Source organism: Streptomyces sp. DF42 (genome assembly GCF_058267695.1).
Genome location: NZ_CM177859.1, coordinates 3,767,672 through 3,998,357, shown reverse-complemented (window position 1 = coordinate 3,998,357; position 230,686 = coordinate 3,767,672). Strand labels below are relative to the sequence as shown.

Genomic DNA, 230,686 nt, shown 5'->3' with positions numbered 1-230,686 from the left:
CCGGCCGTGGCGGAGGCCGCCGAACGGCTCGGTGGCCTGGACATCCTCGTCAACAACGCGGCCATCGGCGCCGTCGGCACCGTCGAGGACAACCCCGACGAGGAATGGCACCGCGTCCTCGACATCAACGTCCTCGGGACGGTCCGCACCACCCGGGCCGCCCTGCCGTATCTGCGGCGCTCGTCGCACGCGGCGGTCGTCAACATCTGCTCGATCGGCGCCACCGCGGGCCTCCCGCAGCGCGCCCTGTACTGCGCCAGCAAGGGCGCGGTCCTGTCGCTGACCCTCGCCATGGCCGCCGACCACGTCCGCGAGGGCATCCGCGTCAATTGCGTCAACCCCGGCACCGCCGACACCCCCTGGGTGGGCCGGCTGCTGGACGCCGCCGACGACCCGGCAGCGGAGCGTGCCGCGCTCAACGCCCGCCAGCCCATGGGCCGTCTGGTCACCGCCGACGAGGTGGCAGCCGGCGTCGTCTACCTCGCGAGTCCCGCCGCGGCATCCGTCACCGGCACCGCGCTCGCGGTGGACGGCGGCATGCAGGGGCTGCGGCTGCGCCCGGGGGCCGGCTCATGAGAACGACCACGCTGGGCGGCACCGACGTCAGGGTCACCGAGCTGTCGTTCGGGGCCGCCGGCATCGGCAACCTCTTCCGCCCGGTCACCGACGAGGCCGCGTCCGCCGCGGTGGAGGCGGCCTGGGACGCGGGCATCCGCACCTTCGACACCGCCCCGCACTACGGACTCGGCCTGTCCGAGCGCCGCCTGGGTGCCGCGCTGCGCGGCCGGGACCGCGACACCTACACCGTCTCCACCAAGGTCGGAAGGCTGCTCGAACCCGACCCGGAGGGCGGCCGCGGCGACGATCTCGCCCAGGGCTTCGCCGTGCCCGACACGCACCGCCGCGTCTGGGACTTCAGCGCCGACGGCGTCCTGCGCTCGCTGGAATCGAGCCTGGACCGCCTCGGCCTGGACAGGGTGGACATCGCCCTGCTCCACGACCCCGACGACCACGCCGAGCAGGCCCTCACCGAGGCGTACCCGGCGCTGGAACGGCTGCGCGGTGAAGGCGTCGTCAAGGCGATCGGCCTCGGCGTCAATCAGTGCGCGCTCCCCGCCCGCTTCCTGCGCGAGACCGACATCGACGTGGTGCTGCTCGCCGGCCGCTACACCCTGCTGGAGCAGGAGGGGCTCGCGGAGGTACTGCCGGAGGCCACCGCCCGTGGCAGGAGTGTCATCGTCGGCGGGGTGTTCAACTCGGGTCTGCTCACCGACCCCAAGCCCGGGGCCATGTACGACTACGCGCCCACCCCGCCCCATGTACTGGACCGGGCGCTGCGCATGAAAGCGGTCGCCGACCGCCACGGCGTACCGCTGCGCGCAGCCGCTCTGCGCTTCCCGCTCGGCCATCCGGCGGTCGCGAGCGTGCTGTCCGGCGCGCGTGCCGCCAGGGAGGTCCGGGACACGGTGGACCAGATGCGGCGAACGGTACCGGCTGCGCTCTGGGACGAACTACGTGCCGAGGAGCTGCTGCCCCCGCATGTCCCCGTTCCCGCCGCCGCACCTCATTCGTGGGGGTGAGAAGACCGAAGGGCCCGTGCGGAAGCCGAAGCCGTTCGACTGCGAGAGGAACTCACGGATGTCAAGGGCAAGTTGGAGGCAGCGGACCGGTTGATCCGCGACGGGCAGTCGCAGTCCCACTGATCTTCAGTGTGTGAAGCCACAAGCACTCAAGAGGGACGGACTGTTATGAACTGCCCCCTCTTGTGGGGGCATCGAGCTTACGATCGCACGGAGACACAGAGGTCAGGGGGATGGGGGACGGGGGCACCCCTTCTCATCGCTCCGGGTCCGCAGTGAACTTCGCATGACCTTTCAGCATGCCGAGCAAGCACACCAACGATCCCTGACGGAGAACCTCTCGTGACCGGCCCGGACCTCGACGCTGTGCTGCCCTCCGAATTCCTCCTCACGGCGATGGCCGACTGCGGCCCGGACGATCCCGTCGTACGGCTTGCGGCGCAGCAGGTCCGGTCGGACCAGCCCCGATACGACCGCTCCGTCCTCGCCGAGGCGCTGTTGTGGGGCCCCCATGCCGAGGAGGCGCCCCCATGGCTTCTGGAGGCAGTCGTGGCGGCGGATCTGGAGGCCGAGAAGGAACCCTCCCGATTCGACCGTCGACCGGCCCTGGTCGCGCTCGCCCTCGGGCACCCATCGTGTCCGGCGTCCCTGCGGGACCAGACACTGAAGCGCTGCACTGCTGAGCAGTTGGCTCAGCTCGGGAGCCCACGCGCCGCTGAGCGGTTGGTCAGTGCGGTAGCCGATGAAGTGCGTGCCCGGGGCGGTACGCCGCCGCCCATGACTCCCGGACTGCTGGAGGACCCAACCCAGGCCCAGATCGTGTTCCGGCATGGCCCGCTGCACGACTCGGTGTTCGCGGGTGATCTGCTGGACGCGGCCGCGGCAGGAGAACCTTGGCCGAAGCCGCCGGGGAGCCGATGAGCGGCCAGGCACCGAGGAGCTGTGCCTTCGAGGACGGTGGCTTGGACGCGGGGGCCTTTGACGACTGTGTTTTCCCTTTGGCGCGTGGCTGTGCCGCCCCGCGGCCCTGTCTGCGGAGCGGCACAGAAGTTCGCGCTGCCATGGGTGTCCAACTGCAGTGAGTCAGCCGCCGTCGACGTAGGCACGTGCGGCGACCATGACGTCTTTGAAGCGCCCGTCGGCGATCACCGTGAGAGGGGCCTCGTCCTCGAGCTGGGGGTTCATCCCGATCATCCAGGCGCGTGCCGTGTAGAGGCTCTCGGCGTCCTGGATGAGTTGGAACACCTGCAGAGCCGCGCGCAGACGGTCTTCGGCTTCCTGGCGCGGTGCCGAATCACCCGAAGCCCACTTACCGACCTGTCGGGGATCGTTGATGTTTGTGATGCGAGCCGTCAGGCGCTGGCCGAGGTTGTCCTGTAGGAAACGGGCGATGTCCGCAATGGACATGCGTACAGTGGCGACGTGGGCTCGCTCGGCGCTTGCCGCACTCTTGGCGGCTGCAGGATTGTTGGCTGTGGTGGCCATGGCACTTCCTCCCTCGTGTTCTGACTGCACGCCTGGTCGGTGGCCGACTGGTCGCGTGTCAGGCAACGGGTGCAGGACCTGATTGCGGACAACTCGGCCTGCCGCACGTCCAATGGAGTGCAGATGCGGGCTCGGCGCCGCTGACTGATGTAACGCTTCTGATAGGTGGATCCGCGGGGAAGCGTGACCTCTGCGGACTACGACGGCGCTAAACGCCTGTGGTCAGCACCACTGCATGCCGGTCTCGGAGACAGATCCGGTGCTGGGCTGACTGAGGGGGTGCAGGCTGTGCAGGAGCTTGTTGCGACGCCAGTTGCTCGGCTGGCTGGCCTGCGGAGCGCCGTCAGGAGGTATCAGCGCGCTCGCAGGTGTGGCGATGGCGGCTGGTTGTAACTGGTGCCTGACCGTGTTCATGGTCCCTCCCCAATAGTTCATGAGTTAAGGCTACCCAGAATCCACCTCTAACTCCACCGTTTTTGCGCTAACTTCTGCTGCCTGAAGACCCGTCAAGATCAGTCCACTGAAGCGAGGTTGGGGCGCTGACGTGCGGCTTCGCCCTGTCCTGTTGCCTGATGGCGTCAGGTGGTGGCTGAGGTTTTCCTCCGTTCGGACTACGCGGGTTGGTGGAGGATTCAAGGTGGATGCGAGCGGGGGATGGCGAGTGTGCCTTCGCGGCGTCAGCGGATGGTGAGTCCGTACTCGTCGGCGACTTTCCGCAGTCCCTCCGTCTCCGGCCAGATCGGCTGCCTCTCCACCTCTTCCAGATCGACATCGCTGAAGATGGCCCAGCACTGGCGCATCCCGAAGCGGGAGCGGTAGGCGATCCCGTGGATCAGCCGACCCTGTTGCGGGTCGCGCTGCGCGATCGCCCAGGCGGCGATCTGGCGGGTCACCCTGCGGTTCGTGCCCTGGATGTGATCGGCGGTCAGGTCGGTGTGGCGGAACTGCGCCAACTCTTCCTTGAGTTCTCTCGACAACGTGCGCAGCGTCTGCTCGTCGTCGACGTCTAAGAATCGCGCCTCCTTGGCCGGCTGTAACCGCACCAGGGTGTGCCGGGTGCGCCAGTCCTGGGGAAGGTGGCCGGGCCTCATGAAGTAGGGCTCGTTCCAGTCATCACCGATGAATTCACGCAGTTCGGGATCCACACGGAAAGGCGCCAGCGCCTCGGCGAAGCACCCGTCAAGATCGGAGGCGCAGTACAAGGTGCCGTAGCTCACCAGGCTCCACCGGTTGCCCCCCGAGCGGCTGTCGTCTTCCCGGCTGATCTTGTTGTACTTGCGTGGGTTCTCCGCCTTCCCCAGGCGCCACACCCCGCGTTCCGGTGCCGGTATGAGACTTGCCTCTAACGGTGTGCCCTCACTCATGGGCCGCTCCTCGCTCAGGTACGAACTTGCACGTGTGGGTTCTTGGGTCTGGCTCGTTGCTTGCCGTGTGCGCGGCAGGGACGGGCGTCGACACGTACTGCCGGATGTCCGGGTGTCTGAACACAGCCGAACGATCATTTTCTGCTGCTGGACAGACAAGAGCGACTGATCCTGCCGATCCCATGAGGGGCGCACGAAGGATTTGAGGGGGCGCACACCCTAATTCGGAGGCGACGGGTCCTCCAGGTCCAACTCGAGAACGGCGACTCCGGCCTCTCCCGCCATGGCGAGGATGACCTTGTTGACGGATTCGCTGGAGAGGCGCACCGACAGCGTGTGCACAGGATTTCCCGTGGCCAGCTGCAGGACACACCGAGACGTCGCCGCATCCCAGACCCGGATCGTGCCGTCCCGAGAGGAACTGGCGACGTAGGAGCGAGGGACATCAGCGGACGTTGTCCAGGTGGCGATGGCTTCGACGGCGGCTGTGTGCCCTCGAAGCCTTTCGCCGATGGGTGCGAGGGTACGCAGGTCCCACAGGCGCACCGTGTGGTCGTCCCCACCGCTGGCGAGGAAAGGCGGCAACGGGGAGGTGCCTGCGTTGATGGCCACGGCATTGATGATTCCCTGCCGACAGTAGAGAACGTGTCCGGGAGCATCGGCTGTGGCGTCCCACAGGCGCACCGTCCCGTCAGCACTGCCAGAAGCGAACCAGTCCGCCGTGACTCCGTCGGACGCCGCCTCTACGGTTCGGACCGTGTAGGGGTGCCGCCACAGCTGTAGCGGTCGTTCTCTGTCCAGGTCCCAGAGCCGGACGGTGAAATCGTCGCTGCTGATGGCCAATCGCCGTCCATCGCAGGCTGCGGTCGAGGCGAGGGCGCGTACGGGCTGGGAGTGCCCGTTGAGAAGGATGCCCGCGGCGGCACCGCGTACAGGGTCCCAGGACCGGATGCTGTGGTCGGATGCCGCCCAGAGGAGTATGCGCCGGCCCTCCTTCTCCGGCGCCCAGCTGAGGGCAGACGAGGCATGCTTCGAGTCCCTGCCGAACGAGCCGGTGACCGTCCCGGTGAGGGTGTCCCAGACCTGGGTCTGCGCGGTGCTGTAATTCACGGCCAGGTGCGGTGTAGCGCCGGACTCCGGGGTGATTGCCGCAGCTACGGCGGCGGGGGCTGTGGCGGTGCCCCGAAGCGCGTGGCGGATGGCATGCGTGTCCCAGAGCCGGACGGTGTTGTCCCGAGCGGTGGACGCGAGTCGGTCACTGTCGTCGGCCGAGATCGCGCGCAGGGCTGTCACGGCGTCCGTGTGTCCGGTGAGCTGACCGGCCCTGTGCCCGGTGTCCATGTCCCACACGTCGATCGTCGATCCTGAGCCGGCCGCGGCGAGCAGGTCCAAGCCGTCGATGCGCAACGCCGCCAGGGCGGTGATGGGTTCTCCCTCCCCTCGGAAGGTGGCTTGGGGGCCCGAGGCCGTATCCCACAGGGTGATGGAGCCGTCGCTGTGGCCGGTTGCGACCCGGCCCGGCACGGTCGTGTCAGTCAGGCACCTGACCGGAGCGCCCACAGGGTACTCATGCAGTAACCGATGATCCGCGGTGTCCCACACTTTCAGCGTGCGCCCGGCACCGAGCAGCAGCTTCCGACCGCCGGGGCCGACAACGAGGCCCAGCGCGAACGCGGCGCGTTCCAATGGGTGAGCGCTCAGGTCGGCCAGGTGCTGTTCCTCCGAGTGCTCGCGCCAGAGTTTCACCGCGCCGGCACCGTTGACCGCTGCCACAGTCAACGTCCCCGCGTCGTCGCGGTATCCGGTGACAGCAGAGGTCCAGGTACGCCCCCCGAACGCCATATGGTCAAGCAGCGTTCCTCGGACCGTGTCCCAGACACGTACCGTGCCATCGGCGCTGCCGGAGACAAGCGCTCCACCGCCGGTGGAGTGCGCCACGAAGAACAGGCAGCGCACGTCTCCGTCGTGCGCGGGAATCCGATCCCCGACAGGTGTACCGGCAGCCGTGTCGACGAGCTCGATGCCGCCCGACTCGCCGCCCACAGCCAGCAGTTCAGCACCACCAGGGCCTTCGGCCGCGGCCAGCGACAGACTGCGACGGCTGAGTGTCGCGAGCACGTTGGAGGGCGGTGCCCATTGCGACCAGAGGACACACAGCCGGGAGCCCGCGAACTCGGCGGCCTCCGGAGGCAGGCCTTGACGAGGAACGCCGGGAAACCGCAAGGCCGTGTAGGCCAGATGCAGACTCGAGCAGCGGGAGGGGAGATCTGCTTCCTGGACGTAGGGCTCGATGGCAGCCCACGCGGTGAGCCATGCCCGGTCCGTTCGGTGGGCGTGCGGGAGACCGAGAAGTCCCCGGACCCCGTCGCCGGCGACCCACGGCAGCAGGCCAGGCGGCACGTGGCTGTCGTCCAGGGCCTCGCCGAGCGCGGCATGGTGAGCCAGATGCCGGGTCAGATAGGGGTGCGGAACGGTTACTGCATCAGGCTTGACCAAACGTGCCAGTGTCGCCGCGATGCGTGCATGGGCCTGCTGCTCGCCGGTTTGGGCGCTCCTTGGCCGCTCATCCGGATTCATCCAAGGCCCTCTTCATCTCGTGCGGCGGCTGAGGCCACTGGCGCAGCATCACCCCGAGTTGCTCGTGGGCGGGTCGGTACACAACGTGGTCATCCTCGACGTCATGCGTGAGATACCCGGCGAGCCGGCCTTCGAGCAGCCGCCGGATCTTCTCGTCGGCGTGATCGATACGAGCCTGCAGCAGCGCTGAGGCCACGGCCGGCCACACCTGGGCCCACGGCATCCCGCGCCCCAGTCCGAAGGCGGTGGCGCGCAGCAGCGCGAGCGCCTCCTCCCGGTTCAGGCCGTCATCGCCGACCTGGTTGAGATCTTGCTCGAACAGGCCCACGGTGCCTCGGTCGAGCCGTGAGAGCCACAGCTGGTCGCCGAGCAGTGTGACTCCGTCGCCGCGACGTAACTGTTCGGCGGCCAAGCGGGCGTCCAGGAAGGACCGCCCCACCTGACGTGCCACCCGCTCCGCTGCCGAGGCGATCACCTTCGGGTCGGTGCCCCAGCGCGCCCCGGCCAACAGAGCCGTCACGTAGGCAGCGATATCTGTCTGCACCCCCTCTCCATCCGTGCGCACCACCTGCGCTGCCGGGAAGAAAAGCCGGAGTTCCTGCAACAGCCCTCGCAGGCCGGTGGCGACGGCCGCCACCGGGGTGCCTGGGCTCGTGCTGCGGACCCCGATAAGGAGACGCAGGCCGCTCGGGCCAGAGGGCGGTTCGGCCGACGTGGAGTCGGCAGCCTGCGCGGGGATGGAGATGCTGTCCGCAATACCGGGCCCGCCGGCATAGGCGGCGAGAGGCACGAGAACATCTCGGATGCAGGCACCAGCATCCGGGGATTCGTCGAGACCGTCGACGACCACCGTGACCGTGCCCTTCTGACGGGTCGTGAAGAAGGTGTGCAGCCCTTCCTGCCATTGCCGCAGAGCGTCTGCCGCAGGTTGCGTGCGGTCCCGCTCACCGCCCAGTCGGGTACCGATGGCTTCGATCAGGCTCAGCGGCCCGCGGTTGCGGGCCGACACCGCCACGTGGATCGAGCCTTCGTCCGGGACGGTGTCCGCGGGCGCCTTGCTCACCGCCTCTGCGTAGCGAGGTGACGCCCGGAAGGCGGAATCGCTGAGCGTGACTGCCCGGGCCAGCACCGCGGATTTCCCACTGGCGGCGGTGCCGGTCACGATGAGGACGCCCGCGGGACCTTCGACGAAGCTGGTCAGTCGGCGGTTGAGTTCCTGGCGGCCGGAGAAGTACCAGCCGGGATCGTCACGGCTGGCGCGGCCGCTGGCGCGGTCCAGCCAGTACTCCAGTTCCTCGGGCGTGGCCGCGACTTCCTCTCTGGCTTCTGTGACCACCTGCGGTTTGGGCCGGTAGCCGGGGTTGGGCAGGGTGGGGATCGGGGCGCCGAGCTTGCCCTGGAGCACAGTTCGGGGACCCGCGAGTGAAAGATCTCGTTCTTCGTTGAGTCGCTCGGTGGCCTGCTCGAGGGCCTGCATGAATTCGGAGATCGACAGGTACGGACGGGCGATTCCTGCCGCGTCCTGAAACCACTCGAAGGCCATGCGCAGCACGACGGCGAACTCGCGGCCCAGCACCGGGGAACGGGCCGCGGTTGTCGCCACGACGTTCAGCGCCCTCCCCCGGGTACCTGGACGGGCAAGGTCGCGGGCCAGGTCCCTGAGCTCTACGTCGATGCCCTCCGCCTCACAGGCGTTGACGATGACGAGTACGTGGCGGGCCGGCGAGTCGAGAGCCGCAACGACGACCTCGTTCGTCGGCATGCCCGTCGCCAGCAGCCGGTCGGTGTCCGTGCCGGGCAGGAGCAGGAAGTGTCTGGTGGATGTGCCGACAGCGCCATGTGACGTGATGTACAGGACCAGCGCCTCGTCCTCGGCCGCCTCTCGGATGCCGGAGCTGTGCAAGAAGCGCTCCACATCGTGACGTTCCTCCGGCGCACGCAGAACGGTCTGGACGAACCCTTCCTCAGGTGCCGGTCCTGCCTTCCACCACGCAGTCACGACCGACAGCTGTTCCTCGATCGCCTTGGCGAACTCGGGGTCTCCGTCCTCCACCGTCACGATGACCAGTGAGCCCGCGGCCGGCCCTGAGCCCTCTTCACCCTTTGACGGATTGGCCTGCCCGACCAAGCCAATCTCCCCGTGCTCCCCCTGCATGTTCTCTATTGTTCACAGCCATGAATCGCCATGGGCCAGAACCTGCGAACTCCTCCGCCGCATCAGCTGTGACCACCGACATCACCCAGGACGCCGTGGTCATCGTCCCGGGCATCATGGGCAGTGAGCTCTACGACACCGTCACCCAGAAGACCGTCTGGGGCTTATCCGGCGTGTCGTGGCTCTTGAAGGCATGGACACGGCCCAAGGGCCTCGAGCCGCTACGCCTGACTCCGGAAGAGCTGGAGGGCAAGACCACCCGGATCAGGCCCACTCAACTGATGCGCCACTCATCCTGGACTCCCTACCTCCAGGGGTTCGAGCCCTACACCAAGCTGATCAACGCTGTCGAAGGCTGCGTCGCCGATCCAGTCGCCGTCCTGGAGTTCGCCTACGACTGGCGCCTGCCTGTCGCCGTCAACGGCCGTCTGCTGGCCGAGGCCGCCCGCCGCCACCTGACCGCCTGGCGACTGCATCCTGCTCATGACGCCGCTCGGCGCAACCGTGTCGACGAGCGTCCCGCACGCCTTGTCTTCGTCGCCCACTCCATGGGAGGCCTCGTCACCCGGGCGGCCCTTGATGCCACACACGACGGCGCCCTGGCCGAGGACACCCGCGCCGTACTCACGCTTGGTACGCCCTTCTACGGTGCGGTGAAAGCAACCGCGATCCTCAACACCGGGCGCGGTGCCCCAGTCCCGCTGCCGCACCGGCAACTGCAATCCATCTCAGCCACCATGCCGGGCCTTCATGACCTTCTTCCGCACTATGCCTGCCTCATCGACGGGAAGGATGTCCGTCGCCTCACCCCCAGTGATGTGACGGGCATCGGCGGTAGCGCCGATCTCGCCCAGGCAGCAGTCGAGTTCCAAGAAAAGCAAGCCAACGTGAGGCTGCCCGGGCACTGGGCGGTGGCCGGCACCAGCCAGGCCACCATGCAAAGTCTCACTATCCGCGACGGCGTGGTTCACCCGCATCACCACGGAGTCCGCCAGCACACCAGTGGTGGATTCATCCGGGACTCGCGCGGCGACCTGAGGTTCTATGACGTCAAGGGCGACGGAACCGTGTACAAGGATTCCGCAGCCGTCGGACCCGCGGTCACGCCACTTCCCCTACAGCATGGAGCTGTTGCCTCCGATCGCGTCGCGCTCAAGGCCGTAGCGGAAATACTGCGGGACGACGAACACTTGGGCCCGCCTCAGGGTGCGCCCGGCTGCGGACTGGACGTTCCCGATCTGGTGGAAGTCGGAACCCCTTGGAACATCACGCTCAGCGGTGTGGATTCCCTGGCCGGTCTTCGGTGCGAAATAGCCGACGTTGCGGGTCAGAACTCGCAGGTCCTCAAGGCTGGCTGGGGCGACGGACATATCAAGGCCAGGGCCACCGTGAATGCTCCTGGCCTGTACCGTGTCACCGTTCGCTCCATTGACGGCCACGCCATCACCCAACTTGTACTGGCCGGCGAAGTCAGCACCATGCGGGAAGTGGAATAAGAGTCGACCTCGGGAATCAACGTGCCAGTCTGCAAGCACGCCACGGGCGACCAATTCTGATCAAATTCTCGACCGCCCGCGGTAGCAGCGAGATTGTTGCTAAGAGCATCATGGTGCGCTTTTTCGGCGTTCTCGCCATTTGCACTGCGATGTACAGGCAGAGAACTTCCGTGTCGTCGTTGGAGAGGTGCCGATCTCGTCCGCGATGGCGTGCCGGTCTCGGCTGCGAGGTCCTTGACGGCGGCGCTCCGGGAGCCTTCAAGCCGACAAGAACGTGCTCGGCTTCACGTCGCTACGCGTCCCTTCCAGAAGACCGACCGGGCAACTGACCCCGGCCACGACGGGCGCCGTACCCGGCGGTGCCCGCCACCGGTGTTCTCCCGGGACCGGGGCCCGGGGAGGGGCTCAGGTCCCGGGAGCAGGGGGTCATCCGGCGGTCAGAGTGGTCCACTTCTGGTTGGAGCCGCCGTTGCAGTCCCACAGCTGGAGTTGCGTGCCGTCGGCTGTGGAGGCGCCCGGAACGTCGAGGCAGCGGCCGGAGGAGGGGTTGCGGTAGCCGCCGTTGTAGGGCTGCCAGACCTGGTTGGCGCCGCCGTGGCAGGCCCAGATCTGCACCGTGGTGCCGTTGGCGGTGCCGGCGCCGGCGGCGTCGAGGCACTTGCCCATGGAGCGCAGGGTGCCGTCGGTGTAGGCGGACCAGAACTGGTTGGCACTGTCGCCGCAGCTCCAGGTCTGGACGGCGGTTCCGTCGGCGGTGCTGGCGCCGTTGACGTCCAGGCACTTGCCGGCGATGCCGGACTGTACGCGTGCGGCGGCGGGGGCGGGGTTCCTCAGCCACCCGGCGCTGTCCGCGGCCTGGATGCCGCGGTGGAAGGCGTCGGCCATCTTCTGGTAGCCCGCGTCGTTGGGATGCAGGGGGTCGGCCAGGTCGGCCGTGGTGAGGCTGCTCATGTCGACGTATGCGACGTGTTTGCCGGCGGCCTGTGCGTCGCTGACGATCTGGGGGATGGCCCTGTTGTACGTGCCCCGGTACTGCTCCTCCGAGCTGCTGGTGGACACGACCAGGGAGGCGACGAGGACGGTGGCGTCGGGGACGTCGGCGGTGATCTGGTTGACCAGCGCCCTCAGCCCGGCGATGGCGTCGTTGGCCTGGGAGGCCCCTTGGAGGTCGTTGGTGCCGATGTGCAGCGTCACGACGTTGGGCCGGTAGCGGGTCAGGGAGGCGTCGGCGAGGGCGGCGATCTGGTCGATGCGGTACCCGGAGTGGCCTTCGTTGTCGGGGTCGGACATCGAACCGCCCCGCAGCGTGCCGACGAAGTCCAGCGGATGCCCGTCCGCCGCGAGCTCGTTCCACAACGGACCCCGGTAGCCGTTGCCCGTACTGCTTCCCACCCCCCAGGTTATGGAGTCGCCCAACGGCATGACCCGCAAAGGCGTGTTCGAGGCGGCGGAGGCAGGTGCCACACCTGCTGCCGTCATCCCGAGCGCGGCAGTGACCAGCGTGATGAGGGGCAGGATCCAAGGCTTTCTCATGCAGGCGTCCTCTTCTGCGAGTGAGTGCTGAATCTGGGGGGCTGCTCGTCGTTTCGTGCCGGCAACTCGGCTGCTGTGTCGTCCCGTTGGCATCGGCGGCGACATGACGTACTGGCAGAACGGTGTGGTGGGGAACCGCTTGCGGGGTGAGCGCTGACAACACCGAGCCATCCGGCGTCCCGTCTGCCCCGGTGCTCCCGTACCGAGTGCCGAGCGGGTTCGGCCCTGGCCGGCCTCTCAAGCGCACTCGTACAGGTATCACGCAGATCTCAGCCAGGGCATCCCATGGATGTCAGATTTCAAGGACCGGCGGCGCGATGGCGAGTTCTGTGTCACTTCGTCCCATCACCGCTGTTCCTATGGCTTGTTCGCCGCTCTCTCCCTTTCCGGCGCCGACTCTTTGACATCCCATGTCTGGTTGCTGGTGTTCGATCCTGCTGTTCGTGCCCTCTGTCCAGGGCCCGGCTCCCCGTCGTGCTGGATCAGCACGCCGTCCCACTCTGCGCGGCAGCACCACGAACCCGGTGGCGCGTGCGGGCCGCCCCGCGAACGCGCCATGTGAGGAAGGGTGTCGACCGAGCAGATCGTCGATGCGCTTGCCTATCGGCAGCGCGGCGTCACGGAACGGATGCCTCTCGGCCGCAGGCGGGGACGGAGAACGCATGAGAACGCACGAGTCTGACCTCTAAGCAGGCTGGTACAGAGTGTTGAAGCGCTTCGACGCTGCCATCGCTTCTGTCGGTTGTCAATGACTGGAATGCAAGAAAAATTCTTCTTGTGACTCCTCTTGTTCCGCGTGAAATGCGCCGTTAGCGTTCGCGGCCAGTGAAGCGCTTCGACACCTGGTTCGGGGGAGGGCCGCCGCCATGAGAAACGAGTGGAACCGCAGACGCTTCGTCGGCAGAGCCACCGTCGTGGCGGGAGCGGCCGCGATGGCCCCTGCGCTCTCCGCGTGCGGAGACGGCGGGCCTCAGCAGACAAGGGCTTCGAGAGTCCGGACCTGCCGCCCCTGACCGAGACCGTCTCCCGTCACACCCCGGACGGCCACCGCCGGCGCGTCCCGATCAGCCGCCGCGCCGAACGGGTTGCCCCGCCCGAGCCCGCCCACGACCTGTTCACCGACGACCCGGTGTCCCAACTGCCGCCCGCCGGCTGCGCGGTGTCCCACCTGCCGTGAGCACAACCCGCCCTCCGCGTCTGTCCACCTGAAAGGCCACCATGACCAGCCCACCGCAGAGCCTGCGCTGGGGCCACCAGGCCCTGGAACTCGAGATCGGCGTCGCGGAAGACGGCACCGCCCGCCTCACCCGTGCCGGCCTCCCCGGCGGCAGGCCCCCCGAGCCGCGGTCATGGCCTGCGCTGCCGCTGGTGGAGGTGACGGCCGCGGGCCACGGCCGCGCCTGGTCGGGCGGGCGTCTCATCGACTCGTACCTCGGCGGTCGGATGCGCCACCGCGCGCACCGTACGAGCCGCGACGGCGACTGGCACGTGCTCACCGTCGAACTGCACGACCCCGAGACCGGGCTCGTCGCGGAGGTGACCTACCGCTCGCCCGACGGGGTGCCGGTGCTGCGCAGCGAGGTGGTCCTGCGCAACGACGGCGAGGCCACCCTGCACCTGGAGTCGGTCTCCTCGCTCGTCCTGGGCTGTCTCGCGGACGGTCCGGAGGCCATCGACGCCGCCGACCTGCTGTGGGCCGAGAACGACTGGGTCGCCGAATGCCGCTGGCAGCACCGGCCGATGCGGGTGACCTCGCCGGTCCTGAACGGCCGCGTGGTCTACGACAACGGCAAGGGGGAGTTCACACAGACCGGGCGGGGCGTGTGGTCCAGCTGCGGACGGCTGCCGATGGGCGGCCTGACCGACCGGCACTCCGGCCGCACCTGGGTGTGGCAGATCGAGCACAACGGCGGCGGCTGGCACTGGGAGTGCGGAGAACGCGACAGGCTGGCCTACCTGGCCATGTTCGGCCCGAACGACACCCACCACGGCTGGCGCCATCCTCTGGAGCCCGGCACGGAGTTCCGCACCGTGCCCGTCGCCCTCGCCTTCAGCGACGACGGCGGCCCGGACGGCGCGTTCGCCGCGCTCACCCGCTACCGCCGCGCCATCCGCCGCCCGCACGCCGACCACCAGCGGCTGCCCGTCATCTTCAACGACTACATGAACTGCCTGATGGGCGACCCCACGACCGAGAAGCTGCTGCCGCTCGTCGACGCCGCGGCCGACGCGGGCGCGGAGTACTTCGTCATCGACGCCGGCTGGTACGACGGCGAAAACGGCGGCTGGTGGGACAGCGTCGGTGCCTGGGAACCGGCCGCCTCCCGCTTCCCCGGGAAGCACGGCATCCACGAGGTGCTGGACCGCATCCGGGAACGCGGCATGGTGCCCGGCCTCTGGCTGGAACCGGAAGTGATCGGTGTCCGCAGCCCTCTCGCCAAGTCCCTGCCCGACGAGGCGTTCTTCCGCCGCGACGGCGTCCGCGTCACCGAGACCGGCCGCCACCACCTGGACCTGCGCCACCCCGCCGCCCGCGCCCACCTGGACCAGGTCGTGGACCGCCTGGTCGGCGAGTGGGGCATCGGCTACCTCAAACTCGACCACAACATCGACCCCGGCTCCGGCACCAGCGCCCACCCCGGCGAGACCCCGGCCGCCGGTCTGCTCGGCCACAACCGCGCCCAACTCGACTGGCTCGACGGCATCCTGGACCGCCACCCGCACCTGGTGCTGGAGAACTGCTCCTCCGGCGGCATGCGCTGGGACTACGCGCTGCTGTCCCGGCTGCAACTTCAGTCCACCAGCGACCAGCAGAACGTCCAGCTCTACGCGCCCATCGCCGCCTCCGCGCCCACCGCCGTCACCCCCGAGCAGGGCGCCGTCTGGTCCTACCCGCTGCCGGAGGACTCGGCGGACGAGGTGGCCTTCACCATGGCCAACGCTCTGCTCGGCCGTATCCACCTCTCCGGGCTGCTCCCGGAACTGAGCCCGCAGGCCCGCGCGCTCGTCCACGAGGCCGTAACCGTGTACAAGACCATCCGAGCCGACCTCGCCCAGACCGTCCCCGCGTGGCCGCTCGGGCTGCCGGCCTGGGACGACCCATGGCTCGCCCTCGCCCTGCACACACCCACCACCACGTTCCTCACCGTCTGGCGACGCCCCGGTACCGAGGCCGCCGCGACTCTTCCTCTGACGCACCTCCGCGGCCACGCGGTTGACGTCGAGGTGCTCTTCCCCGCCGCGACCCAGGCCGTCTCCTCCTGGAACGGCGACACCGCCGACCTCACGCTGACGCTTCCCACCGCCCCGTCCGCGGTCCTGCTCCGCCTCGACCACGGAGCGCCGGACGCACCCTGAGCGCGCTCACCCCCACCGGAAAGGGTTGATGGAGTGTCAGGACATCGCAGGAATACGCCACCGTGGCCAACCCGGTGATCCCCGGCTTCCACCCCGCCCCCAGTGGCTGCCGCGTCGGTGGCGGCCACCACCTCGTCTGCTCCGGCTTCGAGTGGACGGCACCAGTCCCCTGACCGCGGGGCCGTTGGCTCGCTCCTCCTGGGCACGACGGCCACCGGTTCACATCAGAAAGGCATGACCTGCCGATGTCCCCTGACTCGCACCTCTCCCGCCGCGGGCTGCTGGCCGCCGGCGCGGCCGCGGCCGCGTTCCCCCTGCTCACCCCCTCCACCGCATCCGCACACGCGACCGGAAAGACCAGACGTACGCCGTACACCTTCGGCAACGCGGAGATAGTCGGTGGCGGTTTCGTCCACGGCATCGTCTTCAACCAGAGCGAACCCGGACTCGTGTACGCCCGTACCGACATCGGCGGCGCCTACCGCCTGGACAAGGCGACCAAGCGGTGGATACCGCTCACCGACTGGATCGGCTGGGACGAGTACGGACACACCGGCATCATCAGCGTCGCCACCGACGAGGTCGACCCCGACCGCGTCTACCTGGCGGCGGGCACCTACACCATGCCCGAATGGGACCCGAGCATGGCGGCGATCCTGCGGTCGAACGACCGCGGCCGCACCTGGAAGACCACCCCCCTGCCGTTCCGGCTGGGCGGCAACATGCCCGGCCGGGGCATCGGCGAGCGGCTGGTGATCGACCCCAACCGCAACAGGATCCTGTACCTGGGAGTGCGCGGGGGCCACGGGCTGTGGCGCAGCACCGACCACGGCAAGACCTTCGCGAAGGTGACCAGCTTCCCCAACCCGGGCAACTTCGTCATCGACCCCACCGACCCCGACGGCTACAACGGCGACAACCTGGGCGTACTGCAGGTCGTCTTCGACAAGCGCACCGGCAGAGCGGGCAGAGCCACCCGGACCCTCTACGTCACCGTCGCGGACAAGGACAACATCCTGTACCGGTCCACCGACGCGGGAGCGACCTGGGAACGCGTCCCCGGGCAGCCCACCGGCTTCATCCCGCACCACGCGGTCTTCGACCACGTCGGCGGCCACCTGTACCTGGCGACCAGCGACACCGCCGGCCCCTACGACGGTTCCAAGGGCGACGTGTGGAAGCTGGACACCGCCACCGACACCTGGACCCGCATCAGCCCGGTCCCGTCCACCAGCGACGACAACAAGTACGGATACAGCGGCCTGACCATCGACCGGCAGAACCCGGACACCCTGATGGTGTCCACCCAGGTCAAGTGGTACCCCGACTGCCTCCTCTTCCGCTCCACCGACGGCGGCGCGAACTGGACCCCCGCGTGGGACATGGGCGCGAATTCCGAGCGCACTCTGCGCTACGACATCGACATCTCCGCCGCCCCTTGGCTGACCTGGAACGCCTCCCCGTCGCTGCCCGAGATGACCCCCAAGCTCGGCTGGATGATGGAGTCCGTCCAGATCGACCCCTTCGACTCCGGCCACTTCATGTACGGAACCGGCGCGACGATCTACGGCGCCGACAACCTCACCGACTGGGACAGCGGCGGCACGGTTCACCTGTCCGTGCGGGCCCAGGGCCTTGAGGAGTGCTCGATCGGCTGTGTGATCAGCCCGCCCGTCGGTGCGGCGCACCTCTTCTCCGGCGTGGGTGACGTCGGCGGCTTCCGGCACACGGACTTCCGCAAGGCACCGAAGATGTACGACAACCCGACCTTCGGCGCCACCCCGGCCCTGGACTACGCGGAGCTGGCGCCCCACACCATCGTGCGGGTCGGCAACCCCACCAGCGGCTGGACCCAGCACTTCGCCGTCTCCACCGACAGCGGCGACACCTGGACACCGTCGGGCAGTGAGCCGTCCGGCGTCACCGGGGCCGGAGTCGACGACCAGGCCGTCGCCATCAGCGCCGACGGCAGGCGGATCGTCTGGTCACCGGCGGGTGCGCCGGTCAGCTGGTCCGACGACCACGGAGCGACCTGGACGGCGTCGAAGGGGCTGCCGGCCGGGGTTCCGGTGCGCTCCGACCGCGTGAACCCGGCGAAGTTCTACGCCTACGACTCCGGCGTCTTCTACCTCAGCACCGACGGCGGCAAGAGCTTCACGGCCACGGCGGCGACCGGTCTGCCCACCGCGGGGAACGTCCGGTTCAAGGCGGTACCGGGCCACGAGGGCGACATCTGGCTGGCCGGCGGCACCACCAAGCCCGCCACCCCCACGCCGTACGGGATGTGGCGGTCGACCGACTCCGGAGCGTCCTTCACCAGGTTCACGGCGGTGGACGAGGGCGACGTCGTCGGATTCGGCAAGGCCGCACCCGGCGCCAAGTACCCCGCCGTCTACACCAGCTCCAAGATCCACGGCGTGCGCGGCATCTTCCGTTCCGACGACACGGGCCGCACCTGGACCCGCATCAACGACGACCGCCACCAGTACGCCTGGACCGGCAACACCATGACCGGAGACCCCCGCGTCCACGGTCGCGTCTACTTCGGGACCAACGGACGCGGAGTCATCTACGGGGACCCCAGCAAGGTCTGACCCCCGGTCACCGCGATCCGCGCCCGCCGTCCCGAAGGGGAGACCGAAGTGGCCCTGCCGGCAGGGTAGGACGACCGACTTCTCCTCTCCTGTGTGATCCCCCCACTCAGCACACATTCCGGAGGGCAGATGAAATTCCGTATCGGCTGGGCCGCGCTTCTCGCGGCTCTGGCTCTCGTCTTCACCCTGCCGAACGCGGCAGTGGCAGACTCGTCGACGTACTGGTTCAAGCACTACGCGACCGGCGGCAACGCCTCGACGTGGTACAGCAACGATGCCTCGTGGGGTGTGAACTCCTCGACCGGCACCGGCTTCGTCGCCATGGTCAACGGCAAGGACTGGGGCTGGACGTCCCCGGTGACCACGCTCCCCAAGAAGATCGGCGCGATCAGCCCCAACAACACGACGTGGTTCAGCCAGTCGGCAAGCCCGAACTCCGGCTCGTACTACGACGCCACGTACGACATCTTCATCGACCCGACCCCCGCGCCGACCGACCGCAACTCCAAGACCGAGCTGATGATCTGGCTCAACTGGTACAACGCCAAGCCGCTGTCCGACCACTACGACGCGAATGGGAACGCGATCCCGACCGCGACCAACATCAGCCTCGGCGGCCGCAGTTGGGACATCTACGAGTACAACTGGCCGAACGGCGGCCACACCCTCAGCTTCCTGGACAGGGCCAGGTCCGGCTGGTGGTCCGGCAGCCTCAGCCCGTTCTTCAACTACGGCCTGAACAGGGGGTTCTACACCAACGACCACTACCTCAACAGCATCATGGCCGGCTGGGAGTTCGGGCCGGGCAACTACGCCGCCAGTTCCTGGGGCACCGCGGGCTTCTGACGCCGCGACAAATCGAGAGGGCGGACCAGTGATCGACCGCCCTCTCCCCGGAAACACCGCCCGACCCTCCGTACGGAGAGTCGGGCGGCCCGGAGACAGCGCCCCCACGGGGAGCGCGTCGGAGTGCTGACCGCGCGGGCGACTTCGACCGTCCCTTCACTCGCGCCCCCAACAACCTCAAGGGCAAGCGTTGAGCGATCCGGTCACGGGATGAGCTGCGTCGGAATCATCAGAGGGCGATGATCTGCCACTGCTCCTCAGGGGCGCGGGTGTAGGTGAGCTGGTCGATGTTGGCCCCGTCGGCGGTCGAGCCTGCGTCGACGTTGAGCGACAGTCCGCTGAACCGGTTGGTGAGGTAGTAGTAGCCGTCGCCGGTGGGCGTGACCGCCCAGTGCTGCTGGGGAACGTTGCTGTCCCCGTAGATGGCGACGTTCCCGCCCTCCGCCCGCGAGAGTCCGGCCACCTCCATCAGCTTGCCGCTGTTCACGTTCTTGATCTCGTAGTAGCCGTCTCCGGTGGAGGCGAAGGTCCACTTCTGGGCGGTGTTGTTCAGCCACGGCCACTGCTGGATGTTGGTGCCGTTGGCGGTGCCGAAGTTGAACACGTCGACGACTTTCCCGCTCTTGCGGTTGACGATGCGGTAGACCGTGCCATCGCCCGGCAGGACTTTCGACACCAGGACCGGCTTGGCCGTCCGGCCACCGATCCTGACGCCGCCCATGTTGGCGTAGCCGCCGGTGGCCGCGTTGGCCCGGATCCGCACGAAGCCCACGTTCCGGGCGGGCCATTCGGCCACCTTGGTAGCGCGGTTGCCGGCCCAGGTGCCGGTGGCGACCTGGGTGAAGTTCGTGCCGTCGGTGCTGGTGGAGATGGTGTACGAGGTGATGTCGCCGTCGGTGGTGTTGTTGCGGTTCCACTGCTTGGGCAGGTACTCCAGGTTGGAGACGTTGCTCCACACCCCGCCCAGATCGATCGTGATCGAGTGCGGCAGGGCCGGGGACAGTCCCCATGTCGACCAGCAGGTCTCGTAGTTCCTGTCGGTCAGTCCGTCGATGGCGTTGAGCGGTCCCTCGCCGGTGTGGAATCCGGTCGCGTAGGCGCTGACGGGCGTCACGGGGTGCTCGGGGCGCGGCATCTGCGTCGGCAGGGGCGGGCGGGAGGTGTTGGGGCTCCAGGCCGCGCCGACTTCGGCGAGCCGGTTGACGATGTTGGTGTCCAGCCTGCCGTCACGGTTGGGCGGGCAGTTGAGGATGAACGAGGTGTACTTCGGTTCCAGGTCGGCCAGGTGCGACAGGATCGCCGCCTTGCTCATAGGGTCGGTGGTCGGCGTGGCCGGGTGCCAGAACCAGCCGTTGCTGATCGTCTGTCCCTGCGTGGCGGCGTAGGTGTTCCCGGCCGGCGCGGTGATGCCGCCCGGCTCCTCGAAGTAGATCGCATCGCCGATGAAGGGTTCCGCGATACCGCCGTGGTCGATCATGACGATGTCCGGCTGGAGCGACTTCACGTGCTCGCGGATCCGTTGGTAGGAGACGGCCTGCTGGCCCATCTGCCACGCGTAACCGTCGGTGACGAACAGGTCGATGGTGCCGTAGTTGGTGAGCAGTTCGGTGATCTGACCGAGGATGAAGGTCATGTCGCTGGGCTGGATGGCGTCGGTGGTGTCGAGACCGACATTCTTGTGCCGGCTCTCCCACGCCTCGACGCCGAAGGTGCGGTCCCATATCGAGAAGTAGAGCCCGACCTTCAGTCCCTTCGCGCGGAAGGCGTCGCAGTACGCCTGCACCACGTCGTGCTTGTAGGAGCTGTTCGCGACGTTCTGGGTGCCGTGGGCGCTGGGCCACAGGGCGAAGCCGTCGTGGTGCTTGGTGGTCAGGATGCCGTAGCTCATCTTCGCCGCCGCGGCGGCGGCGGCCCACTGGGCGCAGTCCACGGCCGTGGGGGCGAACAGGGTGGGGCTCTGGTTCGGGGCGGCCCACTCCTGGTTGGTGAACGTGCCCAGGTTGAAGTGGTTGAACATGCCGAACCGCATGTTCACCAGTTTTTCCAGGTTGGTCTGGGGGTCTGCGGCGGCGGCCTCCGCAAGCAGGGGCGACAACGCGGGGACCACGGGCAGCGCTGTCGCAGCCGCAGCGGCGCCCGCTGCGCCCAGCAGGGTACGACGGGACAGCCTTCCTGACGACATGGGTGTACTCCTTGTTCGGCGCGGCTCTGACGTTCGGGGTGAGGCGGCTGGGAGCGGCGGCCCCAGGGCGTGCGGTCTCCGGAACCTTCGGCACGGCCCCTCCTCCAGGCTCCAAAGTGCCGGATGTTACGCATGAAGTTCGATGACGTAGCCATCCCGTGTCAACAGGTAAGAGGATGAAAGTGCTTCCATGGAGAGCAGAATGGGCTGGTTCATCCGTTAAGGACCGGATCGCTCTCGCATAGACATGCCATGTCTCGCTGAAGCGGAGGGCAACTACGGAGACGCCGTGGCCATTTCAGGAGCGTCACCTGTGGCTACGACAGCGCGTCACCCGCGCCCTCGCCTCCAACAGCGACACTTCGGTCACCTCGACCGGCAGACCTCGCCGTCCACGAACTGGAGGGCCACGCCCCGGACTTCACCGCCGGACGCGGCAACGACGTGCAGGCCACCGCCCTCGCGGCCCTCGCGCCGCACGTGGTCGGCTTGTGGGACCGGAGACGGGCGCTCCTCCGACGAAGAGCTCGCCGCAAGCTCGCCACCGCTCAGTACATCGCCGACCGGGTCGCGGAGAGCGCCGGCATCGCCTTTCTCCGCCTCGCTATGCCCTCCGCATGCCCTGAGAGCGGACAGCCCGCCCAAGACCGTGTCCTACCGCAGGTGAGGCACGTCGTACGCCTGGTTGCCATGAAGTCCGACGGGGGCGAACGCGAAGCACCGCCTCGCACGGATACCGGGACGGCCCGGAAAGACACTTCCTGCCGTACGGGCGCCCACGCCGCCGATCCGGACGGTGATGTCGACGACCTTGGTGCCCGTAACGCCGGTGTTCTAGAACGCCCTGCCCATCAGCACCACGGCACTACCAAGGTGGTCGGCGCCGAACGAGTGTAAGCCGCACCGAAACGAAACCCGTCGGAAACATTGACTGAACCCTGACACAAACCTATCTTCTGCTCGAAGTGCCGCACACTGTTCGCAATTTCGAACAGCAAAGGTCTCTCGCCACGGCGATTGCCAAGCGGACTGGCCCGGTCCGGAGGAAGAGTTGAAAAGAAGCGTAAGAACACTGCTCGCCCTGCTGGGCCCGCTACTGCTGGTCCTGCTGGGTGTCCCCGCCCTCCAGGGCACCGCCTTCGCCGCCGCGCCACCGGCCGGGCAGACCACGCGGTACACGATGACCGCGTTCACCAACAGCAGTGAGTCGAACCTGTATGTGTGCGACTCGCCGGACGCCACCGGATTCACCCTGCGGAAGGGTCCCGCCTACACCCCGCCGTCCGGTCTGATCCGGGACCCCAGCATCTTCAAGCACACCGACGGCTTCTACTACCTCACTTACACCACCAACTGGACCGGGAACACGATCGGCTTCGCCCGGAGCACCGACCGGGTGAACTGGACATTCCTGTACAACTACACGATCCCGATCAGCGGGCTGACCCGCACCTGGGCGCCCGAGTGGTTCATCGACACCGACGGCAGCGTCAACGTCGTCGTGTCCCTGTCGACGGCGAGCACTGCCACCGCCTTCACCCCCTACAAGATCACGGCGACCAACGCCGCGCTGACCAGCTGGTCCGCGCCCACCCAGCTGTCCGGCATCGGGCCGAACAACATCGACACCTTTGTCGTCAAGGTCGGCTCCACGTACCACGCATTCACCAAGAACGAGACGACGAAGTACATCGAGTACGCCACCGCCTCCAGCCTCACCGGCCCGTACACCATCAAGAAGACGGGCGACTGGGCCGGATTCGGCAGCTGGGTCGAGGGCCCGGCCCTGGTCCAGCTCGACAACGGCGGCTGGCGCATCTACTTCGACGGCTACCGTGAGGGGAAGTACTGGTACAGCGACAGCTACGACAACTTCGCCACCTGGTCCACGCGCACCGAGGTGCCCGGGCTGTCCGGCTTCATACGGCACGCCACCGTGCTGAAGGAGACGGTCTCCGGCGGTGTCACCCTGCCCACCAACACCACCCGGTCACTGCGGTCGGGCAACTTCCCCGACCGGTTCGCCGCGGTGCACTCCGACAGCCTCGGCTACATCGACCCGGTGAGTTCCTCCAGCAGCACCGCCGTCAAGCAGAGCGCCACCTTCACCGTCGTACCCGGCCTCGCCGACGCCAACTGCTACTCCTTCCGCGACTCCTCCGGCCGCTATATGCGCCACTGGGACTTCCGGATTCGCTTCGACACCAGCAACGGCACCGACACCTTCAACAAGGACGCCACCTACTGCGCCCGACCGGGCACCGCCCCCGGTTCCGTCCGCCTGGAGTCGTACAACTACCCGGGCCGCTACATCCGCCACTACAACTACGCGCTGCGCGTGGACCCCTACCAGGACACGGACACGTTCCGCGCCGACAGCTCCTTCACGGCGGTCAGTCCTTGGGCCTGACCTGTCCGACCCGCCCCTGCCGTACTGTCGCGGACCCCACCCGCGGCATCACCGGCCGAAGGAGCGGCGTCGGTCGCCCAGACGTGTCGAGGCTGGAGCTCACCCGAAGGCCGGCCAACTCCACGGCCATGACACCCGACAGTGAGACGGCCGTTGGGGGCCTCCTTGCCCGGGCGGGCTGCCGCCTGGGCCACAGCCATGCGCACCACTTCTCATCGGTACGACGGCCAGAACGGTGGCCGCCGCCAACGCCTCCGCTGCCAGGTCGTCGCCCTGCATGACGTACGGCGCCACACCGGCAGCACACAAGCCTGTGACGTGCTGCACCAGACCGCTGGACATGTGAGCCAACACACCAACGACCAAGCTCTCGTTCTCTCCTCACCGAAAGGTCCAAGATGTCTTTCTCCGTCAGTAGACGGCGCCTCCTCCAGGTAGCCGGTGCCACCGTCGCCGCCTCTGCCACCGGATCCCTCATCGGCGCATCTCCCGCCCAAGCGGCCATCGCCCCCGCGAGGACCGATATCGGGGTCTTGGCGCACCCCTTCGAACTCGGCCAGGTCCGGCTCACCGCGAGCCGGTGGCTGGACAACCAGAACCGTACGCAGAACTACCTGCGGTTCATCGATGCCGACCGGCTGCTGTACAACTTCCGCGCCAACCACAAGCTGTCCACCAACGGCGCGGCCGCCACCGGCGGCTGGGACGCGCCGAACTTCGGCTTCCGCACCCACATCCAGGGGCACTTCCTCACGGCATGGGCACAGCTCTACGCCGTGACCGGGGACACCACCTGCCGGGACAAGGCCACCTACATGGTCGCGGAGATGGCCAAGTGCCAGGCCAACAACAGCGCCGCCGGCTTCAACCCCGGGTACCTCTCCGGCTACCCCGAGTCCAACTTCACTGCTCTCGAGCAGGGAACCAGCGGCGAGGTGCTGTACTACACGATCCACAAGACCCTCGCCGGCCTGCTGGACGTATGGCGCCACATCGGCAGCACACAAGCCCGGGACGTGCTCCTCGCCCTGGCCGGATGGGTCGACCTGCGCACCGGCCGGCTGACCACCCAGCAGATGCAGACCATGCTGCGCGTCGAGTTCGGCGGCATGAACACCGTGCTGACCGATCTCTACCAGCAGACAGGCGACGCGCGGTGGCTCACCGTCGCCCAGCGGTTCGACCACGCCGCGGTGTTCGACCCGCTGGCCGCCAACCAGGACCAGCTCAACGGAATTCACGCCAACACCCAGGTGCCCAAGTGGATCGGGGCCGCCCGGGAGTACAAGGCCACCGGCACCACCCGCTACCGGGACATCGCCACCAACGCCTGGAACATCACCGTCAACGCGCACACCTACGCCATCGGCGGCAACAGCCAGGCGGAGCACTTCCGCGCCCCGAACGCCATCGCCGGCTACCTGACCAACGACACGTGCGAAAGCTGCAACACGATCAACATGCTCACCCTCACCCGGGAGCTGTTCACGCTCGACCCGAACCGGGCCGCGCTGTTCGACTACTACGAGCGGGCGTGGCTGAACCAGATCATCGGCCAGCAGAACCCGGCCGACGCCCACGGCCACGTCACCTACTTCACCCCCCTCAAGCCGGGAGGCCGACGCGGTGTCGGCCCGGCGTTGGGTGGCGGCACCTGGAGCACCGACTACGGCACCTTCTGGTGCTGCCAGGGCACGGGCCTGGAGATGCACACCAGGCTGATGGACTCCATCTACTTCCACAACGACACCACGCTGACCGTGAACATGTTCGTGCCCTCGGTGCTCAACTGGTCGGAGCGCGGAATCGCTGTCACCCAGACCACGACATACCCCACCAGTGACACCACGACCCTGCAGGTCACCGGCAGCGTCAGCGGAACCTGGGCGATGCGCATCCGCATCCCGAGCTGGACCACCGGGGCCACCGTCAGCGTCAACGGCGCCGCGCAGAACATCACCACCACGCCCGGCAGTTACGCCACCCTGAACCGCTCGTGGACCTCCGGCGACACCGTCACCGTCCGCCTGCCCATGCGGATCGGCATCCGACCGGCCAACGACAACCCGAACGTCGCCGCGATCACCTACGGCCCGGTGGTCCTGTCCGGCAACTACGGCGACACCGCGCTCAGCTCGCTCCCCACGCTGAACACGTCCTCGGTCAAGCGGACCAGCAGCAGTTCGCTCGCCTTCACCGCCACCGCCAACGGCTCCACCGTCAACCTGGGCCCGTTCCACGACGCGCACGGCTTCAACTACACCGTCTACTGGAACACCACCGGCAATACCGTCCGTCTCGCCAACGCGGCCAGCGGTCTCCTGCTGGGGATCCAGAACATGTCCACGGCCAACGGCGGCCGCGCTCTGCAATGGACGGACAACGGCACCGCCGACCACAACTGGGAAATGATCACTGATGGAAGCGCGGTCCGCTTCCGCAACGCCAACAGCGGCAAGGTGCTCGGCGTCCTGAACATGGACACGGCAGACGGCGCGACCGTCCTGCAGTGGTCGGACAGCGGCACCGCCGACCACAAATGGACCCTGCTCGACCAGGGCGACGGAACCTACAAGATCCGCAACGTGAACAGCGGCAAGCTGCTCGCCATCGCGTCCGACTCCACCGCTGTCGGCGCGTTCGCGGTCCAGGACTCGGACAACGGGACTGCCGACAACCGGTGGCGCATCTTGGCGAACTAGAGCCTGTCACGGAGGTAGATCTCAGCCGTATTCTCTCCTCCCGCTTGCTCGATGATTCGACCGGCGTTCGGTATGCCGGACATCAGGTCCGCGACAACCCCGACCAGACCATGACCATCGACCCCTGCAACCCGCAATTCCTCCACCAGGGCAGGGACCCCGCCTCGGACGGCACCCTACGTGCAACTGCCGTACGGCCGGGCGTCCTCACGCTGCAGCGCTGACCCGCCAGAAGCTTGTGACCGTGCCTGTCGGGCACGGTCACAAGCGGCTTCCGCTTCGCTTCCCAGGAAGGGCCCCCATGGTCCCCGTACACAGACGACTGCTGCGTCTCCTCGCGGCCACCGCACTGACGCTCACCGCCTGCGTCACCGCCTCTGCCACGACCGCCCAAGCCGCGCCGGGCAGTCCCGCGCTCACCCCGCCGCTGGGCTGGAACAGCTGGAACAGCTTCGGGTGCGGTGTCGACGAGGCGAAGGTCCGACAGGCCGCCGACGCCATGGTGTCCTCGGGCATGAAGGACGCGGGCTACCAGTACGTCGTCGTCGACGACTGCTGGTTCGACCCGCAGCGTGACGGTGCGGGCAACCTGCGGGCCGACCCGACCAAGTTCCCCAGCGGCATGAAGGCGCTCGGGGACTACATCCACAGCAAGGGCCTGAAGTTCGGCATCTACGAGGCGCCCAACGAGCGCACGTGCGCGCAGGGCGTGGGCAACTACCCCGGCTCCACCGGCAGCAAGGGCCACGAGGCCCAGGACGCCGCCTCGTTCGCCTCATGGGGCGTGGACTACCTCAAGTACGACTGGTGCTCCTCCAGCGGCACCCTGGAGCAGCAGATCGCACAGTTCACACTCATGCGCGACGCCCTGCGCGCCACCGGCCGCCCGATCGTCTACAGCATCAACCCCAACAGCTTCCACGCCATCACCGGCGCCACATACGACTGGGGCCAGGTCGCCGACCTGTGGCGGACGACCGAGGACCTGCTCGACGTCTGGCAGAACGGCAACACCAACAGCTACCCGATGGGCGTGGGCAACGTCCTCGACATCGACGCGCCGCTGGCCGCTCAGTCGGGTCCGGGCCACTGGAACGACCCGGACATGCTCGTGGTCGGCCGTCCCGGTCTGTCACTGACGGAGTCCCGCTCCCACTTCGCCCTGTGGTCGCTGCTCTCGGCCCCCCTCATCGCGGGCAACGACATCCGGACCATGTCCAGCGACGTGAGCGCGATCCTGCGCAACCCCCGCCTGCTGGCGGTGAACCAGGACTCGCTGGGCGCGGGCGGGCGCCGGGTGCGCGACGACGGTGACACCGAGGTGTTCGCCAAGCCCCTGTCCGACGGCTCGGTCGCCGTGGGCCTGTTCAACCGGGGGAGTGGCACCGCGACCGTCACCGCCTCGGCCGCGCAGGTCGGCCTCACCGGAGGGCCGTTCACCCTCACCGATCTGTGGACCGGCGGCACGTCGAGCACCTCCGGCCAGATCTCGGCGAGCGTCCCGGCGCACGGTGTCGCCGTGTTCAAGGTGACCGGCGGCAGCCCGCTGGCCTCCACCACCGCCCGTCTGCGCGGTACCGGGTCCGGCCGCTGCCTGGATGTGGACAAGGCCTCCACCGCTGCCGGGTCGAAGACGCTGATCTGGGACTGCCACACCGCCGCCAACCAGAAGTGGACCACGTGGGCCGGAGGCGAGATCCGCGTCTACGGCGACAAGTGCCTGGACGCCTCCGGCCAGGGCACCACCAACGGCACGCCGGTCGTCATCTGGCCCTGCAACGGCCAGAACAACCAGAAGTGGACCATGCAGGCCGACGGGTCGATCCGCAACGTCAACGCCGGGCTGTGCCTGGACGCCGAAGGGGCGGGAACCGCCAACGGGACCCCGGCCATCCTGTGGACCTGCAACGGCCAGAACAACCAGAAGTGGACCACGCTCCCGTAACCCGCCACCCCTGCCCACGCAGGGAGAAGCCCGATCCGAAGAGGGCGGTCCCCGCAGCACGCCACGCTGCGGGGACCGCCCTCCCCCATGGGGACCGGGACTTCGAGCCCATCGCCGCGGTCACCGGACGGGCGCTGCCGTGGCACGGCCCGGACTCCCGCAGACGAGACCAAGCCGGCACGTGCTCATGTTCCGCTGTTCGCACGGTCGCAGGGGGCCCCGGGCTCCGGCGCGAGTAAGAAGGAAGCGAGCACGGCCTCCCCGCACTTGTGCAGGGTTGCCGTGCTCGCTGCTGGTGGCGCTCAGATGCTGGAGGCGCTCAGAGACGCCGGTTGCTTGTCAGCCCCAGGGGGAGGCGGTGAGCCAGCTGGTGTCCTGGGCCCATGACTTGGTGGCGTCCCAGGTGTTGGAGCCGCCGTTGCTGGCGATGTAGGCCGTGAAGTTGTAGTGGCGGATGTACTTGGTCGGGAAGTTGACGGACTGGAAGGAGGTGCCGACGCCGCTGTTGCCTGTGGTGGGGCAGAAGGTGGCGTCCTTCGCGAAGGAGCCGGAGCCGCTGTCGAAGTTCAGGTTGAGCTGGTAGTTGAAGTGGTGCAGGTACTGGCCGGGGGTGTTGGCGGACTCGAAGGAGAGGCAGGAGGTGTTGGCCAGGCCGGCGCGGACGATCCAGGTGGCGTCGGCCTTGTCGGTGGCCGAGCTGGCCGAGCTGATGTTGGAGATGACGACCTTGGAGTCGGCGTCGTTGTGGCGGAGGTAGTCGTTGGTGCAGCAGGGCGAGGTGGTGGCCCGCAGGGAGATCCGGGAGCCGGGGGTCAGCGAGCCGGTGCTGGTGGAGCCGCTGTTGTAGCCGGCGGCGGTGATGTTGGCCTGCACGGCGTTCTCGGTGGCGTCCGAGGGGTAGCCCGAGGTCATGACGCCTTCGTAGAAGGTGCCTTGGGCGCCCTTGCTGTTGTCACCGCCGATGCCGAGGATGATCGCGCCTTGCTTCTTCATCGGGTTGTAGCCCGAGGCGTTGGGGCGTACGCCGTTGTAGAAGGTCGAGAGGCTGCCCGCCTGGGCGTCGCCGCCGCGGATGGCCCACTGGTTCGGGCCACCCTTGACCATGGCGGTCAGGAACCGGTTGGTGACGGTGGGGTCGCCCGCGTTGAGGCGCGTATTCACGCCGGAGAACAGGCCGTTCTCCAGGTCGGCCATGACCCAGGGGCCGTTGCCGCTGCCGGAGCCCCAGTGATTGTTGTTGCCGAAGTAGATGGCCTCCATGGTGCCGTTGCCGTCGTCGTGGCTGTCGGTCTCGGCGTTGCCGTAGTCGAAGCAGCAGCCGCCGTTGAAGTGCTTGCCGTTGAAGATCGCGTACATGCCCTCGGGCTGGTCGCCGGTGGCGATGCCGTTGGTGTTGTTGTTCCGGTAGCCGGTGCCGGGGGCCACGTAGACGCCGTACGCCTTGTGGCCGCCGACGGTGACCGGCGCTTCGACGGCGTTGGCGAGGTTGTCCGGCCCGCCGGCGGCTCCGCCCGCAGGTGCCTGGGTGAGGTTGTTGTGCTTGGGGGACTGGTCGTAGATGACGGTGATGACGCAGCTGGTTTTGGCGCAGAAGGTGTCCTGCGCGGCGGCGTTGGCGACACCTCCGGCGGTCAGCGGGCCGATGTTCAGGGTGGTGTTGTCGGAGGCGCGCTTGACCTGGTAGAGCGGGCCGTTGTACGCCCCGTACAGGGCGCGGGTGGTGCTGTGTGCGGCGACGCAGGGGGTGTTGCCCGCGGCGTAGATGTCGCACGGCCCCTGGGTGGCGGCCTGCGAGGTGGTGGCTGTGGCGGTGAGCAGGCCGGCGGCGAGCGCGGCGGCGGCACCCGCCGCGAGAAGCGCGCGCCTGGCGCTGCGTATCCACGGTGACTTGATCATGAAGAACTCCTTCTCAAGGTGGGGGGAGAGGGTGAGTGTCGACGAACCCGTACTGTCCGGCTGATCGGACGATGTCCGACTACGCGGACAGCGCGAGCTGCGTTGACGGGTCCGGGTCCGGTGCGACCTCGGCTGTTTCCGGCACCGGACCCGGCGTGGGCTGCTCGTCAGCTCCAGGGAGCGGCGGCGAGCCAGCTGGTGTCCTGGGCCCACGCGGACGGGTTGTCCCAGGCGTTGGTTCCGCCGTTGCTTGCGACGTAGGCGGTGAAGCTGTAGTGGCGGATGTACTTGGTCGGGAAGTTGAAGGACTGCAGTGAGTAGCCTGTGCCGCTGTTTCCTGGCTTGGGGCAGAAGGTGGCGTCGGCGGCGAACTGGCTGGTGTCGGCCTTGGGCTGGAGGTGGAGCTGGAACGCGTAGTGCCTGAGGTACTTGCCGGACGCGTTGGCCGACTCGAAGGAGACGCAGTTGCTGTTGGCCAGGCCGGCGCGGACGATCCAGGTGGCGTCGCCCTTGTCGGTGGCCGAGCTGCCGGAGGTCACCGGCGCGATGACGACCTTGTCGTCGCCGGCGTTGTGCTGCAGGTAGTCGCCGGTGCAGCAGGAGGTGGTGGCCCGCAGCGACACCTTCGCGCCCGGGGTGAAGGGCGTGGTGGTGCTGTAGCCGGCCGCGGTGATGTTGGCCTGGACCGCGGCCTCGGTGGCGTCGGAGGGGTAGCCCTTCAACATGGCGCCCTCGTAGAAGGTGCCCGCGCTCGCGTTGCGGTTGGTCTGGCAGCAGTCGCCTCCGCTGCCGAGGATGACGGCACCCTGCTTGTGCATCGGGTTCCATCCGCTGGGCAGTGCGCCGCTGTAGAGCTGGGTCAGGCTCCCGGACTGGGCGTTGGCGCCCTTGAGTGCCATCTGTGTGGTGCCGTTGTTCTTGAGCATCGCGGTGACGAAGCGGCTGGTCTGGGAGACCTGGTTGGGGTTCCACGTCTTGCTGCCGCCGGAGAACAGGCCGTTCTCCAGGTCCGCCTGCACCCATGGTCCGGTTCCGCTGCAGCCGCCGAACCAGCATTCCGTGCCGAAGCTGATCGCGTCCATGGCGCCGTTGCCGTCGGCCTTGTGGTCGATCTCCGTGTTGCCGTAGTCGAAACAGCAGCCGTTGTTGACGTGGGTGCCGCTGGTGACCATGTACTCGCCCTCGGGTGAGCTGCCGGTCGGCACGCCCCCGGCGGAGTTGTAGGCGAAGTAGCTGTTGCCGGGGTTGATGTAGAGCGCGTACGCCTTCTGGCCGCCCACGCTGAGCGCTTCGGTGCTCGCGGGGGCCGCCGAGTCGGCGCCGCCGGTCCCGCCGGGGCCCTGGTAGACCAGGGTGTTGCCGCCGCCGGTCTGGTCGTAGAGGCGGGTGATGGTGCAGGTGGTGCCCGCGCAGAAGGAGTCCTGCGCCGCGGCGTTGGCTACGCCTCCGGCGGACAGTACCCCGATGTTCTGCAACGTGTTGTCCGACGCCCGCTGCACCTGGTACAGCGGGCCGTTGTAGGAGGCGAAGAGCGCGCGGGTGGTGCTGTGCGCCGCGGCGCACGGCGTGCCGCCCGCCGCGTAGATGTCGCAGGGCCCTTGTGTGGCGGCGTGCGAGGCTTCGCTGAAGGCGATAAGGCCGGTGAGGGCGAGGGTCACTGCGGCCAAGGAGGCGATGAGCCCCCGGCGCAGTCGGCGGAGAAGGGGCAATTCAGGCACCATGAACTTCCTTGTTCAACGATACGGGGACAGAAAGCCGTGCCCCTGTCGGTTCGCGTGGGCTGATGGCAGGGGCGCGCTGTTGGGAGAGTGAGGCGAGCGGACGCGTCCGGGCGAGCGGCTCCGCCGACGTGTCGGGTCACGCTGTCACTGGATCGTCCAAGCCTGGTTGGACTGGTTCAAGGGCATGTACTGAGCGATGGCGGCTCCGTTCGCCGTTGATCCGCCGCTCACCTCCAGGATCTGCCTGCTCTCGAAGTTGCGGATGAGGTACCCACCGCTGGTCGGCTCGAAGTACCACAGCTGGTTGTTGCCGCCGCCGTAGGTGTACTGCTGCAGCCCGGTCCCCCGCCGGTGACTGGAGGCGTTGATGGCGAGGACCTTGCCGCTGTTCCGGTTCACGATCTTGTAGAGCTGCCCGCTGACCGGGACGATGTTCCACTGCTGGTTGGCGCCCCCGGTGCTCGGCCACTGGATGACGCTGCCGCCGTCCGCGGTGGAGTTCTGGTACACGTCCATCAGCTGTCCGCTGCTGACGTTCTTGATCGTGTAGTACGTCGACGCGTTGACGTTCGGTGTAGCGGTCGCGTCCTCCAGCGCCCCGCCGGCCCGCTGCACACTGAAGTCGGCGAAGAAGAAGTACGCGCCGTCGGTCTTGGCGACCCGCACGTAGCGGAACTTCTGGCGGACGTCGATGTTGCCCGTGAGCGTCGAGGCGAGCGGCAGGGTACTCGTCTGGCGTCCCAGGACGGTGTAGGTGCCGAAGGACGGGTCGTTGGAGCCCCGGATCTCGAAGTTGCCGCGGGTCTCGGGCTGGTCCAGGTCCTGGCGGGTGGTCAGCGAGAACTGTCCGAGCTGGTAGGCCTGACCCAGGTCGACCTGCCACCAGGGCGAGGTGTCGCTCCCGGTCGGCGACCAGCCGGTGGCACTGGCGTTGTCGTTGCCCTTGGAGGCCGCCCACCCGGAGTTCAGGACCGTGGACGCGGAGGCCGGCTTGTTGTACGCGAGGTTGATCTTGGCTGCCAGCCCCTGGTAGGCGGGCTCAAGACCAGAAGCCTTGATCACCGCGTCGCCGGAGGTCCTGTTGTTGGTGAGGGTGACGCTGGTGCCGTTGTGGTTCTGGTTGATGAATCCGTCGGTGTGCGACAGCACGTTGTTCGAGATGGTCATGTTGTTCGACCCCTCGTCCAGGTAGATGCCGCTGACGGCGGAAGTGCAGGCGGACGGCATACGCACCGCGTCGTGGATGTAGTTGCCGTTGAAGACCGTGCCCGGGTCGTTGGAGAGGTGGTAGATACCGGCGGTGTCGCACAGCCGGTTGACCACGTTGCCGATCCGGTTGTAGCTGACGCTGTTGTTGCCTTCGGCGTTGGCCGCCGACTGCCAGCCCCAGCCGAGCGAGATGCCGGCCCACGGGGTGTCGGAGATGTCGTTGTGGTCGATGGTGGTGCTGTTGACGAAGCCCGCGTTGATGCCCGCGGTTCCCAGGTAGTCCTCACCGATCCGGGTGATCAGGTTGTTCTTGACGGTGACGTTCTTGACCACCTCCCGGGCGTCCTCACCGGCCGGTGAGGCGGGCGGGTTGTAGACGGTGTGGAACTCCACGGTCGGGTCGGAGAACTTGCCGACCATGATTCCGTTGCCGGCGATGTCGGAGATGAGGTTGCCGGTCACGGTGCTGTCGTGCACGCCGTGGGACAGGTCGAGGGCGGTGGCACCCATCTGCGTGAAGGTGTTGCCCGTGAAGGACACCCGGTCGGCGTTCGCGGCCTGGACCCCGGCCGGCGGACGACCCACGAACTGGTTGTTGGAGGTGTCGGCCGAGATGTTGTAGTTGCCGCCCTGGCCGTTGAGGTAGCCGTTGTCGGTCGCTTCCATCCAGGTGGTCCCGGTGAAGGTGATCCCGGAGAAGCGCAGGTCGTGGGCGGGACTGCCGAGGTTCGTGCCCTTGACGTCGAAAAGCGTCCTGAGCGTCGGCGCCTGCACGGAGGCCGTGGACATGTTCTCGCCGGGGCGCGGCTTGTAGTAGACGGTCTGTGCGGCCGTGTCGACGTAGAACTCACCCGGTTCGTTGAGGAACTCGTGGGCGTTCTCGAAGTGCAGGGGAGAGCCGTTGGAGAGGACCGGGAAGGGGCGCTGGAACAGGATGCCCGCCTCGTGGTCCTGGATCGATATGTTGGCGGTGCCGTTGCTGGAGCTGATCGACTTCAGCCGCAGGTAGCTCTCGCCCCACTGCGTTTCCAGCATCATCTCGACCTGGTTGAGGTTGTTCCAGTTGGAGACCTGTGAGCTGAGCACCTTCAGCAGCTTGTTGGTCTTGTCGCTGCCCTGCAGCTGGAAGTCCGAGCCGGCGTCGGGGAAGCGGGCCCGGGTGGCGCGGACCCCGTTGACGTACAGCTGCCGGAAGTTGAGGGAGCCCACGGGCGCCTTGTACTCGCCGCCCGCCGCCGCGGTCCAGCCGGTGACCGCCTTGCCGCCGGTGATCACGGGCGTCTCACCGTTGTAGGCCTGGTAGACGACCGTGTGGCCGTTCGTGCCCGAGTCACCGGTGCCGAAGGTGACCGGGGCGGTGAGGGGGTAGGTGCCTCCGCGCAGATTCACGACGATGTCGTCGGACATGTTCGTGTTGACGGCCCGGACCGCGGCCTGGGCGGCCTGGACGGTCTTGAACGCCGCGGCGGTGCTGGTTCCCGAGTTGCTGTCACTGCCGTTGACGGGGTCCACGTAGAAGTTCGTCGTGGCCGCGTAGGCAGGTTGGGCGGGCAGCACGGCCGCGAAGACGACAGCCGCCGCCGCGAGCGCCTTGACCGTCCCCGCACCGATGCGTAGAGGTCTCATTGTGTGGTGTCCCTTTCGCCAACCCCCCCCGGGCTACTTTTAAGTTGCATTTATCAGTGCAAGCAGGCGCCCCAGTCAAGACGATAGACATGCTTATTTTTCACTGGAGCAACACAGGTGACATGTAGGCGCATGGGGCTCGGCGCCGCACGCACCACCTGTGGTGAAGAAAAGCCGCAGGTGGCAGGGCGGTTATTCGTGTCGATCGACCAACGACCGCATCCGCCCAGCCTGTCCAGTGAAACCACTCCCCGAAATGAGTAGTACTCATTTCGGGGCCTTGTGGTCGACGTCGATCTCCTCGGCGGGCAGGTGCGATCGGAACTGGTCAGCAGATGCTTGCCGTTGAGACGTTCTCGGCCTTGGACTCGGCGCGGTCGATGGCCGGTCGCCGTCCTTCGCCCGAGGGCGTCGTGCCGGGTGCCGTAGGGCGTGAAGGGGGCGGAAGCCGACGCGGACCAGCCCCGATCCGGCGAAATCCCGGGCTACGACCCCTCATTGATGGCTCAGGACGACTGCCTGGCCGCCCGCAGAGGCCATCGCGACGCGGAGCGTGGACGACGAGGTCACAGTCTGTGTGCTCACTGCGACGGGGGTCTGGTACGGGCTGCTTCCCGGCGTTCCGTCGGCGTAGATCGTCGCGGTGTAGGTGCCGCTGCCGAGGAAGGACAGCGGGATCGAGAGGGTCCGGGCGGTCTCGTTGGTCATCGCCCCCAGGTACCAGGTGGTGCCGCTGCGCCGGGCGACGGCGATGTACTCGCCGATCGAACCGGCGAGGGTCCGGCTCTGGTCCCAGACGGTGGGGATGCCGTCGAGCCAGGGCAGCCCGGGCCAGTTGGCGGTGTTGGAGTACTGCGAGGGGGAGCTGTACCAGTACAGGAAGTTCAGGGGCTGGTAGTACACGGCGGCCATGGCCATCTGGTGGGCGTTGGTCGTCCGGTCGCGGGACTGGCCGTAGCAGATGGTGTAGTCCATCGGCCCGCCGACGTTGCGGGCGAAGGGCAGGGTGACGTTGTGGGTGGCGGTCGGGAAGTGCTCGTTGCCCCGCACGCCCTCCATGCTGATCCAGTTGGGGTAGGTCCGCTCGTAGCCGAACGGCCGCACGTCGTCGTGCGTGTCGAGCAGCAGCTTGTGCTGGGCCGCCGTCCTGGCCCAGGCGATGGCCTGGTTCGTCATCGCCTGTGTGCCGTCGTTGATGAAACCCAGCTTGATGCCCGCCACGCCCCAGCTCCGGTACAGGGCGAACAGGCTGTCCGAGTTGGGTATGGCCATGGGGTTGACGTAGAGGAAGACGCCGATTCCCTTGCCGGCGGCGTAGGAGATGACCTTGGGCAGGTCGATGGCGGAGATCGGGTGCGTGGCGTCGGTCGAGGTGTGCTCCGGGCCGTACCACCCCGAGTCGTACTCGATGTACTGCAGGCCGCGGGCGGCGGCGAAGTCGACGCCGGCCAGCCCGTCCGCGGTGGTCAGATTGCACCGGAAGACCTTGCCCGGCTTGATCCACGATGTGTCGGCGACGGCGCCGGCCGGGGCCAGGTTGAGTACCAGCTCCGCGTTGTCGACCAGTTCGGCGTGGGTGGAGCCGATCACCACGGCGCGCCAGGACGTGGCGAACGGCGTCGGGACGGTGAAGGTCGTCTGGACCGGTCCGGAGCCGCGCGCTGTGTGGCGCATCAGGTACGCCGCGAGGGTGTTGGGCTGTCCGGAGACCGAACTGAGCATCGTACGCGGGTAGTTGGAGCGGGCCGACTCGCAGACGCAGGCGATGAGCCCGCCGCCGCTGTAGGTCGCGGTGAGGGGGAGGTCGGTCAGCGGACCGGTGTCCGTGGAGGAGCTTCCGGTGGACGGGATGGAGCCGGGCGCGACCGGGTTGTAGGCGTCCTCGTCCCGCGCGCTGTAGACGAGTGTGCCGTCCGGGAAGACGAACGTCGTCAGTTCGCCGGCGATGTCGGCGGTGCCCGAGTCCAGCAGGACGTAACGGAACGCGACGCCGGTCGCGTAGGCCCGGATCTGGACGGCGAAGTTGATGGAGGTGCGGTTGTCCCGGAGGTTCCAGCGCATCTCCTGGTAGGCATCGGAGACGGTGGCGTTGCGCCCGTACAACGGGTTCCAGGTGGTGTCGACGTGCCAGTGCTGATAGTTCGTCAGCACGACGTCGGTGCCGAGGGTGGTTCCGTCGTTCAGGCGCAGGCCCATGGCCGAATCGGCCACGACTGTCGCGCCCTTACGCCGGGCCGACCACTGGAGCGAGCCGCCCTTCAGCGACATGGTGATGCTGGTGGTGCCGTCGAGCGACGTCGCGGTGACCGAGGTGTCTGAGGCCTCGGCCGGATATGTGCTGCCGATGCCCAGCGCGGCCGTTGCCGCGGCGACAGCCGCGCCCTTGAGCACCCTGCGACGGGAAGGTTCCTGACGCCCTGACATGTCCACTGTCGGTCCACCTCGATTGGATACGGGTTCCAACAAACTCAACCAGCAAGTAACAGATTCTGACTGTCGCGAAGTTTCTACGCCCCCCTCGACCCACGGTCAACCCCTCGCGCCCGCCCCTCACATGTCCGAAATCCCGGACAGTCCGGGCGACCTACGACCCTGGCGAGTCTCGCTGGGGGCGTCCAGAGCCAGTCAAGATTAAACAAACTCGAACGCGCTTCTTGACGCCGCCAACTCCCCACGACTCTCATTGGTCCTCGCTGACAACAAGAGATCGTCAAGATTCGGAAAAGAGGGACGCGCATGTTCAAGGGAGTTCCCCGGCCCGCCGCCGGCCGATGGTGGCGCGGAACCGCCGCGTTCCTGACCCTGCTGGGAGGCCTTGCGGCGCTACTGCTTCCGGCGGCCGCGGCGCACGCGGACACGGCGTCGTTCACCACGGGTGCCGCACGCACCGACCAGAACGGCAACACCCTTCAGCTGCACGGCCTCGGCATCATCAAGGTGGGAGACACCTGGTACGGCTTCGGCGAGGACAAGACCGGCGAGGCCTCGTCGGACACGTCCTTCCAGGACATCCCCTGCTACACCTCCACCAATCTCTCCGACTGGACCTACCGGGGCCAGGCCCTGAGCCGGCAGAGCAGCGGGGACCTCGGCCCCAGCCGTGTCGTGGAGCGGCCCAAGGTCATCTACAACAAGTCGACCAGCACGTACGTGATGTACATGCACATCGACAGCAGGGACTACTCCGAGGCCAAGGTCGGCGTGGCGACCAGCAGTACCCCGTGCGGCCCCTACACCTACCGGGGAAGCTTCCGGCCGCTGGGCAACGTCAGCCGTGACCTCGGCCTGTTCCAGGACACCGACGGCACCGGCTACCTGCTGAGCGAGGACCGCAACAACGGCCTGCGCATCGACAAACTGTCCGCCGACTACCTGTCCGTGGACAGCGCGGTGGCGGTGCTCGGCAGCGGCGGCAGCGGCGGCAGTGTCGAGGCGCCCGCCATGATCAAGAAGGACGGCACCTACTACGTCTTCGGCTCCCGCCTGACGGGCTGGAGGCTCAACGACAACATCTACGCCACCGCCACCTCTCTGAGCGGCCCCTGGTCGGGGTTCAAGAACTTCGCCGCCCCCGGCACCAGCACCTACGGCAGCCAGACGGCGAACGTCATCACCGTCCAAGGCACCTCCGGCACCACCTACATCTACGCGGGCGACCGCTGGGACCCCTCCAACCTGGGCACCTCGAAGCTGATCTGGCTGCCGCTGACCATCCGGGGCACGTCAGTGAACCTCGGCCAGTACCCCACCTGGTCACTCGACACCGCGGCGGGAACCTGGACGGCCGGCAGCGGGATCCCCGCTGAGGGCGTCCACACCCTGAAGAACGTCAACAGCTCGATGCTGATGGATGCGGCGAGCGGTTCCACGGCGAACGGCGCCAAGATCATCCAGTGGCCGTCCAACGGCGGCGCCAACCAGCAGTGGACCCTGACGAAGCTGGCGGACAACGTCTACACGCTGAAGAACGTGAAGAGCGGCCTGTGCCTGGACGTACCGAGCCGTTCCACCGCCACCGGCGTCCAGTTGCAGCAGTGGACCTGTAACGGCGGGACCAACCAGCAGTGGTTCCTCGACCTCGTCGGCAGCTACACCGGCCACACCTACATGCTCGCCGGGGTGGGCAGCGACCTGCACATCGGTGTCGGGGGCGCCTCGACCACCCAGGGTGCGATGGTGGACCAGGAAACCGGCACCGGTGCGACCAGCCAGCAGTGGAGCGTTTCCTGACGGTGCGCCAGGACAACTGACGCGGATCACGCGAGGTACGGGCGGCGCCCCGCGCCGCCTTTGCCGACCTGTCCGTCGAGGAGCTGCCGGACGGATACGCCACTGCGCTCGGTGAACCCGGGGCCGGTCTCCCCGCCGGCCGGCCCCGGCGGATCGCCCTGGCCCGCGCGTTCGTCGAAGACGCCCCCGTGCTGCTGCCCGACGAACCGACCGCCCACCTCGGCCCCAAGAGCGAAGCCGCCGTCACGCGGCCGGATCCATCCCGTCACCACCGGCAGCTCAAGGCCCGGCCCGCTCAGGACACCCCCACCCGCGTGAAGCGGCCCGCCACCCGCAGGTCCGCCTCGATGCGGTCGGCCGTGGCTCGCAGGTGGGGCAGGATGTCGCGCTCGCACTCCTCGGCCGTGTGGCGGGCCGCGTGCATGGCGACGTTCAGGGCGGCGACCGCGCGGCCGGTGCGGTCGTGGACCGGGACCGCGATCGAGCGCAGGCCCTCCTCCAGTTCCTCGTCGACCAGGGCGTGGCCCTTGGCGTGTACGTCGTGGAGGAGGCGGGTGAGAGTCTGCGGGTCGGTGAGGGTGTGCGGGGTGAGGGGTTGGAGGGGCAGCGGCAGTCGGCGGGCCGCCGGTGGCAGGTCCGCCAGGAGGACGCGGCCCATCGAGGTCGCGTATGCCGGCAGTCGCGTGCCCACCGTGATGTTCACGCTCATGACGCGGCTGGTGGCGACCCGCGCCGTGTACTGGATCTCGTCCCCCGACAGGACGGACAGTGAGGTCGACTCGTGGACCCGGTGGGCCAGTTCGGCCATGTGCGGGGCGGCGATCTCGGGCAGGGAGATACGGGACAGGGGCGGGAAGCCCAGCTCCAGGACGCGTGGCGTCAGCTCGAAGGTGCGTTCCCGGGCCCGTACCAGCCCGAGGTGCTCGTAGGTGATCAGTGCCCTGCGTGCCGTCGCCCGTGCCAGTCCCGTCGCCTTCGCCACCTCCGTGAGGGTCGGTTCGGCGCGTCCCTCCCCGAAGGCGGTCAGTACGGTCAGGCCGCGTGCCAGGGACTCGACGAACTCCCTGCCGAGTTCCTGCTTGGACGCGCCGGTCCAGGTCGCAAGCCCGGAGGGTGCGGCGGCCGGCTCCGCGGGCGGCACCTCGCGCAGGTCGCCCTCCATCGCCCGCACCGCCGCCCGCAGCCGGGGGAGCAGGCTGTCGCGCAGGCCTGTCGCCGTGTGCCGGCTGGTGTGGCTCACCACGCTCACCGCGCAGGCGATCCGGCCGGTACGCGGATCCCGTACCGGCACCGACACGGCCACCAGCCCCGGTTCGATCAGCTGGTCGTCCAACGCCCAGCCGTCCGCGGCCGATCCGGCGGCCCGGCGCTCGAACTCCTCTTCCCCTTCGGGGTGTTGGGGAGGCGGTACGGACGGAAAGGCCGTCGCCTGCGGGTCCGCCGCCCTGCGCTCCCGCCACGCCCTCCACTCCTCCTTGGTCCACTCGGTCGCGAACAGCGAGCCGGGCGCGGTGCGTTCGGCCGGCAGCAGGTCGCCGATGCGGAAGCTCAGGGACATCGCGCGGCGGCGGGTGGCCTGGTGGATGAAGCGGATGCCGTCACGGTCGGCGACCGCCAGGGACACGGATTCGTCCAGCTCGTCGGCGAGGGCGTCGGCGCGCGCGTCCAGCAGCGCGGGCAGGCGCAGCGCGGAGAGGTAGGCGTTGCCCAGCTCCATCAGACGGGGGGCCAGCAGCACGTCACGGCCGTCCAGGCGGACGTATCCCATGCGGGCGAGGGTGGCGGTGATCCGGTCGACCGTGGAGCGGGCGAGGCCCGTGGCCCGTTCCAGCCCGCTCGGGCTCAGCGTCCCGCCCGCCTCGGTCAGCCGTCGCAGCACGGCGACCCCACGGATGAGGGGCGTGACCGCCTCGGCCGGTACGGCGGCAGGCGCGGCGTCGGGGGCCGTCGTGGGCTTCGCGGGCATCGGATCTCCGGTACGGCGGTCGGGGCACGCTTACCGTAATGCGCGGGCCTACCTTCACTTCGGCCTGCTCGCCCGCGGGTCACGAGTACCCGGTGGCTTCCGGTGGTGTCGGCGCCCGTCACGGTGATCCTGTTCGCGTGGGTTTGGCGGGTGTCGGATCTCCGGTACGGCGGTCGGGGCACGCTTACCGTAGTGCGCGGGCCTACCCTTCACTCCGGCCTGCTCACCCGCGGGTCACCAGTACCCGGTGGCTTCCGGTGGAGTTGGCGCCCGTCACCGCGATCCTGATCCCCTTCTTGGGGTCCTTGAAGACCTCGCCCGCCGTGAAGGGGGCGTCGGAGAGTTCCGCGTGGACGTTGGGGCTGCGGGTGCAGCCCCCGCTGTCGCGCCGGGAGTCGTACACCGTCACCGGTCCCATGCCGGTGTCCACGTCCGCGTCGACCTTGTAGACCAGGACCCCCGGCCGGCACACGGCCTCGTCGTTGCCCGCGCGGATGCGCACCTCGACGGCGTACCCGGTCCGGTCGCTGAGCGGGACGAAGACCATCTTCGGACCGCCTGCGCGCTCCAGCGGCGTCAGCGTGTACTCCGTGGAGCCGTGCGCCGACGCACAGCTGACCTGGGACGCGTCCAGCCAGCCGAGCTTCCACTTGTGCCAGCCGAGCAGGTCGTTGTTGGCCCCCCAGTCCTCGCTCATGATGTCCCAGTGCCCGACCGCGCCGCCGCCCTCCTGGGTGTAGAGGTCGGGCAGGCCGAAGACATGGCCGTTCTCGTGCGGCAGCACCCGGTAGCCGGTGCGGTCGTAGGAGCCGGAGCCGTCGTCCTGGCGGGAGTAGACGAAGGACGCGTTGGCGACGGGGACGCCGTCGGCGACCGGGGCGTCCGGGTTTCCGGCGAAGGTCACCGACAGGACCGTGTCCAGGGCGGACGGCCCGGCGTTCGGCGTCATCAGCACGTTCAGGAAGTCGTAGTCGCGGAAGTCCACCTCGGGGTCGGCGGCGCTCACGATGTCCTGGACGAGGTCGCGGTAGCCGGCGTCGAAGGGGGCGCCGCGCTCTATGGCGTACGCCTTGAACGATTTCGGCATGCGCAGCCAGTGCGGGATCGGGGTCTCGGGGCGGTAGTCCAGGCGGCCGTAGGAGGAGGTGCGGAACCACTGCTGGGTCCTGGGGAAGAACTCGTGGAAGCGGTCGAGCGCGTTGCCGGGGCCGGGCGCGTCGGAGAAGTCGACCATCAGGGTCAGCGCGTGGACGGTGCCCGTGGAACGGGAGTAGCCGGTGCTGGTCGGGACGCCCTCCGACAACTGGATGGCATGGCCGCCCCTGATCATGCAGGGGTTGAGGGCGGCGGTGCGGGCCGGTGCGATCGGTCCCGCTCCGGCCACGGTGGAACGTACCGTCGGATGGCCGCTTCCGGCCGAGGTGCCGACCGCGAGGACCAGGGCGGTGACGAAGACGAGGGCGGCCGTGCGGCGTGGGCGTATCCGACGGCTGAGCTGCATGCACGGGCCCTTCGTCGTGGCAGCCGCCGGTCGTTGGGCTGCGCCCTTTCGATCACCCTGGTTCGGGGGCTGCGCGGGCGCGCGCTGGATGGGCCCGAACGTGGGTTTCTCGGGCGGAGCGAGCCAGAGGAGAGGCCGACGGCATGGTGTGACTCAGGTCACACGAAAGTTCTTCGAGTCCGGGAAATAACCGGGGATCGTTTCCCCGTTTAACCAGGCGTCCGAGCGAAACGGGGACTCCCTCCCCGGATCGCGGAACCCGCTGATTTACGAGGAGTACGCCGTGAACGCCACGACGACCGCGCCGGACCCCGTGCAGCGCAAGGTGGCCCGGCCGCGCGCCGACGCCCTGCGCAACCGGGAGCGGATCGTCACCGCCGCCCGGGAGATGTTCACCGAGTTCGGCCCCGATGTGCCGCTCGACGAGATCGCCCGCCGGGCCGGCGTGGGCAACGCCACGGTGTACCGCAACTTCCCCGACCGCGACGCACTCGTCCGCGAGGTCGTCTGCTCCGTCATGGACCGGACGTCCGAGGCGGCCGAGCTCGCGCTCGCCGAGACCGGGGACGCCTTCGAGGCGCTCGAACGATTCGTGCACACCTCCGCCGACGAGCGGATCAGTGCGCTGTGCCCGATGATCCAGACCACCTTCGACCAGAACCACCCCGACCTGGAAGCGGCGCGCGAGCGCGTCGAGGAGCTCGTGACGGAGCTGATGGACCGCGCCAAGCAGGCCGGCCAACTCCGCCCCGACGTCGGCGTCGGCGACCTGATGATCGTCGTGGCCCAGCTCAGCCGGCCCCCGGCCGGCACCGACTGCGTCGTCAACGACCGCTTCGTACACCGGCATCTGCAGCTGTTCCTGGACGGACTGCGGGCACCGGCCCCGTCGGTCCTGCCGGGCACGGCCGTGACCGTCGAGGATCTGCGCCGGTCCTGCACCGATTAGTTCAGCGCTCCAAGCCAGTCAACTCCTACGACTTACCGGCCGTCCCCCTGGGTGAGCCGTCCCCGTACCAACACCTTTTTTCCGTCACGAAGTCCCGAAGTGGGTAGACCCATGTCTGAAACAGCCGCAAAGGCTCCAGGCGCCGTCGAGAAGAGCGGCGACGCCAACCGCTGGAAAGCGCTCGTCTTCATAGCGCTCGCCCAGCTGATGGTCGTGCTCGACGCGACCATCGTGAACATCGCTCTGCCGTCCGCCCAGACCGACCTGGGCATCTCCGACGGCAACCGGCAGTGGGTCGTCACGGCCTACGCCCTCGCGTTCGGCGGACTCCTCCTGTTCGGCGGCCGGATCGCCGACCTGTGGGGCCGCAAGCGTGCCTTCGTCATCGGCCTGACCGGCTTCGCCGCCGCCTCCGCGCTCGGCGGAGCGGCCACGACCGGCGCCATGATGTTCGGCGCCCGTGCCCTGCAGGGCGCCTTCGGTGCGCTGCTCGCGCCCGCCGCGCTCTCCCTGCTCGCCGTGATGTTCACGGACGCCAAGGAGCGCGCCAAGGCGTTCGGTATCTACGGTGCGATCGCCGGTGGCGGCGGCGCCGTCGGCTTCATCCTCGGCGGTGTGCTCACCGAGTACCTGGACTGGCGCTGGACGTTCTTCGTCAACATCCCGTTCGCCATCGTGGCCGCGCTGGGTGCGTACTTCGTCATCCGTGAGCCGGAGGGCGGCCGCAACCGCAACCCGCTCGACATCCCGGGCGTGCTCCTGTCCACCCTCGGCCTGGTCTCGCTGGTCTACGGCTTCACCCGCGCCGAGTCCGACGGCTGGGGCGACACCACGACCATCTCCCTGTTCGTCGCGTCGGCTGTCCTGCTGATCGCGTTCGTCGTCACAGAGACCAAGGTGAAGGCGCCGCTGCTGCCGCTGCGCGTCGTCACCGACCGCAACCGCGGCGGCATCTACCTCTCGCTCGGTATCGCGATCATCGCGATGTTCGGCACGTTCCTCTTCCTGACCTACTACCTGCAGGTCGTGAAGGGCTTCTCGCCGATCAAGACCGGCTTCGCCTTCCTGCCGATGATCGTCGGCATGATGATCGGCTCGACCCAGATCGGCACGCGTCTGATGACCCGCGTTCCGGCCCGGGCGCTGATGGGCCCCGGCTTCCTGGTCGCGGCGGTCGGCATGCTCCTGATGACCCAGCTGGAGATCGGCTCGTCGTACGCCTCGATCATCCTGCCGGCGATGGTGCTGCTCGGCCTCGGCATGGGTACGGCGTTCATGCCGGCCATGTCCCTGGCCACCCTGGGCGTCGAGCCCCGGGACGCCGGTGTCGCCTCCGCGATGGTCAACACCTCGCAGCAGGTGGGCGGCGCGATCGGCACCGCCCTGCTGAACACGATCGCCGCCTCCGCGACGACCGCGTACATCAAGGACCACATCGCCGGCGCGACCTCCAAGTCGCAGGCGCAGCTGGTCCAGCTGCAGGGTCAGGTGCACGGCTACACCAACGCGATCTGGTTCGCGGTGGGCATGCTGGCGCTGGCCGCGGTGATCGTCGTGACCCTCGTCAACGCCGGCCGTCCGGACACCTCGGTCGTGTCCGGCTCGTCCTCCGGCGAGGACGCCGGTGAGGAGCTGGCCGTCCCGGTCGTCGCCCACTGACGGCGACCGCCCGGTCATACCCCTTCGGAACCATCCGTACGTGGGAGGAAGGGGACGCCTCCCACGTACGACCCGGGGCCTGTGCCCTGGCTCCCCTGAGTGAGCGGCTCAGCGGAGCCAGGGCAGGTCCGCACCCGCTTCGTTCGGCTGGAGTCCCTCGGCGACGATCTTCATGATCTCGCCGAGGGACTCCCGCTGTTGCGGCGTCAGCCGCTCGAACAGGGCCTGCCGCACCGCGGTCACATGGCCCGGCGCGGTCCGGGCAAGCACCTCGGCGCCGGCATCGGTCAGCACCGCGAACTGGCCCCGCTTGTCGGAGGGGCAGTCCTCGCGGCGCACCCAGCCGTTCTTCTCCAGACGCGCTATGGCGTGCGAGAGGCGGGATCGGGTGATCTTCGACTTCATCGCCAGCTCGGTCATCCGCAGCCGCTGCCGCGGGGCCTCGGCGAGACCGACCAGCAGCCCGTAGTAGACGTGCGGCATGCCCACGTCCCGCTGGAGCTGGCGGTCGAGGTGGTCCTCCAGGAGCGTGGTGGCGTGCAGGTAGGAGCGCCAGACGCGCTGCTCGTCATCGCTGAGCCAGCGCGTTTCCCCGGCGGCGGCCTCCCGGCCGGGCGCGGATGTGGATGCCGTGTTCATGCATCCACTGTACGCGCTCTCCTTGAAACTTAAACAAATGGGGCGTACGCTTTTGCTCGACAGACGTTTTAGAGTTAAAGCAACTTGAAGCGACTTGCAAGCACCTGCTCTCCGAAGGGAGCCGCCGTCATGTCCGCCGCCACCCGGGAGCGCATGCCCGCCCTCTATCTCAGCCATGGCGCCCCACCGCTCGCGGACGACCCGATCTGGCCCGGCGAACTCGCCGCCTGGTCCGCGGGTCTGCCCCGCCCCAAGGCGATCCTCATGGTCTCCGCCCACTGGGAGGAAGCCCCCCTCGCGCTGGGCGCGGTCGACACGATCCCGCTCGTCTACGACTTCTGGGGCTTCCCCGAGCACTACTACCAGGTGACCTACGAGGCGCCGGGCGCTCCCGAACTCGCGGAGTCCGTACGGAAGCTGCTGCGCGCCCCCGGCATCCCCGTGCAGGACATCCCGGACCGCGGCCTCGACCACGGCGCCTACGTCCCGCTCGTCGAGATGTTCCCGGCCGCCGACATCCCGGTCCTGCAGATCTCCATGCCGACCCTCGACCCGGTGAGGCTGATGGACATCGGCCGCAAGCTGGCGCCGCTGCGCGACGAGGGCGTGCTGATCGTCGGATCCGGGTTCTTCACCCACAACCTGGCCGCGCTGCGGCACACCGGCGCGGGAGTGCCCAGCTGGTCGTCGGAGTTCGACGACTGGGGCAGGAAGGCGCTGGAGGCGCGGGACTGGGACGGCCTGCTCGACTTCCTCCACAAGGCCCCGGCCGGCCGCTACGCCCACCCGCGCACCGAGCACTTCGCCCCGCTGTTCGTGACCATGGGTGCGGCGGAGGTGACCGGCGAGCTGGATGCGCAGAAGTCCGTGATCGACGGCTTCTGGATGGGCATGGCCAAGAGGTCCGTGCAGTTCGGCTGACGGCAGCCCGATGACGGTTCACGGCTGACGGAGACCAGAGACCGGGTGCCGGGGGCTGGAAGGGGCTAGAGGTCCTTCTCGTACCAGGCCACGTCCCAGTACCGCCCGAACTTGCGGCCCACTTCCAGATAGGTGCCGACGTACCGGAACCCGAAGCGTTCGTGCAGCCGCGTGGACGCCTCGTTGGGCTGGGCGATGCCCGCGTAGGCGCGGTGCAGGTCCTCGTCCGCCAGGGCCTCGAAGAGCGCCTTGTACAGCAGTGTGCCGATGCCGCGCCGGCCCGCGCTCGGGGCGACGTACACCGTCACCTCGACCGAGGTGTCGTAGGCGCGCTTGGCGCGATAAGGGCTGGATGTGGCGTAACCCAGAATTTCCTGTGTGTCCGCCTCTGCGGCAACCATCAGGCGGTGCGGGCCGTCTTCAGGGTGGGAGAGCAGCCAAGGGCGGCGCTCTTCCGGAGTGAAGACGGCGGTATCGAATGTGATGGGCGTCTCACGTACATAGTGGTTGTAGATGTCGGTGAGAGCGTCGAGGTCCCCCTCGACTCCCGGCCTCACCTGCACCTCTGTACGTCTCGACGGCATCAGGCCTCCTCCATTGGCCGGACAGGGTACTGCAAGATCAGAAAAATCGGGGGGCGGGTTGGGAATTCTGTCCGGATTCCAGTCGTTGTTTCCTTCGGAAGCAGGGCATCCGACCAAGGTGCTCGGTGGTACTCGTCCACGAGTGCCCGGCCTCTGAAAGATGACCCGCCAGCCCACCATCGCAAGGGAGCACGCATGGCAACCCGTGCCGTCGCCCGTCGTAAGTCCGCCACCGGCGAGACGGCCGACGCGGCAAGCAGTGTTCGCGCTCACGCCGGCGAGATCGCCGACCGTGACCTGGTCGGCATGTACCTCGACGAGATCGCGCGCACGCCGCTGCTCGATGCTGCCAAGGAGGTCGAGCTGTCACAGATCATCGAGGCGGGTGTGTTCGCGCGACAGGTCCTCGACGGAGACGAGGAGTCCAAGGCCGAGGCCTCCCGCGAGGAGCTTCAGGCCCTGGTCGACGACGGCGAGCGGGCGAAGGACGTCTTCATCCGCTCCAACCTCCGCCTGGTCGTGGCCGTGGCCCGGCGTTACCCGCGCAGCGGCCTCCCCCTCCTCGACCTGATCCAGGAGGGCAACGCCGGACTGGTGCGCGCGGTCGAGAAGTTCGACTACGCCAAGGGCTTCAAGTTCTCGACGTACGCGACCTGGTGGATCCGTCAGGCGATCACCCGCTCGATAGCGGACCAGTCGCGCACCATCCGCCTGCCCGTCCACCTGGTGGAGGAGCTGGGCCGGATCCGCCGTGTGCAGCGCGAGTTCAACCGCGAGCACGGCCGCGACCCGGAGCCCGCGGAGATCGCCGCGGAGCTCGACACGAAGCCGGACCGCGTGATCGACGTCCTGGACTGGGCCCGCGACCCGGTCTCCCTGAACATGGCCGTGGACGACGAGGGCGAGACCCAGTTCGGCGACCTCCTGGAGGACACCTCGGCGGTCTCCCCCGAGCAGTCCGTCCTGACCCTGCTGCGCAGCGAGGAGCTCGACCACCTCATCGGCCGCCTCGACCCGCGCACGGCCTCCATCATCAAGATGCGCTACGGCATCGACGACGGCCGCGAGCGCACCCTGACGGAGGTCGGCAAGGAACACGGCCTGACCCGTGAGCGCATCCGCCAGATCGAGAAGCACGCCCTGCTGGAGCTGAAGAAGCTGGCCCGGTCCACGGGCTTCGAGGCGGCGGCCTGACGGACGACCGGGATCCGAGGGGCGACGGGAGTCCGAGGGGCGAGGACCGGCATCGGGAGCGCCGCCGAGGGCGACGGCGGCCGGCCCGGGAGCGGTGAGCCCAAGAGTGGTGACGGGGCGCGTACGGTGCTCGGCCGGCGCCGGGCGGCGTGCGACGCCCGGTGCCGCGCACGCCGGGTGGCGAAAGACCGCGCAAACATGGCGATGTAACGCCGCTTCAACTGTCGGAGCCGAGGGAACAAGACTTCAGGGCACAGGAGTTCGGGCCCTGTGCCACTCCCCGTCCCACGCCGTCCTATGCCGTCCCGTCCAGGCCCCCGGTTCGGCCCCCTGAACCAAGTCCCGACGCACACCCCCCCGGCGCCGGGACTTTCCCTGAGCCGGGCTTCGGCGCCCTTCCCCCCGGGTGCCGGGGCCCGGCTCTCTTTGCGCGGGCATGCTGATGGGCGGGGCACCCCGTACCTGAACCCCGGGGTGGCCCGCCGGATGGCAGATTGTGCCACATGGGCATAGCCTGCCGGTGTGAGCAGCCCCACCCCCGCATCGAACCCCCGTACTTCCCCCCGGGCGGCGCAGGTCTCCCTCACCGAGCGACGCAAGGCCGCAACCCGCATGGACATCGCCCGCGCGGCCGCGGGACTGTTCGTGAAACAGGGACTTCGCGCCACCCGCGCCGAGGACATCGCCCAGGCCGCCGGAGTGGCCCCGCGCACCTTCTACCGCTATTTCGCGTCGAAGGAGGAGGCCGTCGCGCCCCTCTACGCCGCGGGCGCCCAGCGCTGGACCGAAGCGGTGGCCGCGGCCCCCGCCGAGCTGTCCCTCCCGCAGGCCCTGGAACACGCCGCGCGCCACACGCTGACGCCCGGCCAGGGAGTCTCCGCGGCCTCCTGGGAACTGGTCCGCACCCTGATCCGCCTGACCGACACCAGCCCCGCGCTGGGCAAGGTGTGGGCGGAGGTGTGCCACACGTCGGAGGGGAGGCTGGCGGACGTACTGGCAGGACGGGGCGAGGCCGGCGGCTCCGACAACGTTGGCAAGGACGCGGCAGCAAGCCCCGGTCACTCCTCCACACGACGCTTCGCCGCAGCCGTCGCCGGCGCAGCAGTACGCGTGGCGGTCGAGAGCTGGGCAGCCGGCACAGCACCGGCAAGCGGCCCCCGAGGCCCGGCCGCACTGGCGCTCCACAACCTGGAAGCGCTACGGGACTTTCCTTGGACGGACCTTGTGGGGGCATAGCGGTCGGCGCCGGCGTGGCGGGGCCCGGTGGCCCCTGACGCCGTGACGCCGTGACGCCGTGACGCCGTGACGCCGTGACGCCGTGACGCCGTGACGCCGTGGTGCCCTGGCGTCCTGACGGACTGAGGCGCTGAGGCGCTGAGGCGCTGACGGGCTGACGGGCTGGCGGTCCTGACGGGCTGGCGCGCGGATGGCCTGGCGGCCTTGATGCGCTGATGGCGCGGCGGCGCGGCGGCGCGGCGGGCTGGGGCCCTGCGGGACTTTCCGTGGACGGATCTTGTGGGGGATGGCACTCGGCGCCGGCGCCGGCGCAGTGGGGCGTGGTGGGCTGACGCCTGGCCGGGCTGACGGCCTCGCGGGCCGGCGGGCTGATGCCTGACGGCCTTGACGTCTACAGGCCTGGCGGGTTGGCGACGCGTGGTGCCTTGAGGGACTGACGGCGTGGCGCCTGACGGCGTGGCCCTTGACGGGCTGGCGCCCCGGCGCCGGAGAACGCGTCACCCTCCCGCCGCTCGCGACAACCGCCCGCCCAACTCCCGTACGGAGTGCACCAGTTCCCTCGGCTCGTGCACCGTGAAGTCGATGCCCAGGAGGGCGAGGCGGGCTGCCAGCCAGTCCACCGCGTCTCCGGTTCGTCCGCGCAGTCGGCAGGAATCCTCGTCGAGTGGCTCCGGTGTGCCCAGCCACGACGGGGCCCGCGCCGCGACGGCCTCCGCGGAGGCGGCGAAGGTGACCTCGAAGTCGTACGACTCCTGGTGCCGCTGCATCGAACGCCGCAGATACTCCGCCGCACTGCCCGTCGGCAGTTCCCGGGGGGCGAACCGGGCGCCGGTCGCGAGGGGCTCGCGCACCCGGTCGACGCGGAAGGTCCGCCAGTCGGCGCGATCGAGGTCGTACGCGACGAGATACCAGCGACGCCCGGTCGAGACGAGCCGGTAGGGCTCCGTCAGGCGCCGTGACTCGGTCCCGTCACCGGCGCGGTAGGCGAACCGCAGCCGTTCCCGCCCCGCCACCGTGGACGCCATGACGGTCAGCGTCTCGGGCGCGATGCTCGCCCCGTCCCCGATGGTCAGCGGCGTGGTCGCGGCCTGCAGTGTGGAGACGTGGTGGCGCAGCCGGGCGGGCAGGACCTGTTCCAGCTTGGCGAGGGCCCGCACGGACGCCTCGTCCACGCCTTCGAGCGCGTGTCCGGCCCCCGCCCGCAGCCCGATGGCGATCGCCACCGCCTCCTCGTCGTCGAGCACGAGCGGCGGCATCGCCTTGCCCGCGACCAGCCGGTATCCGCCGTCCGCGCCCATCGTGGCCTGCACGGGATAGCCGATCTCACGCAGCCGGTCGACATCGCGCCGCACCGTGCGCCGGGACACCCCGAGCCGGTCGGCGAGCTCACCGCCGGGCCATTCGCGGGGCGTCTGGAGGAGAGAGAGGAGCTGGAGCAGCCGGGCCGGGGTGTCCGTCGTCATGAGTTCGAGGATGCCGCACAACTAGGACACGATCTGACCTAGTGGGGCCGTAGCTTCAAGACATGACCTCCACAGAAACACCAGTTCCGAGTACGGCCGGTACGGCCCCCGTGGCGGACCGCCGCCGCTGGTTCGCTCTCGCGATCGTGATGACCGCGGCCTTCATGGACCTCGTCGACGTCACGATCGTCAACATCGCGATCCCGTCGATCCAGCACGACGCCGGTGCGTCCGTCAGCCAGATCCAGTGGATCACGGCCGGTTACGCCCTCGCCTTCGCCGCCGGTCTGATCACCGGTGGACGGCTCGGCGACATCCACGGCCGCAAGCGGCTGTTCCTCATCGGCATCGGCGGCTTCACCGCCGCGTCGGCGCTGTGCGGCTTCGCCGCGAACCCGGAGATGCTGGTCGCCTCCCGCATTCTGCAGGGCGCGATGGCGGCGATGATGGTGCCGCAGGTCCTGTCGATCGTGCACGCCACGTTCCCGGCGCACGAGCGCGGGAAGGTGTTCGGCCTGTTCGGCGCGATCGTGGGGCTGGGAGCCGTCTCCGGCCCGCTGCTCGGTGCGCTGCTGACGGAGTGGAACCTGTGGGGCCTGGAGTGGCGGCCCATCTTCCTCATCAACCTCCCCGTCGGCATCGCGGGACTGATCCTCGGCAGCCGCTTCATCACCGAGTCGAAGGCCCCGCGGGCGCTGAAGCTCGACCTGGTCGGGGTCGTCCTCGTCACGCTCGGCCTGACGATGCTGCTCTACCCCCTGACCCGCGGCCGTGAGCTGGGCTGGCCGCTGTGGGGCCACCTGTCGATGGCCGGCGCGCTCGTCGTCTTCGCGGCGCTGGTGGCGTACGAGAAGCGCAAGGCGGTGCGGGACGGTTCCCCGCTGGTGGAGCTGTCGCTGTTCCGTGTGAAGAGCTTCGCGGCCGGGATCGCCGTACAGACCGTCTTCGGGGTCGCGCTCGGCGTGTTCTTCCTGGTGTGGACGCTGTACATGCAGACCGGCCTTGGCTGGAGCCCGCTGCGGGCGGGGCTGACCGGCGTACCGTTCTCGATCGCCGTCTCCACGGCTGCCGGCCTGTCCGTGCAGCAGCTGGTGCCGCGCTTCGGCCGCCGGGTGCTCCAGGCGGGTGCACTGCTCATGGCCGTCGGCGTCCTGCTCTACATCTGGGAGTCCGACCGCTACGGCATGGCGATCGCGTCCTGGCAGATGGCGCTGCCGCTGGTCGTGATGGGCGTGGGCATGGGCCTGATCGTCGCTCCGCTGACGGACGCGGTGCTGTCGGACGTGCCGCGCGAGCACGCCGGGTCGGCCTCGGGGCTCATCAACACCGTGCAGCAGATGGGCAACGCGCTGGGGCTGGGGCTCGTCTCGGTGGTGTTCTTCGGTGAGATCGGCGACCGGTTGACCCGGGCTCAGGTGGGGCCGGCGTTCGCGAACGCCTTCCAGCACGCGCTGGGTTGGGTCGCGGGCGTGATGGGTGTCATCTTCCTGCTGATGTTCGCGTTGCCGAGGCGTGCCGTGCAGCATGCCGAGGGGGGCGCGCAGCTGGAGGCGGACCACGGCGCGGACGCCGAGCGGACCGCCGGCGGACCCGCGCGCGAGCCGGCGTCCGAGGGTGTTCCCGAGCTGGTCGGGTGACCGGGCAAGCTCCGCCCGCCTCCCGCGATGTGCGGGCGGCGGGCACCCTGTAATCTGCGTGCTGAATCCTGCTCCCGCGCGGGCGCGAGCAGTCCCGTGCACCTCTTGGAACCCCGGAAGCGGCGGACGTCATGGCAACGAGGGAACAGGCCTCCTCACCCGAGGCGGCGGCGCCGCAAGCGGCTCAGTCCAACTGGCTTCCCGCCCTGTCCCTGCTGTCCTTGGGCGAGATCGCCGCCCTCGACAGCACGGCCCTGGAGCCGTCCGTCGAGCACCTCAGGCTTCGCGTCAACCGGCCGCTCAGCACCGTCGCGGGCAGCTCCGGCAGCTGAGGGCCCGTCTTCCGGATCCCCGGTCCGCACACGCCGTGCCCGGACTCCCGGGTAGCGATTAGGGTGCACCGCACGTCTCTCCCGCCGTGAACGAGGAAACGTCGTGCCGATGCACCATCACCACCTCTCCGACTCCGCCCTGCGGTCGCTGCTGTCCACCACCGAGGACGAGCACGCCGTGGCCGAACTCCTCGACGCCGAAGTCAGCCGGCGGCTGCTTCTGTTACGAGCGGTTCTGGACGCCTCGGACGATGTTCCCGAGGCCGGGCAGGCCGGCGTACGAGAGGCGTGGCGGCTGCTGGAGGACGCCGAGAAACTTCAACCGGCGGGGTTCCGTACGGCGCTGCTGGACCCACAGGTGGGACTGTGGGCGGCGAGTGTGTTCAGGCGGTTGTCCCGGGTGGCGGCGGATGCCGGGGACGTGGCGCCCGATGAGCCGCCGCTGCACGCCGAACTCGGTTTTCTGAGCCTCCTCGCCGCGTCCGTCTCCCTTGTCGCGGGTGCCGACTTCCGTGTCCGGGTGCCTGTGTGGCAGGGCGCGGTGTTCCTGCCGGGACTCGGACGGGCGCTCGTCGGGGGCGAGGCATGGGGCTGGGCCGAGGTGGAAGCACGCGACGGAGTGGCGACCGTGACGCCGGAGGCGCTGACGGTGGACGGTGCGCGGGCGGCGGTGACGCCGGACGGCGCGCAGAGGGCCGTGGCGGTGGGCGGTGCGTGGGCGGCGGTGACGGCGGATGGTGTGCAGACGGCCGTGGCGGTGGGCGGTGCGTGGGCGGCGGTGACGCCGGACGGCGCGCTTGCGAGCGTGGCGTCGGACGGTGCGCAGACGGGCGGTGCGCCGGCGGCGGTCACGCTTCCCGTGGACCCCGAGTCCGACGGCCCCGGCTGGCAGGGACTGCGCCGGCTCCGCTCCGTCGACGCCGGTACCGCGCTCACCCTCACCCTCACGCTCGACGACCTCGGGCCTTACCCGGCCGTGCACGGCCTGCAGACCTCCGGGCGGCTCAGCCCCGCCCAGTTCGCCTGCTGGCAACGCTGGTTCGACGAGATGTGGCCCGTCCTCGCCACCGGCCACCCGGCCGCGGCGCGCGCCCTGTCCGCCGGCCTCCTGTCCGTCGTCCCGCTGCCGCGCGGGGAACGACTGCGGGCCCGGGCCGCCTCATCCAGCGATGCCTTCGGATGCGTGCTGCTGTCCGAGCCGGACGAGGACGCCGAGTGGCTGCCGGCCCAACTGGGCGTGGCCCTGGTCCACGAGTTCCGGCACACGCTCCTGAACGGCCTCATCTTCCTCACGCCTCTTTTCGACGAGTGCGGCGAGCTCTTCCATGCCCCGTGGCGCGACGATCCGCGCCCGTTCGGGGGGCTTGTGCACGGGGCGTACGCCTTCTCGGGGGTCGCGCACTACTGGCGTACGCGCGGTGCGGACGGGCTCGCGGGCTTCGAGTTCGCGTTGTGGCGCAGCGCCGTGCAGGCCGTGCTCGAAACCCTGCGTGACCATCCGGCGCTCACGCCGCTGGGGCGCGACCTGGTCAAGGCCCTGGACGAACAGACCGCACCCTGGCACGAGGAACCGGCAGGAACGCACGAGCACCACCTCGCGCACCTCGCCGCCACCCACCACCGCGCCACCTGGCGAGCCCACCACCTGCACACGCCCTCCTCGCACGCGGAGGCCCTGGCGCGGGCCTGGGAGGAGGGCGGAGGGCAGGCAGACTCACCGGACCCGCGACCGGCGCTCCCGCCGCGCCCCGTCGACGGTGACGCGCACCACGGGCCCCGGCTTCGTACCGACCCCGGTGCCTGCCGGCTCGATGCGCTGGCCCTGCTCGCGCGGCTCAGCATCATCGCGCCGCAGGAGTTCGACGCGCTGCGTGCGGAGGAGGAGCCCGCACGGCTGGTGCCCGGGGTCGGGGTCGCCGAACTCGCGCTGGTGGGCGGGGACGCGGAGACCGCGGTCAAGCTCTACGTCGACGAACTCGCGGACAGCCGTGCGAGACCCGCGGCCTGGGCGGGCCTCGGCCTGGCCCTGTCCGAGTGCGGTGAGTCGGCCGCCGGTGCCGTGCTCACCGAGCAGCCCGAACTGGCCCTGGCCGTCAGCCGGTTGCTGTCCGCCCCGCCCGATCCGGTGGCGCTGGCCCGCTGGCTGGCCCGTTGGCCGGTGCGGTAGGGCCGGTCACAACGGCATCGGGTCGATGTCGCAGTCGGCCCGGTGCTCCCAGTCGGCCGCCGGTGCCGTGCTCACCGAGCAGCCCGAACTGGCCCTGGCCGTCAGCCGGTTGCTGTCCGCCCCGCCCGATCCGGTGGCGCTGGCCCGCTGGCTGGCCCGTTGGCCGGTGCGGTAGGGCCGGTCACAACGGCATCGGGTCGATGTCGCAGTCGGCCCGGTGCTCCCAGTCGGCCGCCTGGGTCACCGCGGGGTGGCTGCTGCCCAGCTTGCGGGCGAGACGTTCGCGGGTGTCGGTGTGGAGGGCGTCCGCCTCCTCGGTGCGGCCCAGCGTGCGCAGGTCCATGGCGAGGTTGGCGGCGCAGGCCAGGGTGGAGGGATGGTCCTCGTCGAAGACGGCCTGCGAGCGGCGCAGCGTCTGCGTGTCCAGCTCCAGGGCGGTCGCGGCGTCGCCGAGGGCGAAATGGTCGCTGGCGAGGTTGGTGCGGCAGACCAGGGTGGAGGGATGGTTCTCGCCCAGCGTCCCCGTGAACTCCTCCAGCACCACCGAGTTGATGTACTGCGAGGCCGCCGCGTTCCCCAGCAGCCGGTAGGTGATCGCCAGGTTCAGCGCGGCCGACAGCGCGTGCGGATGGTGTGTGCCGTACGTCCCCTCGTACTGCCGGCAGATGGTGGTGCCCAGCCTCAGCGCCTCCTGGAGGTCCCCGCTGTGCCGCCGGTGAACCGTCAACTCCAGGGTGGCTGCCATGGATTCGGGGTTGTGGTCGCCGTAGCGGCGTACGAGTTCGGTGCGTGCCTGATCCGCCGTGGCCGCCGCCTCCACGTGCTCGCCCGCCTTGCGCAGTGCGACCGCGAGATGGCGGAAGCAGGAGAGAGTCAGCGGGTTGTCGTTGCCCAGGAGCGTGCTCGCCTGCTCGACGATCTCCCGGTGGTACGTCAACGCGGTCGCGTAGTCGCCGAGTTCGCGTGTGTCCAGGATCAGGCCGAGCCAGGTGCGCAGTGAGTTCACATGGTCCTGGCCGTAGATCTCGGTCCAGCTGTGCCAGGTCAGCTGGTCCAGTTCGCGGGCGCGGCCGAAGTCGCCGACCAGCCGCAGACTCACGCCCATGTTGTGCGCGGCCCGCAGCGTCTCCGGGTCGTCCGGGCCGAGCAGCCGCTGGTACTGCTGGTGCACCGACTCGGACAGCTCCAGCGCCTCGCCGAACGCACCGCGGACCCGGTGGTCGATCGCGACGTTGCCGAGCGCGTCGATGGTGTCCTGGGCCTCGGGCCCCATCAAGCCCCGATAGGCGTCCAGCACGGCCGAGTTGAGCTCCGCCGCCTCCGGATAGGAGCCCATGGTGAACAGCAGGAACCCCAGCCATTTCGCGATCAGCAGGGTGTGGCCGTGGTCCTCGCCCAGCTTCTGGGACCAGGTCTCGTGCGCGGTGCGGGCGAGTTCGAGGCAGGACTCGTAGTCGCCCCAGCGCAGCAGTGCGATGACCTCGTTCACCACCAGGTTGCGCACCCAGCTCTCGTCCGACTGGACCGCCTCGGAGACGACGACGTGCGGATAGAGCGAGCCGTAGCGCTCCCAGCGCACGGCGTTGTCCGGGTCGTTCGGGTCGCTCGCCGCCAGCAGCAGATGCGCCCCGCGCCGCATGTCGGCCCGGTCGTCCTCGGTCATCCGGAACAGCAGCGCGGCCTGCACCAGACGGTGCATCTGGAGGGAGTTGTTGCGGTGGTTGAAGCGGGCGAGTGAGTAGCGGCCGATCTCCCGGATGACCTGGCCCAGGCGGATCGGATCCTCCAGTGCCGCGTCCAGTTCCGGGGCGATCGAACCGCGCGGCATACGGGCGAACAGGGTGCGCGCGATGGGTTCCGGGGCGTAGAACGAACACACCTGCAACAGCTGGTAGGCGGCCGGGTTCTTGGACTCCAGCTGGTCCAGGGAGATGTTCCAGGCCGCGATCACCGGGTGCTGGTTGTCCAGCGGTGCGGTGCCGCGCAGCAGGTCGACGCGCTTCTCGTTCAGCAGCCGCAGGTACTCGTCGACGAGCATGCCGGTCTCGGCGTGCCAGGCGGCCGCCTGCTCGATGGCGAGCGGCAGGTCACCCAGCGCCTCCGCGAGCCGGTCGGCGTCCTCGTCGCTGATCTCCGGACCGCGCACCCGCAGCAGCTGCTTGCTCTCCTCCCGCAGGAACACGTCGACCTCCAACGGCCGCGCGATGCTGGCCCATTGGGGGTTGCGGGAGGTGATGAGGATGTTGCCCGGCCCGCCCGCCGGGAAGAACTGCCGTACCGCTTCGGGGCTTTCGGCGTTGTCGAAGACCAGCAGCCAGTTGGTGTACGGCACTCCGATGCGCAGTGCCTCCAGGACCGCGGCCACCGTGGAGGAGGAGTCGCTGCCGGGCTGCAGATTCAGCCGGGGCGCCAACTCCACCAGGGACAGCGAGATCTGGGCGGTGCGCTCGGCCGAGATCCACCACACCACGTCGTACTCGGTCATACGGCGGTAGAGGTACTCCACCGCCAGCAGACTCTTGCCGACGCCGCCCATGCCGTGCAGCGCGTGGGGCAGCACGGCGGTCGCCTTCTCCCGCAGCAGCCGCTGGTGCAGTGCGTCGAGGAGTTCCTCGCGACCGGTGAAGTTCGGGTTCCGGGGCGGGATGTTGCCCCAGACCGTGGGCGTGTTGCGGGTGCGGTCACTGCCCACCGTGTGCGCCGGGGTCTGTTGCGTCATCGCCGGCCTCCCCTTCGGCTGGATCGGCTCAGTCGGCTGAGCCGTCGGACGGTCGGCGTCGTCCGGGGTCCGGGCGACGGCATGGCTGCGTGGTGCCGGTGCGGTGGTGCCCTCGTACTGTGCGCGCTGTTCGCGTTCCTGGTGGGCCGCGACGGCCGCGTCCACCTCTCTCGCCGGTTTCAGGAACGGTCCGGACAGGGCGTGGAGCACAGCGCTCTCCGCCGCGAGCCACGGCCCGGACTCCTCGTCGACCGGCGGGAGTTCGTGCACGGCGGCCCCGCGCAGCAGCCGGGGCAGTCGCCACAAGTGTTCCCCGTCGGATCCCGTGCGATCCCCCACGAGTTCCACGGCTCGTACGACATCCGCGCGCCGCGCGGCGGCCAGCAGTTCCTCCCGCACACCCGCGGTGAAGGCGAACGCCACGCGCGTGCCGTCGCGGTCCGGCCCGCGCGGGGGGTGCGCCGGCCGGAGCAGGCCGTGCACCAGCAGCTGGGCGAGGTCGGCGAGCGAACCGCCCGGCAGCAGTGCGCGGTGCACGTCGGCCACGACCGGCCTGCTGAGCGGGACCGCGGCGAGCATGGTGGCCAGCGTGAACACGTCCCTGGAGACCGCCGACCGGAACCGCACGACGCGGGTCGCGGCGTCCGAGGGGGCCTCGCCGTCGCCGTTCTCGTCGGGCACGCGCGCGCGGGGGAACACCACCGTCAGCGGCAGCCACGCCGACGGCGCCCCGCCCAGCAGCGCGGCCCAGGCGTCCAGCCAGCGCGGGGTGAGTTCGAGCACCGGGACGGGCACGTCGGGCTGCCGTCCGGGAGGCAGGCCCGGCACGTCGGGGCCGAGGCCGCGGGCCCGCCAGCGCAGCCGGTGGTTGGCGGCCGCGGACGTGCGGGAGCGCAGCAGCACCTGCCAGCCGCGCAGTCCCGTGGCCGGCCACAGCGGGTGCGGCAGCAGATGGATCAGGGCGACCGGGCCGGCCTGTCCCCAGCGGCGCAGCAGCGGCTCCACGGCATGGGAGCGCCAGCGGGGGCCCGCGCCGTCGGTGAGCAGCAGCGTCAGCCGGGTCCCGGCGTCGTGCCGCGGCAGCGTCGCCGGGTCGACACTGCGGGGATACGGCAGCCGGTGCACGGTGATCCGCCCGAACACACCGCACGCCTGCAGCGCGCCGACGAACTCGTGGGCCGTCTCCCGCCAGATGCCCATCGTGGGCCCCGAGTCGACGACCACCGCGACGTCCCGACGGCTGCGCCCGAGCGCCCTGCCGACCCGGCGCAGGGCGCCGCCGAGTTCCGGGGACAGAGCGGGGGAGAGGGGCGCGGCGCCGGCCTTCGGCCGCGTTCGGGCCGACCGCGGCGGGAACGCGCGTCCGCCGTCGTCCGTGGGCTCCGCGGGCGGCGTTCGCGGGCTGCCGCGCCCGGTCATGTCTCCTCCGCCGCGGTCCACTCCCAGACCGTGTCGACGGCCTCCTGCCAGCTCCCGCCCGCCGCCAGGCCCTGGAGCACGCCGCCGACGGCCAGGTGCAGGGAGTCCAGGAAGCGTTCGACGACGGGCCCGTCGGTGCGCACGGCCCGGTCGAGGAAGGCCTGCACCACGTCCGGTGCCGGACAGCCCCCGGTGGGCCCGGCGCTGTCCCCCCGGCCTGCGGGGAAACGGTTCGCCGCCATGGCCCGCAGCAGGTCGGGACCCGGCCGCGGGAGTCGCAGGGCCACACAGCGTCGTACGAGATCCAGCGGCAGTTCCCGCTCCGCGGCACTGGTGATCACCACGATGGGGAAGGCATGGCAGCGCACCGCCCCGCCCGGCACCGGCACCACGGCCTGAGCGTCGTCGGCGGTCGCCAGGCGCGTGACACCGCCGGGCACGGCGAACCCGCCCGCCGCCAGCACCGTGCACAGATCCTCCGGCAGCGCGATCTCGGCCCGGTCCAGTCGGTCCACGAGCAGCACACGCGGCCGACTGTGCGGAAGGAAGGCGGTACCGAGCGGGCCGAGGCGCGCGTCGGCGCCGTGCGCGTCCTGCGCGCCGTGGCGCGAGCTGCCGTACGCCTCCTCGAACAAGCCCTCCCGCAAGGTGCTCAGCGAGGTGATCTGCCAGCGCAGCACGCGGCCGAGGCCCAGTTCGCGGCTGATGCGGTAGGCGAGGGACGACTTGCCGGTGCCGGGTTCGCCGGTGACCAGCAGCGGGCGGCGCAGGTGCAGCGCGGCGTTGACGCGGGCCACCATGTCCGGTTCGGCGGGCAGGGGTTCGCGTCCCTCGCCGAGCAGCACGCGCGCGTACGGGTCGTCGGCGGGCGGCGCGGGCAGGTCGGGGCCGCCGCGGAAGCTGCGCCAGGGCGGCGGCTCCGGTAACTCCCCGGCCGTCGCACCGGGCAGACCCGTGCCCCGGTACGGTCCCCTCGACTCCATCTCCGTCGGCATCTGCGGCCGTCCCTCCGGGTGCTGGCTCGGTGTGCTGCTCGGTGTGCGGGCCGGGTGCGGGTGCCCCGGGCCGGTCTGGTGCCCGCCGTCCTTGGCCGGCGGTGCCCGGTCATGGCGCGTCGGGCAGTACGGGTTTGCGGTCGGGGTCGTCCCACAGAACCGTGAGATGGCGGCCCGGGTGGGCCGAGTCCTCGTCGATGGCGGCGCGCCGCCGGTACGCGGCGACCTTGGCCGGAAGCCGCTGCAGCCCCTCGTCGAGGAGCCCGTCGAGCACCTCCCGGAACTCCTGCGGTGAGTGCCCCGACCGATGCCAGATCACCACCGGCAGACCGCTGCGCAGCGCCGCCTGCAGCTCGCGGCGGCCGTGCCCGTGGTCGGGCAGCGGCGGCTCGCTCAGCACGAGGGCGACGAAGTGCTCGTTGTCGCCGAGACGGGCCTCCAGGCCGCGCAGATGGTCGCCGCCCCGGCGCGCGACGTTGACGTACACCGACTTCGACGGATGTTCGTCGCGCCCGAGCTGCTGCCAGCGGGCGCGCCAGAAGCGGTGCCAGGCGCGGTTCTGCAGGCGGTCCAGGCTGCGGATGACGACCGGGTAGTTCACCGCCAGGGGCACGTTCGGCACCTCGGCGGTGTCGCGGGGCCACCAGTCGACGGGCAGGTTGAGCAGCTCGAAGGGCAGCACGAACTCCAGCCATACATGGGCCAGTCGGTCACCGCCGACGCCCTCGACGGTCCTGATGATTCCGGTCACGACCCGTTGCAGCTTCTTGGCGGGCACGCGCGGGTAGGTCTCACCGTGCTCCCAGTGCGGGCCGCGGGCGTCCGACATGAAGGAGTGCGAGACGGTGTAGTGGCCGCTCTCCAGCGGGTCCGGCGCGATGTGGATGGCCAGGTACTCCTGGTACGGCCGCACCGGCGCCGTGGCCGCCGGCGGGCGCCTGCGGTCGTGGTCGAGCAGCTCCGCCAGGTCGCAGCTGAGCGCCCACTGCCGGTTGCGGGCCAGCATCTCCAGCGCGACGGAGTCGCCCATGTCGTCGGTGCTGCGCTCCAGATAGACCATCCAGGGCGGCAGGCCGCCGCGCGGGGCGCCCTGCCCGGCCAGGTGCAGGAAGTCGTGCCAGCAGTTCTCGGCGTGCGACGGCGGCGCGGCCACGCGCGCGTGGGTGGCCGACCGCACCAGGGCGGTGCGTTTGCCGTACGGCATCGCCAGCCCGCCGAGAGTGTTCGCCAGGTACTCCCAGGAGTCGATGACGTCGGCGAGCCCGTCCAGCGCGTCCACGGCCGTCCACTCGTCGGCGAGCCGCTGCACGAAGGGCGCCTGGGTGCACCCCGGTTCCACCGTCGGCAGCTGCCTCGCCAGCACCGACAGCCCGTCCTGGTGCCGGGTGCAGAACCGGAACAGCTCCAGGAGCTGCAGCTGTGCGGTCGCCTGTTCCCGCACGTCCGCGGGCCGGCCCAGCGTCTCACCGACCAGTTCGAGCAGGACGGCCCGTGCGTAGCGGTCGTGGAGCGCGCCGATGTCGTGGAGGGCGGCAAGGGTCTGTGCGCGGATCCGCTCGCGGATCAATAACGCCGAGGTGCTGCGGCCGGCGCCGCTCTCTGGGTTCAACGCTCGCCCGCTCTGCCGGGGGCGACGGCTTCCAGAACGCGCGCACGGGCCTCCTGCTCGGGGATGCCGGTGAGGTGGACGGGCGGCTCGTGGTCCACCTTGACCGACGCCCCCGACACGACGACGGCCCGCGCACACCGGGCCCGATGCCTCTCCTGGGCGGCCTCCGTCCCCACCCCCGCAGCCGCCCGCCCGGTCGCCGAAGCCAGCACCACGCTGTACCCGGCGGCCTCCAGCAGCACGGCGATCCACTCGGCGCGGGGCCGGTCGTCCTCCCCGTACATGACGAAGAAATCCTGGAGGGCTTCGGTGGCCTCGGGGCGCTCGACCCTCCGCGTGTTCCGCACCTTCCGCACCTGCTCACCGACCGTGTCCGCGGTCAGGCCGTCCCCGGCGACCGTCCTGACGGCGTGAGCGAGCGCGGGCAGGCCGCCGTCCTCCCGCACACAGAACCGCACCAACTCCAGAAACTGCAGCGGTACGGTCGCCTGCTCCCGCAGATGCACCGGCCGCCCGAGCACGTCCCCGACCAGTTCGACCAGCATCGCTCGCGCGCTCCGGTCCGCCAGCACCGGCGAGGCGGTCAACGCCTGGACCACGACGCGCTGCCATTCCTGATCCGGGCGGCCGCGTCCGCGGCGGAGGCTCGGGTCGTCGTCCCTGTCGTCCACAACACCCCCCGTGAAGCTGTGTCCTACGGTCCAGGATACGGACGCGGTGACACGGCGTCAGGGCTTGTGCACAGCCCTGCTGCTTCCGGCCGCGCTCTCCCCAATGATGCCCGTTTATGTCTGACTGGTGTCCGAACCCGTTTACTTTTCGGAAATCCGGGCGTAGCCTCCCGAGCGAAACCACAAGTTCGGGCATGAGTCGGAGGTGAACGGACATGTACGCACCCGAGCGGCAACAGGAGATCCTCCGGCTCGCCCGCGACGGCGGCAGGGTGGACGTGATGTCGCTGGCCGAGGAGTTCCAGGTGACGGCGGAGACGATCCGCCGCGACCTGAAGGCCCTCGACCGCTCCGGCCTGCTTCGCCGGGTGCACGGCGGCGCCATACCGGCCGGACGCCTCGCCTTCGAGCCGGACCTCGCCGAGCGCGAGTCCACCTCCGCCGACGAGAAGGACCGCATCGCCAAGGCGGCCCTCACCGAAGTGCCGGGCGAGGGCACGATGATCCTCGACGCCGGCACGACGGTGGCGCGCCTGGCGGCCGCCATCCCGCTGGAGTCCTCGCTCACCGTCGTCACGCACAGCCTGCCGATCGCGGCCCGCCTCGCCGACCACCCCGGCATCCAGCTCCACCTCGTCGGAGGGCGCGTACGCCACCGCACGCGCGCCGCCGTGGACGCCTGGGCGCTGCGCGCGTACGGCGAGATCCGGGCGGACGTCCTCTTCATCGCGGCCAACGGCTTCTCCGCCGACCACGGTCTGACCACCCCCGACCTCGCCGAGGCCGCGGTGAAGCGCGCGGCGGTCGCCGCGGCCCGCCGCGTCGTGCTGCTCGCGGACTCCGCCAAGCACGGCGAGGAGCACTTCGCCCGCTTCGGCGCCCTGAGCGATGTGGACCTGCTGATCACCGACAGCGGGCTGAGCCCGGAAGACGCCACCGCCATCGAGCGCGGCGGCACGGAAGTGGTGCGCGCATGATCCTCACCGTCACCCCGAACCCGTCCCTGGACCGCACCTACGAGGTGCCGTCGCTGGAGCGCGGCGAGGTCATCCGGGCCACCGGCGAACGCATGGACCCGGGTGGCAAGGGCGTCAACGTCTCGCGCGCCGTCGCCGCCGCGGGGCAGCGCACGGTCGCCGTCCTGCCGCTGGGTGGTGCTCCGGGGGCACTCGTCGCCGATCTGCTCGACGCGCAGGGCATCGAGGTCGCGCCGGTGCCGGTCGCCGGAGCCACCCGCTCGAACATCGCGCTCGCGGAGGCGGACGGGGTGCTCACGAAGATCAACGCGCCGGGTCCCGAACTGTCGGCCCAGGAGCAGGAGTTGCTCTTCGAGACGGTGCGCGCCCAGGCGCGCGACGCGGACTGGATCGCCTGCTGCGGCAGCCTGCCGCGCGGACTCGCGCCCCAGTGGTACGCCGACCTGGTCGCGCGGGCCCACGCGGCGGGCGCCCGGATCGCCCTGGACACCTCCGGGCCCGCGCTGCTCGCGGCGCTGCGCGAGCGTCCCGACGTGGTGAAGCCGAACGCCGAGGAACTGGCGGAGGCCGTCGGGCGCCCCCTGGCGACCGTGGGCGACGCGGCGAAGGCCGCCGAGGAACTGCGCGGGATGGGCGCGCGCGCCGTGCTCGCCAGCCTGGGCGCCGACGGACAGCTCCTCGTGGACGCCGCGGGCGTCTGGTACGGCAGCGCGCGCGTTGCCGCCGTACGCAGCAATGTGGGCGCCGGTGACTCCTCCCTCGCGGGCTTCCTGATCGCGGGCGGCAGGGGGCCGGAGGCGCTGGCCTCCGCGGTCGCGCACGGGGCGGCGGCCGTCCAGTTGCCGGGCAGCGTGATGCCGACCCCCTCCGACCTGGACCCGGCGGCGGTGACGGTCACGGCCGACGTACCGGTGGATCGCGTACTGAAGGAGCCGGTGTCATGACGCGTCTCGTGCTGTGCGGACCCGCGCCGTGCGGGCCGGCTCCGAAGCGGCGGAGCCCCCCGTTACCCGCCGCGGCCGACGACCGGCAGGGCCACCTGAGCCGCCCTGCCGCCCGGTGGGGGCGAGGTTTCCCCGGCCCCGCCTCCACCACCCCTGATCGCACCCCTGATCCCACCCCCCGCAGCACCCCCCTCCTGACTCCCGTCCCCACCCCCGCCCATGCCACTCCCCGGGCGATACGCGTGCTAAGGAGCCCGCGATGAGCGACATGATCACCGCGGACCTGGTCGATCTCGACCTGTCCGCCGACACCAAGGATGCGGCGGCACGTGCCCTCGCCGAGCGCATGGTGGCCCTGGGCCGGGTGACCGACCTGGAGGGCTTCCTCGCCGACGTGGCCGCCCGCGAGGCGCAGATGCCCACCGGCCTGGACGGCGGCATCGGCATCCCGCACTGCCGCAGCGAGCACGTCACCGAGCCGACGCTCGCCTTCGGACGCAGCGCCGCAGGCATCGACTTCGGTGCGGCCGACGGCCCCGCCGACCTGATCTTCCTGATCGCCGCGCCCGCCGGCGCCGACGACGCCCATCTGACGATCCTGTCGTCGCTGGCCCGCCAGCTCATGAACGCCGAGTTCACCGACGCGCTGCGCTCGGCGGGCGACGCGACGGCCGCAGCCGCGCTGATCCGCGGGGACGAGCCGGCGGCGGCCGGTTCCCAAGACTCCGCTGCGGCTTCGGAGGCGGCCTCCTCCGAAGCCGCAGCGGGCACCACGGCCCCGGCAACGACACCGGCACCGGACGCCCCCTCCGCGGACGAGCGCCCCTTCCGTATCGTCGCCGTCACCTCCTGCCCGACCGGCATCGCCCACACGTACATGGCGGCCGAGTCCCTGGAGAACGCGGGCCGCGAGGCGGGTGTCGAGGTCGTCGTCGAGACCCAGGGCTCGGCCGGCTTCACCCGGCTCGACCCGGCCGTCATCGCGGCGGCGGACGGCGTGATCTTCGCGCACGACGTCTCCGTACGGGAAAAGGACCGCTTCGCCGGCAAGCCGACCGTCGACGTCGGTGTGAAGGCCGGCATCAACCGCCCCGGCGAGCTGATCGCCGAGGTGCGCGGGAAGGCGGAGCGCGGTGAGGTGAGCGCGGGCGCCGCCCCGGGCGCGGGCACGCCGGTCGAGCGCGCCGGTGAGTCCGGCGAGGGCTACGGCACCAAGCTGCGCAAGTGGCTGATGTCCGGCGTGAGTTACATGGTCCCGTTCGTCGCGGCAGGCGGTCTGCTGATCGCCCTCGGCTTCGCGATCGGCGGATACGAGATCAAGTCCGCGCCCTCGGTCATGAACCACTTCGTCTGGACCCAGACGGACAGCTGGGCCGCCCTGCTGTTCCAGATCGGCGCCGTGGCCTTCGGCTTCCTGGTCCCGGTCCTGGCCGGTTACATCGCCTACGGCATGGCGGACCGGCCGGGCCTGGTCCCCGGGTTCGTCGGCGGCATGATCGCGTCCACGATCAACGCGGGCTTCCTCGGCGGCCTGGTGGCCGGCCTGCTCGCCGGCGGTGTGGTGCTGTCGATCCAGAAGGTGAAGATCCCGGCGCCGGTACGCGGCATCATGCCGGTGGTGGTGATCCCGCTGATCTCCTCGGCGATCGTCGGCTTCCTGATGTTCGTCGTCGTCGGCAAGCCCATCGCGTCCGCCCAGAAGGGCATGACCGACTGGCTGAACGGCCTCTCCGGCTCCAACGCCCTCCTGCTCGGCGCCCTGCTCGGCCTGATGATGTGCTTCGACCTCGGCGGTCCCGTCAACAAGGTCGCGTACACCTTCGCCACCGCCGGCATCGCCGTCTCCAACCCGAGTGACTCCGCGATGAAGATCATGGCCGCGGTCATGGCGGCCGGCATGGTCCCGCCGCTCGCGATGGCCCTGGCCACCACGGTCCGCGGCAAGCTCTTCACACAGACCGAGCGCGAGAACGGCAAGGCCGCCTGGGTCCTGGGCGCCTCCTTCATCTCCGAGGGTGCCATCCCGTTCGCCGCCGCCGACCCGCTGCGGGTCATCCCCTCCTCGATGGTGGGCGGCGCGATCACCGGCGCCCTGTCGATGGCCTTCAGCGCCACCCTGCGCGCTCCGCACGGCGGCATCTTCGTGGTCCCGCTGATCGGCAACCCGTTCCTGTACCTGATCGCCATCGCGGTGGGCGTGTGCGTCACGACCGCACTGGTGGTGGTCCTGAAGGGGATGCGCAAGCCGGCAGCGGGCGCGGCGAGCCCCGGCACGGCGGGGGAGACGGCCACGGCATCGGCCGAGGCGAAGCAGCCGGTGGCGGCGTAAGGCTCGACTTGTCCCTTTGATGGACAGTTTGATCAGCTGTGACCTGTTCACGGCAACTGCGAGATACGTCACGGTCCGGGCCCTGGGCCCGGACCGTGGTGTCTACTGGGGCGCATGCCTGATGAGCACGTCCCGGTTCTCCAGTCGATGGGCGCGGCGATACTCCTTTTCGTCGCTGCCTTCTGGGTGTTCGTCCTGATCGGTCTCGCCCGTCGCGGCCACTTCGGACCGGTCATGTGGTCCACCGGCCGCACGCCGCGCGTTCTCCGGCGTCAGCGCCGGTCCGCGCCCACGCTGGAGAGCGTCGAGCTGACCCCGGCGGAGAGAGACGCGTTCGCGGGTCTCGTACGACGGCTCAGCGACGGCCGCTGAGAAGCCGCGCGAGGCGGGCGGGGGCGGGGCAAGGCGAGGCGGGGTGGGCACCAGCCCCTCAGGAAGCCAGCCCTTCTGGAAGCCAGCCCTTCTGGAAGCGTGCGCCTCAGGACTTCCGCCCCTCAGGACATCCGCCCCTCAGGACATCCGCCCTTCAGGAAACCTGTGCCGCCCGCCGCTCCATCGCGTCCCGGGCCGCGTCCTCGCTGACGTACACCTCGCACATGTGCCGCCCGTCGGGCGTCGCCGTGTGCTCGACCTCCCAGAGGGAGACCTCCTCGCCGTCACGCAGCAGGAAGGCGTGCTCGTAGAGCGAGAAGCAGAGTCCGGCGCGGCCTGCGCGGCACGGGCGCCCGAAGGCCTGCGTGATCTGGTGCGCGTACGCCGTGGCGAGCAGCGTGGCCGTCTCCGACCCCGGCCGGTCCGGGTTCTCGGCACGGCGCAGCAGCCTGCGCGCGTGATCCGCCGAGTCGTCCGGCACATACGCGTGCCGGGGCGCGGGGATCGGCGACAGCTGTACCGTCACCGGCAGTTCGAAGTCCGGTTCGTCCTGTGGCAGCGGCAGGCGCACGGTCGCGGCGCGCAACTCCTCCTCGTCGACGTACACCTCGTGCTGCGGGTCGCCGCCGCGCGTGGTGTTGTGCACGAGCTCCCACAGCGTGAGCGCCGAACCGTCGGCGAGCAGCCAGGTGTGCCGGTACGTCTCGCGGTGCAGTCCCGCACTGTGGTGCGCGGAGTGCAGTGAACTGTCGTGCGCCAGCGCGCAGTCGAGCCGCTGTATCGCCTCGTCCGGCAGCTCGAAGGAGTTCAGGGCACGGCCGAGCAGTCGCGCGAGGTGCTCCTCCGGAGACTCGGGCGACTCGGGTGGTTCGTACGCTGCCGTCTCGTACGGAACGCTCAAGGTTTCTCCCGGCGTTGCTGCATGTCACCTTGTGGGTGCATACCGTAGCCCCTCGGTCGGACATCATGTCCGGGAACCGAGAAAACGTACGCCCGGAAAACGCCCGGGCCGTGTGAGACATTCCCACACGGCCCGATGATCTGTCAGAACCGCCTGCTCAGGCAGGCCTTGAGGCGATCGCGGCAAGCCATCTGCCGCGACGATCAAGCGGTGCTGTCCGCGGTGATCAGGCGGCGCTGCCCGCGACCCACTCGTTCCACGCCAGGTTCCAGCCGTTGAGCCCGTTGTCCGGCGTGACGGTCTTGTCGGGGGAGTTCTTGACGATCACGACATCCCCGATCAGCGAGTTGTCGTAGAACCACTTGGCGGGCGTGGCGCCCTGCGCGCCCCGCTCGTCCGCGAGTCCGACGCAGCCGTGACTGGTGCCCTGGCTGCCGAAGGGTGGATTGCCCTTGTTGTACCAGTAGTTGCCGTGGATGAACGTCCCCGACGAGGTCAGACGCATCGCGTGCGGCACGTCCGGGATGTCGTACTCGCCGCCCAGGCCCACCGTCTGGCTGTTCATGCGCGTCTGCACGAACTTCTCCGAGATCACCATCTGCCCGTTGTACGTCGTGTGCTCCGGGCTGCCCGAGGAGATCGGGATCGTCCTGAGCGTCTTGCCGTCGCGCACGACCGTCATGGTCTGCGTGTTCACGTCGACCGTGGAGACCTGCGAGCGCCCGACCGTGAAGGTGACGGACTTCTTCTGCACCCCGTAGACGCCGTTCGCGCCCTCGACGCCGTCCAGGTCGATGTTCATCGTGACCTTGGAGCCGGCCTTCCAGTACTCCTCGGGCCTGAAGTCGAGCCGCTGCGACCCGAACCAGTGCCCGACCACCTTCTGCCCGCTGTTGGAGCTGACGGTGATGTGCGACTGCACGGCCTTCTTGTCGCTGATCACCTTGTCGAAGTTGAACGAGACCGGCATCCCGACACCGACCGTCGTCCCGTTGTCCGGGGTGTACGTCCCGATGAAGCTGTTCGCCGAAGTGACGGTCGTGAAGATGGAGTTGGCGGCAGCCGTACGGCCGCCGGAGTCCTTGGCGGTCGCCGAGAGCTGGTACTTCGTCCCGCGCTCCAGCTGCGCCTTCGGCTTCCAGTCGGCGCCGTTCGCGGATATCGAGCCCGGCACGGCCTGCCCCGACCCCGCCACGGTCATCTTCACGTCGGTCAGCTTGCCGCCGCTGACCTTCACGCCGGTCGAGTTGATCGACGCGTCGGTCGAGCCGTCCTTCGCCGAGATGACGATCTTCGCCGTGGACGTGTTGGCCGAGCCGCCGCCGTCCTTGCCGCCGTCGGAGGACGAACTGGCATTGGCGTTGCCACCGCAGCCGGTGAGGGCGAGGGCGCCGACCATCAGGGCGGCACAGGCCCCCAGTACTCGCCGCGCTGCAATGTCCGGCGTTGTCACGGGCTGCTCCAGGTTCGTGTGATGTGAGTGATCCGCTCCAGTGCGTGGACAAAGAGGCAATCAACGACCACTGAGGTTCCCGCCGACAGCGACGAACGCCATCACGTGACAGAACCGCGACAATTGGGTGGTGGGTGGTGGGGGCAGTCATGGCTGGTGGACGCGGGGTGCGGGGCGCGGGGTGCCGGAGGTGCGTGTTCGGCGTGACGCCCACGCACCCAGCCGGCGGCGGTCTCTTCAGCGAGCTCCGTACAACTCCTCGTACGACGGCCACTCCCCGCCCGCACCGGACACCGGCTCCGCGGCGCGCACGGCTCGTACGATCGCGCGGGTGACCACATCGGCGCCTGCCGCGAGGACTTCGTTCAGGGCCAGGGGGTGCTCGGCGTCGAGTGGGCGCGTTCCTGTCGCCAGGGCGAACACGGTGTCACCGTCGGTGAGGAGGTGCACCGGCCGCACGGCGCGGGCGATGCCGTCGTGCGCCGTGCCGGCCAGCTTCTGCGCCTGGGCCTTGGTCAGTTCCGCGTCGGTGGCGACGACGGCGAGTGTGGTGTTCAGCGGGGGGAGCCCGTTCGCGGCGGCACTCTCCTCCAGGCGCCTGCGCGCGGCCTCGTGGATGTGCGAATCCGGGTAGGCCGCCCGTCCCTGGAACAACTCCCCGTACAGGACGCCCGTTTCCGGATCCATCGCCGAACCGACCGCGTTGGCCACCACCAGCGCGGCCACCGTGATCCCCGAGCCGAGAACGGTGCTCGCGCTGCCGACCCCGCCTTTCACCGGTCCCACAGCGGCCCCCGTACCGGCGCCCACGCACCCTTCCGCCACGGCTGCCCCGACCGCGCTCGCCGCGGCCGCTTCCACCGCGGCCCGGCCGGTGCCCGCGTCCGGCCGCGCGGAGAACCTGCCTCCCCGCCCCAGGTCGAAGATGCAGGCGGCCGGCACCACAGGCACGACGTGTGCCGGGTCCACGCCGACGCGCACACCCCGCCCCTGCTCCTCCAGCCAGGCCATCACCCCGGACGCCGCGTCGAGCCCGTACGCACTGCCGCCGGTCAGCACGATCGCCTCGACCTTGCTCACGAGGTTGCGCGGGTCGAGGGCGTCGGTCTCCTTCGTGCCGGGGCCGCCGCCGCGCACATCCACGGCGGCCACGGCCCCGCCCTCCGGGGCGAGTACGACCGTGGTGCCGGTGAGCCAACCGTCACCGATGCGCGTCGCGTGCCCCACGCGCACCCCGGCGACGTCCGTCAGAGCGTCAACTGTCCTGGACTCGGTTGTCATGCCCTTAGTCTCGCCCCGCGCGAGACGTGACAGGCTTCCTCGCTCGGCCCCGATCAGGGGAGGTGAGGGGCTTTCTCGCTCGGCCCCGCTCACGCCACCGGGGTGGCGGCGCGCTCTCCGCCGGAGCCGCTCGCCCCGCGCTCCCCGGCGCCCATCCGCGCCGTCAGCGTCGTCCCGGTGGCCACGGCCAGCGCCGACACCAGCCCCGCCGCGAACACCGCCCAGTCGCCGAGGAACGTGCAGACGATCACCAGCAGTGCCGTGGTCGGCAGCACCAACTGCTGCGCGATGCCCACCTTGTAGAAACGGGAGTGCAGCGCCCAGACAGTGAGCAGGAACAGCGCCGCCGGCAGGGTCACCGCGGCGGACGCGGCCAGTGTGGAGATGTGGGCCTTGCCGACCGCCTGCTCCACCGCCACCTCCAGGCCGGCACCGATCGCTGCCGCCGAGGCGAAGATCAGGTAGTGGCCGTAACCCCAGAGGAAGGACTGCCGGCTGGAGCGCAGATGACCGTGGATCGGCACCACGAAGTAGATCCACCAGGCGGCGAAGATGATCAGCAGCCCACCCGCGGCGATCGGCAACAGGCCGCCCAGGGCGTCGTGCTCGTCCACGCCCGACTTCATGGCGACGGTGGCCGCCGCGATGGTCTCGCCGAGCACGATGATCGTGAACAGCCCGTACCGCTCGGCGATGTGGTGCGGGTGCCAGGACGTGGGGTGGTCCTTCTCCGCGTACAGCGGCACGCCCATCTCGACGAACACCATCACCAGGAACACCCACACCCGGGCGTCCTCCGGCAGCAGCACCAGTCCCAGCCAGCCGATCATGCACAGCAGCACGCCGGCGGCGTACCGCTGCGCCATGGTTCGCTCGGCGCCCTCGGTCGACCGCGCCGCGCGCAGCCACTGCGACGCCATGGCGAGCCGCATGATCACGTAGCCCAGCCACACGGCCAGGAAGTCGTGCTCCTCGAACGCCCGCGAGACCCCGGCCGCGAGGACCAGCACACCGGCGATCTGGACCAGCGTGACGACCCGGTAGAGCGCGTCGTCGTTGTCGTACGCCGAGGCGAACCAGGTGAAGTTCATCCACGCCCACCAGATGGCGAAGAAGATCATCGCGTAGTTGAGGATCCCCACGCCCGCGTGCCCCTCGGCCATGGCATGCACCAGCTGGGCGCCGGCCTGGGCGATGGCCACGACGAAGCACAGGTCGAAGAAGAGCTCCAGCGGTGACGCGACGCGGTGCGCCTCGTCGCGGCCGCGGGCCCTGAGTCTGCGCAGTGGTCTGTGGTCCGCGGGCTCGCCGGCGGACGCCGGCGGGGGAGTCGAACTGCTCGTCATGCGTTCCAGCACACCAGATAAGCGGCGGAAAATCTTGTGAGTGGCCCAGCGGTGTGCGGCCCGGCACGGGGTGTGATCCACCACCGGTCCGAGCGGAAGGCCGCGGGCCTGGGGCCCCGTACCCTGGAGGCATGACCTCCGCCCCCGCCCCCGAGCCGCCTGCCCCGAAGCCCGCGCTGATCTTCGACGACCCGCTGGACCAGCAGTCCTCGGACGACACGGACCGTGGCTGGGGCGAGCGACCGGGCGCCGCCGGCGACGCCGCGGCCGACCTGAAGCGCTTCCTCGACGAGAAGCCGCCCCACCACATCTGAGCCATGCCGGCCGGCGCCCGCGGGCGCCGGCAGACTCCTGCCGCTAGTGCTCGCTGTGCCCGGAACCACGCTGTGCGACCAGCGCGTCGCGGATCTCCTTGAGCACCTCCAGCTCGGTCACCTCCAGCACCTCGTGCGTGCCCTCCCGCGCCTTCCGGCGGGCCTCCTGCCGGGCCAGGTACTTCGACATCGGCAGCACCATCAGGAAGTACACGACGGCCGCGGTGATCACGAACGTGAGGGTGGCGCCGAGGACCGAGCCCCACAGGATCTGGATGCCCTGGTCGCCCTTGCACGGCTTGCTCAGGCAGTAGCTGTAGGCGTCGAGGTTCCGGGTTCCGATCGTCCCGACCAGCGGGTTGATGATCCCCTTCACCACCGCGTTCACGATGTTGGTGAACGCGGCGCCGATGACCACCGCCACCGCCAGATCGACGACGTTCCCGCGCATCAGGAAGGCCTTGAAGCCCTGCCAGACGCTCGGTTCCTTCTTCTCGCTCACCTCGGGGCCTCTTCTCACACACGCAAGTTGGGGAACAAACAGTTCCGCAACTTACGTCAATGCGAGACCGCGCTGTCCACTCGGGTGGCACGGACGAGGGATTTGACAGGCAGTCGCGCAGAAAACGGGCGGCGCGGATCAGCACACCGTCACCGCCAGCCGCGCCGTCGCGCCCGCACCGGCGAGGTGCGCCGCGGTGGAACGGGGCACCGAGAGCACGACCAGCGCCCCACTGCCGCCCGTCCCGTCCAGGGGCTCCGGCACTTTGGTCACCCGCGCCCCGCGCGCGACCACCCGGGCCTCGCCGCCCGTCGCCGTCTCCTGGGCGGCGACGACGTCCACCCGGTCCCCGGGGCGCAGCAGCCGGACCGTGGCCCCGTCGGCGATCCGCACGGGCGCGGCCACCATCTCGACGGCCCGGTGCTTCCGTACGGGCTCCGCCGCCGGATGCCCGCGCGCCCGGTCGGTGTCCCGCGGGCCCGCCGCCACCAGTGCGGCCGCGGTCACGGCGAGGCCGGCGGCCACGGCGCGCCTCCGGTGTCGTACGAGCCGCTGCAGCTGATACCGCCCGCCGCGCACCCGCACGGGAGCGAAGTGCGGCACCTCGCACGTGGCCGGAGCGTCAGTGCGGGGCGGGTGCGGCGACGCGGGAGGGGGAGAGGGAGAGCGGAACGCGGAGGCAGGGGAAGGGAAGAGGGGCGGGGGGAGAGACATGCGGGTCACCACCTGCGGCGAGGAATCGGGCTTGCAGACCCACGATGAGGCTCTGCGCCGATTCCTGCCGAGGGCGGTGGACCACCGACGGGTTGTGGACAACTCCCTCACCCGAACAGGAAGTTCCGCTACCTCGCCCCCTGCCGGCCCCGTTACGGAAGCTCGAACCCCGGATCCATCCCGCCCAGCGCCTTCGTGCACAGGCAGTCCCGGTCCTCGTTCTCCGGCAGGGCGGCCACCGCGTCGAACAGCACGCCCCGCAGCCGGTCCACGTTCGCCGCGAACACCTGCAGAACCTCGTCGTGCGAGACGCCCTCACCGGTCTCGGCCCCCGCGTCGAGGTCGGTGACGAGCGTCATCGACGAGTAACAGAGCTCCAGTTCACGGGCGAGGGCCGCCTCGGGGTGGCCGGTCATGCCGACCACCGACCAGCCCTGGGCCTGATGCCAGAGCGATTCGGCGCGGGTGGAGAAGCGCGGCCCCTCGACCACGACCAGGGTGCCGCCGTCCACGGGTTCCCAGTCCCTCCCGCGCGCGGCTTTCAGAGCGGCCGCACGTCCGACAGGGCAGTAGGGGTCGGCCAGGGACACGTGCACCACGTTCGGGATGTCGCCGCCGGGCAGCGGCAGTCCGTCGAAGTACGTGCCCACGCGGGACTTCGTACGGTCGACCAGCTGGTCCGGCACGAGCAGCGTGCCCGGCCCGTACTCGGGGCGCAGGCCGCCCACCGCGCACGGCCCGAGAACCTGGCGCGCGCCGACCGACCGCAGCGCCCAGAGGTTGGCCCGGTAGTTGATCCGGTGCGGCGGCAGATGATGGCCACGTCCGTGGCGGGGCAGGAAGGCGACCCGTCGGCCGGCGATCTCGCCGAGGAAGAGGGAGTCGCTGGGCGGCCCGTACGGGGTGTCCACCTCGACCTCGGTCACGTCGTCGAGGAACGAGTAGAAGCCCGAGCCGCCGATTACACCGATCTCTGCGTTCGCCATGGCCAGCACAGTATCCGGCCCCGGCGGCGGGGCCGAGAGGGGCCCAGGAGATGCCGAAGACCCTGCCGTCCTACGACGACAGGGTCAGTGAGCGAGTGCTACGCGGCGCTGCTGGACGAGGAGCCGGCGCTCGACGACTTCGACTTCGAGTCCGAGGACGACGAGGACGACGAACTCGAAGCGGACGACGACGATGAAGACGGGTCCGACGACGAAGTGGACGTCGACGGCTTCGACGCCGGCGAGCTGCTCGACGAGGAGCCGCGGCTGTCGTTGCGGTAGAAGCCGGAGCCCTTGAAGACAATGCCTACCGCGGAGAACACCTTCTTCAGGCGGCCACTGCAGTTGGGGCACTCGGTCAGGGCGTCATCGGTGAACTTCTGCACCGCCTCGAGGCCCTCGCCGCACTCGGTGCACTGGTACTGGTAGGTCGGCACTGTCTTCCTCCTGGCACTCTCACTCATTGAGTGCTAACGAGGGTCCATAGTGACGTATTCCCGAGGATCAGTCCACCGTCACCGGCACTCGGTGACCGACGCCACGTGCGACGGTCCGGCTGCGGGGCCGTGAGGCCAGCCGTGTCCGGAGGGCCACGAGCGTGGCGAGGGCGAGCACCGTGCCGACCGCGGGCACCAGGAATCCGGCACCGCCCCAGAGGCGGTCCTCCAGCTGTCCGGCGACCGTGACGGCCGCCGCCTGGCCGAGCGCGACCGCGCCGGTCAGCCAGGTGAAGGCCTCGGTCCGGGCACCGGCCGGGACCAGGTCCTCGACCAGCGTGTAGCCGGTGATCAGCGCGGGCGCGATGCACATGCCCACCAGGAGACCGAGGCCGGCCAGCATGAGCACCGAGTGCGCGGCCCACAGGCCGGAGGCCGCCAGGGCGAGACCGCCGTACCCGAGGACCAGGCGCCGCTGCGGGGCCACCTTCCAGGCGACGGCGCCGCAGACGATGCCGGAGAGCATGTTGCCCGCGGCGAAGACGCCGTACAGGACGCCGTTCAGGCCGGCCTGACCGATCGACTCGGTGAACGCGGCGAGCGAGACCTGCATGCCGCCGAAGACGGAGCCGATCCCGAGGAAGGCCACGATCAGCACGCGCACACCGGGGACGCGCAGAGCGGAAACGTGCTCCACGCGCGTGTGCCCCGCGACGGTGACGGCGGGCTGCGTGCCCTTCTGCGCCGCGAACAGCAGACCGCCGAGCAGCGTCAGTGACGCCTCCGTCACCAGGCCCGCGGCCGGGGCGACGGTGGTGCACAGGGCGGTGGCCAGCAGCGGGCCGAAGACGAAGGTCAGCTCGTCCGTGACGGACTCGAAGGCCGCCGCGGTGGTCATCAGGGGCGTGCCCTGGAGCTTCCCGCCCCAGCGGGCGCGCACCATGGGCCCGACCTGCGGCACCGAGGCGCCCGTCGGCACGGCCGCCGCGAACAGCGCCCACAGGGGCGCGTGGGCCAGCGCGAGTGCCGTCAGGGTCAGGCCCGACAGCGAGTGCAGCAGCACGCCGGGGATGAGTACGGCGCGCTGTCCGTGGCGGTCGGCGAGACGGCCGCTGTAGGGGGCGAACAGCGCCATGGAGACACCGGTGACGGCCGCCGCGGCGCCCGCCGCGCCGTAGGAGCCGGTGGTGTGCTGCACGAGCAGCACGATGGAGATGGTGAGCATCGCGAACGGCTGGCGTGCCGCGAAGCCGGGGAGCAGGAACGTCCAGGCGCCGCGGGTGCGCAGCAGCTGTCCGTAGCCTGGGCGGGAGGTGACCGTGGATGCCACGGCCCGTGCCTTTCTGCCGCCTGGTAGCGCGACCCCTTACGCGGGCGGCGCCGAGAGCTGTCCTCTTGCGCGGAACTGCGGTAGATACCGGGGGCGGCCCACTGTGAGGGCGCCACGGCCGCCTTGCGGTCGCGCCAGTTCTGCGTCAGGCAGAGTTGGTTCGATCAAAGTGCGCCTTCATCATACAGGGGTCAGGGGTCGGCGCTCCTGTGAAAGCGAGCACCAAATCGCCGTCCGCCTGGGATTGCCCGGGGTGTGAACAGTGCGAAACACGCCATTTACCCCCCCCACGCGCCGGGCACGCCTCAGCGTCACGCCCGCCTCAGCGACCCGACCCCGCCCCGTTCGTCCCGAGCCATCCGGCCAGCTTGCCGCCGTGGCCCACGGCGCGCAGTCGCCGCTCCGCCGCGTCCCGCACCGGATCCGTGGCGACGACGAGCAGCTCGTCGCCGTGCCGCAGGACCGTCGTGGGCAGCGGGACGAACGATTTTCCCTCGCGTACGACGAGGGTGACGGCGGCCCCGGCCGGCATCCGCAGCTCGTTGACCTCGACGCCGTGCATCTTCGAGCCCTCGGGGATCGCGACCGACAGCAGATGCCCGCGCAGCCGTTCCAGCGGAGCGGACTCGACGCCGAGGTCGGCGGCCTCGTTGTCCTCGCCCAGGCGCAGCGTGCGGGCGAGCCACGGCAGCGTCGGCCCCTGGACCAGGGTGTAGACGACGACCAGGACGAAGACGATGTTGAAGATGCGGCGGCTGGCGTCCACGCCCTGCACCATCGGGATCGTCGCGAGAATGATGGGGACCGCGCCGCGCAGCCCCGCCCACGACATCAGGGTCTGCTCCTGCCAGGGCACCCGGAACGGCGTCAGGCACAGCACCACGCCCAGGGGGCGCGCCACCATCGTCAGCACCAGGCCGATGACGAGCGCGGGCCACACGTCGTCGCCGAGCTCGTGCGGAGTGACCAGGAGACCGAGCAGGACGAACATGCCGATCTGGGCGATCCAGCCGAGCCCGTCGGCGAACCCGCGCGTCGCGGGCCAGTGGGGCAGCTTCGCGTTGCCCATCACCATCGAGGCGAGGTAGACGCCCAGGAAGCCGCTGCCGTGCGCCAGCGCGCCGCCCGCGTACGCCGTGACCGCGATCGCCATGACGGCGATCGGGTAGAGGCCGGAGGCGGGCAGTGCCACGTGCCTGAGGCCCCAGGAGCCGAGCCAGCCCACCGCGAGGCCGATGGCTGCACCGATGGCCAGCTCCAGGGCTATCTCGCCCAGCAGCACGTACCAGTGCTCGACCGGGCCCGCCGTGGAGAACGCGACGACCAGGATGACCACGGGTGCGTCGTTGAAACCGGACTCGGCCTCCAGGGTGCCCGTCACGCGCGCGGGCAGGGGGATCTTCCGCAGGACCGAGAAGACCGCCGCCGCGTCCGTCGAGGAGACGACCGCCCCGATGATGAGTGCCTGCCGCCACTCCAGCCCGATGAGATAGTGGGCGGCCGTGGCCGAGACCCCGACGCTCACCGCGACGCCGACCAGCGCCAGCGCGGACGCGGCCGGCAGGGCGGGCCTGATCTCCTTCCACTTCGTGCTCAGGCCACCTTCGGCCAGGATCACGACGAGGGCCGCGTATCCGATGACCTGGGTGAGTTCGGCGTTGTCGAAGCGGACGTCGCCGATGCCGTCCTGTCCCATGGCGATGCCGATCCCCAGGTACACGAGCAGGCTGGGGAGCCCGCTGCGCGAGGAGATCCGGACCGCTGCCACGGCGACGAGCAGGACGAGCGAGCAGACGAGCAGAAGCTGGTTGAGATGGTGGACAGTCAGCGGCCGTTCCCTTCCCTGGCTCACGCGCATCCCGCGCGGGAGCTCACGTACATAGGACACGAAGCCGGTGAACTCCGCACCCAGGTACTTCGTTACCTTACCTAACTCTTGACGATTTCTTGACACTCCTGGAGGCGGGATCGAACGCCCGGCCCCGCTCGTTCCCGACTCCGCGTCAAGGGCCGAAAGGCCCTGCGCCTATGGTTGCTCCAGCGCTCATTCAACGTCACAGCCCGCCTGCCGCTCGCGTGAGGACAGCAAGGACAGCGATGCCCCCCAACACCACCGCCACAACGGGTGACAAGCCCGGCAAGTCCGGCAGGAAGAAGGGGCGCAAAGCCCGATTGGTCGTGCTGGTCCTGGTCCTGGCCATCATCGGCGGCATCGCCTACGGGGCGTACTGGTCCGTCAGCACCGTCCGGGCGTCGTTCCCGCAGACGAAGGGTTCGATCACTCTCGACGGTCTGTCAGGCCCCGTCGATGTCAAGCGCGACGGCAACGGCATCCCGCAGATCTACGCCTCCTCCGACGCGGACCTGTTCATGGCGCAGGGCTACGTCCAGGCGCAGGACCGGTTCTACGAGATGGACGTGCGCCGCCACATGACCTCCGGGCGCCTGTCGGAGATGTTCGGCAAGGGCCAGGTCAAGAACGACGAGTTCCTGCGGACCCTGGGCTGGGACCGCGTCGCGAAGAAGGAGTACGACACCAAACTGTCGGCCTCCACCAAGAAGTACCTCCAGGCCTACGCCAAGGGAGTCAACGCCTACCTGCAGGGCAAAGACGGCAAGGACATCTCCCTGGAGTACGCGGCGCTGGGTTTCACCAACGACTACAAGCCCTCGCAGTGGACCCCCGTCGACTCGGTCTCGTGGCTGAAGGCGATGGCCTGGGACCTGCGCGGCAACATGCAGGACGAGATCGACCGCGCCCTGATGACCAGCAGGCTCGGCCCCAAGCAGATCGCCGACCTGTACCCGGACTACCCGTACAGCCGCAACAAGGCGATCGTCCAGGAGGGCCAGTACGACGAGCTCACCAAGACGTTCGAGCAGAACGGCAGCACGTCCGGCAGTGGCACGTCCACGAGCGGCACGGCGGGCACGTCCTCGACGTCGACGGGCTCGGCACTGCAGAGCCAGCTGTCGGGTCTCTACAAAGTCCTGGACGACGTGCCCACGGCCGTCGGAGTGAACGGCCAGGGCATCGGCTCCAACTCCTGGGTCGTCGCCGGAAGTCACACCATCACCGGCCACCCGCTGCTGGCCAACGACCCGCACCTGTCGGCCTCGCTGCCGTCCGTCTGGTACCAGATGGGCCTGCACTGCCGCACCGTCTCCAGTAAGTGTCAGTACGACGTCACCGGTTACACCTTCGCGGGCATGCCCGGCGTGGTCATCGGCCACAACCAGGACATCGCCTGGGGTATGACCAACTCCGGTGCCGACGTCACCGACCTCTACCTGGAGAAGCTCAGCGGCGACGGGTACCTGTACGACGGCACCGTCAAGCCCCTCACCACGCGCGAGGAGACCATCAAGGTCGCCGGCGGCGACGCCAAGAAGATCATCGTCCGCCAGACCGCCGACGGCATGCCACTGCTGTCCGACCGGGACGACGAGCTGGTCAAGGTCGGCACGAAGGCCACCGTCGACACGGCCGCGCCCGACCGCGGCGACGGCTACGGCATCGCGCTGCGCTGGACCGCGCTCGACCCCGGCACCTCCATGGACGCCGTCTTCGCGCTGGACAAGGCCTCGAACTGGAGCCGATTCCGCTCCGCGTCCAAACTGTTCGACGTGCCCTCGCAGAACCTCGTCTACGCCGACAAGACCAACATCGGCTACACACTGCCCGGGAAGATCCCCACGCGCGCGAAGAAGGACGACGGCTCCGTCCCCGCGCCCGGCTGGGACTCCGGCTACAAGTGGACCGGGTACATCCCGCAGGGCGCGATGCCCTACGAGTACAACCCGCAGCGCGGCTACATCGTCACCGCCAACCAGGCCGTGGTCGACCCGGACAAGTACCCCTACACGCTCACCACGGACTGGGGCTACGGCACCCGGAGCCAGCGCATCACCGACCTGATCGAGTCGAAGATCAAGGGCGGCGGCAAGGTCTCCACCGACGACATGCGCCAGATGCAGCTGGACAACAGCAGCGAGATCGCCAAGCTGCTCGTCCCCAAACTGCTGAAGATCGACCTCAAGGACAAGGACGTCCGCCAGGCGCAGGAACTGCTGGAGGGCTGGGACTACACCCAGGACGCCGACTCGGCGGCCGCGGCCTACTTCAACGCGGTCTGGCGCAACGTCCTCAAGCTCGCCTTCGGCAACAAACTGCCCAAGGAACTGCGGGTCGAAGGCCAGTGCCTGTGGGTCGATCCCGTCAGCACCACCGGGCCCGCGGACGACACGAAGAAGGTCCGAGAGTGCGGCCAGCGCGACGCCGACCAGGCACAGCCGGACGGCGGCGACCGCTGGTTCGAGGTGGTGCGCACCCTCATGAACGACAGGAAGAGCGACTGGTGGACCACGCCCAAGTCGCTCACCCGGCCGGGCGCGAGCGACAACCGTGACGATCTGCTCGCGCGCGCCATGATCGACGCCCGCTGGGAGCTGACCGCCAAGCTCGGCAAGGACATCGACACCTGGAGCTGGGGCCGGCTGCACCGCCTGTTCCTGAAGAACCAGACCCTTGGTACCGACGGCCCCGGCTTCCTGAAGTACATCCTCAACCGCGGCCCCTGGAAGCTCAGCGGCGGCGAGGCGACGGTCAACGCCACCGGCTGGAACGCCGCCGGCGGCTACGGCGTCGTGTGGGTGCCGTCGATGCGCATGGTGGTCAACCTCGGCGACCTCGACAAGTCGAAGTGGATCAACCTCACCGGCGCCTCCGGGCACGCCTACAGTGCCCACTACACCGACCAGACGAGCAAGTGGGTCAAGGGCGAACTGCTCGACTGGAACTTCACGGACAAGGCCGTGGACAAGGACACGAGAGACTCCCTCGTACTGAAGCCGTGAGCCGCTGAGGCAAGGCAAGGCAACGGCAGTGAAATGGCCCTCCACGCGTGCGTGGAGGGCCCTTTCACATGACTGGGCGGATGGCAGAGCGGATCAGCCGCTCCCGAAGCGACGCACGCCCGAAGGCGTCACCACCGCCTGCACCGGCCGGTCGTGCGCCTCTTCCGGTACGTGCTCGACGACCTCCGAGTCGTACAGCAGCACCACGAGGGCGGGATGCGAGCCCGCGCGCTCCAGACGCGCGAGGACGCGGTCGTACGACCCTCCGCCGCGCCCCAGCCGCATCCCGCGCGCGTCGACCGCGAGGCCGGGCAGCAGCACGACGTCCGCCGCGGTCACGGCGTCCGGGCCGAGACGCTCCCCGGCCGGCTCGAAGAGGGCCATTCTTCCGCCGTGTTGGACCCGCGCGAGGGAGCCTTCCCCGGCGTACGCGCCCCAGTCGAGGTCGTTGTCCGGGAGCAGGGCGGGGAGCAGCACGCGCACGCCCCGCGCGCGCAGCGCGTCCAGCAGCGTGAGCGTCCCCGGCTCACTGCCCACGGAGACGTACGCCGCCACCGTGCGGGCCTGCGCCAGTTCGGGCAGCAGGAGCGCGCGCCCGGCCAGCGCGGTCGCGGCCTCCCGCACGTCATCGGCCGTCAACCTGCTTCTCACCGTGAGGATCCCTTGCCGCAACATTCGCTTGTCAGGCTCGGCCGCACGTCCGAGGTGACTCATAGGTCGTACCCGTACCCTTCCCAATGTGCTCAAATGAGAGCCAATTAACCGGAGCCACAGATTCCCAACAAAGGCACCGGATAGGGTTGCGGCATGACCCAGTCGCACCCAAGGATCACCAAGGCTGTCATCCCCGCAGCAGGCCTCGGCACCCGGTTCCTGCCGGCCACCAAGGCCACTCCCAAGGAGATGCTGCCGGTCGTCGACAAGCCGGCGATCCAGTACGTGGTCGAGGAGGCCGTGTCCGCGGGCCTCGACGACGTCCTCATGATCACGGGCCGCAACAAGCGTCCCCTCGAGGACCACTTCGACCGCAACTACGAGCTCGAGTCAGCCCTCCAGAAGAAGGGCGACGCGAGCCGGCTCGCCAAGGTCCAGGAGTCCAGCGACCTCGCGACCATGCACTACGTGCGACAGGGCGACCCCCGGGGTCTGGGTCACGCCGTGCTGTGCGCTGCCCCGCACGTCGGCCACGAGCCCTTCGCCGTCCTGCTCGGCGACGACCTGATCGACCCGCGCGACCCACTGCTCGCGCGCATGGTGGAGGTCCAGGAGCAGCGCGGCGGCAGCGTCATCGCGCTCATGGAGGTCGCGCCGGCGCAGATCCACCTCTACGGATGCGCGGCCGTCGAGGCCACCGAGGACGGCGACGTCGTCAAGGTGACCGGCATGGTCGAGAAGCCGGACGCGGCGGACGCCCCCTCGAACTACGCCATCATCGGCCGCTACGTCCTCGACCCGCACGTCTTCGGCATCCTGCGCGAGACCGAGCCGGGCCGCGGCGGCGAGATCCAGCTCACCGACGCCCTCCAGCAGCTCGCGCAGGACGAGAAGGTCGGCGGCCCGGTGCACGGAGTCGTCTTCACGGGCCGCCGCTATGACACCGGCGACCGCGGTGACTATCTGCGTGCCATTGTCAGACTCGCGTGCGAACGTGAAGACCTGGGCCCGGACTTCCGGACCTGGCTTCGCAGTTACGTAGCCGAGGAGATGTAGCACGTTGAGCAGCGCCGCGCCCCGCGCCACCGGCCAGGACCACCTCTGGTCGGTGGACGAGCACCTGGAGGACATCCTCGCGACCGTCCGCCCCCTGGAACCCATCGAGTTGAACCTCATGGACGCACAGGGCTGCGTCCTGGTCGAGGACGTCACGGTGCCGCTCTCGCTGCCGCCGTTCGACAACAGCTCCATGGACGGGTACGCGGTGCGGGTCGCGGATGTCGCGGGCGCGAGCGAGGAGTTCCCCGCCGTCCTGGACGTCGTCGGGGACGTCGCGGCGGGCCAGGCCGACCTGCTTCACGTGGGCCCCGGCCAGGCCGCCCGCATCATGACCGGCGCCCCGCTCCCGCCCGGCGCCGAGACCGTCGTCCCCGTCGAGTGGACCGACGGAGGCCTCGGCGAGGGTCCGGTGTCCGGCATGCGCGCCCGGGCCCTGGCCCCCGAGGGCGCCGAGGGCCACGTGCACGTGTACCGCCCGGCCGAGGCACGCGCGCACGTGCGCGCGAAGGGCAGCGACGTGAGGTCCGGGGACCGCGCCCTCGAAGCCGGCACCGTCCTCGGACCGCCCCAGATCGCCCTGCTCGCCGCGATCGGCCGCGGCACGGTCCGCGTGCGCCCGCGCCCGCGCGTGGTCGTCATGTCCACCGGCAGCGAACTCGTCCAGCCCGACGAGGAACTGCGCAGCGGCCAGATCTACGACTCCAACAGCTTCGCCCTCACCGCCTGCGCCCGCGACGCCGGCGCCATCGCCTACCGCGTCGGCGCGGTCCCGGACGAGGCCGAGACCCTCCGCTCCACCATCGAGGACCAGCTCGTCCGCGCCGACCTCATGGTCACGACCGGCGGAGTGAGCGTCGGGGCGTACGACGTCGTCAAGGAGGCGCTCTCGTACGTCGGTGACGAGGACGAGGCGGGCAGCGGCATCGAGTTCCGCAAGATCGCCATGCAGCCCGGCAAACCCCAGGGCTTCGGCACCATCGGCCCCGAGCACACCCCGCTGCTGGCGCTCCCCGGCAACCCGGTGTCGTCGTACGTCTCCTTCGAGCTGTTCGTCCGCCCCGCGATCCGCACCCTCATGGGGCTCGACGACGTCCACCGGCCGCGCACCCGCGCGACCCTGACCACCGGCAAGGCGCTGACCTCGCCGAAGGGCCGCAGACAGTTCCTGCGCGGGACGTACGCCGACGGCTCCGTCACTCCGGTCGGCGGGGCCGGATCACACCTGGTCGCGGCCCTCGCGCTCGCCGACGCGCTGATCGTCGTCCCCGAGGACGTGGAGTCGGTCGAGCCCGGCACCGAGGTCGAGGTCGTCCTGCTCGGCTGAGGGCTCCTGGTTGGCGGTACCGTGTCGCGCACAGCAGCCCCGTGCGCCGCACCGCGCCGGGCCGGGACCGGGAGCGCCACACAGATGAACACGCAGGACCGACTGACGCACATCGACGACGCGGGCGCCGCCCGTATGGTCGACGTGTCCGGCAAGGACGTCACCGCGCGGACCGCCCGCGCAAGCGGCCGCGTCCTCGTCTCACCCCGTGTGGTCGAGCTGCTGCGCGGCGAGGGGGTCCCCAAGGGCGACGCCCTGGCCACCGCACGCATCGCGGGCATCATGGGCGCCAAGCGCACCCCGGACCTCATCCCGCTCTGCCACCCGTTGTCGGTGTCCGGTGTGAAACTGGATCTGTCGGTCGCGGACGACGCCGTGGAGATCCTCGCCACGGTGAGGACCACGGACCGCACGGGCGTCGAGATGGAGGCCCTCACCGCGGTCTCCGTCGCCGCGCTCACCGTGATCGACATGGTCAAGGCGGTCGACAAGGGAGCGGTCATCACGGACGTACGGGTGGAGGAGAAGACCGGCGGCAAGTCGGGCGACTGGAGCCGGGCATGACGTACCGCGCGCTGGTGGTCACCGCCTCCAACAGGGCGGCCGCAGGGGTCTACGAGGACAAGGGCGGACCACGGGTCGCCACCGGCCTCGAAGGCCTCGGCTTCGCCGTCGACGGTCCACGGGTCGTCCCCGACGGCGACCCCGTGGAGGCCGCGCTGCGTGCGGGCGCCGAGGAGGGGTACGACGTGATCGTGACCACCGGTGGCACCGGCATCTCACCCACCGACCGCACACCCGAAGCGACGAGCGCGGTGATCGACTACGAGGTGCCGGGCATCGCGGAGGCCATCAGGGCGTTCGGACGGGAGAAGGTGCCCACCGCCGCGCTCTCCCGGGGCCTGGCCGGAGTGGCGGGAGGGACGCTGATCGTCAATCTGCCGGGTTCCACCGGCGGGGTGAAGGACGGACTGGCCGTACTGGAACCCCTGCTGGTGCACGCCGTCGACCAGATCCGCGGCGGCGACCACCCCAGACCCGGCGTCACCACCGGGGGTGCGAGCTGAACAGCCCATCCTGGCCCGTCGTGCTGACGGACGGAGACATCGTCCTCAGGCCCATAAAGCTGCGCGACCAGCGGGCCTGGCGCGAGGTCAACCGGCGCAACCGGGACTGGCTTCGCCCCTGGGAGGCGACGATTCCGCCGCCCACGCCGAGCGGGCCGATCGCGCACCGGCCGACCTACCGTCAGATGGTCCGCCACCTTCGGTCCGAGGCCGGCTCCGGCCGGATGCTGCCGTTCGTCATCGAGTACCAGGGGCGGCTGGTCGGGCAGTTGACGGTCGCGGGAATCACCTGGGGTTCGATGTGCTCGGGCCACGTCGGTTACTGGGTGGACGAGTCGGTGGCCGGTCGCGGAGTGATGCCGACGGCCGTGGCACTCGTCGTGGACCACTGTTTCCGTGCCGTCGGTCTGCACCGCATCGAGGTCTGCATTCGACCCGAGAACGGACCCAGCCGCCGGGTCGTGGAGAAACTCGGATTCCGCGAGGAGGGCCTCAGGCCGCGTTATCTCCACATCGACGGAGCCTGGCGCGACCACCTGGTCTTCGCGCTGACCGCGGAAGAGGTGCCGGACGGGCTGCTGAGCCGCTGGCAGCGGGCACGCACGCGGGGGAATCCCGCATAGCCCCCACCTTGGTGCGTCCCGCGAAATTGAATAGATGTTCGAAATTGATCGAGCGGCGACCACCTCGGGGCATTAAATTCACACCCTCGGTGGGCTGCTGATCGCATCGGTCACAAAAAAAGTTCGAAATATCAGCCAGATCGTGCGACACACCGGCGCAATTGGCAGATGGCCTCACGCAAACCCCTCTACCGTGTGAGGCGTGAGCAGCAGCGGCCTCATCTACGCAGTCATTGTCGGGGCCTGGGCCGCCTACTTGGTGCCGATGTGGCTCCGTAGGCAGGACGAGCTGAACGAGGCCCGTCCGACGGAACGCTTCAGCACCGCCATCCGGCTGCTGTCCGGACGGGCGGGCATGGAGCGCCGATACGCCAAGGACCTGCGGGTGCGCTCCACCGAAGAGGAGGAGCCCAGCGCCCGACGTCCGGACGCCGTCACCGACTCGGTGGACGTCCGGGCCTTCGCCATGCCTCCGGCCCGCCCGCAGGCACGCGCCGAGGTGCGAGCGGAGGCGCCGGCGCAGGCACCAGGACATCCGAAACCGGCACGTGAACAGGTGGAAGCACCGGCGCCCGCAGCGGCCCCCGCGCCTGTACGGAAGCGGGCACCCGCCCCCCGGCGCACACCCTCGGAGGAAGCGGCCGCGGCGCGTGCCCGGCGTACCAAGGTGCTCGCGCGCCGTCGGCGTACCACCGTGATGCTCTTCATCGCGTTCACGCTCGGCGCGATCGTCGCCGCGGTCGGAGGGCTCGCTTTCCTCTGGGCGCCCGGTGTGCCCGCCATACTGCTCAGCGGCTACATCGCGTACCTGCGCTCCCAGGAGCGACGCCGTTTCGCCTACCAGATGGACCGGCGCCACGCCGAGGCCGCCGCGCAGCGGCTCCGGGAGCGCTCGCGCCAGCCGCGCCGGCGCGCTGCCGCCGCCGAGGTGGACGCCGACGAACCGGACGAGGGACCAGAGCAGGAAACCGACCCCGGTCTGTCCGCGCTCGCCGCCGACCGCCGCGCCCTCGTCGAGCAGACCGACCACGCCGAGTGGGTCGACCAGCAGCGCGAGCGGCAGCGACGGCCCGGGCGCGGCGACAGCTGGGACCCGGTGCCCGTGCCGCTGCCGACGTACGTGACCGCGCCGGTCGCGCCACGGGCCACCGCGGAGGTGGACCTCGGAGCGCCCGACGCGTGGAGCTCGGCCCGGTCGAGTTCCGTCGCCCGGGACCAGGAGGCGCAGGCGGGCTCCGACGCCGAGCACCGGGACGCCGCGGCGCCGGGCGAGGCGGCCCCCGAGGAGGAGAGGGCGGACGACGACGGGCGCTGTGACGCCCGCCGTGCGGCTTCCGCGCGGCGGGCACGGGAGCGCGGTCGTACACCGCTGTTCGATCAGTACGAGGAAGGTGACCGGCCGCGGGCCGCCAACGAGTAGCCCCCGCCCCACCTGTGCCGCTGCCCTCGGGCGGGCCGGAACGGATTTTCAAGCACGCGGATCGGGGTGCTAGAGTTCCTCTCGTTGCAAGGGCCTGTGGCGCAGTCCGGTAGCGCACCTCGTTCGCATCGAGGGGGCCAGGGGTTCGAATCCCCTCAGGTCCACCGCAACAACTATCCCGAGGAGACTCGGGGGAGTTGAAGAGATCCCGTCCGATCGGTTGATCGGACGGGATCTTTGTTTTTGGCCGGCCGACGGCTTCGGTTGATGTTCCGTCAGCGGGCGCCCAGCTGCTTGGCGAAGCACCGGCTGTCCTCGTAGTGCCGGTAGTACCCGAACTTCTCGCACGGCTCGTAACCGCTGGACGTGTAGAGGGCTATGGCCTCCGGCTGCTTCGTGCCCGTCTCCAGGACCATCCGTAGCCGGTCGGCCGCGGAGGCGTCCTCCTCCAGAGCGGCCAGGATGCGCCGGGCGAGGCCGCGCCCGCGGGCGCCGTCCACGACGTACATCCGCTTGACCTCGGCATCGCCGTCGCGGTTGCCCTCGTCGTTCGTGTCCTGGGCGCGCCAGCCGCCCGTGGCGACGGGGCTGTCGTTCTCGTCGTACACGATGAAGTACACGCCGTTCGGCGGCTCGAAGTCCGCCGGGTCCAGGGAGGTCGCGTCTCCGCCGTCGCCGTAGCGCACGTGGTACTCGGCCTGGACCCTGTCGCTCAGCTTCACGGCGTCCGGGTGGTCGAAAGAGACGCGGCGCATATTCATGTTGGGGATCGTACACCTATGCATGGGCGGGAATCTGGGCTCCGTCCAGTGTGCCGGTATCGTGCCCGCGTGCTCACTGTGACCTCCGTCAACGTCAATGGACTGCGCGCCGCCGCGAAGAAGGGCTTCGTGGAGTGGCTCGCCGGGACCTCCGCCGATGTGCTCTGCCTGCAGGAGGTGCGCGCCGAGCCGCAACAGTTGCCCGAGCATGTGCGCACGCCCGACGGCTGGCACGTGGTGCACGCGCCGGCCGCCGCCAAGGGCCGCGCCGGTGTCTCCCTCTACACCCGCCGCGAACCCGACCGCATCCAGGTCGGCTTCGGCTCCGCCGAGTTCGACGCCGCCGGCCGGTACGTCGAGGTCGACCTGCCGGGCCTCACGGTCGCCTCCCTCTACCTCCCCTCCGGCGAGGTCGGCACCGAGCGCCAGGACGAGAAGCTCCGCTTCATGGACGAGTTCCTCGCCCATCTGAAGGCGCTGCGCCGGCGGGCCGCCGCCGACGGGCGCGAGGTGGTCGTCTGCGGCGACTGGAACATCGCCCACCAGCGGGCCGACCTCAAGAACTGGCGCGGCAACCAGAAGAACTCCGGCTTCCTGCCGGAGGAACGGGAGTGGCTGGGTCAGGTCCTCGACGCGGCGGACGGCGGGTACGTCGATGTCGTACGGGCCCTGCATCCGGAGGTGGAGGGGCCGTACACCTGGTGGTCCTACCGGGGGCGGGCCTTCGACAACGATTCAGGGTGGAGGATCGACTACCAGGTCTCGACGCCCGGTCTCGCCGCCAAGGCCGTCAAGGCCTACGTCGAGCGGGCGGCCACGCATGACGAGCGGTGGTCGGACCATGCGCCGGTGACCGCGGTGTACGACCTGTAGGCGAGCCGTTCCGTCAGTCCGTGCCCAGGTCCCGCTTCCGCAGCCGCCGATCCAGCGCCAGCGAAAGCTCCGCCTCCACCACGCTCCGGGCCAGGGGGCGCAGGCGTTGGAGGTCGTCCTCGTGGGCGTGGTCCAGGACCAGTTCGGCGAACATCTCCGCCAGGGCGTCGGCGTGTTCGCGGACGCGGGCGCCTGCCTTGAGGACCTCCGCGAGGGGGATTCCCTCGCGGACCAGGGCCGAGGAGACGTCCAGGAGGCGGCGGCTGATGTGGACGATCTCGTCGCCGTCGGTGCCGAGGTAGCCGAGGTCCATCGCGGCCGCGAGGTTGTCCGGGGTGACCTCGCCCTCGAAGCGGGCGGCGAGTTCCTCGGGGGTGAGGCGGACGGGCTCCTCCTCGGTGGGAGTGACGCCGAGCACGGCGGCCATGTCGCGGCCGTGGTCGAGGGCCTCCGCCAGTTCCGCGATGCCGGTGAGGGTGTGGCCGCGTTCCAGGAGCGCCGCGATCGTGCGCAGGCGGGCCAGGTGGTGATCGTCGTACCAGGCGATGCGGCCCTCGCGGCGGGGCGGCGGGATCAGCTTGCGTTCGCGGTAGAAGCGCAGGGTGCGCACCGTGATGCCGGCCAGCCCGGCCAGCTCCTCCATGCGGTACTCGCGTCGTCCGTCGTCCCCTGCCACGTGACGCAGCCTATGTTGTACCGCCGGTAACTTTCATTCCCTCCTACCCCTACCCATCGGTACGGAGCTGCTCTACGCTCCCCATTGCGCCAGTGTTCACTGGCAGAGTCCGAAGAGTGAGGCGTGGAGGCTACGGGATGGCCGAGCACGAACATGTACGCGTGGCGGTGATCGGGTCCGGGTTCGGCGGCCTTGGGGCAGCCGTGCGGCTGCGGCGCGAGGGGATCACCGACTTCGTCGTGCTGGAGCGGGCCGACAGCGTCGGCGGGACCTGGCGGGACAACAGCTATCCGGGGTGTGCCTGCGATGTGCCGTCCCATCTGTACTCGTTCTCCTTCGCGCCCAATCCCGACTGGCCGCGCACCTTCTCGGGGCAGCAGCACATCCGGGCCTATCTGGAGCACGTCACGGACGTCTTCCACCTCCGGCCGCACCTTCGCTTCAACTCCGAAGTGAGGATGATGACCTGGGACAGCGAGCAGCTGAGGTGGGAGATCGAGACCAGCGGCGGGCGGCTGTCCGCGGACATCGTCGTCTCCGCCACCGGGCCGCTCTCCGATCCCAGGATCCCCGAGATTCCGGGGCTCGACTCCTTCCCCGGCAAGGTCTTCCACTCCGCCCGCTGGGACCACGACCACGACCTGCGCGGCAAGCGCGTCGCGATGGTGGGGACCGGCGCCTCCGCCATCCAGATCGTGCCCAGCATCCAGCCGGACGTCGCCCGGCTGACCCTCTTCCAGCGCACCCCGCCCTGGGTCATGCCCCGCGTCGACCGCGCCATCAGCGGTGCGGAGCGGGCGCTGCACCGTGCGTTGCCCTTCACCGCGCAGGTCCGGCGCGGACTGCTGTGGGGGATGCGGGAGTTGCAGGTCCAGGCGTTCACCAAGCATCCCGACGAGCTGGGTTTCATCGAGCAGTTGGCCAAGCGGAACATGGCGCGGGCCATCAAGGACCCGGCCCTGCGCGCCAAGCTCACCCCCGACTACCGCATCGGCTGCAAGCGGATCCTGCTGAGCAGTGCGTACTATCCGGCGCTCGCCCGTCCGAACGTGGACGTCGTGGCGAGCGGGTTGAGCGAGATCCGCGGTTCGACCGTCGTCGCCGCCGACGGGAGCGAGGCCGAGGTCGACGCGATCATCTTCGGTACGGGGTTCCATGTCACCGACATGCCGATCGCCGACCGGGTCGTGGGCGCCGACGGCAGGACCCTTGCCGAGTCCTGGAAGGGCGGGATGGAGGCCCTGCGCGGCGCCTCCGCGGCCGGGTTCCCCAACTGGATGACCATCATCGGGCCCAACACCGGGCTCGGGAACTCCTCGATGATCCTGATGATCGAGTCGCAGCTCAACTACATGGCGGATTTCGTACGGCAGTTGGGGGTTCTCGGGGGACGTGCGGCCCTCGACGCCCGGCCCGGTGCCGTCGCCGCCTGGAACCGGCGGGTGCAGGAGCGCATGAAGCGGACGGTGTGGAACACCGGCGGCTGCACCAGCTGGTATCTCGACGCGAGCGGTCGTAACACCACCATCTGGCCCGGTACGACGACCGAGTTCCGGCGGGCCACCCGGCGGGTGGATCTCACGGAGTACGAACTCCTGCGCGCTCCGGCCAAGAGCGGGGACAGCGGCGACAACGGGAACAGCGGCGGCGGGGACAGCGGGGAGAGCGCGAAGAGCGTGGGGGTGGACGCGTGAGCCGGCTCATGAGTGTTTCCTCCGGGCCGTATGCCCCGCCCGCCCCCGCCCGTGAGCTCGTCGCCGAATCGGCCGACGGTGCCCGTCTGCACGTCGAGCTGCACGGACCCGTCGAAAACGGCGCCGCGCCCGCGGTCGTCCTCGCCCACGGCTGGACCTGCTCCACCGCCTTCTGGGCCGCGCAGATACGGGACCTCGCGGCCGACCATCGCGTCATCGCCTACGACCAGCGCGGCCACGGACGCAGTCCGGCGAGCCCGGTGTGCAGTACGGAGGCCCTCGCGGACGATCTCGAAGCCGTACTGGAAGCGACTCTGGCGCCGGGAGAGAAGGCCGTGGTCGTCGGCCATTCCATGGGCGGCATGACGGTGCTGGCGGCGTCCGGGAGAGCCGTCTTCCGGGAGCACGCGGCCGCCGTCCTGCTGTGCAGCACGGGTTCCTCGCGGCTGGTCGCCGAGTCGACGGTCGTCCCCCTCCGGCCCGGTCGGCTGCGGACCTGGCTGACCAGGCACATCCTCGGGGCGCGGGCACCGCTCGGGCCGGTCACGCCCCTCGCCCGGCGGATCCTCAAGTACGGGACGATGGGGCCGGGTTCGGCGCCGCACATGGTGGAGGCGTGCGCGCGGATCGTGCACGCGTGTCCCCGCAAGGTGCGGCACACCTGGTCGAAGGTGCTCCATCTGCTCGATCTCGACCATGGCGTGCGGGAGTTGAGGGTGCCGACGTTCGTCGTCGTCGGGACCGCCGACCGTCTCACGCCGCCCGTGCAGGCGCGTGCGCTGGTCGACGCGCTGCCGAACTGCGTGGGCAGCACCGAACTGCCCGGGCTCGGCCACATGACGCCGGTGGAGGCGCCGGAGCTGGTCACGGGCCGGATCCGGGACCTCGTGACGACGTACGCAACCATCAAGGAGGGCGCATGAGCAGGGTGGGTCTGGACGGGCAGGTCGCGGTCGTCACCGGTGCCGCGCGCGGTGTGGGGGAGCTGCTCGCCCGCAAACTGTCCGCGCGCGGAGCCAAGGTGGCGCTGGTCGGGCTGGAGCCGGACGCCCTGGGGCAGGTCTCCGAGCGGCTGCACGGCGACAGCGCCCACTGGTACGCCGATGTGACGGACCATGAGGCGATGGCGCGGGTGGCGCGCGAGGTCAAGGAGCGGTTCGGGAAGGTCGACCTGGTGGTCGCGAACGCGGGTGTCGCGACCGGCGGTCCCTTCGTCGACTCCGATCCGGAGGCGTGGCGGCGGGTGATCGAGGTCAACCTGATCGGGTCGGCGGTCACGGCGCGGGCGTTCTTGCCGGTGCTCATGGAGAGCCGCGGCTATCTGCTGCAGATCGCGTCGCTCGCCGCGATCACCCCGGCGCCCATGATGACCGCGTACTGCGCCTCCAAGTCCGGTGTGGAGGCCTACGCGCACAGCCTGCGGGCCGAGGTCGGCCACAAGGGCGTGCGGGTCGGGGTCGGTTACCTGTCATGGACCGACACGGACATGGTGCGGGGCGCCGATCAGGACGAGGTCATGCGGGAGCTGCGGCAGCGGCTGCCGTGGCCGTCCAACAAGACGTATCCGCTGGGGCCCGCCGTGGACCGGCTCGTCGCCGGGATCGAGCGGCGGTCGAGCCATGTGTACGGGCAGTGGTGGCTGCGCGGGATGCAGGGCGTGCGGGGATATCTGCCGGGCTTGATCGGGACGGTGGGCCAGCGGGAGATGAAGCGGTTCGGGACGCGGCTTCAGGGCATGCGATCGGGGCTCGTCGGTGCAGGTGGGGCGGCGGACGAGGAGTCCCGCGCTACGCACCGTAGTTGATCGAAATGCGCACTGTGTCCGCCCGTGTGAATCTGGTCGAGGCCCGATCAAGGGCCTTCCCCTCACCCACCACGGGAGTGAACCCACATGGGTATGAAGGACCAGTTCCAGGACAAGTCGGAGCAGTGGCAGCAGCAGGCCAAGCAGAAGGCCCAGCAGGCGCGTGAGCAGGGTCAGGAGCGTGGCCGGCAGAGCCAGGAGCCTGGCCGGTCGGGTCAGGAGCGCGGCCGACAGGGTCAGGAGCGCGGCCGACAGGGTCAGGAGCATGGCCGACAGGGCCAGGAGCCTGGCCGGCCGGGGCAGGAGCGCATGCGTGACGAGGAGACGGAGCGGATGCGGCGCGAGGAGCAGGACCGGCTCGACCCGGACTACGACATGTAGCACCGGCCTGAGCCGATGAGAGTGGGGTGCCCTGGGTTTCTGGGGCGCCCCACTTCTGGTGTTCCGATTCGGGGTGCGTTGTCGGGTGCGGGTTGTGGGTGGCTGGTCGCGCTCGCGCGGCGGCAGCCGCACATCGATACGGCCCCGCGCCCCTTCAGGGCGTTGTGCGGGGTGGCAGCTTTGGACGGGACCGGTCGGGGACGTTGTCGTAGTCCGGGGGTGTTGCCGGGGGGTTCGACTCCAGTAGTTCCACGGCCAGTTGGACCGCGTCGTCGAGTTGGGCGTGGCGGCCCTCCGCCCAGTCCAGCGGGGTGCGGAGGATTTCCAGGTCGGGTGTCACGCCGCGGTTCTCGACGCCCCAGCCGTACGCGTCGAACCAGGCCGCGTTCATCGGGACCGTGATGACCGTGCCGTCGCCGAGCCGGTGGCGGCCGGTCATGCCGACGACTCCGCCCCAGGTGCGCTGGCCGATGACGGGACCGAGCCCGAGGAGCTTGATGGCCGCGGTGATCATGTCGCCGTCGGAGGACGTCGCCTCGTCCGCCAACGCCACCACCGGACCTCTCGGCGCGTTCGAGGCGTACGACACCGGCTGGGCGTTGCGGGTCAGGTCCCAGCCCAGGATCGTGCGGGTCAGCTTCTCCACGACGAGTTCGCTGATGTGGCCGCCCGCGTTGCCGCGTACGTCGACGATCAGGGCGGGCCTCGACACCTCCAGCCGCAGGTCCCGGTTGAACTGGGCCCAGCCCGAGCCGCCCATGTCCGGGATGTGCAGATAGCCGCACCGGCCGCCGCTCAACTCCCGTACGACGGCCCGGCGTTTGGCCACCCAGTCCTGGTAGCGCAGCGGGCGCTCGTCGATCAGCGGGACGACCGCCACCCGGCGCGCGCGGCCCGCCTCGCCCTGGGCCGGCGTGAACGTCAGCTCCACCGTGGTGCCTCCCGAACCGGCCAGGAGCGGGTACGGGCCCCTCGCCGGGTCCACCGGGCGCCCGTCGACGTGGGTCAGCACGGCCCCCTCCCGGATCCCCGTGCCCGCCAGCGGTGAGCGCGCCTTCGAGTCCGAGGATTCGCCCGGGAGGATCCGCTTGACCACCCAACCCTCGTCCCTGTGTACGAGGTTGGCGCCGAGCAGACCCTGCGGACGCTGGTAGTGCGGTGGGCCCTCGTTGCGTCGTGCGGCGGTGACGTAGGCGTGGGACGTGCCCAGCTCGCCCAGGACTTCGCGCAGGAGGTCGGCGAACTCGTCCGGGGACGCGACCCGTTCGAGCAGCGGGCGGTACTGGTCGAGCACCGCGTCCCAGTCGATGCCGCACATCCCCGGGTCCCAGAAGTACGCGCGGATGAGACGGCCGGCCTCCTCGTACGACTGGCGCCACTCGGCGGCCGGGCAGACCTCGTGCAGGATCCGGCGCAGGTCGATCCAGACCGTCGTGTCGCCGTCTCCGGACTCGCTCGCGGGGACGGCGCGCAGGTCGCCCTCGTCGACCACGACCAGCCGGCTTCCGTCGCCGCTGATCGCGAACCAGTCCAGGTGCTCGACGAGTTCGGACTTCTTCGCCTTGCTGATGTTGAAGTGTTCGAGGGTCGGGCGGCCGGTGGTGTCGTCCGGATTGGCGAACGTCTCACCGAGCGCCCCCGAGATCGGCCAGCGCAGCCAGACCAGCCCGCCGCCCGCCACCGGAAACAGCGCCGAGTACTTGGAGGCGGGGACCGGGAAAGGGGTGACCCGGCTCTCCAGCCCCTCGATCTCGACCGTGACCGCGCCGTCGCCGCCCTCCTCGTCCTCCACCGGGTCCAGGCCCCCGGCGGCCGGCCGTCCTTCGGGGTTCAGCGCGAAGGGGGAGAGGGTGGCCGAACTCAACGGCACCAGATAGGGGCGGCAGCCGAGTGGGAAGGACAGGTCCCCGGTGTGGACGTCGTACACCGGGTCGAAGCCGCGCCAGGACAGGAACGCCAGGTAGCGGCCGTCTCTCGTGAACACCGGGTTCTCGTCCTCGAAGCGGCCGTTGGTGACGTCGACGATCAGATGGTCCCCCGTGCCGGTTGCGGAGATCCGGGCCATCTTGATCTGCCTCAGCGACCTGCCGATCCCCGGGTGCGACCACGTCAGCCACGTCCCGTCCGGCGAGAAGGCGAGGTCCCGTACCGGCCCGTTGACCGAGTGGATCAGCTCGGTCATCTCGCCGCCCGAGTCCTCGGTGCCCGCGGCGGCAGCCGCATCGTCGGACACGGTGATGAGCAGCAGCCGTCCGTCGTGCGAGGCGATGGCGAGGCGCTCGCCCTTCGGGTCGGAGACCAGCTCCAGGACGCGGCCCAGCCCGCCGGAGGCCAGACGCCGGGGCTCGCGGTCGCCGGTGGCCCGCGGGAGGTAGGCGATCTCGATCGCGTCCTCGCCCTCCGCGTCCGTCACGTACGCGACCTGGCCGGCCGAGCCGAGCATCTCCGGGAGCCGGACCCGTACCCCCGGGGTGTCGGTGATCGTGCGGGCCGGGCCGTCGCGGTGGGTGAGCCAGTACAGGCTGCCGCGTACGACGACGGCGCTCGCGCGGCCCGTCTCGTCCACCGAGATGCCGTCCACGTGCTGGGCGGCCGGGACCTGGTAGCTGCGGCGGCCCGCGCGCGGCCCGCTCAGCCGTACGTCCAGGCGGCGCGGTGCGGAGTCGGCGGCGAGGTCGTCGACGATCCACAGGTCGCCGGCGCACTGGTACACCACCCGGGTGCCGTCGCTCGCGGCGTGCCGGGCGTAGAAGGCGTCGTGGTCGGTGTGGCGGCGCAGGCCGGAGCCGTCGTGGGCGCAGGAGTAGAGGTTGCCGATGCCCTCGTGGTCGGACAGGAAGGCGATCCGGCCGCCGACGAACATGGGGGAGTGGAGGTGGCCTTCGAGGTCGGGCAGCAGCCGCTCGCCGTGCAGCCACAGCCTGCCCGTCGCCCCGCCCCGGTAGCGCTTCCAGGCGGCGGGCTCGTGCGGCGGGGTGCCGGTGAGGAGGAGGGTCCTGCGCTCGCCGTCGATCTCGGCGACCTGGATGTCGGAGACCGGGCCCCAGGGCAGCTTGCGCCCGGCGTCGCCGTCGGGGGACACCTTGTAGGCCCAGGTGAAATAGGAGAAGGGCTCGCCGTGGGAGGCGACGGCGAGGATGGTGCCGCCCGGGTCCCAGCCGCAGACCTGGGTGTCGGCCGAGCCCCAGTAGGTGAGCTGCCGCTCGGGTCCGCCGTCCACCGGCACCACATGGATCTCGGGGACCAGACTCCGCCAGCTCGTGTACGCGATCCTGGTGCCGTCGGGCGAGAAGCGGGGGTGGCCGACCTTCGTACGGTCGACGGTCAGGCGCCAGGCGCGTCCCGGGCCGTCGAGGGGGGTCAGCCAGAGGTCGTCCTCGGCCACGAAGCACAAGAGGTCGCCGCTCAGGTGCGGCAGGCGCAGATAGCTCACCTCCCCATGCTTTTCCGGTGAATGGGGCCGAGCAACTTATGAGTCCTTCACACACGTGAGCGACCACACGTACGAAACGGTTTCGTTTCGTTTGCATGCGGGGTATCTTCATGGACATACGAGAAGGACGCATCCCGAGCCGGAAGGTGAGTGGCATGACTGAGGTCGCAACGGCGCGTCGCAGTCGGATCACACCCGAGCGCGAGGCCGAGCTGTACGAGGCCGTGCTCGACCTGCTCAGGGAAGTCGGCTACGACGCCCTCACCATGGACGCCGTGGCCGCCCGCACCAAGTCCAGCAAGGCGACCCTCTACCGCCAGTGGGGCGGCAAGGCCGAGCTGGTGGCCAAGGCGGTGCGGCACAACAAGCCGGGCGGCCTCGGGCTCAGTGACATCGACACCGGGTCGCTCCAGGGCGACCTGCACGCCCTCACGATGCGTTCGGACGACTGCGAGATGGAGCAGAACTCCGCGCTGATGCGGGGTCTGGCCATGGCCGTGCACGGCAACCCGGATCTCCTCAAGGCGTTCAAGGCACATCTCGTCGAGCCGGAGATGGCGGAGTTCCGTCGAGTCGTGCAGCGGGCGGTCGACCGGGGTGAGGTCCGCGCGGACAACCCGGCGATCGACTACATGATGCACATGATGCTCGGCGGGTTCGCCGCCCGCACGATGCTCGACGAGCTGCCGCCGACGCAGGACTTCCTCATCTCGTACATCGACGCCGTGGTCCTCCCCGCCCTCGGCGCGCCCACCACCTGATCGACCCCCGATCCCACCCCACCACCTGACGTCACCGCTCAAGTCGTCGGGACGGTCACCCCTGCCTCCCCGCCGGGCTGATCACCCCTGCTCCGACCCCGACCGCGCGCGTGGTGTTCAAGGCGCGGGCCGGCGAGGGCATCCTCGCCTCCGCGATGACGGGCCTGGCGTCCCTGGGGGCGGCGGGCGGGCGCGTCGCGGGGCCGCGCAGGCGGGCCTAGGCGGTTGTCAGTGGCGGGGCCTAGCCTGCCCGTCATGACCACACTGCCCGCACGACCCAATGCCGCCCTGCTGGTGATCGACGTCCAGCAGGGCGTCGTGGCGTCCGCGCACGAGCGTGACGCCGTCGTCGCCACCATCGCGGCGCTCGTCGACAGGGCTCGCGCGGAGGGGGCCCCGGTCGTCTGGGTCCAGCACTCCGACGAGCACCTGGAGAAGGGAAGCGACGCCTGGCGGTACGTCCCGGAGCTGACCCGCCTCGAGTCGGAACCGCTGGTGCACAAGACCTACGGCGACTCCTTCGAGGACACCGACCTGGAGGCGGTCCTGGCCGACGCCGGAGCCGGACACCTGGTCGTCACCGGCGCGGAGACGGACGCCTGCATCCGCTCCACGATCCACGGCGCCTTCGCCCGCGGCTACGACGTGACGCTGGTCGGCGACGCGCACACGACGAACGACAACAGCGAGTGGGGCGCCCCGGCACCGGACCAGGTCATCGCCCACACCAACCTTTACTGGCGGTACCAGTCGGCGCCGGGGCGGACGGCCGGGGTGGTGGCGGCGAAGGACGTGGCGTTCTCCTGACCGACAGGGGTTTCGCGGCGGCCACACTCAGCTCCGCCCATACCGTTTTCCGCGGATACGGCCCCGCCGCCGCGCCCCACCGGTCCGCGAGGGCGTCCACCAGCACCAGACCCCGGCCCGATTCGGCGTCCGGGCCGCCCTGTGCGAGGCAGGGGAGGAGGTCGGCTCGGGTGTCCGTCACCTCGATGCGGAGGGTGTCCCCACCTCACCATCGCCCCGACACCATGGACCCGTTTTGTCGACCACATCACGCGTGCCTGAGGAACCGGCGCCCGGTACGCCCGTCGTGCGGGTCGAGACCGTGGAGCTCGATGGGCATGGCGCTCGGCAAATCAGCAGCAGGGCAAGACAGTCCGCGTCTCTGGCCGACCGCGCCGAGGAGCTGCAGGCAGCCATCCCGCAGGCCCCTCGGACTTCCTCGCCGCCCAGCAGGCAGGCGTGCGCTTCCTCGGCTATGCCCGCGACGAAAGCAAGGCGAAGCTGCTGAGAGGAGCCGGTGCCGGCCTGATCGTCGGTTCTCTGGAACCGGTGCTCCGTTGCATCCGCGGTTGACGCAGTCGCCTGCCTCCTACACGTACCGCTAGCGTGCCGTGCATGACGACCCCCGATGTCACCGACACCTCCGGAGCCAACCCCCGTTTCGCCGCCGCCCTGCGCGAGCTGGGACTCGGCGAACTGCTCGGCCGCATCCGCCGCTTCCCGGACGCGACACGGACCGCCGCGGAGGCCGCCGCCGCGATCGGCTGCGAGCTGAGCGAGATCTGCAAGTCGCTGATCTTCGCGGCGGACGGAGTGCCGGTGCTGGTGCTGATGGACGGGGCCTCGCGGGTGGACCTGGAGCGGGTCCGTGCGGAACTCGGCGCCGAGAAGGTGACACGGGCCAAGGCGGATGTCGTGCGGGAGACGACCGGGTACGCCATCGGCGGCGTACCGCCCTTCGGGCACCGCACGAAGACCCGGGTGCTGGCGGACCGTTCGCTGCTCGATCACGGCGTGGTGTGGGCCGCGGCCGGCAATCCGCACGCGGTGTTCCCCATGGAGCCCAAGGACCTTGTCGCCCACGCCGGTGCCGCCCTCGTGGACGTGCGCGAGCGCACCCCGTGACGCCGCTGGTCGCCGCCGCGGTCCTGTTCGCCGCGGTCACGCACGCCAGCTGGAACGCGATCGCCCACCGGATCACCGACAAGCTGGTCGGCTTCACGCTGATCGCCGGCGGCGGCATGCTCATCGGGCTGCTCATGGTGCCGTTCGTGCCGTTCCCGGCGCCCGGCGCCTGGCCGTATCTCGGCTTCTCGGCCGTCATCCACGTCGCGTACTACGTCCTGCTCATGCGGTCCTTCCGGCTCGGTGACTTCGGGCAGGCGTACCCGATCGCACGCGGTACCGCGCCCCTGGTGGTCACGCTCCTCGCCGCGGTCTTCGCCCACGAGGCGCCGGACGGCTGGGCGGCCACGGGGATCGCCGTGTCCTGCGCGGGGCTGACCGGCGTGGCCCTGTGGGGGCTGCGGGGACGCCGGCCGAACTGGGCCGCGATCGGCGCCGCACTCGCCACCGGCCTGACCATCGCCGGCTACACGGTCGTGGACGGACTGGGAGTACGGGCGTCCGGCTCCTCCCTCGGCTACATCGCCTGGCTGATGGCCGTCGAGGGCGTGGCGATCCCGGCGTACGCCCTCACCCGCATGCGGGGTGAACTCCTCGCCGCCCTACGGCCGTTCGCCACCCTCGGCCTGCTCGGCGCGGCCCTGTCGGTGCTCGCGTACGGCCTCGTCCTGTGGGCCCAGACGAAGGCGGAACTCGCACCGATCGCCGCCCTGCGCGAGTCGTCGATCATCGTGGGCGCGGCGATCGGTGCCGTCTTCTTCAAGGAGCGGTTCGGGGCGCCGCGGATCGCGGCGGCCGGGCTGCTGGTGGTCGGCATCGGGCTGATGCTGCACGCCGGGTAGCGGTCGCGCGGCCGTCAGGAGGACCGAGAGCCGCAGGACAGATAGCCGCAGGGCGGATGGGCGGGCCGGCAGTGGTGCGTGCGGCCGCGCCGAGGAGCACTCTGGAAGCAGGTCTTCCGGAGGTGATCGTCATGATGCACACCGCAGTGGGATGGCATGTCGAGCTGGAGTTCCAGGAGGACGAGACGCACACGCGGGCGGTCGCGATGGTGCGGCTGCCCGACGGGACCGAGGTACGGGCCCACGGTCACGCGAGCCGCCACCACACCGACGCACGTCAGCCGAGGGTGGGTGAGGAGATCGCCGGCGCGCGGGCGCTGAACGAGCTCGCCATGCAGATGCTCGCCAAGGCGCACGGCGAGATCGACTCGGCGTCCGGGCGGACCTCGCACTCGATCAACGTCTAGAGGCCGTCCGGAGGTCGTCTAGAGGGACCGGCGTACCGCCCGTACCAGCGCCTGCGCCCGCGGATCCGCCGTCACGCTCTTCCTGAAGCCGTTCGTCACATAGCCGAAGGCGATGCCGGATTCGGGGTCGGCGAAGCCGAGGGCGCCGCCGCGGCCGGGGTGGCCGAAGGAGGTGGGCGCGAGGAGCGGGGACGCCGTTCCGTGCAGCATGTAGCCGAGGCCGAACCGGGTGTTCACCACGAGCACCCGGTCCGCTCCCGCACTGCGTTCGCCGCGTGCCAGCTCCATCGTCTCCGGCGTGAACAGGCGTGTCCCGCCGTCCACTTCGCCGATCAGCGAGGCGTAGAAGCGTGCCAGCCCCTCCGCCGTCGCGATGCCGTTGGAGGCGGGGAGGGCGGCGGCGCGGTAGGCGGGGTCGTTCTCGTCGGGCAGGGGGGTGATCGCGGCGAAGGCGCGGCGGGTGAGGGAGGTCCGGTCCGCGTAGGCGTCGGCGACCGCGCGCTTGGGGCGCGTCTTCAGGCCGCCCGGGTCGGCAGGGGGCTCGACCTGTGCCACCCGGCCCACGCGTGAGACCTCGGACTGCGGCAGCCCGAGCCACAGGTCCGCGCCGACCCGGCCCGCGATCTCGTCCGCGATCCACTCGCCGATGTCCCGCCCGGTGACCCGCCGCACCAGCTCGCCCGTCAGCCAGCTGTACGTCTGCGCGTGGTACCCGTGGTCCGTGCCCGGCTCCCACACCGGCGCCTGCGCGGCGACGGCCTCGGCTCCCAGAGCGGGGTCCGCGGCCTGGGCGGGCGTCAGCGGACGGTCCAGCACGGGCACGCCCGCCCGGTGCGCGAGCAGGTGCCACACCCGCGTCCGCTCCTTGCCCGCCGCCTTGAACTCCGGCCAGTGATCGCCGACGGGCGCGTCCAGGTCCAGCTCCCCGCGCTGGCACAGCAGCAGGAGTACGGCGGCGGCGACGCCCTTGGTCGCCGAGCGCACGATCTGCGCAGTGCCCTGCTGCCACGGCTCGGCATCCACGGCATCGACGGCACCGACGGCACCGACGGCACCGACGGCACTGTCTACGTTCTTCGTGCCACCCCACAGGTCGGCGACCTTGTGCCCGTCCCGGTAGACGGCGACGGCCGCGCCCCGGTCTCCGAGCACCTCGAAGTTCCGCACGAACGCTTCCCTGACCGGCTCGAAGCCCTCGGCCACCGCACCGTTCACGTCCACGCCCGTACTTCCTTCCGGCCCACCTGTGACTGTGGGGGCAACGCCCCTGCACAGCCTGCGATTCCCCGGTGTCGCTAGCCCAACAGGATCGTTACGTCGATGTTGCCGCGCGTCGCGTTCGAGTACGGGCACACCTCGTGCGCCGCGTCCACGAGCTTCGCCGCGACATCGGCGTCCAGCACGGGCAGCGAGACGTTGAGGGCGACCGCGAGGCCGTAGCCACGCTGCCTGTTCGGGCCGATGCCGACCTTCGCGGCGACGGTGGAGCCGGTGAGGTCGAAGCCGGAACGGCGGCCGACCAGCACCAGCGCGTTGTGGAAGCAGGAGCTGTACCCGGCGGCGAAGAGCTGCTCCGGGTTGGTGCCGTTCCCGTCGCCGCCGAGGGCCGTGGGCATCGCGACCTTCAGCTCGACCTGGCCGTCCTGGCTGGTGACGTAGCCGTCCCGGCCGCCATGTGCGGTCGCCTCGGCGACGTACATGATTTTCGTCGGCCGGGTGTCGGCGGTGGTGTCGTCACTCATGGCTGCCCCCCAGAACGAGTGCGCGCAAATACATCGTGCACAAGGTACTGGCCGGTAGGTATGCAGCCGTTACCAGGGGGTGGCAACCGCGGGTAACGCGAGATCAGCGGTTCGCCGCCGCTTCGGCCCGCGCCGCCAGCCGCCACAGCTCCTCGCGCAGACGCGCGACCTCCGGTGCGTCGAGGCCGGTCGCCGCGAGCAGTGCCCCCGGGACGCACGCCGCGCGCTCCCGCAGTTCCGCCCCGCGCGCCGTGCACGCGACGAGCACCGAGCGCTCGTCGTGCGCCGCGCGCTCCCGGCGCACCAGCCCCGCCGACTCCAGCCGCTTCAGCAGCGGCGACAGCGTGCCGTAGTCGAGCCGCAGCGCCGCAGCCAGTTCCTTGACGGTGCTCTCGCCGCGCTCCCACAGGACGAGCAGGACCAGGTACTGCGGGTAGGTGAGGCCGAGTTCGTCGAGGAGCGGGCGGTAGGAGGACGTCACCGCGCGCTGGGCCGCGTACAGCGCGAAGCACAACTGATCATCGAGCAGCAGTGAGGCCGCCGTATGGTCCTCGTTCGTCACGCGCCCATTGTCACGGACCGCGGGTCGAAACCGAAGGGCAGCTCCAGGCGGTGGGCGCGCATCAGGTCCTCGTCGGCCAGCAGTTCGGCCGTCCTGCCGTCCGCCGCGATCACGCCCTCGCTGAGGATCATGGAGCGGGGGCACAGCTCAAGGGCGTACGGCAGGTCGTGGGTGACCATGAGGACGGTGACGTCCAACGAGCGCAGGATGTCGGCCAGTTCGCGACGGGAGGCCGGGTCGAGGTTGGAGGAGGGCTCGTCCAGCACGAGGATCTCCGGCTCCATCGCGAGCACCGTCGCCACGGCCACCCGACGCCGCTGCCCGAAGGAGAGGTGGTGCGGGGGCCGGTCCTTGAACTCCGCCATGCCCACCCGGGCCAGCGCCCGGTCGACCCGCTCCTCCAGCTCCGGGCCCTTCAGCCCGGCCGCGGCAGGGCCGAACGCCACGTCCTCGCGGACCGTCGGCATGAACAGCTGGTCGTCCGGGTCCTGGAAGACGATGCCGACCCGGCGCCGGATCTCGGCCATGTGCTGCTTGCCCACGGGCAGTCCGGCGACGTGTACTGAGCCCGCGCCGCCGGTCAGGATGCCGTTGAGGTGGAGCACGAGGGTGGTCTTGCCGGCGCCGTTCGGCCCGAGCAGCGCGACCCGCTCGCCCCGCGCGAGGGAGAAGTCCACGCCGAACAGGGCCTGGTGGCCGTCGGGGTAGGCGAAGGCGAGGCCCGAGACCTCCAGGGAAGCAGCACGGTCAGTAGTCACAGGGTCCATCCCAGCAGGCAGACGACGAGGGCGGCACAGGGGAGTGCGAGAGCGTACGACCACTGCGCCCGGGACGCGGTCACCTCGTCGATCACCGGCATCGAACCGGCGTAACCACGGCTGACCATGGCCAGGTGCACGCGCTCCCCGCGCTCGTAGGAGCGGATGAACAGGGCGCCGGCCGACTTCGCCAGCACGCCCCAGTGCCGCACGCCCCGCGCCTCGAAGCCCCGCGACTCCCGGGCGATCCGCATCCGCCGCATCTCGTCCGTGATGACGTCGCCGTAGCGGATCATGAAGGACGCGATCTGCACGAGCAGCGGCGGGAGCTTCAACCGCTGCAGTCCCAGCAGGAGTTCGCGCAGTTCCGTGGTGGAGGCGAGCAGCACCGACGCGGCGACGCCCAGCGTGCCCTTGGCGAGCACGTTCCACGCGCCCCACAGGCCGTTCACGCTCAGCGACAGGCCCAGGACGTCCACCCGCCCGCCCTCCGCCACGAACGGCATCAGCACCGCGAACGCGACGAACGGCACCTCGATCAGCAGTCGCTTCAGCAGGAAACCGGCGGGCACGCGCGCGTGGTACGCGACCACCGAGAGCAGCACGGCGTACAGGCCGAAGGCCCACATCGCCTCCCGCGGCGTCGACACCACGACCACCACGAACGCGAACGCCGCCGCCAGCTTGGTGTGCGGCGGCAGGGCGTGCACGGGTGAGTGCCCGTGCCGGTAGAGCTTGTGCGCGTGCCCGGCGCCCACGTCAGACGGCGCCCGTGCTGGTGGGAGACACGTCGGCGGTACGACGCCGACGCACCGCCCAGAACACCGCGCTGCCCGCGACGACGGTCACACCCACGCCGATCACGCCCGCGAGGCCGCCGGACAGCCGGGCGTCGGAGACGTCCCTGACGCCGTAGCCGGCGAGCGGGGAGTCGGACGACGCGTGCTTCCCGGTCCTGCTGTCGATGCCCTTGTCGTGGGCGACCTTCTCCAGGCCGTCGGGGTCGGCCGAGGCGTAGAAGCTGACGAACCCGGCGAGGACGAGGGAGGTGACCAGGCCCGTGATCCACAGCCCTCGGCGGGAGGTGCGCGCCGCGACGGGCGCGGAGCTCGCGGGCGCGGCGGGTACATCGACGAGTGCGCCGTCCACGCGCAGCTTGAGCTTCTGCTCCAGGCCGCGCGCGCCGTACACGAGATCCGGACGTACGGCGACGACCGCGCCGACGGTCAGCGCCGTGATGACCGCCTCGCCGACGCCGATCAGGACGTGCACACCGATCATGGCGGTGGCGACCTTGCCGATGGCGATGTCGGTGGTGCCGCCGATCGCGTAGATGAGGGTGAAGGCGCAGGCGGCGGCCGGCACGGACAGGAGCGCGGCGACGAAGGAGGCGGCGGTGATCGAGCGCCGCCTGCGGGGCAGCACCTTCACCAGGCCGCGGAAGACGGCGTATCCGACGACCGTCGTGACGATCGCCATGTCGGTGATGTTCACGCCGAGCGCGGTCAGGCCGCCGTCCGCGAAGAGGATGCCCTGCATGAGCAGGACGACGGACACGCACAGAACCCCGGTGAAGGGGCCGACGAGGATCGCCGCGAGCGCGCCGCCCAGCAGATGGCCGCTGGTCCCCGCCGCGACGGGGAAGTTCAGCATCTGCACGGCGAAGATGAACGCCGCCACGAGGCCGGCCAGCGGAGCCGTGCGCTCGTCGAGCTCGCGGCGCGCGCCGCGCAGACTCACGGCGAGGGCACCCGCGGCGGCGACACCGGTCGCGGCGGAGAGGGGAGCGTTGATGAATCCGTCGGGCACATGCACCGTTCGATGATAGTGGCTTGTTGCGAACTCCTTGCAACAGCGAGGGTCTCGTGCACAGATCCCGGCGCGGGTGAGTTGTCCTACGTCAAGGGGCGTGATTCGGAAAATATGGGACATTAGGGAGGGGTGAGCACACAGCTTCCACATAGATCACGCAGCGTGAGAGGGCCGTCACGATGTCCCTAGTCGAACAGTACGCACGAGCCCACATCGTCACGGACGCCGCCATCCCCGAGGACGAGACGATCCCCGTCGTCCTGCGCTACGACCCCGACGCCGACCCGCGCTCGGTGCGGGTCGGACTCCCCGGGACCCGTGAGTGGACCTTCTCGCGCTCGCTCCTGGAGCAGGGCCTGCGCGCCCCGGCCGGCAGCGGAGAGGTCCGCGTGTGGCCGTGCGGGCGGGTGCAGGCCGTGGTCGAGTTCCATTCGGCGCAGGGCGTCTCGGTCGTGCAGTTCGAGACCAAGTCCCTGCTGCGGTTCCTGCGCCGCACCTACATGGCGGCCGCGCCCGTCAGCCGCTGATCGGCCGTCGGCCACTGATCGGCCGCCGTACTCGGCTCAGCCGCCCATCCTCAGCAGCGCAGCCACGATCGGACCCGCCGTGTCGCCGCCGTGCCCGCCCGCCTGGACCACGCCCGCGGCCACGAGGTCGCCGCGGAACGCCGTGAACCAGCCGTTGGGCTTCTTCTGGCCGTCGACCTCCGCCGAACCCGTCTTCGCGCCGTAGTTCGGGCCGAGGCCCGCCATCGCCTTGGACGCCGTGCCGTACCCGGCCGTGTACTGCATGACCTCCTTCAGCTCGGCCTGCGTCTGCGACGACATCGTGCGCGAGGCCTTCGCCAGCGTGCGGTGGTCCACGCTCGGGGCGACCAGGTACGGCTGGTGGAAGGTGCCCGACTCCACGGTGGACGCCACCGACGCCATGTTCAGCGGGTTCATGCGCACACCGCCCTGCCCGATCAGGGAGGCGCCCATCTGCGCGCCGCTCTGCACGGGGACCGCGCCGTCGAAGGTCGGGACACCGATGGCCCAGTTGTTCATGCCGAGGCCGTAGACCTGCTGGGCCTCCTGCGTCAGGTCGCTGTTGGACAGCTTCGGCGCGAAGTTGATGAAGGCGTTGTTGCAGGAGGCCCCGAAGGCCAGCTTGAACGTGCCCTTCTTGATCTCCGAGTCGTCGTCGTTGTGGAACGTCCAGCCGGCGAGCTTGTACTTCTTGGGGCACGGGTGCGACTCGTCGGGGTGGACGAGGTCCTTCTCGAAGAGCATCGTCGACGTCACGATCTTCATCGTGGAGCCCGGCGCCAGGGAACCCTGGAAGGCGACGTTGAAGCCGTGGGAGGTGTTGGCGACGGCCAGGATCTCGCCGGTCGAGGGGCGCATCACGACCGCGGACGCCTTCGCCTGCTTGGCCACCTGCTGCTCGGCGGCCGCCTGCAGCGTCGGGCTCAGCGTCGTCTTCACCGAGCCGGGAGTGCCCTTGCTCAGGGCCAGCAGCGTCTTGTCGGAGTACTTGGCCTTCTCGGAGGCCTTGCCGCGCAGCACGCGCAGTTCGATGCCCGCCTTGCCGCCGGCGATCTTGCCGTACTTCTCCCGCAGCCCGTCCAGGACCGGGCCCAGCGACGGGTACTTGGCGGTCGTCAGCTCGCCGCCGTCGCGGTCGTACGCCTTGACCGGGGGCGTCCCGGACTCGCCGGTGACCAGGGTGTCGCCGTCCCTCAGGTCGGGGTGCACGACGGAGGCGTGCCAGTCGACGTACGGCTTGCCGTCCGTCCTGCTGCGCACGACCGTCAGCGAACTCTCGTACGCGAGCGGCTTCTTGGTGCTCTTGTACGACACCGTGCCCTTGACGGAGAAGGGGACCTTGTCGCCGGTGCGGGTGCCCTCGGTGAGTGTGACGCCCGTGATGTGGGCGTCCTTGGTGTAGCCGGTCAGCAGGGCGGTGGCCGCCGCCGAGTCGTTCGTGGCGGCGGCCGCCTTCGTCACCTTGCCCTGCTGCCAGGCCGCCAGGAAGCCCTGCGCCGCCGTCTTCACCTCGGTCGCGGACAGCGGACCGGTCTTGATGTCCTTGTGGTCGGCGCCCGCGGACGACGTCGAGCTCCGGTCGTCGGCCGCCGCCCCGCTGCCGTACAGCGCGTAGGCGCCGAAGCCGGCGCCGCCGATCACCACGGCGATCATCCCGCCGACCACGGCGGGTTTGGTCTTCCGTCGCTCGGCGACGCGCCTTCTGTTGCCCACTGCTCCCGATCCTCCGCAGTTCCCAGGGTCCCCGTTGCCCCCAACCATCCCAACGACGCCAACAGCCTAGAGTCCCTTCCTGTACGGGTGACTTCAGCCGCCACTCCGTAGCACAGCTGCGACAATCGGGCCGGCCGCGTCGATGCCGTGGCCGCCGTCCTGGGTCATGGCCGCGGCGGCGATGTCATTGCGGTAACCCGTGAACCAGCTGTTGGACTTGGACTGTCCGTCGACCTCGGCGGAACCGGTCTTCGCGCCGACGGTGCCGCTCAGGCCCGCCATCACGCCGGCTGCCGTGCCGCTGGTGGCGGTGCGGTTCATCATCGCCCGCAGCTGGGCGACCGTACCCGCGGGCAGCCCCTGGGCGGTGGCGAGTTCGCGGTCGTCGAGCTTCGGCGAGACGATGACCGGCTGGCGGAAGCCGCCCGTCATCGCGGTCGCCGTCACCGACGCCATGTTCAGCGGGCTCAGCTGCACCTGGCCCTGGCCGATCATGTTCGCCGCCGTGTCCGGGCCGCCGGAGGCCGGGACCGAGCCGTCGAAGGACGGGATGCCGGTCTTCCAGTTGTCCCGGCCGAGTCCGAAGCGGTTCTCCGCCTCGTTCGTGAGGGAGTCCACCTTCACCTCGTCCGCGTACTTCACGAACGCCGTGTTGCAGGAGCGGGCGAAGCTCTCGGAGAGGGTGGCCTTCTCGTTCGGCTTCATGTCCCCCAGGTTGTGGAAGGTCTGGCTCTGCCACACCGCCTCGTTCGGGCAGGGAGCCGGGCCGTTCATGCTGGTGATGCCGTTGTCTATGAGCGTGGCCGCGCTGATGATCTTCATCGTGGAGCCGGGGGCCAGCTTGCCCAGGAACGCCGCGTTGAAGCCGTCGTCACGGTGGTTGGCGACCGCCAGCACCTCACCCGTGCTCGGCTTGACGGCCACCACGGACGACTCGGCGTACTTCTTGACCGCCGTCTCGGCCGCCGCCTGAGCACTCGCGCTGAGCGTGGTCCGCAGCTTGCCCGGCTTGCCCTTGGCCAGGGTGAGCAGCGTCGTGTCGGCCGAGCCCTCGGCCTCGTGCCGGATGGACAGCTCCACACCGGGCGTACCGCCCGAGGTCTCGCCGTACTTGGCGCGCAGTTCGTCCAGGATCGGGCCCAGCGACGGGTACTTCTCCTTGGTCAGTACGGCGCCGCCCCGGTCCACGGCCTCGATCTCGGGGTTCGCCGACTCACCGGTGACCAGCGTGTCGCCCTTCTGCAGCTGGGGATGGACGACGGCCGGCTGCCAGTCGACCAGCGCCCGGCCGGTGGTTTTGCCCCGCACCACCGTCAGCTCGCTCTTGTACGTCAGGGGCTTGGATCTGCCCTCGTACGACACCGTTGCCTTGACCGTGAAAGGGATGGTGGCGCCGCTCGCGGTGCCCGGCGTGATCTTCACGCCCGTGATGTGCGCGTCCTGGCCGTAGGCGGTCAGCAGCGGACCGGCCGCCGCGTCGTTGTTCGTGTACGAAGCCGCCTCGGTCGGCTTCCCCCGCTCCCAGGCCGTGAAGAACTTCGCCGACGTCTGCTTGATCTCGCCGCTGCTGGGCGGCCCGGTCCGCTCCGGCGCCGGTCCGCTCGACCCCGAGCCTCCGCCGTCGCCGTTCAGTGCGGACACGATGTTGAAGGCGCCGTAGCCGGCACCGCCGATCATCACGGCGAACACGCTGCCGATGACAGCGGTTCTGACCCCCCTGCCCATGGTTCCCCTCCCCGTACCCCGTTGTGTGGTGTGCGGGATCCCCTCCGAACCCTTTTCTGAACGTGTTCAAGAAGGATCCCGCACGGGCACACTACGCGGCGGAGGTGCCGGATGGGGCGTGAGTTCCCCGATTGGTGCGGCTCACCGGAGAGCGGCCGGCAGGCCTCACCGGAGACCGGCCGCCTCCACCAGGCTGTTCACCGCACTCACGACGGGGGCACCCACGTCGCCGACCAGGGCGGCGATTCCGGCGATCGAGGCCGGCGCCCCGCGCAGCCGGCCCCGGTCCTGCGTCGCGCCGTCGCGGAGCACCTCGACGGAGGTGTCGAGGGCCTGGCGGTCACCCGCGGGGACCTGTCCGCGCAGTGCCAGGGCCGCCTCGATCAGCTGCTCCAGCGCGGCCTGCGGGCTCGCGGCGCCCTGGTTCTTGATGATGCCGATGTTGCCGTCCCCCCACTGCATCACCGAGTCGCCGCTCACGTGGTCACCTTTCCGACGTTGTGGTCGCCGTACTGGTAGATGCTGTCGCCGCTGATGTTGTACGTCGGCATCTGGTAGTGGAACTGGACCTCCGGGTTGTCCATCGCCTCCATGAGCTGGTGGAAGAGCTGATCCATCAGCTTCTTGTCGTCGCTGGGCAGCGCGGTCTGCGGAGTTCCCGACGTGGTGATCTGCAGGACGTACAGCGTCGGTGCCGCCAGCACCTTCTGCAGTTCGAGCCAGCCGCGGAGCGCGAGGCCGAGCGCGACGAGGACGATCACGATGCCGACCACCGCCGACACCCCCATGAGCCCGAGGCCGAAGAGCAGCACGACGGCCTGGACGATCGCGCCCTTGATGAACTTCGACCGGGCCGCGGCGCGATTGGGTACCAGTTCCCGCATCGACGTGCGCGCGATGTTGCGCAGCGGATAGGTGTCGGACCCGATCCACAGAGCGCCCTTGCTGACGTGCACGTCGGTGATGTTGCGCGAATACGACATGCGTCACTCCCCCCTGTTTTTCCGAAAGAGGAGTAAGCGGTATTGAATTTCTGGGTGTGCAAATTGCATAAGATATGAAGTGGCGTCTTTGACCGTATTCCGGTCGAATATGGCTACACCCAGGTGTCCAGCCACATCCGCGACCGCCAGTCGTCGACCGGGATGGCGGTCCCGGTGTACAGCGGCCAGAAGTAGATGAAGTTCCAGGCGATCAGCAGGACCAGGACGCCCGCGCCCGTCGCCCCGGCCACCCGGCGGGTCTCGCTGGAGCCGGGCGGGCCGATGAGCGCGCCGAGCAGCATCGCCACCGCCAGACAGAGGAACGGCACGAAGACGACGGCGTAGAAGTAGAAGATCGTCCGCTCCTGGTACAGGAACCAGGGCAGATAGCCGGCCGCGATGCCGCAGGCGATGGCGCCCGCGCGCCAGTCGCGGCGCAGCAGCCAGCGGTAGAGGACGTAGAGGATCGCGAAGCAGGCCACCCACCACAGCAGCGGTGTGCCGATCGCGAGGACCTCACGGGCGCACTTCTGGCCCGCGTCGGCGGGGCAGCCGTCCTGGCCGGCCGAGGGGGACTCGTAGAAGTACGAGACCGGGCGGCCGTCGACGATCCAGCTCCACGGGTTGGACATGTAGGTGTGCGGCGAATGCAGGCCGACGTGGAACTTGTAGACCTCGTGCTCGTAGTGCCACAGGCTGCGCCACCAGTCGGGGAACAGCCAGGTCCAGCTGGAGCCCTTGCCGTCGGTGGCGGCCCAGTTGCGGAAGTAGCCGCCGGAGCCGTTCGCGGGGGAGAGGATCCAGCCGGTCCAGGACAGGAGGTAGGTCGCGATCGCGACCGGGACCGTGGCCAGGAACGTGATGCCCGTGTCGCGCTTGAGCACCGCGCCGTACGGGTGCCGGGCGCCCGCCACCTTGCGCGAGCCGACGTCCCAGAGGACCGCCATCACGCAGAAGGCGATCAGGATGTAGAGGCCGTTCCACTTGGTGCCGATGGCCAGGCCCAGCATCAGGCCGGCCAGCCAGCGCCAGGGGCGCCATCCCAGGCGGGTGGCCTCGGCGATGTGCGGATCCGGGCGGACATGGCCGTCGGCGTCCGGCAGGAGCGCGGCCGCGAGTTTCTCCCGCGCCCTGTCACGGTCGATGACCAGACAGCCGAACGCCGCGAGCACGAAGAACATCAGCACGCCGTCGAGCAGCGAGGTACGGCTCATCACGAACGCGAGGCCGTCCACCGCCATCAGGCCGCCGGCCAGACAGCCGAGGAAGGTCGAGCGGAAGATACGGCGCCCGATACGGCACAGCATCAGGACCGACAGCGTCCCGAGCAGCGCCGTCATGAACCGCCAGCCGAAGGGGTCGAACCCGAAGAGCAGCTCGCCGATCCCGATGACGTACTTGCCGACCGGCGGATGCACGACGTACGCCGCGTCCGTCGGGATCGGGACGTGGCCGTTCCTGGCGAGGATCAGATCGTTGGCGTTCTTGTCCCAGTTGACCTCGAAGCCGCGGTGGACGAGCGCCCACGCGTCCTTGGCGTAGTACGTCTCGTCGAATATCACCGCCCTCGGGCTGCCCAGGTGCCAGAACCGCATTACGCCCGCCATCAGCGTCACCAGCAGCGGGCCGCCCCAGCCGGACCAGCGCGCGATCCGCTCGGCGAGCGCCTTCGGCACGCCCAGGACCTGCCACAACCGCGGGCTGGGCTGCACGTACGACGGCACCAGGCGCGCGCGCACGTCGCTTCTGGGCCCCGCCGTGTATCCGAAACGGCGCAGCCGCTGCTGCCACGACGGCCGCTGGTCGTGCGGGTTCTGGCCTTGCCGGGTGTCCGGGGAGGACGCGGTACTGGTCACCGCGCCATCGTAGGGAACGGTGCTGTGTGAGTCCCGTGCATGTGCGGTAACGAGCCGGACGCGTCCGCCCGTGTCCCTGCGCACCCGGTCGCCCCTGGGAGGATGGGGAGGTGACTGGAACCCTTGTTTTGGCGGGCACCCCCATCGGCGACGTCGCGGACGCGCCGCCCCGGCTGGCGGCGGAGCTGGCCGGGGCCGACGTGGTCGCCGCCGAGGACACACGGCGGCTGAGGCGTCTGACGCAGGCGCTGGGCGTCACGCCCAAGGGGCGGATCGTGTCGTACTTCGAGGGCAACGAGTCGGCCCGTACACCCGAACTCGTCGAGGAACTCGTCGGCGGCGCGCGCGTGCTGCTCGTCACGGACGCCGGGATGCCGTCCGTGTCCGACCCCGGGTACCGGCTGGTCGCCGCAGCCGTCGAGAAGGACATCCTGGTCACGGCCGTGCCCGGCCCGTCCGCCGTGCTCACCGCGCTCGCGCTGTCCGGGCTGCCCGTCGACCGCTTCTGCTTCGAGGGGTTCCTGCCGCGCAAGGCGGGGGAGCGGCTGACGCGCCTCAGGGAGGTCGCCGAGGAGCGCCGGACCCTCGTCTACTTCGAGGCCCCGCACCGTCTCGACGACACCCTCGCCGCCATGGCCGAGGTGTTCGGGGCCGAGCGGCGGGCCGCCGTGTGCCGGGAGCTGACCAAGACGTACGAGGAGGTCAGGCGCGGCGGGCTGGCCGAGCTCGCGGCATGGGCGGCCGAGGGGGTGCGCGGTGAGATCACCGTGGTCGTCGAGGGTGCGCCCGAGAAGGGGCCGGGAGAACTCGACGCCGCCGAGCTGGTGCGGCGGGTCCGGGTGCGCGAGGAGGCGGGGGAGCGGCGCAAGGAGGCGATCGCGGCGGTCGCCGCCGACGCGGGGCTGCCCAAACGGGAGGTCTTCGACGCGGTTGTGGCCGCGAAGAACGCCGCGTCCACCAGTGGTTCGTGAGGACTTCGTGAAGTCCGCCACACCGCCTCTGAGCAGGGCGCATCTCGCCTGAGCGGGCGCCCCACGGGCAGGCAAAAGACTGTCTTGCTAAGCAAAGCCCACAGGGCTCACGGGGGCCGGTACGGCAAGGAAAGTCCAAATCGACTCCAACAGTCGACAGCCCTGATGCATTCGCTCCGGCGGAAGCGTCCACTGGTCGAAGGGACGCACCCGTCCCTTTGTCCAGCGGACAAGAGGAGCTGGCATGAGTGAGATCGCAGGGCAGTCCGGCCTCCGCGGTGCGGCGACCGCAGTCGTGCACGAGTCGTATTCCTTCGCCTGCATGCGCTGTGGGCACGGCTGGGAGCAGTCGTACGAGATAGAGCACCACAAGGACGTCGAGGGCCACCAGTTCGTGATGTACGTGGCCGACGGCCAGGTCGTGCCCTCACCGCTGTCCAAGCCGACGTGCCACAACTGCGACAGCCATGTCGTACGGATCATGCGGCCGGGGCAGGTCTCGTCCGTGCGCGACGCCGTGCACCCGCAGCAGCGCCGGACGCCCCAGGCCGGGCCGGTCGAGGTGCCGGAGCAGGGAGCCGGGGCCGGGCAGCAGGACCACCACTGGCATCTGTCCGATCTCCTGCACCCCTTCCGCAAGGCGAGCTGACAGCTCCGGCAGCGGGGCGGGCATGCCCCTTTCGTAGGATCGGGGCATGCCTTCGAACACCTCCGGCCCCAGCGAGAAGACCGTCGAGAAGAACGCGGCGCCGCCGCTCCCGGAACCTCTCCGGGTGGCCGTCGCCGACTCCCACACCCACCTCGACATGCAGTCCGGCACGGTCGAGGAGGGCCTCGCGAAGGCCGCTTCGGTGGGTGTGACGACGGTCGTGCAGGTCGGCTGCGACGTACGCGGCTCGCAGTGGGCCGCCGAGACGGCGGGACTGTACGACGCCGTCCACGCGACCGTCGCCCTCCACCCCAACGAGGCGCCGCGCATCGTCCACGGAGACCCCGACGGCTGGTCCCGGCAGGGCGCGCGCCAACCGGGCGGCACGGCGGCGCTCGACGAGGCGCTCGCCGAGATCGAGCGCCTGGCCGCGCTCCCCCAGGTCAAGGGCGTCGGCGAGACCGGCCTCGACCGCTTCCGCACCGGCCCCGAGGGCATGGCCGCCCAGGAGGCCTCCTTCCGGGCCCACATCGAGATCGCCAAGCGGCAGGGCAAGGCCCTCGTCATCCACGACCGCGACGCCCACGCCGACGTGCTGCGCATCCTCAAGGAGGAGGGCGCCCCCGAGCGGACGGTGTTCCACTGCTACTCCGGCGACGCCGAGATGGCTCAACTGTGCGCCCGCGCCGGATACTTCATGTCCTTCGCCGGCAACATCACCTTCAAGAACGCCCAGAATCTGCGGGACGCGCTCGCCGTGGCACCCCTGGAGCTGGTCCTGGTGGAGACCGACGCGCCGTTCCTGACACCGGTGCCGTACCGCGGACGGCCCAATGCCCCGTATCTCATTCCGGTCACGGTGCGCGCGATGGCGGCCGTGCGGGGCATCGACGAGGACGCGCTGGCGACAGCCCTCGCCGCGAACACCGCGCTGGCCTTCGGCTACTGAGGGTGCACGATACGTAACCCTCCGGTAACGCGGGGCGGGCCCGACCCGGCCCGATCGCGACCCTGTGTAGTTGCGCCGCTTTGGAGAGTGACACTCGCTCCGCTAGGTTCTGGTGCCCGATCCGGACTCCTCTGGACCCCGGACCCCTCTGGACCCCTCCGGCCCCTGGAGCGTGTCGGCGTGAGCAACTCGCAGTACTCGAAGGACTCGCAGTACGAGACGTATGAGTCGCCCGGCCCGAACCCGGGCTACCCGCCGCCGGAGTACGGCGGTTTCGATGTGCACAGCGCGCGGACGCTGGCGTACGGGATGCCCGGGTCGAACGGTGACACGTACCGGCCCGCCTACGAGTCGGCCCGGTCTGCCGCGATGTCCGGGCCGGGTGAGACGCCCGGGCCGGTACTTCCCCGGCAGGTGGGGAGCGCGACGGGCGAGCCGTCGCGCGGATCCGCCAGGCCCGCCACGCCCCCCGCCCGCGCCGAGGCGAGCGAAGGAGGCCGAAGGGCCGCGCGCCGACGTAGGCCCCGGTACATGGAGCGCTCGGACAGCACCGTGCGCCGGCTGCTGCCCCAGGCACTGGTGGTCGCCTTCCTGGCCGGCGGCACCACCGCGTTCGTCGCCAAGGACAAGGCCGTCGAGCTGACGGTCGACGGGACCCCGCGCACCCTGCACACCTTCGCGGACGACGTGACCGAGCTGCTCTCGCAGGAAAGCGTCGAGGTGGGCGCGCACGACGTGGTCGCGCCCGCCCCCGGCACGCCGCTGGCCAGCGGTGACGAGGTCGCCGTGCACTATGGGCGCCCCGTGCGGCTCACCATCGACGGACACCGGCGCGAGGTGTGGACGACCGCGCACACCGTGCAGGGGGCGCTCGAACAGCTCGGGGTGCGCGCACAGGGCGCGTACATGTCCGTCTCCCGCTCCCAGCCCATCGGACGCGCCGGGCTCGCGCTCGACGTGCGTACCGAGCGCTCCCTGACGATCATGGCCGACGGTCACGCCCGCGCCCTCCGCACGAACGCCGCGACGGTGCGTGAGGCCGTGCAGGAGGCAGGCGTCGCCCTGCACGGCGAGGACACCACGTCCGTCCCGGCGGACAGCTTCCCGCGCGACGGGCAGACCGTCACCGTGCTGCGGATCAGGGGCTCCAAGGAGGTCCGCGAGGAGGCGATCCCGTTCAAGGTGGAGCGGACGGACGACCCTTTGCTGTTCAAGGGGACGGAGGTCGTGGAGCGGGCCGGACAGCCCGGGCTGCGGCGGGTCACCTACTCCCTGCGCACCGTCAACGGCGTGCGGCAGAAGCCGCGTGCGACCGACTCGGAGGTGGTGCGCGAGCCGCAGTCCGAGGTCGTGAAGGTCGGCACCAAGCCCCTGCCCACGTCCGTGCACGGCGCCGACGACCTGAACTGGAAGGGCCTCGCGGCCTGCGAGTCGGGCGGGCGGTCGCATGCCGTCGATCCCTCGGGGACCTACGGCGGCCTGTACCAGCTGGACTCCCGTACCTGGCACAGTGTCGGCGGCATGGGGCGGCCGCAGGACGCGCCGGCGGCGGAGCAGACACAGCGTGCGAAGAAGCTGTACGTGCGCCGGGGGGCGAGCCCCTGGCCGCATTGCGGGGTGCGGCTGCGCGGGTGAGCGGCGGCCTCGCGCCGCCCCGTACCCTTGTCGCCGTGAGTACCAGCCCCGCCCCCGACGCCCTCCTGGGCCCCGCCGACGTCCGTGAACTCGCGGCAGCCCTCGGCGTGCGGCCCACCAAGCAGCGCGGCCAGAACTTCGTGATCGACGCGAACACCGTGCGGCGCATCGTGCGCACCGCCGACGTCCGGCCGGACGACGTGGTGGTGGAGGTCGGCCCGGGGCTCGGCTCCCTCACGCTCGCGCTGCTGGAGGCCGCCGAGCGCGTCACCGCCGTCGAGATCGACGACGTACTGGCCGAGGCGTTGCCCGCCACCGTCGCGGCCCGGATGCCGGAGCGCGCCGAGCGGTTCGCGCTGGTGCACTCCGACGCGATGCGGGTGACCGAGCTGCCCGGGCCCGCCCCGACCGCGCTGGTCGCGAACCTCCCCTACAACGTCGCCGTGCCGGTCCTCCTGCACATGCTCGAGACCTTCCCGAGCATCGAGCGCACCCTCGTCATGGTGCAGGCGGAGGTCGCCGACCGCCTCGCCGCCGCGCCCGGCTCGCGGGTGTACGGCGTCCCGTCCGTGAAGGCCAACTGGTACGCCGAGGTCAAGCGGGCCGGCGCCATCGGGCGCAAGGTCTTCTGGCCCGCGCCGAACGTCGACAGCGGGCTCGTCTCGCTCGTCCGCCGGAGCGAGCCGATCAAGACCACGGCCTCCCGGCGCGAGGTGTTCGCCGTCGTCGACGCGGCGTTCGCCCAGCGGCGCAAGACCCTGCGGGCCGCGCTCGCCGGATGGGCGGGCTCGGCCCCCGCGGCGGAGGCGGCACTCGTGGCCGCCGGAGTCTCGCCGCAGGCGCGCGGGGAGGCCCTCACCGTCGAGGAGTTCGCGCGCATCGCCGAGCACGCCGGAAAAACCGAGCACGCCGGAAAAACCGAGCACGCCGGAAATGCCGAGCAGGCCAAGCGGGCCAAGCGGGCCGAGCACGCCAAGCGGGCCGAGCACGCCGAGCACGCCGAGCACGCCGAGCACGCCGAGCACGCCGAGCACGCCGAGCACGCCGAGAACAAGGAGCCCGGGCAGAAGTGAGCGTCACCGTCCGCGTCCCCGCCAAGGTCAACGTCCAGCTCGCGGTGGGCGCCGCCCGCCCCGACGGCTTCCACGACCTGGCCAACGTCTTCCTCGCGGTCGGCCTCCACGACGAGGTGACCGTGACGCCCGCCGCGGAACTCCGCGTCACCTGCACGGGCCCCGACGCCGACCAGGTGCCCCTGGACCGCACGAACCTGGCGGCGCGCGCGGCGCTCGTGCTCGCCGAGCGGCGCGGCATCGAGCCGGCCGTGCACCTCCACATCGCCAAGGACATCCCGGTCGCCGGCGGTATGGCGGGCGGCAGTGCGGACGGCGCGGGCGCCCTGCTGGCCTGCGACAGGCTGTGGGGGACGGGCGCCTCCCGGGCCGAACTCCTCGCCATCTGCGCGGAGTTGGGCAGTGACGTGCCGTTCGGCATGGTGGGCGGGGCCGCACTCGGCACCGGCCGCGGGGAGAAGCTGCGCACGCTGGAGGTCGGCGGAACCTTCCACTGGGTCTTCGCGATGGCCGACCGCGGACTGTCCACCCCGGCCGTCTTCCGCGAGTTCGACCGGCTGGGGGAGGGGCTCGACATCCCCGAGCCCGTCGCCTCCGAGGAGCTTCTGGACGCGCTCGCGAAGGGCGACCCGGACGCGCTCGCCGCGGCCGTGTCCAACGACCTGCAGCCCGCCGCCCTCTCGCTCTTCCCGGAGCTCGCCGACACCCTCGCGGCCGGCCGCACCGCCGGCGCCCTCACCGCGCTGGTCTCGGGCTCGGGTCCGACCACGGCGTTCCTCGCCCGGGACGCGGAGTCGGCGGCCAAGGTGGCGGACGCGCTGAAGACCTCGGGCACGTGCCGCACGGTGCGCACGGCACCGGGGCCCGTGCCGGGCGCGACGGTGCTGAGCGGCCGACGGCCCTGAGCTGCTGACGGGGGCCGACGCCGGGACCCGTGAAAGGCAAGGCGCCCCGCCGACTACCCTGGAAGGTCGATCGACCCCCTGGGCAGGAGAGTAATGGCCGTCAATCTGGTCAATGTCGAGAACGTCAGCAAGGTGTACGGCACTCGTGCCCTCCTCGACGGCGTCTCCCTCGGCGTCTCGGAGGGCGACCGGATCGGGGTCGTGGGGCGCAACGGAGACGGCAAGACGACCCTCATCCGCATGCTGGCCAAGCTGGAGGAGGCCGACACGGGGCGGGTCACCCACTCCGGCGGGCTCCGCCTCGGCGTGCTCACACAGCACGACTCCCTCGACCCGAACGCCACCGTCCGGCACGAGGTCATCAGGGACATGGAAGACCACGAGTGGGCCGGGAACGCGAAGGTGCGCGACGTGCTCACCGGGTTGTTCGGAGGGCTCGACCTGCCCGGCTTCCCGCAGGGACTCGACACCGTCATCGCGCCCCTCTCCGGCGGCGAGCGCCGGCGTATCGCGCTCGCCAAGCTGCTCATCGAGGAACAGGACCTGATCGTCCTCGACGAGCCCACCAACCACCTCGACGTCGAGGGCATCTCCTGGCTCGCCCGGCATCTGCGGGAGCGGCGGTCCGCGCTCGTGTGCGTGACCCACGACCGGTGGTTCCTCGACCAGGTGTGCACGAGCATGTGGGACGTGCAGAAGGGCGACGTCTACGAGTACGAGGGCGGCTACACCGACTACGTCTTCGCCCGCGCCGAGCGCGAGCGCATCGCCGCCACCGAGGAGACCAAGCGGCAGAACCTGGTCCGCAAGGAGCTGGCCTGGCTGCGCCGCGGCGCCCCCGCCCGTACGTCCAAGCCGCGCTTCCGCGTCGAGGCCGCCAACGAGCTGATCGCGGACGTACCGCCGCCGCGCGACAGCAGCGAGCTGATGAAGTTCGCCTCCACCCGGCTCGGGAAGACCGTCTTCGACCTGGAAGACGTCACCGTGCAGGCCGGTCCCAAGGTGCTGCTCAAGCACGTCACCTGGCAGCTGGGGCCCGGCGACCGCATCGGCCTGGTCGGTGTCAACGGCGCCGGCAAGACCTCCCTCCTGCGCGCCATGGCCGAGGCCGCCCGCAGCGAGGGCGAGACGCAGCCCGCCGCCGGGCGGGTCGCCGTCGGCAGGACCGTCAAGCTCGCGTACCTCTCCCAGGAGGTCGCCGAGCTCGACCCGAACCTGCGGGTCCTGGAGGCGGTGGCGCAGGTGCGCGAGCGCGTCGACCTCGGCAAGGGGCGGGAGATGACCGCCGGGCAGCTGTGCGAGACGTTCGGGTTCAACAAGGAGAAGCAGTGGACGCCGGTCGGCGACCTGTCCGGCGGTGAGCGGCGGCGGCTGCAACTGCTGCGGCTGCTCATGGACGAGCCCAACGTCCTCTTCCTCGACGAGCCCACCAACGACCTCGACATCGAGACCCTGACCCAGCTGGAGGACGTTCTCGACGGCTGGCCCGGCTCGATGATCGTCATCTCCCACGACCGGTTCTTCGTCGAACGCACCACCGACCGGGTCTTCGCCCTGCTCGGCGACGCCACCCTGCGGATGCTGCCGCGCGGCATCGACGAGTACCTGGAGCGGCGCCGGCGGATGGAGGAGGCGGTCGCCGCCTCGTCGCCGGTCGTGGAGAAGGCCGTACCCGAGAAGAGCGCGGCCGGCCAGCGCGCCGCCAAGAAGGAACTCCAGAAGATCGAGCGACAGCTCGACAAGGTCTCCGAGCAGGAGGCGAAGCTGCACGCCCAAATCGCCGAGAACGCCACGGACTTCGCGAAGGTGGCCCAACTCGACGCCGAATTGCGGGACTTGACGGGCCGACGCGAGGAGCTGGAACTGCAGTGGCTGGAACTCGCCGAGGACGCGTGAAGGGTGCGTGAAGGCGCATAACAGCGGCATCACGGGCCGGTTCTCCCTTGGGAACAGGGGATGAACCGGCCCGGTGCGCTGTCGGCCCCGAGTGATAGAAAGAGCCGTCTGAGAACTTTCTGAGTACGACTCTGGGTCCATCACGTACCTCAGGGCGTGGCTAAAAATCAGTGAACGAGGGGGAGACGCGCTGATGACTCAGCCGCCCAACCAGCCGCCGCAGCCCGGTGGTTTCGGAGCGCCGCAGAACCAGCCGCAGGACGGTTTCGGCGTTCCGCAGACCCCGCCGCCACCCCAGGGCCCGCCCCAGACGCCGCCGCCCCCACAGGCCCCGCCGTCCGGCGCCCCGCAGCCCGGCTACGGCTACCCCCAGGCGCCGCAGGCACCCCAGCAGCCCGGCCCGTACGGACAGCCCGGTCCCTACGGCCAGCCGGCGGGTCAGCCGGCGGCCCCCTACGGCCGGCCCGGCCCGTACGGACAGCCCCAGCAGCCCGGCCCGTACGGTCAGCAGCCCGGTTACGGCTACCCGCAGCCGCAGTACCCCGGCGCGCCCGGCACCCCGCCGCCCGGCCCCGGCTCCAAGAACCCGTTCAAGGGCAGGCCCGTGCTCGTCGTCGCGGCGGTGGTCGCCGCGCTGGCCGTCATCGGCGGCACCGTCCTCGTCGCGACCAGCGGGGGCGACGACGACAAGAAGAAGCCGGTCGCCGAGAAGAGCGACGACTCCAAGGCCTCCCCGTCCGATGCTCCGGCGAACCCCGGTGACGGCAGCGGCGACGGCGGCTCGGACTCCGAGAACCTCAACGAGGGCCGCCAGGCGGGCGAGTCGAAGGTCCTCTGGTACAAGGAGGCGCCGGACGCGCCCGGTTCCGGCGCCGACGCCCCCGGCATGTGGATCACCGACAAGGCGGCGGTGAAGGCGGCGTACAAGCAGGTCTTCGCCTACAACGTGGGCGACGGCAAACCCACTTGGGCCCCGATCACCTTCCCGCAGAAGATCTGCGCGGTCACCCACCAGCAGTCGGCCGACGACAAGGCCGTGGTGGCCTACGAGAGCGGCACCAGCGACCGCGCCCGGTGCAACCAGCTCCAGCAGATCGACCTGAACACCGGCGAGAAGGGCTGGAAGACCCAACTCGCCGACGGCGCACTGTTCGACAGCACCATCACCGTCTCCCTGTCCATCACCGGCAAGACGCTGATGGTGGGCCGCTCGCAGTCCGGAGTGGCGTACAACATCGACTCGGGCAAGAAGCTCTTCGACAAGAAGAAGTACGGCGACTCGTGCTTCCCGACCGCGTTCGCGGGCGGCAGCAGGCTGCTGTCCGTCGCCTCCTGCGACGCCACCGGATCGAACGAGCACGACGAGATGCAGCAGCTCGACCCGGCCACCGGCAAGGTCAAGTGGACGCAGAAGTTCGACAAGGGCTGGACGGTGGCGCGCACGTACTCCGTCGACCCGCTGGTCGTCTACAGTACGAACGAGGACAAGAAGGCGTGGAACATCTCCACGTTCAACGCCAACGGCACCTTCCGCTCGCAGGTGGGTTTCGACGAGAACTTCGGCCCCCAGTGCGGCTGGGCGATCCTCTCGCGTGACCTTCAGGGCTGCCAGGGCGTCGCCTCCGACGCCGCCACCCTCTACCTGCCGACCGACGCCACCACCGGCGCCAACGAGATCGTCGCGATCAACCTCGCGAACGGCAAGGAGAAGTGGCGCGTCAAGTCCCCCGCGGACGAGTCGATGCTGCCGATCAGGGTCGAGGGCGGAAAGCTCATCGCGTATGTCGAGCCGTCGTACGACGCGGGCGGCCAGGTCGTGTCGATCGCGACCGGCGGATCGAGCCACAAGCCGGTGAAACTGCTGCAGAACCCGGCAGGCACCGCGGAGATCGAGAACGGCTTCTTCTCCAAGGACTTCGACTGGGTCGACGGGCGCTTCTACCTCTCGACCACCCGGCTGACCGGCAATGACGAAGCGAAGGAGAAGTTGATGCTCGCCTACGGCAAGTGACTCTTCCCTCTCTTCCTTCGTTCACGCAGTCCCCGCCGCCCGGCCGCCACGCTTCGAGGTAACGCACACGATGACCCAGCCACCGCCCCCGCCGCCCCATCAGCCCCCGCAGCAGGGCGGTTTCGGCCCGCCCCAGGACCAGCCGCCGCAGCAGCCCGGCTTCGGCGCCCCGCAGCAGCCGGGCTACGGCCACCCGCAGGCGCCCCAGCAGCCCCAGGCTCCGCAGACACCCCCGCCGCCGCCTCCGCAGCAGCCCGGCTACGGCTATCCCCAGGCGCCGCAGCAGCCGCAGCCGCCGCAGACGCCCCCGGGCTACGGCTACCCCGGCCAGCAGCCGAACCCGTACGGGCAGACCCCGAACCCCTATGGCCAGCAGCCCGGTTACGGCTACCCGCAGCCGACCATGCCGCTGCAGCCGCAGGCCGGGCAGCCCGCCGGCGGGCGGGGGCTCAGCACGCAGACGACCATCATCGTCGCGGCGGTCGTCGCGATCGCGCTGATCGTCGGCGGCGGCATCTGGTACGCCTCGTCCGGCAAGGGCGACGACAAGAAGCACGACACCGCGAGTTCGAGCGGCGGCACCGGCGGTAAGGACGGCAAGGGCGACACCGGCGGGTCGTCGACCAAGGGCGACGAGAAGGTGCCCGCGAACCCCGGCTCCCATGTCCTGTTCCAGGTCCCGGAGCCCAAGGTGGACGACAGCACCGTCGTGGCGGGTTCGTGGCTCACCGACAAGGCCTACGTCAAGGCCGGCGTCGCCGAGATCAACGGCTACGACCCCGAAAAGGGCACCAAGCTCTGGACGATCGCGCTGCCCGGCCCGGTGTGCGAGGCCAGCTCGCACGCCACCGCGGACAACAAGACGGCCATCGTCTTCCAGCCGAAGATGCCGGCGAAGAACAGCTCGGCGGGCTGCAGCCAGGTCGCGGCGATCGACCTGGTCGCGGGCAAGAAGCTGTGGACGAAGACGGTCAACTCCGGTGACCGGCCGATCAGTCTGGACAACGTCACGGTCAGCGCGAACACCGTCGCCGCGGGCAGCAGCAGCGGCGGCGCCGCCTGGGACGTCACCTCCGGCAAGTCCCTGTGGGCCCCGAAGCCCACGGACACCTGCTACGACGCCGGTTACGCCGGCGGCGAGAAGCTGGTCGCGGTGCGCAAGTGCGGCTCCTACGACCAGCGCCAGCTGCACATCCAGACCATCGATCCGGAGTCCGGGAAGGTGATCTCGGAGTACAAGATGACCTCGGGCATCGAGTACGCCTCCGTCGTGTCGACGAACCCGCTGGTGGTGGCCGCCGACGTCGGCGACAGCGCGGGCGACGGCAGCGGCATCTCGGACTTCTTCTCCATCGACAACAAGACCGGCAAGCTGATCAACCGGATCTCGGCGCCGGGCGACCAGTTCGCGGCCAAGTGCGACGGCATCACGAGGGTCGAGGCGTGCACCGGCATCGCCGTCGGCAACGGCCGGCTGTACATCCCGACCGAGGAGCACGACGGCACCGGGGAGTACAGCCAGACCAACGAGATCGTCGCGTTCGACCTGGCCACCGGCAAGCAGACCGGCCAGCGCGGGGACGCGGGCGACGGTTACACGATCACCCCGCTGCGCATGGACGGCGCCAACGTGATCGCGTACAAGCGCCCGCCGTACGACAAGGGCGGACAGGTCGTCAGCATCGACGGCGGCTCCTTCAAGGAGACGAAGCTGCTGGAGAACCCGGCGACGGACTCGGTGCGCGACGTGGAGACGAGCATGTCCCCGGACTACTCCGAGATCATCTATGCGCAGGGGCACCTATACATGTCCGGGGTCTATGCCGACAAGCCGTCGGGTGCCGGCGACAAGGAGTACCTGGCGATCGCGTTCGGCGCCGGCGGCTGAGCCCGCGCGACAGCCGTGCCACGGCCCCGTCCCTGCTCAGGGGCGGGGCCGTGCGCGTACCCGGCGTCACCTCGCATGTCAGAAATTCCGTCGATCCGGGGCACTTCTCACCGTTAGGGGGAGCGCATCGTCGAACAAGCGTGTAGCTTCCGGGGGCATGAAGAGCGGGGGAGCCGGGGGGGCTTCTGTCCGCGCGGACCAGTGGGCATCCATAGTGGGGCATTCATGGACATCCATTGGGGGACTGGGGGGTTTGCTCGATGGGAGTGCGGCTCATGGTGGTCGACGACCACCGACTGCTCGCCGAGGCACTGGCCTCGGCGTTGAAGCTGCGCGGGCACCGGGTGCTCGCCGCGGCGGCGCCGGCCGCGGGCGCGGCGGAGCTGGTGATCACCCGTGCGCCGGAGGTGTGTCTGCTGGGGACGGCGACACCGGCCGAACAGGGCATCTTCGATCCGGTGGTGAGGATCAAACGGGAGCGTCCGCAGGTCGCTGTCGTGGTCCTGGGCCCGGTGCCGAGCCCGCGCGGCATCGCCGCCGCCTTCGCCGCGGGCGCCTCGGGCTACGTACGCCATGACGAGCGCATAGAGGGTGTCGAGCGCGCGATCATGAAGGCGAGGGCGGGTGAGGCGGCGGTGGCCCCGCAGCTTCTGCAAGGAGCGTTCAGTGAACTCCTCAACCCTGCCGCGCAGCCCGACGACGAGGGCCAGCGTCTGCTGCAGATGCTCACCCCGAGGGAGGTCGAGGTCCTGGTCCGGGTCGCCGACGGCGAGGACACCCGCCTGATCGCGGCCGGCATGGGCATCGCCCCGTCCACCGCCCGCACCCACGTCCAGCGCGTCCTGATGAAACTCGGCGTCGGCTCCCGCCTGGAGGCAGCGGCCCTGGCGGCCCGCACCGGCCTGCTGGACAGAGCGGGCCCGCTGACGCACTCGGCGACGCCGGTGACGCACGCGGAAGCGGGACCAGAGGCCCTGTGACCTTCGGGGGAGGCGTGGTGGTCCCGGCGAGGCGGAGACGGGGCGGGGCCGGAGGCCATGGGCTCTCCGGCCCCGTGGCCGTCACTCCGGGCGTGAGGCCGGAGCGTCGTCCCCCTGTCCCGGGGAGTCCCCCTGTCCCGGTGCGACCGCCGGAGTCGGCGGAGGGGTCGGGCGCAGCTTCAGCCAGGCCAGGAAGAAGATGCCGAGGAGCAGCATGGCGATGCCGGTCCACAGGTTGATGTTGATGCCCTGGGCCTTGTCGATGGCGGCCTGGTCGTCGGTGATGCCGGCGATCGTGACGATGATGCCGTAGAGGACGAACACGCCGCCGATGATGCGGCGCAGGTCGAAGATGCGGGCCGCGGTCGCGGACTTCCCCTGCAGCTCGGTGACCTCGCGCTGGACGTCCTTGTCGGAGTACCCGGAGTATCCGGAGGGTCCGGACTGATCAGTCATGGTTTTCCAACTCCCCAGTCAGGATGCCATCAGAACGAGAACGGGATGTAGCAGGCGGCAGCGATGATCACGGCGCCCCAGCCCAGCAGGGCCGGCTTCCGGTACCAGGCGTCGTCGCCGGCGGCGGGTGGTTCCTCCATGCCGGGGGAGGTGGTGCCGTACACCAGGCCCTCCAGCTCCTGTGCCGGCTTCGGCTCGGTGAACAGCGACACGACGACCATCACCACCGCGCCGGCGACGAAGCCGACGATCGCGGAGACGAAGTTGGCGCCCTGGTCGGTGGGGATGGAGATGATGCCCTGCTTGTAGATCCAGAAGTAGTTCACCATCGCCGACACCGTGCCGGCGAGCAGGCCCCAGAAGCCGGACTTCACGGACGCGCGCTTCCAGAACATGCCGACGATGAAGACGACGAACATCGGCACGTTGAAGAAGGAGAACAGCGTCTGGAGGTAGCTCATGATGTTCGAGAACGACGACGCCAGGAAGGCCGTGCCGACCGAGGCGCAGACGCCGACGACCGTGATCAGGCGGCCGAAGCGGACGTAGTACGCGTCCTCGCGGCCCTTGACGATGTACCGGCCCCAGATGTCGTTGGTGAACACCGTGTTGAAGGACGACACGTTGGCCGCCATGCCCGCCATGAACGCGGCCAGCAGACCGGTCACCGCGATGCCGAGAACGCCGTTGGGCAGCAGCTCCTGCATCAGGTAGGGAATGGCGTCGTTGTACTGGTAACCGGACTTGGCGGTACCGAAGTTCGGTACGAGCGCGGCGGCGACCAGGCCCGGGATCATCACCAGGAAGACGATGAAGATCTTCGGGTACGCGGCGATCAGCGGGGTGCGCCGGCCGGCGGAGAGGTTCTTCGCTGACAGGGCGCGCTGCACCTCGGCGAAGTTGGTCGTCCAGTAGCCGAAGGACAGCACGAAGCCGAGGCCCAGGACGATGGTCAGCCAGTTGGCGCCGAGCGGGTTGGGGCTGCCGATACCGGTGCCGCCCCAGGCGGTGGTGAAGTTCGCGCCGTGGGTCGCGGTGAGCTTGTCGGTCAGGCCGCCCCAGCCGCCGACCTTCTTCAGGCCCAGCACGACGATCGGGATGAGGGCCGCGAGGATCACGAAGAACTGCAGCACCTCGTTGTAGATCGCGGACGACAGACCGCCGAGGGTGATGTACGCCAGCACGAAGGCGCCGGCCACCACGATCGCCACCCACTGCGGCCAGCCCAGCAGCGCCTCGACGACGATCGCGAGGGCGTACAGGTTCACACCGGCGATGAGGATGGCGGCGAACGCGAACAGGATCGAACTGAGCAGATGTGCCCACTTGTCGAAGCGCAGCAGCAGCATCTCGGGGACCGAGCGCACCTTGCTGCCGTAGTAGAAGGGCATCATCACCAGGCCGAGGAAGACCATGGCGGGGATGGCGCCGATCCAGTACCAGTGCACGGTGTACGCCCCGTACTGCGCGCTGTTCGCGGCCATGCCGAGGATCTCGGTGGCGGCCAGGTTGGCCGAGATGAACGCGAGACCGGTGATCCAGGCGGGCAGGGAGCGCCCGGAGAGAAAGAAGTCGAGGCTGGTCTTCACCGACGCGCGGGCGGCGAAACCGATGCCGAGGACGACGGCGAAGTAGATGCCGAGGATCGTGTAGTCGAGCCAGTTCGTGGGGAGTCGTAGCTCGGCGGCCAGCTGCACGGCCGGATATGTGGGGGTTTGCATAAGAACTCGCTTCGTCGCGTGAACTGATCCAGGGCGGAACCTACGCCTGTGCGTTCAGTAGTTGAACACTTCTGTTGATGGCCTTTGTTGGATTGTGATGTTGACGGATGTGGGGGACCGTGTTCCAATGTGTTTGTTTATGTTTGATGAGTGAGTAGCTGGCAGTAGTGGCTCGGATAGGGAGTCCGCAGTGAAGAAGACCTCGACCCGCCTGGCCGACGGTCGCGAGTTGATCTACTACGACCTGCGCGACGACCACGTGCGGGACGCGGTGGACAAGCGCCCGCTGGAGCGGACCGTCACCACCTCCGAGACCCGCCGCGACCCGCTGCTCGGCGACTCGGTCGCCATCGCCTCGCACCGCCAGGGCCGCACCTACCACCCGCCGGCCGACGAGTGCCCCCTGTGCCCCTCCCAGGGCGATCGCCTGAGCGAGATCCCGGACTCGTCGTACGACGTGGCCGTCTTCGAGAACCGGTTCCCCTCCCTGGCCGGCGACTCGGGCCGCTGCGAGGTCGTCTGCTTCACCTCCGACCACAACGCGTCCTTCGCCGACCTGACCGAGGAACAGGTGGCCCTGGTGCTGGAGGCGTGGACGGACCGGACGTCCGAGCTGTCGCATCTCCCCTCCGTGGAGCAGGTGTTCTGCTTCGAGAACCGGGGCGCGGAGATCGGAGTGACGCTCGGACATCCGCACGGCCAGATCTACGCGTACCCCTTCACGACCCCCCGCACCGCACTGATGCTGCGTTCTCTCGCAACTCACAAGGAGGCGACGGCCGGTGAGAACCTCTTCGACGCCGTCCTGGAGAGCGAACTCGCCGGGGAGCGGGTCGTCCTGGAGGGTGAACACTGGGTGGCGTTCGTGCCGTACGCCGCGCACTGGCCGTACGAGGTCCACCTGTACCCGAAGCGCCGCGTGCCCGATCTGCTCGGTCTGGACGAGGGGGCGCGCACAGAGTTCCCCACGGTCTATCTGGAACTCTTGAGACGCTTCGACCGGATCTTCGACGGGCCGGGTGGAGGGAAGGAGGGCGCGAGCGAGTCCCTCACGCCGTACATCGCGGCCTGGCACCAGGCCCCGTTCGGCGCGCTGGAGGACTTCGAGGGCGTCAACCGCGACGACTTCGCGCTCCACCTCGAGCTTTTCACCATCCGCCGAACCTCCGGCAAGCTGAAGTTCCTCGCGGGTTCCGAGTCCGGCATGAGCGTGTTCATCAACGACGTGCCGCCGGAGCGCGCGGCCGAGCGACTGCGAGAGGTAGCGAGTTGATGAGCGGTAAGTACCTGGTGACGGGCGGCGCGGGTTACGTCGGCAGTGTGGTCGCCCAGCATCTGCTGGAGGCGGGCCACGAGGTCGTCGTGCTCGACAACCTCTCCACCGGCTTCCGGGAGGGCGTCCCGGCCGGTGCCGCCTTCGTCGAGGGCGACATCCGCGACGCCGCCAAATGGCTGGACCCCTCCTTCGACGCGGTCCTGCACTTCGCCGCGTTCTCGCAGGTCGGCGAGTCGGTCGTGAAGCCCGAGAAGTACTGGGACAACAACGTCGCCGGCACCATGGCGCTGCTCGGCGCGATGCGCGAGGCGGGCGTCCGCAAGCTGGTCTTCTCCTCCACGGCTGCCACGTACGGCGAGCCCAAGGAGGTCCCGATCGTCGAGTCGGCGCCCACGTCGCCCACCAACCCGTACGGCGCCTCGAAGCTGGCCGTCGACCACATGATCACCGGCGAGGCGGCGGCCCACGGTCTGGGCGCGGTCTCGCTGCGCTACTTCAACGTGGCGGGCGCGTACGGCGAGCAGGGCGAGCGCCATGACCCCGAGTCGCACCTGATTCCGCTGGTACTGCAGGTCGCGCAGGGCAGGCGGGACGCGATCTCCGTCTTCGGCGACGACTACCCGACGCCGGACGGCACCTGCGTGCGCGACTACATCCATGTCGCGGACCTCGCCGACGCCCACCTGCTCGCGCTGAAGGCCGCCACCCCCGGCGAGCACCTCATCTGCAATCTGGGCAACGGCGAGGGCTTCTCGGTCCGCCAGGTCATCGAGACGGTCCGGCAGGTCACCGGCCACCCGATCCCGGAGGTCGTGGCCCCGCGCCGGGGCGGAGACCCGGCGGTCCTGGTGGCGTCCGCCGCCACGGCCCGCGAGAAACTGGGCTGGAACCCGTCCCGCGCGGACCTCGCGGGGATCGTCGCGGACGCATGGCAGTTCGCGCAGCACATCGCCGGCACGACCAGGGAGCAGTAGTGGGTGCACAGCAGGTCCGGGAAGGCTTCGCCGCACTGTACGGAGCCGAGCCGGAGGGCGTCTGGTCGGCGCCGGGCCGCGTCAACCTCATCGGTGAGCACACCGACTACAACGACGGCTTCGTGATGCCCTTCGCGCTGCCGCACACCGCCGTCGCGGCCGTCTCACGGCGCGAGGACGGCGTCCTGCGACTGCACTCGGCGGACGTCGAGGGCGGGGTCGCGGAACTGCGCCTGGACGCCCTGGCCCCGGAGTCGGACCGCGGCTGGACGGCGTACCCGGCGGGCGTCGTCTGGGCCCTGCGCGAGGCCGGCCACCCGGTGACCGGCGCGGACGTCCACCTGTCCTCCACGGTGCCGTCCGGCGCGGGCCTGTCGTCCTCGGCGGCCCTGGAGGTCGTCGTGGCCCTGGCCCTGAACGACCTCTACGAACTCGGCCTGCAGCGCTGGCAGCTGGCCCGTCTGTGCCAGCGCGCCGAGAACGTCTACGTCGGCGCGCCCACCGGCATCATGGACCAGACGGCGTCGGCGTGCTGCGAGGAGGGCCACGCGCTCTTCCTCGACACCCGCGACCTCTCCCAGAAGCAGATCCCCTTCGACCTGGCGGCCGAGGGCATGCGGCTGCTGGTCGTCGACACGCAGGTCAAGCACGCCCACAGCGACGGCGAGTACGGCAAGCGGCGCGCGGGCTGCGAGAAGGGGGCGGCGCTGCTGGGCGTCGACGCCCTGCGGGACGTGCCGTACGCCGGACTGGACGCGGCGCTCGCGCGGCTGGGCGACGAGGAGGAGGTCCGCCGTCTGGTCCGCCACATCGTCACCGAGAACCACCGGGTGGAGCAGGTGGTCTCCCTCCTGGAGTCGGGCGAGACGCGCGCGATCGGCCCTGTCCTGGTCGAAGGCCACGCCTCCCTCCGCGACGACTTCCGCATCTCCTGCCCGGAGCTGGACCTGGTCGTCGACACGGCCCTCGCGTCCGGCGCCCTGGGCGCCCGGATGACCGGCGGCGGCTTCGGCGGCTCGGCGATCGTCCTCGCGGAGGCGACCGACGTGGACACGATCACCAAGGCCGTCGAGGAGGCCTTCGCGGCCGCATCCTTCACGGCACCGCGGGTGTTCGAGGCGGTGCCTTCGGCGGGGGCGCAAAGGATCAGCTGAGCCGCTTCACCAACGTGTACTCCGTGACCCCCGGCGGATAGTCGGGGATCACGCACACCACGTCGTACCCCTGCTTCCTGTAGAACTCGGGCGCCTGGAAGTCCCATGTCTCCAGCCGGGCCGAGCTGCAGCCCCGCTCGGAGCGGGCGATTTTCTCCGCCTCCGCCAAAAGCCGTGAGCCGATGCCCGCGCCCCGCAGGCGCTCGTCGACCCACAGGTACGTCACATGCAGCCAGGTCGTCCAGGTGTGGCCCACCAGTCCGGCGACCAGCTCGTCGCGCTCGTCCAACACCCAGGCATGGAGTGGAAGTTCGCGTTCCGACGGAGTTCCGCGCAAGGCGCGCAGCACCGGGGAGGCCGCCGTGTTGGCGTCGCGCAGGCGGGAACGGAGAAGATCGCGCCGGGCTTTGTCGACTTCTGTCTCAAGACGAAACATGCGGCTCACGATAAACGCGCTGGACAGCCAGTTCTGCAAATTACCTTCCGCTCCTGCCCCCCGGCCGTACCCTGATGAGCAGCACCGGTGGGGGCCGGTGCCGATCAGGGGGCGAGACAGTCGGGTACGACGCCCGAAGTGGGGGTAGCAGTCTCCGCACGGCGGCGGCCGTGCGGTGTGCCGTTCCAGTCCCAGGTGGTCAAGGACGACCTGGGGTGCTTCGGGCGCCGTACCTGCGCCCGTGCCGTCTCCCGACGATGAGGCATCCCCTGCTCTTGGAGAGCTTGGGGAAGGGGGTTTCGTGGTTCGCATCCGAGTCCTGGTCGTCGACGACCATCGCATCTTCGCCGAATCGCTCGCCGCCGCTCTTGCGGCCGAGCCCGACGTCGACGTCTCCGCGGCCGGCAGCGGTCCCGCCGCGCTGCGCAGCCTGGAGCGTGCGGCAGCCGAGGGACGCAGGTTCGACGTGCTGCTCGTCGACTCCGATCTGGGCGGGAACGTGCCGGGTGTCCGGCCGGCCGTGCCCGTTCAGGAGGCCAACGAGGACGGCCTCGTCGACGGGATCTCGCTGGTCGCCGGGGTGCGCTCCGGGCAGCCGGGCGTACGGATCATCGTGCTCGCCGAGAAGGACGACCCGCGGCGTGCCGCGCTCGCCCTGCAGGCCGGCGCCTCCGGCTGGGTGGCCAAGGACTGCTCGCTGTCCCGGCTGCTCAACGTCATCCGGGGCGTGCTGCGCGACGAGACGCATCTGCCGCCCGCCCTGCTCACCGGTGTGCTCAGGGAGTTGACCGCCGCGCGCAAGCACCGCACCGAGAGTGAGCGCCTGGTGGAGTCCCTGACCCCGAGGGAGCGGGAAGTGCTGCGCTGCATGGTCGCGGGGCTGGGCAGAAAGGCCGTCGCCGAGCGGCTGTTCCTCTCGCCCCACACCGTGCGCACACACATGCAGAACGTCCTCGGCAAGCTGGGCGTCCACTCGACCCTGGCCGCCGTCGCCCTCGCCCGCCGGGCCGGGGTCGGCCCCGTCGACCTAGCCGGGGATGTTGTCGAACGGGGCGGTCAGCTGGCGTAGCAGCCCCGCGAGTTCGCCGCGCTGGGCACGTGACAGCTCGGCGAGGATCGCCCGCTCCTGGTCGAGCAGACCGGCCAGGGCCTGGTCCGCGCGGTCCTGCCCCTCCTCGGTCAGCCGCACCAGCACGCCGCGGCGGTCGCTCGGGTCGGGCAGCCGCTCCACCAGGCCCTTCTTCGCCAGGCGGTCGATGCGGTTGGTCATCGTGCCCGACGTGACCAGGGTCTGCGTCAGCAGCTGCCCCGGCGAGAGCTGGTACGGCGTGCCCGCGCGCCTGAGCGCCGTCAGCACGTCGAACTCCCAGGGCTCCAGGCTGTGCTCGGCGAAGGCCAGCCGGCGTGCCCGGTCCAGATGCCGGGCCAGTCTGCTGACCCGGCTGAGCACCTCGAGCGGTTCCACGTCGAGGTCAGGGCGCTCCCGGCGCCACGCTGCGACCAGCCGATCGACCTCGTCCTCCATGACGATCAGTGTAGTGGTTGTGTCGATGTGAAGTCTCTTGGTGTCAAGTTTCTTGACGTCGAGGTAAATCGGGAGGGAGGCTGGGTACCAGTCCAGTACGTCGAGGAGGCCCTCCATGCCCGCCGCCGCCCCCACCTGGGACCCCGCCCAGTACCTGCGTCACGCCGGCCATCGCGCCCGCCCCTTCGCCGACCTCCTGGCCCGCGTCCCGGACCTGCCCGGCGACCCGCCCCACATCGCCGACCTGGGCTGCGGCCCCGGCAACGTCACCGTCCTGCTCGCCGGCCGCTGGCCCACCGCGCACATCATCGGGTACGACAACTCGCCTCAGATGCTCGACACGGCGCTCGTGGAGCACGAGGGCCCCACATCCGGCGGCGGACGCCTCGACTTCTCGTACGCCGACGCCCGCAGCTGGGTGCCCCCGCAGCCGTGCGACCTGATCCTCAGCAACGCCACCCTGCAGTGGGTCCCCGGGCACGTGGAGCGGTTCGGGGAGTGGATCGCGGGCCTCAGGCCCGGTGGCACCCTCGCCTTCCAGGTTCCCGGCAACTTCTCCGCCCCCAGCCACACGCTGATGCGCGAACTCGCCCACTCCGCCCGCTGGAAGGACCGCCTCGCCGAAACCCTCCGCCACGACGACGCCGTCCACGCGCCGGAGACCTACCTGGAGCGGCTGACCTCCCTCGGCTGCGCGGCGGACGTGTGGGAGACGACGTACGTCCATCTCCTGACGGGCGAGGACCCGGTGCTCGACTGGGTGAAGGGGACCGGGCTGCGGCCGGTGCTCACCGCCCTCGCCGACGACCCGGCGGCCCGGGAGGAGTTCCTGGACGAGTACCGGGCGGCCCTGCGGGAGGCCTATCCGGCCACGGCGTACGGCACTCCGTTCCCGTTCCGCCGGATCTTCGCCGTGGCCCGCAAGGAGGCCTGAGGGTGATCACCGCCGTCGACCATGTCCAGCTCGCCGCGCCACCCGGCTCCGAGGATCGGCTGCGGGCCTGCTATGCCGACGTCCTCGGCATGACCGAGATCCCCAAGCCGCCCGCGCTCGCGGCGCGGGGCGGGTGCTGGTTCCAGGCGGGGGCGGTGCGGCTGCACCTGGGCGTTGAGGCGGGCTTCAGGCCGGCGAAGAAGTCCCACCCGGGGCTGCGGGTCACGGGCATCGAGGCGTACGCCGCCCGGCTCGGGGCGCATGGGGCCGCGGTGACCTGGGACGACAACCTCCCCGGGTATCGGCGCTTCTACTGCGAGGACCCCGTCGGCAACCGGCTGGAATTCCTGGAGCCGGGGCACTGAGGCGGGTTTGCCCGGCGCCGTGACGGCTACTCGGTGTGCTGACACCGAAGCCCAAACCTGATCTGGGAGTGATCGACGGTGGCGAAGGACCAGAAGGCCAAGGGCAAGACCGAACAGGCCAAGGGGAAGGCGAAGGAAGCCGTGGGCCGCGCGGTCGGCAACGAGCGCATGACGGCCGAGGGCAAGGCCGAGCAGTCGAAGGGTGACGCACGCCAGGCCAAGGAGAAGACGAAGGACGTCTTCAAGCACTGAGCCCCGTACCGGCACCGCCCCGAAAAGCACCTGAGTCCCGTACCGAGCGTCTCCCGCCGGTACGGGACTCAGCTTTTGCGGCGCCCTATCAGGTGCGGCTTCGCCTCCAGCCCGTCCAGCCCGTGCCAGGCCAGGTTCACCAGATGGGCGGCGACCTCCGCCTTCTTCGGGCGGCGCACGTCCAGCCACCACTGGCCGGTCAGCGCGACCATGCCGACCAGGGCCTGGGCGTACAGCGGGGCGAGTTTGGGGTCGAATCCGCGGCTCTTGAACTCGCGGCCCAGGATGTCCTCCACCTGGGTGGCGATGTCCGAGATCAGCGACGCGAAGGAACCCGTCGACTGGGGGATGGGGGAGTCGCGGACCAGGATGCGGAAGCCGTCCGTGTTCTCCTCGATGTAGTCCAGGAGCGCGAACGCCGCCTGTTCACACAGTTCACGCGGATGACCTGCCGTCAGGGAACCGGTCACCATGTCCAGCAGACGGCGCATCTCGCGGTCCACCACCACCGCGTACAGGCCCTCCTTGCCACCGAAGTGCTCGTACACCATCGGCTTGGACACCCCGGCCTTCGCCGCGATCTCCTCCACCGACGTGCCCTCGAACCCCTTGGCGGCGAACAGGGTGCGACCGATCTCGAGCAGCTGCTGGCGGCGCTCGGCTCCCGTCATCCGGGTGCGCCGCGCTCGCCGCGGCTTCTCATTGCTCGGGGTACTGCTGGAGTCGGTCGCCACGGCGTCAATCATGCCGCCTTCGCCGACTCCTTCCGGGGCGATGAGCCGTCCTGGCCGGTGTTACGGCGTGAATCGATACGTGAGCGTGACGGCCAGCGCACGTCGTACGCCCAGCCGAACGCCTCGAACCAGCGGATGAGGCGCGCCGAGGAGTCCACCTGGCCGCGCATCACACCGTGCCGCGCGGAGGTCGGGTCGGCATGGTGCAGGTTGTGCCAGGACTCACCGCAGGACAGGACGGCCAGCCACCACACGTTGCCCGAGCGGTCCCGTGACTTGAAGGGACGCTTGCCGACCGCGTGGCAGATCGAGTTGATCGACCAGGTCACGTGGTGCAGCAGAGCCACCCGTACGAGCGACCCCCAGAAGAAGCCGGTGAACGCGCCCCACCAGGACATCGTGGCCAGACCGCCGATCAGCGGGGGCAGGGCCAGGGAGAGCACCGTCCAGTAGAGGAACTGGCGGGAGATCGCCCGGATCGCCGGGTCCTTGATCAGATCCGGCGCGTACTTGTCCTGCGGCGTCCGCTCCTCGTCGAACATCCATGCGATGTGCGCCCACCACAGGCCCTTCGTCAGCGCCGGAAGGGTCTCGCCGAAGCGCCACGGAGAGTGCGGGTCGCCCTCCGCGTCGGAGAACTTGTGGTGCCTGCGGTGGTCGGCGACCCAGCGGACCACCGGGCCCTCCACCGCCATCGAGCCGGCGATGGCGAGCGCGATACGCAGCGGACGCTTCGCCTTGAAGGAGCCGTGGGTGAAGTAGCGGTGGTAGCCGATGGTCACACCGTGGCAGCCGAGGAAGTAGAAGAAGACCATCAGGCCGAGGTCGAGCCAGCTCACGCCCCAGCCCCAGGCCAGCGGGATCGCAGCGAGAAGCGCCACGAAGGGGACGACGATGAAGAGGAGGAGCGCGATCTGCTCGACCGACCCCTTCTTGTCTCCACCCAGGGTTGCCGAGGTCAGTGAGGTGTCGTCGTTCGCCTTCGGGGCGTCTTCGATCACATCGGAGCTTGTGGTCATGGGGCGTCCCCTGTGGGGTCGAGGTTTGAGACTGGTGTCGGGGAAGTGGCTGCTGGAACCGTGCCCGGGTTCCGTTACAACCGACCCTACGGTTCCGTAACCTACGGCATCGTAAGTATGGCAGCGCGGCGCCCGGCGGCAAGAGCCCGACATTCTGCGCGTCCGCGTGGACACCTATCCTTGGAGTCGGTCGGACAGCGCGGTCCGCTCTGATTCATTCCCGGATGCCAGAGCCGTAAGCGGCGCCCGCCGCGCGGCCCCTGCCCCGGGTTCCCCTCCCGGACGAGCTTCAACACTGCAAGGAGCCGCACCTGTGAGCAGTGCCGACGACCTGACCACGAGCACCACCTCGACCAACAGTGAGCTGCGAGCCGACATCCGGCGGCTGGGAGACCTCCTCGGCGAGACCCTCGTCCGGCAGGAGGGCCCCGAGCTGCTGGAACTCGTCGAGAAGGTCCGCCGCCTGACCCGCGAGGACGGCGAGGCCGCCGCCGAACTGCTGCGCGGCACCGAACTCCGGACCGCGGCCAAGCTGGTCCGCGCCTTCTCCACCTACTTCCACCTGGCCAACGTCACCGAGCAGGTCCACCGCGGCCGCGAACTGCGCGAGCGGCGGGCCGCCGAGGGCGGACTGCTGGCCCGTACGGCCGACCGGCTGAAGGACGCCGACCCCGAGCACCTGCGCCAGGCGGTCCGCCACCTCAACGTCCGGCCCGTGTTCACGGCGCACCCCACCGAGGCCGCGCGCCGCTCGGTCCTCAACAAGCTCCGGCGCATCGCCGCACTCCTGGAGACCCCGGTCATCGAGGCCGACCGCCGCCGCCACGACACCCGGCTGGCCGAGAACATCGACCTCGTCTGGCAGACCGACGAGCTGCGCGTCGTACGCCCGGAACCCGCCGACGAGGCCCGCAACGCCATCTACTACCTCGACGAGCTGCACGCGAACGCCGTCGGCGACGTCCTGGAGGACCTCACCGCCGAGCTGGAGCGGGTCGGCGTGAAGCTGCCCGACGACACCCGCCCCCTCACCTTCGGCACCTGGATCGGCGGCGACCGCGACGGCAACCCGAACGTCACCCCCCAGGTCACCTGGGACGTCCTGATCCTCCAGCACGAGCACGGCATCAACGACGCCCTGGACCTGATCGACGAACTCCGCGGCTTCCTGTCGAACTCGATCCGCTACACCGGCGCCACCCAGGAACTCCTGGACTCCCTCCAGGCCGACCTCGACCGCCTCCCCGAGATCAGCCCCCGCTACAAGCGCCTCAACGCCGAGGAGCCCTACCGCCTCAAGGCCACCTGCATCCGGCAGAAGCTGGAGAACACCAAGCAGCGCCTCGCCAAGGGCATCCCGCACCGGACCGGCCGCGACTACCTGGGCACCGCCGAGCTGCTGCAGGACCTCATCCTGATCCAGACCTCCCTCAGGGAGCACCGGGGCGCGCTCTTCGCCGACGGCCGCATGAACCGCACCATCCGCACACTGGCCGCCTTCGGCCTCCAGCTCGCCACCATGGACGTACGCGAGCACGCGGACGCCCACCACCACGCCCTCGGGCAGCTCTTCGACCGCCTCGGCGAGGAGTCCTGGCGCTACGCCGACATGCCCCGCGACTACCGGTCCAAGCTCCTCGCCAAGGAACTCAGGTCGAGGAGGCCGCTGGCCCCGACGCCCGCGCCCGTCGACGCGCCCGGCGAGAAGACCCTCGGCGTCTTCCAGACCGTCAAGCGAGCCCTGGAGGTCTTCGGACCCGAGGTCGTGGAGTCGTACATCATCTCGATGTGCCAGGGCGCCGACGACGTGTTCGCGGCAGCCGTGCTCGCCCGCGAGGCCGGGCTGATCGACCTGCACGCCGGCTGGGCGAAGATCGGCATCGTGCCCCTGCTGGAGACCACCGACGAGCTCAAGGCCGCCGACACGATCCTGGAGGACATGCTCTCCGACCCGTCCTACAGGCGCCTCGTCGCGCTCAGGGGCGACGTCCAGGAGGTCATGCTCGGCTACTCCGACTCCTCCAAGTTCGGCGGCATCACCACCTCGCAGTGGGAGATCCACCGCGCCCAGCGCCGACTGCGCGACGTGGCCCACCGCTACGGCGTACGCCTGCGCCTCTTCCACGGCCGCGGCGGCACCGTCGGCCGCGGCGGCGGCCCCTCCCACGATGCGATCCTCGCCCAGCCCTGGGGCACCCTCGAAGGCGAGATCAAGGTCACCGAGCAGGGTGAGGTCATCTCCGACAAGTACCTCGTGCCGTCCCTGGCCAGGGAGAACCTCGAACTCACCGTCGCCGCCACCCTCCAGGCCTCCGCCCTGCACACCGCCCCCCGCCAGTCCGTCGAGGCCCTCGCCCGCTGGGACGCCGCCATGGACGTGGTGAGCAACGCGGCCGAGGCCGCGTACCGCACGCTGGTAGAGGACCCCGACCTGCCCGCCTACTTCTTCGCCTCGACCCCCGTCGACCAGCTCGCCGACCTGCACCTGGGATCCCGGCCCTCCCGCCGGCCCGACTCCGGCGCCGGCCTCGACGGCCTGCGCGCCATCCCGTGGGTCTTCGGCTGGACCCAGTCCCGGCAGATCGTGCCCGGCTGGTACGGCGTCGGATCCGGCCTCAAGGCACTGCGCGAAGCAGGCCTGCGGCACGAGGGCGACAGCGTGCTCGACGAGATGCACGAACAGTGGCACTTCTTCCGCAACTTCATCTCCAACGTCGAGATGACCCTCGCCAAGACCGACCTGCGCATCGCCGCGCACTACGTCGACACCCTCGTCCCCGACGACCTCAAGCACGTCTTCGAGACCATCAGGGCCGAGCACGAACTGACCGTGCGCGAGGTGCTGAAGGTGACCGGCGAGCGGGAACTCCTCGACGCCGCCCCGGTGCTGAAGCAGACGTTCACCGTCCGCGACGCCTACCTGGACCCGATCTCCTACCTCCAGGTGACCCTCCTCAAGCGCCAGCGCGACGCCGCGGCCGCGGGCGAACAGCCCGACCCGCTCCTCGCACGCGCCCTGCTGCTCACGGTCAACGGCGTGGCGGCGGGCCTGCGCAACACCGGCTGACCGTCCGTCGGACACGGGGGTGGCCCCGGGCTTCGTACGAAGCCCGGGGCCACCCTCATGTCATCCGGTACGTCAGGCCTTGCGCCGCCGGATCACCAGGTAACCGCCCGCGGCGACCAACGCGGCCGCCCCGCCGGCCAGCACGCCCACGGGGGCGCCGTTGCCCGTCTCCGCGAGGTCGTCCGAACCGCTGCCGCCCTGCGCGGACGGCGAGGAGGACGCCTCCGGCTCCGCACCGGAGGCCGGGCTCGGGGACGCCGACGCCGGAACGGACGAGGACGCCGACGGCTCGGGCGTCGAATCGCAGGGGCATGCCCCGCCGCCGTCCTCCGAGCCCCCGCAGTCCGTCCAGAGCACCTTGTGCTTCGCGGCGCCCTTCTCGCCGTCGAAGTTCCAGAACAGCTTGTAGTGCCCGTCGGGCAGGGACAGGTCCTCCGTACGGCCGTGACCGTCGGCGGCCAGTGTGATGGCGCCCGTCTTCACGGTCTCGCCCTTCGTGGCGGCCGTGGGAGCCCAGGCCTCGATGTGCCAGTCGACCTGCTGTACGGCGTCGAAGCCGAAGGCGTCCAGGTAGAACGTGCAGACGTGCGGCTCGTTGCGCCGCAGTTCCTCGCCGGTGGTGGCGTCGTGGATCTTCACGGTCCCGTTGTCGCCAGGAGCGGTGGCGTGGGCGGCGGCCGGAGCGGCGAGCAGTGCCGCCGCGGCGACGGCGCACAGGGCGCCGGCGCGGGTGAGGGTACGCATGGGCAGTCCATCTTCGAGTTACGGACGGGAAGATGTGGAGGGGGCGGCTCAGCTTCCAGCTCCGCCTGACCCAAGGTCAATCACGAACTGACAACACTCAGGCTCTCCACAGAGTGGAGAACGGTGAAAGGCGTCAGATCGTCACGAACGCCGCCGTGAGCAGCACGATCCCCGAACCCGCCATCACCCACGCCGCCCGCGTCCGCCCCAGCCCCCCGGCCACCACGACCGAAGCCAGCAGCAACGCCCCGCCGAACGGCACCCATGCGTACAGGATCCCCGCCGGCCCCGACCGCAGGACCTCGTCGCCGCCCGGCTTCACCACGACCGTGTACGTCTGCCCCTTCGCCACCGCGACCGTCCTCTCGATGACGGCCCGGCCGCGATCCGGCCCACCCTGAGAGAGCGGCGTGAACGGACCCGTGCAGGTGTCCTCCCCGCACCGCGTCACCTCGATCGTGCCGCGCTCCCGCCCCTTCGTGAGCATCACGTACGGCGCGGTCTTCCACGACCCCCACACCCCGGCGATCAGGATCAGCGCCGCGACCGTACCCATCACCGCGAGCCGCCCGAACCGCAGAGCGACGGCCGAGGCCTGACGCGAGGCATGAGGGGAGGCGTGACGGGAGGCCTGACGGGAAGGAGCTGCTGTGGCAGGCATGGCCGGGATCATTGGCCATGCCTGTGCGCCCGGTCAACTCCCGCGGGGGACAAGTCAGGAGTTGTACGTGCTTTGTGCCCGCTCCAGCCCCTCGATCACCAGACACTCCACCGCATCGGTCGCCCGGTCCACGAAGTAGTCCAACTCCTTGCGCTCCGCGGAGGAGAAATCCTTCAGCACGAAGTCCGCCACCTGCTGCCGCCCCGGAGGGCGCCCGATCCCGAACCGCACCCGGTGGTACTCCGCCCCCATCGCCTTCGTCATCGACTTCAGGCCGTTGTGCCCGTTGTCCCCGCCGCCCAGCTTCAGCCGCAGCACGCCGTAGTCGATGTCCAGCTCGTCGTGCACGGCCACGATGTTCGCCACCGGAACCTTGTAGAAGTCCCGCAGCGCGCTCACCGGCCCACCCGACAGGTTCATGTACGACATCGGCTTGGCGAGGATCACCCGCCGGTTCGCCGGCCCCGGCGGCCCGATCCGCCCCTCCACGACCTGCGCCTGGGCCTTCCCGGCCCGCTTGAACTTCCCCCCGATCCGCTCGGCCAGCAGATCGGCCACCATGAACCCGACGTTGTGCCGGTTCCTCGCGTACTCGGGTCCCGGATTGCCCAGGCCCACGACGAGCCAGGGACCATTGGCGGGGGTGGTCACGTCCATGTCTCCTTGCTGTATTTTCCGGGGGCAGCCCCCGGACCCCCAGCAGCCAGCCGCTGCCCCCCGGGGGAACAGCGGCTGACGAAACGACTACGGTGCGGATCAGGCCTCGGCGACGGCCTCGGCGCCCTCGGACTCCTCGGCGGCCTCCTCCGCCTGCGCGGCCAGGACCTGCAGGACGACGGTGTCGTCGTCGACGCCCAGCTTGGTGCCCGCCGGCAGCGGGATGTCCTTGGCGAGGATGGAGTCACCGGCGGTCAGACCCTCGATGGAGACCGTGACCGACTCGGGGATGTGGGTGGCCTCGGCCTCGACCGGAAGCGCGTTCAGGACGTGCTCCAGCAGGTTGCCACCCGGGGCCAGCTCGCCCTCGGTGTGCACGTAGATCTCGACGTTGACCTTCTCGCCACGCGTGACCAGCTGCAGGTCGACGTGCTCCAGGTGGCCCTTGATCGGGTCACGCTGCACGGACTTCGGGATCGCCAGCTCGTTCGTCTTGCCGTCGATGTCCAGGGAGATCAGGACGTTCGGCGTACGCAGGGCGAGCAGCAGGTCGTGGCCCGGAAGGGTCAGGTGCAGCGGGTCGGAACCGTGACCGTACAGAACACCGGGAACCTTGCTGTCACGGCGGATACGGCGGGCGGCGCCCTTGCCGAACTCGCTGCGGGTCTCGGCGGAGATCTTGACCTCGGACATGATCACTCCTCGTGGAATTCAGGAACGGACGTGGTCACCCGGCCACGAACGGCCTGCTACGAAGAGCGCGTCGATAACGGACAGCCGAACCTCACACGGAGGACGGCCTCCCTCGCCGAGCAACTGGAGCAGTCTACTCGGAGAGGAAGGCCGTACCCAAAAGGATCTTCGCTGAAGAACCCTTACTGCACTGACTGACCGGCTGGCCGACCAACCGACCGACTGCTACTGCTCGTCGAAGAGGCTCGTCACCGAACCGTCCTCGAACACCTCACGCACCGCACTCGCGATCGTCGGCGCGATGGACAGCACCGTGATCTTGTCCAGCTCCAGCTCACCCGGCGTGGGCAGCGTGTTCGTGAAGACGAACTCGCTCACCTTCGAGTTCTTCAGACGATCCGCGGCCGGACCCGACAGCACACCGTGCGTCGCCGTCACGATGACGTCCTCCGCACCGTGCGCGAACAGCGCGTCCGCAGCCGCACAGATCGTGCCGCCCGTGTCGATCATGTCGTCCACCAGGACGCACACGCGATCCTTCACCTCACCGACCACCTCATGCACGGTGACCTGATTGGCGACGTCCTTGTCACGACGCTTGTGCACGATCGCCAGCGGCGCACCCAGCCGGTCGCACCAACGGTCCGCCACTCGCACCCGACCGGCGTCCGGCGAAACCACCGTCAGCTTGTCCCGGTCGACCTTCGCACCCACATAGTCCGCCAGAAGCGGAAGAGCGAAGAGATGATCCACCGGACCATCGAAGAAGCCCTGGATCTGGTCGGTGTGCAGATCGACCGTGAGGATGCGATCCGCACCGGCCGTCTTCATCAGATCCGCGATCAGACGGGCCGAAATCGGTTCACGGCCACGGTGCTTCTTGTCCTGCCGCGCGTAACCGTAAAACGGCACGATGACCGTGATGGAGCGAGCCGACGCGCGCTTCAACGCGTCGATCATGATCAACTGCTCCATGATCCACTTGTTGATCGGAGCCGTGTGGCTCTGAATCAGGAAGCAGTCCGCACCACGTGCCGACTCCTGATAACGGACATAGATCTCACCGTTGGCGAAGTCGAAGGCCTTCGTCGGAACAACCCCGACACCCAGCTGCTGGGCGACCTCCTCGGCAAGCTCGGGGTGGGCGCGGCCGGAGAAGAACATCATCTTCTTCTCGCCGGTCGTCTTGAACCCGGTCACAGCACAGTCTCCTCAGAGGTGTCTCAGCTGGTGGCGATACGAGTATGTGCAGATATCACGGTACGCCGAGTTCGACGCACCCGTTTCCGGTCAGTCTTCGCTCTCACCCTGCCGGGACGCCGCCTCAGCCGCCTTCGCGGCAGCACTTCCCGGACGCTTACGGGCCACCCAACCCTCGATATTCCGCTGCTGACCACGGGCCACGGCCAGCGAACCAGCCGGTACGTCCTTCGTGATCACGGACCCCGCAGCGGTGTACGAGCCGTCCCCGACCGTGACGGGAGCCACAAACATATTGTCCGAGCCCGTCCGGCAGTGGGATCCGACCGTCGTGTGGTGCTTCTCCTGCCCGTCGTAGTTCACGAACACGCTGGCAGCACCGATGTTGCTGTACTCACCGATCGTCGCGTCACCGACATAGGACAGATGCGGGACCTTCGTCCCCTCCCCGATCGACGCGTTCTTCGTCTCCACATACGTACCGACCTTGGCCCTCAGCCCCAGCCGCGTACCCGGCCGCAGATAGGCATACGGCCCCACCGTCGCCTGCGGCCCGACATGAGCACCGTCCGCCACCGTGTTGTCAACCCGCGCACCGGCCTCCACCCGCGTGTCCTTCAGACGACTGTTGGGCCCGACCTCCGCACCCTCACCGAGATGCGTGGAACCCTGCAACTGCGTACCCGGATGCACCACCGCGTCCTGCTCGAACGTCACCGTCACATCCACCCACGTCGTCGCCGGATCGACCACCGTGACGCCGGCCAGCATCGCCCCGGTCAGCAGCCGGTCGTTGAGAATCCGGCGCGCCTCGCTCAGCTGCACCCGGTTGTTGATCCCGGCGATCTCGTGGTGATCACCAGCCACGGAGGCCCCGACACGGTGACCGGCCTCACGCACGATCCCGAGCACGTCGGTCAGGTACTCCTCACCCTGACTGTTGTCCGTACGGACCTTCTTCAGGGCGTAGGCGAGGAGTTGACCGTCGAACGCGAACACCCCGGAGTTGATCTCACGGATCGCACGCTGCTCCTCGCTCGCGTCCTTGTGCTCGACGATCCCGGTGACGGCACCGGTCGCCTCGTCGCGCACGATCCGGCCGTAACCGGTGGCGTCCGGGACCTCGGCGGTCAGCACGGTGACGGCGTTGCCGTCGGAGGCGTGCGTGGCGGCGAGCCGCCGCAGCGTCCCGCCGGTGAGGAGAGGGGTGTCGCCGCACACGACGACCACGGTCCCCTCGACACTGCCGCCGAGCTCCTCCAGGGCGATCCGCACGGCGTGCCCGGTGCCGTTCTGCTCGGCCTGCACGGCGGTGCGTACGGCGGGGTCGATCTCGGCGAGACGGGCGACGACCTTCTCCCGTGCGTGACCGACGACCACGACGAGGTTCTCGGGCTCCAACTCACCTGCGGCGGCGAGCACATGACCCACGAGGCTGCGTCCGCAGATCTCGTGCAGGACCTTGGGGGTGGCCGACTTCATACGGGTGCCCTCACCCGCTGCGAGAACGACGACGGCTGCCGGGCGAATGGCGCTCACGGGGTTGCCCTTCGGCTGTGGAGTGGGTGGGGACATCCGCAGGATACCGGGGCGTTTCTTGGGGGACATGAGAGTGGGCCCTGACGGTGATGTCACCGGTCAGGACCCGAACTTGGCTGAGCTCCCCCGCCAGGACTCGAACCCGGACAGATGGCACCAAAAGCCACAGTGCTGCCAATTACACCACGGGGGAACATGTCGGCTAAACCGGACATTTAGTCAAGGTCGCCGAACGGCGCCTCCTACTATGCCGTACCAGGCGCCTTCCATGCGACGGTATAGGTCAGCGCTCTGTCGGACATAGATCACGAGGCAGCCGCGGTAGGTGTCGCCAGTGTTCTTGCGGACCGTCCGAGGGTTGTGCTTCTTCAAGGTGGCCTTGCTGAACGCTGTCATGTCGACACCCACGACGTCGGCCCAGAATTGCTCGGCGGCTGCTGCGTCTGCGGTCTCGTGAATGCTCACCCGAAGGGTCAGGCGGTCTCGCTTCACTTCCAGGAGCTCAAGCCAGCGTAGGAAGAGCCTGATGACATTGGGGTCGCTGTTGATGAACTGCAGCACCTCGGTCCGGCGGTGCGCCTTGTCCTTGGAGCCCTCGGCCCAGTAGAGGGCAACCCCCGCGATGAACAAATCGCGGTCTGACAGCTCCCCAATCGCTGCTGCTGCAGCCAACTTGGTCGCCTGGCGCTCTTGTTCTCGGGAGGCGTGTAGTCGCGCCAGTCCCTCGTTCATGCGGGCCCGTTGTTCCTCCGGCGTGCACCTGGGTTCCGGGTGCGGCAGATCTCGTACCCAAAGCGACACCGAGCTCTTGGAGCAGCCCAGCTCGGCCTGGATCTGGTTGTACGTCCAGCCTCGTCGGCGCAGTTGTCGTGCCCTCTCCCGTAGATCGTCCTTCGCTCGTGGCCGCTTAGTCCACTCCGGAGGCGGCTCGCCCTCCACGAGGCGTTGAAGGATCTCCTTGTTGTGGATCCCGAGCTCGTCCCGGATCTGCCGAAGGCTGTGGCCCTCGCGCCGTAGCGCCACCGCCCGTTCCCGCAACCCCTCGAAGTCGGCGTATTTGCCGAGTGAATGTGCCATAGGCATACAGTCCAGGCGGAATCCGAGCTTCCGGGGTCGAGCGGTGTGCGATTCAGCAGTTCGAGGGAAAGCGGGTGGTTTCGTGCGCGTTCGGTTACGGACTGTGGTGTAGGCCAGTCACGGAAACTCACCGGAAAACGGGGCGGGGGCGCCCGTAGGCTGGAGGCATGACCACGACGGGGGAAGACCACGCCGCGGCCCGGGGAGGGCCGTGGTGGTGGGTCAGGTGGCGCAGTGCCGCGTTGGACGTCGGCTTGGCGGTGGCGTCCGCGGTGGAGTGTGCGTTCGAGGGGGTCCGGTTCGCGCGGGACGCGGGGATCCCGGTGGCCGCGGGGGTTGTGTTCGGGGTGGTGGCCGGCTCCGCGCTGCTCGTCCGGCGGCAGTGGCCGATCGCCGTCGTGCTTGTCTCGATCGCCATCACTCCGGCCCAGATGGGCTATCTGATGGGCATCGTCGGCCTGTACACGCTGGCCGCCTCGGAGTTGCCCCGGCGGATCATCGCGTCGCTGGCGGGGATGTCGCTCGTCGGCATGCTGATCGTGATGTTCGTGCGGGTGCGGCAGGACATGGCGCGCGGGACCTGGGATCTCGGGGACTGGTTTGTTCCGTTCGCTGCGATCACTACCGCGATCGGGATGACGGCGCCGCCTCTGCTGCTGGGTTTGTACGTGGGGGCGCGGCGTCGGCTGATGGAGAGTCTGCGGGAGCGGGCGGACAGTCTTGAGCGGGAGTTGCAGCTGCTGGCCGAGCGTGCCGAGGAGCGGGCCGAGTGGGCGCGGAACGAGGAGCGGACCCGGATCGCGCGGGAGATGCATGACGTCGTCGCGCATCGGGTGAGTCTGATGGTGGTGCATGCTGCCGCGTTGCAGGCCGTGGCCCGGAAGGATCCCGAGAAGGCGGTGAGGAATGCCGCGCTGGTGGGGGACATGGGGCGGCAGGCGTTGACCGAGTTGCGGGAGATGCTCGGGGTGCTCAGGAGTGGGGGCGGGGCGCGGCGGCGTGAGCAGGCGGTGCCGTTGGTGGCGGTGGGGGTCGCTGCGGCGGTGGCGGCTTCGAGGGCCGTGGACGAGGGCGAGGGGCCTTGTCTGTCGGAGTTGGACGAGTTGATCGGGCAGTCGGCGGCGGCGGGGATGGTCGTCGATCTGTCGGTGGAGGGGGACGCGCGGTCGTATGCGGCGGAGATCGAGCAGACCGCGTATCGCGTCGTCCAGGAGGCGTTGACGAACGTCCACAAGCATGCGGCGGGGGCGAAGACGCATGTGCGGCTCGCGCATCGGATGTCGGAGATCGCGATGCAGGTGGAGAACGAGCCGCCGCCGGAGGTGTCCTCGGCGTCGTCGGCGCGGTTGCCTTCGGGGGGCAACGGGTTGGTGGGGATGAAGGAGCGGGTCAGCGCGCTGGGGGGCGTGTTCGTGTCGGGGCCGACGGATGCCGGGGGTTTTCGGGTGTCGGCGGTGATTCCGGCCGCGTAGTGCTCGCGTGCTCGGTGTTCTGGGCGTGCTCGGTGTGCTCGGTGTGCTCGGTGTGCTCGGCGGTTCAGCCCGCTGTGAGGCGTACCGGTTCGATGCCCGCGACGAGGCCGGCGAGGGCCTGGTCGATGTCGGGGCCGAGGTACCAGTCGCCCGTGTGATCGAGGGCGTACACGCGGCCCGCGGTGTCGACGGCGAGCAGGGACTGGGTGTCGGTCTCGGTGCCGAGGGGGCTGACTTCGGTGTCGAGGGCGCGGCCGAGGTCGCAGAGGGTGCGGGCCATGTGGAGGCCGTGCAGGGGGTCGAGGTGCAGGGCGGCGGGGGCGACCTGGCGGCCGGGGCCCGTGGGTGTGATGTGGAGGCCGCCGAATTCGGCCCAGGCCTCGACGGCGGCGGGGAAGACGGCGTGGCGGTGGCCCGCGGGTGAGGCGTGCTCGCGCAGGGCGTCGGCCCAGATCTCGGCCTGCTTTATGTCCCAGCGTCCGGGGAGCCAGCCGGCGGCGCGCAGGGCGGCGTCGACGGGTACGGGGAAGCGCGTGGTGGAGGTGCGGTCGGGGTGCATCTGCCCTTCGATCGTCGAGTTCGCCGAGGTCGTGCCCGGCCGGGGCCGTCCTGTGGTGCCGGGTGGGGGTTGTCCGTCCGCGGCTATCCGCCTGCTGCCGCGGGGTCGACGACGCGGACGCCGAAGTGCGCGCTGAGGGCGGTGCAGGCGCGGCAGGGTGCGGCGAAGCCGCCGTGCAGGGGGTCCCCGTCCTCGCGGATGCGGCGGGCGGTGAGTTTGGCCTGCTTGAGGGCTTTGCGGGCCTCGCCGTTGGTCATGGGCTTGCGGGCGGCGCGCTTGCTGCGGGCGGCGTCGGCCGTGGCTATGTGGCGGGAGATGAGGATGGTCTCGGCGCAGCGGCCGGTGAAGCGGTCGCGCTGTGCGCTGGTGAGGGTGTCCAGGAAGTCCTGGACGAGGGGGTGCAGGGGTGGGGGCTCCTCGCCGCGGGCGGCGGTGCCGGTGAGGGTGGCGCCGCGGACGGAGAGGGCGGCGGCGACGGTGGGGAGTATGCCGTCGCGGCGGTGGCGGAGGGTGGGCGCGTGCGGGGTCTCGTCGGCGCTCCAGCCGATGCGCGGGTCGCCGGAGGTACCGGTGTGCGGTGCCGTGTGCGGTCCCGTCTGTGTCACGTTCATGATCGTCATCCCCTCCCGAGCATCCCTCGGACGTCACAGAGTGCCAAATGCCGTGGCTGGTGCGGAAGCTGGGGCGGCGCGACACGCCCGGGTTTGGGCGGGCTGTCACGGCAGGGTGACGGCTGGTCACGGAAGCGGAGGGCGGCTGACCGGTGCCCGGTGACCCGTCCGGTCGTACCGCATAGGCTGTCGGCACCGCGATCCATGCGGTCGGTGCGTGGTGACACACGTGGCGGCGCGTGGTGACACACGCGGTGGTGCGTGGTGACACGCGCGGTGACGGTCGGGACGGAAGTCGACAAGACGGACGTTCGCGACGGACGAGACAGTCGATACGGGGCGTGGCGGGCGGCTTGGGCCGGTCGCTGCGGGTCGTACCAGAGTGCCGCAGGGGGCAACCGCCATGACGACAGGTCGGCTCGGGCAGCAAGCCGCGCCGCCGAACGCGGCCTACGCCGGGCAGGTCGTGCATTTCCCGGATCCGGTCCGGGCGGCACGTCACCCGAGAGGGGTACGCATTGACGAGCGCGGTTACCCCGATTTCTCGGCCTACGCGCGTGCCGCTGCGGAGATCGCGGAGCCGCCGGAGGGTTTCGGTGTCGACGAGCTCAGGCTGACGGACTACGTGTCGGCGAACGCGGCGCTGGCGGCTTCCGGGCACGAGTTGTGGGACACGGTGCCCGCGGTGGCGACGCCGCACGGCTGGACGTGGCATCACGTGCTGGGCTCGCGGCGCCTCGAACTGGTGCCGGTCGAGGTGAAGGCGTTGCTGCGGCATCACGGCGGGATCGCCACGTCGAACGTCGACCAGGGCAAGCGGGGTACGCGGCCGCTGCAGGAGACGCGGCCGGCGCATTTCGGGCTGCCGAAGTCGGGTGTGGCGGTGACGGAGGCGCAGGTGCAGGGGGTCGAGGAGGACCTCGGCTACCGGCTGCCGGGTGCGTATCGTTCGTTTCTGAAGGCGGCGGGCGGTTGCGCGCCGGTGGGTGCGGCACTGGACGCCGAGCTGGGGCTGCTGGTCGACCAGCCGTTCTTCACGGTGCGGGACGAGGCGGCCGTCAATGACCTGGTCTATGTCAACAAGTGCCTGCGCGACCATCTGACCAAGGACTACCTGGGCGTCGGTTTCGTCCAGGGCGGTCTGCTCGCGGTGAAGGTGAAGGGCGAGCGGATCGGTTCGGTGTGGTTCTGCGCGTACGACGATGCCCGGGACGTCGATCCGTCGTGGGTGCCGGCTGATCGCGTGGAGCGGTTGCTGCTGCCGTGCGGTGAGGACTTCGACGCGTTCCTGTCGCGGCTCGCGGGCAATCCGCCGGAGCTGGAGACGGTGGCCAATCTGATGGTGGACGGCGGGTTCGCGCGTCCCGTTTCTGTCTCTTCCGTCTCTTCCGTGGGGGAGTGAGCGTTGCGATGGTGACCTTCGCGCAGGCGCAGGAGCGCGCCGAGGAGTGGATCAACGGCGAGCTGCCCTCGTACCAGCATCGTGAGGTGCGGGTGCGGGAGTTCGGGCTCGGGTTCGTGCTGTGGGCCGAGGACCGGGCGGACGGGCCGCGTTCGGACGGGGGTGGTCAGCGGCTGGTGATCGCCCGCGACAGTGGCGAGGCGACGCTGTGGCCGTCGCTTCCGGTGGGTGAGGTCGTCCGCCGGTACGAGGAGGAGTACGGCCGCCCGGACGAGACCGGTGAGCCCGCTCCGGCGCAGGCGGCTCCGGCACGGGTGGATCTGAATCAGACGTCGTTCCTGCTGAGTCCGCCGGAGTGGTTGCAGGAGGCGGCGGACAAGTTGGGCATCCCGGATCGGCGGAGCGGCGCGGGTGCCGCGGCCGGTTCGTCGGGTGACGGTGCGTCCGGGGGCGGAGCGCTGCCCGAGACGCAGGCGGGGGTGCCGGCCGGGTCGTCACCGGTTGCGCCCGGTGGCGGTGCGGGGTGGCCGGAGGCCGGGGCGAGCGCCGACGGTGGCGCCGGGGCGCCCGGGGCTCCTGGTGTGCCTGCCGGGGCGACTCCGTGGGCCGGGACCGACACCAACGCGGACGCCGGCGAGGACCGTTCCGTGCCGCTGCCCGCGACCGTGTTCGCGCCGCCGTTGAGCGAGTCCGGCGAGGACACGCCGCCCGAGGCAAAGACGGCGCTGATGTCGGGCGGCAGCCGGCTGCCGCGCACGACGTTGGCGCCGGCAGTCAACGAGCCGGGTGTGCCGGGTGCATCGGGTGCATCGGGTGTGCCGGGAGCGCGCGGGGCGTCGAACGCGCCGGGTGCACCGGGCGGTGCGCCGGTGTCTCCGCCGCCGCCCGGGCAGGGTGGGGCGCCGTACGGCTATCCGCAGGGTCCGAGTGGTGCCGCCGTGCCGGGCACGTCTGCGCCGGCTGCTCCTGTGCCGGGTGGCACGCCGCCGCCTGCGCCTTCGTCGTACGGCTATCCGCAGGGGCCGGGGGCCGGTGCCACGCCGCCGCCTCCTGTGCCGCCCGCGCCTTCCTACGGCTACCCGCAGGCGCCCGGCGGGGCGCCCGGTGCGCCTCAGCCCCCGGCTGGTCCGGGGCGGCCGCTCGCGTCGAACGCCGGGGACATCGCCGACGCCGCGACGAGCAAGGCGGCGCCCCCGCCGCGCCGGAGTTCGACGACTCCGCACCCGCCGAGCGCCCCCGGTGCTCCCGGGGCGCGGCCGGGGAGTACGCCTCCGCCCGGGTCGGGCGCCGGCGGCTACGTTCCGACGCAGCTGGTGTCCGCGCTCGGTCCCCACGGACCCGAGGGTCCGGGGATGCCCGGGGCGCCGCAGGCTCCTGGGGCACCTGGCACACCCGGTGGTGCGCCGCATCCGCCGGGCGCCCCCCATCCGCCCGGTGCGCCGAACGCGCCCGGCGGGACCCCTCCCGGTGGTGTCCACCATGCGGCCACGATGCTTGCCGACCCCGGTCGGATGGGCCCCGGTGGAGGTGCCCCGCAGCCGCCGGGTGTGCCGGGCGCACCGGCCTTCCCCGGAGCCCCGGGCGCCCCGGGTGCGCCTGGTGGCCCCGGTGTTCCGCAGCCTCCCAGTGCCCCCGGAGTGCCGGGCGGGTCCGCGGGTGGGCGCGGAGGCGCCGTTCATCATGCGGAGACGATGCTGGCCGCGCCCCCCGTGGGCGGGCCCGGCGCGCCCCCGCCGCCGCAGGCCCCCGGCATCCCCGGTGCTCCTGCCGCTCCCGGTATGGCACCGCCCATGCCGCAGCCGCCGATGTCCCAGCCGCCCATGCCGCCCGGTGCGATGCCGCCGCCCGGTCAGCAGCCGGCGTACGGCCACCCGCAGCAGGCGCAGCCGACCGTGGGTCCCGGCTACCAGGCCGTCCTGCGCTACCGCGCGCAGGACGGTTCCGAGCAGCAGCTGATCCGGCGGTCGGCGCCCGGCACTCCGCACCCGGAGTGGCAGATCTTCCACGAGCTGCGGGGCATGAACGTGCCGCCGGACCAGGTCCTGGAGCTGCACACGGAGCTGGAGTCGTGCGAGCTGCCGGGTGCCTACTGCGCGCGGATGATCCGCGAGCAGTGGCCGCAGGCGCGGATCGCGAGCATCGCGCCGTACGGCACGGATCACGCGAGCCGGCAGCAGGGCATGCAGCAACTGATCGCGCACCAGGGCGAGTTGCACCAGGTCGCGGACGGGCCGGCGCGCCCGGCGCCGGTGCGCGCGCCGTTGCCGCCGGTGCAGGCCGCGCCGCCGATTCCGCCGGAGGGGATCGCGCAGGAGATGGCGGGGGCGTTCGGGCCGGGTGTGTTCCGGTTCGAGCAGGCGGCGGTGTCCCGGCAGGGTGTGCCGCCGGTCGTGGCACAGGCGCTGGTGGTGGCGGGGCTGCCGATGGACATGGGGCCGTTCTTCTGGGCGCAGGCCCAGCCGGGGCGGCCGGTGCCGACGCTCGCCGAACTGGCGCAGGAGCGTGGTGTGCAGCCGGCCGCGGACGCGGGCTCGTACCTCGTCATGGGCAGCGACTTCGGCCGGGCGGTCTGTGTGCAGTACGGCACGGCGAACATCGTGGCCGTGCCGGTGGAGGCGGGTCCCGGTGGGGCACCCGTGCCGCCGCAGTTCGTGAACACGGGGCTGCCGGAGTTCCAGCGGTGCCTGGCGCTGCTGGGCCGGATGTGGCGCCTCAGGTTCGGGCTGAACCAGGAGCAGGCGGGCCGCTGGACCGTCGACTTCCAGGCCCAGCTGGCCTCCCTGGACCCGGCGGCGCTCGGTTCGCCGGAGAGCTGGTGGTCGGTGCTCCTGGAGCAGATGTGGGACGGGCTGCTGTGATGCTCCGGCGCTGACCCATCTGATCCGATCCTGAGGGGCCGGGCAGGTCGTTCTCGACCGGCCCGGCCCCTTTCTGTGCCCACCGCGCCCGGAGTGTCGCGTTATGAACACTTGAGTCCCATATATCAAGATGTGCGCGCACTCATGATTTTCGCTCCCGTTCGGCGCAGGGTCCGGCAGAGAGGGGTTCCAGGATGAGCAGCGCATCGGTCTCGCCCCACGGCTTCTGGGTCGTACGGGGGCGTGGTTACTGTCCCGACCAGGTCGACGCCTTCGCCGACGCCCTCTCCCTGGACCGGGACGCCGCATGGGAGAGAGCGGCCCGTCTCACCGTGCTCGCCAAGGACATGGAGGCGGAGGCCGCGCTGCTGCAGGAGACGGTGGCGCAGCTGGCCCCGCAGGCGTACGAGACGCTCGGGGAGGGTGCGCGGCAGCTCTTCCAGTGCGTGGAGGAGGAGGCCGCGGCGGTACGGGAGCGTGCTCGGCAGGAGGCGCAGCGCCTGTTGGACGAGGCGCAGGAGTACGCGACCGGCGTGAGCGACGCCGCACAGGCGCACGCCGACGCCGTATGCGGTGAGGCCGACGAACGCGCCCGGCAGCGGCTCCTCGCGGCGCAGGCCGAGGCCGACAACATCCGCATCGGCGCCCGGCGTGCGGTGAAGGCGGGCCGTGGCGAGGCGCTGGCAGCGCTGCGGGAGGAACGGCAGCGCAGCTTCGCGGTGCGCGCGGAGCAGGCCAGGGAGTTCGCCGGGCGGTTGGCCGAGCTGGAGCAGATCGAGGCCGAGCGCGTGGCCGCCCGCGAGGTGCGGGGCACGGAGCGGCTGGCGCGGGCGAAGGCGGAGCTGGCCGAGGCGAAGCGGGCGTTCGGCCAGGCGCAGGAGTTCGCCCACCGGTCCATGGACGAGGCACGCGCGCGTGCCGCCGAGATCCTCGCGGGAGCGCGGCTGCGGGAGGAGCAGATCGCCCGGGAGACGGAGCAGGTGCTGCGGGAGCACGGGGAGCGGTCGGACGACGTGCAGGCGCAGATGGACAACGTACGCAACAGTCTTACGGCGTTGACGGGTTCGACGTCGGGGGAGTGAGGGCGGGGGGCGGTGGCGCGGCCCTCCGCCCCGGCCGCACCCGGGCTCCGCCCCGCCTCACCTCACCCGTTCCGCCGTACCGCCCCGGCGAGAATCCAGCCCTCCACCGCCTCGTACTGCCGTCGCTGTTCCTCCGAGGCCTTCCGGCCGGAGACCACCGTGCCCAGCCAGCCGAGGGCGAAGCCCAGCGGGATCGTCACGAGGCCGGTCGTGGTGAACGGGAACCAGTTGAAGTCGGCGTCGGGGAAGGCGGCGGCAGGGGAACCGGAGACCAGGTTGGTGCCCGGCATCAGGAGCAGGACCGCGGCCGTGCCGCCGATCAGGGTGCACAGCAGGCCCGTACGGGTGTAGCGGCGCCAGAAGAGGCTGTAGACCAGCGCGGGGGCGATGGCCGAGGCGCCGATGCAGAAGGAGAGCGTCACCAGGGGTTGCAGGTTGCGGTGCTGGACCTGGGTGGCCAGCAGGATCGCCGGGACGCCCACCGCGAGCGCGGAGACCCGGGCCAGCAGCATCTCGCGGCGCCCCGACATCTCCTGCACCCGCGTGGCGAACACGTCGTGGGCAAGGGAGTTGGCACAGGCGAGGATCATGCCGGCGACGGAGGCCAGCAGGGTCAGGAAGATCGCCGTGGTGACCGCGGTGAAGAGGAAGGTCTCGGCGGCCGAGACGCTCGTGCCGAAGGCCGCGCGGGAGCCCAGCAGATAGGCCGTGTTGCCCTGCGGGTCGGCCTGTGCGATCACCGCCCGGCCGATCAGCGCCGTGGCGCCGAAGCCGACGACCGTCATGATCAGCACGAACAGCACCACCGACGACACCGCCCAGGACATCGAGCGCCGCACCTGACGGGCGCTGCGCGCGGTGTACATGCGCATGGTGACGTGGGGCAGACAGGCGCCGCCGATCACGATGGTGAGTTCCGAAGTGATCATGTCCAGGCGGGGGTTGGGGCTGCCCGCGAACTCCAGCCCCGAGTGCAGGAAGGAGGTGCCGGCGCCGCTCTGTGCGGCGGCCGCGTTGAACAGGGCGCCCGGGTCCCAGTCGAAGCGCTGGAGTATCAGTACGGCGACCACGGCGCCCGAACCGAGCAGCATCACGATCTTCACGATCTGGATGAGGGCGGTGCCCTTCATGCCGCCGATCGCCGCGTAGCTGATCATCAGCGCGCCGATGCCGATGATGCAGCCGGTCTGCAGCGAGTCGCCGGAGAAGCCCAGGATGAACGCCAGCAGCTGCCCCGTGCCCGCCAGCTGCACCAGCATCAGCGGCAGCAGTGCGGCGATGGTCACCACGCAAGCGGTGATACGGACGCCGCGTCCGGGCATACGGCGGGTCAGCGCGTCGCCCATGGTGAACCGGCCCGCGTTGCGCAGGGGTTCGGCCAGCAGGAACATCAGCAGCATCAGGGACAGAGCGGTGCTCAGGGCCAGCGCGATCCCGTCGTAGCCGCACAGGGCGATCACGCCGCCCGTGCCCAGCACGCTCGCCGCGGAGATGTAGTCGCCGGCGATCGCGAGGCCGTTGCGCATGGGGGAGAGGGAGCCGTAGCCCGTGTAGAACTCGTCGAGGTCGTCGCCGTCCGGGCCCGTCATCACGCACAGCAGCAGCGTGATCGCGGCGACGGTGGAGAAGGCGACCAGGGACATGGCCTGTGCGTTTCCGCTGAAGCCGTTCGTCACCGTGCCGCCTCCCGCTTGGCGTCCAGCTCCGACTGCTTGCGGATGCGGTCCGCGATCGGGTCGACGTAACGGCGGGCCGTGTGCTCGTACAGAGCGATCGCCAGCCAGGTGACGGGGATCTGCAGCAGTGCCAGCAGCAGGCCGGTCGGCAGGCCGTCGGTGACGGTGCTCGTCATGAACGACGGGGCGAACGCCGACAGGAACGACGGGGCGAACGCCGACAGGATCAGGAACAGCGTGAAGTAGCCGAGCGCGGTGAGGGTGGCGGTGCGCCGCTGCCAGCGGTGCGCGTTGCGCAGGATCCGCAGATCGCTGTGGTGCCCGAGCGCGGGCTCCGGGGGCCGGCGCCGTGCGGCTGCTTCGGGTGGTTCGGGTGGTTCGGTGGGCGGTAGCCACGGGTAGGCGGCGGCGTAGGGCGGGGGCGGGTTGTGCGGTGGACGGCGGTACGGGTACGACGGGGACTGGTCGTAGGACATCCCGGTACTCCTTGCGTGGCTCGGGTCCTGTGCGGAGGACCGCAGGGAGGTGGGGGGCGGAGCCACGCACGCTACTCGCCGGTACCCGGGCAGCGCGAGCTTTTCACCAAACTGATTGGTCGGTATGCGCTTACTACGCTGACCTGCAATGTTACCGGCGTTAACTCAGACTTTTGGTGTCCGACCGTTCAGTCGGTGAGCACGGGGAAGCGGCGCGGGGCCAGGAGCAGGAGGACCAGGAACGCCAGTGCCGCGGCACAGGCCGCGCCGAAGTAGACCGCGTGCACCGCGTCCGCGATCGCCCGCCGGGTCGCCTCCGGTACCGCACCCGCGCCCAGGTCCCGGGTCACCGAGTCCAGGTCGCCCGCGCCGCCCAGGCGGGAGGCCAGCACACCGTTGGCCACCGCGCCGAAGACCGATGCGCCGATCGTCTGGCCCGTCTGACGGCAGAAGAGCACCGACGCGGTGGTCGTGCCCCGTTCCGCCCAGCCCACCGTGGACTGCACGCCCACGATCAGCGGGAGCTGGAACAGGCCCAGCGCCCCGCCCAGAAGCAGCATCAGCAGCGCCGGCTGCCAGGCCGAGCCCGGATAGGGCAGGAACGGGAACGCGAAGAGGATCAGTGCCGCCGTCCCGATGCCGAGCATCGCGGTGTCGCGGAAGCCGATCTTCCGGTACACGTGCTGGCTCAGCGCCGCCGACACCGGCCAGCTCAGCGTCCAGACCGACAGGACGAAGCCGGCCGCCACCGGGGCCAGCCCCAGCACCGACTGCGCGTACGTCGGCAGGAAGACCGAAGGGGCCACCATCAGGAGCCCCAGCGCACCGAGCGCGAGATTGACCGCGGCGATCGTGCGGCGGCGCCACACCCAGCCGGGGATGATCGGTTCGGCCGCCCGGCGTTCCACCAGGACCACGACCCCGGCCAGCACAAGTCCCGTACCGAACAAGGCCATTGACGGAGCCGACAGCCACGGCCATGCCACTGAGCCCTGCACCAGCGCCGTCAGCAGGACGCCTCCGCACGCGAACACCGCCAGCGCGCCCGCCCAGTCGATACGGGGGCGGGCGGCCGGCTTCCGCTCCGGCTCGTGCAGATGCCGGACGATCAGCCACAGCGCCAGCGCGCCGATGGGCAGGTTGACCAGGAAGATCCAGCGCCAGTCGGCGTACGCCGCAAGGACGCCGCCGATCCCCGGGCCGGCCACGGCCGACACCGCCCACACCGTGGACAGCTTGGACTGGATCTTCGGGCGTTCCTTCAGGGGGTAGAGGTCGGCCGCCAGTGTCTGCACCGTGCCCTGCAGCGCGCCGCCGCCCAGGCCCTGCACGATGCGGAAGGCGATCAGCGCGGCCATGTTCCAGGCGGCGGCGCACAGCAGCGAGCCCAGCAGGAAGAGCGCCGCGCCCGCGATCAGCACCGGCTTGCGGCCGAAGGTGTCCGACAGCTTGCCGTACACCGGGAGCGTCACCGTCACGGCGAGCAGGTAGCCGGAGAAGAGCCAGGAGAAGACCGAGAAGCCGCCGAGGTCGCCGACGATCTGCGGGACGGCCGTGGAGACGATGGTGGCGTCGAGGGCGGCCAGCGCCATCGCGAGCATCAGCGCGGCGACGACGGCTCCCCTTCTGGGTGTGCCCCGTGGGCGCCCGCCCGTCCCCGACGCCCGTATCTCGGTGTCCCCCTGGTCCACGTCCCCCTGGTCCACGCGATTCCTTCCCCGTGCATCTATCCGCCGCCGACCACTCTCCCACTTGGCCCGCCCGTCGCCCGACCACCGCCCCTCAACGACGCGCTTCGCGCGGCACCTGCTTGATTTGTCGCGGCAGGGTGGAAGGTCAGTGGGCCGGTGGGTGGACCGAACCCCGAGATCGCCTCCACCCGTCGGTGGACTGCCCCTAGGGGTTCCTCCGTACTACGGCCCGGGGAGGGTTCGTCCCGCTGGAGGAGGAGACCGGGCGGGAGCCTGCTTAACCTGGCTTTATGCCGCTGGGGGGGCGGCTGACCGAACCGGCGGGGGTGGGGTTTTCCCCCCTTGAAGAGGGTGCCGAGCACCAGCGCGCGGCACCCCTCTCCGGCACCAGACTCATCGACGTACCGCTTCTCGACGAACCACCGCGAACAGCTCATCCGCAGGCCGGCAGATTCAACTGCCGCCCGACATAGGAGAATTACCATGACATCGGCCGTTACCATTCCCAGGCACGGGGGCACTGGAGGTCGTACGGCCGTTGCCGCCCGGGCACGGCAGGTCGTCAAGGCGTACGGGTCCGGGGAGACCCGCGTCGTCGCCCTCGACCATGTCGACGTGGACATCGCCGGGGGCCAGTTCACCGCGATCATGGGGCCCTCGGGCTCCGGCAAGTCCACCCTCATGCACTGCCTCGCCGGCCTCGACACCGTGACCAGCGGGCAGATCTACCTGGACGACACCGAGATCACCGGGCTCAAGGACAAGAAGCTCACGCAGCTGCGCCGGGACCGGATCGGCTTCATCTTCCAGGCGTTCAACCTGCTGCCGACGTTGAACGCGCTCGAGAACATCACCCTGCCCATGGACATCGCAGGCCGGAAGCCCGACAAGCAGTGGCTGGCGCGCGTCGTCGACACCGTGGGGCTCAGCGACCGGCTCAAGCACCGGCCCACCCAGCTCTCCGGCGGCCAGCAGCAGCGCGTCGCCGTGGCCCGCGCCCTCGCCGCGCGGCCCGAGATCATCTTCGGTGACGAGCCCACCGGAAACCTCGACTCCCGCGCGGGCGCCGAGGTGCTGGGCTTCCTGCGGCGGTCCGTCGACGAGCTCGGGCAGACCATCGTCATGGTCACGCACGACCCCGTCGCCGCCTCGTACGCGGACCGGGTGCTGTATCTCGCCGACGGCCGGATCGTCGACGAGATGTACAAGCCCACCGCGGACGCCGTCCTGGACCGCATGAAGGACTTCGACGCCCGGGGGCGTACGTCATGACCGTCCTGAAGACATCGATGCGCAACTTCTTCGCGCACAAGGGGCGCATGGCGCTGTCGGCGGTCGCGGTACTGCTGTCGGTCGCCTTCGTCTGCGGCACGCTGGTGTTCACCGACACCATGAACACCACCTTCGACAAGCTGTTCGCGGCCACCTCCTCCGATGTGACCGTCAGCGCCAAGGGCGCCTCCGACAGCGGCGAGACGACCTCCGACAACGGCAGGCCGCCGGTCATGCCGGCCGCCGTCGTCGGCACGGTGCAGGGCGCACAGGGCGTGAAGTCGGCGGAGGGGACCGTGTTCTCCACGTCGGTCACCGTCGTCGACGCCAAGAAGGACAACCTGTCGCCGTCCAGCGGCGCCCCGACCATCGTCGGCAGCTGGAACGGCAACGACGCCCGCACCATGAAGATCACCCAGGGTGCCGCGCCGAAGAACTCCGGCCAGGTCATGGTCGACGCCGACACCGCCGACAAGCACCACCTCAGGATGGGTGACGAGCTGTCCGTGATCAGCGCGGTCGGCACGCACACCGCGAAGATCTCCGGCATCGCCGACTTCCAGGTCACCAACCCCGGCGCGGCGATCTTCTACCTGGACACGAGGACCGCGCAGCAGACGCTCGTGGGCAGGACCGGCGTCTTCACCAACGTCAACGTCACGGCCGCCTCCGGGACGACCGACCCCCAGCTGAAGAAGAACGTCCAGTCGGCGCTCGGCACCGGCTACAAGGTGCAGACGGCCAAGGAGACCGCCGACGCCAACCAGAAGAACGTCGAGGGCTTCATGAACGTCATGAAGTACGCGATGCTCGGCTTCGCCGGAATCGCCTTCCTCGTCGGCATCTTCCTGATCATCAACACCTTCTCGATGCTGGTCGCCCAGCGCACCCGAGAGATCGGCCTGATGCGGGCCATCGGCTCCAGCCGCAAGCAGGTCAACCGGTCCGTGCTCGTCGAGGCACTGCTGCTGGGCCTGTTCGGCTCGGTGCTGGGGGTCGGCGCGGGCGTCGGCCTCGCGGTCGGGCTGATGAAGCTCATGGGCTCCATGGGCATGCATCTGTCGACCGCCGACCTGACGGTCGCCTGGACGACCCCCGTGGTCGGCCTCCTGCTCGGCGTCGTCGTCACCGTCCTCGCCGCCTACCTGCCCGCCCGCCGCGCCGGCAAGGTCTCCCCGATGGCCGCACTGCGCGACGCCGGAGCCCCGGCCGACGCACGGGCCGGCCGGATCCGGGCCCTGGTGGGCGTGGTGCTGACCGGCGCCGGCGGCTACGGCCTCTACGTGGCCGCGAACGTCGACAGGGCGAGCGACGGATCGCTGTGGCTCGGCCTGGGCGTGGTGCTCTCGCTGATCGGGTTCGTCGTCATCGGCCCGCTGCTCGCGAGCGCCGTGGTGCGCGTCCTGGGCGCCGTACTCCTGCGGGCCTTCGGCCCGGTCGGGCGGATGGCCGAACGCAACGCGCTGCGCAACCCGCGCCGTACGGGTGCCACGGGCGCCGCCCTGATGATCGGGCTCGCGCTGGTCGCCTGCCTCTCGGTGGTCGGCTCCTCCATGGTCGCCTCCGCCACGGACCAGCTCGACAAGACCGTCGGCACGGACTTCATCATCCAGTCCGACCGCGGGCAGATGGTCACCCCGCAGGCCGTCAAGGCCGTGAAGTCGACGCCGGGGCTGTCCCGGGTCACCGAGTACAGGACGACGACGGCCGACTACACCACGCCCGACGGCAAGACGCTCGAGGACACCGACATCACGGCGGCGGACCCGACGTACGCGACCGACCTGCGCGTCAAGACCGTCGCAGGAAACCTCAAGGACGCCTACCTGCCCGACTCGATGTCCGTCCACGAGAAGTTCGCCAAGGCCCACGGCGTCCACCTGGGCTCGAAGATCAGGATCTCGTTCAGGGACGGCGCCGCCGCGAACCTCACGGTCCGGGCCATCACCAGCAACGACGGTCTCATCGACGCGGGCTCCAAGTACACGTCGATCGCCACGCTCGCCAAGTACGTGCCGGCCGACAAGATGCCGCTCGACCAGCTGGTCTTCGCCACCGCCAAGGACGGGCAGCAGGACGCGGCGTACAAGTCGCTGAAGTCCGCGCTGCACGCCTACCCGCAGTACGAGGTGCGCGACCAGACGGACTACAAGCAGGCGCTGAAGGACCAGATCGGCCAGCTGCTGAACATGATCTACGGCCTGCTGGCACTGGCGATCGTCGTCGCGATCCTGGGCGTCGTGAACACCCTGGCCCTCTCGGTGGTCGAGCGGACGAGGGAGATCGGCCTCATGCGGGCGATCGGTCTGTCGCGCCGGCAGCTGCGCCGGATGATCCGCATGGAGTCGGTGGTCATCGCCCTCTTCGGCGCCCTGCTGGGCCTGGGCCTTGGCATGGGCTGGGGCGCGACGGCCCAGAGGCTGCTTGCCCTGGAGGGCCTGAAGGTCCTTGAGATCCCGTGGCCGACCCTGATCGCGGTCTTCCTCGGCTCGGCCTTCGTGGGCCTGTTCGCGGCACTGATCCCGGCGTTCCGGGCGGGCCGGATGAACGTACTGAACGCCATCGCCACCGAATAGGGGACAGGGGACACGGGGGGACAGCCACCGCACACGGGGGTTGCGGGGGAAGGCCCGGCGCCGGGGAGTCTTGGGGGACTCCTCGGCGCCGGGCCTGTTTGTGCGGGTGCCGGCTCGCCTTTCCAACGCCGGTGCGCATCAATCAGCCCGTCCGGCGTTTGAGGACAAGGCCGTTCAGGCCGAAAGCGGGGGCCTGGGGGCGGCAGCCCCCAGTGACGGTCACCGAAACGCCGGCTAACCGGTGATCCGGCCAAGTGACACGGCCAGTGATCCTGCGTTGTCCACAGCGACAGCGCCGCCGCGGAGCGCGACGTACGCTGGAGGGACCCCCGGCCCGCAGCGCGCGTCGGGCGATTCGCGTTGCCCGCCCCCGGACGAAAGCCGCCCCGAATGAGCCTGCACGGTCTGCTCGACGCCGTCGTCAAGGACACCGCCCTCGCGGAAGCGATCAACGCGGCCGCAGACGGCAACCGCATGCACGTCGACCTGGTCGGCCCGCCGGCGGCCCGCCCCTTCGCGGTGGCCGCACTGGCCCGCGAGACCGGCCGCCCCGTGCTGGCGGTGACGGCGACGGGCCGCGAGGCGGAGGACCTGGCGGCCGCCCTGCGCTCGCTGCTGCCACCGGAGGGCGTCGTGGACTACCCCTCCTGGGAGACGCTTCCGCACGAGCGGCTGAGCCCGCGCAGCGACACCGTGGGCCGCAGGCTCGCGGTGTTGCGCCGCCTCGCCCACCCACGCCCCGACGACCCCGAGACCGGCCCGGTCTCCGTCGTCGTCGCACCCGTACGGTCCGTGCTGCAGCCGCAGGTCAAGGGGCTCGGGGACCTGGAGCCGGTCGCGCTCAGGACCGGGGAGAGCGCTGACCTCAACGAGATCGTGGCCGCCCTCGCCGCGGCCGCGTACGCGCGTGTGGAACTCGTCGAGAAGCGCGGCGAGTTCGCCGTACGAGGCGGAATCCTCGACGTCTTCCCGCCGACCGAGGAACACCCCCTGCGCGTGGAGTTCTGGGGCGACGACGTCGAGGAGATCCGCTACTTCAAGGTCGCCGACCAGCGCTCCCTGGAGGTCGCCGACCACGGCCTGTGGGCGCCGCCCTGCCGTGAACTCCTGCTGACCGACGACGTACGCACGCGGGCGCGTGCCCTCGCCGAGCAGCACCCCGAGCTGGGTGAGCTGCTCGGCAAGATCGCCGAGGGGATCGCCGTGGAGGGCATGGAGTCCCTGGCTCCTGTCCTCGTCGACGACATGGAGCTGCTGCTCGACGTCCTGCCCAAGGGCTCCATGGCCGTCGTGTGCGATCCCGAGCGGGTCCGCACGCGTGCCTCGGACCTGGTCGCCACCAGCCAGGAGTTCCTGCAGGCCTCCTGGGCGGCCACCGCGGGCGGCGGCGACGCCCCGATCGACGTCGGCGCGGCCTCGCTCCGGTCCATCGCGGACGTCCGGGACCGGGCGCGCGAGCTGGACATGATGTGGTGGTCGGTGTCGCCGTTCGCCGCCGACGAGACGTTCACCCCTGGCGCCGACGCGGACACCCTCAAGCTCGGCATGCACGCCCCCGACACCTATCGCGGCGACACCGCCAAGGCCCTCGCCGACACCAAGGGCTGGCTCGCCGACAGCTGGCGCACGGTGTTCGTCACCGAGGCGCACGGACCCGCGGCCCGCACGGTCGAGGTACTGGGCGGCGAGGGCATCGCGGCCCGCCTCGACATCGAACTCGGGGAGATCGCCCCGTCCGTCGTGCACGTGGCGTGCGGCTCCATCGACTACGGCTTCGTGGACCCGGCGCTGAAGCTGGCCGTCCTGACCGAGACCGACCTCTCCGGCCAGAAGGCGGCCGGCAAGGACGGCGCCCGGATGCCGGCCCGCCGCCGCAAGACCATCGACCCGCTCACCCTGGAGACGGGCGACTACATCGTCCACGAGCAGCACGGCGTGGGGCGCTACATCGAGATGGTGCAGCGCACCGTGCAGGGCGCGACCCGCGAGTACCTGGTCGTGGAGTACGCCCCCGCCAAGCGCGGCCAGCCCGGCGACCGTCTGTACATCCCCACCGACCAGCTGGAGCAGATCACCAAGTACGTCGGCGGTGAGGCCCCCACCCTGCACCGTCTGGGCGGCGCCGACTGGACCAAGACCAAGGCGCGCGCCAAGAAGGCCGTCAAGGAGATCGCGGCCGACCTCATCAGGCTGTACAGCGCCCGGATGGCGGCGCCGGGACACACCTTCGGCCCGGACACCCCGTGGCAGCGCGAGCTGGAGGACGCCTTCCCGTACGCGGAGACCCCCGACCAGCTCACCACCATCGCCGAGGTCAAGGAGGACATGGAGAAGTCGGTCCCGATGGACCGCCTGATCTGCGGCGACGTCGGCTACGGCAAGACGGAGATCGCGGTCCGCGCCGCCTTCAAGGCGGTCCAGGACGGCAAGCAGGTCGCCGTCCTCGTACCCACCACTCTCCTCGTCCAGCAGCACTTCGGGACGTTCTCCGAGCGCTACTCCCAATTCCCCGTCAACGTACGGGCGTTGAGCCGCTTCCAGACCGACACCGAGGCGAAGGCGGTCCTTGAGGGGCTGCGGGAGGGCTCGGTGGACGTCGTCATCGGCACCCACCGCCTGTTCTCCTCCGAGACCAAGTTCAAGGACCTGGGCCTGGTCATCGTCGACGAGGAGCAGCGCTTCGGCGTCGAGCACAAGGAGCAGCTGAAGAAGCTGCGCGCCAACGTGGACGTGCTGACCATGTCCGCCACCCCCATCCCGCGCACCCTGGAGATGGCGGTCACGGGCATCCGCGAGATGTCCACGATCACGACCCCGCCCGAGGAGCGCCACCCGGTGCTCACCTTCGTCGGCCCGTACGAGGAGAAGCAGATCGGCGCCGCGATCCGCCGTGAACTGCTGCGCGAGGGCCAGGTCTTCTACATCCACAACCGGGTCGAGTCGATCGACCGGGCCGCCTCCCGCCTGCGCGAGATCGTCCCCGAGGCGCGCATCGCGACGGCCCACGGCCAGATGTCCGAGACGACCCTCGAACAGGTCGTCGTCGACTTCTGGGAGAACAAGTACGACGTCCTCGTCTCGACCACGATCGTCGAGTCCGGCATCGACATCTCGAACGCCAACACGCTGATCGTGGAGCGCGGCGACAACTTCGGCCTCTCCCAACTGCACCAGCTGCGTGGCCGGGTGGGCCGAAGCCGCGAGCGCGGCTACGCGTACTTCCTGTACCCGCCGGAGAAGCCGTTGACGGAGACGGCCCACGAGCGCCTCGCGACCATCGCCCAGCACACGGAGATGGGCGCGGGCATGTACGTGGCGATGAAGGACCTGGAGATCCGCGGCGCCGGAAACCTGCTCGGCGGCGAGCAGTCCGGGCACATCGCGGGCGTCGGCTTCGACCTGTACGTCCGCATGGTCGGCGAGGCGGTCGCGGACTACCGGGCGTCGCTGGAGGGCGGAGTGGAGGAGGAGCCGCCCCTGGAGGTCAAGATCGAGGTCCCGGTCGACGCGCACGTCCCGCACGACTACGCCCCCGGCGAGCGCCTCCGCCTCCAGGCCTACCGCGCCATCGCCTCCGCCAACACGGAGGAGGACATCAAGGCCGTACGCGAGGAACTCGTCGACCGCTACGGCAAGTTGCCCGAACCTGTGGAGAACCTGCTGCTGGTGGCCGGCCTGCGCATGCTCGCCCGCGCCTGCGGGGTCGGCGAGATCGTCCTCCAGGGCAACAACATCCGCTTCGCGCCGGTGGAGCTGCGGGAATCCCAGGAGCTGAGGGTCAACCGCCTGTACCCGGGCACGGTCATCAAGCCGGCCGTGCACCAGTTGCTGGTGCCCCGGCCCAAGACCGCCAAGGTGGGCGGCAAGCCGCTCGTCGGGCGTGAACTGCTGGGCTGGGTGGGCGAGTTCCTGACGTCGATCCTGGGCTCGTAGGGTTCGCGGGAGGGTGCCGCTGACCGGGGACCGGCAGGTGACCGGGACCGGACAGGCCGTCCGCCGGAGCCGGGCTCCGCGGACGGCCTCTGTTCCCAGGCCCGTTCGGCCGGTTCGACCCGTTCGGCGGCCCTACGGCTGCTCGGGCCTGTCCCGGTCCATGCCCATCTGACCCTCGATCTTCTGCTGGGCGTCGTCGACCTGGCTCTCGTACTTGTTGCCGGTCTTGTCGTTGGCCTTGCGTTCCGCCGCGTCGGACATGTCCTTGGCCTTGTCCTGCATCTGGCGGTTGCTCTTGAACCTGTCGAAGATGCCCATAAAGAAGCTCCTTCCGGGGTCGCTCAGCAACGACGATACGACCGATATGCCCCATGCGCCCACTCGGGCGGGTAGTGGTCTGGACCTCGTGAACGACCCCGTGCGCCCTGCCGCTACGGTGTGCGCGAAGCCGTACCAGGGAAGACGCCCCATGCGGGGGCGAACCGGTGGCAAGGGGAGGGTGCGCCGTGAGGCGTCTGAGGGGCGGGGCTGCGACGGCCGTCGTGCTGGTGTTCGCCGTGGCCGGCTGCAAGGCCGATACCAAGACCGGATCCAGTGGGCCGGAGCCGACCGGGGGCGGGGGAGCAGGCGGGGGCGCCGCCCTCACCGCCGCCGAGTCGCTGACCGTGAAGGGGCGGGCGCCGAAGACGGGTTACGCCCGGGACAGGTTCGGCACCGCCTGGGCCGACACCGACTCCAACAGCTGCGACACCCGCGACGACATCCTCAAACGGGACCTGGACGACGTGAAGTTCACCGGCGGCACCTGCAAGGTGTCGTACGGCGTACTGGACTCGGACCCGTACTCGGGCAAGGAGGTGACCTACCGGCGCGGCCGCAGCCTGGTCGACATAGACCACATGGTCGCCCTCTCCGACGCCTGGCAGAAGGGCGCCAAGTACTGGGACGCCGGCAAGCGCATAGCCCTGGCCAACGACCCGCTGAACCTCCTCGCCGTCGACGCGAGCACCAACCGCTCCAAGGGCGACGGCGACACGGCCACATGGGTGCCGCCGAACAAGACGTTCCGGTGCACGTACGTCGCCGCACAGGTCGCCGTGAAGAAGAAGTACGGGCTGTGGGTGACCGCGGCGGAGAAGGCCGCGATGGAGAAGGTGCTCAAGGCGTGCCCGGGGCAGAAACTGCCCTCCGGCGGCAACCCGACGAAGGCACCCGCCCGCTTCCACGCGGGCTGAGCCGGCGCCCGCAAAACCGGTTTCCGGCGGTCGTCCTGCCGGTGCGGTGCGGTGCGGTGCGGTGCGAACCGGAACGGGGATACGCCGTCTACGTCGAGCCCGACGTCCGGATGCGGCACGCTCTTCGAGTCAGCCGTCCAGCGCGTCCAGGTCGACGATGTGGCCGACGGGCTTCCGCACCGGGACCGGCTTCTCGAAGTCGCTGAACGTGACCGAGCCCGGGTCCGAGGAGGTCGTGCTGTCCAGCCGCAGCAGATACGGCTTGCCCTCGGTGGCGACGTACAGCGTGTACCTCTCCTTGCCGTCCTTCGCCTTCAGGACGACGGTCGCGGCGCCGTCGACCTTCGCTGTCCCGGCACGGGTCACCGATGGTGCGACGCCCCCGGACGAGCTGCCGTCCGAGTCGATGTCCTCGGCGCCGCCGAGCACCGTGTCCAGGTCGCAGAAGCTCGCTATGTCCTTGGCGTCCGAGCCCTTGGCGGACATCCTGGTCCACTTGCCGGCCAGCATGTCGACGGCCGCGTCCACGTCCGCCTTGGCCTCGCCCTTGCTCTGCTCGCGCAGGAACGCCTCGTCGTACTTCATGTAGACCGTGTCGCCGGTCTTGATCAGGTCGGCCTTGCCCTGGCCGCCCATGCCCATCGTCCCGGCGCACTCGTTCTTCTTGTCCAGCGTCATGTCGATGTGGATCGTGCCGTCGCTCTCGTCGTCCTTGATGCCGCCCTTCATACGGAGCGAGGAGGCGCCGGTGGTGGCCGTCATCGCCCGGTCGGCGATCTCGCCGGCGGTGAGGCCGGCGAACGGTTCCTTGGGCTTGCCGGAGGTGGCGGCCGTGTCGCCGGTCCTGCCGTCGGCCTCGTCCGTGCCGGACTGGCAGGCGGTGAGTCCCGTGGTGGCCGCGGCGACGAGGCAGATGGCGGCAAGTGCGGTGCGACGCATGAGGATTCCTTGTCGGAGGTGAGATGAGGTGAGGTGAGACGGGGCGGCCCCGGTGCGGCGCGCCCCCTTGCGGTGACGAGCGGTGGATCGAGTCGTACGGGCCGTCAGCCCGCCTTCTTCCAGTCCTTGCAGCCGGTCGTTCTGAAGTAGCCGTCCGAGGAACTGATCGTGACGACGGCCGTGCCGGTCACGTTGTTGTTCGCGAGGATCGACTTCAGCCCGTGGTCGGCGTCCCTGGCCCGCTCCCAGTAGCAGGAGTCGTCGGTGTTGCCCGTGGACCGGTAGGTGCCGGGGGCGATGTCGGTGCCGACCCTGAACATGCCACCGTCGCCGGCCATCCTCGAGACCGCGGTGCCCTTCGCCTTCGGGGCGACGGCCGTCCAGTCCTTGCAGCCGCTGGACTTGAAGAGTTTGTCGGTGGCCTTGATGGTCACGTAACTGGTGCCGCTCACATTGTCGTTGGCCAGGATCGAGTCCATCTCGCCCTTGGCGTCCCTGGCGCGCTCCCAGTAGCACATGCCGTCGCCGTTGCCGGTGGTGCGGTAGGTGCCGGGCTTGACGTCCGAACCGACCTCGAAGTCGCCGTCCCCCGCGAACGCGGCCTTCGTCTTCTCGGTGGCCTTCGCACCCTTCGCAGCTCCCTTGCTGCCGGAGCCGGAGCCGGAGGCGTGCTGGGCGGACGCCGAGGAGCCCTTGCCCTTGCCCGTGCCGTCGGAGCCGTCTCCGTTGTCGCCGGCATTCGCCGAGACGACCCCGATGACCACGACCCCCACGACGGCGCCCAGCGCAACCTTGCCCTTCATGCCCATGACGATGTCCCCCCTAGGGCCTGACCTGGCGACCGCCGCTTCTCGGCGTTCGCTGTTCGCTGGGTCAATAAGAGCAGAGCGTGTGAACCGAGTCAACACGGTTCACGGATGCAGTCATGTACACGACCGTGAATGCATGGATCATGCGTACGTCGGTATGCTCGACGTCACACACGACGATCGGGGCGGCGAGGGGAGCCGGCGGGTGCAGGACAACGCAACAGAGGTGACCGCAGCCGGGATCGCCCGGCTCGCCGGCGTGGGCCGTGCCGCCGTCAGCAACTGGCGCCGCCGGCACGCCGACTTCCCCAAGCCGGTCGGCGGCACCGAGACGAGCCCGTCCTTCGCGCTCGCCGAGGTCGAGGCGTGGCTGCGCAAGCAGGGCAAACTCGCCGAGGTCCCGCTGCGGGAACGCGTCTGGCAGCAACTCGCCGGGCACCCCGAGGGCCCGGTCACGGCGTTGACACACGCCGGCTGCGTCCTGCTGCTCATCCATGACCGGCCGACCGTGTGGCTCAAGGTGAGTGCCGGGTCGGACGTGCGGCTGGCCGCGATGTTGCCGGGAGCGCTGGAAGACGTGCTGGTGCCCCGGTTCGGTGCGGTGCCCAAGGGGCGCGGTACGCACGGCGCTCGCGGTGTTCACAGTCACCGCGGTGTTCACGGCGCCGCAGCGGGTGGTGCGGGGTCGGGTGTTCACGCGCAGTCGACCGGAAGCCAGGAGCCGACTGTTCACACCGAACCGCCCCGTGGAGGGGCGGAGGCAGCTGTGAACACCCCCTCGCCCGGTGGAGGCGCAGAGGCGGCTGTGAACACCCCACCAACCACGCACACGGCCTCGCCGGTTCACGGGCCCCCCGCCGTGAACAGCCCGCAGCCCGTGAACGCCCGGGACTCCGTGAACAGCCCGGACCCTGCCAACACCCCGCACCCCGCTGACACCGGGCACCGCGCCAACACCGGGCACCCCGCCAACACCCCGCCCGCCGTTCACGCCCCCGCCGGCCCCCAGCTCCTCCCCTCCGCCCCCCTCCTGCGCGGCGCCGCCGAACTCGCCGCCGAGATGGGTGCCCGCCAGGCCTTCGAGTTCCTGCTCGGCCGGCACCTCGATGCCAACCCGCGCCAGTACACGCTCACCCCCGCCGAACTCGCCGGCCTGATGGCCGACCTCGCCGGCCCCGCCCGCACCTTCCTCGACCCCGCCTGCGGCACCGGCGCCCTGCTCCGCGCCGTCGCCCCCCGACCCGACCAGGAGCTGTACGCCCAGGACAGCGCCCCCGACCTCGCCGCGCTCGCCGCACTCCGCCTCGCCCTGCACGCCCGGTCCACCGTGCGCGGCGCCGCGGGCGACACCCTGCGCGCCGACGCCTTTCCCAAGCTGCGCGCCGACGCCGTCCTGTGCCACCCGCCGTTCAACGAACGCAACTGGGGCCACGACGAACTCGCCTACGACCCCCGCTGGGAGTACGGCTTCCCGGCCCGCAACGAGTCGGAGCTGGCCTGGGTGCAGCACGCGCTCGCCCGCCTCAGGGACCGCGGCACCGCCGTCGTCCTCATGCCGCCCGCGGCTGCCTCCCGCCGCTCCGGCCGCCGTATCCGCGCAGACCTGCTGCGCCGCGGCGCGCTGCGCGCCGTGATCGCCCTGCCGATCGGCGCGGCACCCCCGTACAACATCCCCCTTCACCTGTGGGTGCTGCGCCGGCCCGACAAGGCGCCCGCGCAGCCCGAGGTGCTGCTCGCCGACACCGGGCAGTACGCCACCGAAGGGCGCGGCGGGCCCGACTGGCGGGCCGTGCGTGAGGCCGTCCTCGACGCCTGGCGGGCCTTCGACCGCGCCGGCACGTTCGAGGAGCGCCCCGGCCTGGCCCGCTCCCTCCCCGTCATCGACCTCCTCGACGACGACGTCGACCTCGCCCCGGCCCGCCACCTCCCGCCCCCGACCGCGGCCGACGGCGGCGACTCACTCACCTCCGTACGTGAACGCCTCGGCGAGACCCTGCGCCTGACCGCCGACCTCACCCCGCCCCCCGCGGATCCCGCGCGGCCGGCGCGCTGGCCGCTCACCACGGTCGGCGAACTCGCGCGCGGGGGAGCCCTGGTGATGCGCACCGGCGGAAACGGCGGCCACGCGCGCGTGCCCGTCCTCACCGACCACGACGTCCTCGCCGGGACGGCACCCTCCGGCACGCTCCCCGAGAGCGACGAGGAAGCCGTGCTGACCGAACCGGGCGACGTCGTCGTGCCGGTGCTCGGCGGGGGCTCGGTGGCGCGGGTGATCGACGACGCCACCGGGGGCGCCGCCCTGGGGCGCAACCTCGTGCTCCTGCGCCCCGATCCCGCCGCGCTCGACCCCTGGTTCCTCGCCGGCTTCCTGCGCGGCACCGCCAACAACCGCCAGGCCAGCAGCTACGCGTCCACGGCCACCCGCCTCGATGTGCGCCGTCTCCAACTGCCCCGGCTCGCCCTGGACGAACAGCGGCGCTACGGCGCGCACTTCCGCGCGCTGGACGACTTCGAGCGGACGCTCAGGCAGGCGGGCCGGCTCGGAGAGCAGCTCGTTCGCGGGATGTACGACGGGCTGACGGACGGGACGGTCGCCCCGGGCGACAGGTGAAGTGATCAGTGCGACAACGGTTCGGTACAACCCGGGACCGGTTGTCCTTGTCGGCCTATACGCTCGGATCCTACTCACGTTCGTCCCCATCAGGCCTCCAGGAGCAGCCATGCAGGGCCACGGCTACGCCCCGTCCCCGCCGCGTCGACCCTCGACCGGGGTGCTGGTCGTGCTGCGCGTGATCTTCGTGGCGGTGCCGATCCTCAGCATCGGATTCCTGGCGTGGGTGGCGCCGCTGCGGGCGGCGATCGTGACCCGCAAGCGGAGCGACTGGTGGATCTTCGGCGGCTCGCTGGCGGTACTCGGCATCAGTTTCTCGTTCCTGGCCGCCGACCACACCGACGACTTCAGCACGGCGAGCGGCAACGCGGGCATGATCATCCTGCTGCTCAACGCCGCGGCCTGCGCCGGCTACTACCTGTACGCGGACATACGCCACCACCGGCCGTACCCCACCGGCTATCCGGTGCCCCCGGTCCAGGGCATGGGCTACGGCTACCCGCAGCCCCCGTCGCCGTACGCGGCCAACCAGCCGCAGACGCCGGCAGCACCCATACCCGGCCCCGTGCCCACCACCCCGCTGCCCACCACCCCCGTACCGCCGCCCCCGCCGCAGCGCCCCGCGCCCGCCCGTATCGACCAGGTGCGCGCCGAACTCGACGAGCTGAGCGACTACTTGCGCCGGCATCCCGGCCATTCCGACGGCCACCCCGAGGGCGGAAGGTGACCGTGGCGGCAGGACGTGTCGTCGCCGGCCGCTATGAACTGTCCACCCTCATCGGGCAGGGCGGCATGGGACAGGTGTGGACGGCCTACGATCAGCGGCTCGACCGGCGTGTGGCGGTGAAGCTGCTGCGCCCCGACAAGGTGGCCGGCCAGGAGGCGGACGAACTGCGCCGCCGCTTCGTGCGTGAGTGCCGGGTGACCGCGCAGGTCGACCACCCCGGACTCGTCACCGTGCACGACGCGGGCAGCGAGGGCGAGGAACTGTTCCTCGTCATGCAGTACGTCGACGGCGCCGACCTCTCCGACCACCTCGCCGAGCACGACCCGTACCCCTGGCAGTGGGCGGTCGCGGTCGCAGCCCAACTGTGCGCCGTGCTCAGCGCCGTGCACGCCGTGCCGATCGTCCACCGCGACCTCAAGCCGCGCAACGTGATGGTGAAGCAGGACGGCACGGTCACCGTCCTCGACCTCGGTGTCGCCTCCGTCATGGACGCCGACACCACCCGCCTCACCCACACCGGCACCCCCATCGGCTCGCCCGCCTACATGGCGCCCGAGCAGGCGATGGGCGGCGCGGTCGGCCCGTACACCGACCTGTACGCGCTCGGGGTGCTGCTGCACGAACTCCTCAGCGGAGACGTCCCGTTCGCGGGCTCGACGGCCCTCGGCGTACTGCACCGGCACCTGTACGAGCCGCCGCTGCCCGTGCGCCGCCTGCGCCCCGAGGTGCCCGAGGCGCTGGAGGCGCTCGTGCTGCGCCTGCTCGCCAAGGACCCGCAGCACCGCCCGGCCTCCGCGCAGGAGGTGTACGAGCACCTGGCGCTGCTCCTGCCCGCGCGCGGGATGCCCACGGGAGCGCCGCTCGACCCCACGCGTCCCTTCCTGCGCCCGCACGCCCCCTGGCCGGACCGTGCGCGAACTCCCGCGCCCCAGCCCGCCCCGATGGCGCCGGCGCCGGAGAAACCCGACGTCGCCCGCGCCGTCGACGAGGTCAAGCGCCTCCTCGGCGAGGGCCGTATCACCCAGGCCGTCGACATCCTCGGCGCGATCCTGCCCGCCGCGGCCGAGCAGCACGGTGAGCACTCCCCGGTCGTCCGCACCCTGCGCAAGCAGTACGCGGCCACCCTCATGGACGACGGCCAGTACCGGCGCGCGCTGCCCGAACTGCGCCGCCTCGCCGACGAACGCGCCACCGAGGCCGGCCAGGCCGACCCGCAGTCGCTCCGCTTCCGCTACGAGGCCGCCCAGTGCCTGGAGTCGCTCGGCGAACCGGCGGCCGCGCTCGCCGAGTACCGCGCGCTGCTGCCGTACTACGAGAACCAGTACGTGGCCGGCGACCCCGAGCTCTCCCACGACGTCCGCCGCCGCATCGGTCTCCTCCTGCTCGCCCTCGGCGACCGGGCCGCCGCCCACGAGACCCTGGCGCGCCTGCTGATGGACGTGGACCGGCTGCGCGGTCCCGGACACGCGCTCGCGGCGGAGATACGGCGGACGCTGCAGTGGCTGGGACAGGTGCGCGGCTAGATTTTGCCGAGCCCTGGGAGATTCTTGTGTTCTTCCAGGGTTTCAGTTTTCCGAACGGATGGACGAGTCCGGATAGGTTGCGGTGCGTTTTTCGCCAGGCGACGCACGACAACCGCCAGGCGACGCACGACATCCGCAGGGCAACGCACACCGCATGCAGCGCACGCTGCATGCAACGCACAACAGGGGTGGGACACATGGCAGGCCATCGGCAGTCCAAGAAGCGCAGATACGTCACCTGGGGTGTCGCGAGTGCCGCCGTCGTCGCCGGAGCCGGCATCGCCGCGCAGACCTCCATGGCCGCCACCACCTGGCCCGCGCAGAAGACGTACACCGGACGTGCCTTCGACACCTGCGCCGCGCCCTCCCTCTCCGCGATGAAGGCCTGGCACACCGGCTTCTACGGCGCCGCCGCCGTCTACGTCGGCGGCAAGAACCGCGGCTGCTCCCAGCCCAACCTCACCGCCTCCTGGGTGAAGTCGGTCAGTACCCTCGGCTGGAAGCTCATCCCGCTCTACGTCGGCGCCCAGCCGCCCTGCGGATCCGGCGGCTCCGAGAAGATCAGTGCCTCCACCGCCGCGTCCGTCGGCAAGAGCGAGGCGGACGACGCGGTGGCCAAGGCGTCGGCGCTCGGCATGAAGGCCGGCAGCCCGATCTACCTGGACATGGAGTCGTACGACATCACGAACACGTCGTGCAACAACGCCGTGCTGACGTACGTGCGCGCCTTCGACAAGGAACTGCACGTCAAGACGTACCGCACCGGCTACTACGGCTTCACCAGTTCCAGTGCCAAGGCGATCGCCACCGCGACCGACAAGACCGACCTGCCGGGCAACCTCTGGTACGCGCTGTGGGACAAGCAGAACACCACGACGGCGGACTGGCCGTGGGGCTCAACCCAGTTCACGAACCACAGCCGCGCCCACCAGTACATGGTCAACAGCAAGGAGACGCGGAACGGCTACACGATCACCGTGGACCGCGACGCGTGGGACGCCCCGGTCGCCATCACGGGCTGATCTCCGGCACCCGAGGAACGCGGCGGTGCCCGAAGTCGTGGTGAATCGTTGGTCGAATGGCTTGGCCAGAGCCTGGCCACTGCCTACCATCGATCACCGCAAGACTTTGTGCACCGTCGCACAATCTCCTCGGGAGGCTTCCTTGCACCGCCGCCGTCGCACCGCGTTCCTCCTCACCGCCGCGATCGCCGCCGCGGCCCCCGTCCTCACCGCCTGCGGAAGCGACGCGCATCCCGGCGCGGCAGCCGTCGTCGGTGGCCAACGGATCACCGTGGCGCAACTGGAGACCCGGGTGAACGAGGTGCGCACGGCCCAGCGGGCGGCCGTGAAGGACCAGGCGCAGTACAAGCAGGCCGTCGAGCAGACCGGTGGCATCACCCGCGACACCCTGCACGGGATGGTTCTGGACCAGGTGCTGCGTCGCGCCGCCCAGGACTCGGGCGTGACTGTCACCGCCATGGAGGTCCAGCAGATGCGCACCGGCCTGGAGCAGCAGGTCGGCGGCTCCAAGGCCCTGGAGACGGCCTGGCTCCAGCAGTACGGCGTCGCCCCGAAGCGCCTCGACGACAACCTCCGCCTCCAGCTGGAGGCCCAGAAGCTGGCCCGGACGCTCGGCACCGACACCGGCAAGCCGGCCTTCTGGAACGCCCTGTCCAAGGCGTCCAGGGAACTCCACGTCGACCTCAACCCGCGCTACGGCGCCTGGGACGTCCAGAAGAGCAGCCGCGTGGACGCGAAGACCCCCTGGGTGCGTGAGGTCACGGCGACCGGGACGCAGCAGACGGCGTAACGGTCCGGCAGGGCCGGCCCCTGTGGATAACTTCGGGGGCCGTCGGCGGGGTGCGTTACGTTCGGATCGTGAACGCAACCAGCTCCGCAGAGGCCGACTCCGGCCGCATCGTCCTGCTCACCACCAGCCACCGCGTCGCGCCCGGCCTGCTGTCCTGGCCCGCCTGGCAGGCACTGCACGCCGCCGACCGCGTGCTGTGCGCGGACGCCGCCCACCCGCAGCTGCCGTATCTGCGGGAGGCGGGCATAGCGGTCGACGAGTCCGCCCCCGCCGCCGAGGAACTGGTCGCGGTGTGTGCGGGCGGGCGGACGGTCGTCGTGGTCGCGACGGGCGAGGGCGAGTCGGTGCTGACCGACGGACTGGCCCGCCTCGCCGGCTCCGGACGCGTGCACATGCCGGAGCTGGAGCTGCTCCCCGCCTCCTACGACCTCCCCGGCGCCCGTCTCCTGGACCTCGTCCAGGTCATGGACCAGATCCGCGCCGAGTGCCCGTGGTCGTCCCGGCAGACCCACAAGGGCCCGGCGAAGTACGGCATCGAGGAGGCGTACGAACTCGTCGAGGCGATCGAGGAGGGCGACCGCGACGAACTGCGCGAGGAACTGGGCGACGTCCTGCTCCAGGTGGTCTTCCACTCCCGTATAGCCGAGGAGGACCCGGAGAGCCCCTTCTCCATCGACGACGTGGCCGCCGGCATCGTCACCAAGCTCATCCACCGCCACCCGCACGTCTTCGGTGACGAGACGGCGTCCACGCCCGAGGAGGTCAAGGAGCACTGGCTGCGCACCAAGGCCGTCGAGAAGCAGCGCACCTCCGTGACGGAGGGCGTCCCTCTCGGCCAGCCGGGACTGGCCCTCGCGTCGAAGCTGGCCTCGCGGGTGCGGACCGCGGGCTTCGAGGTCCCGCTGCCCCGAGCCGAGGGCATCGGCTACGAGCTGCTCGCACTGGCCGTGCGCGCCGAGGCGGAGGGCGTCGACCCGGAGGCGGCCCTGCGGGCGGCGGCCCGGGCCTACCGGGACGCGATCAGACAGACCGAGGACCGGGCCCGCTCAGGCGGCGGCGAACCGCACGGGCAGCTCTCGTAGTCCGCGCATGATGAGGCCGCCCCGCCAGCGGAGGTCGGCGGGGTCGGCGGCGAGTTCGAGGTCGGGCAGGCGGCGCAGCAGGGTTTCGAGGGCGGTGCGGCCTTCGAGGCGGGCCAGGGGGGCGCCGAGGCAGTAGTGGATGCCGTGGCCGTATCCGAGGTGCTGGTTGTCGCGCCGGGTGAGGTCGAGGGTGTCGGGCTCCGGGAAGCGTGCGGGGTCGCGGTCGGCCGCGGCGAGGACGACCAGGACGGGATCGCCGGTGGCGATGCGCTGCCCGCCGACGGTGAGGGGCTCGGTGGCGAAGCGCCAGGTGGCCAGTTCGACAGGGCCGTCGTAGCGGAGCAGCTCCTCTATGCCGGTGTCGAGCAGCCCGGTCTCACCGCGGTCGATCGACGCCTGGAGCCGCCCCCGCTGCTCGGGGTTGCGCAACAGCGCGTATGTCCCGTTACCGATCAGGTTGATGGTGGTTTCGAAGCCGGCGAACAGCAGCACGAAGCACATCGCCGCGGCCTCGTTCTCGGTGAGGTGTTCACCGTGGTCGGAGGCGCGGATGAGGCCCGAGATCAGGTCATTGCCGAGGTCGCCGCGCTTGCGGTGGATGAGCTCGGCGAGATAGCCGCGGATCTTCTTCACGGAGCGGGCGACGCCACCGCGCGGACCGCCGCCGTGCCGGATCATCATCCCCGCCCAGTCGCGGAAGTCGTCCTGGTCCTCGCGGGGGACGCCGAGCAGGTCGCAGATCGCGTAGATGGGGAGGGGGAAGGCGAAGTCGTGGATCAGGTCGGCCTCGCCGTTCGGCGCGAACCGGTCGATCAGATCGTCCGTCAACTCCTGCACGCGCGGCGCGAATTCGGCCACCCGGCGCGGAGTGAACGCCGTGGAGACGAGGCGCCGCAGCCGGGTGTGGTCCGGCGGGTCGATGTTGAGCAGATGCGTCATCAGATTGGCGCTGCGCTCGCCCGGGATGCCGGTTTTGCTCTTGCCCTGCGCGTCCTCGGCGTGATGGGCGGGGTTCTTCGACAGCCGCCCGTCGGCGAGCGCCTGACGTGCGTCGACGTAGCGGGTCACCAGCCATGCCCCCACCCCGCTGGGAAGCGTCGTCCAGTGGACGGGGGAGTGCTCGCGCAGCCATGCGTAGGCCGGGTAGGGATCGCCGGCGAATTCCCAGGTGAAGAGTTCGGGGGCGGTGTTGGGGACGTTCACAGGACGACCGTATCGGGAGCCGCTGGTGAACGCCCCGCCGCGGCGGCCGGCGCAAAGGTGACACGCGTTCAACTCCGTGATCTTCACGTGATCTACGCGGCATTAACTTGTGACAAGTGATCGACTGCCGATACGTTCACCCACCAGCGCGGTGCCGAGCACCATCCGCCGCGCCGGTCACTGCTGTCTCGCGAAAGGCCCCCGCATGCTCTCCGGGAACGGTCGACACCGTCGCCCCCGTCAGGCTCCGGCACTCCTCGTCGCGGCCGGGGTGACCGGCTCCGCCATCGCCATCCCACTCCTCGGGGCGGCCTCCGCGCACGCCGCCGACGGCACCACCTGGGACAAGGTGGCGAAGTGCGAGACCGGCGGCGCCTGGAGCGAGAACAGCGGCAACGGGTTCTACGGCGGACTCAAGCTGACCCAGAAGAACTGGGAGAAGTACGGCGGCCTCGACTACGCCCCCAGAGCCGACCTGGCCAGCCGCAACCAGCAGATAGCCGTCGCCGAGAAGCTCCTGGACGACCAGGGCGTCGGCGCCTTCCACCTCTGCGGACTGACCTCGGGCCTGAACAAGGACTCGGACTCGGCCGACATCGACACGGGCATTCTGGAGGGCGGTTCGGGTTCGTCCGACTCCTCCGACTCCACCGGTTTGTCCAACTCCTCCGGTAATGGATCCAGTGGGTCCGGTGATTCCTCTTCGTCGGATTCATCCTCCGGCGCCTCGTCCAGCACTTCTCCTTCCGCCTCCGAGGACGCGAAGGACAACTCCACCGAATCCGGCACATCGGCCTCACCCTCCACCTCCCCGTCCGGGACGGCCTCGCGAGACGCGCAGCGTCGCGACGACTCGTCCGCAGATCGGGCAAAGGGTGATGACTCGGACAATGCCCAGGAGGAAGTGGGCTCTTGGAGCCTCGTCGACACCGGCTCGATCGGCACCGGCCGCCACCGCGGCGCCAGCGCCGAGGGGGTCAAGGCGGACAGTCGTACGGACGACACGTATACGGTCCACGCCGGCGACACCCTCGCCTCCATCGCCGACTCCCTTGACCTGGACGGCGGGTGGCACGCGCTCTACGCCGAGAACAAGAAGGCCCTCGGTAGCGACCCGAACCGTATCGTCGCCGGTCAGACCCTGCGACTCCCTGCCGAATAGGGCGAAAAACAACGGGAGTTCGCGTCACATTTCGCTCCGGAATGTCCGGTTTGGTGAAAGTGTGGGATGAGTCTCAGAAGCCCTGATCGTCTTTGAAATTCCCCGGATCGCGTGTCTACGGTCGTCACCGCTCGTCAACACGAGCCCCGGCTGCCGCAACGCCGAATCCTGCCAGCGGCCGTACGGGAACAGTCGTCGCGTCAAGCGCCGTAGGCAGGAGCGGGGGACCCAAGGTAGGCGCCGGGTCCGGCAGTTGAGGCCTCACGGCCTCCGACGCCGGAACCGGCTTGGGGTTAAGTCGCGCACCGGGAGGTGCGCGGCCGGGCAACTCAACCGGCCCGAACCCGACAGCTCACCTCGCAGGCGTCGGTGAGGGGATCCACCATGCTGTTTTCCGGCAAGGGCAAGCACCGTCGTCCGTCCAAGGCCACCCGCGCCGCCGCGATCGCCGGCGTCACCGGTGTCGCCATCGCCGCCCCGCTGATGGCGGCCGGCAGCGCCTCCGCCGCCACCGCCTCCGAGTGGGACGCCGTCGCCCAGTGCGAGTCGGGCGGCAACTGGTCCATCAACACCGGCAACGGCTACTACGGCGGCCTGCAGTTCTCCGCGTCCACCTGGGCCGCGTACGGCGGCACGCAGTACGCCGCGCAGGCCAACCAGGCCGGCAAGGCGCAGCAGATAGCCGTCGCGGAGAAGGTTCTCGCCGCTCAGGGCAAGGGCGCCTGGCCGGTCTGCGGCACGGGCCTGTCCAGCGCCGCCTACAACGGCGCCGGCGCCTCCGGCTCCAGCAGCACCGCCAACCGCTCGGCCGACTCGCAGGCCGCCTCCCGCTCCTCCGAGCGCCCGGCCGCGAAGACCCAGAAGAGCCAGAAGACCGTCACCACCCCGACCGGCAAGAAGGTCAAGAAGGGCGACGGCGAGTACAAGGTCGTCAAGGGCGACACCCTCAGCTCGATCGCCGAGAAGCACGGCGTCAAGGGCGGCTGGCAGAAGCTGTTCAAGCTGAACAAGGACATCGTCTCCGACGCCGACCTCATCTACCCGGGCCAGCAGCTGCACCTGAAGTGACGGCCTGCCGGTAGCTGAACCACAAGCGCCCGCCCATCCGTGTCCTCCGTCATGGCGGACACGTGAGGGCCTCCCCCCGTCCCCACGGGCTCCCCGCTCCGGTGCGTGTTCCCCCGTACGCACCGGGGCGGGGTCTTTTTGCGCCCCCTCTTTGTTCCGTTCGGAAACAATTTACTCTCGGTTCTGCTCAAGGGATGGTCGGCAGCGTGGCCGATCGGCCGGAGGCGGTTAGGCTCGTCTCGCAGAGCCAGCGCTACTGCCGTAGCCGCGTCACATCCATGAAGGAGATGCTCGTGCCGTCCATCGACGTCGTCGTAGCCCGGGAAATCCTGGACTCCCGAGGCAACCCCACGGTCGAGGTCGAGGTCGGCCTCGACGACGGCAGCACGGGTCGTGCCGCCGTCCCCTCCGGCGCCTCCACGGGCGCCTTCGAGGCCGTGGAACTCCGCGACGGTGACCCCAACCGCTACCAGGGCAAGGGTGTCGAGAAGGCCGTCCTCGCCGTCATCGAGCAGATCGGCCCGGAGCTCGTCGGCTACGACGCCACCGAGCAGCGCCTGATCGACCAGGCCATGTTCGACCTGGACGCCACCGACAACAAGGGCTCCCTCGGCGCCAACGCCATCCTCGGCGTCTCCCTGGCCGTCGCCCACGCCGCCTCCGAGGCCAGCGACCTCCCGCTCTTCCGCTACCTGGGCGGCCCGAACGCGCACCTGCTGCCCGTTCCGATGATGAACATCCTGAACGGCGGCTCGCACGCCGACTCGAACGTGGACATCCAGGAGTTCATGATCGCCCCGATCGGCGCGGAGTCCTTCTCCGAGGCCCTGCGCTGGGGCGCCGAGGTCTACCACACCCTCAAGAAGGTGCTGAAGACCAAGGGCCTGTCCACCGGCCTCGGCGACGAGGGCGGCTTCGCCCCGAACCTGGAGTCCAACCGCGCCGCGCTCGACCTCATCATCGAGGCCATCAAGCAGGCCGGTTACGTCCCCGGCGAGCAGATCGCGCTCGCGCTCGACGTCGCCGCGTCCGAGTTCTACAAGGACGGCAAGTACGAGTTCGAGGGCAAGTCCCGCTCGGCCGCCGAGATGACCGAGTACTACGAGGAGCTCGTCTCCGCGTACCCGCTCGTCTCCATCGAGGACCCGCTGTACGAGGACGACTGGGCCGGCTGGAAGGTCATCACCGACCGGATCGGCGAGAAGGTCCAGATCGTCGGCGACGACCTGTTCGTCACCAACCCGGAGCGCCTGGCCCGCGGCATCGAGGAGGGCACCGCCAACGCCCTGCTCGTCAAGGTGAACCAGATCGGCTCGCTGACCGAGACCCTGGACGCCGTCGAGATGGCCCAGCGCAACGGGTTCAAGTGCATGATGTCCCACCGCTCCGGCGAGACCGAGGACGTCACCATCGCCGACCTCGCGGTCGCGGTGAACTGCGGCCAGATCAAGACCGGCGCCCCGGCCCGCTCGGACCGCGTCGCCAAGTACAACCAGCTGCTGCGCATCGAGGAGATCCTCGACGACGCCGCGGAGTACGCGGGCCGCTCGGCCTTCCCCCGCTTCAAGGTCTGACCTCCGGGCTGACCCTCCGGGGTCAATCCTTAGCCAGTCGTACGTACGTCCCCGTACCGGTCCCGTACCGTGTGCGGGGACGTACGCGCGTGTGAACGGGAGGCGGGGAACATGGCCGTGAAGGACCGGGACCGGTTCTCCACCGCGACCAGGATCAAGCTGCTCGGCGAGCAGACGGCGGCCCGTGTCTACCGCTCCCAGACCAAGCGCCAGGCCCGCCGCTCGCGCCTCACCGGCCGGGCGGCGCTGCTCGCCCTGGTCCTGTGCTCGCTGGTCGTCGCCCTCGCGTATCCCATAAGGCAGTACGTCTCCCAGCGCTCCGACATCGCCGACCTCCGGCGGCAGAAGGCACAGGCCAGGGAGCGGGTCGAGCAGCTGCGCGACCTGAAGGCACGCTGGCAGGACGACGCGTACGCCGAGCAGCAGATCCGGCTGCGGCTGCACTATGTGATGCCGGGCGAGACGGGTTACGTCGTCATCGACCCGAACGCCGCCAAGCAGTCGCGGGCCGAACTCGGCGCTGCCGACCGCCCCTGGTACACGAACGTCTGGGACGGGGTCGACAAGTCAGACGCCTCCGACCAGTAACCGACAGAGGAACTCAGTACAGGCATGGAAACGCCCCCGCCGCCCACCCCGCGCACCGAACCCACCGACGCCGACGTCGAGGCCTTCAAGCAGCAGCTAGGGCGGCCGCCGCGCGGGCTGCGCGCCATCGCGCACCGCTGCCCCTGCGGTCAGCCGGACGTCGTCGAGACGGCGCCGCGCCTGCCCGACGGCACGCCCTTCCCGACGACGTACTACCTGACGTGCCCGCGCGCCGCCTCGGCGATCGGCACGCTGGAGGCGAACGGCGTCATGAAGGAGATGACGGAGCGGCTGCAGTCCGATCCGGAACTCGCCGCCGCGTATCGCTCCGCGCATGAGGACTACATCCGTCGCCGGGACGAGATCGAGGTGCTGGAGGGGTTCCCCAGTGCCGGGGGTATGCCTGACCGGGTCAAGTGCCTGCATGTGCTCGTTGGGCACTCGTTGGCCGCGGGGCCGGGCGTGAACCCCCTCGGCGACGAGGCACTGGCGATGCTGCCGGAGTGGTGGCTCAAGGGGCCGTGCGTGGTGCCGGGTGCTGCTGAGGAGTGACGGTCGGTGCAGCGCCGTTGCTGGGGGCTGCGCCCCCAGCCCCCCTTCGGCCCGAAGGGCCTCGTCCTCAAACGCCGGACGGGCTGAGTGCAGCTGACCGGCGCTGAAAAAGATCACGTAGAAGGGCACCCCCATGACCCGCGTCGCCGCCATCGACTGCGGTACGAACTCCATCCGCCTCCTCGTCGCCGACGCGGACCCGGACACCGGTGAACTGGTCGATCTGGACCGGCGCATGACCATCGTGCGGCTCGGACAGGGCGTCGACCGGACCGGGCGGCTCGCCCCCGAGGCTCTGGAGCGGACGTTCGCCGCCTGCCGCGAGTACGCCGCGATCATCAAGGAGCACGGCGCCGAGCGACTGCGCTTCGTGGCCACCTCGGCCTCCCGGGATGCCGACAACCGCGACGAGTTCGTGCGCGGCGTGCTCGACATCCTCGGCGTCGAACCCGAGGTCATCTCCGGCGACCAGGAGGCCGAGTTCTCCTTCACCGGCGCGACCAGGGAACTGACGGGCAGCGACCACCTCGCCAAGCCGTATCTCGTCGTGGACATCGGTGGCGGCTCGACCGAGTTCGTCGTGGGCGAGGAGCACGTGCGCGCGGCGCGCTCGGTCGACGTCGGCTGTGTGCGGATGACCGAGCGGCACCTGGTGCGGGAGGGCGCCGTCACCGACCCGCCGGCCGAGGAGCAGATCGCGGCGATGCGGGCCGACATCGAGCGGGCCCTCGACCTCGCCGAGGAGACGGTTCCGCTCGGCGAGGCGCGCACGCTGGTCGGGCTCGCGGGATCGGTCACCACCGTGTCGGCCATCGCGCAGAACCTGCCCGAGTACGACTCGCAGCGCATCCACCACTCCCGTGTCTCGCACGACAAGGTCCGCGAGATCACCGAGTGGCTGCTGCACTCCACCCACGCCGAGCGGGCAGCCGTCCCCTCCATGCACCCGGGGCGCGTCGACGTCATCGCGGCGGGGGCCCTCGTACTGCTCTCGATCATGGAGCGGATCGGGGCGGAGGAGGTCGTGGTGAGCGAGCACGACATCCTCGACGGCATCGCGTGGTCCGTGGCCTAGGTCTCCTTCGTTACCGATCAGTAGCTCTCGGACGAGCAGGTCGGATAGCGTATGAGCGCGGCCGTGGGGCCTTTCGGGGCCCTTCGGCGACACGCCGCCGGGAAAGTTCGTGAAGTTCTTCACAAGGAATTCCGCCCGGTGGAAGCGCGAAAGAGCGCCCGGTTGGACCTTCCGGGGGTCAACAGGCCCTTGAACGTGTTCAATAGGGGCGGATGGGAGGGCTGCGGAAGGGCCTCCCGCGGGGGTGTTCCGGACGGCCTCACGACCACCTTCAGGGCGCGGAGAGGCAGCTCACGCGGCATTGACAACGGGACGTACCGCTCCCGGAACCGCCCGCCCTGCCGGGGCCTGTGGCATGCGAGTCGCGGAGGATAACACACCCTCTGCAAGAGCTTGTGAAGGGGCGCACGAGCGACCCCCCTGAGGCGGGTGGATACTCGATGGCATGAGCACCACGGAGCGTCCCAGGATCCTCGTAGTAGGCGGTGGGTACGTAGGCCTGTACGCAGCTCGGCGTATCCAGAAGAAGATGCGCTACGGCGAGGCGACCGTCACGGTCGTCGACCCCCGGTCGTACATGACCTACCAGCCCTTCCTCCCCGAAGCCGCCGCCGGCAACATCTCCCCGCGCCACGTCGTCGTCCCGTTGCGACGCGTGCTGCCGAAGGCGGAGGTTCTCACCGGCCGGGTCACCACCATCGACCAGGACCGCAAGGTCGCATCGATCGCCCCGCTGGTCGGCGAGGCGTACGAGCTGCCCTTCGACTACCTGGTGATCGCGCTCGGTGCGGTCTCCCGCACCTTCCCGATCCCCGGCCTCGCCGAGCAGGGCATCGGAATGAAGGGCATCGAGGAGGCCATCGGCCTGCGCAACCACGTCCTCGAGCAGCTCGACAAGGCCGACTCGACGAGCGACGAGGAGATCCGCCGCAAGGCGCTCACCTTCGTCTTCGTCGGCGGCGGCTTCGCGGGCGCCGAGACGATCGGCGAGGTCGAGGACCTGGCCCGCGACGCGGCCAAGTACTACAAGAACGTGTCCCGTGAGGACATGCGCTTCATCCTCGTCGACGCCGCAGACAAGATCCTCCCCGAGGTCGGCCCGAAGCTGGGCGCCTACGGCAAGGAGCACCTCGAGAGCCGCGGCGTGGAGATCTACCTCTCCACGTCGATGGACTCCTGCGTCGACGGCCACGTCGTCCTGAAGAACGGCCTCGAGGTCGACTCCCACACCATCGTGTGGACGGCGGGCGTCAAGCCGAACCCGGTGCTGTCCCGCTACGGCCTGCCGCTGGGTCCCCGCGGTCACGTCGACTGCGCCCCGACCCTCCAGGTCCAGGGCACCGACTACATCTGGGCCGCCGGCGACAACGCCCAGGTCCCGGACCTCGTCGGCCGCAAGGCGGGCAACGAGAACGCCTGGTGCCCGCCGAACGCCCAGCACGCGCTGCGTCAGGCGAAGGTCCTCGGCGACAACGTGATCTCCGGCATGCGGGGCTTCCCGCAGAAGGACTACAGCCACGGCAACAAGGGCGCCGTCGCGGGTCTGGGCCTGCACAAGGGCGTCGCGATGATCGTCATGGGCAAGATGAAGATCAAGCTCAAGGGCCGCCTCGCCTGGTACATGCACCGCGGCTACCACGGTCTGGCGATGCCGACCTGGAACCGCAAGGTGCGTGTCTTCGCCGACTGGACGCTCGGCATGTTCCTCAAGCGCGAGGTCGTCTCCCTCGGTGCGATGGAGAACCCGCGCGAGGAGTTCTACGAGGCGGCCAAGCCGGTGCCGGTCGCCGCGGCAGCGAAGTCGGAGAAGACCGAGGAGAAGACCGAGGAGAAGGCCAAGGCCTCCTGACCCACGGTCACCGAACGACCCGAGGGGCCTCCCGCCATCCGTGGTGCGGGAGGCCCCTTCGGCGTTTCCCGGAAGCGAACCCCCCTGTGTGTATGGCCGCTACATCTGTTTTGCCCAGTCGTAACGCCAGTGGGGGACTGCGCAACCCCCCCTTTTTTGTTTACGTGGTGTCGGACATTCGGGATCGCTCCTCACGGAGGTGTGCGCCATGGCTGACGCCGCGCTGCGGCTGAAGAGCCTCGTCGAACAGTTGCTGGGGGTGCCGCTGACCCTGCGCATCCGCGCCTGGGACGGTTCGGAGGCCGGGCCGCCGGGCGCGCCCGCGCTGGTCGTGCGCAACCGCCGGGCCGTGCGCCGGCTGCTGTTCAAACCGGGGGAGCTGGGTCTCGCCCGGGCCTGGGTCGCAGGGGACCTCGACATCGAGGGCGACCTCTACACGGCCCTCGACCTGATCTCGACGCTGGTGTGGGAGCGCGGCGAGGACGCCAGGAGCCTCCTGGAGGCGCTCAGGGACCCGCGGGTGCGGGCCGCCGCCCGCGGGCTGGTCAAGGTCGCGGGACTGCCGCTGCCGCCCGCACCGCCCCGTGAGGAGGTCCGCAGAGCCCGCACCCATCTGCACACCAAGCGCACCGACAAACGCGCCATCAGCCATCACTACGACGTAGGCAACGACTTCTACGAGATCGTCCTCGGCCCGTCCATGGTGTACTCGTGCGCCTACTGGCCCTCTCCGGACGCCACCCTCGAACAGGCGCAGCGCGACAAGCTGGAACTCGTCTGCCGCAAGCTCGACCTGACGCCCGGTCAGCGTCTGCTCGACGTCGGCTGCGGCTGGGGCTCGATGGCCATCCACGCCGCACGCGAGCACGGCGTACGTGTCGTCGGCATCACGCTCTCCCACGAACAGGCCGCGTACGCCCGCAAGCGCGTCGCCGGCGAGGGGCTGACCGACCGGGTCGAGATCCGGGTGCAGGACTACCGGGACGTCGCCGACGGCCCGTTCGACGTCATCTCGTCCATCGGGATGGCCGAGCACGTCGGGGCCGAGCGGTACCTGGAGTACGCGGAGGACCTGTACCGGCTGCTGCGGCCCGGCGGCAGGCTGCTCAACCACCAGATCGCCCGCCGGCCCGAGCGCGACGAATCGGCGTACAGCCTCGACGAGTTCATCGACGCGTATGTGTTCCCCGACGGTGAACTCGCCCCGGTCGGCACCACGGTCACCCAGCTCGAACGCGCCGGGTTCGAGGTGCGCGACGTCGAGTCGATCCGCGAGCACTACGCGCTCACCCTGCGCCGCTGGGTCGCCAACCTGCAGACGGACTGGGCGCGTTCGGTACGGCTGACCAGTCCGGGGCGCGCCCGCGTCTGGCTGCTGTACATGGCCGCCTGCGCCCTCGCCTTCGAGCGCAACCGCATCGGCGTGAACCAGGTGCTGGCGGTGAGAGCGCCCGAGGACGGCGCGTCGGGGATGCCGCTGCGCTCCCGCACATGGGGTGTGTGAACCCCGTGGGAGCACGGCGGTCGGGGCCCCGTCCGGTCACCGGACGGGGCCCCGACCGCCCTACCGCTACTCCGACTTGATGGCCGTCAGCATGTTCAGACGGGCCGCGCGCCGGGCCGGCCACAGGGCGGCGAGGATGCCGACCGTCGCAGCCAGGAGGAGGAAGACCGCCATCCTCGTCCAGGGCAGGACCAGTTCGTACGTCGCCATCTTCGTGCCGATGAGTTCGCCGGCCGCCCAGCCGAAGAACACGCCCAGACCGATGCCGAGTACACCGCCGAACAGGGAGATCACCAGGGACTCCAGGCGGACCATGCGCTTGATGCCCTTCCGGTCCAGGCCGATCGCGCGGAGCATGCCGATCTCCTGGGAGCGTTCGAAGACCGACATGGCCAGGGTGTTGATGACGCCGAGGACCGCGACGATCACGGCCATGGCGAGCAGGCCGTAGAGCATGTTCAGCATCAGCGTGAACATCTTCGCGACGTCGTCGGACAGGTCCTGCTTGCTCTGCACCTTGATGGCCGGGTTGGTGCCGAGGGCCTTCTCCAGCTTGTCCTTGGTCGTGCCGGAGGCGCCGTCGGCCGTCTTCACCAGGACCCGCATGTCGCCGGGGTCGGTCATGTGCGGGGTGACGGTCCGGCTGTCGACCAGGATGCCCCGGATGAACTCGTTGCCCTCGTAGACGCCGGAGACCGTCAGCCGGGACGACTTCCCGTCCTCGTAGTGCGCGGTGAAGCTCGAACCCTCCTTCCAGCCACGGGACTTGGCCGTGGCGTCGTCCACGACGGCCTGAGTGGCGCCCACCTTGAAGGCGCCGCTGTCCACCTTCAGGTCGGTCAGGTCGGCGATCGCCGAGCCGTTCACCCCGGTCAGGGACTCGCCCGTGCCGCCGACGCGCGCATAGACGTTGCGCAGCGGACTGGTGGCGGTGACCTCGGCGGTGGCGTTCAGCTTCTTGTCGACGTCCGGCGAGAGCTCGTTGCCGTTCGCCATGGAGACCACGTAGTCGGCCCTGATGGCGGACGACGCCATCTTGTCGATCGACTTCTGCAGGCTGCCCGCCATCACCGTCATGCCGGTGATGAGGGTCAGCCCGATCATCAGCGCGGAGGCGGTGGCCGCCGTACGGCGCGGGTTGCGCACCGAGTTCTGGCGGGCCAGCTTGCCCGAGACGCCGAAGGCCTTCAGGAGCGGCGACGCGACCGCGATCAGCGGGCGGGACAGCAGCGGCGTGAGGATGAAGACGCCGATGATGAGCAGGACCGCGCCGAGGCCCATGGGGGCCTGCCCGTCCGAGCCGTCCATCGTCGTGGCCGCCAGGACCACCGCGATACCGGCGGCGCTGAACAGCGCGCCCAGCGTGTTGCGCAGCACCAGGGACTTGGTCGTCGCCTTCGCGTGCACGCTGCTCATCGCGGCCACCGGCGGGATCTTCGCGGCCCGGCGGCCGGGCAGCCAGGCGGCCAGCATGGTGATGACGATGCCGACCACGAGGGCGCTGACGATCGTGCCGGGCGAGATGACCAGCGGCCCGTCCGGGACCGTGGCACCCAGGGTGTTCATGAGGGAGCGCAGACCGGCCCCGATGCCGATGCCCGCGACCAGTCCGGTCACGCCGGCGACCGCACCGACCACGAAGGCCTCGACGAGCACGGACCGGGTGACCTGGCGGCGGGAGGCGCCGACCGCCCGCAGCAGCGCCAGCTCCCTGGTGCGCTGGGCGACCAGCATCGTGAAGGTGTTGGCGATGATGAACGTGCCGACGAAGAGCGCGATACCCGCGAAGACCAGCAGGCCCTGCTTCAGCCCGCTCATCGAGGACGAGATCTGCTCGGCCTGGTCGTCGGCGAGCTGCCGGGCGGTGGTGGTCTCCACCAGCTTCGTGCCCAGCGCCTCGTCCAGTCCGGCCTTCAGCGCGGTCTGGGAGGTGCCGGAGGCGGCCTTCACATCGATCTCGTCGTACGTGCCGGCCTTGCCGAACAGCTGCTGCGCGGTGGGGGTGTCGTAGAGGGCGAGGCTGCCGCCGGCGGCGACGTTGCCGTCGTCCGTGGTGAAGATGCCGGTGATCGTCGGCGTGAGGACCGGGCCGTCGACGGAGAGCCGGACCGTGTCACCGACCCTGTACCCGGCGCGGTGTGCCGTCCGGGAGTCGATGGCGACCTGGTCCTTGCCGTGCGGCGCGCTGCCGGACGTCAGCGGGTAGCGCGGGTCCTTGGCGCCCCAGTAGTTGCCGCCCTGCGACTGGAAGCCGCCGCCGATGAGCTTGCCGTCCTTGTCGGCGATGGCGGTGAAGCCGCTCACGACACCGATCGCGGACGCGGCCCCCGGCACCTTCGCGCTCCGGTCGAGCACGGCCTGGGTCAGCTCGGGCGTCTTGCTGATCGCGTTGCCTTTGTCCTCCTGGGACTTGGCCTGCACGGCGACGTCGACCTGGCCGAAGCCCTTGGACGAACTGTTCTGGTACGCGTCCGAGATGGTGTTGGTGAAGACCAGCGTCCCCGAGACGAACGCCACGCCGAGCATCACGGCGAGCACGGTCATCAGGAGCCGGGCCTTGTGCGCGAGTACGTTGCGCAGGGCGGTGCGGAACATCAGTTCGTACGGCCCTTCGCGTCGAACCCGGGGGTCTGGGGCCGCGCGGCGGAGCCGCTGGTCGGACCGCCCGAGGGGAACTGCCGCATGAAGTCGAGGACCTTTTCGGCCGTCGGCTGGATCATCTCGTCGACGACCCTGCCGTCGGCCAGGAAGACGACCCGGTCCGCGTAGGCCGCCGCCACCGGGTCGTGGGTCACCATGACCACGGTCTGCCCCAAATCCCTTACGGAGTTGCGCAGAAAGCCCAGCACCTCGGCGCCGGCGCGGGAGTCGAGGTTTCCGGTCGGCTCGTCGCCGAAGATGATGTCCGGCTTGGAGGCGAGAGCACGGGCCACGGCGACGCGCTGCTGCTGGCCGCCGGAGAGCTCGGCGGGCCGGTGCCCGAGCCGGTCCCGCAGGCCCACCATGCCGATCACGGTGTCCAGCCACTGCTTGTCCGGCTTGCGGCCCGCGATGTCCATCGGGAGGGTGATGTTCTCCAGGGCGGTCAGCGTCGGCAGCAGGTTGAACGCCTGGAAGATGAACCCGATCTTGTCCCGGCGCAGCTTGGTGAGGTGCTTGTCCTTCAGCGATCCGAGTTCGGTCTCGCCGATGCGCACGGAGCCGGAGGAGAAGGTGTCGAGTCCGGCCACACAGTGCATCAGCGTGGACTTGCCCGACCCGGAGGGGCCCATGATCGCGGTGAACTCTGCCTGGTGGAAGTCGGCGGAGACCCGGTCGAGGGCGACCACCTGGGTCTCGCCCTGTCCGTAGATCTTCGAGAGATCCGTGGCGCGTGCGGCCACGGTGCTGGTGGCCCGGCCGGCGACGGGTGTGGTGGTCACGGGAAGGAACTCCTCGCGGGACGACGTCTTGAAGGGACGTGTTCCATCGTGGTGGCTGATCCCTGCCGTGTAGTCAGCCGCTGTTCCGGTTCCGAAGGCAGACTCGGGTCGGACCCCCGGCCCTCGTGTCATACCTGGGGATGACGGGCACCCCTGACAGCCGCGCTGGCAAACGCTTGCGTCGAGAACCGGTGGAGCACCCTCGTTCGGGCGGTGAAATTCCGTCATTCCGCATGCGCGGGCGACCGCCGCACGTAAGGCTATTGGCAAGTGCGGATGGCCCAGTCCACGGGCTGATGCACCCTCAGAAGTCAATAAAATAAGACAACATCGGTCCGACGTTCCTCTGTTCGGGGGATGTATCCCGATAGGCTCGGAACCTCGATGCGGAGCCCATGGCCTGCCCGGATGGTGGAATGCAGACACGGCGAGCTTAAACCTCGCTGCCCCTTCGCGGGCGTGCCGGTTCAAGTCCGGCTCCGGGCACCATCACGTTCGTTCGCTCACTGCATCCTGCATTGAAGACTTCACTGCGCGACCCGTTGACAGAGGGCCGGGGCGGGCGGAAACTCGCTTCGAGAGTTGGTGAAGTAATTTTCACTGGACGAACAAAGGATGCGGGATGCGCACCACCGTAGGCATCGTCGGAGCCGGCCCCGCCGGACTTCTCCTGGCCCGGCTGCTCCACAACGCCGGAATCGACTCCGTCGTGCTCGAAAGCCGCGACCGCGCCTACGTCGAGCAGCGCCAGCGCGCCGGGATCCTCGAACAGGGCACGGTGGACGTGCTGCGCGCGGCCGGCGCCGGCGAGCGCATGGACCGTGAGGGGCTGCGGCACGACGGCATCGAGCTGCGGTACGCGAGGCGGCGTCATCGCGTGGACTTCCCCGCCCTCACCGGCGGGCGGTCCGTGACGGTCTACGCCCAGTCCGAGGTGTGCAAGGACCTCATCGCCCTGCAGCTCAAGGAGGGCGGACCGCTGCTGTTCGAGGCCGAGGCACTGGCCGTCGAGGGAGCGGATAGCGACAGCCCGCGGGTGCGGTTTCGCCACGAGGGCCGCGAGGACGTCCTGGAGTGCGACTACGTCGTCGGCTGCGACGGCTTCTGGGGGGTCGCGAGGAAGGCGGTCCCCGCGGAGCTCACCCGGGTCTTCGAGCGGACGTATCCCTTCGGCTGGCTCGGCATCCTCGCCGATGTGCCGCCCTCGCACGACGAGCTCGTCTACGCCCGTCACGACCGCGGTTTCGCCCTGCTGTCCATGCGCTCCCCGTCGGTCTCCCGCCTCTACCTCCAGGTGCCCGAGGGCACGGACGCCGAGGCGTGGAGCGATGACGAGATCTGGGCGGAGCTGGAGCGCCGCTTCGAGACGGCGGACGGCTGGCGGCTGGAGCGCGGGGAGATCACCCAGAAGTCGGTGACACCCATGCGGTCCTACGTCCACGAGCCCATGCGCCACGGCCGCCTCTTCCTCGCCGGAGACGCGGCACACATCGTGCCGCCGACGGGCGCCAAGGGGCTGAACCTCGCCGTGGGGGACGTCGTCACCTTCGCGCGGGCGCTGACGCACCGGAAGGAGACCGGCTCGGACGAACTCCTGGAGGCCTACTCGGCGACCTGCCTGCGCCGCGTCTGGCAGGCCGAGCGGTTCTCGTACGACATGACGACCATGCTCCATCCGGCCCCCGACGCCACCCCCTTCGACGCCCGGCTCCAGCTCGCCCGCCTCGACCGCATCGCGACCTCCCGCGCCGCCGAGACCGACCTCGCCGAGGGGTACACGGGCTTCCCGCTGGAGTGAGGAACCGGGGCGGGGTAGGGGTGACGTAAGGGAGTGATCTCCGGCCGGTTCCGGCCGTGTAGCGGATCGGTCATGAATGGGCCCCTGCGGTGAGGGGAATCACGGACCCGCGTAGCGTGTTGCGCAGCACGACGAGGGAAAGATCCTCCCCAAGCACTAGGGTCAATCCTTTGCCTACCTATTACCCTGATGCCAAGGCCCGCGCAGTGCGGCCACGGAGGAGTGCAATGAGGAGCAGAAACCCGGTCTTCTCGCGACGGGGGTTCAGCCGCGACAACGGCTACGCGGGCTTCAACGCCGCGCCGCAGGCCGGGGGACCCGCAGTCGGCACGCAGGGCAACCCGTATGCCCAGCCGACCGGCAACCCCTACGCGCAGAACCCGTACGCCCAGCAGGGCCTGCAGCAGGGTGCCCCGCCGCAGGCCCCGGCCACCACCGGCCGGATGACGATGGACGACGTCGTGCTGCGCACGGCGTCCACGCTCGGCACCCTGATCGTGACGGCCGCGCTCGCCTGGGCGCTGCTGCCGGTCGACGACGCCCACATCAGCCGGTCCTACGGCATCGGCATCGGCGCCGCGCTGGTCGGCATGGTCCTGGCCTTCGTCCAGTCCTTCAAGCGCAAGGCCTCGCCGGCGCTGATCCTGTCGTACGCCGCGTTCGAGGGTGTCTTCCTCGGCGTGGTCTCCAGCATCGTCGACCAGCGCATCGCGAGCGGCGCGGCCATGCAGGCCGTGATCGGCACGATGGCGGTGTTCGCCGGTGTGCTGGTCGCCTACAAGGCGGGCTGGATCCGCGTCAACCGCCGCTTCTACGGCTTCGTGATGGCGGCCGCGATCGGCTTCGTGCTGCTGATGATGGTGAACCTGCTGTTCGCCGTCTTCGGCGGCGGTGACGGCCTCGGCTTCCGCAGCGGCCCGCTCGGCGTCTTCTTCGGCGTCGTCGGCATCCTGCTCGGCGCGTGCTTCCTCGCCCTGGACTTCAAGCAGGTCGAGGACGGCATCGCGTACGGCGCGCCCCGCGAGGAGGCGTGGCTGGCGGCCTTCGGCCTGACGCTGACGCTGGTGTGGATCTACATGGAGTTCCTGCGGATCATCGCGATCCTCAACAGCAACGACTAGTCCGCCCGGCAGTCCGCTCAGCGGCTGTCGCGAAGGGCCCCGGGTGCTTTCTCCACCGGGGCCCTTCGCCATGTCGTGGTGCGCGCTAGAGCAGTTTGCGCGCCGCCCTCCTCAGGTCGTACTCGTGAATGATCGCCTTCGCGTGGCCGTACGCGAGGTTGTGCTCGTGGCGGAGCCAGCTGACCTTTTCCTCGAAGCGGAAGAGAGCGGGGCCTTCTTCGACGGTGCGCAGCCAGTCGGACACTTCACGACCGGTGCAGTGGGGGATGCGGGCGAGCATGTTGCGGTGGGTCTCCTCAGAGAGGACGTGGGACATCGGCGCCTCCGAACGCAAAGGGGATGTAAGCCGGTCCTTCAGGTCACCGTGCCTGAGCGTTCGCCCGTTGGCAACAGTCCTGCGCCGCCGCGTAGGCTCCTGCCGTGGTTGATACGACACCCCTGACGCGAGCTGTGGATCACTTTGCCGACCGTTTGAGGGCCGCGCCGCAGAGCCGGCTGCAACGCGGGGGTGCCGCCGAGGCCCTGGCGCTGGCCAGGGAGTTGGCCCGGCGGGCGCAGGCTCTGGAACAGCCGGGCGTGGAGCCGCGCGAGATGCCGGACGCCGGGATGTTCGCCGCCGCCGACCAGATCACCGTCGCCGCACATGACCTGGCCCTCGTACTGACGGACGAGGGCTCGGTCGAAGAAGCGGTGGGACTCGTGGCTCAGGCGCAGAAGCGGGCCGGGGTGTGATCCCTACAGGGACGCTATGACCCGGTCCGCCAGGATGTAGACGTTCTCCTCGCCGCACTCGAACGTCAGCGTGTAGGCGCCGGAGATACCCGAACCGCCCAGCAGTACCGGGGTTTCGCCGGCGCGGAGGGCGGCGGCGAGACGTTCCGCCGTCTCGCGGTGGCCCGGGGTCATGCACAGGGTGGTGCCGTCGGCGAAGACGTAGACGTCGAGGGTGCCCAGCGGGCCCGGGCGGACGTCGGCCAGTTCCACGCGGGACGCGGCGAGTTCCTCCAGCGCGGCCACCGTGCGCTCATGGTCGTTCACGACCGGTGACTGGACCGGCACGAAGTCCGGGTGGGAGGGGTGGCGGCGGCGGGCGGCGGCCAGTTCGGGGGAGTCCCCGGCGAACTCCTCGGTGTCACCGGTCGGCTCGCTCACCGGCTCCAGCGGCTCCAGACCCAGGAAGTCGCTCTGCCGCGGCAGGAACAGCTCGCTGTCCGCCAGGCCCAGCAGCGAGGGCGTGTCGGAGGCGTCACGGGCCTCCTGTGCGGCCCAGAAGGCGCGCGCCTCGGCGAGTTCACGCTCGCGCTCCTCGGCAAGGGCCTCGGCCACGGCGGCGCGTATCTCGTCGGCCTCCGAGGAAAGGCGGGCGGCCGGCACGAGACCGCGGGCGGGGCGGTTCTCGGCGAGCTGGGTGTGCAGTACCGCGACCTCACGACGCAGCACCATGAGCGTGCGCAGGACGGCGACGCCCACGGCGCCCGTGGCGGCCGTGATGACCAGCAAGGCGATCGGCATGGCGCTCACTGACGTACTCCCGGTTCAAAGTCGACCCCCGACTTCCTACATCAGCTTGAAGGGCGGACTAACCAGCTGTCAGTGCGTAACGTCACGAAACGGGCAGGAGTTTGGGCTCGGGGTTTAGCGCCGTAACGGGCTGACCTGCGTAAATCCCTCCGCTAAGGGAGATAGGTCACATCCTGGGGGAGATTGGATCACAAAACGGCCCGGAGGCCCGGGGTTTCCCGGACTCCGGGCCATCGGCTCACGGTGGGTGCCGAGTTGGCTACCGAGAGGTTCAGCTCAGGCGCTCGATGACCATCGCCATGCCCTGGCCGCCGCCGACGCACATCGTCTCCAGGCCGAACTGCTTGTCGTGGAACTGGAGGGAGTTGATGAGGGTGCCGGTGATGCGGGCGCCGGTCATGCCGAAGGGGTGGCCGACGGCGATGGCACCGCCGTTGACGTTCAGCTTGTCGAGGTCGATGCCGAGGTCGCGGTAGGAGGGGATCACCTGGGCGGCGAACGCCTCGTTGATCTCGACCAGATCGATGTCGTCGATGGTCAGGCCGGCGCGGCGCAGCGCCTGCTGCGAGGCCTCGACCGGGCCGAGGCCCATGATCTCGGGGGACAGGCCCGAGACGCCGGTCGACACGATGCGGGCGAGCGGGGTGAGGCCGAGCTCGCGGGCCTTGGTGTCGCTCATGATGACGACCGCGGCCGCACCGTCGTTCAGGGGGCAGCAGTTGGCGGCCGTGACGAGCCCGTCCGGGCGGAAGACCGGCTTGAGGCCCGCCACGCCCTCCAGGGTGACGCCGGCGCGCGGGCCGTCGTCCTTGGAGACGACCGTGCCGTCGGGAAGCGTCACCGGGGTGATCTCGCGCTCCCAGAAGCCGTTCTTGATGGCTTCCTCGGCGAGGTTCTGCGAGCGGACGCCGAACTCGTCCATGTCCTGGCGGGTGACGCCCTTGGTGCGGGCGAGGTTCTCGGCGGTCTGGCCCATCGCGATGTACGGGTCGGGCACCAGGCCGTCCTCGCGCGGGTCGTGCCAGGTGGTGCCCTCCTGCTGGGCGACGGCCTCGGTGCGGGCCTCGGCCTCGGCGAAGAAGGGGTTGTGCGTGTCCGGGAGGCTGTCGGAGTTCCCCTTCGTGTAGCGGGAGACCATCTCGACACCGGCCGAGATGAAGACGTCGCCCTCGCCGGCCTTGATGGCGTGCAGCGCCATCCGGGAGGTCTGCAGCGACGAGGAACAGTAACGGGTGATCGTGCAGCCGGGGAGGTGGTCCATTCCCATCTGCACGGCGACGATGCGGCCGAGGTTGCTGCCCTGCTCGCCGCCGGGGAGGCCGCAGCCGAGCATCAGGTCCTCGATGTCCCGCGGGTCCAGCTCGGGGACCTTCGCCAGGGCCGCCTGGATGATCGTGGCGGTGAGGTCGTCGGGGCGCAGGTCCTTGAGGGAGCCCTTGAAGGCGCGGCCGATGGGGGAGCGGGCGGTCGAGACGATCACGGCTTCGGGCATCACGGCTCCAGACAGAAGGGGTGGCGCGTAGCGCCTCGTTGAGGGGCGGTGGTCGGGCGACGGGCGGGAGGGGGTGTCGGGCTGCTCTTGGAAGTTACCCGTACGTATGAGCTCGGTCACCGGTGTCGGGGTGTGACCCTGGCCGCAATTTTCTAAGCGCTTGCTTGGGCCTCCGGCGGTAAGGCCGAAAGAGGGCGCGGGTTGGCCGGGATGGCCGTCCCTGGGGTCTGCGCCCCCGGCCCCCGTCGGCCTGGACGGCCTCGTCCTCAAACGCCGGACGGGCTGAAGGGTGCCGACCTCCTCACAGGCTGGACGGGCTGGAGGGGGCGGACGTGGGTTTCGACGTGCTTGTGGTCTGCGCCCCCGGCCCCCGTCGGCCTGGACGGCCTCGTCCTCAAACGCCGGACGGGCTGAAGGGTGCCGACCTCCTCACAGGCTGGACGGGCTGGAGGGGGCGGACGTGGGTTTCGACGTGCTTGTGGTCTGCGCCCCCGGCCCCCGTCGGCTTGGACGGCCTCGTCCTCAAACGCCGGACGGGCTGAAGGGTGCCGACCTCCTCACGGGCTGGACGGGCTGGAGGGGGCGGAGGTGGGTTTCGACGTGCTTGTGGTCTGCGCCCCCGGCCCCCGTCGGCTTGGACGGCCTCGTCCTCAAACGCCGGACGGGCTGAAGGGTGCCGACCTCCTCACGGGCTGGACGGGCTGGAGGGGGCGGAGGTGGGTTTCGACGTGCTTGTGGTCTGCGCCCCCGGCCCCTGTCGGCCTGGACGGCCTCGTCCTCAAACGCCGGACGGGCTGAAGGGTGCCGACCTCCTCACAGGCTGGACGGGCTGGAAGGGGCGGACGTGGGTTTCGACGCGCCCGTGGGCTCCGGTTCCGCCACCCGGCGGCGGCGCCTTCGCTTGAGCAGTGCCCAGGGGCCGCGTGGACCCGTCGGCATCGCTGCCGTGACCTCCGTGCCTGCCTCCGAGGCGGCCTCCGCTGCCGCGCGGGCGACCGGGAGAAAGCCCTCGCGGCGGGAGACGTCCGGGCGCTCCTCCTCCGCCGGCCACAGGTTCAGGGCCGCGCAGACGGTGGGGAGGACGGCCATCGCGGCGGTCGCGTAGCCCTCGGCCGAGGGATGGTAGTTGTCGGGTCCGAACAGTTCGCGGGGGTTCGCCTCGAACTCGGGGCCCAGCAGGTCCCCCAGCGACACCGTGCGGCCGCCCTGTTGCACGGCGCCGATCGTCTGGGCCGCCGCCAGCTGGCGGGAGGCCCGGCGGGCCAGCCAGCGCAGCGGCTGCTGCACGCGCTCCACCGTGCCCAGGTCGGGACAGGTGCCGACGACGACCTCCGCGCCGGCCGTACGCAGCCTCCGCACCGTCGACGACAGATGGCGCACCGAGCGGGTGGGCGGCATGCGGTGGGTGACGTCGTTCGCGCCGATCATGATCACGCAGACGTCCGGCACACGGGCGGGGTTCGCCAGGACCAGGGCCACCTGGCGGTCCAGATCGTCGGACGTGGCCCCCGGGAGGGCCACGTTGTGCAGTTCCACCTGGCACTCCGCCACCGCCGCGAGACCCGAGGCCAGCAGTGCGCCCGGGGTCTGGCCCGCCCGGTGCACACCCTGGCCCGCGGCCGTGGAGTCACCGAGCATCGTCAGGCGCAGGGGCGGTTCGTCGGGGGTGGCGTACGAGGTGCCGTACAGACCGTCCGCCACCGGGACCCGACCGCTGGAGCCGTTGCCCACGTTGCGCCTGGCCATCCGGACCTCCGCCAGCAGCAGACCCACGGCGGCCGCGCCGGCCAGGCCGATCCCGCCACCGCCGTATGCCGCTCCGGCCGCGATCCGCCGGGCCACCCTCGCCCTCGACATGCTCGTCATGCGTCGCCGCCACCTCCTCGTAGCCGTACATCCACTCCTTGCCCCGTACCGACCGCCCGCCAATCTCAACGGCGCGTGAACGGCTCTCTTGAGCCGTAGGCTGACGGAACAATCGCGACCACTTCTTTTGCAAGCATCCGGAGACAACGGTGCAATTCCACGACTCGATGATCAGCCTCGTCGGCAACACCCCGCTGGTGAGGCTCAACAGCGTGACCAAGGGCATTCGGGCGACCGTCCTGGCCAAGGTCGAGTACTTCAACCCGGGCGGTTCCGTGAAGGACCGCATCGCCCTGCGCATGATCGAGGCGGCGGAGGAGAGCGGTGCGCTCAAGCCCGGCGGGACGATCGTGGAGCCGACCAGCGGAAACACCGGGGTCGGTCTGGCCATCGTGGCGCAGCAGAAGGGGTACAAGTGCATCTTCGTGTGCCCCGACAAGGTGAGCACCGACAAGATCAACGTGCTGCGGGCGTACGGGGCGGAGGTCGTGGTGTGCCCGACGGCCGTGGATCCCGAGCACCCCGACTCCTACTACAACGTCTCCGACCGGCTGGTGCGTGAGACGCCCGGCGCCTGGAAGCCCGACCAGTACTCCAACCCCAACAACCCTCTCTCCCACTACCACTCCACCGGCCCCGAACTGTGGGAGCAGACGGCGGGGAAGATCACCCACTTCGTGGCGGGCGTGGGGACCGGCGGCACCATCTCCGGGACCGGGCGGTACCTGAAGGACGCCAGTGACGGCGCGGTGCAGGTCGTCGGCGCCGACCCCGAGGGCTCCGTGTACTCCGGCGGCTCCGGGCGGCCGTATCTGGTCGAGGGCGTCGGTGAGGACTTCTGGCCGACCGCCTATGACCGGACCGTCGCCGACGAGATCGTCGCGGTGTCCGACAAGGACTCCTTCCAGATGACCCGGCGCCTGGCCAAGGAGGAGGGGCTGCTCGTCGGCGGCTCCTGCGGCATGGCGGTCGTGGCGGCCCTGCGGGTCGCCGAGCGCCTCGACGAGAACGGCGTCGTGGTCGTGCTGCTGCCGGACAGCGGACGCGGCTACCTCTCGAAGATCTTCAACGACGAGTGGATCGGTCAACATGGGTTCAGCGAGGAGCAGCCCAGCACCGAACCGACGGCAGGGATGGTCCTCGCGAAGAAGACAGAGGCAGAGACGGGCGGCATCCCGAGCTTCGTGCACATGCACCCCAACGAGACGGTGGGGGAGGCGATCAACGTGCTGCGTGAGTACGGGGTCTCTCAGATGCCAGTGGTTGCCCCCGGTGCGGGACACCCTGACGTGATGGCAGGAGAGGTGATCGGCGCCGTGGAAGAGCGGGTGCTGCTGCACGCCGTCTACGTCGACCGCACGCCCTCGGACGCGCCGCTGTCGAAGCTCATGTCGGACGCGCTGCCGGTTGTTGGTGCCGGTGAGCCGGTAGCGCGTCTGGTGTCCGCCCTTGAGGGCCGAGACGCGGCTGTGGTGCTCGTGGACGGCAAGCCTGCCGGAATCGTCACCCGCCAGGACCTCTTGGCCTTCCTCGCGACCACTAGCGCCTGATCCAGCGCGAACATCTGCGCTCGGGTCGCTGAGTGGTTGCGTCCGCCTTGAAGACGCGAGAGCGACCAGGAGTGCAGATGGCCGATCAGTCGGAGACTCCGCAGGACCGTGATGAGTGGGTTGCACGGGAAGTCTTGCTCCTGCCACAGATCACTGATGAAACGTGGCCAGAGGTCTGGGCTGTGATTGGCCCTGATGGGGCCTTGCCGGGCCTTTCGTACGCCCTCGGCAGTGAGCCGGGGGGTGTGAGGCATGCCTGACCAGACGTCCAAGATGCCAAAGGTGTTGTCAGTTCGCCGGGACGACAAGCTGAGGCGGGCCCTCAGTGGTATCGGGGAGACGGGCATGTCGGACAGTGATGCAACCAAGTGGGCTCTGACCATCGCGGCCAACATCCTTGAACTGGCGTGGAAGAACGGCCACGAAGAACTCGGTGTCATACCGGACCTCGGCCCGCTGCGCGCCGCGCGGGTGTCCTACAGGATGAAGGACCGTGTATGACGGCGGTATGACGCAGGTCAGAGGCGATGGTCGCCAGAGTGCCGGCAGATCTCTCCACGACACCGAAGCCCCGCCGCTCAAGCAAAGAGGGGCGGGGCTTCTCGTAGTCGGGTCAGACTCGCGCGGGGAACTTGTCACGTTGGCCGGCGGCGACGGATGGTGGCCGGGCGCCGGGCTTGGAGACGGGCGCCGGGCCGACTGGTCAGGCAGCGTCGAACTCTCCGACCTTCACGCCCGTCACGAAGGGCGAGAACGCGGAGGCCGGGAAGTTCAGCACCGGACCGCTCGGGTTCTTGGAGTCACGGACGGGGATCACACTGTGCGTGGTGGCAAGGTTGGTGGCGACTTCCACACAGTCGCCGCCGTTGTTGCTGTAGGAGGACTTAAACCAGCGGGGGAAGTCGGTGGTCACGGTATGCCCTTTCGTACCTGCTCGATCATGGCCACGGATGCCGCCTGGGACATCGCTTCGGCCTGTAGCTGATGGTAAGCCGTCAGCATGGGCACCACGGAGGTGCTGTCTCGGTCTAGGTTTCCTTGGGCCTGGGATTCGGCGTAGCAGATCACAGACCGGTCCGGCAACGTCAGGAGGTTGACGGGCAGGTCGAACGTACGGCGCTCCCCCATCTCGTACGGTGCCATCTGTAGAAGGGTGTTCGGCAACTTGGCGAACTCGGCCAGACGCGCCAACTGGGCATCCATGACCGCAGCCCCGCCAACGGGCCGACGGATACAGCTTTCATCCATGGTCACAAACACCATGGGCGGCCGGGGCCGCACCAGTGCCGACTGTCGCTCGGCCAGGAAAGCTACGCGTTCATCTGCTTGTTCGGGTGTGATGGCGCCCCGCTCTACGGCGCTATCGGCCAACACTCGTGCGTACTCCGGCGTCTGCAACAAGCCCGGGATGATCCCGATGTTGTAAAGCCGGATCTCTACGGCTCGACCTTCGTGCTTGACGTACTCCGGGAAGCCTTCCAGCAGGCTGCCATGCCGGATCTCGCGGTACTGAGGCTCGAACGAGTCTGCTGTACCTGCGATGCCGAGCGCCCTGTCTGCACTACGCGAGAAGCGGAGAGTCGGAGGCTTCCGACCAGTTTCAACCCCCGAAATGTGCACGCTGGAATATTCCATGCGTTCGGCGAGGTCATCTTGAGTCCAGCCGCGCGCTTCCCGCGAGCTGCGCAAACGCGCCCCGTAGGCCGCCTGGGGTGAGGCGTCCGGGTTCAACTCCTTGCGGTTCAAGGACTTTTCGCCAACCTTTCGTTCAATTCCTAGAAGTTGAATGGTTCCCAGGTGTGGACCACGCTGAACCTCCTTGGTAGTGGAAGCACTACGGAGAGGAGCAGTCGTGCCCGGCAAGAACGACACAGCCGAGTGTCAGAACCCCCCCACAGCTCCCGGTCCCCGGCACACTCCTGGCGGACGCACACGATCGGGTCGGCGAGTTTCGCGGTGAGTGGTGCGGGCTCTGGTCACTGCGCCCCGTAACGGGCGGAACCGAATGGACTGTTGCCCCTGGAGACGTGCAGCTGGCGAGTCCCGAACAGCGGTTGCGGGCCGAGACCGCCCGCGCGAATGCGCGAAGCCGGGGTGAACTCCTGTGACTACTCAGGTCCGTCGCATGTTCCGGTTCGTGCAGTGGACGTTGCGCCCCGACCAGGACGACGACGCCCCGCCGCTCACGTACGCGTTCCGGTGCCTGACCCTCAGGGACGACGACACCGAATGCAACGCAAAGTCGGCGTCGAGCACTGACCCGACCGAACCGCAGACGTGGGTGTTCGGCCACATGCGCCGGCATCCCGAGCACACCAGTTACGTGGAAGTGATCGAGCGCCCGTGGGTGATGTGGCGGGAGGGTTCGGGGTGAGCGGCAGGAGTGAGCGCGAGCGGGCACGATCGATCCTGCTGCGTCTGGAGGACCACCGGGTGCTCTATGCGCCGTATGACCTCGAAGAGGAAAATGGGTCCTGGGGATCCATTGAGGCGCTGCGTGCCTATCTCAACGAGCAGGTCGAGCAGTGCGAGTCCGAGAAATTGCGGGATCAGGTACGCGCGATGCGCGCGGCTGTGAGGCAGTGGCTGACCGATGTGGAGTCAGCACGCAAGCTTGTGGAGAGAACTTTGGGCGATGCCCCGCCCGAGGGTCGGGATCCGGTCCGATGGGCCAGGGATCGGGACCGGGTCCAATGGGCGTATGGGCTTCAGGCGCTGGGTGTGCTGCGTGGCCGGGTCGGAGTTGCTATCGCTGAGGTCGGCCGGGAGTTCGGCATCCCGATCGACGGTGACCTCGCCCAGGTCACGCCACCTGACGTCGAAGATTCGGAGCGGGGCGTCAGGTTGTCGCCGTTGTACTTCGACGAGGAGTAGCAGAGCCAGAACCTAGCGAAGCACTCCTAGTCACGCCCTCGCTGCGATGGGTGAGCGGTGTGGGGGTTCGGCTGAGCTGGGAGAGAGTTGCGCGATGGCAGAGAGCACGTCCCCGGGCGACGGGGGACACCATGCCGCCGGACCGAACCATGTCAAACAGGGGGTAGCCGTCGCCTGTAGCGCGTATCCGGGCGGCCGGCACCACCGCAAGCGCACCTCCTGCACCTCGCAGACCACCCTGACTCAGACCCGGCTGTGGGCAGTCGAGGAAGCCTGCGGCAGGGCCGCCGCTGTGAGGGCACACGCGGGCCGCGCAACTGGCGGCGATCACCCCGGATTGGAACTGTCGCTTTTGTAGGTGTTAGATGGAAATCGTCCCGAGCATGGAGACGTGCCGCAACGGCGGGCAGCCACCAGGCCGCGATGGCCTGGGTAACGGGAAGATCCGGTGCGTGACGAGCCGGCGCCGACGACGCAGCGCGCTCTTGGCCAAAAGTCCATGTCTGAGCCTTCGCATGAGGAGTACCGTCATGCCTGCTCCCAGCCCGGTCGTCCTTGAGCCTGCAGCAGCGGATGTTGCTGAGGCGTTCTCGAAACCGCCGTTCTTGTACGAGATGGCGCCAGCCGATGCCCGGAAGATCCTCACAGACGCGCAGTCCGCCCCGGTCAGTAAACTCCCGGTCGACGAAGAGTGGATCACGGTCCCCGCCCAGGTGGGAGACGTCCGGGTACGCATCATCAGGCCGCAGGGCGCCACTGGCATGCTGCCGGTCATTGTGTACATGCACGGTGGAGGCTGGATCCTCGGAAACGCCGAAACCCACGACCGGCTCGTGCGCGAACTCGCTGTCGGCGCCCGCGCGGCGCTCGCATTCGTGGAGTACCCGAACGCGCCGGAGGCCCACTACCCGATCGCGATTGAACAGGGCTACGCGACCGCTCAGTGGATCACCCGAGAGGGGGCATCCAAGGGCCTGGACGCCAGCCGCATGGCGGTGGTCGGCGAATCGGTGGGCGGCAATATGGCGGCCGCCCTGGCGCTGATGGCCAAGGAACGCGGCGACGTCACCTTCGTGCAGCAGTCGATGTACTACCCGGTCACCGACGCGGCGATGGACACCGCGTCATACGAGCAGTTCGCCACCGGCTACTACCTCACCCGCAACGCGATGGAGTGGTTCTGGGACGCCTATACCACCGATCCGGCACAGCGCGCCGAGATCACGGCGTCGCCGAACCAGGCCAGTACCGAGCAGGTGACTGCGCTGCCGCCCACTTATCTGTGCGTCGACGAGGCCGATGTGCTGCGCGACGAGGGAGAAGCCTACGCTGCCAAGCTCCGCTCGGCGGGCGTCCCCGTGACAGCCGTGCGCTACGACGGCACCATCCACGACTTCATGCTGCTCAATGCCCTCAGCGAGACCCGAGCCACGCGAGCCGCTATCGGCCAGGCCACCGCTTACCTGCGTGCCGGGCTTGGAACAGGCTGAGGCGCTGCGTGCCATGGTGAGCCGCGCTGGCGTCTTTCGTGAACTCGCGTGTGAGCGGGCGGAGTTGGTGCCCGTGGTGGGGGAGTGTGGGCCTCGCTCCTGGTCGGCTCGGCGATCACGCGGTAGGCGATGTCGGCGGGCGGTGACGCCTGATGGAACGCTGCTTCTGGCATCTGAATGCCGCTCATGCGGACGGCATGGCCAGCGTGGTGTGCGGCGCGGGACTCCCTCAAAGACGGCGTCTCGCAGATGCCGATCGTGAAGCCGGGGGCCGGCCACCCGGACGTCATGGCCGCCGAGGTCGTGGGCTCCGTGGTCGAACGGGAGCTGCTCGACGCACTGTTCACCAAGCGCGCCTCCCTGGAGGACCCGCTGGAGAAGCACATGTCCGCGCCGCTGCCGCAGGTCGGTTCCGGTGAGCCGGTCGGCGACCTGATGGCCGTACTGGGCAAGGCGGACGCGGCGATCGTCCTCGTCGAGGGCAAGCCGACCGGCGTGATCAGCCGACAGGACCTGCTGGCCTTCCTCGCCAAGGGTGAGAAGTAGCGGCGAACCTGCGGTGAACGGTCCGTGTCCACGGCGAACTTGCGGTGATCAACGAGATGCGCGACTTCGTGGAAGTGGTACGAGGGCGTCACGTGCACGCAGCACACGCTTAACACGGGTCCGGCACATTAGTGGGTGTCGGCAGGGCGGGAGCGGCTCCCCGCCCCGGCCGGCACCGAACGTCCAAGGACCTCCGGAGCGGCTCCCGGACCTCCATGGACGCCCGGACGTAAGACCCGGCCTGACCTGGTCAACGTCCCTCGCGGGGACCGCCGTCGTCCCGCCCCCCGGTAACGGGGGTGCGGCGGTCCCCGCGCATACTTCTTCCACGCGTACTACGAGTGCTGTGAGCGCTGTGAGTGCTACGTCGTCGTCGTGACCCGTCCCCCAGCAGTACCGGAAGCCGCCGGCGCCGGTGTCTCGGCCGGGGCGGTCACTCCTCCCAGCGGTCGTCGTCCTTCGAGGACTTGCGGCGGGCGCCGAACAGGCCGGGGTTGGCGCGGACGGCCTGGAAGGCGTTGACGCCGACGATGCCCACCCAGGCGACGAGCAGGCCGGGCAGATGGGCGATGCCGCCGCCGATCGCGGACAGCGGGATCGCCAGGACCAGCGTGACGATGCCGAAGCCGAAGCGCTCGCTCCAGGAGTCCGTCGGCTTCGGTGACCGGGAGCCCCGGGCCACCACCATCTGCTGCTCGGCGAGCTGCCGGCGCACCCGGCGCTCGACCGCTCCGTCGATGCGCTGGTCGACCTTCTCCAGGAACGAGTCGACCAGTGCGGACTCGTACTCCTCGCCCAGTTCCCTGCGTGCCTGCAGGGTGGCGTTGAGCTCCTTCTTGACTTCGGCGTCCCGCGCGTCCATCCCCGTCTCCATTCCCGTCATGGGAATCCACGGTAGGGAACCGGGGCGCTCGCCGCACTGGGGATAGCCCCCCTGTCCGGAGTCGGGTTCGCCGCGAGCGGGCCGGTGGGCGGGTGGGCGAGCCGACGGGGTCTCTTGATCGGCTCGGCTCAGGTCACTTCGCGAGGCCGTGCTGCTTGGCGTACGCGTTCGCCACGTCCTCCGGGTCCTTCTTGTCCTTGTCCACCTGGCGGTTGAGCTCGGTGAGCTGGGCGGTGGTCAGGACGTTGCCGAGCTTGGCGAGGGCCTTGCGGACCGTGTCGTCGGACTTGCGGTCGGCGATGAGGGGCACGATGTGCTGGCTGGGGATCAGGTTCAGGGGGTCGGTCAGCACCACCCAGTCGTTGGCCTCGATGTCGGTGTCGGTGGTGAAGAGGTTCGCCACGTCCACATCGCCCTTCTTCAGGGCGCCCTTGACCAGCGGGCCGTCGGAGTCGAGCGACTTGAACTCCTTGAACTCGACGCCGTAGACGTCCTTGAGGCCGACCGTGCCCACCTGGCGCTTCTTCAGTTCGGGGGCCGCGCCGATGACCAGCCTGCCGTTCTGCTTCTTCAGGTCGGCGAGGGAGGTCAGGCCGTACTTCTTCGCCGTCCGGCGGGTGACGACGAAGGCGTCGGAGTCCTCGGCCGTCCCGTACGGCAGGATCTGGAGGCCCTTCGGCAGCGCGAGGGTGAGGGCGTTCTGCATGGCGCCCTCCTCCGCGGCCGTGGCCTTCGGGTCGAGGTAGTTGAGGAGGGCGCCCTGGTACTCGGGCAGGAGGTCGATGTCGCCGCCCCTGAGGGCGGGGATCACGATCTCGCGGGTGCCGAGGTTGGGGCGGACCTTCACCTTCACGCCGGCCTGCTGGAGAACGGCGGCGTAGAGGTAGCCAAGGACCTGGTTCTCGGTGAAGTTGGCGGTGCCGATGGTGACTCCGCCCTTGCTGGAGCCGCCACCGCCGGCCGAGCCCCCCTGACCGTCGAGGGAGGTGACGCCGCCGGCGCAGGCGGAGAGGGCGGGGACGGAGGCCGCTGCGAAGAGGCCGCCGAGGAGAGTGCGTCGGTTCATCGAGGGTCCTATGCGGTGCGGTGGCGGAAGAGGAAGCGCTGGAGGGTGCTCAGGAGCAGGTCGAGGAGTACGGCGACCGCGGCAACCAGCACCGCGCCGCCCAGCACCTGGACGAGATCGCGCTGGGCCAGGCCGTCGAAGACGTAGCGGCCCAGGCCCCCGAAGGAGACGTACGCGGCGATCGTGGCGGTGGCGACGACCTGGATGAGGGCGAGGCGCAGGCCGGTCATGATCAGGGGGAGCGCGAGCGGCAGCTCGACCTGGAACAGGACCTGGTGGCCGCGCATGCCCTGGCCGCGCGCCGCGTCCTTCACGTCGGGGTCGACGGCGGTCATGCCCGCGTAGGTGTTGGTGACGATCGCCGGGACCGCGAGGGCGACGAGGGCCACGTACACCGGCAGCATCGACAGGCCGCCGGCCAGGAAGACCAGCACGACCAGGCCGACGGTGGGCAGCGCCCGGCCGAAGGACGAGAGGTTGATCGCGAGGAACGCGCCCCTGCCGGTGTGGCCGATCAGCAGGCCCAGGGGCAGGCCGATCGCGGCCGCGATGAGGGTCGCGAGGAGCGAGTACTGGAGGTGCTCGGCCAGGCGGTGGGCGATGCCGTCGGGGCCGGTCCACTGGGCGCCGCTGGTCAGCCAGGCGCCGAGGTTCTCGAAGAGTTCGTACATCTCAGGCTCGCCGCCTCTTCCACGGGGTGAGGGCGTACTGGAGGGCCACCAGCAGGGCGTCCGCGACGACCGCGAGGAGGATCGTGAGGACCACGCCCACGATCACCGGGGTCGGGAAGTTGCGCTGGAAGCCGTCGGTGAAGAGCTGGCCGAGGCCGCCGTCGCCGATGTAGGTGGCGACCGAGACCAGGGAGATCGACATGACCGTCGCGATCCGGACGCCCGCCATGATCACGGGGAGCGCGAGCGGGAACTCGACGGTGAGGAGCGTGCGCAGGGGGCGCGTGCCCATCGCCTTTGCCGCCTCCTTGGTCTTCGCGGGGACCGAGTCCAGGCCCTCGACCGTGTTCCGCAGCAGCACGACCAGCGTGTAGACGGTCAGGCCGATGACGGTCGTGGTGCGGGTCAGGCCGCTGATCGGCAGCAGGAGCACGAAGATCGCGATCGACGGGATCGTGAACAGGATGTTCGAGAAGCCGAGCAGGAAACCGCGCAGGGGACGCACCCGGTGGGCGACCACCGCGAGCGGGAGCGAGATCAGGACGCCGAAGAGGACGGCGGTCATCGCGGCCTGCAGGTGGGAGATCGTGAGGCTGGTGAGGTCGTCGGTGTGGTCGCCTATCCACGACCAGTCGATGGTCATGCGGCCACCCGGGCTTCCGTGTGTGCCCGGCCCGCGTGCTGGTGGATGTCGTCGCGGGAGGTGACGCCGGTGAGGACGCCGTCCGTGTCGACGCGGGCGATCAGGCCGTTGGGGGAGGCGACGGACTCGTTGAGCGCCGACAGCAGGGAGTCGGTGTCCCTGAGCGGCCGTACGGGGACCTCGGTGTCCTTGCCCGCCCAGTGCAGCGGCCTGCGCGCCTGGTCGAGGACGAGGGTCCAGGCGCCGCCCTCGGGGGCCGGGCCCTGCGGGAGCGCCGCGAGGGTCTTCAGCGACAGCAGCTTGAGGCCGCGTTCGGCGCCGAGGAAGTCGGCCACGAAGTCGTCGGCGGGGCGGGCGAGGAGTTCGGTGGGGGAGGCGCACTGGACGAGGTGGCCGCCGGTTCGGAAGATCGCGATCTGGTCGCCCAGGCGCACGGCCTCGTCGACGTCGTGCGTGACGAAGACGATGGTCTTGTTCAGTTCCTTCTGCAGGCGCAGGAGCTCGTCCTGGAGCTGGGTGCGCACCACCGGGTCCACCGCGCCGAAGGGCTCGTCCATCAGCAGGACGGGAGGGTCGGCGGCCAGCGCGCGGGCCACGCCCACGCGCTGCTGCTGGCCGCCGGAGAGCTGGTGGGGGTAGCGCTTGCCGGCGTCGGCGGCGAGGCCGACGGTCTCCAGGAGTGCGGCCGCCCGGGCGCGGGCCCTGCGGCGGCCGTGGCCCAGCAGCAGCGGCACGGTGGCGATGTTGTCCAGCACCGTGCGGTGCGGGAACAGGCCCGACTGCTGGATGACGTACCCGATGGAGCGGCGCAGTTCGGCGGCGTCCTGGCTGGTGACGTCCTTGCCGCCGACCCGGATGGTCCCGGAGGTCGGCTCTATCATCCGGTTGACCATCCGCAGGGTGGTCGTCTTGCCGCAACCGGAAGATCCGACGAGGACGGTCACGCCCCCTTCCGGCATTTCCAGGGAGAGGTCGTGGACAGCTGTCGTGCCGTTGGGGAAGCGCTTGTGGACCGCATCGAACTGGATCATGAGTTGTCCCTTGCCCGGCTGTATAACGTCATGCAGAGTTCTTGGTATCTGAATAGCTTGTCAACGGTTCCGCGTTAATCCGAGGTAACAGATGCTCGGAGAGCAAGATCGGGTGCCCGGATTGAGGGAGGATTGGGGTTATATGTCGTCTCAGATCGTGGGCACGTCGCGAATGTCGTTGTCCGGGGGCGCCGGTCTCATCGTCCTCGACGGGGTCGGTCTCGGCGTCCTGGACGTCGTGCGTCTGGCCGAAGGGACCGCGCGGCCCGTCCCCGGGAGCGAGGCGACGCGGCGCGTGGAGGACTCCTGGGACGCCGCCCGCAGGATCGCCGCGACCGGACGCGTCTACGGCCGCTCCACCGGCGTCGGCGCCAACCGGAACGAGGACGTGCCCACCGAGGCGGCCGCCGAGCACGGCCTCAGACTGCTGCGCAGCCATGCCGGCGCCATCGGGGACGAGCTGCCCGCGCGGGAGGTGCGGGCGATGCTCGCCGTCCGGGCCAACCAGCTCCTCGCGGGCGGTGCGGGGCTCAGGCCCACCGTCGTCACCGCGCTGTGCGAGGCGCTGGAGAGCGGCGCCCACCCCGCAGTCAACGAGTTCGGCTCGGTCGGCACCGGCGACATCGCCGCCCTCGCCCAGGCGGCACTGGCACTCGCCGGCGAACACCCCTGGCGGGGACCGGGCGCGCCCAAGCCGCAGCAACTCGACAACAACGACGCGCTGGCCTTCATCAGCAGCAACGCCCTCACCCTCGGCCAGTCCGCCCTCGCCCTGCACGAACTGCGCGGACTCGTGCAGGCCACCCAGGTCGTCGGCGCCCTCTCCCTGCTGGCCGTCGACGGCTCGCACGAGGCGTACGCGGCCCCCGTGCACGCCGCCCGCCCGCACCGGGGTTCCAGCGAAGTCGCCCGCCGCATGCGGGAGCTGATCGGTGCGGCGGACCGGCCCACCCCGCCCCTCGGCCGGATCCAGGACCCGTACGGCTTCCGCTGCCTGCCCCAGATCCACGGACCCGCGCTGGACGCGGCGGACGCCCTGGAGGAGGTCGTGGCCATCGAGATCAACGCCGCCGCCGAGAACCCGCTGATCTCCGCCCAGGACATGGCGGCCTACCACCACGGCGGCTTCTACCAGGCCCAGCTCGCCCTCGCCCTGGACCACTTCAGGCTGGCCGTCACCCAGGTGGCCCGTCTGTCGACCTCCCGGCTGTCCTCGCTGAACGAGCCCGGCTTCACCCGCCTGCGCCCCTTCCTCGCCGACGACGTGCCCGCCTCCTCGGGCGTGATGATCCTCGAGTACGCCGCCGGGGCCGCCCTCGGCGACCTGCGGGCCTTCTCCGCCCCCGCGTCGCTCGGCCACGCTGTACTCTCCCGGGGCGTCGAGGAACAGGCCAGCTTCGCCTCGCTCGCCGCACGTCAGACGCTGCGCGCCTGTCGCGCGTTCCGACTCGTCGTCGGCTGCGAACTCGTCGCCGCCGTAAGGGCGTTGCACCAGCGCGGCCTGCGGCCCGAACCGGACCTCCCGGTGTGCCGCGCGCTGGAGCTCGCCGAGTCGGTGCTGGCCGGGGACCAGGCCGACCGGCCGCTCACGGACGACGTGACGGCGGCGGCCGCACTGCTGGACCGGTTCACGGACATCTGGAGGGGGAACGAGTCATGAGCGTGGAGGGGGACATGAGCGTGGTGGACAGTCCTGCGGGGCGGCTGCAGGCGCTCTTCGAGGGGCACCGGCTGACGCCGACCCAGCGGCGCATCGCACACAGCATGGTGCGCAGTGCCGCCGAGGTCCCGTTCCTGTCCAGCGTCGAGCTGGCCGAGCTCGCCGGGGTCAGCCAGCCGTCCGTGACCCGCTTCGCCGTCGCCCTCGGCTTCGACGGCTACCCCGCCCTGCGCAAGCACCTGCGCGAGGTCGCCCCGGCGGAACAGGCGGCGGACGCGGGCTCGTACAACGAGTACCAGCAGGCCGTGGAAGCGGAGATCGAGAACCTCAGGCACCTCGCGGAACTGCTGGCCGACCCGCGGCCGGTGCAGAAGGCCGGACGCATCCTCGCCGCCTCCCGCCCGTTGCCCGTCCTCGGACTGCGCGCCGCCGCCTCGCAGGCCTACGGCTTCGGCTACTTCGCCGCCAAGGTCCATCCGGACGTACGGCTGCTGAACGAGGGCGGCACGATGATCCACGACCGCATCGAGGCCGCCGTACGGGCCGGCGCGAGCGCCCTGCTCTGCTTCGCGCTGCCCCGGCATCCGCGCGAGGTGGTGGACACGCTGGCCTTCGCCAAGGAAGCCGGACTGACCGTGGTCACCGTCGCCGACTCCGCGTTCGCACCGGTCGCCAAGGTCTCCGATCTCCTCCTGCCCGCCGCCGTCGGCACGGGCCTCGCCTTCGACACCGCCTGCGCGCCGATGCTGCTGGGCCGCGTCCTGCTGGAGGCGATGTGCGACGACCTGCCGGACGCACAGGCCCGCCTGGAGGAGTTCGACGCACGGGCGGCGGCACGCGGCCTGTTCGTGGAGTGAGGCCTGGGGTGAGGCCTGGGGTGAGGCCGCTTTAACGCTCGTCTCACGTTGGCTCACTAACCTGCGCCGCCGAAGGCATGTGCCGTATGGCGAGGAGGCGGAACGTGGCACGTGGAGATCGCAGAGCCCAGGGACTGGTCCGGGTGGCCGTCGTCGTACGGGCCGGGGCCGCGCCCCTGTGGTGGGCCGGCGTGTTCGCGGCGGGCGTCGGGGTGCTGGTGCCGGGGATCACGGGCCGGCGCATCGGGGTCATGGCCGGAGCGGCGTTGTTCGTCGTCGCGGCGGCCGTCGTCGCCTGCGCCCGCCGCGGGCGGTACGCCGGCCTCGCCCGGTCGGCTGCCCGCGCGAGCAGGCACGACGTGCTCCAGGACCGCGCCGTCACCGTGCGCAACTGGCGCCGCGGCCACCGCTGGTGGCTGCTGCTGGCGTTCGGGGCGGCACTGGCCGGCTCGTTCGCGGTGCCGGCCGCCGGGGGGATGCTGCTCGCCGGATGCGGCACCGGGCTGCGGCTCAAGGCCGCCTGGCTCGGACGGCGCGAGCGGGACCAGGACGCGCTGCTGTGGGTGCGGGTCGACTGGCTCGCCGCCGGCGGCGGCCGCCCGGCCGGCAAGGCGGTCAGGGCGTACCGCAGCACGGGCATCGCCGCGGGCGACGCGGCCCCGGGCGGGGCGCGACGCCGCACCGCGGCGCTCGTGTGAGCTCAGATCTCCAGATCGGCCTCGATGGTCCTCAGCTGGTGACGCGCCATCGCCAGGTTGGAGCGCTTGGCGTCGAGCACCAGGTACAGGAACAGACCGTTGCCGCCGCGGCCGCTGATCAGGCGGATCAGGTGGTACTGGTCGCTCAGCGTGATCAGGATGTCCTCGATCTGGCCCTTGAGCCCGAGGTGTTCCATGGTGCGCATCTTGGCGCGGACGACATCGGTGTTGCCGGCGGCGGCGACATTGAGGTCGAAGCCCTTGCTGCCGCCCATCGTGCCCAGCGCCATGCCGCTGGTGTAGTCGACGAGTGCGACGCCGGTGGCGCCCTCGATGGAGGCGAGCGCCTCTTTCAGTGTGGTCTCGGTATTGGCCATGACGGTGCTCCTTGGTCCTCTCAACTTTCCGTGGTGGTGCGCGCGTTGGCGGTGGTGTTGCGGGGTGCGCGCGGGGTTCTGGTCCGTGCGGCGGCCGTCTTGGCGGTCGCCGGTCCGGCCTCCGGCTCGGCCGCGTTCGGGTCCTTGGCGTCCTTGGGCGCCTTGGTTTCCTTCGCCTCCCCGGCCGGCCGGGCGTGGTGTGCGGGTGTCCTGCGGGCGTCGCCGAACTCGCCGATGCGGGCGGCCGCCCGGCGGCCCTCCAGGAGGAGCCGGCCGAGGCTGACGCGGTCCTGGGCGAGCAGGGTCAGTACGGCCGTGTCGCCCGCCGCGTACGTCGCCACGTAGCCGTACACGCCCCGCACGAGCAGTTCGCGCAGTTCGCCCTGGCCCGTGGCGTCCGCCAGCTTCACGGCCGCCCCGTGCGCGCTCGCGATGAGCGCGGCCATCCCGTCCGGGTCGACACCAGGGGTGTCCTGTGCCAGGACGCGCCCGTCGACTCCGGTCGCGAGAGCGCCCGTGAGCTGGGGGACGCGGGCTCTCAGACGGCGCAGCTCGTCGAGGACCTGGGGGTCGGCGGCCATCCGGTGTCTCCTCTCAAAGGGCCTCCAGCGCATCTCTGAGCCTTTTCAGCAAGGTGATGTGGGGATCGGGCGGCAGGTGGTCGAAGCCGGTCGGCGGGGGTGGCTCGCCGCGGGCCGAGACGACGCCGGCCGCCGTCAGCCGGCGCACGTCCACCAGCGTGTGGAACGCCAGGCGGCCCAGTTCGCGGGCGATGTCCGCCGCCGTACGGCTGCCGTTCACCGCGGCCAGCACAGTCCGCTGGCGGCGGGTGAGAGCGGGGGCCGCGACGGGGTCCGCTCGGATCAGGGGGACCTCGTCCGTGCCCGGGTCCGGCCAGATGCGGTGCAGGAGGTTGCGGCGGCGCAGTGTCTCGTGCTCCAGGGCGGCCACCGGGACGGGGCGGATGGGGCCCAGCCGGTGGGCGGTGCCGTAGCGGAAGCGGCCCGGGGTGCTGCTGGGGGCGAGGGCGAAGTACGCGGCGTCGTACAGGGCCGTCAGATGGCACAGCTCCAGCGCGCCGGGTGGCAGCCGGCCGTCGTCGATCAGGCGGCGGCCCACCCCGCGGCCGTCGTCGGCCTCCCCGAGCGCCCGCTGCCAGGCCTCGGGAGTCAGCGCGCCGTGGGCCGTGAGGAGGACGTCGAGGCCGGGTGCGTACGGGCTCTCGGCGTGCACGACCAGGCCCTCGGCGAGATGGAGCGTGCCGCGTTCGCGGACCAGGACGCCGGTGGCGCGCTCGGCGGCGAGCCGGGTCAGCATCGGCGAGACGCCGCTCCACGCCCGCTCGCGGGCCGCCTCCTTGTCCCGTACGGGCAGGCGCGGGTGCTCGGCGGTCCGGACGGCGGTCATGCCAGCACCAGCCGTTCGGCCATCTCGCCCAGGCGGATGCGGGCCAGCGCGAGGTTGCCCTCGGCGCGGGCCAGCCACAGATGCAGGAACAGGCTGCCGTCGAAGGACGCCCCCACGAACCGGAGCACGTGATAGCTGTCCCGGTTGCTGACGATCAGGTCCTCGACCGGCGGATCCGCGTCGGCGGCCGCGCCGCCCTCGACGGCGTCGTCGGGCGCGAACGCGTGCTGCTCGGCGGCCAGCCGGGCGATCTCGGCGGCCTCCACCGCGGCCGTCTCCTGGTCGCCGCCGGGGGACTCCCCGACGGTGCCCAGGGCCAGCCCGCTGGTCCAGTCGATCAGTGCGGCGCCCCTGGCACCGGGCAGTCGCATGGCTTCCAGCAGACACTCGTCGATTCCAGGCACCGGCTCCCCTCCCGCCCGCGGTTCGGCTGAGTGACACCGAAACTACGCAACGTGTGCGCGAGGGGTGAGGGATCTGGCATTTTCCTGTGGAACATGCGCCAGCGGACTAAGGTGGGTCAACTTGCCGTGATTTCGAAGCAGTTGACTTCCACAGGCCGAGGCGCGTCAACGGTGGTCAGGAGCGCGGAGGGTGGCGAGCGAGCCCGCGTGCCCCCCTCCCGACTCGGCCACGATCTCGTCGAGGCTCTGCGGCTCCCGTACGGTCGCGAAGGCCACGCCCCCGGCCCCGTCCGGCGCGAAGCCGTGGATCCCGGGCCGGGCAAGGGAGTTGTACGCGTAGTGGTGCGCGAAGTAGTACGCCCCTGTGTCCAGCGCCGCCGCGTAGTCCCCCTGCTCCAGCAGCGGCAGCGCGCGCCCCTCGGCCAGCAGGTCGCCCGCGAAGCAGGCCGGCCCGGCGACGTCCTGCACCGCCCGGGGCCCCTCCTTGGGCCGCCCCTTGCCGTCGTACGCGGCGATCCTGAGCGGCCAGGACCCCGGCACGTACACCGTTCGCGTCGCCACCTGCACGCCCGCGTGCGTGACCGCGACCGGCCGCCCGCCCGCGCTCTTGGCGTACTCCACCCGGGCCACCACGGTCCCGTGCTTGGCCAGCAGTGACCGCCCGAACTCGGTGACCAGTCCGTACCGGCCGCCGAACAGCCCCGGCACCGCCTCGCTCAGCAGCCGCGCGTACTGCGCGTACGTCGGGGTCGTCTCGTCCGAGCCGAAGTTCACCGGCAGCCCGCCGCCGATGTCGAGCGTGTCGATCTGCGGCCGTCCGATCCGCCGGTTGATCTCCTCGGCGAGCGCGTACGTCTCGGCCACGCCCTGCGCCATCAGGGAGAGCGGAATGCCCTGGGACCCGGTGTGCGCGTGCAGCCGTGTCAGCCACGGGCGGTCCGCATACGCCCGTACGACCCACTCCCGCGCTCCCTCGTCCCGCAGTGCCACCCCGAACTTCGAGGTCGGCGTGGCGGTCGAGGTCGCCGCGATGGAACCCCCGCCGACCTGCGGATTCACCCGGATCCCGAGCGGTGAGCGGCTTGTGGCCGACCGCATCAGGCCGTCGATGCGCTCCAGCTCCTGCGGGTTGTCCGCGTTGACGGCGATGCCCAGTGCCAGCGCCTCGCGCAGCTCGGCCGGTGTCTTCGCGGGCGAGTCCAGCACCGTGCGGTTCGGTGGCACCCCCGCCGCCCGCGCCAGCGCCAGCTCGCCCGGGCTCGCCACCTCGGCGCCGACGCCCTCCTCGTACAGCAGCCGCAGCACCGGCACCAGCGGGCTCGCCTTCACGGCGAAGGCGTGCAGCACCGGTGTGCCGGGCGCCACGACCGCGTCGAACGCCGCGCGCAGTTCCGTCGCCGACTCCCGGATGCCGACGACGTCCAGCAGCCCCACGAGGGGGGTGCCGGGCCCCAGCAGCCCCTGTTCCACGGCGGCCCGCACCGCCTCGTCGCGCCGGGCCGCCCTGTCCACGCCGCTCACCCGACCGTCCTTGCCGCTGTCCACCGCGTCCCCCGTGATCTCGCCGCCGGCCCCGATGCGTCCGGCCGGAACATCCAGTACATCCACCCAAACACCCACGGCCCGCCCCCGCTGGCTCACGCATGTATTGACTAGCTCTATTCAGGGAGTCAAGATGTGAATAACGATGGCAACAATCCGCTGGGAGGCAGACCATGTCAGGACCCCGCCCCGTACGAGCGTCGCGCGGTACGGAACTGAGCGCCCTGGGATGGCAGCAGGAAGCCGCCCTCCGGATGCTGCAGAACAACCTCGACCCGGAGGTCGCCGAGCACCCCGACAAGCTCGTCGTCTACGGCGGCACGGGCAAGGCGGCCCGCGACTGGCGCTCCTTCGACGCGATGGTGCGGACGCTGAAGGGGCTGAAGCAGGACGAGACCATGCTCGTCCAGTCCGGCCGCCCGGTCGGCGTGATGCAGACCCACGAGTGGGCTCCGCGCGTCCTGATCGCCAACTCCAACCTCGTCGGCGACTGGGCCAACTGGGAGGAGTTCCGCCGCCTGGAGGCCCTCGGCCTGACCATGTACGGGCAGATGACCGCCGGCTCCTGGATCTACATCGGCACCCAGGGCATCCTCCAGGGCACCTACGAGACCTTCGCCGCCGTCGCCGCGAAGCTGCATTCAATGGGTAAAGGGGTCAACGGCACCCTCGCCGGGACGATCACCCTCACCGCCGGCCTCGGCGGCATGGGCGGCGCCCAGCCCCTCGCCGTCACCATGAACGACGGCGTCGCGATCTGTATCGACGTCGACCCGCGCGCCATCGAGCGCCGCATCGAGCACCGCTACCTGGACGTGAAGGCCGACAGCCTGGAGCACGCCCTCCAGCTCGCCGTCGAGGCCCGTGACGCCCGCCGCCCGCTCTCCATCGGCCTGCTGGGCAACGCCGCCGAGCTGCTGCCGCGCATGCTCGCCGAGAGCGCCCCCATCGACATCGTCACCGACCAGACCTCCGCCCACGACCCGCTGTCCTACCTGCCCGTGGGCGTCGACTTCGACGACATGGCGGACGCCGCGGCCAAGGACCCGGCCGGCTTCACCACCCGTGCCCGCGAGTCCATGGCCAGGCACGTCGAGGCGATGGTCGGCTTCATGGACGCCGGCGCGGAGGTCTTCGACTACGGCAACTCGATCCGCGGCGAGGCCCAACTCGCCGGGTACGAGCGGGCGTTCGCCTTCCCCGGCTTCGTCCCCGCCTACATCCGGCCGCTGTTCTGCGAGGGCAAGGGCCCCTTCCGCTGGGCGGCCCTGTCCGGCGAGGCCTCCGACATCGCCAAGACCGACAAGGCCCTCCTCGACCTCTTCCCGGAGAACGAGTCCCTGCACCGCTGGATCAGGATGGCAGGGGAGCGCGTCCACTTCCAGGGCCTGCCCGCCCGTATCTGCTGGCTCGGCCACGGCGAGCGGGACAAGGCCGGCGAGCGCTTCAACGACATGGTCGCGAGCGGTGAACTGGCGGCTCCGCTGGCCATCGGGCGGGACCACCTCGACTGCGGTTCCGTGGCATCCCCCTACCGCGAGACCGAGGCCATGCTCGACGGCTCCGACGCGATCGCCGACTGGCCGCTGCTGAACGCCATGGTCAACGTGGCGTCCGGTGCGTCCTGGGTCTCCATCCACCATGGCGGCGGCGTCGGCATGGGGCGCTCCATCCACGCCGGGCAGGTCTCCGTCGCCGACGGAACCAAGCTCGCCGGCGAGAAGATCCGCCGCGTGCTCACGAACGACCCCGGCATGGGTGTCATCCGGCACGTCGACGCCGGGTACGACATCGCGGAGTCGGTTGCCGACGAACGGGGTGTGCGGATTCCCATGCGCGAGGGTGACGACGCGTGACCCTTCCGGGAGACGAGCGGGGCGGCAACCGTCCGGTGGGGGCTGCGGTCTCGTCGCCGGGTGCGGGTGCGGGTGCGGGTGCGGGTGAGGGTGCGGGTGTGCCCGCCCTCTCCCACTCTCAACTTCGTTCGAGCGGGGGGACCCCCATCGCCCTGCGGAACGACTGCCCACGGCCTGGACCGGCTGCCGCTGCGGCACTGCCCGGCGGTGGTGGCTCGTTCCACTCCATGTGGCGTGAGCTGCGGCCCATCGGGCGGCACCCCGACTCCCGCGGCTACCGTCGCTTCGCCTGGACCGGGGCCGATGCCGAGTGCCGGGCCTGGTTCAGGGAGCAGGCCGAGGCGCGCGGGCTGAGCCACGAGATCGACCGGAACGGGAACCAGTGGGCCTGGCTCGGGGATCCGGGCGCCGGGGACGCCGTCGTCACGGGGTCGCATCTCGACTCCGTGCCCGACGGCGGCGCCTTCGACGGGCCCCTCGGCGTCGTCTCCTCCTTCGCCGCGCTCGATGAACTGCGCAGCAGGAACGCGCAGTTCGACAAGCCCCTCGCCATCGTCAACTTCGGTGACGAGGAGGGCGCCCGGTTCGGACTGGCCTGTGTCGGGTCGCGGCTCACCTCCGGGCAGCTGACCGTCGAGCAGGCGCACAGGCTGACCGACGGTGACGGCATCACGCTGCCCGGGGCCATGGAGGCCGCCGGATACGACCCCGACGCCATCGGGGCGGACCCGGAGCGCCTCGCACGCATCGGTGCCTTCGTCGAACTGCACGTCGAGCAGGGGCGGGCGCTGGACCTGTCCGGCGACCGGGTCGGCATCGCCAGTGCCATCTGGCCGCACGGGCGGTGGCGGTTCGACTTCCGGGGCGAGGCCAACCACGCCGGCACGACCCGGCTCGTGGACCGGCACGACCCCATGCTGTCGTACGCCGAGACCGTCCTCGCCGCCCGTCGCGAGGCCGAACTCGCCGGTGCCGTCGCCACCTTCGGCAAGATCGCCGTCGAGCCGAACGGCGTCAACGCCATCCCCTCGCTGGTCCGCGGCTGGCTCGACTCCCGCGCCGCCGACCAGGAGAGCCTCGACCAGGTGGTCGGCGGTGTCGAACGGGCCGCCCGCGAGTACGCCGCCGCACACGGTGTCGACCTCGACGTCGTCCGTGAGTCCTTCACACCGGTCGTCGAGTTCGACCATGCCCTGCGGGACGAACTGGCCCGCATCCTGGGCAAGGACACCGGCCTCACGGTCCCCGTCCTGGGTACCGGTGCGGGACACGACGCCGGGATCCTCTCCGGGAGCATCCCGACCGCCATGCTGTTCGTGCGCAACCCCACGGGCGTCTCGCACTCCCCGGCCGAGTTCGCCGCCGAGGACGACTGCGTGGCCGGGGTGCTCGCACTCGCCGACGTACTGGAAGGGCTGGCCTGCAGGTGACCACGCGGACGTATTGGCTGGAGCACGCCTGGCTCGACACCCACGTCGAGCCCGGCGTGGCGCTGGAGGTGGCGGACGGCCGCATCACCGCCGTCCGCACGGACGTACCCGCCCCGCCCCCCGGCGCCGAGATCCTGCGCGGCCTGACCCTCCCGGGCCTGGCGAACGCCCACTCGCACGCCTTCCACCGCGCCCTGCGCTCCACCGTCCAGGTCGGCTCCGGCACCTTCTGGACCTGGCGCGAGGTCATGTACTCGGTCGCCGACACGCTGACCCCCGAGACCTACCACGCACTCGCGGTCGCCGTGTACGCCGAGATGGCGCTGGCGGGCGTGACGAGCGTCGGCGAGTTCCACTACGTCCACCACGCCCCAGGGGGCACCCCCTACGCCGACCCCAACGCGATGGGCGAAGCGCTCATCGCGGCCGCCGCCGACGCCGGCATCCGCATCACCCTCCTCGACACCGCCTATCTCGCGGCCGGAATCGTGAACGAGCACAGCGGTGAGGCGCCCAACACCCACCAGCTGCGCTTCTCCGACGGCAGCGCGGAGGCCTGGGCCGAACGCTGTTCAGTTCTCAAGGAACGGGATCACGCGCGGATCGGGGCGGCCATCCACTCCGTACGGGCCGTGCCCGCCCGCCAGTTGGCGACCGTGGCGCGCTGGGCCGAGGAGCGGCGGGCCCCGCTGCATGTGCACCTGTCCGAGCAGACCGCCGAGAACGACGCCTGCCGGGCCGCCCACGGGTGCACGCCCACGCAGCTCCTCTCCGAGCACGGCGTGCTCGGGCCCCGCACCACCGGGGTCCACAACACGCACCTCACGGAGGAGGACATCGCGCTCATCGGCGGCTCCGGCACCGGCACCTGCATGTGCCCGACGACCGAGCGGGACCTCGCGGACGGCATCGGCCCCGCCGTCGCCCTGCAGAAGGCAGGCTCCCCGCTCTCCCTCGGCTCCGACAGCCACGCCGTCATCGACCTGCTCGAAGAGGCACGCGCGATGGAACTCAACGAGCGCCTGCGCACCCGCGCCCGCGGTCACTGGACCGCCGCGGCCCTGCTGCGCGCGGCTTCGGCACAAGGCCATGCGGCCCTGGGCTGGGAAGGAGCGGGAGTCCTGGAACCGGGCGGGCTCGCCGACTTCACGACGATCGCGCTCGACTCGGTCAGGACAGCCGGGCCCCTGCCGCGACTCGGCGCGGAGACGGCGGTATTCGCGGCCTCAGCGGCGGACGTGCGCCATACGGTCGTGGGCGGCCGACACGTCGTGCGGGACGGCGCCCACACACTCGTACCGGATGTGCCGACAGCGCTCGCGGACGCCGTAGCAGCACTGCGAGTCTGAAACCCACCGTCATCCCTGAGGACGCCATGAGCAGCACCGTCATCACCAACATCGCCACGCTGGTCACCAACGACCCCTCCCTCGGTGACGGTCCCCTCGGACTGATCCAGGACGCGGCGCTCGTCATCGACGGCGACCGCATCGCGTGGACCGGTGAATCAAGCAAAGCACCCGCCACTGACAACCGGGTCGACGCCGGTGGCCGGGCGGTCGTCCCGGGCTTCGTCGACTCCCACTCGCACCTGGTCTTCGCGGGCGACCGGACGCAGGAGTTCAACGCCCGTATGTCCGGGCGGTCGTACACCGCGGGCGGCATCCGCACCACGGTCGCCGCCACCCGGGCCGCGAGCGACGAGACGCTGGAGGCCAACCTCACCCGCTACCTCGCCGAGGCCCTCCGCCAGGGCACCACCACCCTGGAGACCAAGTCCGGCTACGGCCTCACCGTCGCCGACGAGGCCCGCGCCCTGCGCATCGCCGCCGCGCACACCGACGAGGTCACCTACCTCGGCGCCCACATCGTCTCCCCGGACCACGCCGACGATCCCGCCGCCTACGTCGCCCTCGTCACCGGCGAGATGCTCGACGCCTGCGCGCCGTACGCCCGTTGGATCGACGTGTTCTGCGAGAAGGGCGCCTTCGACGGCGACCAGGCCCGCACGATCCTCACCGCGGGCAGGGCCAAGGGCCTGCACCCGCGCGTCCACGCCAACCAGCTCTCCTACGGCCCCGGCGTGCAACTGGCCGTCGAACTCGACGCGGCCAGCGCCGACCACTGCACCCACCTCACCGACGCGGACATCGACGCCCTCGCGAACGGCAACACGGTCGCCACCCTCCTCCCCGGCGCCGAGTTCTCCACCCGCGCCGAGTGGCCGGACGCCCGCCGCCTCCTCGACGCCGGCGTCACCGTCGCCCTCTCCACCGACTGCAACCCGGGCTCGTCCTTCACCTCCTCGGTCCCCTTCTGCATCGCCCTCGCGGTACGCGACATGGGGATGACCCCCGACGAGGCGCTGTGGGCGGCCACCGCGGGCGGAGCGCAGGCCCTGCGCCGCGACGACATCGGCCGGCTGACGCCCGGCGCCTACGCGGACCTCATCACCCTCGACGCCCCGAGCCACGTACACCTCGCCTACCGGCCGGGAGTGCCCCTGGTCACCGCCGTGTGGCGCCGAGGCGTGCAACAGGCCTGATCAGGCGGCAACCAGACCGCGATCGGACGGCGGTCGGGGGGCGATCAGGCCGCCCCTGCCCGCCACCGCTGCAGGCCGCCCCCGCTCAGCGGACGCAGTGCCACCCCGTCGCCGTCGTACGGGGTCAGGGCGGTCTCGATGGCGATCGCGGGGCGGATCACCCCGTCGGGATCGACGGTGAAGCCCAGGTTCCGGCCGTGGTCGCCGTCGACCGAGCCGCAGTCCCAGATGCCCGCGCCCTTGTGCGCGTCGCCGCGGCTGTCCAGGCAGAAGTCGGGATCGGCGGAGGACTGCACGATCCCGCGCGCGGCGTCGACGCGCCAGCGCTGGGTGCGGGACGAGGAGCAGGGTGCCGTCACCACGTCCGTGCCGTTCTCCAGGTCGCCGTCGCGGATGTCCAGGCAGAAGCCGGTGGCGACGTTCACGACCTGGGCGTAGGAGCCGTTCGGGGCGTGGGCCGGGGCGGGCGAGGGGCGCGGTGAGGTCGAGGGCTTGCCGGAGGGGGAGGAACTCTTCGTCGGGGACGGCGACTTGGCGGTCGCCGAGGGGGACGGCGTGGGCGAGACCGTCGCCGTGACCGTGACCTGTGGCCGGCTCGGCGGTGTGCTGACGGCTCCCGCCGCCTGCGGGGAGGGGGAGGAGGACGAACCGCCCTGCGAGAGCAGGAACACGAGCAGGGGAGTCAGGGCGACGCCGAGGGCCACCGAGGCCAGCAGGTAGCGGCGCGAGGACGGCCAGGCCGACACGTCCGCGAGGGCCCTCGGGCGCGGTGCCTCACGGGTGACGTACGCCGTGCCCGCCCAGGGCAGCAGCCCCTCGGCCGGCGCGGTGCGCGGGGAGTCCCGCAGGGCCGACAGCTCCTCGTAGGCCGTGGTGCAGTGCGGGCACCGGGCCATGTGGGCGTGCAGGTCGGCGCTCTCGCGCGGACTGTCCGGGCGCACGGACTCCTCGATGAGCCGGCCGAAGTTGCCGCAGCGCGGGTCGTCCGAGGCGGCGAGGCGGGCACGCAGGCAGGCCTGGCCCATGGCCTGCAGTGCGGACGCGGTCTCGTGGCTCACGTCCTCGGGGGTCAGGCCCAGAAAGCCGGCCGTCCTGTCGTCCGTCTCCCGCTCCACGACGCCGTACCAGACCAGCCCCTGGACGCGGGAGGGCAGCGACTGGAACGCGGTGAGCATGGGCGGTACGGGGCCCTCGGGTCCCGCCGTGCTCAGGACCAGCAGCAGACCGGGGTCGAGGCCGCCGGCCCGCTCGTCGCCCGCCCAGGACGCGGCCAGCCGCCCGGTCAGCAGCAGGAGCTGAAGCCGCAGCGGGACAAGGGGCTCGGCGCCGCGCGCGGTCTGCCGGGCGGCCAGGGTGAAGGCCTGTGCGGCCAGTTGCCGTGCGGCGGACTCGCTCGCCGTGCACAGCCGGGCATAGGCGAGGACGCCCGGCTGATGGCGGGCGCGAAGCTCCTGAAGGGCCGGATAGACGGTGGCGGAGCTGGTGCGCAGCAGTTCGGTCAGCCGCGCGTCGGGCGCGTCCGCATGCACCCCTTTCTGGGGGATACCCCCAGACCCCCGGCCGCCCCCGGTCTCGACACCTTTGTCGGTCCCGTCGGCCCGAACCATCCACCCGCCTCCTTACGCCCTGCGCCCGCCGGAGTCCTGACCTACCGGTGGGTATGCGGGCCCATAGTGAGGGATGGAGACCTTTGGGGAAAGGGTTTCTGTGGGTAACCCGGGACACGGCTGAGCGCGGCGCGCCCGGCAGTCCGGGCGGCACCGCGCTCAGAAAAAGGCGTCCCACGAGGGAGGTGTCCCCCCAGGACGTGCCCCACGAGGGAGGCTCACTCCTCGACCGTCAGTCCCTTGCGCAATCGCACCAGCGTCCGTGACAGCAATCGCGACACGTGCATCTGCGAGATGCCGAGCTCGTCGCCTATCTCCGACTGGGTCATGCCCGCGACGAAGCGCAGGGAGAGGATCTTCCGGTCCCGCGGCGGCAGTTCGGCGATCAGCGGCTTCAGGGACTCCACGTACTCGATGCCTTCGAGCCCGTGGTCCTCGTACCCGATCCGGTCCGCGAGCGCGCCCTCGGCGTCGTCCTCCTCGGGCTGGGCGTCCAGCGACGAGGCGGTGTACGCGTTCGACGCCGCCATGCCCTCGACGACCTCGTCCTTGGAGAGGCCGAGGCGCTCGGCGAGCTCCGCCACGGTGGGTGCCCGGTCGAACTTCTGGGCCAGCTCGTCGCCGGCCTTGGCCAGGTCGAGCCGGAGCTCCTGCAGCCGGCGCGGCACGCGCACGGACCACGAGGTGTCACGGAAGAAGCGCTTGATCTCACCGACGATGGTTGGCATCGCGAACGTGGGGAACTCCACCCCCCGGGCGAGCTCGAACCGGTCGATCGCCTTGATCAGGCCGATCGTGCCGACCTGGATGATGTCCTCCATCGGCTCGCTGCGCGAGCGGAAGCGGGAGGCGGCGAACTTGACCAGGGCGAGGTTCAGTTCGACGAGCGTGTTCCGCACGTACGAGTACTCGTACGTGCCTTCCTCGAGAGACTCGAGCCGCTCGAAGAGGGTCTTGGACAGCGCTCGGGCGTCCACCGGTCCCACTTCGTCGAACGGGGGGATGTCCGGAAGCCCGGCAAGCGCGTCTGGGTCGTCGCTCTCGATGCTCTCGATGGGATCCAGATGTTCCGGAGGGGAAGTCGACGTCGCCTCCTGGGTGTGCGATGCGTCGAGCCGGGGTGACATGATGTCCTCCATCGTTCTCGGCATATGGCTGCCGAAGCCAGTTTGTGCACTGCGGTGTGCGGCGCCTCCAAAGCCGGCCGTGTCGGTTACGTATCTCTACTAGCCCTACCCGCTTTCCCACACCCACCGCAAGTGCGCTACGTGGGGATATGTCCGTTTGCGGGCGGTTGTTCGGGTGTCGGAGAGTGTGAGGAAGGCGTAGTGTTCGAGGGCGTGAGTCAGCAGCCCCGACGTCGGGAGATAGACGGCATGGACCGTGGGACGGTCGGCAGCGCACAGTCTGGCCGGCTACTGGTGGAGGTCAGGGAAGAAGGCCTCAGTGCCGTCGTGACCCCGGCGGGTGAGTTGGATCACCACACCGCCGATCTGTTGCGTGAGCCACTTGAGGCATGCCTTGCCAAGGGTTTCAACCGGCTGGTCGTGGACTGCTCACGGCTGGAGTTCTGTGACTCCACCGGACTCAATGTGCTGCTCGGCGCCCGCCTCAAGGCGGAGGCCGCCGGAGGCGGGGTGCACCTCGCGGGGATGCAGCCCGTGGTGGCGCGCGTTTTCGAGATCACCGGGGCGGAAGCGGTCTTCACCGTCCACGACACCCTCGAAGCGGCCCTGGCCGACCAAGCCGGCTGAGTGCGGCGGCGGGCCCGAGGCTGTGTCATGCCCCCAGACCCCCTACGCGGTCCCCTGCGGGACCGGCGGTTTCCGGGCGTCCGGCCCTCCGTGCCGAATAAGGGGGTGTTCTGCCGGTTCGGTCGGGCAGGAGACATCCTGAACATGTCGGCAGCACGGCGACGGATCCACCGTCGATCTACGTACTGACTCTTGAATCGTGAACTGGTGAATCGGTGAGGTGAAGCGCTGATGAGCACCACCCGGCCTTACTCGCCGGGCGACCGCGGCCCGGAGCCCAGCGGCGCTTCCGGGGGGTCCGAGGGTGATGGGGCCGAATCGTCGGCTGCGCCCGTGTCGTCCGGGAGCGGCCAGGTCCGCAGGCTGAACTTCGACGGAGAGAGCGGCGTCGTGCCGCTCGCCCGCGATTTCACCCGCCAGGCGTTGTACGCGTGGGGGTGGCTGCCCGCCGCCACCGCCGACCAGCGAGCCGCCGCGGAGGATGTCCTGCTGGTCGTCTCCGAGTTGGTCACCAACGCCTGTCTCCATGCCGAGGGCCCGGACGAGCTGTGGATCTCCTGCGACAAGAAGGTGATCCGCATCGAGGTCTCGGACAAGGGTTCGGGCCAGCCCGCACCCCGCACCCCGCACCGCGCGGGCCGCCCCGGCGGGCACGGCATGTTCATCGTGCAGCGCCTGTGTCTGGACTGGGGCGTGGTACGGACGCCCGGGGCGACGGGCAAGACCGTGTGGGCGGAGCTGGGCGCCCCCGCGTAGTCCACTGTGCCGGACGTACCCGCGTAGTCGGCTGTGCGCGGGTGCACTCGCGTGATTCGCCGTGCTTGGCGCGTCCGCGTAGTCCGCTGTGCCGGGTGTACCCACGTGATCCGCTCTGCCGGGCGCTCGCGGTCGCCTGTCCTCGTCTGCACGTGCCGAGGGGGGCAAGGAGCCTTCCGCCCCGAGGGGGCAAGCAGCCCCCGCCAGCCCCCGCCCCGACGGAGACAAGTAGCCGCCCCGACCCACGCGAGCCGAGCGAGCCGCCGCCCGCTGTGAAGGCCGTCCGGCGCTCCGCAGTGAACCCCCTCCCGGGCGCGGGGAGGGACATGCACCGTCGGTCGGCAGGCCGGGGCGTGGCCGACATCTTCCGGTGGGGCAGGCTCGACCGGGTCGGCAGGGGTTACCGAGGGTCACCCACGGCCCGCCTCCTCCACCCGCACCCCTTTCGGCGCGCGCCGGATCCCCACAACTCCGGCCCGCACCGTCTCTTCCTTCCTCAAGACCCCGGGCGTACCTTGACGGCCCAATCTGATGTGCCGTCAGGAACTCGAAGAGGGAGCGGAAACCGTGTCGTACCGGAAACGAACCGCCGCGCTCGCGTCCGCCGCGGCCCTGGCCGGCTCGGCGGTGCTGCTCGCCGCCCCCGCAGCCGAGGCCTCGGTCGTCGACGTCAACTACCAGTGCAGGACGCCGATCGGGAACAAGAGCGCCGTCTCGCCCATCGACATCAAGGGCGTCAGGAGCGGCAGCGGCTACAAGCTCACCATGTCGTGGCAGAAGGGCGTCTCCTCCAGCCCGGTCGAGCTGGGCAAGGGTGCGATGAGCCCGAGCGCCACCATCAGGCTGGGCGGCGCCGACAGCGGCACCGTGTCCGTCTCCGGGCCCGCCAACCAGGCCGCCATCCCGGCCAACACCCCCATCAAGATCAACGACTTGACGGGCACGTACACGCCGAAGAAGACCGGCAAGGTCACCTTCACCCCGGGCATCCTCACCATCAAGGCGCTCGGCACCACGACCACCTGCACACCGTCCAACAACCCCGGCCCGGCCCTCACGCTGGACGTGACGGCGGCGAGCGGCGGCTCCTCCGGCGGGACCGGACAGAGCGGCGGCGCGGCGGCCGACAGCGGCTCGTCCTCGGGAGGCTCTTCCCTCCCGCAGACCGGCCCCGACGACTCCGCCATCGCCCTCGGCACGCTCGGCGGCACGGTGCTCCTCGCCGGAGCGGCGGGCGCGTTGTGGATCACGCGGAGGAACCAGCCGGCCCGCCGCTGAACCGCTGCCACCACCGCTGGAGCCGCCGGATGTCGTCCGCCGCCCGTGTTCTGCTCGTGTCCCTGCTGCTGGTGCTGACCGTCGCCCCGTCGGCCTCGGCCGCCGACGGCTGGTCGCTGGCGCCCTCCGGCGGCTCCCGCCCCTCCTTCTACGCCGAGGGCGCCCCCGGGACGGTCCTGCAGGACACGGTGTCGGTGATCAACCGGAGCGGGCGGACGGTCACGGTACGGCTGAGCGGCACCGGCGTCCCGGTCGTCTTCGCCGACGGCCGGGTACGGGTGCCCGCCCGCACCCGGGCGGACGTCCCCTTCACGGTGAGCGGGCGCGACGACCGCACGGGCGCGATCGTCGCCCGTGACCAGGACGGCCGCACGGCCTCGGTCCCGGTCCGTCTGCGGGTGGGCGGACCGGCACTGTCCGCGCTCACCGTCGAGCACGTGGCGGTGCGCGGCGACCGCATCACCTACGACCTGGTCAACCGTGGCACCACGGCCCTCGTGCCGAGGCTCGCCGTGCACGCCGACGGGCTCTTCGGCCAGGTCCTCGACCGCGCCCAGCGCACCCTGCCCGTCCGCCTCCCGCCCGGCCGGCGTCTGCGGCTCACCGAGCCCTGGCCCGACCGTCCCGCCCTGGACTCGGTCGACGTCCGGCTGACCGTGACCGCGGCGGGCGGCGCGCACGACTCGGCCGGAGCATCGGCACGCTTCGTGCCGTGGGGCGTGGTGGCGGGGACCGCCGGGACGGTGACGGCAGGCGCCGCGCTGCTTCTCGTACGACGTCGCAGGCGCCGTACGACCGACGGCGAGGAGTTCGAATCCCCGCGTACGGAAACCGAGTTGACGGGAGCGGTGATGTGAACGGCAAGCTGCGGATGCCGGCGCTGCTGGCGGTGCTCGCGCTGCTCCTGCTGCCCCTGGCGGGCACGGCCGCGGCGGACGGGCCGAGCGTGAGGCTCTCCAAGTCCCAGGCGGGGACCGGTGGTTCGGTCACCGTCAGTGGCAGCGGCTGGCGGTCGCACGCCCTGCTGATGGTGCTGGTCTGCGGACGGTCCGTGCCGTCCCGGGGCGTGATCGGCGGGACCAACTCCTGTGCCAACGCGGACGGAAGAGCCGTCACCACCGATGCAAGGGGATCCTTCAGCAAGAAGCTGCCCGTCACCGAACCGCCCGTGCCCTGCCCCTGCGTGGTGCACGTGGCGACCGTCGAGGGCGCGAAGGCGCAGGCCGACGCGGTCCTCCAGGTGGCCGGGCACGCGGTCGAACCACTGCCCGCCGTGGCGTCCGGTGGGCGGCTGTCGGTCCTCACGGACACCCGGCTCGACGGCTCCAGCGGCCTGCTCACCTGGTTCGGAGCTCCGGCCTCGCGCACCCTCGTCCTCACCGTCGGCAACGCCGGCACGACCCCGGTCAGGAACCCCGTCTTCCAGGTCGGCACCTCCCACGGCGTGTTCGCCCCGCGGTGGGACGACCAGCAGTGGCGCGGCACCATCGAGCCCGGCCGCAGGGCACAGATGAAGCTCCCCGTCGAACTCACGGCGGGCGCGCACGGCGACTACACCGTCTCACTCAAGTACGGCGGGAGGGTCCTCGCCGAACAGCCCTGGGGCGTGGGCCGGCCCTGGGGCGTGACCCTGTTCTGGATCCTGGTCTGCCTGGTCGTGCCCGCCGCGGTGTTCCGCACCGGGATGGCCGTCGTGGACCGGATACGGCCACGGCGCGCCGGCGGGATCCGGCACCGGGGGCTGCGCCTGCCCCAACTCGGCCTGCACCTGCCGAAGTTCACCACCCGGGCGGAAGAAGCGCCCGCCTCCCCTACGACCCTGCCGTGGTTCACCCCGGACTCCGATCCGGGGACGGCCGGCCGGCTCTCCGCACCGCACGACGACAGCCCGACGAGTCCTACGACTCCCACCAGGAAGGGACCCACGTGAGAAAGCGAAGGAGAGTCACACCGGCCGGCACGGGGAGGCCGGTCGCGGCTGCCGCCGTGCTGGTGCTCGGCGGCGCGGGAGCCATGCTGGGGCTGGCCGCCGGGCCCGCGCAGGCCGCGGAGGTGTCGTTCGCGACGCACTGCGTGCCGCCTGCGGGCATCCCTCCCGTCGACGGCACCACGAAGGTCGAGGTCACCGCGCCCGCCACGGCGAAGGTGGGCGACACGGTGAACGTCGTATGGAAGTTCGTCCAGGCCGCCTCCAAGAACCCGGACATCATCGACCTGCCCGCGAACTCGGTCCAGCCGTCCGGCACCCTCAAGGCGGCCGGCGCCCAGACCACCGCCGTCGCGATGCAGGGGACGCGGGAGAACCCGGCCATCCCCAAGGGCGGCGCCATGGTGCTGTCCGACATGAAGGGCACCCTGAAGCTGACCGCGCCGGGCGAGGTGACGCTGACGCCGGACGCCTACACCGTCAACGCCATGTCGACGGACACCAAGTGCACGCCCACGCAGACGGTGCAGAAGGCGGCGACCATCGAGGTGACCGCCGGGGGCGGAAGCTCGTCGAGTACGACGCCGGACCCGACGGGCTCGGCCTCACAGTCGGCCTCGCCGTCCGCGTCGGCCTCCGACACGGCGAGCGCGTCGGCTTCCGCCAGTGACGGCACCGGCAGCGACCAGTCGGACTTCACCGGCAAGGAAGTCGACACCCCCTACACCTGCCAGTCGCCCATCGGCGAGAAGAAGGCGACCTCGCCCATCCAGATCAACGCCAAGAAGGACGGCGGGAGTTTCGCCCTCACCGTGCAGTTCAAGAAGTCGGTGATGGACAGTCCGGCCGACATCCCGAAGGGCTCGGTCAAACCGTCGATGGAGGTGGCCCTGGGCGGCGCCGACAAGGGCACGGTGCATGTGGAGGGGCCGACCAACTCCGAGGCCATCAAGTCCGGCGACCCGATCGAGATCCCCGACCTCACCGGCACCTACAAGCCGGGCGCCGACGGCAGGTCGACCCTCTCCCCGGGCGTCCTCACGATCAACGCCCTCGGCACGACGACCACCTGCAAGCCCGACAAGTCCGAGGTCTCCCTGACCCTGGACACGACACAGCAGGCGAGCGGCGCGTCGGGCGGCTCGTCGTCGACCTCCGGCGGTACGTCGTCCTCGTCCTCGTCGTCGAGCGGCGGTCTGGCCGAGACGGGCGCGAGCGACCACGGCGCGCTGAAGGCCCTGGGCCTGGTGGCAGGCACGGCGGTGCTGCTGGGCGCGGCGGTGTTCACGTTCCTGCCGGGGCGCCGGGCTCGGTAGGACCCAGCCCCTACGGCGAGAGGGCCACCGCACCCACGAGGATGCAGTGGCCCTCTCGTCGTGGGGACCACGCCGGAGGACGTCGTCAGCGGACCACGTCAGTGCACGTCGCCCATGAGTTCCCTGACCCGCTTGCGGTACATCCACACCGCGGCACCGGCGAGCACCGCGAGCACCGCCTGCAGGGTCACGATGCCCGTCTTGTTCAGGTCGACGCCCGCGATGGACAGCAGACCGGTCGTGGCGTCACCGGCGG

194 protein-coding genes, 3 tRNA genes, 2 pseudogenes and 1 riboswitch (2 of these 200 cut by a window edge) are annotated in these 230,686 nt (G+C 70.3%); of the genes and pseudogenes, 110 read left to right on the top strand and 89 right to left on the bottom strand.

Features of this window, described 5'->3' with window-relative positions; all coding sequences use genetic code 11:
- The 3 genes from ACYUED_RS18060 to ACYUED_RS18050 form a co-directional block, all read left to right on the top strand.
- Positions 1-576: the 3' portion of an SDR family NAD(P)-dependent oxidoreductase gene (locus ACYUED_RS18060; RefSeq protein WP_491293306.1), read on the top strand. 183 nt of this gene lie to the left of the window's left edge; only the last 576 of its 759 coding nucleotides appear in the window; its start codon lies off the left edge, out of view; it ends in the stop codon at positions 574-576.
- Positions 573-1,580 carry an aldo/keto reductase gene (locus tag ACYUED_RS18055; protein WP_491293305.1) on the top strand — a complete coding sequence of 336 codons (1,008 nt, stop codon included), beginning with the start codon at positions 573-575 and terminating at the stop codon, positions 1,578-1,580. Before ACYUED_RS18060 ends, ACYUED_RS18055 begins: the two co-directional genes overlap by 4 nt.
- A 342-nt stretch (positions 1,581-1,922) precedes the next feature.
- On the top strand, positions 1,923-2,501 hold the full coding sequence (locus ACYUED_RS18050) for a hypothetical protein (protein ID WP_491293304.1): 579 nt from the start codon (positions 1,923-1,925) through the stop codon (positions 2,499-2,501).
- A gap of 162 nt (positions 2,502-2,663) precedes the next feature.
- Here ACYUED_RS18050 and ACYUED_RS18045 read toward each other — a convergent pair whose 3' ends face one another.
- The 4 genes from ACYUED_RS18045 to ACYUED_RS18030 all read right to left on the bottom strand — a co-directional run bounded on the left by ACYUED_RS18045 (position 2,664) and on the right by ACYUED_RS18030 (position 9,161).
- On the bottom strand, positions 2,664-3,065 hold the full coding sequence (locus ACYUED_RS18045) for an XRE family transcriptional regulator (protein ID WP_491293303.1): 402 nt from the start codon (positions 3,063-3,065) through the stop codon (positions 2,664-2,666).
- Between the two features lie 677 nt (positions 3,066-3,742).
- On the bottom strand, positions 3,743-4,429 hold the full coding sequence (locus ACYUED_RS18040; RefSeq protein ID WP_491293302.1) for an RES family NAD+ phosphorylase: 687 nt from the start codon (positions 4,427-4,429) through the stop codon (positions 3,743-3,745).
- Between the two features lie 219 nt (positions 4,430-4,648).
- Entirely contained in the window at positions 4,649-7,006 is a 2,358-nt protein-coding gene (locus ACYUED_RS18035) for a WD40 repeat domain-containing protein (protein WP_491293301.1), read from the bottom strand.
- Positions 6,993-9,161: a hypothetical protein gene (locus ACYUED_RS18030; RefSeq protein WP_491293300.1), complete on the bottom strand. Its 2,169-nt coding sequence runs from the start codon at positions 9,159-9,161 to the stop codon at positions 6,993-6,995. The genes ACYUED_RS18035 and ACYUED_RS18030 overlap by 14 nt, the downstream gene beginning before the upstream one ends.
- Before the next feature lie 68 nt (positions 9,162-9,229).
- Between ACYUED_RS18030 and ACYUED_RS18025 the strand changes: the two genes are divergently transcribed.
- Positions 9,230-10,657 (top strand): esterase/lipase family protein, encoded by a 1,428-nt coding sequence (locus tag ACYUED_RS18025; RefSeq protein ID WP_491293299.1) that lies wholly within the window; start codon positions 9,230-9,232, stop codon positions 10,655-10,657.
- Positions 10,658-11,083: 426 nt separating this feature from the next.
- Here ACYUED_RS18025 and ACYUED_RS18020 read toward each other — a convergent pair whose 3' ends face one another.
- Complete coding sequence (locus tag ACYUED_RS18020) at positions 11,084-12,190, bottom strand: ricin-type beta-trefoil lectin domain protein (protein WP_491293298.1); 1,107 nt, start codon at positions 12,188-12,190, stop codon at positions 11,084-11,086.
- Positions 12,191-13,056: 866 nt separating this feature from the next.
- Here ACYUED_RS18020 and ACYUED_RS18015 point away from each other — a divergent pair.
- The 5 genes from ACYUED_RS18015 to ACYUED_RS17995 all read left to right on the top strand — a co-directional run bounded on the left by ACYUED_RS18015 (position 13,057) and on the right by ACYUED_RS17995 (position 18,987).
- The gene (locus ACYUED_RS18015; protein ID WP_491293297.1) at positions 13,057-13,203 is read left to right on the top strand and encodes a hypothetical protein; all 147 of its coding nucleotides are present in this window, start codon (positions 13,057-13,059) and stop codon (positions 13,201-13,203) included.
- Positions 13,143-13,367, top strand: coding sequence for a hypothetical protein (locus ACYUED_RS18010; protein WP_491293296.1), 225 nt, complete (start codon positions 13,143-13,145; stop codon positions 13,365-13,367). Before ACYUED_RS18015 ends, ACYUED_RS18010 begins: the two co-directional genes overlap by 61 nt.
- Positions 13,368-13,408: 41 nt before the next feature.
- The gene (locus tag ACYUED_RS18005; protein WP_491293295.1) at positions 13,409-15,547 is read left to right on the top strand and encodes a glycoside hydrolase family 36 protein; all 2,139 of its coding nucleotides are present in this window, start codon (positions 13,409-13,411) and stop codon (positions 15,545-15,547) included.
- A gap of 245 nt (positions 15,548-15,792) precedes the next feature.
- On the top strand, positions 15,793-18,141 hold the full coding sequence (locus tag ACYUED_RS18000) for a WD40/YVTN/BNR-like repeat-containing protein (RefSeq protein WP_491293294.1): 2,349 nt from the start codon (positions 15,793-15,795) through the stop codon (positions 18,139-18,141).
- A gap of 129 nt (positions 18,142-18,270) precedes the next feature.
- Complete coding sequence (locus ACYUED_RS17995) at positions 18,271-18,987, top strand: GH12 family glycosyl hydrolase domain-containing protein (RefSeq protein WP_491293293.1); 717 nt, start codon at positions 18,271-18,273, stop codon at positions 18,985-18,987.
- Between the two features lie 229 nt (positions 18,988-19,216).
- On the opposite strand, the gene ACYUED_RS17990 is transcribed toward ACYUED_RS17995, so the two are convergent.
- Positions 19,217-21,169 carry an RICIN domain-containing protein gene (locus tag ACYUED_RS17990; RefSeq protein WP_491293292.1) on the bottom strand — a complete coding sequence of 651 codons (1,953 nt, stop codon included), beginning with the start codon at positions 21,167-21,169 and terminating at the stop codon, positions 19,217-19,219.
- A gap of 1,051 nt (positions 21,170-22,220) precedes the next feature.
- Between ACYUED_RS17990 and ACYUED_RS17985 the strand changes: the two genes are divergently transcribed.
- From ACYUED_RS17985 to ACYUED_RS17970, 4 genes and pseudogenes are all read left to right on the top strand, one after another.
- On the top strand, positions 22,221-23,579 hold the full coding sequence (locus tag ACYUED_RS17985; RefSeq protein WP_491293291.1) for a glycoside hydrolase family 43 protein: 1,359 nt from the start codon (positions 22,221-22,223) through the stop codon (positions 23,577-23,579).
- Positions 23,580-23,977: 398 nt separating this feature from the next.
- The gene (locus tag ACYUED_RS17980; RefSeq protein WP_491293290.1) at positions 23,978-26,281 is read left to right on the top strand and encodes a beta-L-arabinofuranosidase domain-containing protein; all 2,304 of its coding nucleotides are present in this window, start codon (positions 23,978-23,980) and stop codon (positions 26,279-26,281) included.
- A gap of 77 nt (positions 26,282-26,358) precedes the next feature.
- A pseudogene (locus tag ACYUED_RS17975) lies at positions 26,359-26,505 on the top strand (non-reducing end alpha-L-arabinofuranosidase family hydrolase); the annotation flags it as partial.
- A 77-nt stretch (positions 26,506-26,582) separates the two neighbouring features.
- Complete coding sequence (locus ACYUED_RS17970) at positions 26,583-28,226, top strand: glycoside hydrolase family 27 protein (protein ID WP_491293289.1); 1,644 nt, start codon at positions 26,583-26,585, stop codon at positions 28,224-28,226.
- 339 nt (positions 28,227-28,565) lie between these two features.
- On the opposite strand, the gene ACYUED_RS17965 is transcribed toward ACYUED_RS17970, so the two are convergent.
- From ACYUED_RS17965 to ACYUED_RS17950, 4 genes are all read right to left on the bottom strand, one after another.
- The gene (locus ACYUED_RS17965; protein ID WP_491293288.1) at positions 28,566-30,122 is read right to left on the bottom strand and encodes an alpha-L-arabinofuranosidase B; all 1,557 of its coding nucleotides are present in this window, start codon (positions 30,120-30,122) and stop codon (positions 28,566-28,568) included.
- A 167-nt stretch (positions 30,123-30,289) separates the two neighbouring features.
- Positions 30,290-31,843, bottom strand: a complete 1,554-nt coding sequence (locus ACYUED_RS17960; protein ID WP_491293287.1) for an alpha-L-arabinofuranosidase B — start codon at positions 31,841-31,843, stop codon at positions 30,290-30,292.
- 144 nt (positions 31,844-31,987) lie between these two features.
- A complete protein-coding gene (locus ACYUED_RS17955) occupies positions 31,988-34,678 on the bottom strand; it encodes an RICIN domain-containing protein (RefSeq protein ID WP_491293286.1) in 2,691 nt (896 codons plus the stop codon).
- Between the two features lie 495 nt (positions 34,679-35,173).
- Entirely contained in the window at positions 35,174-37,102 is a 1,929-nt protein-coding gene (locus ACYUED_RS17950) for a glycoside hydrolase family 97 protein (RefSeq protein WP_491293285.1), read from the bottom strand.
- 312 nt (positions 37,103-37,414) lie between these two features.
- Here ACYUED_RS17950 and ACYUED_RS17945 point away from each other — a divergent pair, with 312 nt between their 5' ends.
- Complete coding sequence (locus tag ACYUED_RS17945) at positions 37,415-38,908, top strand: RICIN domain-containing protein (protein ID WP_491293284.1); 1,494 nt, start codon at positions 37,415-37,417, stop codon at positions 38,906-38,908.
- A gap of 26 nt (positions 38,909-38,934) precedes the next feature.
- Here ACYUED_RS17945 and ACYUED_RS17940 read toward each other — a convergent pair whose 3' ends face one another.
- The 3 genes from ACYUED_RS17940 to ACYUED_RS17930 form a co-directional block, all read right to left on the bottom strand.
- Entirely contained in the window at positions 38,935-39,177 is a 243-nt protein-coding gene (locus ACYUED_RS17940; RefSeq protein ID WP_491293283.1) for a hypothetical protein, read from the bottom strand.
- A gap of 26 nt (positions 39,178-39,203) precedes the next feature.
- Positions 39,204-40,874, bottom strand: a complete 1,671-nt coding sequence (locus tag ACYUED_RS17935) for an IclR family transcriptional regulator domain-containing protein (RefSeq protein ID WP_491293282.1) — start codon at positions 40,872-40,874, stop codon at positions 39,204-39,206.
- Between the two features lie 223 nt (positions 40,875-41,097).
- Entirely contained in the window at positions 41,098-42,375 is a 1,278-nt protein-coding gene (locus ACYUED_RS17930) for a M6 family metalloprotease domain-containing protein (RefSeq protein ID WP_491293281.1), read from the bottom strand.
- Between the two features lie 283 nt (positions 42,376-42,658).
- Here ACYUED_RS17930 and ACYUED_RS17925 point away from each other — a divergent pair, with 283 nt between their 5' ends.
- Entirely contained in the window at positions 42,659-43,324 is a 666-nt protein-coding gene (locus tag ACYUED_RS17925; protein ID WP_491293280.1) for a TetR/AcrR family transcriptional regulator, read from the top strand.
- A 111-nt stretch (positions 43,325-43,435) separates the two neighbouring features.
- Complete coding sequence (locus ACYUED_RS17920) at positions 43,436-44,983, top strand: MFS transporter (protein WP_491293279.1); 1,548 nt, start codon at positions 43,436-43,438, stop codon at positions 44,981-44,983.
- 108 nt (positions 44,984-45,091) lie between these two features.
- Here ACYUED_RS17920 and ACYUED_RS17915 read toward each other — a convergent pair whose 3' ends face one another.
- The gene (locus tag ACYUED_RS17915) at positions 45,092-45,622 is read right to left on the bottom strand and encodes a MarR family winged helix-turn-helix transcriptional regulator (protein ID WP_491293278.1); all 531 of its coding nucleotides are present in this window, start codon (positions 45,620-45,622) and stop codon (positions 45,092-45,094) included.
- Positions 45,623-45,751: 129 nt separating this feature from the next.
- On the opposite strand from ACYUED_RS17915, the gene ACYUED_RS17910 reads away from it, so the two are divergent.
- On the top strand, positions 45,752-46,543 hold the full coding sequence (locus tag ACYUED_RS17910; RefSeq protein WP_491293277.1) for a dioxygenase family protein: 792 nt from the start codon (positions 45,752-45,754) through the stop codon (positions 46,541-46,543).
- Positions 46,544-46,608: 65 nt separating this feature from the next.
- Here the strand turns inward: ACYUED_RS17910 and ACYUED_RS17905 are convergent, their stop codons facing one another.
- Complete coding sequence (locus ACYUED_RS17905; protein WP_491293276.1) at positions 46,609-47,127, bottom strand: GNAT family N-acetyltransferase; 519 nt, start codon at positions 47,125-47,127, stop codon at positions 46,609-46,611.
- Between the two features lie 195 nt (positions 47,128-47,322).
- On the opposite strand from ACYUED_RS17905, the gene ACYUED_RS17900 reads away from it, so the two are divergent.
- Together ACYUED_RS17900 and ACYUED_RS17895 are read left to right on the top strand one after the other, a co-directional pair.
- A complete protein-coding gene (locus ACYUED_RS17900) occupies positions 47,323-48,321 on the top strand; it encodes a sigma-70 family RNA polymerase sigma factor (RefSeq protein ID WP_491293275.1) in 999 nt (332 codons plus the stop codon).
- Positions 48,322-48,933: 612 nt separating this feature from the next.
- Positions 48,934-49,557, top strand: a complete 624-nt coding sequence (locus ACYUED_RS17895) for a TetR/AcrR family transcriptional regulator (RefSeq protein WP_491294313.1) — start codon at positions 48,934-48,936, stop codon at positions 49,555-49,557.
- A 497-nt stretch (positions 49,558-50,054) separates the two neighbouring features.
- Here ACYUED_RS17895 and ACYUED_RS17890 read toward each other — a convergent pair whose 3' ends face one another.
- Entirely contained in the window at positions 50,055-51,020 is a 966-nt protein-coding gene (locus ACYUED_RS17890; RefSeq protein WP_491293274.1) for a helix-turn-helix transcriptional regulator, read from the bottom strand.
- A 62-nt stretch (positions 51,021-51,082) separates the two neighbouring features.
- Here ACYUED_RS17890 and ACYUED_RS17885 point away from each other — a divergent pair, with 62 nt between their 5' ends.
- From ACYUED_RS17885 to ACYUED_RS17870, 4 genes are all read left to right on the top strand, one after another.
- Positions 51,083-52,657 (top strand): MFS transporter, encoded by a 1,575-nt coding sequence (locus tag ACYUED_RS17885; RefSeq protein ID WP_491293273.1) that lies wholly within the window; start codon positions 51,083-51,085, stop codon positions 52,655-52,657.
- Between the two features lie 131 nt (positions 52,658-52,788).
- Positions 52,789-52,989 (top strand): hypothetical protein, encoded by a 201-nt coding sequence (locus ACYUED_RS17880; protein WP_266516023.1) that lies wholly within the window; start codon positions 52,789-52,791, stop codon positions 52,987-52,989.
- Between the two features lie 109 nt (positions 52,990-53,098).
- The gene (locus ACYUED_RS17875; RefSeq protein ID WP_491294311.1) at positions 53,099-55,156 is read left to right on the top strand and encodes an aKG-HExxH-type peptide beta-hydroxylase; all 2,058 of its coding nucleotides are present in this window, start codon (positions 53,099-53,101) and stop codon (positions 55,154-55,156) included.
- 25 nt (positions 55,157-55,181) lie between these two features.
- Positions 55,182-55,331, top strand: a complete 150-nt coding sequence (locus ACYUED_RS17870; protein WP_491293272.1) for a hypothetical protein — start codon at positions 55,182-55,184, stop codon at positions 55,329-55,331.
- 6 nt (positions 55,332-55,337) lie between these two features.
- Here ACYUED_RS17870 and fxsT read toward each other — a convergent pair whose 3' ends face one another.
- From fxsT to ACYUED_RS17850, 4 genes are all read right to left on the bottom strand, one after another.
- Positions 55,338-59,294, bottom strand: a complete 3,957-nt coding sequence (gene fxsT, locus ACYUED_RS17865) for an FxSxx-COOH system tetratricopeptide repeat protein (RefSeq protein WP_491293271.1) — start codon at positions 59,292-59,294, stop codon at positions 55,338-55,340.
- Positions 59,291-60,289, bottom strand: a complete 999-nt coding sequence (locus ACYUED_RS17860; RefSeq protein ID WP_491293270.1) for a MoxR family ATPase — start codon at positions 60,287-60,289, stop codon at positions 59,291-59,293. Before ACYUED_RS17860 ends, fxsT begins: the two co-directional genes overlap by 4 nt.
- Before the next feature lie 109 nt (positions 60,290-60,398).
- Positions 60,399-61,898 carry a VMAP-C domain-containing protein gene (locus tag ACYUED_RS17855; RefSeq protein WP_491293269.1) on the bottom strand — a complete coding sequence of 500 codons (1,500 nt, stop codon included), beginning with the start codon at positions 61,896-61,898 and terminating at the stop codon, positions 60,399-60,401.
- The gene (locus ACYUED_RS17850; protein WP_491293268.1) at positions 61,895-62,569 is read right to left on the bottom strand and encodes an effector-associated domain 2-containing protein; all 675 of its coding nucleotides are present in this window, start codon (positions 62,567-62,569) and stop codon (positions 61,895-61,897) included. Before ACYUED_RS17850 ends, ACYUED_RS17855 begins: the two co-directional genes overlap by 4 nt.
- Before the next feature lie 215 nt (positions 62,570-62,784).
- On the opposite strand from ACYUED_RS17850, the gene ACYUED_RS17845 reads away from it, so the two are divergent.
- The 4 genes from ACYUED_RS17845 (at position 62,785) to ACYUED_RS17830 (ending at position 67,191) form a co-directional block, all read left to right on the top strand.
- Positions 62,785-63,546 carry a DeoR/GlpR family DNA-binding transcription regulator gene (locus ACYUED_RS17845; RefSeq protein ID WP_491293267.1) on the top strand — a complete coding sequence of 254 codons (762 nt, stop codon included), beginning with the start codon at positions 62,785-62,787 and terminating at the stop codon, positions 63,544-63,546.
- Positions 63,543-64,490: a 1-phosphofructokinase gene (pfkB, locus tag ACYUED_RS17840; protein ID WP_491293266.1), complete on the top strand. Its 948-nt coding sequence runs from the start codon at positions 63,543-63,545 to the stop codon at positions 64,488-64,490. The genes ACYUED_RS17845 and pfkB overlap by 4 nt, the downstream gene beginning before the upstream one ends.
- A gap of 259 nt (positions 64,491-64,749) precedes the next feature.
- Positions 64,750-66,819, top strand: a complete 2,070-nt coding sequence (locus ACYUED_RS17835) for a PTS fructose transporter subunit IIABC (protein ID WP_491293265.1) — start codon at positions 64,750-64,752, stop codon at positions 66,817-66,819.
- A gap of 114 nt (positions 66,820-66,933) precedes the next feature.
- A complete protein-coding gene (locus ACYUED_RS17830; RefSeq protein ID WP_491293264.1) occupies positions 66,934-67,191 on the top strand; it encodes a hypothetical protein in 258 nt (85 codons plus the stop codon).
- Between the two features lie 154 nt (positions 67,192-67,345).
- Here the strand turns inward: ACYUED_RS17830 and ACYUED_RS17825 are convergent, their stop codons facing one another.
- From ACYUED_RS17825 to ACYUED_RS17810, 4 genes are all read right to left on the bottom strand, one after another.
- Positions 67,346-68,092 (bottom strand): DUF6227 family protein, encoded by a 747-nt coding sequence (locus tag ACYUED_RS17825; protein WP_491293263.1) that lies wholly within the window; start codon positions 68,090-68,092, stop codon positions 67,346-67,348.
- Between the two features lie 226 nt (positions 68,093-68,318).
- On the bottom strand, positions 68,319-69,545 hold the full coding sequence (locus tag ACYUED_RS17820; RefSeq protein ID WP_491293262.1) for a L,D-transpeptidase: 1,227 nt from the start codon (positions 69,543-69,545) through the stop codon (positions 68,319-68,321).
- A 237-nt stretch (positions 69,546-69,782) separates the two neighbouring features.
- Positions 69,783-70,826 carry a P1 family peptidase gene (locus ACYUED_RS17815; RefSeq protein WP_491293261.1) on the bottom strand — a complete coding sequence of 348 codons (1,044 nt, stop codon included), beginning with the start codon at positions 70,824-70,826 and terminating at the stop codon, positions 69,783-69,785.
- An 89-nt stretch (positions 70,827-70,915) separates the two neighbouring features.
- A complete protein-coding gene (locus tag ACYUED_RS17810) occupies positions 70,916-72,172 on the bottom strand; it encodes a low temperature requirement protein A (RefSeq protein WP_491293260.1) in 1,257 nt (418 codons plus the stop codon).
- A gap of 131 nt (positions 72,173-72,303) precedes the next feature.
- Between ACYUED_RS17810 and ACYUED_RS17805 the strand changes: the two genes are divergently transcribed.
- Positions 72,304-72,486 carry a hypothetical protein gene (locus ACYUED_RS17805; RefSeq protein ID WP_491293259.1) on the top strand — a complete coding sequence of 61 codons (183 nt, stop codon included), beginning with the start codon at positions 72,304-72,306 and terminating at the stop codon, positions 72,484-72,486.
- 43 nt (positions 72,487-72,529) lie between these two features.
- Here ACYUED_RS17805 and mscL read toward each other — a convergent pair whose 3' ends face one another.
- The 6 genes from mscL to ACYUED_RS17775 all read right to left on the bottom strand — a co-directional run bounded on the left by mscL (position 72,530) and on the right by ACYUED_RS17775 (position 78,313).
- Positions 72,530-72,988: a large conductance mechanosensitive channel protein MscL gene (gene mscL / locus ACYUED_RS17800; protein WP_491293258.1), complete on the bottom strand. Its 459-nt coding sequence runs from the start codon at positions 72,986-72,988 to the stop codon at positions 72,530-72,532.
- Between the two features lie 138 nt (positions 72,989-73,126).
- Positions 73,127-73,702, bottom strand: a complete 576-nt coding sequence (locus ACYUED_RS17795; RefSeq protein WP_491293257.1) for a hypothetical protein — start codon at positions 73,700-73,702, stop codon at positions 73,127-73,129.
- Between the two features lie 152 nt (positions 73,703-73,854).
- Positions 73,855-74,688 (bottom strand): S-methyl-5'-thioadenosine phosphorylase, encoded by an 834-nt coding sequence (locus ACYUED_RS17790; RefSeq protein WP_491293256.1) that lies wholly within the window; start codon positions 74,686-74,688, stop codon positions 73,855-73,857.
- A gap of 98 nt (positions 74,689-74,786) precedes the next feature.
- Entirely contained in the window at positions 74,787-75,125 is a 339-nt protein-coding gene (locus tag ACYUED_RS17785) for an FmdB family zinc ribbon protein (RefSeq protein WP_491293255.1), read from the bottom strand.
- A gap of 67 nt (positions 75,126-75,192) precedes the next feature.
- Entirely contained in the window at positions 75,193-76,455 is a 1,263-nt protein-coding gene (locus ACYUED_RS17780) for an MFS transporter (protein WP_491293254.1), read from the bottom strand.
- Positions 76,456-76,777: 322 nt separating this feature from the next.
- Entirely contained in the window at positions 76,778-78,313 is a 1,536-nt protein-coding gene (locus tag ACYUED_RS17775; RefSeq protein ID WP_491294309.1) for a potassium/proton antiporter, read from the bottom strand.
- Positions 78,314-78,552: 239 nt separating this feature from the next.
- Here ACYUED_RS17775 and ACYUED_RS17770 point away from each other — a divergent pair, with 239 nt between their 5' ends.
- Positions 78,553-81,312 carry a penicillin acylase family protein gene (locus ACYUED_RS17770; protein WP_491293253.1) on the top strand — a complete coding sequence of 920 codons (2,760 nt, stop codon included), beginning with the start codon at positions 78,553-78,555 and terminating at the stop codon, positions 81,310-81,312.
- 93 nt (positions 81,313-81,405) lie between these two features.
- Here ACYUED_RS17770 and ACYUED_RS17765 read toward each other — a convergent pair whose 3' ends face one another.
- Complete coding sequence (locus tag ACYUED_RS17765; RefSeq protein WP_491293252.1) at positions 81,406-82,026, bottom strand: 5-formyltetrahydrofolate cyclo-ligase; 621 nt, start codon at positions 82,024-82,026, stop codon at positions 81,406-81,408.
- A 93-nt stretch (positions 82,027-82,119) separates the two neighbouring features.
- Here ACYUED_RS17765 and galU point away from each other — a divergent pair, with 93 nt between their 5' ends.
- The 7 genes from galU to ACYUED_RS17730 all read left to right on the top strand — a co-directional run bounded on the left by galU (position 82,120) and on the right by ACYUED_RS17730 (position 87,623).
- Positions 82,120-83,022 carry a UTP--glucose-1-phosphate uridylyltransferase GalU gene (galU, locus tag ACYUED_RS17760; RefSeq protein WP_491293251.1) on the top strand — a complete coding sequence of 301 codons (903 nt, stop codon included), beginning with the start codon at positions 82,120-82,122 and terminating at the stop codon, positions 83,020-83,022.
- Between the two features lie 4 nt (positions 83,023-83,026).
- The gene (gene glp / locus ACYUED_RS17755; protein ID WP_491293250.1) at positions 83,027-84,349 is read left to right on the top strand and encodes a molybdotransferase-like divisome protein Glp; all 1,323 of its coding nucleotides are present in this window, start codon (positions 83,027-83,029) and stop codon (positions 84,347-84,349) included.
- Positions 84,350-84,433: 84 nt separating this feature from the next.
- Positions 84,434-84,913 carry a cyclic pyranopterin monophosphate synthase MoaC gene (moaC, locus tag ACYUED_RS17750; protein ID WP_491293249.1) on the top strand — a complete coding sequence of 160 codons (480 nt, stop codon included), beginning with the start codon at positions 84,434-84,436 and terminating at the stop codon, positions 84,911-84,913.
- Positions 84,910-85,416: a MogA/MoaB family molybdenum cofactor biosynthesis protein gene (locus tag ACYUED_RS17745; RefSeq protein WP_491293248.1), complete on the top strand. Its 507-nt coding sequence runs from the start codon at positions 84,910-84,912 to the stop codon at positions 85,414-85,416. Before moaC ends, ACYUED_RS17745 begins: the two co-directional genes overlap by 4 nt.
- Before the next feature lie 20 nt (positions 85,417-85,436).
- Positions 85,437-86,039: a GNAT family N-acetyltransferase gene (locus ACYUED_RS17740; protein WP_491293247.1), complete on the top strand. Its 603-nt coding sequence runs from the start codon at positions 85,437-85,439 to the stop codon at positions 86,037-86,039.
- Positions 86,040-86,241: 202 nt separating this feature from the next.
- On the top strand, positions 86,242-87,459 hold the full coding sequence (gene sepX, locus ACYUED_RS17735; RefSeq protein WP_491293246.1) for a divisome protein SepX/GlpR: 1,218 nt from the start codon (positions 86,242-86,244) through the stop codon (positions 87,457-87,459).
- A gap of 90 nt (positions 87,460-87,549) precedes the next feature.
- Positions 87,550-87,623, top strand: a tRNA-Ala gene (locus ACYUED_RS17730).
- Between the two features lie 111 nt (positions 87,624-87,734).
- On the opposite strand, the gene ACYUED_RS17725 is transcribed toward ACYUED_RS17730, so the two are convergent.
- Entirely contained in the window at positions 87,735-88,220 is a 486-nt protein-coding gene (locus ACYUED_RS17725) for a GNAT family N-acetyltransferase (protein WP_491293245.1), read from the bottom strand.
- Between the two features lie 69 nt (positions 88,221-88,289).
- Here ACYUED_RS17725 and ACYUED_RS17720 point away from each other — a divergent pair, with 69 nt between their 5' ends.
- Entirely contained in the window at positions 88,290-89,093 is an 804-nt protein-coding gene (locus tag ACYUED_RS17720) for an exodeoxyribonuclease III (protein WP_491293244.1), read from the top strand.
- Between the two features lie 13 nt (positions 89,094-89,106).
- On the opposite strand, the gene ACYUED_RS17715 is transcribed toward ACYUED_RS17720, so the two are convergent.
- Positions 89,107-89,736, bottom strand: coding sequence for a MerR family transcriptional regulator (locus ACYUED_RS17715; RefSeq protein WP_491294308.1), 630 nt, complete (start codon positions 89,734-89,736; stop codon positions 89,107-89,109).
- A gap of 170 nt (positions 89,737-89,906) precedes the next feature.
- Between ACYUED_RS17715 and ACYUED_RS17710 the strand changes: the two genes are divergently transcribed.
- The 4 genes from ACYUED_RS17710 to ACYUED_RS17695 all read left to right on the top strand — a co-directional run bounded on the left by ACYUED_RS17710 (position 89,907) and on the right by ACYUED_RS17695 (position 93,648).
- Complete coding sequence (locus ACYUED_RS17710) at positions 89,907-91,463, top strand: flavin-containing monooxygenase (RefSeq protein WP_491293243.1); 1,557 nt, start codon at positions 89,907-89,909, stop codon at positions 91,461-91,463.
- Positions 91,460-92,386 carry an alpha/beta fold hydrolase gene (locus ACYUED_RS17705; RefSeq protein ID WP_491293242.1) on the top strand — a complete coding sequence of 309 codons (927 nt, stop codon included), beginning with the start codon at positions 91,460-91,462 and terminating at the stop codon, positions 92,384-92,386. The genes ACYUED_RS17710 and ACYUED_RS17705 overlap by 4 nt, the downstream gene beginning before the upstream one ends.
- Positions 92,383-93,267, top strand: a complete 885-nt coding sequence (locus ACYUED_RS17700; RefSeq protein WP_491293241.1) for an SDR family oxidoreductase — start codon at positions 92,383-92,385, stop codon at positions 93,265-93,267. Before ACYUED_RS17705 ends, ACYUED_RS17700 begins: the two co-directional genes overlap by 4 nt.
- An 87-nt stretch (positions 93,268-93,354) precedes the next feature.
- Positions 93,355-93,648 carry a hypothetical protein gene (locus tag ACYUED_RS17695; RefSeq protein WP_491293240.1) on the top strand — a complete coding sequence of 98 codons (294 nt, stop codon included), beginning with the start codon at positions 93,355-93,357 and terminating at the stop codon, positions 93,646-93,648.
- A gap of 154 nt (positions 93,649-93,802) precedes the next feature.
- Here ACYUED_RS17695 and ACYUED_RS17690 read toward each other — a convergent pair whose 3' ends face one another.
- Positions 93,803-97,081: a S41 family peptidase gene (locus tag ACYUED_RS17690; RefSeq protein WP_491293239.1), complete on the bottom strand. Its 3,279-nt coding sequence runs from the start codon at positions 97,079-97,081 to the stop codon at positions 93,803-93,805.
- Positions 97,082-97,236: 155 nt separating this feature from the next.
- Here ACYUED_RS17690 and ACYUED_RS17685 point away from each other — a divergent pair, with 155 nt between their 5' ends.
- From ACYUED_RS17685 to ACYUED_RS17665, 5 genes are all read left to right on the top strand, one after another.
- The gene (locus tag ACYUED_RS17685; protein ID WP_491293238.1) at positions 97,237-97,842 is read left to right on the top strand and encodes a TetR/AcrR family transcriptional regulator; all 606 of its coding nucleotides are present in this window, start codon (positions 97,237-97,239) and stop codon (positions 97,840-97,842) included.
- 255 nt (positions 97,843-98,097) lie between these two features.
- On the top strand, positions 98,098-98,649 hold the full coding sequence (locus ACYUED_RS17680) for an isochorismatase family protein (protein WP_491293237.1): 552 nt from the start codon (positions 98,098-98,100) through the stop codon (positions 98,647-98,649).
- A gap of 594 nt (positions 98,650-99,243) precedes the next feature.
- On the top strand, positions 99,244-99,753 hold the full coding sequence (locus ACYUED_RS17675; RefSeq protein WP_491293236.1) for a YbaK/EbsC family protein: 510 nt from the start codon (positions 99,244-99,246) through the stop codon (positions 99,751-99,753).
- A complete protein-coding gene (locus ACYUED_RS17670; protein WP_491293235.1) occupies positions 99,750-100,595 on the top strand; it encodes an EamA family transporter in 846 nt (281 codons plus the stop codon). The genes ACYUED_RS17675 and ACYUED_RS17670 overlap by 4 nt, the downstream gene beginning before the upstream one ends.
- Positions 100,596-100,726: 131 nt before the next feature.
- A complete protein-coding gene (locus ACYUED_RS17665; RefSeq protein WP_266515920.1) occupies positions 100,727-101,002 on the top strand; it encodes a DUF1876 domain-containing protein in 276 nt (91 codons plus the stop codon).
- 18 nt (positions 101,003-101,020) lie between these two features.
- On the opposite strand, the gene ACYUED_RS17660 is transcribed toward ACYUED_RS17665, so the two are convergent.
- The 6 genes from ACYUED_RS17660 to ACYUED_RS17635 form a co-directional block, all read right to left on the bottom strand.
- Positions 101,021-102,223 (bottom strand): serine hydrolase domain-containing protein, encoded by a 1,203-nt coding sequence (locus tag ACYUED_RS17660; RefSeq protein ID WP_491293234.1) that lies wholly within the window; start codon positions 102,221-102,223, stop codon positions 101,021-101,023.
- A 74-nt stretch (positions 102,224-102,297) separates the two neighbouring features.
- Positions 102,298-102,744 carry an organic hydroperoxide resistance protein gene (locus ACYUED_RS17655; RefSeq protein WP_491293233.1) on the bottom strand — a complete coding sequence of 149 codons (447 nt, stop codon included), beginning with the start codon at positions 102,742-102,744 and terminating at the stop codon, positions 102,298-102,300.
- A 103-nt stretch (positions 102,745-102,847) separates the two neighbouring features.
- On the bottom strand, positions 102,848-103,306 hold the full coding sequence (locus ACYUED_RS17650) for a MarR family winged helix-turn-helix transcriptional regulator (protein ID WP_491293232.1): 459 nt from the start codon (positions 103,304-103,306) through the stop codon (positions 102,848-102,850).
- Positions 103,303-104,073 (bottom strand): energy-coupling factor ABC transporter ATP-binding protein, encoded by a 771-nt coding sequence (locus ACYUED_RS17645; protein WP_491293231.1) that lies wholly within the window; start codon positions 104,071-104,073, stop codon positions 103,303-103,305. Before ACYUED_RS17645 ends, ACYUED_RS17650 begins: the two co-directional genes overlap by 4 nt.
- On the bottom strand, positions 104,061-104,822 hold the full coding sequence (cbiQ, locus tag ACYUED_RS17640) for a cobalt ECF transporter T component CbiQ (RefSeq protein WP_491293230.1): 762 nt from the start codon (positions 104,820-104,822) through the stop codon (positions 104,061-104,063). The genes ACYUED_RS17645 and cbiQ overlap by 13 nt, the downstream gene beginning before the upstream one ends.
- Before the next feature lies 1 nt (position 104,823).
- Positions 104,824-105,879, bottom strand: a complete 1,056-nt coding sequence (locus tag ACYUED_RS17635; RefSeq protein ID WP_491293229.1) for an energy-coupling factor ABC transporter permease — start codon at positions 105,877-105,879, stop codon at positions 104,824-104,826.
- A gap of 176 nt (positions 105,880-106,055) precedes the next feature.
- Between ACYUED_RS17635 and ACYUED_RS17630 the strand changes: the two genes are divergently transcribed.
- Positions 106,056-106,403, top strand: a complete 348-nt coding sequence (locus ACYUED_RS17630; protein WP_491293228.1) for an SsgA family sporulation/cell division regulator — start codon at positions 106,056-106,058, stop codon at positions 106,401-106,403.
- 36 nt (positions 106,404-106,439) lie between these two features.
- Here ACYUED_RS17630 and ACYUED_RS17625 read toward each other — a convergent pair whose 3' ends face one another.
- From ACYUED_RS17625 to ACYUED_RS17605, 5 genes are all read right to left on the bottom strand, one after another.
- Entirely contained in the window at positions 106,440-108,116 is a 1,677-nt protein-coding gene (locus ACYUED_RS17625; protein WP_491293227.1) for a penicillin-binding transpeptidase domain-containing protein, read from the bottom strand.
- Between the two features lie 93 nt (positions 108,117-108,209).
- Positions 108,210-109,841, bottom strand: coding sequence for a penicillin-binding transpeptidase domain-containing protein (locus ACYUED_RS17620; RefSeq protein WP_491293226.1), 1,632 nt, complete (start codon positions 109,839-109,841; stop codon positions 108,210-108,212).
- A 165-nt stretch (positions 109,842-110,006) separates the two neighbouring features.
- A complete protein-coding gene (locus ACYUED_RS17615; RefSeq protein ID WP_491293225.1) occupies positions 110,007-110,321 on the bottom strand; it encodes a hypothetical protein in 315 nt (104 codons plus the stop codon).
- Complete coding sequence (locus tag ACYUED_RS17610; RefSeq protein WP_491293224.1) at positions 110,318-110,824, bottom strand: DUF6232 family protein; 507 nt, start codon at positions 110,822-110,824, stop codon at positions 110,318-110,320. Before ACYUED_RS17610 ends, ACYUED_RS17615 begins: the two co-directional genes overlap by 4 nt.
- 113 nt (positions 110,825-110,937) lie before the next feature.
- Entirely contained in the window at positions 110,938-112,680 is a 1,743-nt protein-coding gene (locus tag ACYUED_RS17605) for a dolichyl-phosphate-mannose--protein mannosyltransferase (protein ID WP_491293223.1), read from the bottom strand.
- A 110-nt stretch (positions 112,681-112,790) separates the two neighbouring features.
- Between ACYUED_RS17605 and rsmI the strand changes: the two genes are divergently transcribed.
- From rsmI to ACYUED_RS17555, 10 genes are all read left to right on the top strand, one after another.
- Positions 112,791-113,651 carry a 16S rRNA (cytidine(1402)-2'-O)-methyltransferase gene (gene rsmI, locus ACYUED_RS17600; protein ID WP_491293222.1) on the top strand — a complete coding sequence of 287 codons (861 nt, stop codon included), beginning with the start codon at positions 112,791-112,793 and terminating at the stop codon, positions 113,649-113,651.
- A 244-nt stretch (positions 113,652-113,895) separates the two neighbouring features.
- Complete coding sequence (locus tag ACYUED_RS17595) at positions 113,896-114,300, top strand: hypothetical protein (protein ID WP_491293221.1); 405 nt, start codon at positions 113,896-113,898, stop codon at positions 114,298-114,300.
- 46 nt (positions 114,301-114,346) lie between these two features.
- On the top strand, positions 114,347-115,249 hold the full coding sequence (locus ACYUED_RS17590; RefSeq protein WP_491293220.1) for a TatD family hydrolase: 903 nt from the start codon (positions 114,347-114,349) through the stop codon (positions 115,247-115,249).
- 180 nt (positions 115,250-115,429) lie between these two features.
- Positions 115,430-116,884 carry a resuscitation-promoting factor gene (locus ACYUED_RS17585; RefSeq protein ID WP_491293219.1) on the top strand — a complete coding sequence of 485 codons (1,455 nt, stop codon included), beginning with the start codon at positions 115,430-115,432 and terminating at the stop codon, positions 116,882-116,884.
- Between the two features lie 35 nt (positions 116,885-116,919).
- Entirely contained in the window at positions 116,920-117,957 is a 1,038-nt protein-coding gene (gene rsmA, locus ACYUED_RS17580) for a 16S rRNA (adenine(1518)-N(6)/adenine(1519)-N(6))-dimethyltransferase RsmA (protein WP_491293218.1), read from the top strand.
- Positions 117,954-118,862 (top strand): 4-(cytidine 5'-diphospho)-2-C-methyl-D-erythritol kinase, encoded by a 909-nt coding sequence (locus tag ACYUED_RS17575; RefSeq protein WP_491293217.1) that lies wholly within the window; start codon positions 117,954-117,956, stop codon positions 118,860-118,862. The genes rsmA and ACYUED_RS17575 overlap by 4 nt, the downstream gene beginning before the upstream one ends.
- 93 nt (positions 118,863-118,955) lie before the next feature.
- The gene (locus tag ACYUED_RS17570) at positions 118,956-120,758 is read left to right on the top strand and encodes an ABC-F family ATP-binding cassette domain-containing protein (protein WP_491293216.1); all 1,803 of its coding nucleotides are present in this window, start codon (positions 118,956-118,958) and stop codon (positions 120,756-120,758) included.
- Between the two features lie 193 nt (positions 120,759-120,951).
- The gene (locus ACYUED_RS17565) at positions 120,952-122,769 is read left to right on the top strand and encodes an outer membrane protein assembly factor BamB family protein (protein WP_491293215.1); all 1,818 of its coding nucleotides are present in this window, start codon (positions 120,952-120,954) and stop codon (positions 122,767-122,769) included.
- Between the two features lie 70 nt (positions 122,770-122,839).
- Positions 122,840-124,657: an outer membrane protein assembly factor BamB family protein gene (locus tag ACYUED_RS17560; RefSeq protein WP_491293214.1), complete on the top strand. Its 1,818-nt coding sequence runs from the start codon at positions 122,840-122,842 to the stop codon at positions 124,655-124,657.
- Positions 124,658-124,917: 260 nt separating this feature from the next.
- Positions 124,918-125,637, top strand: coding sequence for a helix-turn-helix transcriptional regulator (locus tag ACYUED_RS17555; protein WP_491293213.1), 720 nt, complete (start codon positions 124,918-124,920; stop codon positions 125,635-125,637).
- An 81-nt stretch (positions 125,638-125,718) separates the two neighbouring features.
- Here ACYUED_RS17555 and ACYUED_RS17550 read toward each other — a convergent pair whose 3' ends face one another.
- Together ACYUED_RS17550 and ACYUED_RS17545 are read right to left on the bottom strand one after the other, a co-directional pair.
- Positions 125,719-126,093, bottom strand: a complete 375-nt coding sequence (locus ACYUED_RS17550) for a hypothetical protein (RefSeq protein ID WP_491293212.1) — start codon at positions 126,091-126,093, stop codon at positions 125,719-125,721.
- A 29-nt stretch (positions 126,094-126,122) separates the two neighbouring features.
- Complete coding sequence (locus ACYUED_RS17545; RefSeq protein ID WP_491293211.1) at positions 126,123-127,814, bottom strand: sodium:solute symporter family protein; 1,692 nt, start codon at positions 127,812-127,814, stop codon at positions 126,123-126,125.
- Positions 127,815-128,004: 190 nt separating this feature from the next.
- Here ACYUED_RS17545 and galT point away from each other — a divergent pair, with 190 nt between their 5' ends.
- The 3 genes from galT to galK are packed head-to-tail and all read left to right on the top strand — an operon-like array spanning position 128,005 to position 131,218.
- Complete coding sequence (galT, locus tag ACYUED_RS17540; protein WP_491293210.1) at positions 128,005-129,087, top strand: galactose-1-phosphate uridylyltransferase; 1,083 nt, start codon at positions 128,005-128,007, stop codon at positions 129,085-129,087.
- Positions 129,087-130,064 carry a UDP-glucose 4-epimerase GalE gene (gene galE / locus ACYUED_RS17535; RefSeq protein WP_491293209.1) on the top strand — a complete coding sequence of 326 codons (978 nt, stop codon included), beginning with the start codon at positions 129,087-129,089 and terminating at the stop codon, positions 130,062-130,064. Before galT ends, galE begins: the two co-directional genes overlap by 1 nt.
- Positions 130,064-131,218 (top strand): galactokinase, encoded by a 1,155-nt coding sequence (gene galK / locus ACYUED_RS17530; protein WP_491293208.1) that lies wholly within the window; start codon positions 130,064-130,066, stop codon positions 131,216-131,218. Before galE ends, galK begins: the two co-directional genes overlap by 1 nt.
- On the opposite strand, the gene ACYUED_RS17525 is transcribed toward galK, so the two are convergent.
- On the bottom strand, positions 131,211-131,654 hold the full coding sequence (locus tag ACYUED_RS17525; protein ID WP_491293207.1) for a GNAT family N-acetyltransferase: 444 nt from the start codon (positions 131,652-131,654) through the stop codon (positions 131,211-131,213). The two genes, galK and ACYUED_RS17525, sit on opposite strands and share 8 nt — an antisense overlap.
- Before the next feature lie 301 nt (positions 131,655-131,955).
- On the opposite strand from ACYUED_RS17525, the gene ACYUED_RS17520 reads away from it, so the two are divergent.
- Positions 131,956-132,723: a LuxR C-terminal-related transcriptional regulator gene (locus ACYUED_RS17520; protein WP_491293206.1), complete on the top strand. Its 768-nt coding sequence runs from the start codon at positions 131,956-131,958 to the stop codon at positions 132,721-132,723.
- On the opposite strand, the gene tamR is transcribed toward ACYUED_RS17520, so the two are convergent.
- Positions 132,682-133,179 carry a MarR family transcriptional regulator TamR gene (gene tamR / locus ACYUED_RS17515; RefSeq protein WP_266515829.1) on the bottom strand — a complete coding sequence of 166 codons (498 nt, stop codon included), beginning with the start codon at positions 133,177-133,179 and terminating at the stop codon, positions 132,682-132,684. The genes ACYUED_RS17520 and tamR overlap by 42 nt on opposite strands.
- 115 nt (positions 133,180-133,294) lie before the next feature.
- On the opposite strand from tamR, the gene ACYUED_RS17510 reads away from it, so the two are divergent.
- From ACYUED_RS17510 to ACYUED_RS17500, 3 genes are all read left to right on the top strand, one after another.
- Positions 133,295-134,113 carry a trans-aconitate 2-methyltransferase gene (locus ACYUED_RS17510; protein WP_491293205.1) on the top strand — a complete coding sequence of 273 codons (819 nt, stop codon included), beginning with the start codon at positions 133,295-133,297 and terminating at the stop codon, positions 134,111-134,113.
- Between the two features lie 2 nt (positions 134,114-134,115).
- Complete coding sequence (locus ACYUED_RS17505) at positions 134,116-134,478, top strand: VOC family protein (protein WP_491293204.1); 363 nt, start codon at positions 134,116-134,118, stop codon at positions 134,476-134,478.
- A 78-nt stretch (positions 134,479-134,556) separates the two neighbouring features.
- A complete protein-coding gene (locus ACYUED_RS17500) occupies positions 134,557-134,730 on the top strand; it encodes a CsbD family protein (RefSeq protein WP_266515821.1) in 174 nt (57 codons plus the stop codon).
- 68 nt (positions 134,731-134,798) lie between these two features.
- Here ACYUED_RS17500 and ACYUED_RS17495 read toward each other — a convergent pair whose 3' ends face one another.
- Positions 134,799-135,476, bottom strand: coding sequence for a TetR/AcrR family transcriptional regulator (locus tag ACYUED_RS17495; RefSeq protein ID WP_266515818.1), 678 nt, complete (start codon positions 135,474-135,476; stop codon positions 134,799-134,801).
- The gene (locus ACYUED_RS17490; RefSeq protein WP_491293203.1) at positions 135,473-136,483 is read right to left on the bottom strand and encodes an acyl-CoA desaturase; all 1,011 of its coding nucleotides are present in this window, start codon (positions 136,481-136,483) and stop codon (positions 135,473-135,475) included. The genes ACYUED_RS17495 and ACYUED_RS17490 overlap by 4 nt, the downstream gene beginning before the upstream one ends.
- A 313-nt stretch (positions 136,484-136,796) precedes the next feature.
- On the opposite strand from ACYUED_RS17490, the gene ppc reads away from it, so the two are divergent.
- Positions 136,797-139,550, top strand: coding sequence for a phosphoenolpyruvate carboxylase (ppc, locus tag ACYUED_RS17485; RefSeq protein WP_491293202.1), 2,754 nt, complete (start codon positions 136,797-136,799; stop codon positions 139,548-139,550).
- Positions 139,551-139,622: 72 nt separating this feature from the next.
- Here ppc and ACYUED_RS17480 read toward each other — a convergent pair whose 3' ends face one another.
- From ACYUED_RS17480 to ACYUED_RS17445, 8 genes are all read right to left on the bottom strand, one after another.
- Positions 139,623-140,294: an LPXTG cell wall anchor domain-containing protein gene (locus ACYUED_RS17480; RefSeq protein WP_491293201.1), complete on the bottom strand. Its 672-nt coding sequence runs from the start codon at positions 140,292-140,294 to the stop codon at positions 139,623-139,625.
- Between the two features lie 133 nt (positions 140,295-140,427).
- Entirely contained in the window at positions 140,428-140,967 is a 540-nt protein-coding gene (locus ACYUED_RS17475) for a hypothetical protein (protein WP_491293200.1), read from the bottom strand.
- A 42-nt stretch (positions 140,968-141,009) separates the two neighbouring features.
- Positions 141,010-141,612 carry an aminoacyl-tRNA hydrolase gene (gene pth / locus ACYUED_RS17470; RefSeq protein ID WP_491293199.1) on the bottom strand — a complete coding sequence of 201 codons (603 nt, stop codon included), beginning with the start codon at positions 141,610-141,612 and terminating at the stop codon, positions 141,010-141,012.
- A gap of 99 nt (positions 141,613-141,711) precedes the next feature.
- Positions 141,712-142,305 carry a 50S ribosomal protein L25/general stress protein Ctc gene (locus ACYUED_RS17465; RefSeq protein ID WP_491293198.1) on the bottom strand — a complete coding sequence of 198 codons (594 nt, stop codon included), beginning with the start codon at positions 142,303-142,305 and terminating at the stop codon, positions 141,712-141,714.
- Positions 142,306-142,530: 225 nt separating this feature from the next.
- The gene (locus ACYUED_RS17460) at positions 142,531-143,505 is read right to left on the bottom strand and encodes a ribose-phosphate diphosphokinase (RefSeq protein WP_491293197.1); all 975 of its coding nucleotides are present in this window, start codon (positions 143,503-143,505) and stop codon (positions 142,531-142,533) included.
- A gap of 90 nt (positions 143,506-143,595) precedes the next feature.
- Entirely contained in the window at positions 143,596-145,044 is a 1,449-nt protein-coding gene (glmU, locus tag ACYUED_RS17455; RefSeq protein WP_491293196.1) for a bifunctional UDP-N-acetylglucosamine diphosphorylase/glucosamine-1-phosphate N-acetyltransferase GlmU, read from the bottom strand.
- A gap of 121 nt (positions 145,045-145,165) precedes the next feature.
- A tRNA-Gln gene (locus ACYUED_RS17450) sits at positions 145,166-145,237 on the bottom strand.
- A 26-nt stretch (positions 145,238-145,263) separates the two neighbouring features.
- A complete protein-coding gene (locus ACYUED_RS17445; RefSeq protein ID WP_491293195.1) occupies positions 145,264-146,121 on the bottom strand; it encodes a hypothetical protein in 858 nt (285 codons plus the stop codon).
- A 167-nt stretch (positions 146,122-146,288) separates the two neighbouring features.
- Between ACYUED_RS17445 and ACYUED_RS17440 the strand changes: the two genes are divergently transcribed.
- Entirely contained in the window at positions 146,289-147,593 is a 1,305-nt protein-coding gene (locus ACYUED_RS17440; protein WP_491293194.1) for a sensor histidine kinase, read from the top strand.
- 64 nt (positions 147,594-147,657) lie between these two features.
- Here the strand turns inward: ACYUED_RS17440 and ACYUED_RS17435 are convergent, their stop codons facing one another.
- Both ACYUED_RS17435 and ACYUED_RS17430 read right to left on the bottom strand, forming a co-directional pair.
- Positions 147,658-148,152, bottom strand: coding sequence for an SUKH-3 domain-containing protein (locus ACYUED_RS17435; protein ID WP_491293193.1), 495 nt, complete (start codon positions 148,150-148,152; stop codon positions 147,658-147,660).
- An 83-nt stretch (positions 148,153-148,235) separates the two neighbouring features.
- Positions 148,236-148,772, bottom strand: a complete 537-nt coding sequence (locus ACYUED_RS17430; RefSeq protein ID WP_491293192.1) for a YwqJ-related putative deaminase — start codon at positions 148,770-148,772, stop codon at positions 148,236-148,238.
- Positions 148,773-149,166: 394 nt separating this feature from the next.
- On the opposite strand from ACYUED_RS17430, the gene ACYUED_RS17425 reads away from it, so the two are divergent.
- The 3 genes from ACYUED_RS17425 to ACYUED_RS17415 all read left to right on the top strand — a co-directional run bounded on the left by ACYUED_RS17425 (position 149,167) and on the right by ACYUED_RS17415 (position 154,105).
- The gene (locus ACYUED_RS17425; RefSeq protein ID WP_491293191.1) at positions 149,167-150,165 is read left to right on the top strand and encodes an SMI1/KNR4 family protein; all 999 of its coding nucleotides are present in this window, start codon (positions 149,167-149,169) and stop codon (positions 150,163-150,165) included.
- An 8-nt stretch (positions 150,166-150,173) separates the two neighbouring features.
- Positions 150,174-153,023 (top strand): SUKH-4 family immunity protein, encoded by a 2,850-nt coding sequence (locus ACYUED_RS17420; RefSeq protein WP_491293189.1) that lies wholly within the window; start codon positions 150,174-150,176, stop codon positions 153,021-153,023.
- 194 nt (positions 153,024-153,217) lie between these two features.
- Entirely contained in the window at positions 153,218-154,105 is an 888-nt protein-coding gene (locus ACYUED_RS17415; RefSeq protein WP_491293188.1) for a cellulose-binding protein, read from the top strand.
- A 62-nt stretch (positions 154,106-154,167) separates the two neighbouring features.
- On the opposite strand, the gene ACYUED_RS17410 is transcribed toward ACYUED_RS17415, so the two are convergent.
- The 3 genes from ACYUED_RS17410 to ACYUED_RS17400 all read right to left on the bottom strand — a co-directional run bounded on the left by ACYUED_RS17410 (position 154,168) and on the right by ACYUED_RS17400 (position 157,948).
- Positions 154,168-155,781, bottom strand: a complete 1,614-nt coding sequence (locus ACYUED_RS17410) for a sodium/solute symporter (RefSeq protein ID WP_491293187.1) — start codon at positions 155,779-155,781, stop codon at positions 154,168-154,170.
- Positions 155,778-156,257, bottom strand: coding sequence for a DUF485 domain-containing protein (locus ACYUED_RS17405; protein ID WP_491293186.1), 480 nt, complete (start codon positions 156,255-156,257; stop codon positions 155,778-155,780). The genes ACYUED_RS17410 and ACYUED_RS17405 overlap by 4 nt, the downstream gene beginning before the upstream one ends.
- Before the next feature lie 188 nt (positions 156,258-156,445).
- Positions 156,446-157,948 carry an MFS transporter gene (locus ACYUED_RS17400; RefSeq protein WP_491294307.1) on the bottom strand — a complete coding sequence of 501 codons (1,503 nt, stop codon included), beginning with the start codon at positions 157,946-157,948 and terminating at the stop codon, positions 156,446-156,448.
- 483 nt (positions 157,949-158,431) lie between these two features.
- On the opposite strand from ACYUED_RS17400, the gene ACYUED_RS17395 reads away from it, so the two are divergent.
- The 3 genes from ACYUED_RS17395 (at position 158,432) to mfd (ending at position 165,729) form a co-directional block, all read left to right on the top strand.
- Positions 158,432-159,220: an ABC transporter ATP-binding protein gene (locus ACYUED_RS17395; protein ID WP_491293185.1), complete on the top strand. Its 789-nt coding sequence runs from the start codon at positions 158,432-158,434 to the stop codon at positions 159,218-159,220.
- On the top strand, positions 159,217-161,796 hold the full coding sequence (locus ACYUED_RS17390; protein WP_491293184.1) for an ABC transporter permease: 2,580 nt from the start codon (positions 159,217-159,219) through the stop codon (positions 161,794-161,796). The genes ACYUED_RS17395 and ACYUED_RS17390 overlap by 4 nt, the downstream gene beginning before the upstream one ends.
- 390 nt (positions 161,797-162,186) lie before the next feature.
- Positions 162,187-165,729 carry a transcription-repair coupling factor gene (mfd, locus tag ACYUED_RS17385; RefSeq protein ID WP_491293183.1) on the top strand — a complete coding sequence of 1,181 codons (3,543 nt, stop codon included), beginning with the start codon at positions 162,187-162,189 and terminating at the stop codon, positions 165,727-165,729.
- A gap of 132 nt (positions 165,730-165,861) precedes the next feature.
- Here the strand turns inward: mfd and ACYUED_RS17380 are convergent, their stop codons facing one another.
- On the bottom strand, positions 165,862-166,047 hold the full coding sequence (locus tag ACYUED_RS17380) for an antitoxin (protein WP_491293182.1): 186 nt from the start codon (positions 166,045-166,047) through the stop codon (positions 165,862-165,864).
- 188 nt (positions 166,048-166,235) lie between these two features.
- Here ACYUED_RS17380 and ACYUED_RS17375 point away from each other — a divergent pair, with 188 nt between their 5' ends.
- On the top strand, positions 166,236-166,964 hold the full coding sequence (locus tag ACYUED_RS17375) for an HNH endonuclease family protein (RefSeq protein WP_491293181.1): 729 nt from the start codon (positions 166,236-166,238) through the stop codon (positions 166,962-166,964).
- A 129-nt stretch (positions 166,965-167,093) separates the two neighbouring features.
- Here ACYUED_RS17375 and ACYUED_RS17370 read toward each other — a convergent pair whose 3' ends face one another.
- Positions 167,094-167,903: a hypothetical protein gene (locus ACYUED_RS17370; RefSeq protein WP_491293180.1), complete on the bottom strand. Its 810-nt coding sequence runs from the start codon at positions 167,901-167,903 to the stop codon at positions 167,094-167,096.
- Positions 167,904-168,007: 104 nt separating this feature from the next.
- The gene (locus tag ACYUED_RS17365; RefSeq protein ID WP_491293179.1) at positions 168,008-168,712 is read right to left on the bottom strand and encodes an Rv1352/Rv1906c domain-containing protein; all 705 of its coding nucleotides are present in this window, start codon (positions 168,710-168,712) and stop codon (positions 168,008-168,010) included.
- 205 nt (positions 168,713-168,917) lie between these two features.
- Between ACYUED_RS17365 and ACYUED_RS17360 the strand changes: the two genes are divergently transcribed.
- From ACYUED_RS17360 to ACYUED_RS17335, 6 genes are all read left to right on the top strand, one after another.
- Positions 168,918-171,323: an N-6 DNA methylase gene (locus ACYUED_RS17360; RefSeq protein ID WP_491294306.1), complete on the top strand. Its 2,406-nt coding sequence runs from the start codon at positions 168,918-168,920 to the stop codon at positions 171,321-171,323.
- A 109-nt stretch (positions 171,324-171,432) separates the two neighbouring features.
- Positions 171,433-172,050: a hypothetical protein gene (locus tag ACYUED_RS17355; RefSeq protein WP_491293178.1), complete on the top strand. Its 618-nt coding sequence runs from the start codon at positions 171,433-171,435 to the stop codon at positions 172,048-172,050.
- Between the two features lie 38 nt (positions 172,051-172,088).
- The gene (locus ACYUED_RS17350; protein ID WP_491294304.1) at positions 172,089-173,573 is read left to right on the top strand and encodes a protein kinase domain-containing protein; all 1,485 of its coding nucleotides are present in this window, start codon (positions 172,089-172,091) and stop codon (positions 173,571-173,573) included.
- A gap of 197 nt (positions 173,574-173,770) precedes the next feature.
- Positions 173,771-174,595, top strand: coding sequence for a glycoside hydrolase domain-containing protein (locus ACYUED_RS17345; RefSeq protein WP_491293177.1), 825 nt, complete (start codon positions 173,771-173,773; stop codon positions 174,593-174,595).
- Positions 174,596-174,737: 142 nt separating this feature from the next.
- Positions 174,738-175,385, top strand: a complete 648-nt coding sequence (locus ACYUED_RS17340; RefSeq protein WP_491293176.1) for a SurA N-terminal domain-containing protein — start codon at positions 174,738-174,740, stop codon at positions 175,383-175,385.
- A gap of 68 nt (positions 175,386-175,453) precedes the next feature.
- On the top strand, positions 175,454-176,467 hold the full coding sequence (locus ACYUED_RS17335; RefSeq protein WP_491293175.1) for a nucleoside triphosphate pyrophosphohydrolase: 1,014 nt from the start codon (positions 175,454-175,456) through the stop codon (positions 176,465-176,467).
- On the opposite strand, the gene ACYUED_RS17330 is transcribed toward ACYUED_RS17335, so the two are convergent.
- Positions 176,432-177,670 (bottom strand): cytochrome P450 family protein, encoded by a 1,239-nt coding sequence (locus ACYUED_RS17330; RefSeq protein WP_491293174.1) that lies wholly within the window; start codon positions 177,668-177,670, stop codon positions 176,432-176,434. The two genes, ACYUED_RS17335 and ACYUED_RS17330, sit on opposite strands and share 36 nt — an antisense overlap.
- Positions 177,671-177,875: 205 nt before the next feature.
- Here ACYUED_RS17330 and ACYUED_RS17325 point away from each other — a divergent pair, with 205 nt between their 5' ends.
- The 8 genes from ACYUED_RS17325 to ACYUED_RS17290 all read left to right on the top strand — a co-directional run bounded on the left by ACYUED_RS17325 (position 177,876) and on the right by ACYUED_RS17290 (position 187,042).
- The gene (locus tag ACYUED_RS17325; RefSeq protein ID WP_491293173.1) at positions 177,876-178,832 is read left to right on the top strand and encodes a transglycosylase family protein; all 957 of its coding nucleotides are present in this window, start codon (positions 177,876-177,878) and stop codon (positions 178,830-178,832) included.
- 195 nt (positions 178,833-179,027) lie between these two features.
- A riboswitch (cyclic di-AMP (ydaO/yuaA leader) is annotated at positions 179,028-179,213 on the top strand.
- Positions 179,214-179,216: 3 nt separating this feature from the next.
- Positions 179,217-179,900: a transglycosylase family protein gene (locus tag ACYUED_RS17320; RefSeq protein WP_491293172.1), complete on the top strand. Its 684-nt coding sequence runs from the start codon at positions 179,217-179,219 to the stop codon at positions 179,898-179,900.
- A 287-nt stretch (positions 179,901-180,187) separates the two neighbouring features.
- Positions 180,188-181,474, top strand: a complete 1,287-nt coding sequence (gene eno, locus ACYUED_RS17315; RefSeq protein WP_491294302.1) for a phosphopyruvate hydratase — start codon at positions 180,188-180,190, stop codon at positions 181,472-181,474.
- A 111-nt stretch (positions 181,475-181,585) separates the two neighbouring features.
- The gene (locus tag ACYUED_RS17310; protein WP_491293171.1) at positions 181,586-182,062 is read left to right on the top strand and encodes an FtsB family cell division protein; all 477 of its coding nucleotides are present in this window, start codon (positions 181,586-181,588) and stop codon (positions 182,060-182,062) included.
- A gap of 24 nt (positions 182,063-182,086) precedes the next feature.
- Entirely contained in the window at positions 182,087-182,614 is a 528-nt protein-coding gene (locus tag ACYUED_RS17305; protein ID WP_491293170.1) for a DUF501 domain-containing protein, read from the top strand.
- 133 nt (positions 182,615-182,747) lie between these two features.
- Positions 182,748-183,689, top strand: a complete 942-nt coding sequence (locus ACYUED_RS17300) for a Ppx/GppA phosphatase family protein (RefSeq protein ID WP_491293169.1) — start codon at positions 182,748-182,750, stop codon at positions 183,687-183,689.
- A 445-nt stretch (positions 183,690-184,134) separates the two neighbouring features.
- Entirely contained in the window at positions 184,135-185,538 is a 1,404-nt protein-coding gene (locus ACYUED_RS17295) for an NAD(P)/FAD-dependent oxidoreductase (RefSeq protein WP_491293168.1), read from the top strand.
- Positions 185,539-185,746: 208 nt separating this feature from the next.
- A complete protein-coding gene (locus ACYUED_RS17290) occupies positions 185,747-187,042 on the top strand; it encodes a class I SAM-dependent methyltransferase (RefSeq protein ID WP_491293167.1) in 1,296 nt (431 codons plus the stop codon).
- A gap of 66 nt (positions 187,043-187,108) precedes the next feature.
- Here ACYUED_RS17290 and ACYUED_RS17285 read toward each other — a convergent pair whose 3' ends face one another.
- Together ACYUED_RS17285 and ACYUED_RS17280 are read right to left on the bottom strand one after the other, a co-directional pair.
- Positions 187,109-189,637: an ABC transporter permease gene (locus ACYUED_RS17285; protein ID WP_491293166.1), complete on the bottom strand. Its 2,529-nt coding sequence runs from the start codon at positions 189,635-189,637 to the stop codon at positions 187,109-187,111.
- Positions 189,637-190,464 (bottom strand): ABC transporter ATP-binding protein, encoded by an 828-nt coding sequence (locus tag ACYUED_RS17280; protein ID WP_491293165.1) that lies wholly within the window; start codon positions 190,462-190,464, stop codon positions 189,637-189,639. Before ACYUED_RS17280 ends, ACYUED_RS17285 begins: the two co-directional genes overlap by 1 nt.
- Positions 190,465-190,866: 402 nt before the next feature.
- Between ACYUED_RS17280 and ACYUED_RS17275 the strand changes: the two genes are divergently transcribed.
- The 3 genes from ACYUED_RS17275 to ACYUED_RS17265 all read left to right on the top strand — a co-directional run bounded on the left by ACYUED_RS17275 (position 190,867) and on the right by ACYUED_RS17265 (position 193,383).
- Positions 190,867-190,953 (top strand) — tRNA-Leu (locus ACYUED_RS17275).
- A gap of 133 nt (positions 190,954-191,086) precedes the next feature.
- Positions 191,087-192,262 carry a 4-hydroxybenzoate 3-monooxygenase gene (locus ACYUED_RS17270; RefSeq protein ID WP_491293164.1) on the top strand — a complete coding sequence of 392 codons (1,176 nt, stop codon included), beginning with the start codon at positions 191,087-191,089 and terminating at the stop codon, positions 192,260-192,262.
- 227 nt (positions 192,263-192,489) lie between these two features.
- The gene (locus ACYUED_RS17265; protein WP_491293163.1) at positions 192,490-193,383 is read left to right on the top strand and encodes a Bax inhibitor-1/YccA family protein; all 894 of its coding nucleotides are present in this window, start codon (positions 192,490-192,492) and stop codon (positions 193,381-193,383) included.
- An 85-nt stretch (positions 193,384-193,468) separates the two neighbouring features.
- On the opposite strand, the gene ACYUED_RS17260 is transcribed toward ACYUED_RS17265, so the two are convergent.
- Positions 193,469-193,699 (bottom strand): DUF4287 domain-containing protein, encoded by a 231-nt coding sequence (locus ACYUED_RS17260; protein ID WP_266515704.1) that lies wholly within the window; start codon positions 193,697-193,699, stop codon positions 193,469-193,471.
- Between the two features lie 104 nt (positions 193,700-193,803).
- Between ACYUED_RS17260 and ACYUED_RS17255 the strand changes: the two genes are divergently transcribed.
- Positions 193,804-194,115, top strand: a complete 312-nt coding sequence (locus ACYUED_RS17255) for a hypothetical protein (protein WP_491293162.1) — start codon at positions 193,804-193,806, stop codon at positions 194,113-194,115.
- Positions 194,116-194,118: 3 nt separating this feature from the next.
- On the opposite strand, the gene ACYUED_RS17250 is transcribed toward ACYUED_RS17255, so the two are convergent.
- The 3 genes from ACYUED_RS17250 to ACYUED_RS17240 form a co-directional block, all read right to left on the bottom strand.
- Entirely contained in the window at positions 194,119-194,895 is a 777-nt protein-coding gene (locus ACYUED_RS17250) for a hypothetical protein (protein WP_491294300.1), read from the bottom strand.
- A gap of 280 nt (positions 194,896-195,175) precedes the next feature.
- Positions 195,176-196,396: an acetyl-CoA C-acetyltransferase gene (locus ACYUED_RS17245; protein WP_491293161.1), complete on the bottom strand. Its 1,221-nt coding sequence runs from the start codon at positions 196,394-196,396 to the stop codon at positions 195,176-195,178.
- An 813-nt stretch (positions 196,397-197,209) separates the two neighbouring features.
- Positions 197,210-198,262 (bottom strand): SGNH/GDSL hydrolase family protein, encoded by a 1,053-nt coding sequence (locus ACYUED_RS17240; protein ID WP_491293160.1) that lies wholly within the window; start codon positions 198,260-198,262, stop codon positions 197,210-197,212.
- Positions 198,263-198,411: 149 nt separating this feature from the next.
- On the opposite strand from ACYUED_RS17240, the gene ACYUED_RS17235 reads away from it, so the two are divergent.
- Both ACYUED_RS17235 and ACYUED_RS17230 read left to right on the top strand, forming a co-directional pair.
- A complete protein-coding gene (locus ACYUED_RS17235) occupies positions 198,412-199,812 on the top strand; it encodes a cystathionine beta-synthase (RefSeq protein WP_491293159.1) in 1,401 nt (466 codons plus the stop codon).
- Positions 199,813-200,064: 252 nt separating this feature from the next.
- A complete protein-coding gene (locus ACYUED_RS17230; RefSeq protein ID WP_491293158.1) occupies positions 200,065-200,313 on the top strand; it encodes a hypothetical protein in 249 nt (82 codons plus the stop codon).
- A 202-nt stretch (positions 200,314-200,515) separates the two neighbouring features.
- Here ACYUED_RS17230 and ACYUED_RS17225 read toward each other — a convergent pair whose 3' ends face one another.
- Entirely contained in the window at positions 200,516-200,725 is a 210-nt protein-coding gene (locus ACYUED_RS17225) for a DUF397 domain-containing protein (RefSeq protein WP_491293157.1), read from the bottom strand.
- On the bottom strand, positions 200,722-201,558 hold the full coding sequence (locus tag ACYUED_RS17220; protein ID WP_491293156.1) for a helix-turn-helix domain-containing protein: 837 nt from the start codon (positions 201,556-201,558) through the stop codon (positions 200,722-200,724). Before ACYUED_RS17220 ends, ACYUED_RS17225 begins: the two co-directional genes overlap by 4 nt.
- Positions 201,559-201,916: 358 nt before the next feature.
- Here ACYUED_RS17220 and ACYUED_RS17215 point away from each other — a divergent pair, with 358 nt between their 5' ends.
- The 4 genes and pseudogenes from ACYUED_RS17215 to ACYUED_RS17200 all read left to right on the top strand — a co-directional run.
- Positions 201,917-202,186 (top strand): DUF7848 domain-containing protein, encoded by a 270-nt coding sequence (locus tag ACYUED_RS17215; protein ID WP_491293155.1) that lies wholly within the window; start codon positions 201,917-201,919, stop codon positions 202,184-202,186.
- Entirely contained in the window at positions 202,183-202,686 is a 504-nt protein-coding gene (locus ACYUED_RS17210) for a DUF6650 family protein (RefSeq protein ID WP_491293154.1), read from the top strand. Before ACYUED_RS17215 ends, ACYUED_RS17210 begins: the two co-directional genes overlap by 4 nt.
- 530 nt (positions 202,687-203,216) lie before the next feature.
- Positions 203,217-204,176 carry an alpha/beta hydrolase gene (locus ACYUED_RS17205; protein WP_491293152.1) on the top strand — a complete coding sequence of 320 codons (960 nt, stop codon included), beginning with the start codon at positions 203,217-203,219 and terminating at the stop codon, positions 204,174-204,176.
- A 237-nt stretch (positions 204,177-204,413) separates the two neighbouring features.
- Positions 204,414-204,722, top strand: a pseudogene (locus ACYUED_RS17200) (CBS domain-containing protein); the annotation flags it as partial.
- A gap of 433 nt (positions 204,723-205,155) precedes the next feature.
- Here the strand turns inward: ACYUED_RS17200 and ACYUED_RS17195 are convergent.
- The 5 genes from ACYUED_RS17195 to ACYUED_RS17175 all read right to left on the bottom strand — a co-directional run bounded on the left by ACYUED_RS17195 (position 205,156) and on the right by ACYUED_RS17175 (position 209,016).
- Complete coding sequence (locus tag ACYUED_RS17195; RefSeq protein ID WP_491294299.1) at positions 205,156-205,584, bottom strand: hypothetical protein; 429 nt, start codon at positions 205,582-205,584, stop codon at positions 205,156-205,158.
- A 154-nt stretch (positions 205,585-205,738) separates the two neighbouring features.
- The gene (locus tag ACYUED_RS17190) at positions 205,739-206,671 is read right to left on the bottom strand and encodes an ABC transporter substrate-binding protein (protein WP_491293151.1); all 933 of its coding nucleotides are present in this window, start codon (positions 206,669-206,671) and stop codon (positions 205,739-205,741) included.
- Positions 206,672-206,679: 8 nt separating this feature from the next.
- Entirely contained in the window at positions 206,680-207,342 is a 663-nt protein-coding gene (locus tag ACYUED_RS17185) for an ABC transporter permease (protein WP_491293150.1), read from the bottom strand.
- Position 207,343: 1 nt separating this feature from the next.
- The gene (locus ACYUED_RS17180; RefSeq protein WP_491293149.1) at positions 207,344-207,985 is read right to left on the bottom strand and encodes an ABC transporter permease; all 642 of its coding nucleotides are present in this window, start codon (positions 207,983-207,985) and stop codon (positions 207,344-207,346) included.
- Complete coding sequence (locus ACYUED_RS17175) at positions 207,982-209,016, bottom strand: ABC transporter ATP-binding protein (RefSeq protein ID WP_491293148.1); 1,035 nt, start codon at positions 209,014-209,016, stop codon at positions 207,982-207,984. The genes ACYUED_RS17180 and ACYUED_RS17175 overlap by 4 nt, the downstream gene beginning before the upstream one ends.
- Before the next feature lie 142 nt (positions 209,017-209,158).
- Between ACYUED_RS17175 and ACYUED_RS17170 the strand changes: the two genes are divergently transcribed.
- The 3 genes from ACYUED_RS17170 (at position 209,159) to ACYUED_RS17160 (ending at position 212,231) form a co-directional block, all read left to right on the top strand.
- Positions 209,159-210,676 (top strand): aromatic amino acid ammonia-lyase, encoded by a 1,518-nt coding sequence (locus ACYUED_RS17170; RefSeq protein ID WP_491293147.1) that lies wholly within the window; start codon positions 209,159-209,161, stop codon positions 210,674-210,676.
- On the top strand, positions 210,673-211,533 hold the full coding sequence (locus tag ACYUED_RS17165; RefSeq protein WP_491293146.1) for a MurR/RpiR family transcriptional regulator: 861 nt from the start codon (positions 210,673-210,675) through the stop codon (positions 211,531-211,533). The genes ACYUED_RS17170 and ACYUED_RS17165 overlap by 4 nt, the downstream gene beginning before the upstream one ends.
- An 86-nt stretch (positions 211,534-211,619) precedes the next feature.
- Entirely contained in the window at positions 211,620-212,231 is a 612-nt protein-coding gene (locus ACYUED_RS17160) for a hypothetical protein (protein WP_491293145.1), read from the top strand.
- A 2-nt stretch (positions 212,232-212,233) separates the two neighbouring features.
- Here ACYUED_RS17160 and ACYUED_RS17155 read toward each other — a convergent pair whose 3' ends face one another.
- From ACYUED_RS17155 to ACYUED_RS17135, 5 genes are all read right to left on the bottom strand, one after another.
- Positions 212,234-212,608 (bottom strand): hypothetical protein, encoded by a 375-nt coding sequence (locus ACYUED_RS17155; RefSeq protein ID WP_491293144.1) that lies wholly within the window; start codon positions 212,606-212,608, stop codon positions 212,234-212,236.
- A gap of 20 nt (positions 212,609-212,628) precedes the next feature.
- Positions 212,629-213,189 (bottom strand): roadblock/LC7 domain-containing protein, encoded by a 561-nt coding sequence (locus ACYUED_RS17150; protein WP_491293143.1) that lies wholly within the window; start codon positions 213,187-213,189, stop codon positions 212,629-212,631.
- 13 nt (positions 213,190-213,202) lie between these two features.
- A complete protein-coding gene (locus ACYUED_RS17145) occupies positions 213,203-214,015 on the bottom strand; it encodes a transcriptional regulator (RefSeq protein ID WP_491293142.1) in 813 nt (270 codons plus the stop codon).
- Complete coding sequence (locus tag ACYUED_RS17140) at positions 214,012-214,419, bottom strand: hypothetical protein (protein WP_266515662.1); 408 nt, start codon at positions 214,417-214,419, stop codon at positions 214,012-214,014. The genes ACYUED_RS17145 and ACYUED_RS17140 overlap by 4 nt, the downstream gene beginning before the upstream one ends.
- A gap of 165 nt (positions 214,420-214,584) precedes the next feature.
- Positions 214,585-215,964: a type III PLP-dependent enzyme domain-containing protein gene (locus ACYUED_RS17135; RefSeq protein ID WP_491294298.1), complete on the bottom strand. Its 1,380-nt coding sequence runs from the start codon at positions 215,962-215,964 to the stop codon at positions 214,585-214,587.
- A gap of 170 nt (positions 215,965-216,134) precedes the next feature.
- Between ACYUED_RS17135 and hutU the strand changes: the two genes are divergently transcribed.
- The 4 genes from hutU (at position 216,135) to hutI (ending at position 221,792) form a co-directional block, all read left to right on the top strand.
- Positions 216,135-217,817: a urocanate hydratase gene (gene hutU, locus ACYUED_RS17130; protein ID WP_491293141.1), complete on the top strand. Its 1,683-nt coding sequence runs from the start codon at positions 216,135-216,137 to the stop codon at positions 217,815-217,817.
- A 227-nt stretch (positions 217,818-218,044) separates the two neighbouring features.
- Entirely contained in the window at positions 218,045-219,247 is a 1,203-nt protein-coding gene (locus tag ACYUED_RS17125) for an allantoate amidohydrolase (protein WP_491294296.1), read from the top strand.
- Positions 219,244-220,596: a formimidoylglutamate deiminase gene (locus ACYUED_RS17120; protein ID WP_491293140.1), complete on the top strand. Its 1,353-nt coding sequence runs from the start codon at positions 219,244-219,246 to the stop codon at positions 220,594-220,596. Before ACYUED_RS17125 ends, ACYUED_RS17120 begins: the two co-directional genes overlap by 4 nt.
- Before the next feature lie 26 nt (positions 220,597-220,622).
- Positions 220,623-221,792, top strand: a complete 1,170-nt coding sequence (gene hutI / locus ACYUED_RS17115) for an imidazolonepropionase (protein ID WP_491293139.1) — start codon at positions 220,623-220,625, stop codon at positions 221,790-221,792.
- A 44-nt stretch (positions 221,793-221,836) separates the two neighbouring features.
- Here hutI and ACYUED_RS17110 read toward each other — a convergent pair whose 3' ends face one another.
- Entirely contained in the window at positions 221,837-223,399 is a 1,563-nt protein-coding gene (locus ACYUED_RS17110) for a ricin-type beta-trefoil lectin domain protein (RefSeq protein WP_491293138.1), read from the bottom strand.
- Positions 223,400-223,617: 218 nt separating this feature from the next.
- Positions 223,618-224,538 carry an RNA polymerase sigma factor SigF gene (locus ACYUED_RS17105; RefSeq protein WP_491293137.1) on the bottom strand — a complete coding sequence of 307 codons (921 nt, stop codon included), beginning with the start codon at positions 224,536-224,538 and terminating at the stop codon, positions 223,618-223,620.
- 237 nt (positions 224,539-224,775) lie between these two features.
- Here ACYUED_RS17105 and ACYUED_RS17100 point away from each other — a divergent pair, with 237 nt between their 5' ends.
- The 6 genes from ACYUED_RS17100 to ACYUED_RS17075 all read left to right on the top strand — a co-directional run bounded on the left by ACYUED_RS17100 (position 224,776) and on the right by ACYUED_RS17075 (position 230,430).
- Positions 224,776-225,153: an STAS domain-containing protein gene (locus tag ACYUED_RS17100; protein ID WP_491293136.1), complete on the top strand. Its 378-nt coding sequence runs from the start codon at positions 224,776-224,778 to the stop codon at positions 225,151-225,153.
- A 231-nt stretch (positions 225,154-225,384) separates the two neighbouring features.
- Positions 225,385-225,909, top strand: a complete 525-nt coding sequence (locus ACYUED_RS17095; RefSeq protein ID WP_491293135.1) for an ATP-binding protein — start codon at positions 225,385-225,387, stop codon at positions 225,907-225,909.
- Between the two features lie 567 nt (positions 225,910-226,476).
- Entirely contained in the window at positions 226,477-227,187 is a 711-nt protein-coding gene (locus ACYUED_RS17090; RefSeq protein WP_491293134.1) for an LPXTG cell wall anchor domain-containing protein, read from the top strand.
- A 29-nt stretch (positions 227,188-227,216) separates the two neighbouring features.
- Positions 227,217-228,044, top strand: a complete 828-nt coding sequence (locus tag ACYUED_RS17085) for a hypothetical protein (protein ID WP_491293133.1) — start codon at positions 227,217-227,219, stop codon at positions 228,042-228,044.
- The gene (locus ACYUED_RS17080; RefSeq protein WP_491293132.1) at positions 228,041-229,117 is read left to right on the top strand and encodes a hypothetical protein; all 1,077 of its coding nucleotides are present in this window, start codon (positions 228,041-228,043) and stop codon (positions 229,115-229,117) included. Before ACYUED_RS17085 ends, ACYUED_RS17080 begins: the two co-directional genes overlap by 4 nt.
- On the top strand, positions 229,114-230,430 hold the full coding sequence (locus tag ACYUED_RS17075; RefSeq protein WP_491293131.1) for a hypothetical protein: 1,317 nt from the start codon (positions 229,114-229,116) through the stop codon (positions 230,428-230,430). The genes ACYUED_RS17080 and ACYUED_RS17075 overlap by 4 nt, the downstream gene beginning before the upstream one ends.
- 98 nt (positions 230,431-230,528) lie before the next feature.
- Here the strand turns inward: ACYUED_RS17075 and ACYUED_RS17070 are convergent, their stop codons facing one another.
- Positions 230,529-230,686, bottom strand: the end of a protein-coding gene (locus tag ACYUED_RS17070) for an oligopeptide:H+ symporter (RefSeq protein WP_491293130.1). Its footprint extends 1,339 nt past the window's final position; only the last 158 of its 1,497 coding nucleotides appear in the window; its start codon lies beyond the right edge, outside the window; its stop codon occupies positions 230,529-230,531.

Bases quoted from the DNA above. Each gene is read 5' to 3' on its own strand.
- ACYUED_RS17445 (WP_491293195.1), bottom strand. From the start codon at position 146,121: ATGGCACATTCACTCGGCAAATACGCCGACTTCGAGGGGTTGCGGGAA.
- ACYUED_RS17550 (WP_491293212.1), bottom strand. From the start codon at position 126,093: ATGACTGATCAGTCCGGACCCTCCGGATACTCCGGGTACTCCGACAAG.
- ACYUED_RS17935 (WP_491293282.1), bottom strand. From the start codon at position 40,874: ATGCCCGCGAAGCCCACGACGGCCCCCGACGCCGCGCCTGCCGCCGTA.
- ACYUED_RS17915 (WP_491293278.1), bottom strand. From the start codon at position 45,622: ATGAACACGGCATCCACATCCGCGCCCGGCCGGGAGGCCGCCGCCGGG.
- ACYUED_RS17435 (WP_491293193.1), bottom strand. From the start codon at position 148,152: ATGCACCCCGACCGCACCTCCACCACGCGCTTCCCCGTACCCGTCGAC.
- ACYUED_RS17970 (WP_491293289.1), top strand. From the start codon at position 26,583: ATGGTCCCCGTACACAGACGACTGCTGCGTCTCCTCGCGGCCACCGCA.
- ACYUED_RS17610 (WP_491293224.1), bottom strand. From the start codon at position 110,824: ATGTCGTATTCGCGCAACATCACCGACGTGCACGTCAGCAAGGGCGCT.
- ACYUED_RS17765 (WP_491293252.1), bottom strand. From the start codon at position 82,026: ATGAGTCACCTCGGACGTGCGGCCGAGCCTGACAAGCGAATGTTGCGG.
- ACYUED_RS17900 (WP_491293275.1), top strand. From the start codon at position 47,323: ATGGCAACCCGTGCCGTCGCCCGTCGTAAGTCCGCCACCGGCGAGACG.
- ACYUED_RS17990 (WP_491293292.1), bottom strand. From the start codon at position 21,169: ATGTCGTCAGGAAGGCTGTCCCGTCGTACCCTGCTGGGCGCAGCGGGC.
- ACYUED_RS17510 (WP_491293205.1), top strand. From the start codon at position 133,295: ATGCCCGCCGCCGCCCCCACCTGGGACCCCGCCCAGTACCTGCGTCAC.
- hutU (WP_491293141.1), top strand. From the start codon at position 216,135: ATGTCAGGACCCCGCCCCGTACGAGCGTCGCGCGGTACGGAACTGAGC.
- ACYUED_RS17245 (WP_491293161.1), bottom strand. From the start codon at position 196,396: ATGCCCGAAGCCGTGATCGTCTCGACCGCCCGCTCCCCCATCGGCCGC.
- ACYUED_RS17475 (WP_491293200.1), bottom strand. From the start codon at position 140,967: ATGATCCCGGCCATGCCTGCCACAGCAGCTCCTTCCCGTCAGGCCTCC.
- ACYUED_RS18005 (WP_491293295.1), top strand. From the start codon at position 13,409: ATGACCAGCCCACCGCAGAGCCTGCGCTGGGGCCACCAGGCCCTGGAA.
- ACYUED_RS17870 (WP_491293272.1), top strand. From the start codon at position 55,182: ATGTCGCAGTCGGCCCGGTGCTCCCAGTCGGCCGCCGGTGCCGTGCTC.
- ACYUED_RS18040 (WP_491293302.1), bottom strand. From the start codon at position 4,429: ATGAGTGAGGGCACACCGTTAGAGGCAAGTCTCATACCGGCACCGGAA.
- eno (WP_491294302.1), top strand. From the start codon at position 180,188: ATGCTCGTGCCGTCCATCGACGTCGTCGTAGCCCGGGAAATCCTGGAC.
- ACYUED_RS17955 (WP_491293286.1), bottom strand. From the start codon at position 34,678: ATGAGACCTCTACGCATCGGTGCGGGGACGGTCAAGGCGCTCGCGGCG.
- ACYUED_RS17165 (WP_491293146.1), top strand. From the start codon at position 210,673: ATGAGCGTGGAGGGGGACATGAGCGTGGTGGACAGTCCTGCGGGGCGG.
- ACYUED_RS17325 (WP_491293173.1), top strand. From the start codon at position 177,876: ATGCTCTCCGGGAACGGTCGACACCGTCGCCCCCGTCAGGCTCCGGCA.
- ACYUED_RS17965 (WP_491293288.1), bottom strand. From the start codon at position 30,122: ATGATCAAGTCACCGTGGATACGCAGCGCCAGGCGCGCGCTTCTCGCG.
- ACYUED_RS17945 (WP_491293284.1), top strand. From the start codon at position 37,415: ATGTTCAAGGGAGTTCCCCGGCCCGCCGCCGGCCGATGGTGGCGCGGA.
- ACYUED_RS17405 (WP_491293186.1), bottom strand. From the start codon at position 156,257: ATGTCCTACGACCAGTCCCCGTCGTACCCGTACCGCCGTCCACCGCAC.
- ACYUED_RS17655 (WP_491293233.1), bottom strand. From the start codon at position 102,744: ATGAGTGACGACACCACCGCCGACACCCGGCCGACGAAAATCATGTAC.
- ACYUED_RS17885 (WP_491293273.1), top strand. From the start codon at position 51,083: ATGACCTCCACAGAAACACCAGTTCCGAGTACGGCCGGTACGGCCCCC.
- ACYUED_RS17440 (WP_491293194.1), top strand. From the start codon at position 146,289: ATGACCACGACGGGGGAAGACCACGCCGCGGCCCGGGGAGGGCCGTGG.
- tamR (WP_266515829.1), bottom strand. From the start codon at position 133,179: ATGGAGGACGAGGTCGATCGGCTGGTCGCAGCGTGGCGCCGGGAGCGC.
- ACYUED_RS17685 (WP_491293238.1), top strand. From the start codon at position 97,237: ATGACTGAGGTCGCAACGGCGCGTCGCAGTCGGATCACACCCGAGCGC.
- ACYUED_RS17995 (WP_491293293.1), top strand. From the start codon at position 18,271: ATGAAATTCCGTATCGGCTGGGCCGCGCTTCTCGCGGCTCTGGCTCTC.
- ACYUED_RS17950 (WP_491293285.1), bottom strand. From the start codon at position 37,102: ATGTCAGGGCGTCAGGAACCTTCCCGTCGCAGGGTGCTCAAGGGCGCG.
- ACYUED_RS17365 (WP_491293179.1), bottom strand. From the start codon at position 168,712: ATGGGCATGAAGGGCAAGGTTGCGCTGGGCGCCGTCGTGGGGGTCGTG.
- ACYUED_RS17420 (WP_491293189.1), top strand. From the start codon at position 150,174: ATGGTGACCTTCGCGCAGGCGCAGGAGCGCGCCGAGGAGTGGATCAAC.
- ACYUED_RS18020 (WP_491293298.1), bottom strand. From the start codon at position 12,190: ATGAGAAAGCCTTGGATCCTGCCCCTCATCACGCTGGTCACTGCCGCG.
- galU (WP_491293251.1), top strand. From the start codon at position 82,120: ATGACCCAGTCGCACCCAAGGATCACCAAGGCTGTCATCCCCGCAGCA.
- ACYUED_RS17620 (WP_491293226.1), bottom strand. From the start codon at position 109,841: ATGGGCAGGGGGGTCAGAACCGCTGTCATCGGCAGCGTGTTCGCCGTG.
- ACYUED_RS18045 (WP_491293303.1), bottom strand. From the start codon at position 3,065: ATGGCCACCACAGCCAACAATCCTGCAGCCGCCAAGAGTGCGGCAAGC.
- ACYUED_RS17920 (WP_491293279.1), top strand. From the start codon at position 43,436: ATGTCTGAAACAGCCGCAAAGGCTCCAGGCGCCGTCGAGAAGAGCGGC.
- ACYUED_RS17555 (WP_491293213.1), top strand. From the start codon at position 124,918: ATGGGAGTGCGGCTCATGGTGGTCGACGACCACCGACTGCTCGCCGAG.
- ACYUED_RS17675 (WP_491293236.1), top strand. From the start codon at position 99,244: ATGACGACCCCCGATGTCACCGACACCTCCGGAGCCAACCCCCGTTTC.
- ACYUED_RS17525 (WP_491293207.1), bottom strand. From the start codon at position 131,654: ATGTTTCGTCTTGAGACAGAAGTCGACAAAGCCCGGCGCGATCTTCTC.
- ACYUED_RS17370 (WP_491293180.1), bottom strand. From the start codon at position 167,903: ATGCGTCGCACCGCACTTGCCGCCATCTGCCTCGTCGCCGCGGCCACC.
- ACYUED_RS17355 (WP_491293178.1), top strand. From the start codon at position 171,433: ATGCAGGGCCACGGCTACGCCCCGTCCCCGCCGCGTCGACCCTCGACC.
- ACYUED_RS17250 (WP_491294300.1), bottom strand. From the start codon at position 194,895: ATGCCGATCGCCTTGCTGGTCATCACGGCCGCCACGGGCGCCGTGGGC.
- ACYUED_RS17570 (WP_491293216.1), top strand. From the start codon at position 118,956: ATGGCCGTCAATCTGGTCAATGTCGAGAACGTCAGCAAGGTGTACGGC.
- ACYUED_RS17745 (WP_491293248.1), top strand. From the start codon at position 84,910: ATGACGTACCGCGCGCTGGTGGTCACCGCCTCCAACAGGGCGGCCGCA.
- ACYUED_RS17700 (WP_491293241.1), top strand. From the start codon at position 92,383: ATGAGCAGGGTGGGTCTGGACGGGCAGGTCGCGGTCGTCACCGGTGCC.
- ACYUED_RS17725 (WP_491293245.1), bottom strand. From the start codon at position 88,220: ATGAATATGCGCCGCGTCTCTTTCGACCACCCGGACGCCGTGAAGCTG.
- ACYUED_RS17345 (WP_491293177.1), top strand. From the start codon at position 173,771: ATGGCAGGCCATCGGCAGTCCAAGAAGCGCAGATACGTCACCTGGGGT.
- ACYUED_RS17775 (WP_491294309.1), bottom strand. From the start codon at position 78,313: ATGCGCGTGAGCCAGGGAAGGGAACGGCCGCTGACTGTCCACCATCTC.
- ACYUED_RS17180 (WP_491293149.1), bottom strand. From the start codon at position 207,985: ATGACCATCGACTGGTCGTGGATAGGCGACCACACCGACGACCTCACC.
- ACYUED_RS17680 (WP_491293237.1), top strand. From the start codon at position 98,098: ATGACCACACTGCCCGCACGACCCAATGCCGCCCTGCTGGTGATCGAC.
- ACYUED_RS17170 (WP_491293147.1), top strand. From the start codon at position 209,159: ATGTCGTCTCAGATCGTGGGCACGTCGCGAATGTCGTTGTCCGGGGGC.
- ACYUED_RS17105 (WP_491293137.1), bottom strand. From the start codon at position 224,538: ATGGAGGACATCATGTCACCCCGGCTCGACGCATCGCACACCCAGGAG.
- ACYUED_RS17495 (WP_266515818.1), bottom strand. From the start codon at position 135,476: ATGATTGACGCCGTGGCGACCGACTCCAGCAGTACCCCGAGCAATGAG.
- ACYUED_RS17815 (WP_491293261.1), bottom strand. From the start codon at position 70,826: ATGACAACCGAGTCCAGGACAGTTGACGCTCTGACGGACGTCGCCGGG.
- ACYUED_RS17310 (WP_491293171.1), top strand. From the start codon at position 181,586: ATGGCCGTGAAGGACCGGGACCGGTTCTCCACCGCGACCAGGATCAAG.
- ACYUED_RS17695 (WP_491293240.1), top strand. From the start codon at position 93,355: ATGGGTATGAAGGACCAGTTCCAGGACAAGTCGGAGCAGTGGCAGCAG.
- ACYUED_RS17190 (WP_491293151.1), bottom strand. From the start codon at position 206,671: ATGAACCGACGCACTCTCCTCGGCGGCCTCTTCGCAGCGGCCTCCGTC.
- ACYUED_RS17185 (WP_491293150.1), bottom strand. From the start codon at position 207,342: ATGTACGAACTCTTCGAGAACCTCGGCGCCTGGCTGACCAGCGGCGCC.
- ACYUED_RS18035 (WP_491293301.1), bottom strand. From the start codon at position 7,006: ATGAATCCGGATGAGCGGCCAAGGAGCGCCCAAACCGGCGAGCAGCAG.
- ACYUED_RS17790 (WP_491293256.1), bottom strand. From the start codon at position 74,688: ATGGCGAACGCAGAGATCGGTGTAATCGGCGGCTCGGGCTTCTACTCG.
- ACYUED_RS17380 (WP_491293182.1), bottom strand. From the start codon at position 166,047: ATGGGCATCTTCGACAGGTTCAAGAGCAACCGCCAGATGCAGGACAAG.
- ACYUED_RS17895 (WP_491294313.1), top strand. From the start codon at position 48,934: ATGGACATCGCCCGCGCGGCCGCGGGACTGTTCGTGAAACAGGGACTT.
- ACYUED_RS17490 (WP_491293203.1), bottom strand. From the start codon at position 136,483: ATGACCACAAGCTCCGATGTGATCGAAGACGCCCCGAAGGCGAACGAC.
- ACYUED_RS17285 (WP_491293166.1), bottom strand. From the start codon at position 189,637: ATGTTCCGCACCGCCCTGCGCAACGTACTCGCGCACAAGGCCCGGCTC.
- ACYUED_RS17715 (WP_491294308.1), bottom strand. From the start codon at position 89,736: ATGGAGGAGCTGGCCGGGCTGGCCGGCATCACGGTGCGCACCCTGCGC.
- ACYUED_RS17155 (WP_491293144.1), bottom strand. From the start codon at position 212,608: ATGGCCAATACCGAGACCACACTGAAAGAGGCGCTCGCCTCCATCGAG.
- ACYUED_RS17085 (WP_491293133.1), top strand. From the start codon at position 227,217: ATGTCGTCCGCCGCCCGTGTTCTGCTCGTGTCCCTGCTGCTGGTGCTG.
- ACYUED_RS17810 (WP_491293260.1), bottom strand. From the start codon at position 72,172: ATGACGAGCAGTTCGACTCCCCCGCCGGCGTCCGCCGGCGAGCCCGCG.
- ACYUED_RS17150 (WP_491293143.1), bottom strand. From the start codon at position 213,189: ATGGCCGCCGACCCCCAGGTCCTCGACGAGCTGCGCCGTCTGAGAGCC.
- ACYUED_RS17160 (WP_491293145.1), top strand. From the start codon at position 211,620: ATGGCGAGGAGGCGGAACGTGGCACGTGGAGATCGCAGAGCCCAGGGA.
- fxsT (WP_491293271.1), bottom strand. From the start codon at position 59,294: ATGACCGGGCGCGGCAGCCCGCGAACGCCGCCCGCGGAGCCCACGGAC.
- ACYUED_RS17875 (WP_491294311.1), top strand. From the start codon at position 53,099: ATGCACCATCACCACCTCTCCGACTCCGCCCTGCGGTCGCTGCTGTCC.
- ACYUED_RS17290 (WP_491293167.1), top strand. From the start codon at position 185,747: ATGGCTGACGCCGCGCTGCGGCTGAAGAGCCTCGTCGAACAGTTGCTG.
- ACYUED_RS17425 (WP_491293191.1), top strand. From the start codon at position 149,167: ATGACGACAGGTCGGCTCGGGCAGCAAGCCGCGCCGCCGAACGCGGCC.
- ACYUED_RS17905 (WP_491293276.1), bottom strand. From the start codon at position 47,127: ATGCCGTCGAGACGTACAGAGGTGCAGGTGAGGCCGGGAGTCGAGGGG.
- ACYUED_RS17890 (WP_491293274.1), bottom strand. From the start codon at position 51,020: ATGACGACGGACACCCCGGCCCGGCTGCTCCAGCTCCTCTCTCTCCTC.
- ACYUED_RS17415 (WP_491293188.1), top strand. From the start codon at position 153,218: ATGAGCAGCGCATCGGTCTCGCCCCACGGCTTCTGGGTCGTACGGGGG.
- ACYUED_RS17125 (WP_491294296.1), top strand. From the start codon at position 218,045: ATGTGGCGTGAGCTGCGGCCCATCGGGCGGCACCCCGACTCCCGCGGC.
- ACYUED_RS17930 (WP_491293281.1), bottom strand. From the start codon at position 42,375: ATGCAGCTCAGCCGTCGGATACGCCCACGCCGCACGGCCGCCCTCGTC.
- ACYUED_RS17960 (WP_491293287.1), bottom strand. From the start codon at position 31,843: ATGGTGCCTGAATTGCCCCTTCTCCGCCGACTGCGCCGGGGGCTCATC.
- ACYUED_RS17835 (WP_491293265.1), top strand. From the start codon at position 64,750: ATGAGCGACATGATCACCGCGGACCTGGTCGATCTCGACCTGTCCGCC.
- ACYUED_RS17095 (WP_491293135.1), top strand. From the start codon at position 225,385: ATGAGCACCACCCGGCCTTACTCGCCGGGCGACCGCGGCCCGGAGCCC.
- ACYUED_RS17395 (WP_491293185.1), top strand. From the start codon at position 158,432: ATGACATCGGCCGTTACCATTCCCAGGCACGGGGGCACTGGAGGTCGT.
- ACYUED_RS18055 (WP_491293305.1), top strand. From the start codon at position 573: ATGAGAACGACCACGCTGGGCGGCACCGACGTCAGGGTCACCGAGCTG.
- ACYUED_RS17805 (WP_491293259.1), top strand. From the start codon at position 72,304: ATGACCTCCGCCCCCGCCCCCGAGCCGCCTGCCCCGAAGCCCGCGCTG.
- ACYUED_RS18015 (WP_491293297.1), top strand. From the start codon at position 13,057: ATGAGAAACGAGTGGAACCGCAGACGCTTCGTCGGCAGAGCCACCGTC.
- ACYUED_RS17195 (WP_491294299.1), bottom strand. From the start codon at position 205,584: ATGGACGCGCGGGACGCCGAAGTCAAGAAGGAGCTCAACGCCACCCTG.
- ACYUED_RS17175 (WP_491293148.1), bottom strand. From the start codon at position 209,016: ATGATCCAGTTCGATGCGGTCCACAAGCGCTTCCCCAACGGCACGACA.
- galE (WP_491293209.1), top strand. From the start codon at position 129,087: ATGAGCGGTAAGTACCTGGTGACGGGCGGCGCGGGTTACGTCGGCAGT.
- ACYUED_RS17100 (WP_491293136.1), top strand. From the start codon at position 224,776: ATGGACCGTGGGACGGTCGGCAGCGCACAGTCTGGCCGGCTACTGGTG.
- ACYUED_RS17145 (WP_491293142.1), bottom strand. From the start codon at position 214,015: ATGACCGCCGTCCGGACCGCCGAGCACCCGCGCCTGCCCGTACGGGAC.
- ACYUED_RS17980 (WP_491293290.1), top strand. From the start codon at position 23,978: ATGTCTTTCTCCGTCAGTAGACGGCGCCTCCTCCAGGTAGCCGGTGCC.
- ACYUED_RS17795 (WP_491293257.1), bottom strand. From the start codon at position 73,702: ATGTCTCTCCCCCCGCCCCTCTTCCCTTCCCCTGCCTCCGCGTTCCGC.
- ACYUED_RS17260 (WP_266515704.1), bottom strand. From the start codon at position 193,699: ATGTCCCACGTCCTCTCTGAGGAGACCCACCGCAACATGCTCGCCCGC.
- ACYUED_RS17320 (WP_491293172.1), top strand. From the start codon at position 179,217: ATGCTGTTTTCCGGCAAGGGCAAGCACCGTCGTCCGTCCAAGGCCACC.
- ACYUED_RS17560 (WP_491293214.1), top strand. From the start codon at position 122,840: ATGACCCAGCCACCGCCCCCGCCGCCCCATCAGCCCCCGCAGCAGGGC.
- ACYUED_RS17710 (WP_491293243.1), top strand. From the start codon at position 89,907: ATGGCCGAGCACGAACATGTACGCGTGGCGGTGATCGGGTCCGGGTTC.
- pth (WP_491293199.1), bottom strand. From the start codon at position 141,612: ATGGACGTGACCACCCCCGCCAATGGTCCCTGGCTCGTCGTGGGCCTG.
- ACYUED_RS17595 (WP_491293221.1), top strand. From the start codon at position 113,896: ATGAGTGAGATCGCAGGGCAGTCCGGCCTCCGCGGTGCGGCGACCGCA.
- ACYUED_RS17480 (WP_491293201.1), bottom strand. From the start codon at position 140,294: ATGCGTACCCTCACCCGCGCCGGCGCCCTGTGCGCCGTCGCCGCGGCG.
- ACYUED_RS17300 (WP_491293169.1), top strand. From the start codon at position 182,748: ATGACCCGCGTCGCCGCCATCGACTGCGGTACGAACTCCATCCGCCTC.
- ACYUED_RS18030 (WP_491293300.1), bottom strand. From the start codon at position 9,161: ATGCAGGGGGAGCACGGGGAGATTGGCTTGGTCGGGCAGGCCAATCCG.
- ACYUED_RS17645 (WP_491293231.1), bottom strand. From the start codon at position 104,073: ATGGACCCTGTGACTACTGACCGTGCTGCTTCCCTGGAGGTCTCGGGC.
- ACYUED_RS17665 (WP_266515920.1), top strand. From the start codon at position 100,727: ATGATGCACACCGCAGTGGGATGGCATGTCGAGCTGGAGTTCCAGGAG.
- pfkB (WP_491293266.1), top strand. From the start codon at position 63,543: ATGATCCTCACCGTCACCCCGAACCCGTCCCTGGACCGCACCTACGAG.
- ACYUED_RS17590 (WP_491293220.1), top strand. From the start codon at position 114,347: ATGCCTTCGAACACCTCCGGCCCCAGCGAGAAGACCGTCGAGAAGAAC.
- ACYUED_RS17910 (WP_491293277.1), top strand. From the start codon at position 45,752: ATGTCCGCCGCCACCCGGGAGCGCATGCCCGCCCTCTATCTCAGCCAT.
- ACYUED_RS17880 (WP_266516023.1), top strand. From the start codon at position 52,789: ATGGCAACGAGGGAACAGGCCTCCTCACCCGAGGCGGCGGCGCCGCAA.
- ACYUED_RS17110 (WP_491293138.1), bottom strand. From the start codon at position 223,399: ATGGTTCGGGCCGACGGGACCGACAAAGGTGTCGAGACCGGGGGCGGC.
- ACYUED_RS17465 (WP_491293198.1), bottom strand. From the start codon at position 142,305: ATGTCCGAGGTCAAGATCTCCGCCGAGACCCGCAGCGAGTTCGGCAAG.
- mfd (WP_491293183.1), top strand. From the start codon at position 162,187: ATGAGCCTGCACGGTCTGCTCGACGCCGTCGTCAAGGACACCGCCCTC.
- moaC (WP_491293249.1), top strand. From the start codon at position 84,434: ATGAACACGCAGGACCGACTGACGCACATCGACGACGCGGGCGCCGCC.
- ACYUED_RS17240 (WP_491293160.1), bottom strand. From the start codon at position 198,262: ATGACGAGCATGTCGAGGGCGAGGGTGGCCCGGCGGATCGCGGCCGGA.
- ACYUED_RS17565 (WP_491293215.1), top strand. From the start codon at position 120,952: ATGACTCAGCCGCCCAACCAGCCGCCGCAGCCCGGTGGTTTCGGAGCG.
- ACYUED_RS17830 (WP_491293264.1), top strand. From the start codon at position 66,934: ATGCCTGATGAGCACGTCCCGGTTCTCCAGTCGATGGGCGCGGCGATA.
- ACYUED_RS17230 (WP_491293158.1), top strand. From the start codon at position 200,065: ATGCCTGACCAGACGTCCAAGATGCCAAAGGTGTTGTCAGTTCGCCGG.
- ACYUED_RS17630 (WP_491293228.1), top strand. From the start codon at position 106,056: ATGTCCCTAGTCGAACAGTACGCACGAGCCCACATCGTCACGGACGCC.
- ACYUED_RS17545 (WP_491293211.1), bottom strand. From the start codon at position 127,814: ATGCAAACCCCCACATATCCGGCCGTGCAGCTGGCCGCCGAGCTACGA.
- ACYUED_RS17770 (WP_491293253.1), top strand. From the start codon at position 78,553: ATGCCCCCCAACACCACCGCCACAACGGGTGACAAGCCCGGCAAGTCC.
- ACYUED_RS17295 (WP_491293168.1), top strand. From the start codon at position 184,135: ATGAGCACCACGGAGCGTCCCAGGATCCTCGTAGTAGGCGGTGGGTAC.
- ACYUED_RS17430 (WP_491293192.1), bottom strand. From the start codon at position 148,772: ATGACGATCATGAACGTGACACAGACGGGACCGCACACGGCACCGCAC.
- ACYUED_RS17265 (WP_491293163.1), top strand. From the start codon at position 192,490: ATGAGGAGCAGAAACCCGGTCTTCTCGCGACGGGGGTTCAGCCGCGAC.
- ACYUED_RS17390 (WP_491293184.1), top strand. From the start codon at position 159,217: ATGACCGTCCTGAAGACATCGATGCGCAACTTCTTCGCGCACAAGGGG.
- ACYUED_RS18000 (WP_491293294.1), top strand. From the start codon at position 15,793: ATGTCCCCTGACTCGCACCTCTCCCGCCGCGGGCTGCTGGCCGCCGGC.
- ACYUED_RS17270 (WP_491293164.1), top strand. From the start codon at position 191,087: ATGCGCACCACCGTAGGCATCGTCGGAGCCGGCCCCGCCGGACTTCTC.
- hutI (WP_491293139.1), top strand. From the start codon at position 220,623: ATGAGCAGCACCGTCATCACCAACATCGCCACGCTGGTCACCAACGAC.
- ACYUED_RS17845 (WP_491293267.1), top strand. From the start codon at position 62,785: ATGTACGCACCCGAGCGGCAACAGGAGATCCTCCGGCTCGCCCGCGAC.
- ACYUED_RS17860 (WP_491293270.1), bottom strand. From the start codon at position 60,289: ATGCCGACGGAGATGGAGTCGAGGGGACCGTACCGGGGCACGGGTCTG.
- ACYUED_RS17205 (WP_491293152.1), top strand. From the start codon at position 203,217: ATGCCTGCTCCCAGCCCGGTCGTCCTTGAGCCTGCAGCAGCGGATGTT.
- ACYUED_RS17305 (WP_491293170.1), top strand. From the start codon at position 182,087: ATGGAAACGCCCCCGCCGCCCACCCCGCGCACCGAACCCACCGACGCC.